The sequence below is a fragment of the Lentzea albida genome, from assembly GCF_900111005.1.
GTDB lineage: Bacteria > Actinomycetota > Actinomycetes > Mycobacteriales > Pseudonocardiaceae > Lentzea > Lentzea albida.
Genome location: NZ_FOFV01000003.1, coordinates 395,792 through 585,972, shown reverse-complemented (window position 1 = coordinate 585,972; position 190,181 = coordinate 395,792). Strand labels below are relative to the sequence as shown.

The following is a 190,181-nucleotide window of genomic DNA, read 5'->3' as shown; positions in this document are numbered from 1 at the left end:
ATGAGGTATCCCACCCTTTGTGGGTTAAGGCCCCCAGCTAGACCACTGGGTTGATAGGCCAGAGGTGGAAGACCGGTAACGGTTGGAGCTGACTGGTACTAATAGGCCGAGGACTTGTTACAAAGACGCTACGCATCCACTGTGCGGTTCTGGAAGAACAACCAGGACCGATCGAACCCGCAGGATCGGGGTTCTAGGTTGTAATTTCATAGTGTTTCGGTGGTTATAGCGTTGGGGAAACACCCGGTCCCATTCCGAACCCGGTAGTTAAGCCCTTCTGCGCCGATGGTACTGCACTGGTTACGGTGTGGGAGAGTAGGTCGCCGCCGAACTTTACTTCCCTGAAGGGGCTTGTGATCGCGGGGCACAATTACAGTGCTTCGCTCACAGGCCCCTTTCAGCGTGTCCAAGTAGGAGGATTTGGTGTCCAGGTTCGGGGATCGTCCCGGCGACCGTCAGCGTGGCCAGGGAGACCGACCGCGCCATTCCGACGGTGGCCGTTCATCAGGCGATCGCAAGTTCAGCAGCAACAACTCCCAGCGCGGTGAAGGCTCCGGCGACCGCTCCAACAGCGGTGACCGTCGAGACAACCGTGCCGGCTCGAACGACCGCGGCGGATACCGCGGTCAGGGTTCGAACGACCGCGGAGGTTACCGCGGCCAGGGTTCCAGCGACCGCGGCGGCTACCGCAGGGACGACTCCGGCGACCGCGGTGGGTACCGCGGCGACCGTTCGAGCGACCGCGGTGGTTCCGGCGAGCGCGGTGGCTACCGCAAGAGCGACTCGGGCGACCGGGGCGGATATCGCGGGCAGGGCTCCGGTGAGCGCAGCGGTGGGTACCGCGGCGACCGTCCCGGCTACCGCAAGGACGAATCAGGCGATCGCGGTGGGTACCGCGGCGAGCGTTCCGGTGACCGCGGCGGGTTCCGTCGCGACGACTCGGGCGACCGCGGTGGGTACCGCAAGAGCGACGACCGGGGTGGCTACCGCGGTCAGGGCTCGGGTGACCGTCCCGGCTACCGCAAGGACGACTCCGGTGATCGTGGTGGGTACCGCGGTGACCGTTCGAGCGACCGCGGCGGGTTCCGCCGGGACGACTCGGGCGACCGTGGCGGTTACCGCAAGAGCGAGTCCGGCGACCGTGGCGGGTTCCGCTCCGGCGAGCGCGGCGGCTCGAGTGATCGCGGTGGCTACCGCAAGAGCGATGACCGCGGTGGCTACCGGGGCCAGGGCTCCAGCGACCGTTCGAGCGACCGCGGCGGGTTCCGCCGGGACGACTCGGGCGACCGCGGTGGGTACCGCAAGAGCGATTCCGGTGATCGCGGTGGGTACCGCGGCGACCGTTCGAGCGACCGCGGTGGCTTCCGTCGTGACGACTCGGGTGACCGGGGTGGCTACCGCGGCGAGCGTTCCGGTGAGCGTGGCGGGTTCCGTCGTGACGACTCCGGCGACCGCTCGAGCGATCGTGGCGGCTACCGGGGCCAGGGCTCTGGTGACCGCGGTGGGTACCGCAAGAGCGACTCCGGTGACCGCGGTGGCTTCCGCGGCGAGCGTTCGGGCGACCGCGGCGGGTTCCGTCGTGATGACTCGGGCGACCGGGGCGGCTACCGCAAGAGCGACGACCGCGGTGGTTCGCGCGGCGAGCGCTCCGGTGAGCGCGGCGGGTTCCGCAAGAGCGACGACCGCGGTGGGTACCGCGGTGACCGTTCGAGCGACCGCGGTGGTTACCGCAAGAGCGACGACCGCAAGGACGAGCGTTCCGCTCCGCAGCGCGACGACCGTCGGGACGAGCGGAGCCGTGAGCGTGCGGCCCGGTTCCAGGAGCGCATCGCCGACCAGGACGCCACCGGTGCCGGCAGCACCGACGTCGAGGCCGGCACCGCCGAGGTGAGCCGGGGCGCCGAGCGCTCCGGTTACCGCCTGGGTGACGGTGCCGCCGCCACCCGTGCCGCGGCAGGCCGCGAGCCCGTCGCAGCCGACGACGTCGACGCCGAGGACACCGGGTCCGAGCCGGAGACGAAGGCCGTCGAGGAGTCCGCGGTCGCCGCCGAAGCCGACACGGCCGAGGCCGGCGAGCGCGCGGACGACAGCGCCGACGACAGCACCCGCACGGGTGCGGACGAGACCGAGCAGCGCGACGAGGCGCCCGCCCCCCGCGGCGGTCGGCCCGAGCTGCCCGAGGAGGCCGACCTGTCGCTGCTCGACCCCGAGATCAAGCTCGAGCTGCGCAGCCTGCCCAAGGGGCTCGCGGAGATCATCGGCAGGCACCTGGCCGCGGCCGGGCTGCTGATCGACGAGGACCCGCAGCTGGCCCTGGAGCACGCCCGGTACGCGCGGAGCAAGGCGGCGCGGGTCGGTGTCGTGCGCGAGGCGGCCGGGTTGACCGCGTACTTCGCGGACGAGTGGGCCGAGGCGCTCAGCGAGCTGCGCGCCGCCCGCCGGATGATGCCCGGACCGGGCCACCTGGCGATCATGGCCGACTGCGAGCGGGCCCTGGGCCGGCCGGAGCGGGCCATCGACCTCGCCAAGGACCCGGCGGCCAAGGAGCTCAGCCAGGAGGACGAGATCGAGCTGCGGATCGTCGCGGCCGGCGCTCGTCGCGACATGGGCCAGCTCGACGCGGCGGTCGTCGCACTGCAGGGGCCGGACCTCGACCCGGGGCAGCGCACCCCCTACTCCGCGCGGCTCTTCTACGCTTACGCCGACAACCTGGCCGCGGCCGGTCGTACCGAGGAAGCCGTCAAGTGGTTCCTCAACGCCGCCGAGGCTGACGACGAGGGGGAGACGGACGCCGCCGAGCGCGCGTTCGAGCTGACCCAGGAGGAGACCGCGGAGCAGTGAGCGAGACGTTGGTCGACCGGTACGACGCGTTGCTGATCGATCTCGACGGCACCGTCTACCGCGGAAAAGAGGTCGTGCCGGGCGCGGTGGAAGCCGTCGCCGAGGCAAGAGAGCACGGCGTCGGGATCCGGTTCGTCACCAACAACGCCTCTCGTTCACCGCAGGCGGTGGCCGATCACCTCGTCGAGCTCGGGTTCGACACGACCGTCGACGAGGTGAGCACCTCCTCGCAGGCGGGCGCGGCCATGCTGGCCGAGCGCCTGCCGGCGCGGTCCACCGTGCTCGTGCTGGGCACCGAGGCTCTCGAAGCCGAGGTGTTCAAGCGCGGACTCATCCCGACCGACACCGCCGAAGGCGCGGTGGCGGTCCTGCAGGGCCTGTCCATGGACCTCGGCTGGCGTGAGCTGGCCGAGGCCACCGTGGCCATCCGCGCGGGTGCGCTGTGGGTGGCGTGCAACGTCGACGCCACCCTGCCCACCGAACGCGGCCTGCTGCCCGGCAACGGCAGCCTCGTCGCGGCGCTGAAGGCCGCGACGGACGCCGAGCCGCTCGTGGCCGGCAAGCCCGCCACCCCGCTGCTGCAGCAGGCGGCGAAGGAGCTCGGCGCGCACCGCCCGCTGGTCATCGGTGACCGGCTCGACACGGACATCCTGGGCGCGGTGAACGCCGGGATGGACTCCCTGCTCGTGCTCACGGGTGTGTCCACCGAGCAGGAGGCGCAAGCGCTTCCGCAAGAGCAGCGACCCACGTATGTCGGCGCGGACCTGTCGGTCTTGCATCGGCTACCGTAAGACCGTGAGCTACCCCCTGCCCGGACCGCCGCCCAACCCGGCCGACGCCATCGAAGGCGCGCTGGAGCGGCTCGACGGGCTCGAGAACGTTCCCCTCGACGAGCACGTCGCGCGGTTCGACGCCGTGCACGCGACGCTCACCGACGCGCTGTCGAGCATCGACAAGGTGTGATGCACAGTGCCTCGCAGGGTGCGGCTCGACGCCGAACTCGTGCGCAGGGGGCTCGCCCGGTCCCGTGAGCACGCCAGCCAACTCGTCGCCGACGGCCGCGTGAAGGTCCGCGGCACCGTCGCGACGAAACCGGCGACCGCCGTGGAGACCTCCGACGCGGTCGTCGTCAAGGACATCGACAACGATCCCAACTGGGCCTCCCGCGGCGCGCACAAGCTGATCGGCGCGCTCGACGGCTTCAAGATCGACCCCACCGGCAGGCGTTGTCTCGACGCCGGCGCGTCCACTGGCGGTTTCACCGACGTGCTGCTGCGCAAAGGCGCGCGTCAGGTGGTCGCGGCCGACGTCGGCAGGGGCCTGCTCGACTGGAAGCTGCAGACCGACGACCGGGTCGTGGTGAAGGACAAGACCAACGTCCGCACCCTCACGCCCGAGGACATCGGCGGCGAAGTTGAACTCGTGGTGGCCGATCTTTCGTTTATCTCGTTGAGGCTTGTGCTTCCCGCACTGGCCGCGTGCCTGAACGAGGAAGGCGACCTGCTGCCGATGGTCAAGCCGCAGTTCGAGGTCGGCAAGGAACGCCTCGGCTCCGGCGGCGTCGTGCGCGATCCCGAACTGCGCGTCGACGCCGTGCTCGACGTGACCAGGGCGGCGGGAGAACTGGGGCTGGCCGTGCACGGGGTCGTCGCGAGCCCGCTGCCCGGTCCGTCCGGCAACGTCGAGTACTTCCTCTGGCTGCGCAAAGGCGATCCCGTCGATGCGGCAGAGATGGTGCGCACCGCCGTCGAAGAAGGGCCCCAATGAGGGAAGTCCTGCTGGTCGTCCACACCGGCCACCAGAGCAACATCGATCTCGCCCGCCAGGTGGCCGGTCGCCTCGCGGTCGGGGGCGTCACGACGAGGGTGCTCGACGACGAGGCGCGTGACCTCGGCCCGTCGTGCTGCACCAAGGTCGTGCCCGCCGACGACCACGCCGCCGAGGGCACCGAGCTGGTGCTGGTGCTGGGCGGTGACGGCACGCTGCTGCGCGGTGCCGAGCTCGCCCGTCCGGCGCGGGTGCCGGTGCTGGGCGTCAACCTGGGCCGGGTCGGGTTCCTCGCGGAGGCCGACTCGGACGCGTTGCACGAGGCCGTGGGCCACGTGCTGGAACGCGACTACTTCGTGGAAGAGCGCATGACGCTCGACCTGATCGCCAAGGTGAACGACGAGGTCGTCGTGAGGACCTGGGCGCTCAACGAGATCAGCGTCGAGAAGCTGATCCGCGAACGCATCCTCGAGGTCGTCGTCGAGGTCGACGGGCGCCCGGTGTCGGCGTTCGGCTGCGACGGGGTGCTGTGCGCGACGCCGACGGGCTCGACGGCCTACGCGTTCTCCGCCGGCGGCCCGGTCGTGTGGCCGGACGTGCAGGCGATCCTGGTGGTGCCGAGCAACGCGCACGCGCTGTTCGCCCGGCCGCTGGTCGTCTCGCCGAAGTCGCACGTGGCGTTCGAGATCGAGTCGACCGGGCATCCCGCGGCGTTGTCCGCGGACGGGCGGCGCACGTTCGAGCTGCCCGCGGGCGCGCGGATCGAGATCGTGGAGGGCGCGGTGCCGCTCAAGGTCGTGCGGCTGCGCCAGGCACCGTTCACGGATCGGCTGGTCGAGAAGTTCGACCTGCCGGTGAAGGGATGGCGGGGACCATCGGCAGGCTGATCGCGCCGCTCGGTGCGTCGGCACTGGCTCGTTATGGTGCCCGCGAGGAAATGTCGGACTCGACAAGTAAGGTTCGCCCTGTGCTGGCCGAGATGCGCATCAATGGCCTTGGCGTGATCGACGAGGCCACCCTTGAACTGGACCCCGGGTTCACCGTAGTGACTGGTGAGACGGGCGCGGGCAAGACCATGGTCGTGACCGGGTTGCACCTGCTCGGCGGAGGCCGGGCGGAGGCGTCCCGCGTGCGCACCGGAGCCGACAAAGCGGTGGTCGAAGGCCGCTTCCAGGCCCCGGCGGGCAGCCCTGCCGCGAAGGTGGCGGAGGAGGTCGGCGGCGACCCGGACGAGGACGGTTCGCTGATCGCAATCCGCACCGTCGGCTCGGACGGCCGCTCGCGGGCCCACGTCGGCGGCCGCTCCGTGCCGGTCGGCGTCCTGTCCGAACTGGCGGAGCAGCTGATCGCCGTCCACGGCCAGAACGACCAGCTGCGGCTGATGAGGCCGACCGAGCAGCGCGGCGTGCTGGACCGCTTCGCGGGCGACGACGTGGGCGGGCCGTTGCGCGCCTACCAGGCCGTCCGCGAGGAGTGGCTGCGCGTGTCGGCGGAGCTGAAGGAACGCACCGAGCGTTCCCGCGAACTCGCCCGCGAGGCGGACCTGCTGCGCCACGGCCTGACCGAGATCGACGCGGTCGCCCCGAAGCTCGGAGAGGACGCCGAACTCCACGACGAGGCCCGCCGCCTGGCCGACGCGGACCAGCTCCGCGAGGCCGCCCAGGGCGCGCAGTTCGCGGTGTCGGGTTCCCTGGAGGGCGACCCGGAGAACCCCGGCGCCCTCGGCCTGATCTCCGAGGCCGCTCGCAGGCTCTCCGCGTCGGAGGACCCGAAGCTGCGCGAGATGGAGCCCCGGCTCGTCGAGGCGGCGACGCTGCTGGCCGACGTCGGTGCCGAGATCTCCGGGTACCTGGACCAGCTGGAGGCCGACCCGGGCCGGTTGGAGGCCGTGCTGCAGCGGCAGGCCGAGCTGAAGGCGCTGACCCGCAAGTACGCGGCCGACGTCGACGGCGTGATCGCGTGGGCCGAGGACGCGCGGACCCGCCTGGGCGGGCTCGACACCTCCGAAGAGGCGCTGACCGGGCTCGCCGCCCGCCGCGACGAGCTGGCCACCGAACTGGCGACGCTCGCGACGCAGGTGACGGCCGCTCGCGTCGAGGCCGCTCTCGAACTGGGCAAGGCCGTCACCGAGGAGCTGGACGGGCTGGCCATGCCGCACGCCTCCGTGGAGCTCGCCGTCCGGCCCCGGCACGCCGAGGCCGGGGACGCGCAGGCCCTGCCGGTCGGGCGGTCCGTCCTGCACGCCGGGGCGTCCGGGGTGGACGATGTCGAGCTGCGGTTGATCTCGCACCCCGGGGCGCCCGCTCTGCCGGTGCACAAGGGTGCTTCCGGTGGTGAGCTGTCGCGGGTGATGCTGGCGCTGGAAGTGGTGCTGTCGCACTCGGATCCGGTGCCCACGCTCGTCTTCGACGAGGTCGACGCCGGTGTCGGCGGGCGGGCCGCCGTCGAGGTGGGTCGCCGCCTCGCCCGGCTCGCGCGGTCGCACCAGGTGATCGTGGTGACGCACCTGCCGCAGGTGGCCGCGTTCGCCGATCGGCACCTGGTGGTGGACAAGTCCGCCGACGGGACGTTCACCCGGTCCGCCGTGCGGAAGCTGGACGAGACGCAACGGGTCGTGGAGCTCGCCCGGATGCTGGCGGGCATGGACTCGACCGACACGGGCCGGGCCCACGCCGAGGAGCTGCTGGCCGCCGCGGCGGCCGACAAGTCCTCCGCTCCCGTGGTCCGGCGGCGCAAGAAGAAGGCCTGACGGAACCGGTCGCGCGCCCCTCGGCTGATCCCCGCGGGGTTCGGCATGATGGGAGCGTGACCGGATCTTTGACCACGCGCCGGGTGTTCGGGGCGGTGCTGGTGTTGGTCGCGGCCGGTCTGGCCGTGGCGTCGACCTTCCTGCCCGCGTACTCGGTGCAGGTCCTGGCCAACGGCCGTACGTTGCGCTTCGAGTCCACCGCGTGGGTGGTGGAGCGCGACGACTTCCGCGACATCCTGCTGCTGCAGGCCCTCGAGTTCGGGGAGCCGGCCGTCGGTGCGGCGCTCGTCATGGCACTGGCCGCTGTGCTGGCGTTCCGGGTCCCGGCGATGAGGGTGGCGACGCTGCTCGGGGCCGGGGTGCTGGCCGGGGTCGTGTGGTCCGCCGTCTCCCAGGTGCGGGGTGTGGTGGACCGGCTCGGTGAGCTCGACGCCCGCGTGCCCATCGAGGTGGAGCAGGGCGACGGGGTCACCCTGCTGATCGTGGCCGCCGGGATCGGTGTGGTGTCGGCGGTGTTGCACCAGGAGTTGCCCAGGGCGGACAGGTCCGCCGACGCCGGTGAGGGGGCCGTGATCCACCAGATCGACGACGAGGCTGACGACACCGACACGCCGCCGTACGGGTACCCGGTGATCGTGGAGCCGAAGGATGACTGACCGCCGCCGGATCGCCGGCATCCTGCTCGTGCTGGGGGCGGTGCTGGCCGTCGTCGCGTCGTTCCAACCCACGTTCAGCAGTGTGTACAAGGACTTCGGGCCCGGTCTGACGATCACCACCACGCTGTGGACCACGTCGTCGGAGCCGTCCGCCACTGTTCGCCATCAGCCCGCGTTCTACGCCGCCGGATGGCCCGTGGTCATCGCGGCGCTGGTCGTCGCGGCAGCCGTGGTGCTGTTGCTGCGGGACAGGACCGCGTTCATCGGACGGCCGCTCGCGGCAGGTGCGGCCGGCCTGCTGAGCGGCGTCGTGCTCCTCTACGTGGGCCAGGTGTACTCGCTGACGCGGGTCGTCGCCGACGAGCCGCCCGCACCCAGGCAGCAATTGGTCTACCACGGCGGCATGTACCTGCTGGTCGCCGCCGCGATCATCGGACTGGCGGGCGCGGTGCTCGCGCAGCAGCGCCACCCCGAGCCGGTGGGACCCGCAGTGGCGGACGAGGACGGGGTGGTCGTGCACCAGCTCGACGCGGACGAGGACACACCGCCCTTCGGGATCGCCCTTCCCCAGGACGAGCAGCGGGAGACGCGGTGATCGGGAGAGCCACCGCGGTGGCGCTGATCGCGGTGGGCGTGGTGCTGACGGCCACGGCGATGGTGCTGCCGTGGTACTCCACGGCCTACGCCGGTGGCGTCGAGGTCGTGGTCAGGGCCTGGGGCACCGAGATCCTGAACAAGCCCGGCGACTGGCCGGCCGGTGAGCTGTCGCCCTGGTACGGGGTGCCGGTCGTGGTGACGGTGCTGCTGCTCGTGGCCGGGGTGTGGATCACCCGCGCGGCACTCGCCGGTGCGGCCGGGCAGGTCGGGGCCGTCGGCGTGATCGGGGCGCTCGTGGTGTCCGAGCGCGGGCACGCCGTCGAGCAGCAGGGGGACTTCGCGGTCGGGTTCGGGCTGGTGTTCCTCGTGGTGGGAACGCTGGTGGCGCTCGCGGGGGCCGTTGCCGCGCAGAGGGAGGCGGCGTGAGGAGGGTTCTCGGGCTGGTCCTGCTCGGGCTGGCCGCCGCGGCGGCGGTCGGGGCGACGTTCCTGCCGTTCTCCGAGCTCTTGATCAGGCTTGCTCCCGGGCAGCCGCAGACCGCGTACGTCACCACCGGGTGGAGCACGCAGTTCGGTGCCACGAAGGACGAGCACGGGCCGTTGTTCGGCATCCCGGTCGTGGTGGCCGCCGCTGCCGTGCTGGCCGGGATGAGATGGCGGAAGGTCGCGTATGCCGGAGCCGCCGGGCTCGCGGGTGCCACCGGGATGTTGTTCGTGTACCTGCTGAACGCGATCAGCTTCCACCAGGAGGGCAACATCGCGATCGATCCCGCGCTGCAAGCCGGTTTCGGCAACGGTGTCTGGGTCCTCATGACCGCGGTGGTCGTCGCGTTCGCCGGTGTGGTAATTCACCCCGACGACTGACCACCTGGAATCGCCCGGCGTGCCTCACCTGTCACGTCCACACCGTGGGTCACTATCGGCCCATGAAGCTTTCCGGGCTGCTGAGCCGCACCAACCACGAACTTCCCGGTGTCACGGGCGTCGCGCGGGTTGATCGGCGCGCGAGCGACCTGGTTCGGCGCGTGAGTGCCGGTGACGTCGCTGTCATGGACCTCGTCGACCTCGACCGGCGCACCGCGGAGGCGCTCGTCGCGGCCGAGGTCGTCGGCGTCGTGAACGCCTCGCCGTCCATTTCGGGGCGCTTTCCCAACCTCGGTCCGGAACTGCTGATCGAGGCGGGCATCCCGCTGATCGACGACGTCGGCGCCGTCGCGCTGCGCGAGATCAAGGAAGGCACGAAGATCCGGCTGCACGAAGGTGTCGTGTACGCCGGGGAACGCGAGCTCGCCAAGGGCGTCGAGCAGGACGCCGAGAGCATCGCCGACGCGATGATCGAGGCGAAGGCCGGCATGTCGGCGCAGCTGGAAGCCTTCTCCGCCAACACCATCGAGTTCCTGCGCCGTGAACGCGCGCTGGTGCTCGACGGCGTCGGCGTGCCCGAGGTCTACGTGGCGATGCGCGACCGGCAGGTGCTCGTCGTCGCCGGTGGCCCGTCGCACGCCGAGGAGCTGCGCAAGCTCCGCAAGTACATCCGCGAGTACCGGCCGGTGCTGATCGGCGTCGACACGGGCGCGGACACGCTGCACGACGCCGGGCTCAAGCCGGACATCGTCGTCGGCGACCCCGACGGCATCGGCACCGCGTCCCTGCGCGCGGCCTCCGAGGTGGTCGTGCCCGCGCAGACCGACGGCCACGCGCCCGGCCTGCAGCGGATCCAGGACCTCGGCATCGGCGCCGTCACCTTCCCCGCTTCGGGCAACGCGGAGGACCTCGCGTTGCTGCTCGCCGAGGCACACGGGGCGTCCCTGGTCGTCACGGTGGGGCTGCGCGCGACGCTGCGCGAGTTCCTCGACCGCGGGCACTCCGGTTCCAACCCCTCCACGTTCCTCACCCGGTTGAAGCTCGGCAGCAAGCTCGTCGACGGGGAGGCCGTCGCGACCCTGCACCGCAGCCGGGTCTCGCTGGGCGTGATCGTCCTGCTGGTGACCGCCGCGATCGTCGCCATGGCGGCGGCGCTGGCGGTGTCCGGCGTCGGTCACGTCTACGTCGACATCGCGGTCGACGGCTGGCACTCCGTCGTCAACTGGTTCAAGGGGTTGTTCACGTGATCACGTTGCGCTACCACATAGTTTCGATCACCGCGGTGTTCCTCGCGCTGGCGGTCGGTGTCGTGCTGGGGTCGACCGCGATCAGCGGGCGGCTGCTGTCGGGGCTGAGCGACGAGAAGAACACGTTGGCACAGCAGGTGAACGACCTGCAGAACGACCGCAACGCGTTGAACGCCAAGCTGACCGAGGCCGACGAGTTCGCGACGTCGGTCGGCCCGCTGGCCGTGAAGGAGAGGCTCACCGACCGCACGGTCGTCATCGTCACCACCGCGGACGCGCGCCCGGCCGACCGGGACGCCCTCACCGGGCTGCTGAAGGCCGCGAGCGCCACGGTCACCGGCGAGGTCCAGCTGACCGACGCGTTCGCCGACCCGTCGCGCGGTGACCAGCTGCGCGACCTCGTGGCACGGCTGCAGCCCGCCGGCTCCCAGCTGCCCACGGCCGTGGACCCCGGCACCCGCGCCGGTGGTCTCTTCGGGACGTTGCTGCTGCTCAACCCCACCAACAACCAGCCGCAGGCCACGGCCGACGAGATGGCGTCCGCGCTGTCCGGCCTCACCAACGCGGGGTTCGTGAAGGCGACCTCGGGCGTGAAGCCGGCGCAGCTCGCGATCGTGCTGACCGGCGGTGCCGCGATCGGCGACTCGGCGGCGGACAGGGCCTCGACGGTCGCGCGGTTCGCCACCCAGCTCGACCGGTCCGGCGCGGGCGTCGTGCTGGCCGGAGCGAACGGCTCGGCGAACGGCACGGGGGCGATCGGCGTGGTCCGCGCGGACACCGCCGCGACCTCGATCCTGTCCACGGTGGACAACTCCGACACCCCGGCGGGCCAGGTCGTCGTGGTGATGGCGCTGCGCGAACAGCTGGAGGGCCGCTCCGGCCGGTACGGCGTGGCGGGCAACGCCGAGGCGTCCTCGCCGGGCACCCAGGGCTGACCGGGCACCCAGGGCCGGCCAGGAAGGACCTAGTCCGTCGCCCACTCACCGGGAAGCCACCGGGTCAGCAGCTCCAGCGACTCCGGTGTGCGGGCACGGGCCCAGAGCCACTCGCCGTCGTCCTCGCGCACGATCAGGTCGTCGCTGACGAACCAGCGGGTGCCGGGACCGTGCAGCGGCAGCAGGGCGAAGTGGTCTTCGAGCAGGGAGACGTCCGCCGCGGACGTCTCCCTGTCCGCTGTCACGGCCCCGTCGCGGAACAGCGCCTCCGACAGCACCAGCTCGACGCAGGCGGCGGAGAAGTGCGGCAGCCACGGTTCCCAGCCGCGTTCCGTCGCGTGCACGACGGCGGGGTCGGGGTCGTCGAGGGCCGCTCCCCACGAGGTGACGGAGTGGATCTCCCTGCGGAACACGACGACCTCGCCGTCGAGCCGCAGTTCGCTCGGGGTGAGCAGCCAGTCCTGGTTGCTCGTGAGGTCCGGGCGCTTGCCGAACAACGCGTAGGCGTCGCGCACCGCGTCCGGCAGCCGCACGCCCAGCCGGTCCTCGGCGGCGTTCAGGTCGGCGTGGTTCCAGCCGTCCCACGCCTCGATCGGCTCGGCCCACGCGGCCGCGAAACCCTCGATGAACCGCCACGCCGCCGAGCGGTCGCGCACGACTTTTGCGGCTTCCCCTGCCACGTCGAAGGTCACGTGACAACTTTTCCTGATGTCGGGCCGTGCCGGGGGAAGTTCGGCAAAACCCCTCGCTGCGCCGATCGGGTGATGTGATGTGCCGGGTCGTGGTGCGCTGAGTGACCGGCGGCGTGTTAGCGTTATGGCCCGTGGATAGGGGGATTCGGCCCCCACGATTTTCACGGGAGCCCCGTTGGTGCAGCAGGCACGTACGACCAAGCACGTCTTCGTCACGGGAGGCGTCGCCTCCTCCCTGGGCAAGGGGCTCACGGCCTCCAGCCTCGGCCAGTTGCTCACCTCGCGCGGCCTGCGGGTAACGATGCAGAAGCTCGACCCGTACCTGAACGTGGACCCCGGCACGATGAACCCGTTCCAGCACGGCGAGGTCTTCGTGACCGACGACGGCGCGGAGACGGACCTCGACATCGGCCACTACGAGCGGTTCCTCGCGCGAGACCTGAGCGGCGAAGCCAACGTCACCACCGGCCAGGTGTACTCCGAGGTGATCGCCAAGGAGCGGCGCGGCGAGTACCTGGGCGACACGGTCCAGGTGATCCCGCACATCACCGACGAGATCAAGCGCCGCATCCGGGCGATGGCCGAGCCGGACGCCGACGGCGTCACGCCGGACGTGGTCATCACCGAGGTCGGCGGCACGGTCGGTGACATCGAGTCGCTGCCGTTCCTCGAGGCGTGCCGCCAGGTGCGTCACGACGTCGGCCGTGACAACGTCTTCTTCCTGCACGTCAGCCTGGTGCCGTACCTGGCGCCGAGCGGTGAGCTGAAGACCAAGCCGACGCAGCACTCCGTCGCTGCGCTGCGCAACATCGGCATCCAGCCCGACGCGATCGTGTGCCGCGCGGACCGGGAGATCCCGGACTCGCTCAAGCGCAAGATCGGCCTGATGTGCGACGTCGACACCGACGCCGTCGTCGCGGCCGTCGACGCGCGGTCGATCTACGACATCCCGAAGGTGCTGCACGCCGAGGGCCTCGACGCGTACGTCGTGCGCCGCCTCGACCTGCCGTTCCGCGACGTCGACTGGACGGTGTGGGGCGACCTGCTGGAGCGGGTGCACAACCCGTCCGAGACGGTGAAGATCGCCCTGGTCGGCAAGTACGTCGACCTGCCGGACGCCTACCTGTCGGTCACCGAGGCGCTGCGCGCGGGCGGGTTCGCCCACCACGCCAAGGTCGAGATCAAGTGGGTGCCGTCGGACGAGTGCCAGACGCCCGAGGGCGCCGCACGCGCGTTGTCCGGCATGGACGGCGTGCTGATCCCCGGCGGTTTCGGCGTGCGCGGCATCGAGGGCAAGCTCGGCGCGCTGAAGTACACCCGCACGCGCGGTGTGCCGACGCTGGGCCTGTGCCTCGGCCTGCAGTGCATGGTCATCGAGGCCGCGCGCAACCTCGCGGGCATCGAGGACGCGAACTCGAGTGAGTTCGAAGAGGGCGGCACGCCGGTCATCTCCACGATGGCCGACCAGCAGGACGTCGTCGCCGGTCAGCGCGACATGGGCGGCACGATGCGCCTCGGCGCGTACATCGCGAAGCTCACGCCCGGTTCGGTGGTCGCGTCCGCGTACGGCGCCACCGAGGTCTCCGAGCGCCACCGCCACCGCTACGAGGTCAACAACGCGTACCGGGGCAAGCTCGCCGACGCCGGCCTGGTCTTCTCCGGCACGTCGCCGGACGGCCGCCTGGTCGAGTTCGTCGAGCTGCCCGCCGACGTGCACCCGTTCTACGCGGGCACGCAGGCGCACCCCGAGCTCAAGTCGCGCCCGACGAAGCCGCACCCGCTGTTCGCGGCGTTCGTGAAGGCCGCGATCGACTACCGGGTGGCCGACCGCCTCCCGCTGACCGCGGGCGCGTCGAAGTGACGCGCCACGACTTCCGCACGGTCTCCAGCGAGGACGTGCACGTCGGACGGGTCGTCGCGCTGCGGATCGACGAGGTCGAGATGCCCGGCGGCGGCACGGCCAAGCGCGAGATCGTCGAGCACATGGGCGCCGTCGCGGTCGTGGCCGTCGACGACGCGGGCCAGGTCGTGCTGATCCACCAGTACCGGCACGCGCTGGGCAGGCACCTGTGGGAGCTGCCCGCCGGTCTGCTCGACCACGACGGCGAGGAGCCGGTCGTCGGCGCCCGCCGCGAGCTGGCCGAGGAGGTCGGGCTCGACGCCGCGCGCTGGGACGCGCTGGTCGACACGGCCGCGTCGCCGGGGTTCACCGATGAGGTCGTGCGCGTGTTCCTGGCGCGGGAGCTCTCCGACGTCGACCGCGACGTGCAGGGCGAGGAGGAGGCGGACCTGGAGGTCCACCGCTTCGGGATCGACGAGGCCGTGCGGATGGTGCTCTCGGGCGAGATCGTGAACTCGTCGGCGGTCGCCGGGCTGCTCGCGGCCCGCGAGGTGCTGGAGGGCCGGGCCGAACCGCGTCCGGCCGACGCGCCCTTCCGCGACAAGCCGACCCGGTTCGCCGCGCGCAAGAAGTAGGTTGGACACCATGCAGACGGTGAAGGGCGCCTTCGGACGGTTGAAGGCGCCCTTCGGCGTTCTCGCGCTCGGCGCGGCCGGAGTGGTGGTGCTGCAGTTCGTCGACCCGAACAAGCCCGGCAACCTGCTGCCGAAGTGCCCGTTCAACTGGCTGACGGGGCTCAACTGCCCCGCCTGCGGGGTGACGCGCATGCTGCACGCGTTGCTGCACGGGGACGTCGTCAGCGCGTTCCACTTCAACGCCGTGATGCTCGCCTTGGGCGTGCCTCTGGCCGTGTGGCTGTTCTCGCGGTGGACGCGTGATCGGTGGACCGGCGAACGACGATCCGTGCCGAAGTCGGCCGGTGTCGCCGTTCTCGTCGTGGCGGCTCTGTGGGGCGTGGGACGGAACCTCGCCGGGATCTAGTCCCGCAGCTTGCGGCCCTGGGCGTCCGTGCCGCCGCTGACCAGCAGGATGATCCCGTCGACCAGCGCCCAGACACCGCACCCGCCGCAGGTCAGCAGCTGGGCGATGCCGATGCCGACGTGGCCGGTGTAGAAGCGGCCCACGCCGAAGCCGCCCAGGAACAGCTGCAGCACGCCCGCGGCGATCTTCGACTTGTCCGACAGCGGAACGCCGGTGATCGGGTCGAAGCCGTACGGCGCTCCCGGGGTGCCGTAGCCCGGCGGGATCATGCCGGGCGGGGGCGGCGGGACCGCGTACTGCGGGCCGGTGGGCGGCGGGTAGTACGGCTGCGTCGGCTGGGGCGGGGGCACGGCGGCGAACGGCACCGAGGGCGGCGCGAGGAACGGCGGGTGCGGCTGCGGGAGGTCGCGGAACAGCTCGGCGAGCTCGAAGTAGCTCTGCGCGCCGGACGCGCGGTTCACGCGTTCCTGGTACTCGCCGATGTCGAGCCGCGCCATCGCGAAGTGGTCGTTCAGGGCGGTGATCGCCTCTTCGCGCTGCTGGTTGCCGATGCGCTGCTGCTCCGGCCCGAATGCTTCTGACACGGCTGAGAACGGTATCCGATGCAGGAGATCCATATCGGGAATACGCTGCGACGATGCTGGTCGGTGTCCCAAAGGAGATCAAGAACCACGAGTACCGCGTGGCCATCACGCCCGCCGGAGTGGTCGAACTGGTGCGCCGCGGACACTCCGTCGTCGTCGAGCGGGACGCCGGCGCCGGTTCGTCGTTCCCCGACCAGGAGTACGCGGCGGCGGGCGCGCGGATCGTCCCCTCCGCCGACGAGGTGTGGGGAACCGCTGACCTGGTCCTGAAGGTCAAGGAGCCGATCGAGCCCGAGTACCACCGCCTGCGGCGCGGGCAGGTGCTGTTCACCTACCTGCACCTGGCGGCGTCGCCGGCGTGCACCGCGGCGATCCTGGAGTCGGGGATCACCGCCATCGCGTACGAGACCGTGCAGCTGGCGGACGGGTCGTTGCCGTTGCTGGCGCCCATGAGCGAGATCGCCGGGCGGATGGCGGCCCAGGTCGGCGCGCACTGCCTGGAACGGGCCCAAGGTGGGCGCGGGGTGCTGCTCGGTGGCGCGCCCGGTGTCGCCGCGGGCAAGGTCGCGGTGATCGGCGCGGGCGTCGCCGGGATGAACGCGGCGACGATGGCCGTCGGCATGCAGGCCGAGGTCGTCGTGCTCGACACGAACGTGAACCGGTTGCGGCAGATCGACTTCACCTACCGCGGGCACCTGCAGACGATCGCGTCGAACGCCTACGAGGTCGAGAAGGCCTGCCGCTGGGCCGATCTCGTCGTCGGCGCGGTGCTGGTGCCCGGTGCGAAGGCGCCCAAACTCGTCAGCAACGAGCTCGTGTCGCGGATGCGGCCGGGCAGCGTGCTCGTGGACATCGCGGTCGACCAGGGCGGCTGTTTCGAGGACACGCGGCCGACGACGCACGACGCACCTACCTACCGCGTGCACGAGTCCGTGTTCTACTGCGTCGCGAACATGCCCGGTGCCGTGCCGAACACGTCGACGTACGCGCTCACGAACGTGACGCTGCCGTACGTCATCGCGTTGGCGGACAAGGGTTTTGAGCGTGCCGTGGCGGAAGACCCCGCCTTGGCCATGGGCGTCAACGCGCGTGATGGGGAGATCGTCTTGGCAGGCCTGACGTGATTTCTGAGTTGGTGGCGACATATCTCGACCACCTCGCCGTGGAACGCGGCACCGCCCGCAACACGCTCGACTCCTACACGCGCGACCTGCGCCGGTACACCGAGCACCTGGAAACGCTGGGGGTCACGGACCTTGCGGCCGTGACGGAGTTGCAGGTGAGTGAGTTCCTCGCCGTGTTGCGCGAGAGCGGGCTTGCAGCTTCTTCTGCCGCACGCACATTGGTCGCCGTGCGCGGGTTGCACCGCTTCGCACACCGCGAAGGCGTTGTGCCGCATGACGTCGCACGTGCCGTGCACCCGCCCTCGCCTCCGAAGAGGTTGCCGAAAGCATTACCCGTCAATGAAGTTCTCATGCTGCTGGACACCGTGGGGAACCTCAGGGACAAGGCGCTCCTTGAGTTGCTCTACTCGACGGGAGCCCGGATCTCCGAGGTGGTCGGGCTCGACGTCGACGACATCGACGCGGCGGAGCGGACGGTGTTGCTGGACGGGAAGGGCGGCAAGCAGCGGCTGGTCCCGGTCGGGCGGCCGGCGTTGGCCGCGGTGGACGCCTACCTGGTCCGGGCGCGCCCCGCGTTGGCGGAGAAGGGACGGGGCACACCCGCGTTGTTCTTGAACGCACGGGGCGGAAGGTTGTCCCGGCAGAGCGCGTGGACGGTGCTGAAGACCGCCGCGGAGGACGCGGGGATCACCGCCGCGGTGTCCCCCCACACGTTGCGACATTCGTTCGCCACCCATCTGCTCGAAGGGGGTGCTGACGTTCGGGTGGTGCAGGAACTCCTCGGGCACGCATCCGTTACGACCACTCAGGTGTACACACTGGTAACCGTTACGACTTTGAGGGAGGTCTACGCAACTGCGCACCCTCGGGCCTCTGGAACATGAGGCTTCCACGGGTACGGTGGGCAGGTGCCGAACTTGGACGAGCCGTCCCCACAGGCCATTGATCTAGCCGCCGTGCTGCACGCGCTGAGTGACCCGACGAGGCTCGCGGTCGTGCGCCAGATCCAGATGAGCGGCGAACGCCTGTGCGGGGCCTTCGAGGTTGACGTGGCGAAGTCGACTCTCTCCCAGCACCTGCGCGTGTTGCGCGAAGCCGGCCTCACCCGAACACGCTGCCGTGGCAACCAGCGCTGGGTGTCGCTGCGCCGCGATGACCTGGACCTTCTCTTCCCGGGCCTGCTGGACGTGGTGCTGTCCGCCGCCGACCGGCGAACACGAACGGATGTCGCTGTCTGACCAAGTCTTGACAAACCTCGGCGAGGCGCGTTGCCGCTCGCACGGGTGCGGCCTACGCTGCGCCCGGAGAGACGACTACGACCAGTGAGGGAACGCCAGCCATGTCGACACCGGAGCACGCCTTCGCGCCCCGTGCCGACCTGAACCTGGCCCCGCACGCCGCGCCGGTGGACGACGTCGCCACGGAGCAGGTCGACGGCATCGGCCCGACGGGGAGAACCCGTCGCGCGATCCCGGACCCGCCGCCGTTGCTGCACCACGGCCCGGCGAAGATCCTGGCGGTGTGCAACCAGAAGGGCGGCGTCGGCAAGACGACGACGACCATCAACCTGGGCGCGGCGCTGGCCGAGTACGGCCGCCGCGTGCTGCTCGTCGACTTCGACCCGCAGGGCGCGCTGTCGGTCGGTCTCGGCGTGCACCCGCACCAGCTCGAGACGACGATCTACAACGTGATCATGGAGAACGACACCGCCGTTCCCGACGTGATCCGCAAGACCATGGTCGACGACATGGACCTGTTGCCGAGCAACATCGACCTGTCGGCGGCCGAGATCCAGCTCGTGTCGGAGGTGGGGCGCGAGCACACGCTCGTGCGCACCCTTCGTCCCGTGATCGAGCACTACGACTACGTGCTGGTCGACTGCCAGCCCTCGCTCGGCCTGCTCACGGTGAACGCCCTCGCGGCCGCGGACGGTGTGCTGATCCCGCTGGAGTGCGAGTTCTTCTCGCTGCGCGGGGTGGCGCTGCTCATCGACACCATCGAGAAGGTCAAGGAACGCTTGAACCCCAAGCTCAACATCACCGGCATCCTCGCCACGATGTACGACCCGCGCACGCTGCACTCGCGCGAGGTCATGGCCCGCGTCGTGGAGGCGTTCGGCGACATCGTGTTCGACTCGGTCATCAACCGCACGGTGCGCTTCCCGGAGACCACCGTGGCCGGCGAGCCGATCACCCGCTGGGCGCCGCGCTCGTCCGGTGCCAACGCCTACCGCGCCCTGGCTCGCGAGGTGATCGCCCGGTGAACCGTCGCCCATCACTGCCGGGCGCCGCGGAACTCTTCAGGCTGACCGCTGCTCCGGCGACGACGGACACCGCGGAGTCGGCGGAGTCCGTGGAGGCGCCCGTCCAGCGCCGCGGTTCCGGCCGCACCAAGCACACCACGAAGATCACGGTCTACGTGTCCGACGAGGAACTGCTGGCGCTGGAGCAGGCGCGCCTGTCGCTGCGCGGGTCCTACTCGCTGGGTGTCGACCGCGGCCGGGTGGTGCGCGAGGCGATCGCCATCGTGCTCGACGACCTGGAAGCGCTCGGCGAGGAGTCGTTGCTGGTACGCAGGTTGCGCGAGCAGTGACCGAGGAAGCTCCAGCCGGCGTCGCCGCCCCTGAGGTCGAGAAGGTCGACGACGGCAAGTTCAAGGTCAGGCTCACGAACTTCGAGGGCCCGTTCGACCTGCTGCTGCAACTGATCTCGCAGCACACGCTCGACGTGACCGAGGTGGCCCTGCACACGGTCACCGACGACTTCATCGCGCACATCCGCGGCATGGGCGACAAGTGGGACCTCGACGAGACCACCGAGTTCCTGGTCATCGCCGCCACCCTGCTGGACCTGAAGGCCGCGCGGCTCCTGCCCACCGGCGACGTGGAGGACGAGGACGACCTCGCGCTGCTGGAGGCCCGCGACCTGCTGTTCGCGCGTCTGCTCCAGTACCGCGCGTACAAGCAGGTCGCCGCGCTGTTCGCCGAGCTGGAACAGGGCGCGTACCGCCGCTACCCGCGTTCGGTGTCCCTGGAACCGCGCTTCGAGGGCCTGCTGCCCGAGGTGATGCTCGGCGTCACGCCCGACAGGTTCGCCCTGATCGCGGCCGCCGCCTTCCGCCCCAAGCAGAAGCGCACGCTGTCGGTGGCGCACATCCACCAGCACCGCGTGTCGATCCGCGAGACGGCGGACGTCCTGCGCGCGATGCTGATCGAGAAGGGCACCGCGTCGTTCGCGGAGATCGTCGCCGACTGCACCGAGACCATGGAGGTCGTGGCGCGGTTCCTCGCGCTGCTGGAGCTGTACCGGGAGAAGTCGCTGGCCTTCGAGCAGGAGGACCCGCTCGGTCCGCTGCAGGTGACGTGGGTCGGCGGGACGTTGGAGGACGCGCAGGCGCAGGTGCACGCCGGCGACGAGGATGAGGACTACGGCGGATGAGCGAGCCACTGGTCGGGCCGGACGCGGCGGAGGTCGCGAAGCCGGGGCCGGCGTTCGACGGGGCCGGGGCGGTGGAGGAGACGGCCGACGCCGCTCTGGACGACGCCGCGCCTGCCGCGGTCGTGCTGGAGGAGCCCGCCGGCGAACCCGCGGCCGAGCCGCCCGTGACCGAGTCGGGGGAGGACGCGGCCCTGTCCGACGCCGCGCCCGCCGCCGTCGTGCTCGACGAGCCCGAAGCCCCCGAGGCCGACGCCGACACCGAGGACGCCGCCACCCTCGAGGCCCAGCTCCTCGCCGCCGCCCCCGAGGAGGCGATCGAGGACTCCGGCCTCCCGGACCTCTCCGACGACGCCACCTTCGAGGCCGCCCTCGAGTCCGTGCTGCTGGTGGTCGACAGCCCGATCGCCGAGGACGCCCTCAGCAGCGCCCTCGAGCAGCCGGTGAAGCGCGTCAAGCAGGCACTCCGTAGACTGTCGACCCGGTACACCGAGTCCGGCAGTGGCATCGACCTGCGCAGGGCGGGGGACGGCTGGCGGTTCTACACGCGGGACCGGTACGCCCCGTTCGTGGAGAAGCTGCTGCTCGACGGCCAGCGCGCGAAACTCACCCGCGCTGCCCTGGAGACGCTCGCGGTGATCGCCTACCGGCAGCCCGTGACGAGGGCGCGGATCGCGGCGGTTCGCGGCGTCAACGTCGACGGTGTGATCCGGACCCTGGTCGCACGGGGGCTCATCGAGGAGACGGGCACCGACAGCGACACGGGTGGGATCCTGTACCGCACGACCGAACTGTTCCTGGAGCGGTTGGGGCTGTCGTCGCTCGCCGACCTGCCACCAATTGCCCCGCTGCTGCCCGAAGTGGATGCGATCGACGATGTCTGAGAACGAGGGCGTGCGCCTGCAGAAGGTGCTCGCGCAGGCGGGGATCGCCTCGCGCCGCGCTTCCGAAGAGCTGATCGAGCAGGGGCGGGTGCAGGTCGACGGCCAGGTCGTGCGCGAGCAGGGTCGCCGGATCGACCCCGAGACGGCGGTCGTGCACGTCGACGGCGTGCGGGTGCAGATCCGCGAGGACGTCGTCACGCTCGCGCTGAACAAGCCGTACGGGATGCTCTCCACGATGGAGGACGACCTGGGCCGCCCGTGCGTGGGCGACCTGGTGCGCAACCGCAAGGAGCGGCTGTTCCACGTCGGGCGCCTCGACGCCGAGACCGAGGGCCTGCTGCTGCTCACGAACGACGGTGAGCTCGCGCATCGCCTGATGCACCCGAGCTACAACGTCAAGAAGACCTACCTCGCCGAGGTCCCCGGCCCGGTCGAGAAGGGTCTCGGCAAGAAGCTCAAGGCGGGCATCGAGCTGGAGGACGGGCCGGTCAAGGTCGACTCCTTCAAGCTCATCAGCGCGGTGCCGGGCAAGGCCCTGGTCGAGGTCGTGCTGCACGAGGGCCGCAAGCACATCGTCCGCCGCCTGCTGGAGACCGCCGGGTACCCGGTGCAGTCGCTGGTGCGCGTCGCGATCGGCGAGGTCTCGCTCGGCAACCAGCGCCCCGGTTCGATGCGGGTGCTGAACCGCCAGGAGGTCGGCGGGCTGTACAAGCTCGTCGGTTTGTAGGACCCGGAGTGCGTGAGCCGTGGGTGGCGTCGCGTGTCGCCACCCACGGCCACTCCGGCGCCGGTTCGGGGCGCGAGCACCGGGTCTTCCCCGTGAAGGTGCGTCTGCACCGACGTTAGGGCGAACGGGTTGTTCACGGTCATGTGTTGGCCGCTGAACAAAGTTCTCTGAACAATGACGGGATGCCGAGACGGGAACGCCCTCTCGACGAGGGCGAGAGCGGTCTGCTGCGGTTCGCGGCGGATCTGCGCCGGCTGCGGGAGCGCGCGGGCAGCCCGACCTACCGGGAGCTGAGCCGGCGGGCGCACTACTCGGCCGCGGCGTTGTCGGAGGCGGCGGGCGGGCGGAAGCTGCCGAGCCTCGCGGTGACCAAGGCGTACGCGAAGGCCTGCGACGGTGATCCGGAGGAGTGGGCGCGGCGGTGGCGGGCCGTGGCCGAGTCGGAACCCCCTGGGACGAACGACAGTCCGTACGTGGGGCTCGCGATGTTCCAGCCCGGTGACGCGCCGAGGTTCTTCGGGCGCGAACGCGTGACGGCCGAGTTGCTGGGCACCGGGAACCGCCTCACCGGCCTGTTCGGACCGTCCGGTGTGGGGAAGTCGTCGTTGCTGCGGGCCGGGCTCATCGCCCGCACGCGCGGGCCGGTCCTGTTGTTCACGCCCGGTGCGAACCCGGTGGAGGAGTGCGCTGTCGCGCTCGCCCGGCTCACCGGAGGGGACGCGGTCGCGCTCGCCGACGAGCTGAAGGACCCGTCGCGCCTGGGAGCGGTGCACGGGCACCTCGTGGTCGTGGACCAGTTCGAGGAGCTGTTCACGTTGTGCCGCAACGAAGAGCTCCGCCGGTGGCTCGTCACGGCGCTCCTCGGCTGCGAGAAGGTCGTCATCGGCGTCCGCGCCGACTACTACGGCCACTGCGCGCAACACCCCGACCTGGTCGAGGCACTCGCGGGTGCGCAGGTCCTGCTCGGTCCCATGACGCCGGACGAGCTGCGGCTCGCGATCACCGAACCCGCCGCGGTCGTGGGCGCCAAGGTCGAGACGGCGTTGCTGGCGAGGCTCATGGCCGACGCGGTCGGGCAGGCGGCCGTGCTGCCGTTGTTGTCGCACGCGCTCGCGCAGACCTGGCAGCACCGGCGCGGCATGACGTTGACGCTCAGCGGTTACGAGGAGGTCGGCGGCCTCGAGCACGCCGTCGCCCGCACCGCGCAGGAGGTCTTCGACGCCCTGTCGCCGCGGGGGCAGGAGCAGGCCAGGCGGATCCTGCTGCGGCTCGTCACCGCCGAGGACACGAAACGGCGTGCGCCCCAGGCCGAGCTCGAGGCCGACGACGAGGTGCTGGGCGCGCTGGCGGCGGCACGGCTCGTCGTGATCGACCGCGACGGCGTGGAACTCGCGCACGAGGCGCTGATCCGCGGCTGGCCCGCGCTCCAGCGCTGGGTCGAGGACGAACGCGAGAACATCAAGGCGCAGCGCGATCTCACCGACGCCACGCGGACCTGGGAGTCGCTCGACCGGGACCCCGGCGTGCTGTTCCGCGGACGCCGGCTGGCGAACGTCCCGGATGGACTGTCCCTGAACGCGAAGGAACGCGCCTTCCTCGCCGCCAGCCGGGCCGCGGAGGAGGAGGTCTCGGTCAGCGCCCGAAGACGCACCCGCCGCCAACGCCAGCTGCTCGCCGTCCTCGCCGCGCTCGTGGTCGTCGCCGCCAGTTCGACCGCCTTCGCCCTGCAGGCCACCAGGACCGCCGACGAGCAACGCGCCAACGCCGCCGTCCTGAGGGCCGTGGGCGAGGCCGCCGCACTGCGCTCCACGAACCCCGCCCTGGCCCAGCAGATCGCGCTGGCCGCCTACCGGCTCGTGCCGCTGCCCCAGGCGCGCAACGGGCTGCGGCAGGAGGACGTGCCGTCGCAGGTGCTGCGCGAGGCCCAGTCCGAGGTCACCGCGCTCGTGGTCGGCCCGACCCAGCAACGAGTTGCGACCGGGCACCGCGACGGCACCGTCGTGCTCACCTCGCTGGACGACCTGCCGTCCCCGCGCACCTCCCACGACGCCACCCGCCACTCCGGCGCGGTCACGGCGCTCGCGATGGACTCGACCGGCGGCCTCATGGCGTCCGCGAGCGACGACGGCACCGTGCACGTCGTCGACGTCTCCCTCGGCAAACCCCGCGAACTCGCCGTGCTCCCCGTGCGCGCGGCCGCGATCGCCTGGCAGGGCGGCACCCTCGTCACCACCGACGCGGACGGCGCGCTGAGCTTCTGGACGGACCTGCGCCTCGACCGCCCGCGGCTGCTGACCACGGCCCAGCTCGGCCTGGGACCGCTCGCGGGCCTGTCGTTCCGCCAGGACGGCGGGGTCCTCGCCGCCGTCACCACGGGCCACGCCGTGCACCTGGCCGACGTGACCGACCCGCGTGACGTCAAGCTCCTGTCGCTGACCAGGGAGTTCGCCGGCGGGGCGCAGTTCACCGGCGACGGCGCGCTCCTGACCACCGCGGGCACGGCCGTCCACGTCTGGGACACCACCGATCCGCGCGACCCCGTCCTGCGCGCCGAGATCCCGTCCGGCGGGGGCGAGGTGACGGCGGCCCGGCTCGGCGCCGGGCGGCTGGCCGTCGCGACTGACGACGGCCTGGTGCGGCTCTGGCGGCTCGGCGACGGTGAACCGGTGGAGCAGGCGCTGCTGCGCGGCCACGCCGGACCGGTCACCGCGGTCGGCCTGACGCCCCAGAGCGGTGACGTCGTCACGGGCGGTGCGGACCGGGCGGTGCGGCTGTGGAACGCCGATCCGCGCGAGCCCGCCGTCCGGATCTGCGAGCAGGCCATCCCGCGGATGAGCCGCGAGGAGTGGGACCAGTACTTCGCCGGTCTCGACTTCACCCCACCGTGTCGTGACTGAAGTCGCAGCGTGCGAGAGGTGAAACGATCACGAAGCGCACGGGATGATGGTGGATGGTTAGCGGCCCGTTAGACGGAGCGCGAACCTCTGGTGGACAATCCGGCCGGGAGGCGGCATGCCAAGAGGGGAACGTCCGCTGGGTCCGGAGGACACCGCGTTGCTGCGGTTCGCCGGTGACCTGCGCAGACTGCGGGACCAGGCGGGCAAACCGAGCTACCGCGAGCTGGCCCGGCGAGCGAACTACTCGCCGACCGCGTTGTCCGACGCGGCCGGCGGGCGCAAGCTGCCCTCGCTCGCGCTGACGCTCGCGTTCGTGCGGGCCTGCGAGGCCGATCCCGCGCCGTGGACCAAGCGCTGGCGGGAGCTCGCCGTCGAGCACGCGCAGCCATCACAGCCGAACGCGCCGTACCCCGGCAACGCGCCGTTCACCGAACACGACGCGAAGCACTTCTTCGGGCGTGAGTCCCTCGTTGACGAGATCGTCGAGTCGGTCCGGGCCACGCCCGTCACCGTCGTCGTCGGCGCCTCCGGATCGGGCCGCACGTCGCTGCTGCGCGCCGGCCTGCAGCCCGTCCTGGACGACGCCGTGGTCGTCACACCGGGCCACGACCCGGTGCGGGACCTGGCCGAGGCCCTCGCCGGTGTCTTCGAGGGCACGACCGCCGACCAGTTGGCCGAGGAGTTCCGCGGCGATCCCGACCACCTCCGGCTGCGGATCCGCCAGCACCGCCCCGGCCTCGTGCTGCTCGTCGACGACGCCGAGAAGGCCCTGGACGCGGACGACTTCCTCACCGCCGTCACCCGCTGCCCCCACGTCGTGCTGTCCGTCCGGGCCGACCACCACGCGCGCTGGCGGGCCGCGGGCGTCGACGCCACCGAGATCACCGTCGAACCGATGAGCGCGGACCAGCTGCGCCGCGCGATCAGCGAACCCGCCGCGAAGATCGGGGCCACCGTCGAGACCGCGGTGATCGCGCGCCTGGTCGCCGACGCGGCGAACCGGCACGCGCTGCCGCTCGTGCAGCAGGTGCTGGTCGAGACGTGGCGGCGCAAGCGCGGCATGACGCTGTCGCTCGCGGGCTTCGAGGAGACCGGCGGCATCGAGCACGTCGTCGCGCAGGGCGCGGAGGCCTTCTACGCCGAGCTCGGCGAGGCCGACCGGCGAGCGGTCCGGCAGTTCCTGCTGAGGCTCGTCTCCTTGCCCCGCAACGGGATCGTGCAGCGCCGCACCCGCAGGACCGACGTGGACGCGCACCTGCTCGACCTCGTCGTGAAGGCCAGGCTGGTCACGCTCACCGAGGACGGCGCAGAGCTCTCCCACGACGCCGCGCTGCGCTGGCCGAGGCTCGCCGCGTGGATCGACGAGGAACGCGACACCCTCAGGACGCACCAGCAGCTCGTCACCGCGATCGAGCTGTGGGAGGCGAGCGACCGCGACCCGCTGGCGCTCTACCGGGGCGTGCGGCTGCGCCGGGCCAAGGAGCTCGGCGACTTCCTGACGGTCCAGGAACGCCGGTTCGTCGACATCAGCGCCAAGCGCGAGACCCGCCGCTCGACGGCGTTGATCGCGGTCGTGGCCGTGCTGATCGCGCTGGTGCCCGGCACGGTCGTCTACGCGCTCTCGAACGAACGCAAGATCACCGAGCTGCACGACCGGGAGCTCGGCGGCAAGGCGCTGTCGCAGTCCGAGTCCCTGCTGGAGCAACGGCGTCCGTACGCGGACAAGTACGCGCTGGTCGGCTACGAGGTCAGCCCGTCGGCCGAGGCCGAGAAGATCCTGCGGCTCTCGAGCGCGGTCACGCGCGGCATCCCGTTCACCGGCACGCCCGCGGACGACGCGGACGTGGTCGTCGCCCCGCGCGGGGAGATGGCGGCGGTCACCGACCAGGACGGCACCGACCGGATGTGGGGCCTCGACGAGGACAGGGCGGAGCCGGGCAAGAGGTTCGCCGACCGCCACCGGGTCGTGAAGCTCGCCGAACGCCGTGCGATCACGAAGGACAACAACGGCCAAGAGCACCTGTGGGCCGTCAACGACGCGAACGACATCACGTACCTCACGGCGCTGCCGGCCAGGTTCCGCACGCTCGACCTCAGCGCGGACGGGTCGCGGCTCGTCGGCAAGGTCGGCGACGCGGTCGACGTCGGGCTGCCGACGCCGGACGAGTCCGAGCACGCGGAGCTCTACGACCTGAGCGATCCGCGCATGCCGCGGAAACTGCCGATGCCGGTGCGCGCCCCCGAGACCGTCGCGCTGAGCCAGGACGGCCGCGAGCTCGCCACCGGTAGCTGGGACAAGGCCGCCGGTACCACGACCGTCGAGTTCTGGAGCATCGGCGGCACCGTCGAGCCCGCCGCGCCGCCGTTGTCCCAGCACGTCTACGTCCGCGGCATCACCTACAGCGGGGACGGGCGCTGGCTCGCCCTCGAGCACTCCTCACCGGAGTCGGTCGTCGAGGTGTGGCAGCGCGTGCCGAGCGAGTCGCCCGTGCTGCGCGCACGGCTCGACACGGCGTTGCGCGCCGGGGCGCGGGTCACGTTCTCCGACGACGGCCGCGTGGCCGTGGTGCGCGACAACGTGTTCGAGGTGCAGCAGCTCTACACGAACGACCGTCCGGCGGACCGGCTCGCGTACGTCGTCGGGCACGGCGCCTCGACGCGCGCGGTGTACCGGCCGCAGAACCGGGACTTCCTCGTGCGCAGCGGGGGCCAGGATCCCGAACTGCTGCCGTACGACCTCGACACCGGCCGGATCATCAAGCGGATGTGCGAAAAAGACGGCGCGCGGCTCACGGACTCCGAATGGGTGAAGAGTTTCGGCGAAGTGGAGCGCGTGCAGGTCTGCTGAACCGACGCGATGCGTGGGAACAAGCCGGAGTTGAGCAAGCACGCATTGTGAACTGGAGATCCACTCTCTAGGGTGACCGAGTGCGTGCGTTCACACGGGGACTCATCGGCATTGCCGGATTCCTCGCGCTCTGGGAGCTCTTAGGACGCTCTCCCCTCCTCCCTGCAGACGCGCTCCCGCCACCTTCTCTCGTGTTCGGCGAGCTCGTGACGCAGTTGACCTCCTCCGAATTCATCAGTCATGTCGTGGCAACGGTTTTGGCCGTGCTGATCGCCATCGGGATCGCGATCGCCATCGCGGTGCCGAGTGGACTCGTGCTGGGCAGCGTCCCGGCCGTGCGCCACGCGACCCGCGCGGTGATCGAGTTCCTGCGCCCGATCCCTTCTGTGGCACTGATTCCGCTGGCGCTCGTGATGCTGGGCTTCGGCCCGGAAACGAAGATCACGCTCGCGGTCTACGCGGCACTGTGGCCGATCCTCTTCAACACCATTTACGCGCTCGACGAACTGGACCCGCTGCTCGTCGAGACGTCCCGGGTCTTCGGGACCGGACGCGTCGGCGTGCTGTTCCGCGTGGCGTTGCCGAGCGCGTTGCCGTTCGTCCTCACCGGAATCCGTCTCGCGGCCACCACGGCGTTGATCGTGATGGTCAGCGTGGAGCTCATGGCCGGCAGTGAGATCGGCCTCGGCTACTTCATCATGGAGGCCCGCAGCGGGCCCGGCCGGATGGACCAGGTGCTCGTCGGCACCGTGGTCGCGGGCGCGATCGGCGTCCTGCTGAACAACGGTCTCGAGCGGATCCGCCGGCGTTGGGTGGCCTGGTGAACAAGTTCCTTCAACGGTGGTCCGTGTTCGCCGGTCTGATCATCGTGTGGCAGGTGCTCGGCGTGGCGGCCGACGACCCGTTCTTCCCCCCGCCGTCCGAGATCGTCGAGGCGGCCTGGGAGTGGTGGGTCCTCGAGCCGGAGAACGTCACCGAGCACGTCCTGCCGTCGATCGGCCGGCTGCTGTCGGGCTGGGCGATCGCATCCGTGATCGGCATCGCGCTCGGCCTGCTGCTGGGCCGCTCCGACCGGGCCATGGAGTACGCGGGACCGCTGCTCGTGTTCCTGCGGTCGATCCCGCCGCCCGCCCTGGTGCCGGTGTTCCTCCTGCTGTTCAAGGCGGGCACCTCGATGCAGCTCGCGACGATCGTCTTCGGCGTGATCTGGCCGGTGCTGCTCAACACCGTCGACGGCGCCCGTTCCGTCGACGTGACCAAAGTGGACACTTCCGCGGTCTTCCGGATCCCGCGTCACCAGTGGGTCCTGGGAGTGGTGCTGCCCGCGGCCTCGCCGAAGATCTTCGCCGGGCTGCGGGTGTCGCTGTCGCTCTCCCTGGTGCTGATGGTCATCTCCGAGCTCGTGGGCACGGACAACGGCATCGGTTCGCAACTCATGACGGCACAGCGCGAGTTCGACTACACGCGCATGTGGGCGGGCATCGTCCTGTTGGGCGTGCTCGGCTACGGACTGAACACCGCTCTTCTGGCGGTGGAACGCAGGGCTTTGGCGTGGCAACCGAGGAGCAGGGATGAGCAACATGCTTGAGGTGGCCGACCTGGGCCACACCTATGGGGACTACGAGGCCATCGGCGGCCTCACCTTCACCGTCCGCGCCGGCGAGCTGGTGTGCGTGGTCGGACCGTCCGGATGCGGCAAGTCCACACTGCTGCGCACGATCTCGGGGCTCATCACGCCCTCCCGCGGTGACGTGTCCCTGAAGGGCTCCCACCTCGCGGTGGTGTTCCAGGACTACCAGCGCTCGCTGTTCCCCTGGCTCACCGTGCAGGGCAACGTCGAGTTCCCGCTGAGGTCCCTGCCGCGTGCCGAGCGCCGTGCCCGCGCCGCGGAGGCCCTGGAGTGGGTGGGCCTCGGGAAGGCCGCCAAGAAGCGCCCGTGGCAGCTTTCCGGTGGTATGCAACAGCGTGTGGCGATCGCGCGCGCTCTGGCGTACCGGCCCGCGTTGTTGTTGATGGACGAGCCGTTCGCCTCGGTGGACGCGCAGACCCGTTTCGAGCTGGAGGACCTGTTGCTGCGCGTGCGCCGTGAGCACGACACGACGGTCCTCGTCGTCACGCACGACATCGACGAGTCGGTGTACCTGGGCGACCGCATCCTGGTGCTCTCCAACTCGCCCGCGCGGCTGGTGGCGGACCTCGACGTCCCGCTGCCCGCCGAGCGCGACCAGGTGACCACGCGGACCGACGAGGCCTTCGTGGCGCTGCGGTCCAAGGTGGCCCGTCTGCTGAACGTCGGCAAGCCCTCGATCGACGTCGAGAAGTGGGCCGCGGCGGAGAGGGAGTCCCTCAGCGAGACCGTCCCGTCCTGACCGTCGCTTCGAACAGTGGAGCCCCGGACCGCCGCGGTCCGGGGCTCCACTGCGTTCTCAGTGCCTGCGGGAGGGCGTCGGCACTGGTGAACGGGAACAGACGCCCGCGCTCGGGGCAGAGCGCTGGGCGTCCGTTCCCGGCGGCTCAGAGGTGGATGTCGAAGTCGTTGCCGTTGGCGATGCCGTCGTGCAGCAGGTCGACGTCGCCGAGCTTCACGTCGTCGATGACGTTGCCGAGGTCCGCGTGCACGTCGCCGACCTGAGCGACGTCCTGCACCACGTTGTGGCTGAGGTCCACGGCGTCCTTGACGTCCACGTCGCCGACGACGTCCTTGACGAGCACGTCGGTGTCCACGACGTCCTTCACGAGGACGTCCGCGTCGAGGTCCTTGACCAGCACGTCGGCCACGTCGGTCACACCGGTCACCGCGTGGACGTCCGCGAGGTCGGTGACCCCGGTGACGACGGAGTTGCCGGTCGCGATGTCGGTGACACCGGTGACGACCTCGTCGGTGTCGACCACGTCGAGGGTCTTGGTGACGTCGCCGAGGCCGCCGAAGTCGGTGACCAGCGCGGTGACGGAGGAGGGGGCGGCGATGCCGGCGACGCCCGAGACGCCGTCGACGCTGCTCGTGATCAGCTTGAGGCTGTCGACGGCGGTCAGGTCGCCCGCGCCGGCCAGCACCTGGTCGACCGCGTCGACCTTCACGACGGAGGCGCTGTCGAGCACCAGGGGCAGGATCTCGTGGACGTCGACCGGCGAGATGTCACCCAGACCAGCGGCTTCGAGGGTGCCTTCCGGGTCGAGCTGGAACGCCTCGCGGGCGTCCAGGTCGCCGAGAAGACCGAGGGTGAAGTCGTGCAGCGTCTGCTGGGTGCTCATGAAACTCAAGCTCCTGTAGCTGGATCGGGGGATGTCGTGCTGAACCGTATGGACGAACGACATCCCCCAGCATCGGGAGTTGGCCCCAGATTGTGACCCAGCGAGATCCCTAGGGGGAGGGGGGTCACCCGTTAGGGGGGCGGGGATTTCACCCTTGAGGGTGAGACTTTCTTGTCACGGGCCGACGTAGTTCTCCGCGAAGGTCGCCCGGTAGGTGGCGGACTCCGCCAGGTGCTCCAGCCGTGCTTGGGCCAACCGTCCGAAGAACGGCGAGCTGACGTCCGTGTGGATCATGTTCACCATCCACTGGGAGAACTCCTGCGCCCTCCAGACCCGGCGCAGGCAGTCTTCCGAGTAGGTCTTGAGACCGGTCTCCGATCCGGTGGTGTAGTAGTCGATAAGCGCACGTCCGAAGGTTGCGGCGTCGTTCATCGCGAGGTTCATGCCCTTGGCGCCGACCGGGGTGATGATGTGTGCTGCGTCACCCAGCAGGTACAGCCGGCCGTAGGACATCGGCTCGACCACGTGGCTGCGCATGTCGAGCACGCGCTTTTCGATGATCTTCCCCTCGGTCAGCGTCCACGACGAGTCGTGCAATGCGAAGCGTTTGTGCAGTGCCTCCCAGACCTGTTCGTCGGACCAATCCGAGGCCTTTGTCCCGACCGGTACCTGCAAATAGAAGCGGGATATCGTGGCGGACCTCAACATGTGTCCGGCGAAGCCGTCGTCGTGCAACGCGTAAATGGTCGCTTTAGTCGATGGCGGGGCCTCCGCGAGAATGGTCAGCCACTCGATCCCGTGCTGGTGCGTGAATTCCGTCAGCACGCCCTCGGGAATGGAGGGGCGGCTCACACCGTGGAACCCGTCACACCCGGCCACGAAGTCGCTCTCGATGGTCTCGCGGGTGCCGTCTTCGCTGGTGAAGGCCACGGACGGCTGCGAGCACGTGAGATCTCGCAACTCCACGTCGCTGACCGAGAACCGGATGTCACCTCCTCTGTCCAGAAATCCCCCGATGAGGTCCTTGACCACTTCCTGCTGGGGGTAGACGAAGTGCTCGCGGCCCCCGTAGAGGTCGCTGTACGACACCTGGAAGGCCCTGCCGCTCACGCGGAATTCACACGTTCCGTGACGGTCTGCTTCCATCAGCAAACGATCTGCCAGACCGAGTGACTCCAACATGGTTACAGAGCGGTGCTCCAGGACTCCTGCCCGTGGCCGGGTTTCCACGTGGGCTCGACTGGCTTTTTCGAGCACGACGCAGTCGATACCTGATTGCTGGATCAGGTTTGCCAAGGTCAGACCGGCCGGCCCAGCGCCGACAACGGTCACAGCGCGCTTCAACTGGGGTTCTCCTAGCCCTAGACCTGCTGTGCTTAGATGCTCACCGCAGGTAGTGGACTTGAACCTGCTCGTGTCGGTCAACTGGGGTCTTTTGGAGCAGCATCATTACTCTGAGTGGTTGACCGTCGCGATCATTCCCCGCAACGACGACACCGCTCCGACAGGAGAGTGCTCCCGATGACTCGAAGAGTCCGCCGTATGGCCATCCGTGGCATCGCCCTTGCCACGCTGCTCGCCACCGTGGCGAGCTGTGGTGCGCTCGGCGGCAAAGAGCAGGCACCCCCGGCCGAGTCGGCCGGCAACGGTCAGGTCGAGAAGACCAAGATCACCCTCGGTGTCCTGCCGATTCTCGACGTGGCCTCGGTCCACGTCGCGATCAGCAAGGGTTTCTTCAAGGAAGAGGGCCTCGAGGTCGACCTCAAGGTCATCCAGGGTGGCGCCGCGGCCATCCCCGGCCTGGTCAACAAGGAGCTGGACTTCACGTTCGGCAACTGGGTCTCGTTCTTCGCGGCCCAGGCGAAGGACACGGCGAAGGCGGTCGACGGGATCAAGCTGATCTCGGACGGCTACCAGGCCAAGCCCGACATGTTCCTGATCTTGGCGAACGGTGATTCGGCCATCAAGAGTCCTGCCGACCTCGCCGGCAAGACCATCGCCATCAACACGTTCAAGAACATCGCGGAGCTCACCGCGAAGGCGACCCTCGAGGCCGCGAACGTGGACGTGAAGTCGGTCAAGTTCAAGGAGATGCCGTTCCCGGACATGCAGGCGGCGGTCCAGAACAAGACCGTTGACGCCGCCTTCATGGTCGAGCCGTTCATCACGCGCGCCCAGCGTGCCGCCGGCCAGATCAAGGTCCTGGACGCCGCGTCCGGCCCGACCGACAACATCCCGATCGCGGGCTACGCGACCTCCGGTGCGTTCGCCAAGCAGAACCCCAAGACCGTCGCGGCCTTCCAGCGCGCGATGGCCAAGGGCCAGGCCGCCGCGACCGACCGCCCCACGGTCGAGCCGCTGCTCGTCGAGTACGCCAAGGTCGACAAGGAAACCGCAGGTCTCGTCCACTTCGGCGCCTTCCCGACGACGCTCGACGCGACGCGCCTGCAGCGCGTCGTCCAGCTGATGGTGACCTACGAGATGCTGGACAAGGAGCTCGACGTCAAGCCGATGCTCATCCAGCCCTCCGGCAGTTGACGAACCGCGCGGGTGGCTGTGATCAGGCCGTGATCGCCGTCACCCGCGCGATCGTCTCCGCCAAATGAATTATCGCGCGGAGGCCGTTTAGCCGCGCAGTGCAAAGTCGTTGATTCTCGAACCACTGTTTTGTCGTCCGAACGGCGGTATGAGAACAGCGCGTTTTACTCCAAGATCCACCAGGTTTGCTGCTATTAAACGGGGCGGGGAGTGTTGACGGTGCGCGGTCGTGAGGACCAGCGAGGCATCGACCGGTTCCGCCTACGCAACTGGCGGTTGCGGAGCAAGCTCGCAGTGGTGTTGCTAGTTCCGGCCCTGAGCACCGCGACTCTCGCGGGCCTGCGGCTGAACACCCAGCTCGACGACGTCGAACTCTTCGGCAACGTCCAGCGCGAGCTCGCCGTGAGCCACCAGGCCGCGAAGGTGGAAAACGCTCTACAGGTCGAACGTGACTGGGCAGTGCAGTGTGTGGCCTCCGGCAGGCAGAACGCGTGCCCCGAGCACGCCGCCCGGACCGGCCTCACCGATGTGGAACTGGGCAAGTACCGGGAATCGGGCGCGACGGCTTCGGCGATGAGCGCGTCCTTGCAGGAATCTTTCACCAAATCGCTGCAGTCCCTCGACGGACTGAGCAGCTTGCGCGTCACCCTGCTGACCACGAAGTACCCCGACATCGCGGTGATCGCGGCGTACAACCAGATCATCGCCTCGCTCGGGCAGGTGCACCGCGCGGCGATCTCGAGCCTCAGCGAACCGCAGATCGTGCCGCTGGTCGCCGCCGCGCAGGCGCTCTACACCGCGCAGGAGCAGCTCGGCCAGCAGAACTCGCTGCTGACGTCCACCGCGCTGCGCAAGAGCTTCGCTCCCGGCGCCGCGGACGAGCTGCGGGCCGCGCAGTCCCGGCTCGACGCGGCGTTCAACGAGTTCAACGACGCGGCTTCGCCGGCGAACAGGCAGAGGTTCCAGGACGTCGTGTCCGGTGCGTCCGTGGACGGTCGCAACCGGCTGGTGCGGCTCGCGCTCGCGCAGGACTTCGAGCGCAAGCCGGTGTCCATCACCGACGCCGAGGTCCTCAAGATCGGCCAGGACACCGCGAACCTGGTTCGCGAGGTCGCGGCCGACCTGGAGGGCCAGGCCGACGCGACGACCACGCGTCTCGCCGACACCGCTCGGTCGGACGCCTGGCGCGACGCGGGTCTGGTCGCCGTCTCGCTGCTGATCGCCTTCGGTCTGATGGCGATGGTCGCGCAGTCCATGCTGCGGCCGCTGCGCGTGCTGCGCCGCAGCGCGCTCGACGTGGCCCGCAACCAGCTGCCCGAGGCAATCCAGCGAATCCGTTCGCATCGCGACCCGGAACGCGCCGCGGAAGAGGCGATCGTCCCGGTGCCGCTGAACACGACCGAAGAGGTCGGCCAGGTGGCGCGGGCGTTCGACCTCGTGCAGCGCGAGGCGGTCCGCCTCGCCGTCGAGCAGGTGGCACTGCGCGCGAACGTCAACGACATGTTCATCAACCTGTCGCGGCGCTCGCAGGCGTTGGTGGAGCGGCAGATCAGCGTGATCGACCGGCTCGAGCAGGACGAGCAGGACCCCGACCACCTGGCGTCGCTGTTCGAGCTCGACCACCTCGCGACGCAGATGCGCCGCAACAGCGAGAACCTGCTCGTGCTCTCCGGCACGACGGTCAACCGCCGCGTCACCCGGCCCGTCGCGATCGCCGAGGTGCTCGGCGCGGCGGTGTCCGAGGTGGAGAAGTACGCGCGCGTCCAGATCGCGCCGACGCCGGAGCTCATGGTGCAGGGCCGCGTGGTCAACGACCTCGCGCACCTCGTCGCCGAGCTGCTCGACAACGCGACGGCGTTCTCCAAGCCCACCACCAAGGTGACGGTGCGGACGATAGAGACCCGCAAGGGCGAGGTCGCCATCCGCATCCACGACCGCGGTGTCGGCATCCAGGAGAACGAGGTCGCCGAGTTCAACGCGAAGCTCGCCGAGCCGCCGGAGGTCGACGTCTCGGTGGCCCGCGAGATGGGCCTGTTCGTGGTCGGCCAGCTCGCGAAGCGCCACGAGATCCGCGTGACGCTCGCGAACAACGACGACATAGAGGGTGGCGTCACCGCGCAGGTGATCCTGCCGGTCTCGTTGCTGCACAAGGGAGCGGCGCCCGCGCTGCCCCTGCCGGCGGCACCGCCTCCCACGGCGGCCGAGTCCACCAACCCCGGCGAGGCGCTGTCCGGCGTTCCGAAGTGGACGCCCGAACACCCGGTCGTCGTCCCGTCGCCCGCCACCGCGGAGGAGAACTCCGGGCGGCACCGCATCGAGCAGACGTCCACCGACGGCCTGTTCACCGCGCGGATCGAGGCGTCGGAGGACGCGGCGGAGGACGGCTACTCCTACGAGCCGCCGGTCGAACGCCCGACCGACCCGGTCACGGAGATCTTCCCCGCGATCGTCGACGAACCGTTGATCTCGCACGACGACCTGTCGAGGTGGTTCCAGACCCCCTCGGCCCCCGAACCCTCCACACGGGACGTTCCGCCAGCGGAGCCGGAGCACACCGAGGACGAGGACGCGGAGCCCGCCACCGTGAACGGCCTGCCCAAGCGGCAGCGTTCGGCGGACACCGTGAAGATCGAGGCACCGACGGCGGTGCCGCGCGCGGTCGCCGACTACGCCGAGTCCGACTGGGGAGCGGCGGACGAGGGCTGGAAGGCCGCGGGCGCGCTGGACAAGGGTGCCCCCGCGCAGACGACGGAGAACGGTCTGCCCAAGCGCGTCCCGAAGGCGCGCCTGGTTCCCGGTTCGCTGCCGTCACCGTCGTCACCGGCACCCCAGCTGGCGACGGCCGCGGCGATCCCCGCCCGGTCGGCCGACCGGTTGCGCCAGCGGTTCGCCACGTACCAGAAGGGTGTCCAGATGGGCCGAGACTCGCTCTTCGACTCGGCCGTCGGGGGCATCCCCGTGATCGCAGAAAGGGAACGCCAGTGACCACCGCGACTGAGGAACTGGACAACTTCAGCTGGCTGGTCGAGGACTTCGTCAGCAGGGTGGCCGGTGTCGCGCACGCCATCGTCGTCTCCGCCGACGGCCTGCTGCTCGCATCGTCGGACCGTCTGCCGCACGACCGCGCGGAGCAGCTCGCCGCCGTCTCGTCCGGCCTGGTCTCGCTGAACCTCGGCGCGGCGCGCTGCTTCGAGGCGGGCGACGTCAAGCAGACGGTCGTCGAGATGGAGCGGGGCTACCTCTTCCTGATGTCCATCAGCGACGGGTCCTGCCTCGCCGTGCTCGCCGCACCCAACTGCGACATCGGCCTCATCGGCTACGCGATGACCCGGCTGGTGGAGCGGGTCGGTCTCCAGCTGACGCCGGAGATCAGAGCCCAGCTGCACGTTTCCATGCGCGCCTGAGTAGAAGGAAGTTCCCATGAGCAACGGTGGTCCGGGTCGTCCGGGGTCACCTGGGGCCGACCTGAACGTGATGTCGTCGAAGATCGTCGTCGCGGGTGGGTTCGGCGTCGGCAAGACGACGTTCGTCGGGTCGGTCTCCGAGATCACCCCGCTGACCACCGAGGCCGTGATGACCCAGGCCTCGGTCGGCGTCGACGACCTGTCCCACGTGCCGGACAAGGTGACCACCACGGTGGCCATGGACTTCGGCCGGGTGTCGCTGGACAAGGACCTGATCCTGTACCTGTTCGGCACCCCCGGTCAGCACCGGTTCTGGTTCATGTGGGACGACCTCGTCCGCGGCGCCATCGGTGCGGTGGTCATGGTCGACACGCGCAGGATCGACGACGCGTTCGCGCCCATCGACTTCTTCGAGGACCGGGACCTGCCGTACGTGATCGCGGTGAACTGCTTCGACGGCCTGATGCACCACCGGGCCGAGGAGATCCGCGACGCGCTGACGATCTCGTCGGCGGTGCCGATCATCCCTTGTGACGCGCGGAACCGGCAGTCGACGAAGCAGATCCTGATCGCGTTGGTGGAGCACGCGTTGCGCCAGCCCTCGTTCGCCTGAGGACACACCGCCAGACCCGCTCCCGCGGAGATCACGGGGCCGGTGCCACGGGCACCGGCCCCGTTTCCGTTGTGCCGTAACTCTTTCGATCGCGCCGCCGATGACCGTTCGGGGTCAGCGACTCGGAGGGAGGCCGCGCCGGTGGGCAGCAGACTGGACAGGATCACCAAGAACCAGTGGTTCGTGCTCGTCGGCGGCGTGGTCGGGGTGCTCGCCCTGGTGGCCGCCCTGACCGGGCCGGTGCCGGATCTGAGCAAGGACGAGACGTCGGTGAAGAGCCTGATCGCGGAACCGGTCGGGAGCGAGGTCACCGACTTCGCGCTGCCGCTCGACGCACCGCTCGACCTGTTGCCGCAGAGCGATGCCGGGTTCTACTGCGACGCGACCATGACCGACTGGTTGCGGCGGTTCGGCACCGAGACCACGCCGTACCACGGGATCGCCGTGCGCAGCGCCGCGGAGGACGGCGCGCAGCTCGCCATCGACAACCTGCGGGCGGTGGACGTCGAACGCGTAGACATCGGTCCTGTCCTGCACTTCCAATGCCCGACCGGGGGCAACGCCGACATCGCGGTCCTCGAGCTCAGGCTCGACCGGGACCGCAGGGCCAGGCAACTCGTCGACGGGTCGCAGGACGACACGCGCCCGTTCGCGTTCAACCTCGAACCGGGCGAGCGGGGGAACCTGGAGGTGCGGCTGGAGAACGAGGACGGCCACTCCTACACCGGCCGCATCGTCGCGGACGTGTCGGCCGGCAGGACCAAGAGCACGGTCTCCCTGCCGCTCAGCGGCGAGAGCGCGGAGAAGTTCGACCGGGTGAGCTTCGGCAAGTACAGCAGGCTCATCGTGCAGCCAGGCCGCTCGAAGGACCTGTTCCTGTGCGAGCTCCTCTCGCCGGGCTTCACGAAGCTGCGGCGAGGGGCCGGGGACGAGTTCGACGTCTTCGACTGCACGCTGGAGAAGGTGCGGTCCCTGCTCGCCGAGATCGGCCGCTCGTGAGGTGGGCGTGGGCGGCGGTGGCCGCCGTGATCGTGCTCGCCGGCGGGATCTTCGTCTTCCGCACCGTCACCGCGGCGGGCGGCGGGGGCGTCGTCGTGCAGACGGTCCAGCCGACGCGGGCCCCGGTCGTCACGACCACCACCGCCCCGGCTCCGGGGTCCTCGGACGCGGACCCGGACCCGGATCGGCCGACCGAGGTCGTGAACGTCGTGGCGGTGGACGAGGCGGGCAACCCGGCGGCCGGTTACCAGGTCACCGACGGCGGCGAGGTGGAGAACTGCCGGCCCTCGCCCGCCGCGGCCGGCGCCGGGGTGTTCGCCTGCTCCCCGACCGCGGAGAGCGCCGACGTCTGCTGGCCCACGCCGTCCCCGCGTGTGCTGCTGTGCGGCGACAGTCCGTGGAAGACGTCCCTGCGGCGCACGACGACAGCGGACCGGATCGACCGGACGCCGTCCGGTGCCGAGGCCGAGCCGTGGGGACTGGAGCTCGCCGACGGTGCGAAGTGCAGGCGCCGCAACGGGGGTTCGTGGCCGGGCCGGGCCGACGGGCTCGCCGGGGCGTACCACTGCGACAGGGAGGACGTGTTCGTGCTGTCGGGCGGGGGACCCGTGGTGAACCGGACGAATCCCGCGTGGACCGTGAAAATCGGGGGGTTGAGCGCGGACAACGGGGATTTCCCGCCTCCCGCGGACGTCCGGGTCGTCAAGGCGTACTTCGCCGCTTCTCCCTGAACACCGCTGCGCCTTCCGGTCCATCAGCACCACTCGCGGGTGAACAGTTGTTCGGCCGTTCGGCCGCGCCCCCGTCCGACGCCGTTCGCCACCCGACGGCCGGTCGTAGGGCACGTTTCCGCTCACCACACCGCACGTCCGCGCCTCCCGGTCGATGATCACCTACGAACGCACTTGACCGTGTCAGCACCGCTTCACACTTGACTCTTCTTGTGCGCCAACGACTCGGCGATACAGTCGGGGTGCAATTACCCTGCATTGCGAGGAGATTCCTGTGTCCCTGCGCAAAACAATCGCCGTGGCGGCCAGTGTCGTCGGCCTCTCGGTCGGCCTCATCGGCACCGCGGAGGCCGCGCCCCGCATCGTCACCTACAACTCGAGCAACACCGGCGAGTTCCAGGCGGCGATCGACAAGGGCGCCCAGATCTGGAACGCCAGCGTGGTGAACGTGCAGTTCCGCAAGGTGACCGGCGCCGCGAACGTCACCGTGAGCGTGGACAACCAGTGGCCCCGGGCCTACGTGACGAGCCTCGGTCGTGGCCGGTGGGTCATGGGCCGTCAGGCCGTCAACGAGGGCCACGACACCGTGCGCATCTCGTCGCACGAGTTCGGCCACCTGCTCGGCCTGCCCGACCGCAGGACCGGTCTGTGCACCGACCTGATGTCCGGTGCCAGCGCCGGCACGTCGTGCAAGAACCCCAACCCGAACGCCAAGGAGAAGGCCGAGGTCGAGGCCAACTTCCGCACGCTCGTGACGGTCGAGGCCGCGACGTACGAGGACGCTGCCTGATCAGCTGATGAGCGGCCGTGGTCTCCCTGACGGCCACGGCCGCTCAGCCCGACACGACCAGGTCCACGCCCAGCGCCCGCAGCTCGTCCTGGTCGCCCGGCCCGCCGATCACGTGCACGCCGGCGTCCCGCAGCAGCGGCACCATGAGGGAAAGTCCTTGCCGCGCCAGCCTTTCCGACGGCGGCCGCGCCAGCCGGACGCCCCACACCGGACTGCGGTCCACAGTGGACAGCCCGGCGAACCCGCCACCGAACTCGTGCAGCAGGACGTGCACGCCCATGTCGTGCAGCACGTCGAGGTTCTCCTCGCCGTCCGGCATCGCGCGCACGTCGAGCGCCAGGAACAGCGACGACGCCGGGAACGAACCGGCCCGCAACGTCGACCGCACGTGCGTCGCGAGGTCGGGATCGCGTGACTGGTCGCGCGAGAGCCTGATCAGCACCGGCTCGCCGCGCGAACAGGCGTCCTCGAGCACCAGCCGTCCCGCCTTCGAGGCGAGGCCCAGGGCGTCCGCGTACGCCACCACGTCGTCGTGCCCGCTCTCACCCCAGCGCAGCGACGCCTCCACGAAGGCGAGCGGTCCCGAGGCCCACGACACCGGCGTGTACTCCACGGAGATCTCGCCGTTCTCGAAGGCGCCGGGCATCGCGGCGATCCGCGCGAACCGGGTGCGGTCGGCGGCGTCGGCCTCGTGGTCGTAGATGGCCCACTGCCGCTTGCCGCCGGTCTCGGCTCTGCGCAACGTCGAATGCGCGCGCCGCAGCACGGCCGTCGGGTCCGCACCGGGGCCGGAGGTGTGCACGAACCCGATGGACGTCGACACCGCGACGCCCGCGCCTTCCAGGTACACCGGCTCGGACAGTTCCTCGTCGATCAGCGCCGCCAGCGCCGCGACGTCGGGGGAGCCGTGGACCAGCACCACGAACTCGTCGCCGCCGACCCGCGCCACGACCGCGTCCGGCAGCACGAACCGCAACCGCCGCGCCACCTCGACCAGCACGGCGTCGCCGGCCGCGTACCCCAGGCCGTCGTTGACGATCGTCAGGCTGTCGACGTCCAGGTACCCCAGCGTGTGCGGCTCTCCGGTCGCGAGCGCGGACTCCAGCTTGTCCGTGAAGGACGCCCGGTTCGGCAGGCCCGTCAGCAGGTCGGTCAGCGACTGGTGCCGCAGCCACTCCTGCAGCATCCGCTGTTCGGTCACGTCCTCGACCAGCGCGACGAGGAACCTCGCCGTCCCGTCCGATCCGCGCAGGACCGACAGCACGACGTTGGCCCACACCGTGTCCCCGTTGGCGCGCGTGAGCTCCCACTCGCGCCGGTCGCTGTCCACAGAGGACTCGACCATCCGCAGGCAGACCGAGGCCAGCTCGGCCGCGTCCGGTTCGGTGAACAGCTCCTTCGGCATCTCCTCGTGCCCGAGGATCGCCGCCAGCGCCTCGTTCGCCTCCACCACCGCGCCGTGCAGGTCGAAGATCGCGATGCCCACCGCCGTGGTCGCGAAGACCTGGGCGAAGCGGGCCTCGCTGTCGTGCAGGTCGCGTTGCGCGTCCTCGACGGCCTTCAGCAGCGAGTCCTTGACCTTCTCCTGCTCCGCGAACAACTGGTCGCGCGTCGCCCGCACGTACCCCGACGCCAGCGCCCCGAGCACCTCGGGCGGGAACTCCGGGCCGAGCACCTCGAGCGTGCGGCGCAGCGAGTCGGGACCGGTGAAGCGCTTGCGCACCAGCCATTCGCCGATCGCCACCGCCGCCTGACCGGCACGCAGCCGGGCGGCGTGCTCCTCGAGGTGCTGCGTCAGCTTCCGCCGTGACATCGGCGAGTACGCGCTCTCGATCAGAGCAGCCGCCCAGCGCTGTGCGAGGGCCTTGGCGGGCATCAGGGTTTGCGACCCACCGCCGCGTAGAGGTTCGCCTTCGACGGTTCGTCGCCGACGTCCTCGGGCGACTCGGGCCGCCACTGCGGCGTGAACACGATGCCGGGCTCCACGACCTCCGTGCCCGCCAGCATGTCCGCCACCTGGGCCTTGGTGCGCGGGGTGATCGGCTCCGCGGTCTTCGCGAAGATCTCCCTGCCCGCCGCCATGGCCGCGGGCATGCTGTCGGCGGTGAAGTGGGAGATCGCGAGGTACGAACCGGAGGCGAGCGACTCCACGTACCGGGACAGCACGCCCCACGGGTCGTCGGAGTCGGGGATGAACTGCAGGACGCCCACGACCAGGAGGCCGATCGGCTGGGAGAAGTCGAGGTGCTGCCGAGCCTGCTCGACGACCTTCTCCGGCTCGCGCAGGTCGGCCAGCAACGCCGTCACGTTCGGTTCGTCGGCCAGCATCAGCTCGGCGTGCGTGATCGCGACCGGTTCGAAGTCGACGTAGACGACCTTCGAGTCGGGAGCGACCTCGTGCGCCACCTCGTGCACGTTGCCGACCGTCGGGATGCCCGAGCCGAGGTCGAGGAACTGCCGGATGCCGAGGTCCGCCAGTTCGAGCACGGCACGGCGCAGGTACGCGCGGTTGAGCCGCGCCATTCCCCGCACCGGGAGCACCTTGATGAGTTCTTCCGCCGTCGCGCGGTCCGCTTCGAAGTTGTGCCCGCCGCCGAGGAGGTAGTCGTAGATCCGGGCGGAACTCGGGACGTCGACGTTGACACCTTCCGGTACCCAGCTGACTCGATCGACCACAGCGACACACCTCTCGCGATGCGAATTCTGAGCGTCGACAACCCTACTGGCCGCGGATGTGGTCCGAACGAGCGAATTACCCGTCACACGAATGGTGAGTCATAGGATGAACCAATCGGTGCAGCCGCTCGAGAACCGGAACTTCACCGGCCCCCTCGGCGCCGCTCCCATCACGAACGTCCCCAGTTCGTCGACCGCCACCGTCTCGTGGTCGCCGTTCGGCGTCACGAGGGTGATCGACTCCGCCGCCGGCATCAGCTGGCCGGTGATCCCCGCCGCGGACACCTCGACCTGCAGCATGACGCCGTCCGCGTCGAACACCAGCTGCCGCGCTGTCGCCGTGGACCGCGCACGGGTGAAGAGCGTGTCGTCCAGCACCGAGTCGTACGACGTGATGAGCAGCAGTTCCTCGTCGATGTTCCGCCACGTGAACGCGGCCTTGGCCGCTTCGACGAACTCCAGCGGAACGTCCTCCTGAGGTGTGCTCAACGCGTCGCGCAAGGCGTCGAGCAGTACTTCGTCACTGTCCCAGTCGTGCCGCACCCAGCACACCTCCTCTCTTGACCGGCGACCCCAGGAAGGCGGCGATCGCAGGGGTTTTCCGCAACTTCTCCAGGCAACGTATCCGTGTGGGGCCGATGCTGCCGACCGGCATCGCGAGCTCCTCGCTCACGACCTGGTAGCTCGGCGGCGGGTCGGTCATCAGCTTCGTCAGCAACCGCTTGCACTGGTCCGTGAGCTCGGCGAACCCTTCCCGCAGCGCCTGCCGCCGCTCCACCGCCAGCAGTTCCGCCTCCACGTCCGCGTCCACCTGCTCCGACTCCAGCGCGTCGGACTCGGACAACGGGTCGTAGAGGTGCGTGCGCTGCTGCACGCGCAGCACGCGCAGGCACTCGTTGCGGGTGGTCGTCATGATCCAGCCCGGCAGCGCCTCCGGCTCGCGCAGCCGTCCGATCTGCTCCACGAGCCGCAGCCACAGCGTCTGGTTCACGTCGGCCGCATCCGCGGGGCGCAGCCGGTGCTTGTAGATCACCGACACCACCAGCGGCGTGTAACGGTCCACGATCTCGTTCCACGCCGACTGGTCGCCCTCGGCCGCCGCGCTCACGAGCGCGGCGATCGGGGATGCAGAGGTCACGTCGACTCCTTGCGGTCACAACTGGCGGAGGCCGAGGTTGCTCCCCAGATACAACTATTTGACAAAAACTCCGTAGCCGGGGTGGAACTCCGGTCCGCTCAGCAGTTTGTCACGTGCCTGACCTGCGTCGACACCGTCGGCGACCATGGTGGCGGCGATCCGGCCCGTGACGAGCGGAGCGGCGAACGACGTGCCGTACCAGTACGCCCACAGCGCGAACGGCGTCGCGGAGGGCTCGCCGGGCAGCTGCCACTCGCCCTTGAGGTAGGTGGAGGCGCGGTTGCCGATCGCGCAGGCGTCGACCCAGTGGCCCCAGTTCGAGTAGAAGGCGGGCGCGAGGGAGCCGTCGCGCTCCTGCTGGGCGGCGGCGACGGCGGTGACCCCGCACAGCGCGGCGGGCCAGCTCGGCCGCTGGGTGCCCTGGTTGCCGGCCGAGGCGACCACGACGATGCCCCGCGGCAGCGCCTCGATGGTGCGCCGCAACGGTTCCGACGCGACGTCGTCCGCGGTGAAGCAGCCGAGCGACAGGTTGAGGATGTTGATCTTCTTCTTGCCCAGCTCGGTGATCTTGGCGCAGATCCGTTCCTCGTCGCCGAAGCCGTTCGGGTCGAGGCCCGCCTCCGGGTCGAACGTGACGCCGGGGGCCGCGTTCTGGATGACGCCCGCGACGAACGTGCCGTGGCCGCCCTGCAGCGCGAAGTTGTCGCCGCTGCTGTAAGCCGCGTCGACGTCGTCGGCCTCCTTGGCGTAGCGGCCGTCGAACCAGTCGGAGTGCTCGCCGCTCGCGTCCGCGGAGATGCCGGTGTCGATGATGCCGACGCGGACGTTCTTCAGCCGCTCGTCGGACTTGGGCGCGGAGACCGGGTCGGTGGGGTGCGGCCGGTCGCCGGGGTTGCCCATGACGAGGCCGCCGTGCCCGACGACCACGTGGTGCGGCTGGACGAGCGGCACGCGCTCGTTCGGCCACGTCCGCTGGTCCCGCAGGAGGCGGACGACGCGGGGAATGTCCTCCGCGTTGTTCGGCAACGTCAATCGCGCCAATCCGGCGAATCCTTCGCCGGGCCGGGCGACGATGTCGTTTTCTCGCAGCTTTTCGACCACGCGTTGTTGGTCTTCGGCTCCGACGAGCAGCTGGCCCGGCCGATAAAGGAATTCACGTCCGCGTTCGGCGTGGAAGCTGATGCTCTTGTCCTCGGCGATGAGCTGCAGGAAAGCTCTTTGGTAAAGCTCCGCGCTTTCTGACGGTTTCGACACCACGGCCTCACTAAAGCAGCGTTGACGGGCACCCCGACCGAGCTTGATCAAGCTACCACAGCGGATAAAGTGTCGCCGTGACCGATTTCTCCGCGGAGGACGCGCTGGAGGCCAGGCAGCGCAACCCGCGTGCGGCCGTGGAGATGGCCCGCGCGGTGCTCCGCAAGACGGAAGATCGCGCGGAATGGTCCATCGCCGAGCGCGCGATCGGTCTCGCGCTGCGCGAGATGCACGACTTCCCCGGCGCGGCGCGGCACCTCCGCCGTTCGATCAGGATCGCGACCGAGGCCGCGCTGCCCCGGTTGTCCGCACTGGCGCAGATGAGCCTGGCGTGGGTGCTCGCCTACACCGGCCGCCAGAAGCAGGCTCTGACGCTGCTCGACGACGCCATGCCCTCGCTGACGGGAGCGGACTCGGTGGCGGCGCTGATGCAGCGCGGCGTCGTCTTCCACTACCTCACGCGTTACGACGACGCGCAGCGCGACTACACCGCCGCCATCGCCGGAGCACGCCGCGTGGGCGACCGGTTGGTCGAAGCGCGCGCTCTCAACAACCGAGGCCTCGTGCGCGCGTACGTGGGGAACATGCGGGAGGCGTCGGCGGATTTCGCTGTGGCCGCCTCGCTGCTGGGCGAACTGGGCCAGGAACTCGGCGTGGCGGACGTCAACTGGAACGCGGGCATCATGGCGACCCGGGGCGGTGACGTGCCGGCCGCGCTGTCGCTGTTCGACCGGGCCGACAGCGTCTACCGCCGCCTCGACGTGGTGCGCCCCGTGCTGCTGGTGAACCGCCTCGAACTGCTCGTCTCGGTGCCGCTGCTGGACGAGGCCCGCGCCGCGGCCGACCGGGCGATCACCGAGTTGAAGGAGCTGAAGAACCCCCTGGGCGTCTCGGAGGCCCTGTACTTCCGCGCCCGCATCGCCCTGCTGGACGACGACCCGTCCGCAGCTCAGTCGTTCGCCGCCGAGGCGCGCCGCCGCTTCCGCCGCGAGCAGCGTCTGCTGTGGGCGGCCGGTGCCCGCTACCTGGAGCTGCACGCGGCCGTGCTGCGCGGCGACCGCTCCCGCCCGTTGCGGCTCGCCCTGTCCCGCGTCGCCTCCGAACTGGACGCGGTGGACTGGCGGCTGCCCGCCCTGGAGGCGCGCATCGACGCCGGTCTGGTGGCCGCCGACCTGGGCCACCGCAAGCGTGCCGTGGCCGAGCTCTCCCTCGCGGCCTCCGCCCGGCTGCGCGGTCCTGCGGGCCTGCGCGTGCGCGGCTGGTATGCGGAAGCGTTGCGGCGCAAGCTCTCCGGCGACGTGCGGGGCACTTCGTCGGCGCTGCGGCGGGGGATCGGCCTGCTGGACGAGTACCGGGTGTCGCTGGGTGCCGCCGAACTCCGGGTCTCCGCCGGCGTGCAGGGCCAGGCCCTCGCACTGGAAGGGCTTCGACTGGCGGTGGCCTCGGGGAACGCGGCGCGCGTCTTGTCGTGGACCGAGAGCTGGCGCGCCGGCGCCCTGCGGATGAAGTCCGTGTCGCCACCGGACGACCCCCGCCTGGAGGACGCCCTGGCGTCCCTGCGCGCGGTCTCCGCGGACGTCGAAAGCGCTGTGCTGGCCGGGAAACCGGCGGGTGCGCTGCGGGCGCGCCTGGTCCGCGCCGAGCAACGCGTCCGCGACCTGACGAGGCTGACGTCGGGCGAGGTCTCCGTCTTCAAGCCGCCGCCGGTCAGCTCTCTCGTGGAGGCACTGGGGCCGTCGGCGTTGATCGAGTTCGTGGAGTACGACGGCGAGCTGATGGCCGTCGTCCTGGCCGGCGGGCGCGCTTCCCTGCACTCCCTGGGCGCCGTGGACGGCGTGGTGCGCGAGATCCGCCTGCTCCGCTTCGCCCTGCACCGCCTGGTGACCCTGCCTCCCCAGCTCCCGAACCTGGCCGTCGCCCGTTCGTCGGCGTCCCACGCGGCCGCTCTGCTGGCCCGCCGTCTGCTGGACCCGTTGTCCTCGCGCATCGACGGCCGTCCGCTGGTGGTCGTGCCGACGGGAGCGCTGAACGGCCTGCCGTGGGCCGTCCTGAACCGCCAGGTGACCGTCGCCCCCTCGGCTTCGGTGTGGCTGCGCGCCTGTTCGGTCGCCGACGCCTCCGGTGAGGCCGTGCTGGCCGCCGGCCCGCGGATGGCCGCCGCCCCCGCCGAGATCAAGGCGATCAGCGCCCACGTGCCGGGCCGCGTCCTGGTCGACGCGGAAGCGACCGTGAGCGCCGTCGCGTCCGCAATGGACGGTGCCGCTCTGGCCCACATCGCCGCGCACGGCTCGTTCCGCGTCGACAACCCGCTGTTCTCGGCGCTGGAACTGGCCGACGGGCCGTTGACCGTCTACGACATCGAACGCCTGCGCCGCCCGCCCACGCAGGTAGTGCTGTCGGCGTGCGACACGGGGCAGTCCGCTGTACGTCCGGGTGACGAGTTGATGGGGTTCACGGCGGCGCTGCTGGGGCTGGGCACGCGGACGTTGATCGCGCCGGTCGTTCCCGTTCCGACGGACGGCACGGCTCCGGTGATGGTGGAGCTGCACCGGAAGCTGGCCGCGGGAATGGCGCCGGCGGAGGCCCTGGCCGAGGTGCAACGGGCCGCTGCCGACGACGCCTCCTATGCGGCGGCCGTCGGCTTCGTCTGCTTCGGTGCGGGGTAGGTCACTTCGGCGGAGGTGTCTTGTAGAGCTGCAGCGCGCTCTGCCCGGCGCACCCGAACTCGCCGGGCTGGGTCTGCACGCGCGGCGGGTACCACGCGGCGACGGTCCCGTCGGTGAGCCGCACACCGTTGAGGCACGAACCACCGCCCGCGGCGATGACTCCCACGTTGCCGTCCTTCACGAACGCGTCGAGGCGGGGCTCGGCCCAGGGGAGCTTGGTCCGCTCGTCCACCGGCATCGGCGGGAGCTTCGCGCGCAACGCCGCGAGCACCTCGTCGGGCGTGGGAGCGGGAGGCAGCGCGGCGAGGACCGTCTCGAAGGCGGCGAGGTAGTTCTCGGGGACGCCGGTGCGCTGGGCGGGCGGTGGGGTGATCGGCCTGGCGGCGGCGGGGCAGCGGACCCTGTCCGGGCCGCCCCCGATGACGCCGTAGTAGTTGAAGTCCGCGCGGTAGCAGGCCGTCACCGGGTCCTCCTCCCAGAGCCGCCAGGGCTGCTGGGACTCGGAGGTGCCGGGGTCGTGGACGCGGAACAGGAGGCTGGCACGCACCTCCTGCGGGTCGTCGGTCGGGCTGTCGGTGATCTCCAGCACCGCGAAGTACTTCGGATCGGTGTTGCCCTCCAGGGCGGCGCGGGCGTAGGCGTTGCCGTCGGTGCCGCGCGGGTGGCCGATGCTTTCGGCGACCTTTCTGGCCTTGTCGTCGGTGTTCCCGTTGCCCTCCGGCCGCGTCACGACGTACGTCACCGCCCCGGCGACGAGCACGGCCGCGGCCAAAGCCACCATCCCCCCGGGCTTCATGGACGCGACGCTAGTGCTTTCCGGTCGCAAGGATTCCAGAACTGTCGGGTTTCGCTTAGGGTTGCCCGCCATGACAACGAGGTCGTGGTGGGGCTGGGGCACCGTGGAAGACGCCGTCACCCCGGAGGAACGCCGTGCGCTGGTCGACCGGGTCCGGGCGGTGCTGCCGGACGCCGACCTGACGTTCCACGAGGCACCCGATCCCGCCACCCTCGACGTGCCCGCGTCGAGGATCGAACCGCGTGCGCTGTTCTCGACCGACCCGGTCGACCGCCTCGCGCACGCCCGCGGAAAGGCCTACCGCGACGTCACGCGCAACCTCGCCGGCGAGGTCGGGCAGGTGCCGGACGCGGTCGCCCGGCCGCGCACCGAGCAGGACGTCGTGGACGTGCTGGACTGGTGTGCGAGCAACGACGTGTCGGTGATCCCCTTCGGTGGCGGTACTTCCGTCGTGGGCGGGGTCGAGCCGCGCGACCTCGGCCGGGTGGTGACGCTGGACCTGCAGCACCTCGACCAGGTGCTGGAGGTCGATCCGACGAGCAGGGCCGCGCGCATCCAGGCCGGGGTGCTCGGGCCGTCGCTCGAACAGCAGTTGAAGCCGCACGGGCTGACGTTGCGGCACTTCCCGCAGTCGTTCGAGTTCTCCACGCTCGGCGGGTGGCTCGCGACGCGGGCCGGCGGCCACTACGCCACGCTCTACACGCACGTCGACGACCTGACCGAGTCGCTCAGGGTCGTGACGCCCCAAGGCATCAGCGAGTCGCGCAGGCTGCCGGGGTCGGGCGCCGGGCCGTCGCCGGACCGGCTGTTCCTGGGGTCCGAGGGCGCGCTGGGCGTGATCACCGAGGCGTGGATGCGGCTGCAGGAACCGCCGAGGCACCGGGCGGGCGCGTCGGTGCGGTTCGCGTCGTGGGAACGTGCCGTCGAGGCGACGCGGCTGATCGCGCAGTCCGGGCTGCACCCCGCGAACTGCCGGCTGCTCAACCCGGCGGAGGCGTTCCTCAACGCCGGGTCGCCGAGTTCCGTGCTGGTGCTGGCCTTCGAGTCCGCCGACCACCCCGTGGACGCGCTGCTCGCCCGTGCGCTGGAGCTCTGCGGTGACGGCGAGGTGGTCGAGGGCGCGGCGCGGCAGTGGCGGAAGTCGTTCCTGCGCATGCCCTACCAGCGCGACGCGATGGCGCAGCACGCGATGATCACCGAGACGTTCGAGACGGCCTGCACCTGGGACCGCTTCGCCGAACTGCACGCGAACGTCACGGCGGCGGCGACCGAGGCGCTGAGGCAGGTGTGCGGCATCGGCATCGTCACGTGCCGCTTCACCCACGTCTACCCGGACGGCCCCGCGCCGTACTACGGCATCTACGCGCCCGGCCGCTGGGGCGGCCTCACCGCGCAGTGGGACGAGATCAAGGCCGCCGTGTCGGAAGCGCTCGTCACGTCCGGCGGCACGATCACGCACCACCACGCCGTCGGCCGCGACCACATGCCGTGGTACGCACGCCAACGGCCGGACGTCTTCGGCGCGGCCCTGTCCGGTGCCAAGGCCGCGCTGGATCCTCAGGGCCTGCTCAACCCCGGAGTCCTCACCACACGATCGACCTGAGGATCAGCGCCGCGATGAACACCACAGTGAACGCCAGGTCCAGCCCGAACCCGCCGAACCGCAGGGGCGGCAACACGCGGCGCACCGGCGACAGCACGGGCTCGGTGACGGCGTGCGTCACGCGCCGCACCTTCCACACCCAGTCGCCGCGCGCCTGCAGCGTGACCGCCCAGTCCACGATCATCCGGCCGATCATCACGAGGATGAACAGCGTCAACACCCAGCCGACGATCCAGCCGATCAAGCCGAACAACTCGGGCCTCCTAATGTCCTGTATGTCCATCAAGCCACACGAAACTGAGAGGCGCCTGACAACTCGCTGAGACAGTATTCAGCGCATGGCGTACGACGAGGGCCTGGCGCAGCGCCTGGGCGAGTCGCTGGGCGACCTCCCGGACCTGAGCACGAGGAAGATGTTCGGCAGCCTCGTGTTCCTGTGGCGGGGAAACATGCTGGTCGGAGCACTGGGCTCGGACCTGATCGCGCGTGTCGGCCCGGAGGCGCAGGCCGACGCGCTGGCGCAGCCGGGCGCCCGCGTCTTCGACTTCACCGGACGGCCGATGAACGGCTGGGTGGTCGTCGACGGGGAGGCGGTGGCGGAGGACGAGGCGCTGCAGGAGTGGATCGCGCGGTGCCGCGAGTTCGTGGAAGCGCTGCCGCCGAAGTGAGCCTGATGGACGAGGTCCGGGAGGCGCTCGACGGGTGGCGCGGCATCACGGAGACCGAGGCGCTCGGCGGGGTGGTGTTCGAGTGGGACGGTGACCCGCTCGTCGGTGTGGTCGGCGACGAACTGGTCATGCGCGTGGAGGGCGGTGGCTGGGCCACCGCGAAGGGCGACCTCGACGATGTGCTGGAACGGTCGGCCGAGGTCGTGCTCGACGAGTGCGTGGTGCGCTGGCACGGTGAGCTCCGCGCGGGCGGCATGCCCGCGTTCCGGGCCGTGCTCGCCCTGGTGCGGCACGACCCGGAACGCGAGGAGTTGCAACGCATCCTGCTCGGCGTCGTCGACGGCACCGACCGCGACCTCGCCCAGCTCGCCGTCACGTGCCTGGGCCACGTCGGCAGGATCGACCGCGTGGTGCTGCCCGAGGTGGTGCCGAGGCTGCGGGCGCTTCTCGGCGACCCGCAGCTCGGTGGCCGGGCCGAGGACGCGCTGGGCGACATCGAGCACTTCGTGAAGTGACCGGTCAGAAGCGCACCAGCGGGCCTCCCGTGAAGAACTCGTAGACGAAGTTCACGAAGAAGAACCCGAAGAACACCACGTTGAGCACGAGGACCACGTGGTGCCACCACCGGGGCGGGCCGCAGCAGCCGCGAGTTCAGGTACATCAACGCGAACGGGAACATCAGCGCGCCCAGGTTCGACATGTTCGCCGAGATCTGCACCAGTTCCACGGGCAGCGCGAGGTGCAGCGCGCCGGCGATGATCGCCAGCACCAGCAGCATGAACGGGTAGTAGAAGCGGCGCGGGTCGTCCTCGATGCGGCGGCGCAGCCGGGGTGAGACGGCGTGCATCGCGTCGGTGAAGTTGCGCACCAGGGCCTCGAAGATGCCCAGCTGCGTGGAGAACAGGACGAGCACGCCGACCACGAGCATCAGGTAGAACATGCCCTGGCCGTAGAGCAGGCCGAGCTGTTCGGCGGAGAACGTCGGCACGTTCGCCGCCGTCGGCTGCTGGCCGGAGACCGCGACGATGTGCGCCATCAGCACGGTCGGGAGCAGCATGCCGAGCATCGCGCCGACGAAGAACACCGCCCACTGGTCGATCAGCAGCAGCCGGTACCAGCGGCGCCACAGCGAGGCGTTGGCCGGGGTGTCCACAAAGGTCACGCCCACCGGGCGCAGCTCCTGCTTGCCGCCGCGCAGGCCCGCGATGAACCCGACGTGGTGGCCCATGCCGTAGCCCTTGTCGCGGTAGTGGCTCATGGCGTACCAGTTCAGGCCGGACGCGAGCGCGGTGAAGCCCGCCAGGCCGCCGAGCTGGGTGGCCGTGATGCCCTCGGGAGGCGCGGCCGGGGTGACGAGGCCGCGGACTCCCTCCGACCACACGGAGAACGGCACGACGGCGACCGTCACCACGATCAGCACCAGCAGCAACGTGCCGACGAGCACCCAGTTCGCCAACTCCAGCGCGCGGGAGACCTTGCGGGCGCCCGCGGTGATCAGGAAGACGACCACGAGCAGGCCGATCGCGAGCAGTCGCACGTACTCGATCTCGTCCGGACGGTAGCCGCGGCCCGCGATCAGGGCGAAGAGGCCCTGCCCGGCGCCCGCCGCCCAGCCGCCGAAGATGAACGCGAAGTAGAACACCGCGAGGGACACCGGGACCCAGAACTTCCAGCCCGGCGGCACGCGGCCCCAGCCGACGACCGGGGTCTCGCCCGTCGCCACGACGTAACGGGCGATCTCCACGTTGTAGAACGTCTGCAGCAACGCCGACACCGTGATGACCCAGCCGATGCCGACGAAACCGAACCTGCCGACCGCCTGCGGGCCGAGCAACCACTCGCCGCTGCCGATCGAGATGCCGAGCGCGATGAGGCTCGGGCCGATCACGAACTGGACCACCTGGACAGGCCCTAGCTTGCGGACCTTGAACACCTTCTCCGGTTCCGGCAGGTCCGCGACATCCAACGGCGGCCTGCTCACTCCGATCTGCACCGACGACACTGTCGACCTCCCGACGCGTCGGGGACGGGAACCTCCTACTGTTCCGACGCGCCGGGTGGCCGGTCAACACATGAGCCGGCATCGAGGAGGACGGCGCGCAGTTCGGCCAGCGCCCGCACGCGGTTGCGTTGCACGGTCCCCTTGTGCACGCCCAGCAACCGCGACGCCTCCTCCAGCGTGCGGCCGGCGATGTCGACCAGCAGCACCGCGGACGCCTCCTTGCCGGTCAACCGGCGCAACAGCCCGGCGACGAACTCGCGGTCCTCGGGGGAACCGTCGCACACGCCGGTGTCCACCTCCGCCCGCACCACGCAGCGCCGTTCGGCCCGCCACCTGCCGCGAGCCAGGTTCACGGCCGTGGTGAGCGCGTAGGCGTAGGGGTTCGGGTGGTCGAGCAGACCTCGTTGCCGTCGCGGAGAGCTCTTCAACCGGACATAGACCTCCTGCACCAGGTCGTCGCCCAGGTGGGTGTCCCCGACGAGCTGGACCACCCGCCTTTGCAGGCGTGGCAACAACTTCACGAAAACGTCATCGAAGTCCGCGGAGTGCACCGGCTTCCTCCAGCTGATCGACGCCGACTGCCTCCCCTGGGCCTCTCGGCCGCTTCAGGCAGTCGCGGGTCTTCAACCGGAGCGGATCCGCGGTAGGGGCCGCAGACGCCTCGCACCACCTGCGAAAGCACTCATGCGAACCCGGCTTGTCCTTTTCTCCCGACCATCGGACGTGCCGAGCCGAGCGAATCCCCAGGAGGGAAAGACAAGTGCGAAGCGACGACACCATGCAGTGCTGGTTCGCCGAGCTGCCGAACGCGGGCGTGCAGCTGCCCGCCGTCGGTGTCGGCCTCAAGGTGCTGCGGCAGTCCGGCACGTCGATGACGGTGAAGTCGTTCAAGACGAAGTAGCGTCAACGGCATGACTTCCGCTGACGACATGCTGGCCGTCGCCGTCGAGGAGGCGCGGACGGGACTCGCCGAGGGCGGGATCCCGATCGGCGCGGCGCTCTTCGACGGTGACGGCCGTCTGCTGGGCCGGGGCCACAACCGCCGGGTGCAGGACGACGACGCCTCGATGCACGCGGAGATCTCGGCCTTCCGCAACGCCGGGCGGCAACGGAGCTACCGCGGCACCACCATGGTCACGACGTTGTCGCCGTGCTGGTACTGCAGCGGCCTGGTCCGCCAGTTCGGCATCTCGAACGTGCTGATCGGGGAGGCCACCACGTTCCACGGCGGCCACGACTGGCTGGCGGAGAACGGCGTCGGCGTCACCGTGGTCGAGGACCCGGCGCTGGTCGAGATGATGACGACGTTCATCGCGGCCAGCCCGGAACTCTGGTACGAGGACATCGGCCAGGACTAGCGTCGAGCGCATGGCTGCTGTGCTGATCGCCGGGAACGACGAAGGCGCCGAGGTCACCCGCCTGCTCGAGCGGGCGGGCCACACCGTGCTCCCGCACGACACCGCACCGGAGCAGGTGGACGTGCTGGTCACCACCGCGGCCCTCGCGCCGGAGACGTTCGAGGCCAAGGTCGCGGGCCTGGCCGAGGTCCTGCAGCGCTACCTGCCGGCCCTCGAGCGGTCCGCGGCCCCGGTCGTGGTGAACGTCAGCGACGCGGACCTCCTCACCAAGGCGGCCGCCACCGTCGTCACGGCGCAGTACGCGAGGGCGTTCCCGCACGTGCGGATCAACGCCGCCGAGCAGGACGCCGCGACGATCACGAGGCTGGCCGGGATCGGGCCGGACGGGCCGACCGGCGGCTACTTCGCCCCGGAGTAGCGCGCGACGGCCTCCTCCAGCGAGCCCAGGATCGTGAACACGGTGTCGAGCCCGGTCGCCTCGATCGGGCGCAGGGCCGCGCGGCCGGACGCCACCACCACGAACTCCACGCCGGCCCTGGAGGCGCGCTGCTGGCCCAGCACCAGGGCCTCGAGGCCCGCCGAGCCCAGGAAGCGGACGCCTCCGAGATCCACCAGCACGGCCCGCAGGCCTTGCACGACGTGCGTCTCCAACGGGCCGGTGAGCTCACCGCTGGAGGTCGTGTCGAGTTCGCCGGACACGTGCAGCACGACGACGTCGGACGCGATCCGGTCTACGGCCACGGAGGCCAGAGCGGTGGGGTCGGGCACGCTGTCTCCCTTCAAAGCATCAGCACCCAACGTTAACCCGCCCCTGGGTGAGCGACCAACGGCCCCTCAGCGAGCTGCGACCGGCCTGCCGCGACGCGTGCACGTGCTGGGTCAGGCGGGCGTGCAGCTCGTGGCACGCGGTGAAGCCGAGGCGGACGTCCTCCGGCGGGCACTGGACGGGCAGCAGCTGTGCGAACGGGTCACCGCCGATGGTGTCGACCGCCGACAGGAAGCCGACGAGCGCGCCGACCAGCCGCTGGTGCAGGCCGAACAGCGACAGCGCGTTCACCAGGGCGAGGGTGGGCGCGGGCATGTCGTCGACCAGGGCGTTCGGGTCCAGGTCGCGCAGCGTCACGGTGAACAGCACCGAATGGGTGCGTTCGGACCGCGTGCCGTACGCGTCACCGTGGATGTCGCGCAGCACCGACCGCATCTCGCGGCGCGGCTGCCAGAACGCGTGGTGCCTGCGCAGTTCCGCGAGGCCCTCCTCGGACAACGGCGCGGGCGACGTCACCTCGGTCAGCGACCGCAGCTCCTTCTCCCAGCGGGCTTCGAGGGCCGCGTGGAACTGGGCCAGCGCGGGGTGCTCCTCCCAGCCGGCGGCGACGTCGTCGAACCCGTGCGTCCGCAGTTCGTAGCAGATCCACAGCGACAGCTGGAGGTCGTCGTCGAGCCAGGCCTCCCTGGTGCCGCCGCTGGCGAGCAGTGCGGGCCGGGGCAGTGGCGGTTGGCGCAGCGCCGTGACCAGGGCGGAGCTCATGTGGCCGCGGGGAGCGGGCAGGCGCATCAGGTTTCCTCACGCGTTCGGGCGATCAGCATGTCCACAAGGGACTCGGGGTCCGGGGAGCGTCGTTGCCGAGCGGCACCGCTGCCGTTGTGGCGCAACCAGTCCAACTGCTGCTCCACAGTAGACAGAGTGCCACGATCGCGCAGCGCGACCTCGACGTGCTCAACGAGCGACACTGCCCGGTCGAACGCGGGGGAGAGTTTTCCGGTGTGTGGATCGGCGGCCAGTCCGTCGACCCCGTCGCGCGACGCCCGCCAATATGCCGCCCGCAGTACGGAATCGTCCACCCGTCCTTCGGAGGGTTCCGTCACGACGAGCGCCCCGATCAGCTCGGCGAGGACCGCGACTTCCGTTGCCAGCTGGGGGATGTCGGCGACGCGCACCTCGACGGTCGGATGATCCTCCGACGGTCGGACGTCCCAGTAGACCATCGCCTTGTCCAGCAGGGCCTGCGTCGCGATGAGCGCGTCGACCGTGCCGTCGTACTGCTCGGGGCCGTCCCACTCCGGCGGCGGGCCGCTCACCGGCCAGCGCGACCAGACCATCGACCGCCAGCTGGCGTAGCCGGTGTCCTCCCCCTCGTAGTAGGGCGAGTTCGCGCTCAGCGCGAGCAGGGTCGGCAGCCACACCCGGATCTTGTTGGACGCCCGCAGCGCCTCCGCCCTGTCCGGCACGCCGACGTGGACGTGCAGCCCGCACGCGCCCTTCCCGACGACGAGCCGGCGGTGCGAGTACTCGATCTGGTGATAGCGGGGGTCGTCCGAGCCGGGCGGCGGACCGGCCTCGCCGATCGGCGGCATGCCCGTCGCCACGAGCCGGCACCCGGCCTCGTCCGCGGCGTCCACGAGCACCCGGCGCCCGCGGCGCACCTGCTCGTCGAGCTCGGCGAAGGACGAGGTGACGCCGGTGGCGACCTCGATCTGGAACGGCGTCAGCTCGCCCTGGACGTCGAGGTCTCCGGGCGCGCGCGAGATCTCCCGCACCCGTGGCGCCAGTGCCACCGGCCGCCGCGAATCGGGATCGACGAGGAGGAACTCCTGTTCCACACCGACCGTGTAGTTATTCATCGGCGAGCGGGTACCCGCGTCTCGTGCTGATCAACCTCGGAGTGACCACATGAGACTGCGTCGCAGCGACCCGGCGGGTCCGGGCTGGACCCGCCGCCGCCAGGGCAAGGGCTTCCGCTACACCGACGCGAAGGGGCAGACGCTCACCGCGGACGACGTCGCGCGGGTGAAAGCCCTGGTCATCCCGCCTGCATGGCGGGAGGTGTGGATCTCGCCGCACCCCACCGGGCACATCCAGGCCGTCGGGTACGACGACGCCGGGCGGCGCCAGTACCTCTACCACGAGCAGTGGCGCGTCCAGCGGGACGCGGAGAAGTTCGACCGGGTGCTGAAGCTCGCGCCGAAGCTCGGGAAGTTCCGCGAGCAGGTCGCGCGGGACATGAAGGCGCGCGGCCGCACGAGGTTGCTCGCCGTCGCGCTGCGCCTGCTGGACCGCGGCATCTTCCGCGTCGGGCACGAGCAGTACGTGGAGGAGAACGGCACGCACGGCGTCGCCACCCTGCTCTGCGAACACCTCTCGGTGCGCGGCAGCCGGGTCCGGTTCCACTTCCCGGCCAAGTCCGGCGTCGAGGTCGACCAGGAGATCACCGATCCCGAGCTCGCCAGGGCGTTGAAGTCGCTCCTGCGCGGCAAGACGCCGGACTGCCGCGTCTTCGAGATCACCGCGGACGACGTCAACGAGCGCTTCCGCGAGCTGGTCGGCGACGAGTTCAGCGTGAAGGACCTGCGCACCTGGCGCGCGACGGTGTTCGCGGCGGAGTTCTTCGCGGCGGAGCTGGCCAGGCGCGGCAGGCCGTCGCAGCGCGCGATCAGCGCGGTCATGAAGGAGGTCGCCGCCGAGCTGGGCAACACGCCCGCTGTGACGCGGAAGTCCTATGTGGATCCGCGGCTCGTCGAGGCGTTCGAGCAGGGGCGGGTCATCGGCGGGGGAGACCCGGAACGGGCCGTGCGCAAGCTGCTCAGGCAGGCTTGAGCGCGGCCCGGTCGCACTGGCGGCACCACGCGGCACCCTGCGCGGACGCCAGTGCGGCGAAGCCCGCGATGAAGTGCAGCGCGTTGCTGCCGGGGTTCACGTTCAGGAAGTTCACGACCTCGTCGTCGTAGCGGGCGAGGCCCAGCCCGAACAGCACCAGGAACAGCACCGCCACCAGCAGCGCCGTCCCGCTCAACGCCCGCAGGCGGGGAGCGGTGAGCAGGAGCGCGGCGCCGAAGACCAGGTGGATGACGTTCTGCAGCGGGTTGACCCGCAGCCAGAGGATCCACGTGTCGGACTCACCCGCGAACGACGAGAAGCCGGTCACGAAGAAGCCACCGACGCCCCACAGGACGAGCAGGGCGCCGGTGCCGACCGCCAGCTTCTGGGGCCACCGCAACCGGTTCATGAGGCCAGTATCGCCAGGACCGGACATTCCCGCTCGCCCATTTCACTCCTCTGCCAGCAAATCGTGCCGCAGCTGCTCCAGTGACTTGGTGAGCAGCCTCGACACGTGCATCTGGGAGACCCCCACGCGGCGGGCGATCTCGGTCTGGGTGAGCCGGCCGAAGAACCGGAGGACCACGATGGTCCGCTCACGCCGGGGGAGGCCCCGCAGCATCGGCTGCAGGGCCTCGTGGATCTCGACGCCCTCCAGCGCGGGGTCGTCGACGGTGGAGCTCTCCAGCGAGTCGAGAGGGGCGAACGCGATGTTCTTCTCGATGCGCAGGCCCTCGTAGACGTCGGTGAGCGGCACCCCGAGGTGCCGGGCGATCTCGGAGGGAGTGGGAGACCGCCCGGTGCGGTGCGACAGTTCGGCGGTGGCACCGTCGATGGCGTCGCACAGCTCCTTCAACCTCCTGGGTACGCGCACCGCCCAGCACTGGTCGCGGAAGTGGCGCCGCACCTCGCCGGTGATCGTCGGCACGGCGTAGGACAGGAAGTCCGTCTGCCGGCCGACGTCGAACCGGTCGATCGCGTTGATCAGGCCTACGGCGGCCACCTGCGCCAGGTCTTCCATGGGCTCACCGCGCTCGCTGAAGCGACGGGCGATGTGCCGGGCGAGCGGGAGGTACTCGCGCACCAGCCGGTCCCGCATCACGTGGTAGCGAGGCGAGTCACGGGCGGTGCGGGCGAGTTCCTCGAACGCCGCGTGCTGGTCCGGCGTCAACGCGCACCGCGATCAGACCTGAGGGGGCGGCGTCACGTCGCCGCGCCACGCGCCGGTCTCGGTGCCGCGGTTCTCGATGAACTCCTTGAACCGCTTGAGGTCACCCTCGATCCGGTGGCCGACCACGCCGAGCGCGGCTCCGGCCTTCTCGGTCAGGGTCTCCGGCTCGTACTCCATCTGCAGGTGGACCCGCGTGGTGTCGTTGTCGATCCGGTGGAAGGTGACCACACCCGCCTGCGACGGGCCCTCGACCGTGGTCCACGCGACGCGCTCGTCGGGGTGCTGTTCGGTGATCTCCGCGTCGAACTCGCGGACGACCCCGCCGATCTTCGTGGTCCAGTGCGTCATCGTCGGCGTGACCTGGTCGATCTTCTCGACGCCGTCCATGAACGCCGGGAAGGATTCGAACTGGGTCCACTGGTTGTACGCCGTGCTCACCGGCACCTGGACGTCCACCGACTTCTCAATGGTGGTCACGAAACCTCCTCCTTCGATTGGTGTCGACACGTGAGTACCCGTGTCACGCCCTGTTACACATCGGCAACGAGTCCGATGTGGACGGTCACGCAGAGTGCTGAACCACTTGCGATCTGCGCATCACGAAATCGCCCACAGTGGTCAAACTGCTCTGTGATCCACGTCTCAAGAGCTGCATACTGCTCGGTATGTCAGGGGCCCCTAGGAGGCGCTGGTGCTCGAGGCGAACAACCTTGAGGTTGTCTACGACGACGTGATGCTGGTGCTCCGGGGCGTGAGCCTGCAGGTGCCCCAGGGCAAGGTCGTTGCCCTGCTCGGAGCCAACGGAGCTGGGAAAACGACGTTGATGAGGGCCTTCAGCGGCCTGCTCGACGTGCACGACGGCAAGGTCACGAAGGGCTCGATCACCCTCGACGGTGAACCGATCCACCGCCTCCCACCGGCGCGGATCGCCGAGCGCGGGATCAAGCAGGCGCTGGAGGGCCGCAGGATCCTGGCCGAGCTGACCGTCGAGGAGAACCTCAAGGTAGGAGGTCACGCGAGACCCAAACGGCTCAGGCAGAACCTGGACCGTTGTTACGAACTGTTCCCACGCCTGCTGGAACGGCGAAGACAGAGCGCGGGCTACCTGTCCGGCGGTGAGCAGCAGATGCTCTCGATCGGGCGGGCGCTGATGTCGGAGCCGTCCTACCTGCTGCTGGACGAACCCAGCCTCGGCCTCGCGCCGTTGCTCGTGCAGCAGATCCGCGACCTCGTCGTGAAGATCAACGAACAGGGCACCACGGTCCTGCTGGTCGAGCAGAACGCCAGCATGGCGCTGTCCATCGCCGACCACGGCTACGTGCTCGAGACCGGCAAGGTCGTCATGGACAAACCGGCGCGGGCACTGCTCGCCGACGACGACATCCGCGAGTTCTACCTCGGTCTCGGCACCTCGTCGTTCCGTGCGGTCAAGCACTACAAGCGCAGGAAGCGGTGGCTGTCATGAGCGTTCTCGAAGTCACCGAGGTGCGGCTCGCGTTCGACGGCGTGGTGGCCGTCGACAACGTCTCGTTCAGCGTCGAGGAGGGTGAGCTCTTCGCCATCATCGGCCCGAACGGCGCCGGCAAGACCTCCATCTTCAACGTCCTGAGCGGCGTCTACCGGCCGCAGCGCGGCACCGTGCGGTTCCACGGCACCGACCTGGTCGGCAAGCGGCCGCACCGCATCGCCGCGCAGGGCATGGCCCGCACGTTCCAGAACATCGAGCTGTTCTCGCACCTCACCGTCGTCGACAACCTCATGCTGGGCCGCCATAACCACATGCGGTACGGCGCGCTGTCGGCGTTCTTCTGGCTCGGCAGGGCCCGCACCGAGGAGTTGGCGAACAGGGCCGCGGTCGAGGAGGTCATCGACTTCCTGGAGCTGGAGCAGTGGCGCCGGTTCCCGGTCGGCCTGCTGCCCTACGGCGTGCAGAAGCGCGTCGAGCTGGGCAGGGCGCTCGCGATGGAGCCGAAGCTGCTCCTGCTGGACGAGCCGGTCGCGGGCATGAACGTCGAGGAGACCGAGGACATGGCGCGGTTCATCCTGGACGTCCGCGAGGAGCTGAACATCCCGATGATCATGGTGGAGCACGACATGGGCCTCGTGATGGACCTGGCCGACCGCGTGATGGTCATGGACTTCGGCCGCCCGATCCGCACCGGCACGCCCGCGGAGGTGCAGCAGGACCCCGACGTCATCCGGGCCTACCTCGGCGAGCAGCACAAGAGCGTGACGCCATGACCACCACCGTCGTCACGCGCGTGAAGGACCGCGCCGAGCACACGCCCGACCAGATCGCTTTGCGTGCCAAGGACTTCGGCATCTGGCAGGAGGTCAGCTGGGCCGCCTACTGGTCCAGCGTCGAACTGGTCGGGCACGCGTTGCTCGCACTGGGGCTCCAGCCGGGCGAACGGGTCGCGATCCACTCCGAGAACCGCCGCGAGTGGCTCTACGCCGACCTCGGCATCGTCGCCGCCCGCGGCATCACGGTCGGGCTCTACCCGACGAACCCGGCATCCGAGGTCGCCTACCTCCTGTCGCACTCGGGTGCGCGGATCCTCATCGCGGAAGACCAGGAGCAGGTCGACAAGGCGTTGCTGGTCCTGGAGGACACGCCCGACCTGGAGTGGATCGTCTACGTCGAGCCGCGCGGCATCAAAGGCCGGTACGACAACCCGAAACTCCTGGCCTGGGAGGACTTCCTGGCGTTGGGAGCGGCTCATCGCGACGAGTTCGGCGGCGAGCTCGCGGACCGCATGGCGGCCACCGAACCCGGTGACGTCATGACGCTGATCTACACCTCCGGCACCACCGGGCCGCCCAAGGGGGCGATGCTCACCGTGGCGAACGTCGAGTTCGCCGTCCACGTGCTGGTGGAGGGCGGCGGTTTCACTTCGCCACCGCCGTCCTCCGCCGACGTCACGCTGTCCTACCTGCCGTTGTGCCACGTCGCCGAACGGATCTTCACGACGTGGTTCAGCGCGGCCAGCGGCGTGCAGGTCCACTTCGCCGAGTCGATCGAAACGGTGCAGGCGAACCTGCGCGAGGTGCAGCCGACGATCCTGTTCGGTGTCCCGCGCATCTGGGAGAAGGTGCTGGCGGGCGTCAAGATCGGCGTCTCCAGCGCGTCCTGGATCAAGCGCACGACGACTCGGTTCTGGCTCCGGCGCGCCGAAGCCATCGGCGAGACCCTGGTGAGGACCGGTGGCAAGCACACCGGGCAGAGCCGGATGCTCTACGCGCTGGGCTGGCTCTTCTGCTTCCGCGCGCTCAAGGCCCGCATCGGCATGCGGTACGTCCGGTACGCGGCCTCGGGTGCCGCGCCCATCGCCCCGGACGTGCTCAAGTTCTTCATGGGCATCGGAGTGCCGATGCACGAGGTCTACGGCATGACCGAGAACACCGCCGTGGCCACGGGGAACCGGCCGGGACGGGTCAGGCTCGGCACGGTCGGCGAACCGCAGCCCGGCACCGAGCTCCGGATCGACGAGGAGACCGGCGAGATCCTCACGAAGCACGGCGGCACGTTCGCGGGCTACTGGCAGGACCCCGAGTCCACACAACGGGTCCTCAGCGACGGCTGGTTGCACACCGGTGACGTCGGCGAGTGGGTCGACGGCACGCACGTGAAGATCACCGACCGGATGAAGGACATCATCATCACCGCGGGCGGCAAGAACATCGCGCCGTCCGAGCTCGAGAACGCGCTCAAGACCTCCCCGTACATCAAGGAGGCCGTGGTGATCGGCGACCAGCGGGCGTACCTGGTGGCGTTGATCGGCATCGAGTACGAGACGGTCGGCCACTGGGCGCAGCAGCGCCGGATCACCTACACCACCTACCGGGACCTGTCGGAGAAGCCCGAGGTCCTGGAACTGGTGCAGGGGGTCGTGACCGAGGTGAACGGGAAGTTCGCACAGGTCGAGCAGATCAAGAAGTTCCGCATGTTCCCCAAGGAGCTCGACCACGAGGACGGCGAGCTGACCGCGACGCAGAAGGTCAAGAGATCCGCGCTGGGCAAGATGTTCGACGACCTCGTGGAGTCCATGTATGGATGAGTTCCTGCAGTCGTTGATCCGAGGCCTCGGCACCGGGTCGATCTACTCGCTGCTCGCGCTCGGCTTCGTGATCATCTACAAGTCGACGCAGGTGATCAGCTTTGCGCAGCCGGCGTTCATGCTGGCCGGAGCGGTGCTGGTCTCGTACCTCTCGCCCGCGGTGTCGTTCGTCGGCGCGGTCGTCGTGGCCGCCGTGGTGATCGCGGTGCTGGCGCTGGGCGTCGAACGCGCGGTGCTGCGGCCGATGGTCGGCAAACCGGTGTTCGTCGTCGCGATCATCACCATCGGCGTGGACGTCGTGGTCAGGGTCGTGACGAACGCGTTCATCGGCCTCGACGTCCGGCAGGTCGGCGACCCGTGGGGCCTGAACACGGTGAGCTTCCTGGGCGCCGAGGTGCAGGAGCGGTACCTCGTGATGATCGCGACGACCGCGGTCGTGACGGCGTTGCTGTTCCTGTTCTTCCGCTACTCCCGGATCGGGCTCGCCATGCGGGCCGTGGCCTACGACCAGGAGGTCGCGCTGGCGCAGGGGGTCTCGGTCGGGTCGGTGTTCGCGCTGTCGTGGGCACTGGCGGGCGGGCTCGCCGCGCTGGCCGGCGTGTTCGTCGCGACGGGCGCCGGTGTCGACCAGCAGCTGTGGATCGTGGCGCTGAAAGCGTTGCCCGCCATCATCATCGGCGGCCTGGAGTCGCTGGGCGGCGCCGTGGTCGGCGGGCTCACGGTCGGGGTGGTGGAGTCGCTCTTCGGCACCTACCAGAACGACTTCGCCCCGTGGCTCGGCCCGAACTTCGGGCTGGTCGCGCCGTACGCGTTGATGTTGCTCGTGCTGCTCGTCAGGCCGTACGGACTGTTCGGCAAGCGGGAGGTGGAACGCCTGTGAAGGGTCGTCCTGAGCTGTACACCTCCTACGGGCAGGACATGGCGTTCCTGAACACGCGTCCCAAACGCGCGTGGTCGGGCGGCCTGCTCGTGATCGCCCTGCTGATGCCGTTCCTCATCACCGACGACCTGCTGCAGTTGCTCGCGACCGGGTTCGTGGCGGCGATCGGCGCGATCGGGCTGAACATCGTCACGGGGTACGCGGGCCAGGTCTCGCTGGGCCACGCGTTCTTCCTGGCGATCGGCGCGTACACGGCGGCCGCGCTGTCCGGACCCGAGACCGGGCGGGTGATCGGCTTCGGCATCACGTCGCTGCCGGTCTGGCTGCTGGCCTCGGGGCTGGTGGCCGCGCTCTTCGGTGTCCTGGTGGCACCGGTGGCGGTGCGGTTGCGGGGTCTCTACCTCGCGATCGTGACGCTCGGACTGGTCTTCCTGGGAGAGCACGTGTTCCGGGAGTGGACGTCGCTGACCGGCGGGCCCGGTGTCGGGCGACCGGCGGCGATCCCCGAGCTGTTCGGGGTGCGGCTGGACCAGGACAACTCGGTTCTCACCGCGGCGCAGATGCTCTACCTGCTCATGTTCGTGCTGCTGGTGATCTTCGGTGTGCTGGCGCGCAACCTCGTGCGCTCGCGGGTCGGGCGGGCGTTCGCGGCGGTGCGGGACCGGGACCTGGCCGCGTCGGTGATCGGCGTCGACCTGACGCGGTACAAGGTCCTGGCGTTCGCGGTGTCCTCGTTCTACGCGGGCGTTGCGGGTGCGTTGTTGTTCGTGGTGAACGGGTTCTTCGACCCCGGCTCGTTCAACCTGCTGTTGTCAGTGCAGTACATCGCGATGGTGCTCATCGGCGGCGCGGGCACCATCTCCGGAGCGGTCATGGGAGCGCTCTTCATCACTCTGCTGCCACGCATCACCAGGGAACTGCCCGCGGTGCTGCCGTTCATCAGCGGTGACGCGACCGGAGTCGTCACGGTCTTCCAGGTGGAGGCCGTGCTCTACGGCGTGCTCATCATCGTGTTCCTCATCGTCGAGCCACGCGGGTTGTTCGGCATCTGGGTCCGCGTCCGCAACTACTGGCGCACCTGGCCGTTCTCGTACTGAGGAGAGAATCTCCATGTCTGGTAAGAGATCTGCTGTCATATTCGTCGGAGTGCTGCTCCTCGCCTCCTGTCGCGGTGGCGATTCCGCCGCACCGCAGGAGGGCGCGGGCGGCATCAAGGTCGACGTCGGCGTCACGTCCGAGGCGTGCCCCGAGGCCAAGGACAAGTCCAAGGGCTGCATCTACCTCGGCACCATCTCGGACCTCACCGAGGGCCCGTTCAAGACGCTCGCCGTGCCGATCACGGACGCGCAGAAGGCGTTCTGGAAGCGCGTCAACGACAAGGGCGGCATCGGCGGCTACGAGGTCGACGTCACCAAGTACGTCAAGGACAACAAGTACAACCCGCAGATCCACAACCAGGTCTACCAGGAGATCAAGGGCAACGTCCTGGCGCTGACCCAGACCCTGGGCTCGCCGACGACCGCCGCGATCCTGCCGGACATGAAGAACACGAAGATGGTCGCGGTGCCGGCCTCCTGGACCTCGCTGTGGGGCTTCGAGGACGGCGTGCTCGAGTCCGGCGCGAACTACTGCGTGGAGTCGATGAACGCGGTCGACCACGGCGTCGAGAAGATGGGCGTCAAGTCCGTGATGGCCGTGCACAACCCCGGCGACTACGGCGACGACGCGGCCGCCGGCGCGAAGATCGCGGCCGAGAAGCGCGGGCTGACGTTCGAGAACGTGACCACCACGCCCGGCCAGGACAACCAGGGCGGCGCGATCGACGCCGTGGTGTCGAAGAAGCCGGACCTCGTCATCCTCACGACCGGGCCGACCGACGCGGCCGTGATCATCGGTCAGGCCGCGGCCCGCGGTTTCACCGGCAGGTTCATCGGCACCTCGCCGACGTGGAATCCCGGCCTGCTGAAGTCGCCGGCCGCGCCCGCTATCAAGGCGCTGTACATGCAGTCGGCGCCGTGGAAGTCGTGGAGCACCGAGTCCGTCGGCCACACCGCGTTGCGCGCGGCACTGCCCGGCGTGACGCCGAACGACGGCTACACCGCGGGCTGGGTGTGGGCGTACCCGCTGAAGGCCGCACTGGAGAAGGCCGTGGAGAACAAGGACCTGACGCGCGCCGGAGTGCTCGCCGCTGTGAAGCAGCTCACCTCGGTGGACTACGAGGGCATGCTTCCTTCGGGTGCAGGTAATTTCTCCGCTTCGCCCCAGGACGCCCTGTTCCGTCAGAGCACCCTCTACAAGCCGGACGACGCCTCTCCCACCGGAGTGACGCTGGTGGAGGACTTCTTCACCGGTTCGACGGCCAAGGACTTCAAGTTCGAGAAGCCCTGTTACCAGTGATCCGAACGGGTGACACTCGACGCTGAAACCCGACAAAAGTGTTTAGTCTCGCTGGTGAGCCAGTAGGAGGTTGTCAGCGGTGTTGTCGTGCGTCGAGGTTCGCCGATCCGCCGGAGGCCTCCGGTTACTCGTCCGTCCCCCGGCCGCGTCGCGCTGGAGCGCGCGGCTGGGGTACGAACGGGTGTCGGAGTTGCTCACGGCGATTCGTCAGTCCGAGTCGTGCTCGGTGCCGGACGTGGCGCTGAGGTACGTGCCCGACCAGCGCACCGGTGAGGCGGAGCTGGCGTGCGAGACGGGGTCCGTTCTGCTGGACGCCGAAGAGGTGACGGCGCTGCACGACGCGTTGCGCGCCCACATGCCGGACAGGATGAGGCCACTACCCGCTTAGCTTGCGAGCGAGCCATTCCGTGCGCGTGCGCCGTGCCCGCCGGGAGAGCGCCGCGTCGGGGAAGATCGCGTCGAAACCGTGGAACCCGCCCGCCCACGTGTGCAGTTCGGCGTCGCCACCGGCCGCCCAGAGTCGTGCGGCGTAGGCGACGTCCTCGTCCCGGAACACCTCGGCCGTGCCGGTGTCGACGTAGGTGGGCGGCAGACCCGAGAGGTCCTCGGCCAGAGCCGGTGACACGTAAGGGGAAACGTCGGTCGCGTCACCGAGCACCGACCGCCAGCCGAACTCGTTCATCTCCCGCGTCCACACGCCGGGAACGCCCTCGTACTGCCTGCTCGACGGGGAATCGTTGCGGTGGTCCAGCATCGGGCAGATCAGCACCTGTGCGGCGATCCGGGGGCCGACCAGGTCGCGGGCCATCAACGTGACTCCGGCGGCCAGTCCGCCGCCCGCGCTGATGCCCGCCACGACGATGGTGCCGATGCCGAGTTCGCCCGCCGCCCACAGCAGGCCGCGGTAGCAGTCCTCGACCTGCGTCGTGCCGGTCGCCTCGGGGGCGAGCCGGTGCTCGACGGTGACCACAGCGACGCCGAGTTCGGTGAGCCACTGCAACGGGATGTCGATCTGCGAGAACCGGTCGCCCATCACCATTCCGCCGCCGTGGATCCAGTAGACGCACCCGGCCGGTGTGATCCCCTTGGGGCGGAACACGGTCAGCTCGATCTCGCCGAGGGTGACGTCGTGCCGTTCGGCGTCGGTCTTGAACGGCTGTGACGGCATCTGGCGGATCGCCTGGAGCATCTCGGGGGTCAGTTCGGTCGACAGCTGCATGTCCGCGAGCAGCGCCTTCAGCTCGGGGTCCAGGGCGGGGCCGCGCATCAGAACGCGGCCTTGCCGCCGACGGGCAGCTCGTCGAGGTACGTGGGCTCGCCGTCGAGCAACGTCCGGAGCTTCGCGACCAGAGCCTGCGCCTGCTCGCCGGCGAAGAACGCGCTGTGCGCCTCGGCGGACTTCCAGCCCTCGGTCACGTGGACGACGTCCGGGTTCGCGGCCGAGCGGCCGACGAGGAAGACCACGCAGTCGTCGTCGGTGAGCGAAGGCGCGTCGAGCAGGAACTCGACGACCTCGTCGCCCTTGCCAGGGCGTGCGGTCAGGGTCGCATGGAAGCCGTGTCCGACACTCATGTGATTCTCTCCCTCGTCGTTCTGGCGATGCACCCATCAGATCAGCCTGAACAGTGGAAAGGGGAGATCGATGCTGCTCGACTCTTGCCTGATCCTCTCAGCTGATCGACGCGGGAGAACTGGCCTCCGGTACCAGGACCACGGGCGTGCCGCTGCCGTCCGCCGGCACCGCCCACACGTCGTTCAAGCCGTCGTCGCGCTGGATGCCGTACGCCACGGTCCTGTCGTCGACCCACGCCGGCTGGTCGTCGACGCTGCGCGTCTCGGCGAGCTCGGTGATCTTCCGGGACGCCAGGTCGAGGACCGAGACGCGCCAGCCCTTCTGCGGGTCGCCGTCGACGGCCTTCTTGTAGGCGATGCGGGTGCCGTCGGGAGACAGGGACGGGCACTCGACGTCGTCGAGGTCGGTGAGCGGCTTGACCGTGCGGGCCGCGAAGTCACCTTCGAGCAGGTAGCGGTGGCCGCCGGTGGACATGGTGGCGTAGAAGCGGTTGTCGTCGGCGGTGAACGTGACGCCCCAGTAGTTCGTGTCGACCGGCCGCTGCGGCACGCCCTCGACCGCGAACTCCTCCAGGGACGTGACCAGCGCGCCGGTCCTGGTGTCGAGGATGCCCGTGCTGGTGGAGAACCCGTTGGCGGCGTAGGAGTGGCCGTCGACGAACAGCGTCCACGCCACCATCCGGCCGCTCGCCGACACCCGCGTGCGGTTCGGGAAACCGGTCAGCGGGACGGTCCTCACCTCGCGGAGGCCGGTGTCGAGCACGGCGAGCTCGCCCGCCTTCAGCGCGCCGACCGGGCGCAGGCAGGAGATCGTGCCCGCCGCCGCGTACGCGCGGTCGCAGCTCTGCGCCGTGACCTCGCGGGAACCGGCCGGATCGGAGCGCGACACCGTGGAGAGCTTTCCGTTGCTCAGCACCATCAACCGCGGCCCCGCGCCGGTCGGAACGGACCGCGCGGTGTTCTCGGGCGTGGCGCCGGACAGCGCGGTGTAGCCCGCGGCGACGCCGCCGAGCAGCACGGCGGCGGTGAGGGTGATCAGCAGGCGCTTGGTCATCGGCGGCGTCCCAGCAGTGCGGCGGTGGTGATCAGGGCGCAGACCACCGCGACGGCGGCGATCCGGGTGGCGGCCTCGGGGCTCCAGAACTGCCAGGCGAGCCCGAACAGCACGGACGAGCCGAGGTAGGCGAGCGCCTGTCCACTTTGGATCAGCGCGATGCCGGTGGTGCGCAGGCGTTCCGGCAGGACCGGGCCGGCCAGCGCCATCAGCACGCCGTCCGTGCAGGCGTAGAAGACGCCGTAGAGCAGCACGACCAGCACGAGCAACGGCCAGCCGCCCAACGGCCCGTGCAGCAGCAGGTAGACGACGGTCAGCGCGCCGTACCCGGCCAGCATGACCTTCAGTCTGCCGACGCGGTCGGCGAGCGCGCCCAGAGGAGCGGCGAGCAGCAGGTAGACGAGGCTCGTGCCGACGGCGAGCAGCGGGAACCAGCCGAACGCCAGCCCCTCGCGCTTCTGCAGCAACAGGTACACGAACCCGTCGCCGATGGTGACCAGTCCGAGCAGGGACGCGGCCAGCACGATCCTCCGCACGGCCGGGTCCTTCAACAAAGCGAGCTTGAGCGGTTCCTTGCGCTCCAGCGGTTCGGGCCGGTCCCGCACGTACAGCACGAGGACCAGCACGCCGAAAGCGGCGATGCAGGAGCTCACCACGAACACGGCGTCGAACGACTGCGCGGACGCGGCGAGCACGGCCATGGCGACCAACGGCCCGGCGAACGCGCCGATGCCGTCCATCGCCCGGTGCACGCCGAAGGCCCGGCCGAGGTCGCCGTCAGGGGTGGAGAGGGTGATCAACGCGTCGCGCGGCGCGGTTCGCAGACCCTTGCCCGCGCGGTCGGCCGTGATGACGAGCCCCAGCGCCGTCAGGGAGTTCCCGGCGGCGAGGAGCCCGAGCTTGGCCACCGCGGAGAGCCCGTAGCCGAAGCCCGCGACGGCCTTGCGCCGGTTCGTCCGGTCGGCGACGTAGCCGCCGGCGAGCCGGAGCAGGGTCGTGGCGCCGGTGTAGACGCCGTCGATCAGCCCGTACGCGGCGGGACTGAGCTGGAGGCCGATGACCAGGTACAGCGGGAGGATCGCGGCGACCATCTCCGACGACACGTCGGTGATGAGGCTGACGGTGCCGAGCGCGAAGACGTTGCCGCTCAACCCCTTCCAGTTCGCCGTCCTGGGTTTGTCGAGAGTGGACAGGTACATCATCGGCCTCCAGCGGTCCGTCAGTGGCAGGCGGTCGTGCCGCTGTCGGTGTAGGTCTTGCCCGCCTCGGGGACGAACTGCCAGTCGAAGCTGTTGCTGTGCAACGTGAACTTCAGGACGCCACGCGTACCCGTGTTGCGCGCCTCGCTGTTCGGCCTGATCGTGCCGAACCCGTACGCCCCGGCGCCGCCCATGCCCGCGACGAACGTCCGGATGCCGCGCGCGTTGTCCAGGGAGCCGCTGGGGTTCTGCGGGGCGAACCGCTCGTACTGGTGGTTGTGCCCGAAGACGACGAGGTCGGCGTTGTAGTCGTACAGCGCCTGGAACAACGGCCTGGTCGCCGTCGAGGGCGCGTGGTTGGCACCGCTGGTGAACAGCGGGTGGTGCCAGTACGCCGCGACGCACGCCTTCGTGCTCGCCGCCAGGTCCTGCCGCAGCCACTGCTCCTGCGCGCTGCCCGCGGACATGGTGATGTTGGAGTTCAGCGACACGATGTGCCAGTCGCCGATGTCGTAGGAGTAGTAGCCGCGACCCGACGGACCGGCCTGCGCGCCGAAGTAGTTGTAGTACCCCGTGGCGCCGCTGGTGTTGTAGTCGTGGTTGCCGGGCGACGGCCTGGTGCGCGCCTTGTGCCGGCCCCAGGTCGGTTCGTAGTAGGTGCTGAACTGCGACGCGGTGCCGTTTGGGTAGACGTTGTCGCCCGTGGTCCAGACGGTGCCCTGGATGCCGTCCAGCAACGCGGCCGTGGCCGTGTCGCCGGAACCGGAGTCGGCGATGTCGCCCGCGCCGACCCAGACCGGGTCACCGGGAGGCGGCGTCGTGCCGTCGGTGACGACGAGCTGCGGCGCGGTCGCCCCGCTCTCGCGCGAGTCGTAGTCGGCGCCGTCGATGTTGCCCGACGTGATGCCGATGCTGTACGTGCCGTTGCCCGTGACGAGGCTCGTGACGTCGACCTCGTACCAGGCGTTGCGCACGACCGAACCGAGCGAGCCCAGCGTGGCGCCGTCGATCGCGGGCTGGTTGTTCCAGGTCACCGCGGTCTCGGTCCAGCTGACGTTCGACATCGCCCGGAACGTGCCGCCGTTCGGGCTCTCCGCTCCGGAGACGTCGTCGGTGTGGATGCGCAGCTTGGCGTTGGAGACGCCGCTGACACCGGAGACCGTGAACTTGAGGAACGTCCGCTTGACCGGCGAGTTGTCGATGCCGAGCTGGCCGGACGTGCCGTAGTTGGTCCCGGTGGCCCCGTTGTCGACGTAGGTGTCGGCGGTGGGCGTGAACGTGGTGGTGGCGGCGTGAGCCGAGGTGGAGGCGGTGAGGGTGGCCGCCGTGACGATGATCGTGGAGAGCACGGCCAGTGGAGCCCTGCGACGTGACATGCCTGTCCTTGCTGTGGTGGGCGGACGTGGGCCGTCGGGAAGGGTAGGGCTCAAACGAGTCGCGCACGATGGTCGTTGGGCGGCCACCGGGTGAACGGACGGAAAATCCCCCTCGGGGGTGGGAAGGTATTTCCGCGCAGGACGAACGCTCCGTACGGGTATGGGAGTCGAGGTGCACGACCCTCGCTGGCTCGCGGCCGTGCCGGAGGCCGAGCTCGTCGTCGCGCTGGACGAGGTGGGGGAGCACGCCGCGCGGGGGCACCGGGTGACGGTGCTGATCGACCTCGTGCCGGACAACGTGTCCGTGCTGCGGGGTCTGGCCGCCGAGGCCGTGGGGGAGGGCGCTCGCAAGGTGCGGGTCAGACCGCACGGAGTCGACCGGGTCGACCTGGTCTACGCCGCCGTGGAGCTGGGCCGGATCGCCGAGGACGACGCCGTCGAGGTGCAGTTCGACGTCACGTCGGCCGCACTGCTGCGCGCCGATCCGGCGGCGTTCGTGCGGGTGGACCCGTTCGTGGTCAGGAGCGACGGGACGGTCGTGCCGATCTGCGCCGGTCTGGAGGACTACGCGCTCGGCACGCTGGGGTCGTTCGACGACCTGGTGGCGGCCTACGACCCCGAACCCGTGCGGGACCTGTGCCGAGTGGCGCTGACCCGCGCGCTGGCCGACACCGGGCCGCTCGTGTCCTGGTACGAGCACCTCATCCGGACAGCAGCCGAGATGCGCTCCGGGTGTTGATCACCTGGTCCGGTGTCACGCCGCACTCCTCCGCCCGCGCGCAGCCGTAGTTCAGCCAGTCCAGCTGGCCGGGCGCGTGCGCGTCGCTGTCGATCGAGAACGTGCAGCCGGCGTCGACGGCCAGGGACAGCAGCCGGCGCGGGGGATCGAGCCTTTCGGGCCGTGAGTTGATCTCGACGGCCGTGCCGTGCCCGGCGCACGCCTCGAAGACCTCCTCCGCGTCGAACTGGGACTCCGGGCGGCCCTTGCCCACGACCAGCCTGCCGGTGCAGTGGCCGAGGATGTCGACGTGCGGGTTCCTGACCGCGTTCACCATCCTGCGCGTCATCTCGGCGCGCGGCATCTTCAGCTTCGAGTGGACGCTCGCGACCACGACGTCCAGCCGTGCCAGCAGGTCCTCGTCCTGGTCGAGCGACCCGTCGTCGAGGATGTCGACCTCGATGCCGGTGAGGACCGTGAACGGCGCGAGCTCGGCGTTCAGCTCGGCCACCACGTCCAGCTGCTTCTCGAGCCGGTCGCGGGACAGTCCATTCGCGACGGTCAGGCGCGGGGAGTGGTCCGTCAGCACCATGAACTCGTGGCCGAGGTCGCGGGCCGCCTCGGCCATGTCGCGGATCGGGCTGCCGCCGTCGGACCAGTCGGAGTGCACGTGGCAGTCGCCCTTGAGCTTCGCCCGCATCTCCTCGCCGCCGGTGATGTCGACGTGCCGGAGCTTCGCCAGATAGGACGGTTCGCGGTTCGCCAGCGCGTCCACGACGACACCGGCCGTCGACTTGCCGACGCCCTTGAGGTCGGTGAGCGTGCCGAGCTTCGCCCGTTTCTCCACGTCGGCGGGGTCGAGGTCGGCGAGGACGGAGGCCGCGTTGCGGAACGCCTGGACGCGGTAGGTCGGCTCGCCCGCCCGTTCGAGGTGGAACGCCACCTGCTTCAACGCCTTGACCGGATCCATACCCCTTCCTACCCCACCGCGGTGAATTTCACCCGACCTTCGGGGGTGTCGGGCGGCTCGGCGACTGCGGAAGCGTTCGGGCGCTGACCGACTACGGAGGGGTACGCGGTGAGGAAGCGTTGGGGTGCGGTGGCTTTGGTGGCCCCGCTGTTCATGTCCCTGGTGGGAACGGCTCAGGCGGCGCCTGGCCCGTTGGACGAGTACTACACCCAGACGGTGGCGTGGGCCGAGTGCCCGGCCGGCTGGGTCACGCCCTCGACGGGGGTCGAGTGCGCCACGGTGATCGTGCCGATGGACTACAGGAACCCGGGCAACGGCAACCTGGAGATCGCCCTGTCGCGCAAGAAGGCGACGGATCCCGCGCGCCGCAGAGGCGTGCTGATGACCAACCCCGGCGGGCCCGGTGGTTCCGGCCTGGGCGCCGTGCACTGGTTCAACGCCCAGACCGACGTGCTGAAGATCTACGACGTCATCGGCATGGACCCGCGCGGGGTCGGCCGGTCGACGCAGATCCGCTGCATCTCGACGCCGACCGACGACGAGTTCCCGTCCCGTCCGACGGACGCGCAGCTCTCGAACTGGTCGGACTACGCCCGCGCGGTCGAGGACAACTGCCAGCGCGGCGGCGGGGAGATGCGCCGGCACATCTCCACCATGAACACCGCCCGCGACATGGACGTCATCCGCGGGGCCATGGGGGAGAAGAAGATCTCCTACGTCGGCTACTCCTACGGCACGCAGCTCGGCGCCGTCTACGGCTCGATGTTCCCGAAGTTCCTCGACCGCAGCGTCCTCGACTCCGCGCTCGACCCGCTGAAGACGTGGCACGAGCAGGACGTCGACGTGGTGGACGCGATCACGGACAACCTGAAGAAGTGGACGGAGTGGACCGCCGCCCGCAACGGCACCTACGGCCTCGGCACCACGCCCGCCGCCGTCCGCGCCGAACTGGACGCGATCGCCGCGAAGCTGGAGGACGGCCCGCACGGCGGCTACGCGGACGTGACCTCGTTCGACTACGCCGTCGGCGCCACCCGCTACCGCCGCTCGTGGGCCGCGTTCTCGCGCCACATCGCCTCGATCAAGGCGGGCGTCGCCGATCCCGCGGAGGCCTCCGCGATCGTGGCGGCTCTGAAGAAGGGCGACATCGAACCGACCTCGCCCGGCACGTTCCAGGCCGTGGTCTGCGAATGGGACTGGTTCACCGACGTCAACACGTACTACAACGACATGAAGCGCTGGCGCGACACGAACCCGTACGGCGGCACCGTCGACTACATGGCGCCGACCAACTGCACGTTCCGCGCGTTCCAGCGCCCGGAGAAGATCCCGGCCATCACCCGCAAGTACCCGGCGGGCCTCGTCGTGAACTCCGACGGCGACACCCAGACCCCGCTCGCCAACGGCAGGGTCATGGCGGAGCACCTCGCGCAGCCGCTGATCAGCGTGGCGAACGACGGCCAGCACGGCCACTACGCGTTGCGCCGCAACACCTGTGTCGACACGATCGTCAACAAGTACCTGGTGTCGGGCATCCTGCCGGCGTCCCGGGTCACCTGTGCCGGCACGGACATCGCGGAGACGGTGCCTCCGGGCGCGGCGGCCTCGCTCGGCGCGCAGTCCGCGCGGCCGTTGAGCGAGATCCTCGGTGAGATCGCCGTGGAGACCAAGCCCTTCTAGAAGCCCTACTAACCGGGCGGCACGACGCGGCCGAGCCGTTTGCGCACTCCCTCCTCCTGGTAGCGCGCAACGGTCTCGGCCAGCTGCACGCACGCGCGCTCGATCGCCTTCCTGGCCTCGTTGCGCTCGCTGGTGATCGCGCTCAGGATCAGCCCGGTCAGCGCCACCGAGCCGTTGAACGCCTGCAGCACGATCATCGTCGTCAGCAGGTCCCTGGCGACGAAGTGGCCGTCGGCCGCGGACATCACCGCCGCCACGGAGGTGATCGCGGCGCACGGCGCGGCGATCGCGTGCTGGAAGCGGAGCGCGGCCCAGATCAGCATCGGGAACACCAGGAACAGCAACCGAGAGCCGGACGTCGTCACGAACGACGCGAGCGCCGCCGTGCCGGCCAGCAGCACGAGCGCCTCGGCGAGCCGGCGCGGCGAGACCTGCCAGTGCCGGGGCAGGGTGAGCAGCAACGGCGTGAACACCAGCACGCCCATCGCGTCGCCGGTCCACCACACCGACACCACGGAGGGCACCTCGCGCCACGGGATCACGCCGCCGAGCTTCAGCGCCGCCGTGCCGACCAGCGCGCTGACCAGCATCGCGCCCAGCGCGCCCGCGAACACGAGCAGCAGCGCGTCCTTCAGCCGGTCGAGCGCGGGCCGGAAGCCGAAGCGGGTCAGCAGGTACCAGGCGATGAGCGGTGCGGCCGTGTTGCCCGCGGTGATCATCACGGCGGAGAAGAACGGCGCGCCCAGGGTGATGTTGGCGGCGAACGCCCCGATCGTGATGCCCGGCCAGATCCCGCGGCCCGACATCAGCAGTGCCGCGACCGAGATCCCCGTCGGCAGCCACAGCGGGGTGACCTGCCCCTCGACGAGGGCCAGGACCAGCCCGACCTGCGCGGTCGCGTAGTACGCGAGCGCGACGCCGGCGATCGTGGCGGCGGTGCGGAATGCGGCGTTCACCGCAACATGCTGCACCCGTGCACACGGGATGAACAGACCTTGCGACAGGGCGTACCCACCTGGACTCACTCCGTAGGTAGGTAACGATCAGTTCCGGATGCATGGTCGATCGCAGTCTGCCTTTGACCAGTGCAAATCGACATACCGGCTGGTATGCTCGGCGACTCCCAGGCGGGTCGCTGGGCTGTTCGGGTGGACCTCGGCCGGGTGATTGCGCCCGGCGGCCGGCGACTAGTACCCGTTGGTAACAAGCTGTGTGAGGGGACCCGATGAGGACCGTGTTCACGACCTGCCCGCTCTGCGAAGCGACGTGCGGGCTGGAGCTGACGGTCGAGGGCGACCGCATCACGAAGGTGCGCGGCGACCGCGAGGACGAGTTCAGCAAGGGCTTCCTCTGCCCCAAGGGCGCCTCGCTCGGCACGCTCGACGCCGACCCCGACCGGCTGAGCGCCCCGCTGGTCAAGCGCGACGGCGAGTTCCAGGAGGTCACCTGGGACGAGGCCTTCCGCCACATCGACGAACGCCTGAAGGACTTCCCCGACCGCAACGCCGTCGCGATGTACCTCGGCAACCCGGTCGCCCACTCGCTCGCCGGCGGTCTCTACGCCGGCCCGCTGCGCAAGGCCGTCGGCAGCCGCAACATCTTCACCGCCAGCACCGTCGACCAGATGCCCAAGCACGTCCAGGTCGGGCACATGTTCGGCAGCATCTTCTCGATCCCCGTGCCCGACATCGACCGCACCGACTTCATGCTGGTGCTGGGCGCCGACCCGTTCTCGTCCAACGGCAGCCTGTGGACGGTGCCGGACGCGCCGGGCCGCTTCCGCGACCTGCAGAAGCGCGGCGGCCGGTTCGTCGTGGTCGACCCGCGCCGCAGCCGCACCGCGCAGGCCGCCGACCAGCACGTGGTGATCCGGCCGGGCACGGACGTCTTCCTGCTGCTCGCGCTGGTCCACGAGCTGTTCGCGCAGGACCTCGTGGACCTGCGCGACCTCGCCGGGCACGTCACCGACCACGAGGTGATCCGCTCGCACGTCGAGGCGTTCGGCCCGGAGGCCGTCGCGGAGCGCACGGGTGTCGACGCGGCCACGACCCGCGCGCTCGCGAGGGAGCTGGCCGCCGCGGAACGCGCTGTGGTGTACGGGCGGATCGGCACGACGACGGTCGAGTTCGGCACAGTCGCCTCCTGGGCGGTCGACGTGCTCAACGTCCTCACCGGCAACCTCGACCGGCCGGGCGGCGCGATGTGGCCGCTGCCCGCGCACAACCGGCGCGGATCGGGCACCGGCAGGGGTTTCGAGGTCGGCCGCTGGCACAGCCGCGTGAAGGGGCACCCCGAGGTGATGGGGGAGTTCCCGGCCGTCACGCTGGTCGACGAGATCGAGACGCCCGGCGAGGGTCAGGTGCGGGCGCTGTTCACAATCGGCGGCAACCCCGCGCTGTCGCTGCCGAACTCGGCCCGCGTGAACGCGGCACTGTCCTCGTTGGACTTCATGGTCAGCGTCGACCCGTACCTCAACGAGACCACCCGGCACGCGGACGTCATCCTGCCGACACCCCCGCCGTCGCGCCGCGACCACTACGACATCGCGTTCCTCAACCACTCGGTGCGCAACTACGTGAAGTACTCGCGCGCCGCGATCCCGCTGGAGGAGGGCAGGGTCGACGAGACGGACATCTTCTTCCGGCTCGTCACGATCTTCAGCGGCCTCGGCCCCGCCGCCGACCTCGATGCCATCGCCGCGTTCCAACTCGCCGGTCTGAAGGAGAAGGCGGGCGTCGACTTCGAACCCGAGGGCAAGACCCGCGAGGAACGCCTGCTGGACCTGAAACTCCGCACCGGCGCGTACGGGCTGTCGCTCCAGCAGGTGCTGGACCACCCGCACGGCATCGACCTCGGCCCGCTCACCCCGCGCCTGCCGGAGATCCTGCGCACCCCGTCCGGCAAGGTCGAGCTCACCCCGGCGCCGATCGTCGGCGACCTGCCGCGCGTGCTCGCCGCGCTGCGGACGCCCGAGACCGACCTGGTGCTCGTCGGCCGCAGGCACCTGCGCACCAACAACTCCTGGATGCACAACGTGCCCGCGCTGGTGAAGGGCAAGCCGTTGTGCACGCTGCTCGTCCACCCCGCCGACGCCGGAAGGCTCGGCCTGAGCGACGGCGGCACGGCCCGGGTCACCTCACGCGTCGGCGAGGTCGAGGTGCTGGTCGAGGTCACCGGCGACATCGCGCAGGGCGTCGTCTCGCTGCCGCACGGCTGGGGCCACGACCAGCCCGGCACGCGGCTCACCGTCGCGAACGAGCACGCCGGGGTGAACGTCAACCTCCTCACCGACGACCTGCGCATCGACCCGCTCTCGGGCACCGCGGTGCTGAACGGCACCCGCGTGCAGGTCGTGCCCGCCTGAGCTCCGCCGCCGGAAAACCGTTGGGACAGCGCTGAAGGAGTCGCCATGACCGCCGGAGTGACCAGCCCGAACGCGGTGCGGGCCGTCCGTCGCATAGCCGACCTGCCGTTCCTCGCGGAGCAGGCGTACGGCGACGCGGTGGCGTGGCGGTCCAAGCAGGACGGTCAGTGGGTCGACCGGACCTACGCCGAGGTCGCCGAGCTGGTGCTCGACCTCGCGTCCGGCTTCGTCCACTCCGGACTCGAGGCGGGCGACCGGGTCTGCGTGCTGGCCAACACCCGTCCCGAGTGGACGGCGGTCGAGCTCGCGGTGCTCGCGGCGGGCGGCATCGTCGTGCCGATCTACCCGTCGAGCACGCCCGAGGAGATCGCCTGGGTGGTCGGCGACTCCGGCGCGTCGATCGTGGTGGCGGAGAACGCCGAGCAGTGCGCCAAGGTCGAGTCCGTCCGCGGCGAACTGCCCGAGCTGCGCGAGGTCCTCTCGATCGACCCGGCCGGCGACCGGTCCCGCGTCGCCGGGCTGGAGGACTCCGGCCGCACCTCACCGCTCGCCGACGTGCTGGACGCCCGCAGGGCCGCGATCAAACCGGAGGACCCGAGCCTGATCATCTACACGTCGGGCACCACCGGCCCGCCCAAGGGGTGCGTCCTCACCAGTGCGAACTGGGTAGCCCTGTGCCGGGTCGCGGAGGAGGCCCGCATCGACGCGATGACGGGCACCGTCTACCTGTTCCTGCCGCTGGCGCACGTCTTCGCGCAGATCGTCATGTTCGGGACCATGTACCGCGGTGGCGCGCTCGCGTACTTCGGCGGTGACATGAAGGCGATCGTGCCGGAACTGGCCGAGGTCCGGCCGACGTTCCTGCCGTCCGTGCCGCGCATCTTCGAGAAGATCTACACGTTCGTCACGTCCAGCGTGCCCGCCGACCAGCTCGCGCAGGCCGTGGCGCTGGGCCTCGAGGTCCGGCGCAGGCGTGCCGCGGGGGAACCGGTTCCGCCGGACATGGCGGCCGCCTTCGACCAGGTGGATGCGTTGTTCGCCACCGTGCGCGCGGTGTTCGGCGGCCGGCTCGTGCAGGCGTTGTCCGGCGCCGCACCGATCTCGCGCGAGGTCTTGCAGTTCTTCCACGCGGCCGGGGTTCCGGTGCTGGAGGGTTACGGCATGACCGAGTCCACGGCCGTCGGCACGATCAACACGCTGGGCCGCTTCAAGCTCGGCTCGGTCGGCGCGTCCGGTGTGGCGGGCCTCGAGATGAAGGTCGGCGAGGACGGCGAACTGCTGATGCGCGGCCCGCACGTCTTCGCGGGCTACTGGCGCAACGAGGAGGCCACCGCGCAGACGTTGCAGGACGGCTGGCTGCACACCGGCGACCTGGGCGAGATCGACGACGACGGGTTCGTGACGATCACGGGGCGCAAGAAGGACATCATCATCACCGCGGGCGGCAAGAACATCGCGCCGGCGAACGTGGAGAACGTGCTGCGCCAGTCCCGCTGGATCTCGCACGCCGTGCTGTTCGGTGACCGCAAGCCCTACTGTGTGGCCCTGCTCACACTCGACGCCGACGAGATCGTGCCGTGGGCGACGGCCCGCGGGTTGCCGTCCGACCTCGAATCATTGGTGGGTCACCCGGATGTGCGCACGCTCGTGCGGGAAGTCGTCGACGAAGCGAACTCGCACTTCGCCAGTGTTTCCCAGGTGAAGAAGTTCGTGCTGCTCACCAGGGATCTGTCCCAGGAGGAAGGTGAGCTCACGCCGACGTTGAAGGTCAAGAGGACGGTGGTGCACCGACTTCACTCTGCGTTGTACGAAGGGCTCTACGAGTAACCCGTACGTACGAGAAATCCAAAAACAGGTACATCCACCCTGGCGGTTTCCTTCCGCTCAGGGCAGAGTGGGACACCAAGCGGCGCACGGCCCCCTCCCCCCTCGGGCCCAGCCGCTTCGCGGCCCCGGCTCACGGCGTACTCCCCCCAGACGCCCTGCCGGGGCCGCCTTGCGTTCACCGCCGGGGCGGCGCGGTGGTCCCCCGCACGATCAGCTGGGTCTCCGCCACCACCTGCGGCGCCTCCGCCCCGTCCGAGTCGAGCCAGTCGAGCAACAGGTTCACGGCCGTGCGCCCCGCCTGGGCCACCGGCATCGCCACCGTCGTCAGGGCGGGCGAGCACAGCGCCGCGTACATGAGGTCGTCGAACCCGGTCACCGACACGTCGTCGGGCACCGCGATGCCGCGGTCGCGCAGCCGTGCCAGCACGCCCAGCGCCATGATGTCGTTGTAGGCCACGACCGCCGTCACGCCGGAGGCCACGGCGAGGTCCGCCGCCTGCAGGCCGCCCTCGTACCGCGGCGCGAACGGCCCGAGGTCGACGAGGCCGACCTCGTGCCGTGCCACCGCCTTCACGAGCCCGCGGCGACGCTCCTGGTTGGACCACGACGTGCGAGGCCCGTTCAGGTAAGCGATCCGGCGGTGTCCCAATGCGACGAGGTGGTCCACGACGGCGTGCATGCCGCCCGCCGAGTCCATCAACGCGGCGGGCACGCCGGGCAGCCGCCGGTTCAGCAGCACCAGTGACGTCACCTCGGCGGCCTCGCGGACCTGCGAGTCCTCCAGGCCGGGCGCGCACAGCACGACGCCGTCGACCTGCTTCGCCATGGCGTGCACGAGTTTCGCCTCGGTGACGGGGTCCTCGTCGCTGTCCGCCACGAACACCGCGTAGTCGGCCTGCACCGCCCGCGCCTGCACGGCTTTCAGCACACCGGTGAAGAACGGGTTGTCGAGGTCCGGCACGACGATGCCGATGTTGCCCGTCTTGCCGGTGATGAGGCCGCGCGCCGCCCTGTTGGGCTGGTAGCCGAGTTCGGACGCGGCGGTCAGCACGCGCGACCGCGTCTCCGGGCGCACCAGTTCAGGAGAGGTCAGCGCGCGCGACACGGTGGCGACGGAAACATGCGCCCTGCGTGCCACGTCGCGGATCGTGACTGCCACCGGTACCTCGCCCTCAGCTGTGGTCGGGCCCATCATGACGGGTCGGGTGTGAAGTGGGGGCAGCGCGAACGTCCCGGGAACGCGGAAGACCCCCGGACGCGCGGTCCGGGGGTCTTCCCACTTCAACATATAGCGCACGGGGGGTCTTGCGGCAAGACCCCGTCACCGGCGCAGAATCTCCCGCCATGACGGGGAACTGGGGAGTCGGGAAGAAACGCGTCGTGCTGGCGGGGTACGGGTCGCGCGGGGACGTCGAACCGCTGATCGCCCTCGCGGTGGCGTTGCGGGACCAGGGCGCGGACGTGCGGGTGTGCGTGCCACCGGACGAGGAGTTCGTTGCGCGGCTTGCCGAGCACGACGTGGTGCTGGTCCCGTTCGGACAGTCCGTCCGGGACCTGGTGACGAGCACGCGGCCGGACCCGCCGGCCGTCGCGGCCGCGCTGGTCAACGAGTGGTTCGGCCCGGTCGCCGCCGCGGCCGAGGGAGCCGACGTGCTGGTGGCGACCGGCCTGATGCCCGCGGGCGCGCGGTCGGTGGCCGGGCACCTGGGCCTGCGGTACGTGCTGGCCATGTTCCACGACGTCTCGCTGCCGTCACCGCACCGCAGGCCGTCGGGCCGGCCGGGCAAGCCGCTGCCGCCGGACGAGACCGACAACGAGGTGCTGTGGCGCATCGACGCGGAGAACGTGAACGCGATGTACGCCCCGGCGTTGAACGAGAACCGCGCGGCACTCGGCCTGCCACCGGTCGGCAACGTCCGCGACCACGTCTACGAGGGCGCACTGCTGCTGGCGGCGGATCCGGTGCTGTGGCCGGCGGCGGACCTGCCGAACCTGCGGGTCGAGCAGACCGGGGCGTGGTTCCTGCCCGACGAACGCCCGCTCGCGCCGGACCTGGTGGCGTTCCTGGAGGCCGGCGAACCACCGGTGTACGCGGGCTTCGGCAGCATGGCCATGCACGCCTCGAAGGACCTGGCCCAGACCGCGGTCGACGCGATCCGCTCCAGCGGCAGGCGCGTGCTCCTGGGCAGCGGCTGGGCGGGCCTCGCGAAGGTCGACGACAGCGACGACTGCTTCGTCGTCGGCGAGGTCAACCAGCAGGCGCTGTTCCGCCGCGTCGCCGCCGTCGTGCACCACGGCGGCGCGGGCACGACGACGACCGCGGCTCGTGCCGGCGCGCCGCAGGTGATCGTCCCGCAGATCGTGGACCAGCCGTTCTGGGCTCGCCGGGTAGCCGAGCTGGGCATCGGCGCCGCGCACGACGGTCCGGTGCCGACGGTCGAGTCCCTGTCGGCGGCGCTCCGGACGGCGCTGGCTCCGGAGACTCGGGTGCGTGCGGCGGCCGTGGCGGGCGAGATCCGGACCGACGGAGCGGAGAGGGCGGCCCGGTTCCTGCTGGACGGCTAGCCCTTCGAGGAGGTGGTTGACAAAGCGGAACGGCGCTCCGTATCGTTCCGGAACGTCGCTCCGCTTGAGTCGACCGCACTCGAAAGGGACCCCCAGATGACCGTCTTCACCGTGAGCCCCGTCGTGCTCGAGATCCCCGGCAGGCCCGTCGACCTGCAGCTGAAGGTCTCCGCGCCGACCGAAGGCACCGGCCTGCCGATCCTGTTGCTGTCGCACGGACACGGCAACTCGAACCACCTCTCCTCGCTGAACGGCTACGCGCCGCTGGCGAACCACTGGGCCGAGCAGGGCTTCGTCGTCCTGCAGCCCACCCACCTGAGCAGCCGCAGCCTGAACCTGCCGCAGGACACCCCCGGCGCGCCGCTGTTCTGGCGGTCCAGGGCCGAGGACATGTCGCACGTGCTCGACCGCCTCGACGAGGTCGAGAAGGCGGTGCCGCAGTTGCAGAACCGCTGGGACCGCACGAAGATCGCCGTCGTCGGCCACTCGATGGGCGGCCACACCGCGAGCCTGCTGCTGGGCATGAGGACCGAGGGCGTCAGCCTGCGGGACGACCGGATCAGGGCGGGCGTGCTGCTCGGCTCGACCGGCCGCGGTGACGCGGTCACCGACTTCGTCCAGGAGCACTACTCCTTCATGGCGACCACGGACTTCAGCGAGATGGCCACGCCCGCGCTCGTCGTCGCCGGGGACGCGGACGCGTCCGAGCACCTCACCACCGCGGGCCCGGACTGGCACGCCGACCCGTACCACCTGGCGCCCGGCCCGAAGGACCTGCTCACGCTGTTCGGCGCGGAGCACGGGTTCGGTGGTGTCTCCGGGTACGACGTCGCCGAGACCACGGACGAGAATCCGGAACGCGTCGCGACGGTTCTGCGCCTCACCACGGCCTACCTGCGCAGCCAGCTGCACGGCACCGACGACTGGCAGAACGTCGATCTCGAGGACGGACGCGTCGAGTCCAAGAACTAGTGCGCGTTCGGCTCCGGGTTCGCACCGGGCCGTGACAGGAACTCGAAGTCGCAGCCCTGGTCGGCCTGCGTGATGTGCTCGTAGTACAGGGCGCCGTACCCGCGTTCGAACTTCGGCGGCGGCGGCACCCACGCGTCCCTGCGGCGCGCCATCTCCTCGTCGGAGATCTCCACGCGCAACACCCGCGCCTCGACGTCCAGCGTCACGAGGTCGCCGTCCCGCACCAACGCCAGCGGGCCGCCGACGTGCGCTTCCGGTGCCACGTGCAGAACGCAGGCGCCGTAGGAGGTTCCGCTCATCCGCGCATCTGACACGCGGACCATGTCCCGGACGCCTTCGCGCAGCAGTCTGTCCGGGATCGGCAGCATCCCGTACTCCGGCATGCCGGGCCCGCCCTTCGGCCCGCCACCGGCCAGCACGATCACGGAATCCCTCGTCACGTCGAGAGACGGCGAGTTGATCCGTGCCTGCAGGTCGGCGTAGCCGTGGAACACCACGGCGGGCCCGGTGTGCCGCCACAGCGCGGGATCCGCCGCCACGTACTTGATCACCGCGCCGTCAGGGGCGAGATTTCCCCGCAGCACGGCCAGACCGCCTTCCACCGAGATCGGGTCGTCGAGCGGCCGGATCACCGACGGGTCGTGCACCTCGGCGCCGTCGAGGTCCTCGCCGAACGTCCGTCCGGTCACCGTGATCCGCTTCAGGTGCAACGACTCCCGCAGCCGTGACAGCAACCCGCGCAACCCGCCCGCGTAGTAGAAGTCCTCCATCAACCCCGAACCGGCGGGCTGCACCGAGGCGAGCACGGGCACCTCGCGCGACAGCCGGTCGAAGTCGTCCAGAGACAACGGGATCTGCGACCGCCCGGCCATCGCGATCAGGTGGATGTACGAGTTCGTCGACCCGCCGAGCGCCAGCACGGTCCGGATCGCGTCCTCGTACGCCTCCGCCGACAGCACGTCGCCGATCGTCAGCCCCTCGCGCACCATCTCGACCGCGCGCATGCCCGACGCGGCCGCCATCCGGTGGTGCGCCGAGTCGACGGCCGGGATCGACGACGCGCCGGGCAGCGTCAGCCCCAACGCCTCCGCGGCGGCCGTCATGGTCGAGGCGGTGCCCATCGTCATGCAGGTGCCGGGGGAGCGGGCCAGTCCCGACTGGATCTCCGCCCAGTCCGCGGACGAGATCGTGCCCGCGCGCTTCTCGTCCCAGAACCGCCACATGTCCGTGCCGGACGCGAGGTGCTCGCCGCGCCAGTGCCCGCGCAGCATCGGCCCGGCCGGCACGAAGATCGTGGGCAACCCGGCGGAGGCCGCGCCCATCAGCAACGCGGGCGTGGTCTTGTCGCAGCCGCCCATCAGCACGCACCCGTCGACGGGGTAGGAGCGCAGGATCTCCTCCGTCTCCATCGACAGCATGTTCCGGTACAGCATCGGCGTCGGCTTCTGGTACGTCTCCGACAACGTCGAAACGGGGAACTCCAGGGGGAATCCGCCGGCCTGCCACACCCCGCGCGCGACCTGCTGCGCCCGTTCACGCAGGTGCATGTGGCACGGGTTGATGCCGCTCCACGTGTTCAGGATCGCGATGACCGGCTTTCCCCTGTGCTCGGAGGGGTTCAGGCCGAGCTGGCGCGCGCGGGCGTTGTGCGAGAACGCCCTGAGCCCCTCGCCCTCGAACCACTCGGAACTCCTCACAGCAGGCCCCACGAGTTCAGCAGCACGCCCACCGCCGACCGGTCGGCCTCGGACAGCACCGAGGCCGGCGGTCGCACGTCCCGGCGGCAGAAGCCGAGCTGTGCCAGCGCTTCCTTCACCACGGACACGTTGTTCGCCGACCCGTTGCGCGCCCGCAGCTCCTCGAACCGGCGCACGAACTCCCACAGCTCCATCGCCGCACCGAACTCGCCCGCCCGCAGGCACCGGAAGAGCTGCACCGACAGCTGCGGTGCCACGTTCGCGAGCCCGGACGTGAACCCCGAGGCCCCGACGGCGAAGTAGCCCGGCGCCGACAGCTCGGCGAGGCCCGCGACCCACGTCAGCCGCTCCAGCCCGGCGTCGCGCGCGACCGAGGCGAAGCGCACCGGGTCCGGCACGGCGTACTTGACGCCCACGACGTTCGGGCACGCGTCCGCGAGAGCCGCGATCTGCGCGCCGCCGATGCGCGGGTCGCGCACGTACAGCACCGCGCTCAGCTCGGGCACCGCCGACGCGACCGCGCGGTGGTAGTCCACCCAGCCGTCGAGCGAGACGTACGGGTGCACCGGCTGGTGGATCATGATCCCGCGCGCCCCGGCCCGGTCCGCGACCCGCGCGGCCCCGACGGCGGACCCGACGTCGTGCCCCACCCCGGCGACGACCGCCGCCCGGTCGCCGACGGCGTCCACGGTGATCCGCAGCGCGCGTTCGGTCTCGTCGGACGACAGCGTGTAGAACTCGCTCGTGTTGCCGTTCGGCGTCACGACGGAGATGCCGCCCTCGACCATCCGGTCCACCACGGCGGTGTAGCCCTTCTCGTCGATCGCGCCGTCCGCGTCGAACGGCGTCACGGTGATCGCCACGACGGACGCCAGCTGCTCGGTCAGGTCATCGAACGACATCGGCGAGCTCCTCGGCCACTCGGTCGGCGAACGTCCGGACGTGCCGGTGCAGCAGGTCCGCGGCCTCGGCGGCGAAGCCCTCCTCGGCGGCGACGAGGATCGCCCTGTGCTCGGCGTCCTCGGCCTCCCAGGTCGGGTGCAGGCCCCAGCCGGCCACGGTGACCAGCGCGGTCCGGTCGCGCAGCCCGTCCAGGACCTCGATCATCACCGGGTTGCCGCAGCCCGCGTACAGCGCGCGGTGGAACCGCCGGTTCGCGAGGCTGCGCCGGGCCAGGTCACCGGTGTCGTCCAGCGCCGACCTGGCCTCGGCGAAGTCGGCCCCCAGCTCGACCGACCGGCGCAGCGCCTCGGGTTCGAGCAGCAGCCGCACGTCGAAGACGGATCGGGCGAGCTCGGCGTCGGCCGCGCGGACCGTCGCCCCCTTGTACGGGCTCATCACGACGAGCCCCGACCCGGCGAGCGTCTTGAGCGCCTCGCGCACGGGCGTCTTCGACACCTCGAGAGTCGCGGCGAGATCCGTTTCGACGAGGGCCTGACCGGGTTTCAGTTTTCCGGAAAGAATCGCTTCTTTGATCGATTCCAGAACGAAGTCGGTTCGAGACGCAGGAAGTGCACCCACCCGATCATACATCATATATGAGAGCGTAGGAGCAGGTAGAGGCCTGGTCAACCTTTTCGTGTGGTCTGCACGACCTCCTTGTATCTGCGTTGAACCAAGTTCCTCGCAGGCTCGTTCTGAGGGTGTTGGTCACCGCTGTGCGCGGGACTGGAGAGGGAGAGATTTGAGTGAATCGTTCCGCGTGACCGTGTCTCCCAACGAGTTGAACGAGAACGACATGCTGATGGAAGAACTGCCACCGGAGGCCGCGCTCGACGGGCCTCCGCCGGACCTGGACCACCTGCTCCAGCGCACGCTGGGCACGGTCCGGGAGGAAAGACGCCAGGCCGTGCGCCGCCGAGGCCGCATCACGGCCCTGTCGTCGACCCTCGTGGTCGCCGGTGTGCTGGCCGGGGGCGTCTGGCTGGGCCAGGGGATGGGGGTCGGCCGCACCGCCGAGGCGGTCCTGCAGGGGACCTCGCCGGAGGGTGCGCAGATGGCCGTGCAGGTCACCGACACCGAGGGCGGCCTGAGGCTGGTCGCGACGGTCGACGGCGTGCAGGACGGGGAAGCCTGCTGGCTCGTCGTCCACACGAAGGACGGACGGAGCTTCACCGCGGGTTCGTGGCGGGCGCACGCGGGTGAGGTGACCCTGGCCGGGTCCGCGATGGTGCGGGCGGGGGACGTGGCCGGGGTGAGCGTGGTGGACCACGACCGCCGGCCGCTCGTGACCGCGCGGTAGGAGCAGGAGAGGGGTCGCGGCTCGACCACTCTCCGGAACCGGTGGGCGGTGCCTGCCATACTTCCGGGGTGGAGCCGCGACCTGACGGTCGATCAGCGACGCTGGGCGAGACATACGTCGCTCGGCAGTCGTCTGATGACTTCGGGCGGTTGATTTCGGATCTCGTCGTTCTGCACCCTGTGCCGCCGTTCATGACCTCCGGCGGCAATCAGGGCTGCCCTGACATGGTGGTCAACGCAGGTGATCACACCGAGATCTACCAGATGAAGACCTTTCGCCGCCGGTTCAAGCTCACTTACGAGCGAGAAGCGCTCCGGGAAGCCGTCGATGACTACCGCGCGACTATTCGCCGCAGGAGAGGCGTCGTCTACCTTGCGGCAGGTAGCGGCAAGTCGGCGACGATCGTGCGGTTTCTTGCCGACATGTTGCGCGCGGACGCTCCCTACGACGTGGTCGTTACGCGAGTCGATCGCACGTCACCAGTCCGGGACAACTCCGTCGCACGGCCTTCGGGCCGAGTTCTCATCGATCTGGTCGGCCACTCCGAGGGCTTCCTCTTGCACGTGAGCAAGTCCGCAGCGCTGAAACGGGTGGTCATGGGAACCAGGACCTTTTTCGTTCCCCTGCGCGGCCTCATGCACGCTGCGGCACGATCGCTCGCACCGCCGGGCCGGGTCGTCGCGGCGTCACCGCATCCAACTCGTGGCCCTGGCTCCTCGCGAATGACAGCAGATCTGGTCATTCGCGGGATGTCGTTCGCCTAGACACAACAGCTGTCAGGCCGGCTCCCGCACTCCGGGTGGGAGCCCTCAGCTGAACGTGCAGACTCTTCTTTCACTAGTGAACCCCCAAATCGGCTTTGGGGCGCTGGTCATCGCCTTCCTGGGCGCATCCGTTCGCATCTACCGGCATCGCAGCCGAATGGATCCGGAACTCGCGAGGGTCCGTGCCCTGGAGAAGGTCATCAACCGGACTTTGCCCAGGTTCGGCCGCAATCGCGCCTCTTCTGGAGATGATTGCCTGAAATCCGCGATCAGTGCTCTGACCACGCCCACTTCAGTGAGTCCGGTTTCCGAGGAACCGGAAGACGAGGCGCAGAACCCAGCTGCGGAGGACGGCCAGGACGACCCGCCTGTGTCCGGCGATCCGTAGAGGGCCGCCCCGGCGCGGTACTTTCGGACCAATTGAGACGGCTCGCTTCTGTTCGCCCGAACGGCTTGGCAGGCTGTGGTGGTGGCCCGGAACAAACCGGCGACCGTGGTCGTCGCGGTGGTCGCGCTCCTCGTGGTGGTGGGCTCCGCGGTTCTGCTGCGCGGCACGTCGAACGGCGCGCCGTCCGCTGACCAGTACGTCAGCGAGCTCGACCAGGTGATCACCGAACCGGAGACGGCGAGCGTCGTCGTCCGCTGCGGTGCGAACGAGGACCGCCACCTCAACGCCGACAACCCCGTCGTCTCGCCGGGCATCCCGTTCGGCGCTCACCACACGCACGAGTACGTCGGCAACACGTCGGCCGATGCCATGTCGACCAACGACTCTCTCGCGGCCGCCCCCACCACGTGTGAGGACGACGACCGCTCGACCTACTACTGGCCCGTGCTGCGCCTGACCGACCGCACCGGCCACGACGCGCACGCGGACGGTGGCGGCCTGCACGGCAACACCGGTGAGGTGCTGAAGCCGAAGAGCGTGGAGATCCGCTACGACGGCAGCCCGGTGAGCCCGGTGCTGCCGATGCCGCGGTTCCTGCGCCTGATCACCGGCGATCCGGCGGCGTTCACCAACGACTACGGCCCGAACACGCGCGCCCGGTGGGGCTGCTCGGACCAGCCGGGCCGCTACACGACGAAATACCCGTTGTGCGGGAACGCGACCACCCTGCGCACCTATGACTTCGGCAGCTGCTGGGACGGCAACAACACCGACAGCGCCTCGCACCGCACGCACGTGGTGTTCCCCCTGGCCGGTGGCATGTGCCCGGCGAAGACGTTCCCGATCCCGCGACTGCGCGTCACCGTGGGCTACGACGTTCCCGCAGGTCATCCGTTCGCGATCGACAGCTTCAAGGAAGAGCTGCGCGACCCCGCGACCGACCACGGCATGTACATCAACGTCATGCCGCAGGCGCGGATGGCGGAGCTCGTCGGGCGGCTCAACCGCTCCCGCTAACATCCGGCGTTCCTTTTGGTTGAAACCCGTTGAACCGAAGCTCTCCGCCGCTCGTGTGACGGCTGAGGTCTTGAACAGGACGCCCGCAAGAGGTGTTCGCGGGCGGGGAGGAGTGGGTGGATGGCGGCTTTGTTCTCCCGCAAACGGGAGACCGCGGCCGACGAGGCGCTGATCCGATCGCTCTACGAGGAGCACGGTCGGGCTCTGCTGGCGTACGCGACGCGGCTGACCGGCGATCGGGCGGCTGCCGAGGACGTGGTCCAGGAGACCCTTGTCCGAGCGTGGCGCCATCCCGACGCCCTCGTGAACGGCAAGGGATCGGTGCGCGGCTGGTTGCTGACCGTGGCGCGGAACATCGTCACGGACAGGGTGCGCGCGAAGGCGGCGCGGCCCCAGGAGGTGGCCGAGTCCCCGGCCACGCCACCCGTGGAGCGCGACCACGCGGACCAGGTGGTTGACTCGGTGGTGGTGCTCGAAGCGCTCGACAGGCTGTCCTCCGACCACCGCGACGTGCTGATGGAGATCTACTTCCGCGGCCGGAGCGTGACGGAGGCGGCGGAGGCCCTCGGGGTGCCGCCTGGCACGGTGAAGTCGAGATCGTATTACGCGTTGCGAGCCTTGAGGGAGACCTTCGGAGGTCAGAAGGTCGCACTGAAGGGGGTGGCTGGATGACCACGCGGCACGACCCGCAACTGCTCGGTGCTTACGTTCTGGGAGCACTGGACGAGCAGGAGGTGCGCGAGATGGACGAGCACCTGACGTCCTGCCCCGACTGCGCGCGTGAACTCGAGGAGCTCCGCGACATGGAGGCCTTCCTCGGCGAGGTTCCGCCGGAGGCCATGCTGGACGGGCCGCCCGAGGGCGGCGATCTGTTGTTGCAGCGCACCCTGCGCCAGGTGCGTTCCGAACGGGGCGGCGTCGCACGGCGTCGTCAGTTCGCGCTGGGTGCCGCGGCGGCCGTGGTGGCCGCGGTGGTGCTGGGCGCCGGTGTCTTCGTCGGCAAGGCCACGTCACCCGATGTGACTGCCCTTCCCACTCCGACGGTGGCCCCGGACCCGGCGGGCACCAGGCTGGCCACGTTCACGGACCCGGTGACCAAGGCGTCGATGACGGTGAAGGTCGTCCCCGCCGCCGGATGGGTCCGCACGAACATGGCGATCAACGGCATTCCCGAAGGCGAGAAGTGCCGGATCTTCGTCGTGGCGAAGGACGGCAGCCGCCAGGAGGCGGGTTCCTGGGTGGTGTCCAAGAAGGGCGCCGCCGAGGGCACGAACCTGGACGGATCCGCGCTGGTCGACCCCAAGGACGTGAAGTCCGTGGTGGTCGAGAACTTCGAGGGCAAGAAGTTCGTCGAGGTGCCGGTACAGGCGTGAGAAGAAGGGAAGAGGGGCCGCTTCCGCAGTCGGGAGGCGGCCCCTCTTCTCACGGCTTGAGCACGACCTTCCCGGCCGTAGCACGGGATTCCAGCGCCTCGTGCGCCTTCGGTGCGTCCCTCAGCGCGAACGGCGGGTGCACCAGCGGCACGAACCGCCCGCTCGCGAGCCCCGCCATCGACTCGTCCTCGAGCGCCCGCAGACCGCGCTTCATCAGCCCCGGCCCCAGCGCGACGGTCGCGGTGAGGCTGTTCGCGAACAACGCCTCCGTGCTGATCGGAGTCATCGCCCCGGACGCCCAGCCGTAGATGATCTGCCGCCCGCCCGGCCCCAGCGTCTTCAACGCCAGCGCGCCCGCCTCGCCACCGACGCCGTCCAGCACCACGGTCATGTCCTTGAGGCCGTCCGCCCAGCCCGGCCGCGTGTAGTCGATGGCGGCGTCCGCGCCGTTGTCCATGACGAGGTCGAGCTTCTCGGTGCTCGCGAGCCCGATGACCCGCGCACCGACGTTGCGCGCCTCCTGCACGAACAACGCGCCCATGCCGCCCGCCGCCGACGTCACCAGCACCACGTCGTCCTGGGTCAGCTTCGCCGAGTCGAGCACCGCGACCACCGTGCGGCCGGTGCCGATCATGGCGACGGCGGCCTCGAACGACACGTCGTCGGGCAACGCGTGCAGCGCGGTCGTGGCGGCCACCGCGAGTTCGGCGTAGCCGCCGTTCGCCTGCCCGAGGTGTGCCACGACCCGGCGTCCCAGCCAGTCGCTCGGCACGCCCTCGCCCAGCGCCGTGACCACGCCCGCGACCTCACGTCCGGGCGTCATCGGGAACTCGACGGGCCCGAACCCGCCCTTGCGGATCGTGGTGTCGACCAGGTGCACGCCGGCCGCCGCCACCGTGACGCGGACCTGCCCCGCGGCGGGCTCCGGGTCGGGGACCTCCTCGAAGCGCAGGTTCTCCGCCGGACCGAATTCGTACTGCCGAATCGCGAACATGCCGCTGACGCTAGGAACTCCAGTTAAGTCGAGGTCAAGCGCCGGTTCCGGCAAAGCGGTGGCCGTTGATAACACGAGTGTGTTAAAAACACGGCTGTGTGGAAAACCGTCATCGCGAGCCTGCTCCTGGTCACCTCGGCGCCCGTGGCGTCCGCGGCCGGGCCCGAGCAGGTGCCGCACGTCGTCGCAGCGCACTACCGCGGCCTGGGGGACGGCATCGGGTTCGGGCAGGCCAGGGCGCACCTGTGCGACCTGGCCAGGATGTTCACCGGCTACGCCGCCGACCCCCAGTTCCGCGACCTGGAGAAGAGGCAGGTGGTCGAGCGGATCGTCGCGCAGCCCCCGCCGATCGGGCCCACCCGGCAGGTGCGCGACCTGTTCACCGGGTACGTGCAGGGCTACAACCGTTACGCCGCACGGCACCCGGAATGCGGCCGGAAGCTGACCGAGGCCGAGCTCTACCGGTTCAACCACGTGGCGTTCAACGAGGGGATCTTCCGGGCCGCCAGGGGAATCTGGCCAGAGGCCGGCGGGGAGGTGAAGGAGCGGGGCAGCAACACGATCGCCGTCGGTTCCCGGGGCAGCAGCGGAGGCCGTGGCGTGCTGCTGGGGAACCCGCACGTGCCGTGGCGCGGCGAGGTGTCGTTCTGGCACGCCCGGCTGACGATCCCGGGCAAGGTCGACGTCGACGGCGTGACCGTGCTCGGCATGCCCGTCGTCTTCAACGGCTACAACCGCGAGGTGGCGTGGTCCGCGACCATCTCCACGGCGTCGAGCTACTCGCTGACGAAGCTCGACCTCGTCGACCGGCACACCTACCTGGTCGACGGCAGGCCGGAGAAGATGATCGACCGCGGCACCCACTGGGACACCCGCTACGGCCCGGTCACGCGGTCGATCCGGACGAACCCGCACCTCACCGGGCACGAGATCACGCCGTTGCCGTGGACCGACACCGAGGCCTACGCGGTCACCGACGGGGCGGCGGACAGGCTGCCCGCGCTGAACTCGGTGGCGGGCTTCCTGGAAGCGCGGTCCACCAAGGACCTGAAGGCGTCGCTCGACCGCTACGGCGGCACCGTGCGGACGAACATCGTGGCCGCGGACAAGGCCGGCGACACGCTGTACGCGGGCATCCAGGTCGTCCCGGACGTGGCCCCGGACTGCGTGGTGGACCAGGAGTTCCTCGAACGCACCAGCGTCGCGATCGTCGACGGCACGCGCTCGGCGTGCAAACCGGGGTTGCTGCCGGTGGACAAGATGCCGTGGATCCTGAGCGACACCTACGCGACCAACTCCAACTCCTCGCACGCCTTCGCACGCGCGGACAAGCCGTTGACCGGGTTCCCGCCCGTGTTCGGCGACGAGGACATCGCGAACATGCGCACCCGGTTCGGACTGGAGGAGATTCCGCGCCACTGGGGACGGTACGACGCGGAGACGATGAAGCGGCTGGTGTTCGAGAACCGCAACACCGCCGCCGAGCTGTACCTCGACCAGATGCCGTGCACCCGCGCGGAGTGCGAGGTGCTGCGCAAGTGGGACCGCCGCAACGAGATCGGCAGCGTCGGGGCGTTGCTGTTCGACCGGTGGTTCGCCGCGGGCGGGACGGAGAAGGCGTTCGACGAGGTGGTCGCCGAGCTGGGGCCGAAGATCCACCAGCCGTTGGGGGACAACCAGTACGTCGTGCGGGACGGTCGGAAGATCCCGCTGCACGGAGGCCCCGGGTGGTCCGGCGTCTACAACCTGATCAACATGGACTGGCAGGACCAGGAGGTGTCCGACGGGTCGAGCTTCGTGTTCGCCGTCGAGTACACGGACCGGGCCTGCCCGACCGCGTACACGCTGATGGCGCCCGCCCGGCCCGACCTCTACAGCGCGAAGAAGTGGCAGAAGGGTGCTCTCTGCCGGTAGCTCGATCGGGTAGTGATCGTCGTCGAACGGTCCGGTGCCGGGTATTGATCATGGTGTGAGCCTGGGACCTGAGTCGGTGACGTGGCGGTTGGGCTGGTACACGCGGTTCGAGCTGGTGGTGCTCGGGCGCGCGGTGCTGATGCAGGTCGCGCACCCCGTCATCGCCGCCGCCGTGCGCGACAGCTACCGCGCGGACCCGTTCGCGCGGCTGACGGCGACCATCACGTCGTCGCAGCTGCGGTTGTTCGGCGGCGAGCAGGCCGAACCGGAGGCGGAACGACTGCTGCGGGCCCACGCCCGGATCCCGGGCGCGGACGAGGAGCTGTTCCGCTGGGTGCACGCCACCAGCTTCGACTCGCTGCTCACGGCGTACCGGCTGCTGCGGCCCCGGATGCCCGCGATCCACGAGGAACGGCTGTACCGCGAGTGGCGGGAGACGGGGGAGACGCTCGGCATCAGGACGATGCCGGGCGATCTCACCGAGTTGCGCGACTACCTCGACGACGTGGTCGCCACGCAGTTGAAGAGCACCGACGGCGTGCACGAGCTGCTGGACGCGTTCCAGCTGCGGACGGGCAGGGCGCCCGGCTCCGAACACCTGCCGCGCGCCCTCTGGCCGTTGGTGCGACCCGTGGCGGCACGGGTGCTGCCGGACTTCTCCATCGGCACGCTGCCGGTGGCGTTGCGGGACAAGCTCGGTCTGGAGTGGACGGACCGGGACGAGCGCAGGCTGCGCCGGTGGATCCGCGCGATCCGGTTCGTCTCCGCGTTCGTCCCGGCGAGCCTGCTGCACTACCCGATGCCGTACCAGGCGATGGTCAGTGCGCGATCATCACGTGCTTGACGCGCGTGTAGTCCTCCAGGCCGTGCATCGAGAGGTCCTTGCCGTAGCCCGAGGCGCCGAAACCGCCGTGCGGCATCTCGGCGGCGACGAGCCCGTGCGTGTTGACCCAGACGATGCCGAAGTCGAGCCGTCCCGTCAGTGACGCGACCCGGCCGGTGTCCCGCGTCCAGATCGAGGACGCGAGCCCCTGCGGAACGCCGTTGGCCAGCGCGATCGCCTCGTCGTCGTCCGCGAACGACTGGACGGTGATCACCGGGGCGAAAGCTTCCTCCTGCACCAGCTCGTCGTCCTGGGTGAGGCCGGAGACGACCGTGGGTTCCAGGAAGAAGCCCTCGGAGCCGTGCCGCTTTCCTCCACAGTGGACGGTGGCGGGCGAGCGGGACAGCAGGCCGAGCACGCGGTCCAGCTGGGCCTGGCTGTTCAACGGGCCGAAGTCGGTGCCGGGGACCTGCGCCGAGGCCGCCTTCACCAGTGCGGCGACGAACTCGTCGTGCACCGCCGAGTGCACCAGCACGCGCGACGCGGCCGTGCAGTCCTGGCCCGCGTTGTAGAAGGCGGCGCCGACGATCCCCTCCGCCGCCGCGGTCACGTCCACGTCGTCGAACACCAGGACCGGCGCGTTGCCCCCGAGTTCGAGGTGCGTGCGCTTCACGGTCGCGGCGGCGCTGCGGGCCACCTCGACCCCGGCACGGGTCGAGCCCGTCAGCGACACCATGGCGGGCACCGGGTGCTCGACCAGCAGCCGGCCGGTGTCGCGGTCGCCCAGCACGACGTTGAACACGCCCGCCGGCAGCACCTCGGAGGCGAGCCGTGCCAACAGGACGGTGGACGACGGCGTGGTGTCGGCGGGTTTGAGCACCACCGCGTTGCCCGCCGCGAGCGCCGGGGCGATCTTCCACACGGCCATCATCAGCGGGTAGTTCCACGGCGTGATCTGCGCGATCACGCCGACCGCCTCACGCCGCTGGTAGGAGGTGTGGCCGGTGACGTACTCGCCCGCGGCGGCCGTGCCCAGGGCGCGGGCGGCACCGGCGAAGAACCGGATCTGGTCCACGCACTGCGGAATCTCCTCCTCCAGCAGCACCGACCGGATCTTGCCGGTCTCCCGGACCTCCGCGTCGGCGACGGCCTCGGCCTGGGCTTCCAGCAGGTCGGCGAGCTTCAGCAGCGCGTGCTGGCGTTCGCCGGGCGTGGTGCGCGACCAGGCCGGGAAAGCGCGCGCGGCGGCCTGGACGGCGGCGTCGACCTCGGCCTCGCGCGAGACGACCGCGCGGCCGAACTCGGTGCCGGTGCCGGGATCGACGAGCGGGGAGGTCTCCCCGGCGGAGGTGGAGGTGCCGTTGACGAAGTTCGCGACGATCACGTGTTCTCCAGGTGCGTGGGAGCGAACATGCGCAACACCGCGGGCAGGACCACCACGTGCGGGCCGTCCCCGGCGAACGCCTCGGCGAGGTCCTCGCGCAGCGATTCGGGCGTGCTGCGGGTGGCGGGCACGCCGAACGCCCCGGCGAGCGCCACGAAGTCCGGCCGGGCCAGCTCGGTGCCGGTGGCCTCGCCGAACGCGTCGGTCATGTACTCGCGCAGGATGCCGTAGCCGCCGTCGTCGACGATCAGCCACACCACCCGCGACCCGTGCTGCGCGGCCGTCGCGAGCTCCGAGATCCCGTACATCGCGCCGCCGTCCCCGGACACCGCGAGCACCGGCCCGTCCGTCGCCGCCGCGACCCCGAGCGCGGCGGGGAACCCGTAGCCGAGGCCGCCCGCGCCCTGGGCGGTGAGCTGCGCGCCACCCCGCGGGTCCCACGCCGACCAGGCCCAGTAGGCGAGGATCGTCATGTCCCAGCAGGTCGGCGTGCCGTCCGGAACGGCCGCCCGCAGCGCGTCCAGCACCTGCCACTCCAGGTCGAGGCCCTGGGTGGTGAGGCGCTTGCGGACGTTCGCGAGCAGGCCCAGCACCCGTCCCTCGGCGAGACCGTCGGTCTTCCTCGGCCGCACGCCGGAAGCCAGGGCGCGCAACGCGTGGCGGGCGTCGGCGTGGATGCCGAGCGCGGGGTAGTTCGACTCGAGCTTGCCGAGGTCGGCCTCGACCTGCACGACGGTGCCGCGCGGCCGGAACGCCCGGTAGTTGCTCGACAGCTCGCCGAGGCCCGAGCCGACGACGAGCAGCACGTCCGCGTCGGCGAGGAACTCCGTGGTGTGCCAGTCCTCCAGCCACGACTGCGCGGACAGCGGGTGGTCCCAGGGGAAGTTCCCCTTGCCGCCGAACGTCGTCACGACCGGCGCCCGCAGCTTCTCCGCCAGCTCCAGCAGTTCCGCGGAGGCCTGCACCGCGCCACCGCCCGCGAGGACCACCGGCCGTTCGGCGCCGTCCAGCAACCGCACGGCCTCCTCGACCAGCTCGGTCCGCGGGTGCAGCTCGCGCGGCGACCACGACACCGCCGTCACCGGGGGCACGGAAGCGGGCGCCAGCAACACGTCCTGCGGGATCTCGACCCACACCGGCCCGTACGGCGCCGTCAGCGCGACCTCCCACGCCTCCGCCAGCGCCGACGGGATCTGCGAGACCTGCCGGACGACCCGCGCGTGCTTCACGACGTCGCGGAACGACGCCACCTGGTCGGTCAGCTCGTGCAGGTACCCGCCGCGCACGCCGCCGAGCCCGGCGGACGGGATCTGCGACGAGATGCCCAGCACCGGCGCCGAGGCGGCCGCGGACTCCTGCAGCCCGGCCAGGGTCTGCAGCGCGCCGGGCCCGGTCGACACCAGCAGCGGCGTCACCGAACCGGTGGTCCGCGCGTGGCCGTCGGCGGCGAACGCGGCGTTGACCTCGGTCCGCGACCCGACGTACCGCAGCTCCGAGCGCCGCAGCGCGTCGAAGAGCCCGAGCGCGTGCTGGCCGGGGATGCCGAAGACGGTGTGCGCGCCCAGCGCCTCCAGGGTCTCGACGACGACGTCGCCACCGTTGCGCGTCACAAGCCCTCCTTCAACGCCAGCAAGCTCACCAGGTCGTACGCCACGTGGGAAGCCGCCACCGACGTGATGTCCGCGTGGTCGTAGGCCGGAGCCACCTCGACCACGTCCGCGCCCACCAGGTTCAGCCCCCTCAGCCCGCGCAGGATCTCCAGCAGCTCGCGCGACGTCATCCCGCCGGCCTCGGGCGTCCCGGTGCCGGGGGCGTGCGCCGGGTCCAGCACGTCGATGTCGACCGACACGTACAGCGGCCGCGAGCCGATCCGCTGCCGCAGCGCGTCGACGGTCTCGTCGACGCCCCGCCGCATCACGTCCGACGACGTGACGATCCCGAACCCGAGCCGCCGGTCGTCCTCGAGATCCTTCTTGCCGTACAAGGGCCCGCGCGTGCCGACGTGCGAGATCGCCTCGGTGTCGAGGATCCCGTCCTCGACCGCGCGCCGGAACGGCGTCCCGTGCGTGTAGGGCTCGCCGAAGTACGTGTCCCACGTGTCGAGGTGCGCGTCGAAGTGCAGCAGCGCCACCGGCCCGTGGATCCGCGACACGGCCCGCAGCAACGGCAGCGCGATCGTGTGGTCGCCGCCGATGGTGACGAGCTTCGTGCCGTCGCGCTGCAGGTCCGACGCGGCACCCTCGATCGTCTCGATGGCCTCGCCGATGTGGAACGGGTTGACCGCGACGTCCCCGCCGTCGACGACCTGGAGGCGCTCGAACGGCGCCACGTCCAGGCCGGGGTTGTAGGGGCGCAGCAGCCGGGACGCCTCCCGCACGGCCGCGGGCGCGAACCGCGCGCCCGGCCGGTACGAGACGCCCGTGTCGAACGGGACTCCCACCACCGCGACGTCCGCGTGCGCCACCTGGTCGAGGCGCGGCAGCCGGGCGAAGGTCGCGGGGCCCGCGTAGCGCGGGACCCGCGAGGAGTCGAGGGGGCCGATCATGCGTTCACCAGTTCCTCTTCCTCTGCCCGGCCCGCCACCCGGCGTTCCCAGCGCGCGAGCACCGCCGGGTCCGTCGCGGGCGTGGCCAGGCTGACCACCACGTACGTCACGAGCGACGCACCGAGGCTGTAGTAGATGGGCGAGTCGGCCAGCACACCGTCAACGATCATGAACGTGATCGACGTGAGCGCACCGACGGCCATCGACGCCATCGCGCCGATCCTCGTGCCGCGCTTCCACACCAGCCCGCCGATGATCGCCACCAGCAGACCGCCGACGAGGATGTTGTAGGCGACCGTCAACGCGGCGACGACGTCGTTGAGGACCACCGCGATGCCGATCGCGATGACGCCGAGGACCAGCGTGAACAGCCGGTTGGAGTGGACGTCGGTCCTGCGCCGCCAGATGTCGTTCGCCGCCACGGTCGAACAGGCGATCAACGCACCGGACGACGTGGACATCATCGCCGCCAGCGCCGCCGCCAGCACGAGACCGCGGACACCGGTGGGCAGCAGGTTCTCGACCACCACCGCGAACGCCTCGTCCTTGTTCGCGATGTCCGGGTACAGCGCCTTGCCGGCCGTGCCGATCAACGCGCCCGCGACGGCGTAGACCAGGCAGTACAGCCCGGAGGTGATGCCGCCCCACGTCGCGACCTGCGGCGACTTGGCGGTGAACACCCGCTGCCAGATGTCCTGTCCGATGAGCAGACCGAACACGTAGATCAACAGGAACGTGATGATCGTGCCGATGCCGATGTTGCCGACGTCGAACATCGCCGGGTCGTCCAGGCGCTCCCGCATCCCGTCGAACCCGCCGGCGGCGACGATGCTCACCGGGAGCAGCAGGAACAGGATGCCGATCGTCTTGATGACGAACTGGACGATGTCGGTCAGCGTGATCGACCACATGCCGCCGAGAACGCTGTAGAGCACCACGATGCCGCCGCCGATGATCACACCGACGGTCTTCGGTAGTCCGAAGAGGACGTTGAAGATGGTCGAGTACGCGATCGTCGACGTGACCGTCAGCATCAACGTGTACGCCCACATGACCGCACCCGACACGAGCGACGAGTTGCCGCCGTAGCGCAGGTCGAGCATCTGGCTGACGGTGTACACCTTCAACCGGACGATCCGCCGCGCGAAGAGCGCGCTCAGCAACAGGATCCCGAGCCCGATCGCGAACACCATCCAGGCACCGGAGATGCCGAACTCGTAGCCGAGTCCCACGCCGCCGATGGTCGACGCGCCCCCGAGCACGACGGCGGACATCGTCCCGGAGTACATGCCGAACCCGAGCCGGCGCCCGGCGACCAGGTACTCGCTCTTGCTGGTGGCGCGGCGCATGCCCCACCAGCCCATGCCGATCATACCGAGCACGTAGGCGGCGATCACCGCGTAGTCGAGAGCCACTGCCGACCTCCTTGGGTTGCAGGTCACAGTAGGAACGCGTGGTGGCGCCGGTAAGTGGTCGTTGTGCACAATCCCCAGGTCATGGTTGTGCACACCGTCCCACTGCGAGACCTGGTCGCGCGAGCCGGCCTCGGTCTGACCGTCCTCTGTGGAGCCGACGGGCTGGACCGGCCGGTCCGCTGGGCGCACGTGTCCGAACTGGAGGACCCGACGCCGTACCTGGTCGGCGAGGAACTGCTGCTCACGGCCGGCGTGCGTTTCCCGGCGGACGTGTCCGCCTACGTGTCCGGTCTCGTGTCGTCCGGCGTCTCGGCGATCGGGTTCGGCGTCGAGCCGGAGTTCCCCACCGTGCCCGCGTCGCTGGTGGAGGCCTGTGCGGCACAGGGCATGCCGCTGCTGGAGGTGCCGCCGTCGACGCCGTTCCTCGCCGTGTCGCAGGCCCTGGGCGCGCTGCTGGCCGAGATCGCCGTGCGGGAGCAACGGCTGCTCGCCGACAGCCAGCGAGCCCTGACCCGGGCCGCGACGCGCGTCCGTCCCGTCGAGTCGGTGCTGACGACCCTGGCCGTGGTCCTGAACTGCCGCGCCGACCTGGTGGACCCCGCGTCCGCACCCTCCGACGTGGCGTCACTCGTCGGACGGGTGTCCTCCGGCAGGGGACCTCGTTCGGCTTCCGCCCAGGTGGGTGAGGACCACGTGACGCTGGACCCGGTGGAGTCCGCGGTGCTCGTGGTGCGCCGCCCGGCACCGCTGTCCCCGGCCGAACGAGCGGTCGTAGCGGTGGCGCTGGCGCTGCTCGGCCTGCTCCGGCGCGACCTGGAGGGCGAACGGGGCCGGCTCGCCCGCCTGGCGGCCTCGGCCCTGCTGCGCCCGAGGGTGTCCGGCCTGCCCGGGGTGCTGGGGGAGGGCCCCTACCGGGTGGTGGCGGGGGAGTCGCGCGCGGACTACGACGTGCTGGCGGCGCGGTACGGGCCGCTGGTGTCGAAGGAGGGGGAGGGGTTCCTCGCGCTGGTGGCGGGCGGGGTGGAGGTGACGGGCCCGGTGGGGGTGTCGCCGCTCGGTGTTCCTGCGGATGCCGCACCTGCCGCCACCGCCACGCCTGCTGCCACCGCACCTGCTGCCGCCGCCGCACCTGCCAGCACCACCGCCACCGCCGCGGCACCCGCCGCCGCTCCCACCCCCAACACCCCCACCAACCCCGCCCCTTCCACACCCCGGTCCGACATCGATGCCGCCGCAGCCGAGGCCACCGCCCTCCTCGCCCGCGCCAAGGCCACCGGCGAGCCCGCCCACCCCGCCTCCGGCCTGTCCTCCCTGGTCGACCCCGTCGCCGCCCGCGCGTTCGCCCGCCGCGAGCTCGCACCGCTCCTCGCGCGCCCCGAACTCGTGGACACCCTGCGGGCCTGGCTCGGGCAGCACGGCAGCTGGGACCGCGCCGCCGCGGTGCTCGGCGTGCACCGCAACAGCGTCCGGCACCGGATCTCACACGTGGCGCGGCTGCTCGGGCGCGACCTCGCAACGGCCGACGCGCGGGCGTCGCTGTGGCTCGCGCTGGAGTGGCTCGATTAATTGCTTTGCGGGCGGTGCGCGTTCTCGGTCATCATTGTTCCATGATCCGAGCAGATGAATGGGCCGGTGCGCCCTCCAAGCTGTGACCTGCTAGTTCACTTTCTTCTATTTTTGCGAGCATTTTCTTTTCAATGCTCGTCCTTGGCGTGTTCGTCTAGTGGTCAGGACGCTGGACTCTCAATCCGGAAACACGGGTTCGATCCCCGTACGCGCTACGTGGCCCGGTCTCAGTGGGGTGGACCGGGCCCGCCCGCACAGGGGTCCATGTCAGACGGACCCAAAGAATCTTCGAAAACTTCGCCCGAATGGTCTAGGCGCCAGTTACGCTCTGCGAATGGCTGCGGTCCCCGCCTTCGCCCGGTACGAGGTCGACGTGCGTCGGCCGAACGCCGCGCGCATCCATGACTTCTACCTCGGCGGCGCGCACAACTACGCCCCGGACAGGGCGTTCGCCAAGCAGGCCGTCCGGATCGACCCGGAGCTGCCCGCCAGGACGCGGGCCCAGCGGACGTTCCTGCGCCACGCCGTCCGCCACTGCTGGGCGGCGGGCGTGCGCCAGTTCCTCGACCTCGGCTCGGGCATCCCGACGTGCGGTGCCACGCACCAGACGCTGCCCGACGCGCGTGTGGTCTACGTGGACTCCGACGCGGTCACGGTCGCGTTCTCGCGTGGACTGCTGCGCGGCGAGCCACGGGCGTGCGCGATCGAGGCGGACCTGCGCCGTCCCGACCAGGTGCTGCGGCATCCGGGCGTGCTGTCCCATCTCGACCTGCGCGAGCCGTACGCGGTGTTGATGGTCGACGTCCTGAGGTACGTCGACGACACGACGGGGCCCGGTCGTGTCGTGCGTCGTTATCGGCACGCGTTGCCCGCCGGCGGGTTCCTCGTGGTGTCGCACCCGACGCCGGTGGAGCAGCTCATGGAGGGCCTGGAGATCGAGGCGCCGGCCGTCGTGCCGGGCGCGTACGCGGGGATCGGGCGCAAGGGCAGTATCTGAGCGGTGCCCGTCCTCTCCTGACCGAACGTGCGGGAAGCGCTGGAGCGGGCGAGGGCGTTGCGGTCGGCCGGCCGGCCGCGGGACGCGGCTTCCGAGTTGCGCAAGGCGCTCGCGACCGTGGACGACCGGTGTGAGCTGCTGCACCTGTTGTGGGACTGCCAGTTCGTGCTGGGCGACCAGGAGGCGGCGCACGAGACCCTGCTGGAGGCCAAGGGACTGGCGCACGGGCCGATGGTGCAGCGCGTCGCCGTCGCCGAGGCCGGCTGGCTCATGTTGAAAGTCCAGGGTCTCGCACCGACGTTCAGCGCCGTCCTCCGCTACAACCTCGCGACCAGCCTGCTCGCCCTCGGGCGCTGGCAGGAGCTGGACGAGCTGGAGATTTCGGACGCCCTGTTCGCCGCCCAGTGCGCGTACACCCGAGCTGTCGCCGCGCGGACCCGCGGCCGGTTCCGGGTCGCGGTGGAGCTGTGCCGCGAGACCGTCGCCGACCTGCCGGACTCGTTGACCGCCGGTGAGGTGCTGCGGCTGTGCGCGGAAGGTCTCGGGGCCGCGCGCGACCCTGCAGACGGCGGGCGGACGGGTGAGAAAGCTCGACGATTCCGTTGCCGTGGAACGGGAACTGCTCTCCCGGCTGCCCGAACCCCGCGGACCGGAGGACGAGGTGTGGCACCGGGTCGCGCTGGCCGAGGCGGGCCGCGACTCGTGGGACGAGATCGCGGTGGCGTGGGACCGGCTGAAGATGTCGTACCAGGCCGCGTACGCGCGAACCCGTTGGGGCGAAACGGAAGCGCTGCACCACGCCGACCGCGCGGCGGAACGGCTGGGCGCGCGTCCGTTGGCCGAGATGGTGTCACGGCAGGCGCGCACGCAGCGCGTTCCGCTGCTGCACCAGGCCGCACCGAGGCTGGGCACGCTCACCCCGCGCGAACGCGAGGTGCTCGAACTCCTGGGGTGGGGCCGCACCAACAAGGAGATCGCGAACGAGCTGGTGCTCAGCGTGCGGACCGTGGGACTGCACGTGTCGCACGTGCCGGCGAAGCTCGGCGCCGGCAACAAGTCCGGGGCGCCGAGCGGTGGGCGCGGCGTCCCGGAGCCCCCAAGAAGAACGTCGTCGTGGCCCGCAACGGCATGCCCGACGTCTCGGTGAACGGTTTGACAAACGTGAAGGCGGGGTAAACCGGCTGGCGACAGAAACGGAGCCTGGAGGGCGTCATGACCCACCGCATCAAGGTCGCCGGTCTGCAGCCGGTGCAGGTGCTGGCCGGACTGGCCGGTATCGCGTTCATCGTGTTCGGCGTCGTGGGTTTCACCCGCACCGGGGTCGGCGACTGGGCCGCCCAGTCGTACGTGCTCGGGTTCTCGGTGAACCCGCTGCACAACACGGTGCTCGTGGCCGTCGGCGTGCTCGGCCTGCTGATGGCACTCGGTTCGGGCCTCGCCCGGCTGTACGGCTGGCTGCTGTTCGCCGGCTTCGCCGCGCTCTTCGTGTGGGACCTCATGATCACGGGGATCCTCGCCCAGAACCCGGCCGAGCAGTACGGCAACCCGCTCGCCGTCAACACGAACGACAACTGGCTGCACCTCGGCCTCGCCCTGTTCGGCCTGCTGCTCGCGGTCATGCCCGCGCGCCGCAAGCTGGTCGAGGACGAGGAGCCGGTCGACGACCACGCCGAGGCGCACGTGCTGCCCGAGCCGCGTTCGGAGGCGTTCCGCGGTGAGCGGGACACCACGCCGATCACCGAGCCCCTCCCCGCGGCCCGCAGGGAGCCGATCACGCAGGAGCAGGCGGTCGTCGACCCGAACACCGAGCGCGTGAACAAGGACAAGATCAAGCACTGACAGCAGCTCGACCCCTGTCCGGCGCAGACGCGCCGTGAGAGCCCACATGCGGCTCTCACGGCGCGTCTGTTTCGATGTCGCGATGCCTTCCGAGCTGCTGACCGACGAAGTGCTGATCACGTGGGGGACGGCCCTGGCCGCCTTCCTGGCCGTCGCGCTCCACGGGATCTGGCGGGTCACCCGCAACGTCATCACCATCGCCCACGAGGGCGGCCACGCGTTGCTCGCCGTGCTGACCGGCCGGCGGCTGAGCGGCATCAAGCTGCACTCGGACACCTCCGGCCTGACCGTGTCCCGCGGCAAGCCCCGCGGGCCGGGAATGGTGCTGACGGCACTGGCCGGCTACATCGCCCCCTCACTGCTCGGCTTCGGGGCGGCCCTGCTGATCACCACCGAGCAGATCCAGCTGATGCTGTGGATCAGCATCGGGTTCCTCGCGGCGATGCTCGTGATGATCCGGAACTTCTTCGGCGTCCTGTCGATCATCGTCACGGGCGGGATCTTCTTCTTCGTGTCCTTCTACGCGTCTCTCGAAGTGCGGGACGCGGCCGCGTACGTGTTCGCCTGGTTCCTGCTGCTCGGCGGCGTCCGGCCGGTGTGGGAGCTGCAGGTCAAGCGGTGGCGGCGGCAGGCGCCCCGGTCCGACGCCGACCAGCTGGCGTGGCTGACCGGGGTGCCGGCGCTGGGCTGGGTGACGTTCTTCGGCGTGGTCAGCCTGGCCTCGCTGGTGGGTGGCGGGGCGCTGTTGCTCGGCCGGTGGTGAATCAGGTTCGGCGCGGGTGAAATACTCGGGTGAACAAGCCAGCGGGTGAGAGGTGGGTTCAGTGCTGCGTGGGGATGTCGGGCTCGAACTGGGCCAGCGGGTCGCGCGGGCGTTGCGCGTCGCCCTGGACGTGGACATCACCGCCGAGGAAGCGCTGATCCGACCGTCCAACCGAGACGGTGCCGACTACCAGTGCAACGTCGCGATGAGCCTCGCCAAGAAGGTCGGGAAGAACCCCCGCGAGGTCGCCTCGCTGATCGTCGAGCACCTCGACGCGGCGGACGCGGTCGAGGCGCCCGAGATCGCCGGGCCCGGCTTCATCAACCTGAAGCTGCGCCGGGAGTGGCTGGAGGCGCAGGCCGCGAACCTGCTCGGCGACGACCGGCTCGGCGTGCCGAGGACGGACGAGCCGCGGCGGATCGCCATCGACTACAGCAGCCCCAACGTGGCCAAGGAGATGCACGTCGGCCACCTGCGCTCGACGATCATCGGTGACGCGTTCTGCCGGCTGCTGACCTTCGCCGGGCACGAGGTGATCCCGCACAACCACCTCGGTGACTGGGGCACGCCGTTCGGCATGCTCATCGAGCACCTGACGGACGAGGGCCACGGCGCCGACCACGAGATCAGCGACCTCAACGCGTTCTACCAGCAGGCCAGGCAGAAGTTCGACAACGAGCCGGGGTTCGCGGACCGCGCGCGGCGGCGGGTGGTGCTGCTGCAGGGCGGCGACGAGACGACGCTCGAGCTGTGGCACGAGCTGGTGGGCGAGTCGCAGCGGCACTTCAACCAGGTCTACGAGATGCTCGAGATCGGGCTGTCCGCGCAGGACAACTACGGCGAGAGCTTCTACAACCCCTACCTCGCCGACACGATCACCGAGCTGCAGCAGAAGGGTCTCATCGAGACCAGTGACGGCGCGCTCTGCGTCTTCCCGCCCGGCTTCAGCAACCGCGAGGGCGACCGGCTGCCGTTGATCGTGCGCAAGTCCGACGGCGGGTACGGCTACGCCACCACCGACTTCGCGACCGTGCGGTACTGGGTGCGGGAGCGCAAGGTCGACGAGCTGATCTACGTCGTCGGCACGCCGCAGGCCCAGCACTTCCAGATGATCTTCGCGACGTCCAAGCAGGCCGGGTGGCTCGACGACGCCCACACCGCCGTGCACACCGGGTTCGGCACCATCCTCGGCTCCGACGGCAAGACGATCCGGACGCGGGCGGGGGGCACGATCAAGCTGATCGACCTCCTCACCGAGGCGATCAAGAACTCGTACGAGGTGATCCCGGAGACGTCCGAAGTGGAGGGTGCCGAGAAGGACGCCCTCGCCCGCACGATCGGCCTCGGCGCGGTCAAGTACGCGGACCTCTCCAACGACCGGGAGAAGGACTACGTCTTCACCTGGGAGAAGATGCTCGCGACCACGGGCGACACCTCGGTGTACATCCAGTACGCCAACGCGCGCATCCTTTCGATCGGACGCAGGGTCGGGCGCGTTCCCGCCGCGGACGCCCCGCTCGTGCTGCAGGAGCGGGCCGAGCAGGCGCTGGCGTTGAAGCTGCTGCAGCTGCCCACCGCCATCAACGCGGCCATCAGCGAGCTCGCGCCGCACAAGCTCACGACCTACCTGTTCGAGACGGCGACCGCGTTCTCGACGTTCTACGACAACTGCTCGGTGGCCAAGGCGGAGACGCAGGAACTGCAGGACTCGCGGCTGCAGCTCTGCACGCTGACCTCCCGCGTGCTCACCTTGGGACTGTCCCTGCTCGGCATCGGGGCACCCGAAAGGTTGTAAGCAGGTTTATCCCCGCCCGAGCAGAGGTACGCAGAGATCGCAACTCTTTCCCCCAGCCCTTCAGGGAGTCGCGATGACCTGCACCACCCGTCTGCCCAAGCCGGTCACCGACGTGTGGGACTGGCAGATGGAAGGCCTGTGCCGCGGCCAGAACAGCGCGGTCTTCTTCCACCCCGACAACGAGCGCGGGTACGCGCGGGCGGCTCGGGAGGAGAAGGCCAAGGCGATCTGCGGGCACTGCCCGGTGCTCGCGCAGTGCCGCGCCCACGCGCTGGAGGCTCAGGAGCCGTACGGCGTGTGGGGCGGCATGGGGGAGGACGAACGGCGCCAGATCGTGAACGCGGCCCGGCGCCGTGTCCGCGCCTACTCCTCGAGCACGTCCCTGAGCTGACGCAACGTCTTCGCGAGCAAACGCGAGACGTGCATCTGGGAGATGCCGACCTTCTGCGCGATCTGCGTCTGGGTCATGTTGCCGAAGAAGCGCATGATCACGATCTTGCGTTCGCGCTCCGGCAGCTTCTCCAGCAACGGGTGCAGCGCCTCGCGTTGCTCGATCATGGCGATCTCGGGGTCTTCCTCGCCGATGGTCGAACCGAGCGAGATCGACGAGTCCTCCGACATCAGCATGTCGTCGAGCGACGCGCTCTGGTAGGCGTTGCCCGCCGCGAGACCCTCGTGGATCTCCTCTCGGGACAGGCCCAGGTGCTCGGCCAGCTCCGACGGAGTGGGCGCGCGGCCCAGCGACTGCGACAGGCGCGACGTGCCCGCGTTGATCGCCAGGTGCAGCTCCTTGAGCCGCCTCGGCATCCGCACCGACCAGCTGGAGTCCCGGAAGTACTTCCGGACCTCACCCATGATCGTCGGCACCGCGAACGACAGGAAGTCGCTGCCGCGCTCCGGGTCGAAGCGGTCGACCGCGTTGATCAGGCCGACCGTCGCGACCTGCACCAGGTCCTCGTGCGGCTCGCCGCGGTGGCCGAACCTGCGGGCGATGTGCTGGGCGACCGGGAGGTGCTCCGTCACGAGCCTGTCCCGCAACGTGTCGCGCTTCGGGCCCGCGGGCGTGCCCGCGAGCTCGGCGAACAGCGGAGCCAGGTGGTCGTAGTCACCGGACCGCGAGGACTTGACCTCGGCCTCCGGCTTGGTCTCCTCGGTCTTGGTGGCCTCTTCCGCCCCGGTCACGCATCCACCGCCCCGGCGGTGGACTTCACGAGGCCGATGTGGACCACGAACCCTTCGGTCTCCTCGACCCTGGTCTGCACCGAGTCGACGAGCGCGGTGAGCACGCGCCAGCCGAAGCTGGCCTCGTCGGGGCCCGACGCGGACTTCGCGGAGATCTTCGCGGAGACGTGGACCGCGCCCTTGTCGTCCACCGCGAAGTGAGCGCTGAGCACGGCGTCCTGTGCCGCGAGCGTGATCAAGGTCGAGCACGTCTCATCCACGGCGAGCTTCAGGTCCTCGATCGAGTCGAGGTCGAAGTCCTGCCTCATGGCGATGTCCGCCGCGACCGCACGCACGATGGACAGCTGCGTGGGGTCCGCGGCCATCCGAAGCTCGACGCCTGACAATTGAGTCACAGCCACCTCGTAGTCCGTTCTGCTGAAGGCCGGCATGTTCCTGCCGTACCCGAATCGATCTCATTTCACACGCGCATTCGCACGTGTAGTGGCTTGGCGCCCCGGGAAATCACCTGGCAGAGCCAACCAACGGGAGGGAGCGCTGTGCTGGTGCACGAGGACTACCTGGCCCTCCGCATCCCGGCAGATCCGCACGAGGTCGGGCCTGTGCGGCACCGCCTCCGGGAATGGCTGCGGGAAAGCGGTGTCGACGAGGACGAGGCGAGCGACCTCGTGCTCGCCGCGAGTGAAGCGATCAACAACTCCGTCGAGCACGCCTACCCCGGCCCCGCGCACGGCACCGTCGAGGTGCGTGCCCACGTCGATCCCGACGGGACCGCCGAGGTCGACGTCACCGACCACGGCCGGTGGCGCGTGCCGCCGCCGGCACTGACGACGCGCGGACGCGGACTCCTGCTCATGCGGGAGAGCGTGGACGAAGTCGACGTCCTCCGCAGGGCGAGCGGCACGACCGTGCGCCTGCGCCGGGCGCGGACGCCCGTGCGGCCGCTGACCCTGGGCGCACCCGAGTGCGACGTGCAGGTCCACGAGACCTCCTCCGGCGTCGTGGCGGTCGTCCGCGGGGACGTGCCCGCCGAGGCGGGTCCGTCGTTGCGCCGCACGCTCACCACGGTCGCCCGTGGTGGCACCGTTCCGCTGACCGTCGACCTCAGAGGTCTCGGCGTGGAGAAGAGCGGAGTGGGGCGCGCCCTCCACGACGTCGCCGAGGCGCTCAGGGCGGCCGGTAACCGGCTCACCGTCCGGACGCTCTAGCTCAGGGCCGAGTCGACCGAGTCGTGGAGGTTGAAGATCTCACCGAGACCGGTGGCCTCCAACGGCCGCGTCACGGCCCGGGCGGTCGCCACGACCTTGAGGGTGGCGCTCTGCTGCTGAGCGAGCTTCGCGGCCTCGACGAGCACCGCGAGCCCGGCGGAGCCGAGGAACGTCACACCGGTCATGTCCACCACGAAGGTGCCGCCGTCACCGAGCCCGTTGACCAGCGCTTCCCGCAACGAGGGCGCCGACACCATGTCGACCTCACCGGACACGGCGAGGACGGTGACTCCGGGCGCCGGCTGCCGCACCTTCAGCTCGATCTGCTCCGCACGTGGGTCCTGCACAGTCACCGAAGTACTCCCTCTCACATACAGGGAGCCGCCACGCAGCGGCCCCGGATGCGGCTGCTGGCTCAACCGCTGCGGACTCAACCGTACGGGAGAGCCCGCACAACAGGACAGGTCCTGGTGTCCGTACCCGGACAATGCTCGGTTCAAACCGAGATCTCAACTCCGCAGCGCCTCCCAGAGCTTCCGGGCCACCTCACGTGCGGCGTCCGGCGGAGCGGCATCCTCCCCGGCGCCGTCCTCCAGCGTCCCGCCCACGGTCACGACCAGCGCCGCGGCCACGTCGCGCAGCTTCACGTTGGCGTGCTGGCTGGTGCGGACCAGCAGTTCGAAGGCCTCGCCCGGCTCGCACGACCGGGCGGCCATCACGAGGCCCTTCGCCTGCTCGATGTGCCGGCGGTGCTGGACCATCCGCGCCATCTGGTCGGCGCGCAGCACCTCGCCCGCGCAGAACTCGACGACCGCGGCCGCCGTCGCGACGAGCGGTTCCACCTCCTCGACGGCCTTCAGGTCCTCGACCCGCGGTTCGTGCGACAGGTAGACGGTCAGCACGATCGGGCCGCCGTCGCCCCAGCTGCCGGGCACCGCCACGACGTGCGTCCCGGCGACCTCCCCGGACACCTGCCGTTCATCGCGGGAGGCCTCGACGAGCGGTCCCGCGCCGCTCGTCAGCTGCTCCGCGTCCAGTTCCACGGCGACCCCGGTGGCCCGCAGCAACGTGCCGTCGGGCCACACGCTCAGCCCCACGCCCACGCAGCCGTCGACCTGAGAGCACAGGTGGTCCATCAACCTGGAGATGAGCTCCGCACCGAATTTCACCTGGTCCACGCGTGGAGGTTAGCCCCGGCCGATCCCCGGTGGGCGTTGTGCGGTCATCGGCGTACGACGAACGGTTGCGCGAGCAAGGACCCGGAGATCCGTTCCACTTCGGACCGGAACAGCTCGGCGCGCCGATCGATCCAGTTAACGCTTTGGACCCGAACACGACACGTGTTCTGAACCACAGTCCGCCAGAATTCGTTCTCAGGGATAACGCCGAACCCCCGGCACGCGACATCCCTGGTGTCACGGAGGGACAGAGATGGAAACCGCCATGGAGACCCAGCCGCAGCAGGACTCGGAGTGCGACTCAGCGCTGCCGACCACGCCGTGCAGCGTCGTCTGGAGCCGGGGCCACGCCTACGTGCTCGAGGGTTTCCGCGCCCGCTGGGTCGGTCGTGACGACCGCGGTCGCCCGCACGCCATCACCGGCGCCGAGATGCAGCGCCGGGGCTGGACGTTCACGCACACGGTCTGAGAAACCGGCGAACCGAACAAAGAACGCAGAACGACCGCCACACCCGCAACCAGTCGCACCGCGTGCCGTGACGCCATCCGGCAGCCCCTGCGCAGTCACTCGTTTAGAGTGCGGGTGTGCGTGACCCGGCTGATCGCCTGCTGACGATTCCGAACCTGCTCAGCGTGTTGCGGCTGGCCGGTGTTCCGCTCTTCCTGTACCTGTTGCTCGGACCCCGCGCGGACGGCTGGGCGCTGCTCGTCCTCGTCTTCGCGGGGCTCTCCGACTGGCTCGACGGCAAGCTCGCGCGCTGGCTCGACCAGATGAGCAACCTCGGCGCGCTGCTCGACCCCGCCGCCGACCGCCTCTACGTCTTCTGCACGCTGCTGGCGTTCGTCATCAGGGACATCGTGCCGCTGTGGGTCGCCCTCGTGCTCGTGGGACGGGAAGTGGTCGTCGGCCTCTGCCTGCTCGTCCTGCGGCAACGGGGCTGGGGCACCTTCGAGGTGACCTACCTGGGCAAGGCCGCGACGTTCAACCTGCTCTACGCCTTCCCCCTGCTGCTCCTCGCGCAGGGCGACTCGGGCTGGGCGCAGGTCGCCCTGCCGTTCGCCTACGCGTTCACGGCGTGGGGCGGGGCGCTCTACCTGTGGTCGGCGCTGCTGTACGTCTACCAGTTCTTCCTGGCCCTGCGGACCACACCTCGCACGGTCGCGTGAAAAGATCACCCCATACAGGTTCAGCACGAGGAGCGCAGTCAGTTGATTCCCGAGGAGCTTCGCTACACCGAGGAGCACGAGTGGGTCGCCGCCACCGGCGAGAACACAGTGCGCGTCGGCATCACCGACTACGCCCAGGAACAGCTCGGTGACGTCGTCTTCGTCCAGTTGCCCGAGGTCGGCCACACCGTCTCGGCGGGCGACACGTTCGGCGAGGTCGAGTCCACCAAGAGCGTGTCCGACCTCTACTCGCCGCTCGACGGCGAGGTCGTCGCCATCAACGAGGCGCTGGTCCAGGCGCCCGACTCGGTGAACGGCGACCCGTACGGCGAGGGCTGGATGGTCGAGATCAGGCTGAACGACCCCGAGGCGCTGGAAGGCCTGCTGGACGCGGACGCGTACAAGGCGTTGGTGGAGAAGGAGTGACGTCGATCTTTCGCCGGATCTTCGGCCGGAAGGGGAGCCGCGCTGAAGGCGGTGACCCCAACGCGATAGGTTTTACCGGAAGTGACGGATCCAGCAGCAGGAGGAGAGCTCAGGTGAGCACGAACGACGGCCCAGGCGTTCCGCCGGAGCAGTCCCCGGAGCGGACCTCCGTCTTCCGGGCGGACTTCCTCCAGGAGATGGAAGGCGGCGCCGAGGCGCCCGCACAGGAGCCGGCCGTTGCCGGTGTTGACGCCCTTCCCGCCGGTTCCGCGCTGCTCGTGGTCAAGCGCGGTCCCAACGCCGGTTCCCGGTTCCTGCTGGACCGAGACACGACGAGCGCCGGGCGCCACCCCGACAGCGACATCTTCCTGGACGACGTGACGGTCTCGCGCCGGCACGCCGAGTTCCGCCGGGAGAGCGGCGAGTTCGTCGTCATCGACGTCGGCAGCCTCAACGGCACCTACGTCAACCGCGAGCCGGTCGACCAGGCCGTCCTCGCGAACGGCGACGAGGTCCAGATCGGCAAGTTCCGCCTCGTCTTCCTGACGGGTCCTGGCTCCGCGGGAGCCTGACGCGTGACGGCCGGGCGGCCACAACGCGGGGAGTCGAGCATCGGGGCTGTGCTCGCACAGCTTCGGCCCGAGTTCCCCGACGTCACCATCTCCAAGATCCGCTTCCTGGAAGCGGAGGGGCTGGTCCGCCCGGCACGCACCGCCTCCGGCTACCGCCAGTTCAGCGCGGCGGACGTCGAGAGGTTGCGGTTCGTGCTGTCCGCACAACGCGACAGGTACCTGCCGCTCAAGGTGATCCGCGAGCAGCTCGACGCCGCCTCCGCGGACTCGGGCTCGGTCTCCCGGATCGACCTGCTGACCCAGACCGGAACCAGCGCCGACCAGCTGTCCCAGCTGGAGCGCGACGGTCTGCTGCGTCCCGGCCCCGGTGGCCGGTTCACCACCGACGACATCACCGCGCTCCGCACGATCCGGGCGATGACCGGCCTCGGCGTCGAGCGCGAACACCTGCGCGCGGTCCGCGCGGCAGCGGATCGCGAGGTCGATCTGCTGAACTCGTTCTCGGATCGTGGGACCGTGCGGGAATTGGCCGACCTGTTCGCCTCGTTGCACACGTTGTTGGTGAGAGCAGGCCTGCGTCAATCATCTTGATCACGTTCTGCCCGCAACGATTGAGCACACGGCCCGCTTGGCGGGTAGCGTCGAACGCATACGCCGGGGGATGCTCGGAAGCGAACCGGGTACTCCCCAACGAGTCAGAGGGAGGCGAGACCCGATGAGTGAGATGCGCGTCGTGGGCGTCCGGGTGGAGCTGCCCCAGAACCAGCCGATCCTCCTGCTCAGGGAAACCGAGGGCGAGCGGTACCTGCCGATCTGGATCGGCTCCGTCGAGGCCACGGCGATCGCGCTCGAGCAGCAGGGCGTGCGCCCCGCGCGCCCGCTCACGCACGACCTGTTGAAGGACGTCATCGGGGCGTTGGGCCGCAACCTCGAGCAGGTGCGGATCACGGACCTGCAGGAGGGCACCTTCTTCGCCGAGCTCGTGTTCGACGGCGACGTGCGGGTGTCCGCGCGCCCGTCCGACTCGGTGGCGCTGGCGTTGCGGGTGGGCGTGCCCATCCACGCCGAGGAGGCCGTGCTCGCCGAGGCCGGGCTGATCATCCCGGACGAGCAGGAGGACGAGGTGGAGAAGTTCCGCGAGTTCCTCGACTCCGTCTCTCCGGAAGACTTCCGGGGCGCGGACACGTAGACACAGTCGCGGGCGCGGGCACCTGAGTTTTCCGGTGCTCGCACTCCGTCTCGTATGGGCGACAGGGCAGTTCGTTTGGATGTCCCCCTATCGGACTACTTTCGGTCGTTTCGACCGCTAAACGATCACTAAACGTCACCTGAACGTCCTACATCGGGTGACGGTCCGGCTCTCCACCTCAGGTTGAGGGTCGACACTCCCCGCGCGTCGCGTTGACCTGCCCTCGGACCGGTCCTACCGTCGAACTCGAGTGGACGTCGCTGCTGAGCGAGAGCGGACACAGCGGCTTGACGGTCATGAGTTTCGTGGCCGTTCCGAGGGGAGGCAGGCGTGGTCGAGGAAGCGCCCTTGAGGGCGGAATCCGGGCTGCAGGGTGAACTGTTCCCGGACTCCTCGCTGCCGGACGAGCTCGTCGGTTACCGAGGACCCGCGGCATGTCAGATCGCGGGCATCACGTACCGGCAGCTCGACTACTGGGCACGGACCGGGCTGGTCGCGCCGACGGTGCGGATGGCGCACGGCTCGGGCAGCCAGAGGCTGTACTCCTTCAAGGACATCCTGGTGCTCAAGGTCGTGAAGCGGCTGCTGGACACCGGTGTCTCGCTGCAGAACATCAGGGTCGCGGTCGACCACCTGCGCCGCCGCGGCGTGCAGGACCTGGCGAAGATCACGCTGTTCTCCGACGGCACCACCGTCTACGAGTGCACCTCGCCGGAGGAGGTCGTCGACCTGCTGCAGGGCGGTCAGGGCGTGTTCGGCATCGCCGTGAGCGGTGCGATGCGCGAGATCTCCGGCACGATCCACGAGTTCCCGGCCGAACGAGCGGACGGCGTCGAGATCGCCCCGATGACCGAGGACGAGCTGACCCGCCGCCGCCGCGAGCGCGCCACCGGCTGATCGTGGCCGACCGGCCGCCCCCGGTGGCCGGTCGGCAGCAGCGCGGGGCCGATCGGCGTCCCTAGCGTTGCGGGCATGATGCACACACCCTCGTCGCAGGTGGTCAAGGTCCTGGCCGCGGCCGTGCAGCGCGCGTTCCGCCTGGAGTTCGGCTTCGTCGGCACCGAGAACCTGCTGATCTCGCTGATCGACACGATCGGCCCCGGCCGCAAGCTCGGCGTGAAGTCGGTGCGGCCGCAGGCGATGGCGCGGGGGACCGAGAACTGGGCGGGCGACGACGGCGGTGTCGCCGAGCCGGGCCCGGACGTCATGGCGCTGATGCGCGCCGCCCACCACCACGCCCGCGTCGAGACCGAACTGCCCGTGTCCGGTGCGCTGGACGAGTGCCTGCGGGCGGCGATCGCCCTGGCCGGTGACGGCGTGCTGACCACGACCCACCTCTCGCTCGCCCTGCTGTCGCTCGACTCCGGGCGGGCGGCCGACCTGTTCCTGCTGCGCGGCGTGGACGTCGAGGCCACGGCCGCGGCCGTGCGGGCCGACGCCGCGCGGAAGTACGCCGAGGTCGAGGAGGCACCCGCCGTCTGGTTGCTGCGCAAGGCGGGAGCGCTGGAAGGGGACGCCGGCGGCGGGTACGTGCGCTGGCTGACGCGCCTCGTCGCCCGCGGGCAGGGCCTGGGCGGGCCGGTGCTCACGGTCGTGCGGGGCGAGGCCGAACGCCTCGCCGTCGCCGCGCGCCGCGACGTCTCGTCGCGCGACCTCGTGGAGGCGGTGCTGACGGTCGACCACCAGCTGGCCGCGGCGGGGTGCCGCCTCAAGCCCGAGTTCGACTCGGGGGGTGCGGCGGCGTTGCGCGAGGCGGGCGTGGACCAGGAGGCGTTGCCCGAGGGCGGCACCGTGGAGCGGGCTCTGGAGCGGGCGAAGCTCGTGGCGGCCCGGCGCGGTGACCAGGTCGTCGGCACCACGCACCTGCTCGCGGCGCTGCGGGACGACCCCGCGGACCCCGTCGCACCGGCGCTCGCCGGTCTCGCCACTGAGACGTAGGTCGCGTCCCTAGCGACTACCCGGCCTGCCTGCGGGTATTCTTCCCGGGTAGTCGCTGAACTCAGGCGGGAGAGACCGGGCCCCGAGCCCGGCGCCGAAGGAGCAAGTCCCTCCCCGGGAACCTCTCAGGCATCCAGGACCGCCGAGCGAGACGCCTCTGGAAAGTGGACCCCCGCGAGGGGATCCCGCCGACGGTGAAAGCCCGCCCCTCGTGGCAGGTGAACCTCTCAGGCGCCCTTCGGGGTACGGACAGAGCGGGGAGGGCACAGGACACGTGTGCCCTCAAGCCACCCCGGAGGCGTTTGATGACGCAGGACCGCATTCCGCTCGCCGCTCTCGAGCACGGCACCCCGTTCGCCGACCGCCACGTCGGCCCGCGCCCCGCCGAGCTCGCGCGCATCCTCGACGTCATCGGCGTCGGGTCGCTCGAGGAGCTGGCGCAGCACGCGGTGCCGTCGTCCATCCACGAGCGCGACCTCGTGCTGGACCTGCCGGCCCCCGCCACCGAGACCGAGGCGCTCGCGGAGCTGCGGGAGCTCGCGTCGCAGAACCGCCCGATGACGCAGATGATCGGTCTCGGCTACTACGACACCGTCACGCCGGGCGTGATCCTGCGCAACGTGCTCGAGTCGCCCGCCTGGTACACGGCCTACACGCCGTACCAGCCGGAGATCTCGCAGGGCCGCCTCGAAGCGCTGCTGAACTTCCAGACGATGGTCGGCGACCTGACGGGCCTGCCGGTCGCGAACGCGTCCATGCTGGACGAGTCGACCGCCGCCGCCGAGGCGATGACCCTGGTGCGCCGCGCGGGCAAGTCCAAGTCGAACAAGTTCGTCATCGACGCCGACACGCTGCCGCAGACGCTGGCCGTCATCGAGACGCGCGCCGAGCCGCTCGGCATCGAGATCGTCGTCGCCGACCTGTCGCAGGGCATCGAGGGCCTGGGCCTCGGCGGCGACTTCTTCGGCGTGCTGCTGTCCTACCCCGGCGCGTCCGGTGTGGTGCGCGACCAGAAGGCGCTCGTCGAGGAGATCCACGCCGCTGGCGCGCAGGCCGTCGTCGTCGCCGACCTGCTGGCGCTGACGCTGCTGCGCGCGCCCGGTGAGATCGGCGCGGACGTCGTCGTCGGCACCACCCAGCGCTTCGGCGTCCCGATCGGCTTCGGCGGCCCGCACGCGGGTTACATGGCCGTCCGGTCCGGTCTGGAGCGCCAGCTGCCCGGCCGTCTCGTCGGCGTCTCCGTCGACTCGGACGGCTCGCTGGCCTACCGCCTCGCGCTGCAGACGCGCGAGCAGCACATCCGCCGCGAGAAGGCCACGTCGAACATCTGCACCGCGCAGGTGCTGCTGGCCGTCATCGCGTCCATGTACGCCGTCTACCACGGTCCCGAGGGCCTGCGCGGCATCGCGACCCGCGTGCACCGCATGGCCACCGTGCTCGCCACGGGCCTGTGCGAGGCCGGTCTCGACGTCGTGCACGGCGAGTTCTTCGACACCGTCGAGGTCCGCGTCGAGGGCAGGGCCGCCGAGGTCGTCGCGAAGGCCCGCGAGGCCGGCATCAACCTGCGGCTCGTCGACTCCGACATCGTCGCAATCGCTTGCGACGAGAAGACCACGCGCGCGCACATCATCGCCGTGTGGGAGGCCTTCGGCGTCACGAAGGCCGATGTGGACGCCATCGACGCCGACACCGCCGACGGCATCCCGGCCGACCTGCGCCGCACCTCGGACTACCTGACCCACCCGGTCTTCCACGCGCACCGCTCGGAGACCGCGCTGCTGCGCTACCTGCGCGCGCTGTCCGACAAGGACGTCGCCCTCGACCGCAGCATGATCCCGCTCGGCTCCTGCACGATGAAGCTGAACGCCACCGCGGAGATGGAGTCCATCACGTGGCCGGAGTTCTCGACGCTGCACCCGTTCGCGCCCGTCGAGGACGCCCGCGGCATGCTGAAGATCGTGTCCGACCTGGAGGCCTGGCTCGCCGAGGTCACCGGCTACGACGCCGTGTCGCTGCAGCCGAACGCCGGTTCGCAGGGTGAGTTCGCCGGTCTGCTGGCGATCCGCGCCTACCACCGCGCCAACGGCAACGCCGACCGCGACGTCTGCCTGATCCCGTCGTCCGCCCACGGCACCAACGCCGCGTCCGCCGTCATGGCCGGCATGCGCGTCGTCGTCGTGAAGTGCGACGACAAGGGCAACATCGACATGGGCCACCTGCGCACCACGGTCGCCGAGCACGCCGACGACCTGGCCGCGATCATGATCACCTACCCGTCGACCCACGGCGTGTACGAGGACACGGTCCGCGAGGTCTGCGGCCTGGTCCACGACGCGGGCGGCCAGGTGTACGTCGACGGCGCGAACCTCAACGCGCTGATCGGCCTCGCCCGCTACGGCAAGTTCGGCTCAGACGTCTCGCACCTGAACCTGCACAAGACGTTCTGCATCCCGCACGGCGGCGGCGGTCCCGGCGTCGGCCCGATCGGCGTGAAGTCCCACCTCGCGCCGTTCTTGCCGAACCACCCGCTGCAGCCGACCGCGGGCCCGGCCACCGGCGTCGGCCCGATCTCCGCGGCCCCGTGGGGTTCCGCGTCGATCCTGCCGATCTCGTGGGCGTACGTGCGCATGATGGGCGGCGACGGCCTGCGCCGCGCGACCCTGACCGCCGTGGCGGCCGCGAACTACGTGGCCCGCCGCCTCGACGAGCACTACCCGGTCCTCTACACCGGCGAGGGCGGCTTCGTGGCCCACGAGTGCATCCTCGACCTGCGCCCGATCACCAAGGCCACCGGCGTGACGGTGGACGACGTGGCCAAGCGCCTCGCCGACTACGGCCTGCACGCCCCGACGATGTCGTTCCCGGTCGCGGGCACGCTGATGGTCGAGCCGACCGAGTCCGAGGACCTGGGCGAGATCGACCGGTTCATCGACGCCATGATCGCCATCAAGCGCGAGATCGACCGCGTGGGCGCAGGCGAGTGGCCCGTCGAGGACAACCCGCTGCGCAACGCCCCGCACACCGCGGCCTGCGTGACCACCGGCGAGTGGAACCACCCGTACACCCGCGAGGAGGCCGTGTTCCCCGCGGGCCGGAGCAGCACCCCGAAGATCTGGCCGCCGGTCCGCCGCATCGACGGAGCGAAGGGCGACCGCAACCTGGTCTGCTCCTGCCCGCCGCTCGAGGCGTACAGCAGCTGATCGAGAGCGAGGGGGGCGCACTCCGCGAGGGGTGCGCCCCCTTCTTCACGCTCCGACCGGGCAGGCCTCGTCGCCGCAGTTCTCCTCCGCGCTCAGCCCGGGCTTGTTCAGGTCGTGCTCGAACGCGAAGTGGAAGCAGTCCGGGTGCATCCGCTCGAACAGCTCGAAGTCCTCGGCCTCCAGCTCGACCGTCTCACCGCAACGCTGGCACGTCTGTTCCTCTGACACGGCCGAATGGTCTCACCCGCGCCGCGCGAACAGGACCGCGCCGTCCTCCCCGAGCAACCACTGGGCCTCGACGGTGAACCCGGCGTCCCGCAGCCACCCCGCGACCCGCTCCGGCCGCCGCAGGTGGACGTGCACGCGCATCGGGTGCCCGCCGTAGCCCTGCGTCTTGAGGTTCGTGCGATCACCGACGTGAAAACCGAGCTGCAGCAGGCCGTCCGGCCGCAACGCGTCGTGGAAGTGCCCGAACACCACCGGCACGAGGTCGTCCGGCACGTGGATCAACGACCACCAGGCGAGGATCCCGCCCAGCGGACCGGCGAGCGGTTCGGTCATCGACCCCACCTCGAACCGCAGCCCGGGGTGGGTGCGCCGCGCCAGCGCGACCATCGCGGGGGAGAGGTCGATGCCGAACGCGTCCACGCCGAGATCGCTCAGCCGCGCGGTGATGTCACCGGGTCCGCAGCCGACGTCCGCCACCGGCCCGCTCACCTCCTCCGCGAACAGCCGCAGCGCCGCCCGCAGGTGAGGTAGGCCGTCCAGCAGACCGCGCGTCTGCTCCGCATAGCTGACGGCGACGGTGTCGTAGGACTCGCGGGTGTCGGTGAGCCACTCGTGCACGCCGGAAAACTACTCCTCGAACGGCTCCGCGCGGTGCCGTCCGAACAACGCGAGCGAGGAGATCCACACGTCCGGATCGCCGTCCCAGTCCAGGGCCTTGATCTGGTCGACGGACCGCCGCCCGCCGATGGCCCGCATCAGCTCGAACGACGTGGTCCGCAGCGTTCCGGCCGGGTCGCCGTGGCCGAGCACGCGGTCGCCGTGCTCCAGCGCGATCCGCAGCGCCGGCACGTCGTTCTCCCGCATCCGCTGGTCGAGCTGCTGCAACGGCCGCACCAGCGCCGCCCGCACGTCGGTGCCGCCCCGGTCGCCCGGGACGCCCAGCGCCGCGCGGAGGTCGTGCTCGTGCGCGATCACCTCGGACACGAGCACCGGCCCCATCGGCGTGTCGAACAGCGGCCTGGCGAGCTCCAGGTTCGCGTCCCACTCGGCGAAGGCGTCGGACAGCGTGTTGGCGCGGCGGTCGCGCACCTGCCGTTCGCCCCACTCGCCGGACTCGACACCGTCGAACCGGCGGTCCACGAAGTCGCGCAGACCGCCGGCGAGGTGCGCGACCACGTCCTTGACCGACCAGCCGGGCGTCGCCGCCACGGGCGTCTGCGGATCACGGCCCTCGACGAGCGAGGTGATCCGGTGCTTGGCCGCGTCGTAGACGGGGGCGTTGGTCATGGTCAGACCTCGTACTCCAGGGTGTAGGTGCCGCTGCCATCCTCCGCCCAGTCGATCGTCACCGCACCTCGCGCGTTCAGGTACCTCCCGGTGCCGTCGACGACCTCCGTGGAACCCTCCACAGCGGACCGGTAGGCGCCGACGTGCCGCAGCACCAGCGTCCCCTCGTCGGTCACGACCTCCTCGATCGCCGTCGTCCACGCCACGTCGTCGCCGTAGTACATGAGGTACCGGCAGCTGCCGACGCCGCTGACGTCCCCCGCGTACGAGAACTGGACGTGCGCCTCGGTGAGCTTGCGCCCCTCGACCTCCTTGTACGGGCGGCCGTCCCAGGTCTTCTCGTCCCAGCTCTTCACTTCGATGGTTCCGGTTGCCTTCATGGCGGCCACTCTGCTGGCAATTCCTGACAGATCGTGTCAGGTTCATCCCGTGAAATCCGGCAGGCTCCTCCAGGTCCTCCTGCTCCTGCAGTCGCGGGGCCGCATGACGGCCGACGAACTGGCCGAGGAGCTGGAGGTCTCGCCGCGCACGATCTACCGCGACATCGAGTCCCTGAGCGCGTCCGGCGTCCCCGTCTACGCCGACCGCGGCCCGGCGGGCGGCTACCGCCTGGTCGACGGCTACCGCACCCGCCTGACGGGCCTGACGACCGGCGAGGCGCGGTCGCTGTTCCTCGCGGGCCTGCCCGGCCCCGCCGAGGCGCTCGGGCTGGGGGAGTTCGCGGCCGCCGCCCAGCTGAAGCTCCTCGCCGCGCTGCCGACCGAACTGCGTTCCCGCGCGGAGCAGATCCGCAGGCGGTTCCACCTCGACACCCCGACGTGGTTCCGCGGCGACGAACCCACCGAGCACCTCGCCACGATCGCCGACGCCGTGTGGGAACAGCGCCGCGTGCGGATGACCTACCGGCGCTGGGGCAACGAGGTCGTCGAACGCGAGGCCGACCCGTACGGGCTCGTGCTGAAGGCGGGCACCTGGTACTTCGTCGCCAGCGGCCGCACCTACCGCGTCTCCCGCGTGCTGGCGCTGCAGGCGTTGCCGGAGACGTTCGAGCGTCCCGCCGACTTCGACCTCGCGCGCTTCTGGGCCGAGTGGTCGGAGCGGTTCGAGGCGCGCATGTACGGCGAACGCGTCACCGTGCGCATGACGCGCTCCGGCCTCGACAAGACCCAGTACCTGCTCAGCGGCTACCAGGCGCGCGCGATCCGGGAGCTCGCGCCCGACCCCGGCGAGGAGTTCGGCTTCCCCACGGAGTCGACCAGGCACGCCACGGCCGACCTGCTCAAATTCGGCGCGGACGTGGAAGTGCTGGCACCGAACGAGTTCCGGCAGGAGTTCATCGGAACCATCAAGGCGATGCGGGACGTCTACAACGGTGCGAAGCTACCCGCATGGTTCCGCTGATCTCGTTGAACAACGGAGTACGGATCCCCCAACTCGGCTTCGGCGTCTACCAGGTGCCGGAGGACCAGGTGGCCGGTGCGGTCACGACGGCGATCGAGGCCGGCTACCGCAGCATCGACACGGCCGCGGCCTACGGCAACGAGTCCGGTGTCGGCGACGCCATCGCGGGCGTCCCCGACCTTTTCGTCACCACCAAGCTGCGCAACGCCGACCAGGGCTACGACTCGACGTTGCGCGCGTTCGACGAGAGCGCGCGCCGCCTGCGCCGCGACGTGCTCGACCTCTACCTCATCCACTGGCCCACGCCGCAGCGCGACCTCTACGCCGAGAGCTGGCGCGCGCTGGAACAGCTGTACGCGGACGGCCGCGTGCGCGCCATCGGCGTCTCGAACTTCCACACCCCGCACCTGCAGCGCCTGTTCGACGAGTTCCCGACCACCCCGGCGGTGAACCAGATCGAGCTGCACCCGTTGCTGCAGCAGGAAGAGATGCGCAAGGTGCACGTCACGCACCGGATCGTCACCGAGGCGTGGTCGCCGCTCGGGCAGGGCGCGCTGCTGCGCGAGCCCGACATCACCGGCCTCGCCGACAAGTACGGCAAGACGCCGGCCCAGATCGTGCTGCGCTGGCACGTCCAGCTCGGCCTGGTCGTGATCCCGAAGTCCGTGACCCCGTACCGGATCAAGGAGAACATCGACATCTTCGACTTCGAACTGGCCCAGGACGACATGCTCGTGATCACCGAACTCGACAACGGCACCCGCACCGGCCCCGACCCGGACCGCTTCAACGCGGCCTGACCCCGCGCCCCGGTCAGGCCTTGGTCGACAGGACCTGACCGAGCGCGGCCTCCACGCCGTTCTCGTTCTCCACCACCGACACCGACCCGCCGGTCGTCTGCGCGATGTCCGTCAGCGCGTCCTTGTCCACGTCACCGCCGATCGCGATGAAGCTGACCGGCAGGTCCGTCCCGTGCAGCTGCGACTTGAGCGCCTTCAGGTCGATGCCGCCGTCGGACCTGCCGTCGGTGATCACCACGACCCGGTTGACCCTCCCGGCCACGAACCCGTCGTGCGCGGTCTCGTAGCAGGCCGCCAGCGCGCTGTAGAGCTGCGAACCCTCCGCGGTCTTGAGCGCGTCGATCGACCGGCGCAACGCGTCGCGCTTGTCGCTGACGGCGGCGGTCGCGACCAGTTGCTTGTACGGCTTGGAGCCGTCGAGGTCGCGCGCGAACTCCCACAGCCCGAACGAGCCGGAGACCGACCGGTCGACCTGGCCGCGCAGGGCCGCCTTCACCTTGTCCAGCCTGGGCTTCATCGACGTGGAGACGTCCGTCAGCACCGTGACGACCTGCCCGCCGCGGTCGGCGGACTGCCACGCGGAGGAGATCTGCTGCGTGGTCGTGGCGTCGGCGGCGACGAGGTTCTCCGTGACGGGGGCCCACGAGACGCCCGGCGACGGCGACGGGCGGTCCTGAGTGGACTCGACGCGCAGGCCGCCCTTCGCGAGGATCGCCTGCTGCGACGGCTCGGTCATGAAGTCGCGGAACGCCTGCGCCGCACGGACTTCGGCCTCGCCGACCTCCGTGCCGCCCAGGGCGACGTACGGGAAGTCCGCCACCGGGGCCGGTCCGGCCGGAAGCACGCCGACCAACGGCTTCGACGGGGCCTCCTTGCCCGTGTTGTGCTTGAACAGGTCCACTTCGGACACCGGCGTGACGGAGAAGCCCGCCGCGTTGACCGTCGCGCTGTCGCCCAGGCGCCGCAACGCGTCCCGGGTCGTCGGCGGGACCTCCGGCGGCACCGCGGCCGCGAGCTTGGTGAGCGCCGCCTTCGAGGCGTCCGACCCGAGCGACTCCGCCGTCACGGGGCCCACACCGCCCGCGAGCGCGGACTGGATCGCGAGCGCGGAGGCGGTGTTCGCGGCCGGGTCCGGCATCGCGACGCTGAACCGGCCCCACGACTGGCCGTACTTCTCCCAGTCCGTCACCTCGGGCATGTCCGTCCAGCGGAAGTCCTTCAGCACCGGCGCGGCGGCCTCGGGGGCGGCGAGCAGCACCGGCGACGTGCCGACGGACTTCGGCGCGGAGCCGACGAGCTTCGCGTTGAGCGCGGTGAGCCGGTTCGCCCAGAGCGTCGAGTCGGGCAGCCACGCGTGAGGCCGCTTGCCGAGCTTCGACTCGTCCCAGGTCGTCGTCAGGCCCTCGAGCACCGCGGAGGAGTCCGCGGACGTCACCTCGATCGCGATGCAGTGGTCGTACACGACGGGCCGGGTGGCGCTGTACGCCTGCGCGACGTCCCGCACGGCCTCGGCGACGCTGGGCGTCACGGCCACGCGCAGCACCGAGTCGCCCTCGCTGCAGTTCTGGGCCAAAGCCTGGGAGCGCTTGTCGAGCACGCCGCCGGCCCAGGACAGCGTGAGCCAGCTGAGACCAATCAGCACCACGAGCACGACGATGAGCACGGGCCACTTGGCGATTCCGCGCTTCACCTTCGCCCGCAGAGCGCGGTGTCGAGACATCGATCCCTCACAACTACTCAGCGGCCCCCGACGACCGCCAGTCACGCTAACAGGTGAACTCGTTCAGCAGAGTGAAGTCACTGCAAGTATCGACTGGCAAACGAAGACGAGCCGTTCCCGCAACGGCTGGGCCCGTTCGGCGAACGCGGCCTGCCGTCGCACGTACTCCGCGCGCCCCTCCGCGGTCTCGATCCGCACCGGCCCGTACCCGAGTTGCTCCAGGTCGTAGGGCGATGCCTGCATGTCGAGTTCGCGCACGTCAGCGGCCAGTTCGAAGCAGTCGGCCACCAACTCCGAGGGCGTCGCGGGTTCCATTTTATAGGCCCATTTGAACAGATCCATGTTCGCGTGCAAACAACCCGGCTGCTCGTTCGCCAACTGGTCGTCACGGGTCGGCTGCAGAGCGTTGAGCGGCCGAGCGGGTGACGTGAAGAAGCGGAACGCGTCGAAGTGCCCGCACTGGATCCGGCTCGCCTCGACCACCTGGTCGGTGCCGTCGCTGCCCAGCCGCAACGGCCACGCGTTGTGCCGGACCTCCTCGGGCTGCTGCCGGTAGACCATGGCCCACTCGTGCAACCCGAAGCAGCCGAGCCGGGCGGGACGGCCGAGCGTCGCCGTGAGCAGCGCCTGGACGAACTCCAGCGTCTTGGCGCGCTGCCCGAGGAAGCTCTCGACGTCGAGCGTGACGCCCTCGTCGACCCGCTTGTAGTGCGGGAACTCCAGGTACTCGTCGGCGTCCTCGAGAACGACACCGGGCCCGGGATGCCACCGTTCGAGCCGCACGGGCCGATGGCTGTAATAGGTGAAGAGGAAGTCCATCACCGGGTGCTTCTCTTTGCGAAGCTTCCGCTCCTGGTGCGGACCCGTGAACCGGCGCATGCGCTCCACGTGCGCGTCACGCGATTCGTGCCACTGGGCTCGGGTCAGGACCTCCACGGGCGATTACCGTACGCGAGCGCTAGAGCGGCGGCACGAGCCCGGTGAACGTCCGCGCGCCGTTGCAGTGCGGGCACTCCCGCCCGTTGTCGACCGTCCGCGGCGCGCCCCCGATGATCGCGAGCGTCGGCGCCGCGATGTAGCTCGCACCCCCGCACAGGTGGCACACCGTGCGCGGCTCGGGCGTGACGGCGAAGAGGTCGTCCGGGTCTTCCTCGTCCTCGAAGTCGTCGTCCTCGGCGAACTCGTCCTCGTCCTCGTCACTCATGCCGCCCAACCTAGTGGACCGGCTCTCCCACCCGGCTGAGCGACTCGGCGGTCGCCTCCTCACCGCAGTGCGCGCACACGACGCGCGGCTCCAGCACGTGGCCGCACGAGTGCTGGTACACGAGGGGGAGGGGCCCCTGCGTGACGTAGTCGTCGCCCCACTCCTTGAGCATCAGGAACACGTTGTGCAGCGCCCGGCCCGTGTCGGTGAGGTGGTACTCGTGCCGCGGCGGGTGCTCGGAGTACTGGTGCTTCTCCAGCAGGCCCGCGGCGACCAGCTTCTTCAGGCGCACGGTCAGCACGTCACGGGATGCGCCGGTGTTCGCCACGATCTGGTCGAACCGCGTGTTGCCGAAGAAGACCTCGCGCAACGCCAGCAGCGACCAGCGTTCGCCCACGACCTCCAGCGCGTTCGCCACGGAGCAGCTTCGGGGTGCCATGTGACCATCCTAGCAGTGAGTTGGCAAAACCAACTTACCTCGCTAACGTGAGTTGGGAAGTCCAACTCAGGAGGTAGTCATGGGATTCGACGGTGCAGTGGTGCTGGTGACCGGAGCCAACCGCGGGCTCGGCAGGGTGTTCGCGCAGGAGTTCGTGAAGCGCGGCGCGAAGGTCTACGGCGGCGCGCGGAACCCGGCGACCGTCGTCGACGAGGGCGTGATCGGGGTCCAGCTCGACGTGACCGACGACGCGTCCGTCGCCGCTGCCGCGAAGGAGCTCGGTGACGTCACGATCGTCATCAACAACGCCGGCGTGCTCGTCCCCGACGCGGGCCTCGACGGCATCAGGGCGGAGTTCGAGGTCAACTTCTACGGGCTCGTCCGCACCACGGACGCGTTCGCGCCGGTGCTGAAGACCAACGGCGGCGGCACGCTCGTCAACGTGCTGAGCATCGTGTCGTGGCTCAGCCGGCCGGCCTGGCGCGGCTACGCGGCGTCCAAGGCGGCGGCCTGGTCGCTCACCAGGTCGACGCGCGACGACCTGCGGGAGCAGGGAACCCACGTCATCGCCGTGCACGCCGGCTTCATCGACACCGACATGGCCGCGGAGGTCACCGCGCCCAAGATCGCGCCCGAGGACGTCGTCTCGCAGGTGTTGCGGGCGATCGAGAACGGGGACGACGAGGTGCTCGCCGACGAGGGCACCCGTGCGGTGAAGGCGTCCCTGTCCTCCTGAGGATCACCGGTCTTGTGAGCGCATGTCCTCACGCCGTAGTTCCCACACCACGTCCACCCCGACGCGCCTGCCGATCGCGGGCTCGCGCGCCGGTGTGCGGCGGCCGACCTCGGTGAACCCGAGGCGCCGCGGCACACCGCTGCTCGCCGCGTTGGCCTCGTCGTGCCAGATCTGGACCCGGCGCACGCCGTCCAGCGCGAACGCGAACTCGACGAGCTCCGCGGCCGCGGCGGTGGCGTGACCGCGGCCGGTGTGCTCCGCGTGCAGCCAGTACCCGAGCTCCACGAGGTCCTCTGCGCGGCGCATCGCCGTCACCACGCCGACGATCGCGCCGCCGACGGTGATGGCGTGGGGGAAGGCCGTTCCGCTCTCCCAGGCCTCCGCGGCCTCGCGGAGGAAGGTGCGGGCGGTCTTGACGTCGTAACCGTTGGCCGCCCACGGTGCCCACGGCTTCAGGTGCGTCAACGACTCGGTGACGGCCTCGGTCAACTCGTCCGCGTCGTCCTCAGTCAGTCTCCGCAGCTCCATACCTCACCTTGTACCGCAGGTGGGTGACGGACTTCGATTCGATCACCGAGACCGGCCCCTCCAGCTCGTACCCCCTGCCCGGTGCGAAGAACGGTGTGCCCCCGCCGAGGATCACCGGCACCAGGTCGAGGCAGATCTCGTCGACCAGCCCCGCGTCGATGGCCTGGCGCGCGATCTCGCCGGAGTTCAGGCCGACGCCCTTGTCACCCGCGTGCTTCCGAGCTACCGCGACGGCTTCCTCGATGCTGCCGTTGATGAACGTGAAGTGCTCGTTGTCCTCCAACGGCCGATGGGTGAGCACGACGGTGTGCACGCCCATCGGGTGCTGACCACCCCAGCCGTTCGTGAAGTCGTAGAGCCTGCGCCCGACGACCAACGCGCCGGTCGCCTCGATCAGCCCGCTGTAGTGGGCCGCGCTGGCGGGCGTGAGGTGGACGGTCATCGCTCCCGTCGGCACCGTGAACGCCACGTCGCCCGCCTCGTACCAGGCGAAGAGCCTGTCGAACCCGGAGAAGTCCGGCCCCGAGACGTACCCGTCGATCGAGGTGCTGGCGCCCGTGTAGACCTTGCCCATTCCCTTGCCTCCCCGTTGTCGGTCCTTCGTGAGGACGTCGGGGAGGCGTTGCCCGGATCGACACGGGTTCCCTGGAGACATACCAGGCTCAGCCGATCGGGTCGGGCAGCTTCGTCACCTCGTACTCGCAGTCGAGGACGTCGCCGGTCGCCGGGTCGCGCAGCTCCACACGCCACTTCGACGCGAACTGGTCCACGTCGTGGTGCATCGGGATCGTGCCGGACAGCAGCACGGTGCCGGGCTCGAGCAGGCCGAGGTCGCGCAACCGCTCCACCCAGTACTGCGGGGTCAGCAGCTCGGCGAGCGTGCCGCGCTGGATCTCCACGCCGTCCGCCCACGCGGTCAGCTCGATCGAGTCGATCCGGTCCGCGACGTCGGCCAGGCGCCACGCCCTGCGGCCCAGCACGTCGGGGCTCGCGTTCTTGCTCCACGCGACGCCGTGGACTTCCAGCGCGCGGTCCGTGTGGTCGCATGCGACCGTCAGCAGGACATCTGAATCGGTGACCACGAGCGCCCACTCGGCCTCGCCCGAGGTCCGGCCGTGCTGCACGGGAACCGCGGACGTCTGCTGCGCGAGGTACGGCGACACGGGGTAGAGGCTCGGCGTCACGGAGGGCGCCGGCACGCCCAGCTCGGCGAGTTCGCGCACGTGAGCGGCCACGTCGTCCTGGCTGCGGCCCGCATACCCGCCGTTGAGCAGAGTCGTCACGGCGACCTCGGCGACGGTGCCGTCGGGCAGGTCGAAAGCCAGGACAGCGGCCTGTGTACGAACAGTAGACATGCGGTACTCCTTGCGCATACGAGTTGTATACAGGCAGTATTACCGCATGTCCCCCGGATCCTCAACTGCCACGGCAACGCAAGACGTGCCACGTTCGGCCCTAGTGCGGGCGTTCGTCGCCTCGCTCTCCGGTACCGCCCTGGAGTGGTACGACTTCGCGATCTACAACGTCGCCGCCGCCGTCGTGCTCGGCCCGCTGTTCTTCCCCAGCGAAGAGCCGCTCACCGCGACGCTGCTCGCGTTCTCGACCTACGCCGTCGGCTACCTGTCCCGGCCGCTCGGCGGGTTCCTGTTCGGCCGGCTCGGCGACAAGATCGGCCGCAAACGCGTGCTCGTCACGACGTTGCTGATCACGGGTATCGCGACGCTGCTGATCGGTCTGCTCCCGACGCACGCCGCGATCGGCCCGGCCGCCGGTGTGCTGCTCGTGCTGCTGCGGTTCGCGCAGGGCGTCGGCCTCGGCGGCGAGTGGGGCGGCGCCGTGCTGCTGTCGAGCGAGTACGGCAACCCGGAGCAGCGCGGCTTCTGGGCGAGTGCCGCCCAGATCGGCCCGCCCGCCGGCAACCTGATGGCCAACGGCGTGCTCGCGCTGCTCGGTGTGGCGCTGTCGGACGCGGCCTTCATGTCCTGGGGCTGGCGCGTGGCGTTCCTGCTGTCCGCGGTGCTCGTCATCTTCGGCCTGTGGATCCGCGTGAAGCTGGAGGAGACCCCGGTCTTCAAGGCGATCGAGGCGCGCGGCGACCGCCCGTCCGCGCCGATCAGCGAGGTGTTCCGCACGCAGACCCGGCCGTTGGTCGCCGCCGTGCTGTGCCGCGTCGGCCCGGACGTCCTCTACGCGCTGCACACCGTCTTCGTGCTGACCTACCTCACGACCCAGCTGGGCCTGCCGCGCAACGTCGGCCTCGTCGCCGTGCTGATCGCCTCGGGCTTCCAGCTGTTCCTGATGCCGCTGGCCGGCTGGCTGTCCGACAAGGTCAACCGCCGCGGTCTGTACGCGGTGGCCGCGGTGCTCGGAGCGGTGTGGCCGTTCGTGCTGTTCCCGCTGATCGACACCAAGTCGTGGCCGCTGATCGTCGTCGGTGTCGTCGTGGGCCTGGGCTTCCACGCGTTCATGTACGGGCCGCAGGCCGCGTTCATCGCCGAGCAGTTCACCGAACGCCTGCGCTACACCGGCAGTTCGCTCGCCTACACGCTGGCCGGCGTGATCGGTGGCGCCATCGCCCCGCTGCTGTTCACCGCGCTGCTGGCCGGGTTCGGCACGTGGGTCGTCGTCGGCCTCTACGTCACGGTGGCGTGCGTGGTGACGCTGGTCGGCCTGTGGCTCGGCCGCGACCCCCGCCCGGAGGAGGAGATCGCGTCCGAGATCCGGGATCAGCCGTTGAGCAGCACCTTCAACGTGGTGTCCAAGTGAGCGGTGATCGCCGCCGTGGCCGCCTCGACGTCCCCGGACTCGAGCGCGGCCACGATCACGTTGTGCTCGTCGATGACGGCCTGCTGCCGGCCGTGCGCCCGGTACAGCGCGACCACACCCGCGCGCACCTGCCGGGCGCGCAACCCCTCGTACGTCTTCGTCAGCAGCTCGTTGCCCGTCGCCGCGACCAGCAGCGCGTGGAACTGCCGGTCGACGTCGATGAACTGCCGCGCGTCCTCGACCAGGAACCGCTGCCGCTCGACGAGCTCCTGCATGCCCCGCAGCGGCACGGTGCCCTCGGTCATCGTGCGCTCGGCCGCGTACCGCTCGACGATGCCGCGCAGCTCCATCAGCTCGCTGATCTGCCGCGAGGACAACGGCGCGACGTAGGCGCCCCTCTTCGGCACGAGCTGCACCAGGTCCTCGGCCGCGAGCAGCAGCAGGGCCTCGCGGATCGGCGTGCGGGAGACGCCGATCTGGTTGGCGACGTCCTGCTCGCTGATGAACCGCCCCTGCATCTCGGGGTCGGCGAGGATGGTGTCCTTGAGGAACTCGTAGGCCTTTTCCCTGCCGGACAACGGGTCGGCACCTTGCATACAACATGTATACCAGAGGAGGATCATGCGCTTCGCGCTTTGCCAGATCAGCTCCACCGCTGATGCGCAGGAGAACCTTGCCACCGTGCGTGCCCATGTGGCCAGTGCCGCCGAACAAGGCGCACGCGTCGTGCAGTTCCCGGAAGCCACCCAGTGCCGCTTCGGTGTGCCACTGGGCCCGGTCGCCGAACCCCTCGACGGCCCGTGGGCGACTGCGGTCCGCGAGATCGCCGACGAGCACGACGTCGTCGTGGTCGCCGGCATGTTCACCCCGGGCGAGGGCGAGCGGGTCGCCAACACCACGCTCGTCACGGGCGGCGGCCTGCACCTCGGCTACGACAAGATCCACCTGTTCGACGCGTTCGGCTTCCGCGAGTCCGACGGCGTCACCCCCGGCGAGAAGCCCGTGACGTTCGAGGTCGACGGCACCACGATCGGCCTCGCCACCTGCTACGACGTCCGGTTCCCCGAACTCTTCCGCGTCCTCGCCACCACCGCGCCCGTCATCCTGCTCGGTGCCTCGTGGGGAGCGGGCCCCGGCAAGGCCGAACAGTGGGACCTGCTGGTCCAGGCCCGCGCCCTGGACGCCACCTCCTGGGTCCTCGCCTGCGGCCAGGCGGACCCGCTGCAGGACCACGGCTCCGCCCCCACGGGCATCGGCCGCAGCGCCGTGGTCGACCCGCTCGGCGTCGTGCGCGAACGCCTCGAAGGCGCCCCCGGCACGATCCTGTCCGATGTGGACGCCGAGTTCGTGGACGACGTCCGCGCGAAACTGCCCGTGCTCGCGAACCGGAGGCTGTGATGCGCGAGGAGCGCGAGTTCTTCCCCGTCGCCACCGTCGACTGGCGCCCGGCCGGACCGGGCGTCACCGAACGGGTCCTGAGCCGCGACCCGGACACCTCGACCCTGACGAGGATCGCGCGCTGGGAACCGGGCCACGTGACCCACGACGTGATCCGCCACGACTACCACGAGGAGGTCTACTTGCTGGAGGGCGACCTCACCGACCTGACCCTGGGGAGCACGTTCCGGGCCGGCGACTTCACGAGCCGCCGCCCCGGCATGCCCCACGGCCCGTACCGGACGGACCACGGCTGCACGATGCTGGAGATCCGCACCGCGCCCGAACCCCGAGCGCTCTAGCCCCGCCGCACGTGGGTGCCGTCGCGCACGGTGCCCACGTACTCCTCCAGCAGGTCCTCCAGCGCCACCACCCCGAGCAGGGTGCCGTCACCGTTCACCGCCCGCGCGAGGTGCGACTGCGCCCGGCGCAACGCCGCCAGCGCCTCGTCCAGGCGGGCGTCCACCGGCACGTCCGGCAGACCGCGCACGCGGTCGCGCGGCACCGAGGTCGTCCCGCCCTCCAGGTCCAGCACGTCCTTGACGTGCAGGTACCCGACCAGGCCCGTGTCGGCGAGCACCGGGAAGCGCGAGAAGCCGGTCGCGGCCACGGCGGCCTCGATGTCTCCGACGGTCGGGAACGCGGGCACCGTCGTGAGCTTCTCGAGCGGCACCAGGACGTCGGCCACCGTGCGCTCGGCCGACGACAGCGTCTGTGCGAGCCGGCGGTGCTCCGAGTCCTCCAGCAGGCCCTCCGACCGCGACTGGCGGATCAGCAACGAGAGCTCGTCCGGCGTGTACGCCGACTCCAACTCGTCGACCGGCTCGACGCCGAAGCGGCGCAGCACCCACCGGCCCACGGCGGTGAACATCGCGAGCACCGGCGCGATCATCCGCGAGAACCCGTAGTGCACGGGAACAAGCCACACGGCGGCCCGTTCCGGACCGGCGATCGCGAGGTTCTTCGGCACCATTTCGCCGAGGATCGTGTGCAGCGCGACAACGATGACCAACGCCACCGCGAACGCCACACCGTGCACCACGGCCAACGGCAGCCCGACGGCGCCGAGGGGCCCCTCCAGCACGGACGCCAAAGCGGGTTCGGCGATCGCACCGAGTCCCAGCGAGCACAGCGTGATGCCCAACTGCGCGCCCGCGATCAGCAACGGCAGCTGCTGCGACGCCTTGATCGCGGTGCGGGCCCGTGAGGAACCCTTGTCCGCCAACGCCTCCAGCCTGTCCCGGCGCGCGGTGATGACCGCGAACTCGGCACCGACGAAGAACGCGTTGCCCGCCAGCAGCAAAGCGATGACGAGGAAGTTCATGAGGACGACACCACCCGCAGCTCGGCCACGCGGTGCTTGTCCATCCTCATGACGGTCACCCTCCACCCGTCGACGCGGATCTCGTCGCCGACGTCGGGGATCCGCCCGAGCCGCGCCAGCACCAGGCCGGCCAGCGTCTCGTAGTCGCCCTCGGGCATCTGGAACCCGGTCGCGTCGGCCACCTCGTCGTCGCGCAGCAGGCCGGACACGATCCAGCTGTCCTTGCCCAGCGACCGCACCGGCGCCGCCTCACCGCGGTCGTGCTCGTCGCGCACGTCGCCGACGATCTCCTCGACCACGTCCTCGAGCGTCACCATGCCGGCCGTGCCGCCGTACTCGTCCACGACCAGCGCGGTCTGCAGCCCGGACGCCCGCAGCCGGTCCAGCAGCGCGTCGCCCTCCAGCGTCTCCGGCACCGAGTACACGGGCCGTTCCACCGCCGACAGCGGCGTAGATGCGCGCAGAGCGGTCGGCACGGCGAACGCCTGCTTCACGTGCACGATGCCGCTGACCTCGTCCAGCGACCCGTTGTGCACCGGAAACCGCGAGAAACCCGTCTCGCGCGCCTTCAGCACGAGGTCCGCCACCGTCGCGTCGGCGCGGAGGGCCTCCACGCGCACGCGCGGCGTCATCAGCTCGCCCGCCGTCCGGTCACCGAAGCGCAGCGACCGGTCCAGCAGCGCGGCCGTGCCCTCGTCGAGGGTGCCGTGCTCGGCCGACGTGCGGACCAGCGCGCCCAGCTCCTCGGGCGACCGCGCGGACGCCAGCTCCTCGACCGGCTCGACGCCGAGGCGCCGGACCAGCCAGTTCGCCGAGTTGTTCATCGCGTTGATCAGCCAGCGGAAGACCGTCGAGAACGCCGCCTGGAACCCGACCACGCCCCGCGCGGTCTCGAGCGGCTTCGCGATCGCGAGGTTCTTCGGCACGAGCTCGCCGAACACCATCGACAACGCCGTGGCGATCGCCAGCGCGAGCGCCAGCGACAGCCAGTCGGCCACCGGCTCGGACGCGCCGACGGCGGTCAGGCCGGGTTCGATCAGGTTCGCGATCGCGGGTTCCGCGATGTACCCGGTGATCAGCGTGGTCAGCGTGATGGCGAGCTGCGCGCCGGAGAGCTGGAACGACAGGGTGCGGTGCGCGCGGTCGATGGTCCGCGCCTTCGCGTCACCGACCTCGGCGACGTGGCGTTCGACGGTGCTCCGTTCCAGCGCGGTCAGCGAGAACTCCGCCGCCACCGCGATGAAGGTGCCCGCGGTCAGCGCCACGACGGCGAGCAGACCGAGCAGGCTCAGAAGTGTTCCGGTCACCTGTGCGCTCCCGAACAGCGCGAACGGTCGACCGGGTTGGTATGCCAGTCAGGGCCAGACCCCATGGGGACGGCTCAACTCCTCGTGACTAAGTGCGTGAACAGCCAGACGAGTCTAATTGTGGGCAGTCGAGGCCCGGAGCACCACCTCACCCGCCACGCGGACGGTGCGGGCCTCGTCACCCCCGCCGTCCAGCACGAGACCTGCGGCGATCTCGCCCATCTCCTCCAGCGGGAGCCGCACGGTGGACAGCGCGGGCACCGTGTCGCGCAGCGTCGGGATGTCGTCGAACCCGGCGATCGACATGTCCTCCGGCACCCGCACGCCACGCTCGCGCAACGCCGCCATCGCGCCCATCGCCATCACGTCGGTCACGGCGAACACACAGGTGGCGCGCGACTTCGACGCCAGCAGCTCCATCGCGGCCGCGTACCCGCCGTCGCGGGTGAAAGCCCCGTTGATCACCACGGGAGGCGCGACACCGGCGTCGTTCAGCCCCGCCTTGAACCCGGCGAGTCGGTCGCGGGCCACCACGAGTTCGGAAGGACCACCCAATACGGCGAACTTCTTGTGCCCGAGCTCGGCCAGCGCACGGGCGAGCGCGCGCCCTCCGGCGCGATTGCCGGGCACGACCGTGTCGGTGCCGAGCTTCGCCTGCGAGACGCAAGCGACCCGTCCGCCCTGCTCGGTGAACGCGTCGATCTCCGCCGCGAGCCGTGACTGGGCCGCACGGTCCGTGGTGCGCGAACCGGCGAGCACCACCGCACGGGCCCGATGTGCTCGCAGCGTGGACAGCAGCTCCGCCTCACGTTCGGGACGGCGCCCGGTCGTGCCGAGGACGACGACGAGCCCGGCCTCCTCGGCCACCCGCGTCACCCCCGCCGCGATGCACGAGAAGTACGGGTCGGTGATGTCGTGCACCACCAGTCCCACGAGCGAGCTGGAGTTGCGGGCCAGCGCCTGGGCCGACGCGTTCGGCACGTAGCCGAGCTCCTCGGCGGTGCGCAGGACGCGGTCGCTCAGGTTCCCGCTCACCTGCCGGGTGCTGCCGTTGAGCACGCGAGAAGCGGTCGCCAACGACACACCCGCCTGCCTCGCCACCTCGGCGAGCGTCACCTGTCGGGCGGACACGACCACCTCCGTCAACACGCATGTGAGCGCTGAGACTAACTCGCGGGGAGGTTGACGTCCGCGAAGCACCGTGATTAGCGTGGCGGGAAAGCGCTTTCCAGCGCTGCTACCAGGGAGGTGTGATGGCGGTTCGGACCATCGGAGTGGCGGTCAACGGCGTCACGGGGCGGATGGGCTATCGCCAGCACCTGGTCCGCTCCCTGCTGCCGTTGCGCGAAGAAGGCGTGCGGTTGCAGGACGGGACCGTGCTGAAGGTGGAACCGGTCCTCGTGGGCCGCAACGCCGACAAGCTCAAGGAGATCGCCGAGCGCCACGACCTGGCGCACTGGACGACGGACCTCGACGGGGCGCTCGCGGACCCGTCCGTGGAGATCTACTTCGACTCGCAGGTCACGTCGCGGCACGTCGAGTCGATCACCAAGGCGTTGGAGGCCGGCAAGCACGTCTACACCGAGAAACCGGTCTCCGAAACGGTCGAGGAGGCGCTGCAGCTCGCACGCCTGGCCGACGAGAAGGGTGTGAAGCACGGTGTCGTGGCGGACAAGCTGTACCTGCCGGGCATCCGCAAGCTCCGGCGGCTGATCGACGGCGGCTTCTTCGGCCGGATCCTCAGCGTGCGCGGCGAGTTCGGCTACTGGGTCTTCGAGGGCGACTGGCAGGCCGCGCAGCGCCCGAGCTGGAACTACCGCGCGGAGGACGGCGGCGGCATCGTCGCGGACATGTTCTGCCACTGGAGCTACCTGCTGCACGACCTGTTCGGCCGCGTCGAAGCGGTGACCGCCAAGGCCGTCACGCACATTCCGACGCGGTGGGACGAGCAGAACAACGCTTACTCCGCCACCGCGGACGACGCCGCGTACGGCATCTTCGAGATCGAGAACGGCGTCATCGCCCAGATCAACTCGTCGTGGTGCGTGCGGGTGCGCCGCGACGAGCTCGTCGAGTTCCAAGTGGACGGCACCGGGGGGAGTGCGGTCGCGGGCCTGCGCGAGTGCTTCGTGCAGCCCCGCGCCGTCACGCCGAAGCCCGTCTGGAACCCGGACCTGCCGGTCACGCACCCGTTCCGCGACCAGTGGCAGCAGGTGCCGGACAACGAGGACTTCGACAACGGCTTCAAGGTGCAGTGGGCCGAGTTCCTGCGCCACGTCCACGAGGGCGCGCCGTTCCCGCACGACTTCCGCGCCGGGGCACGCGGCGTCGCACTGGCCGCCGCCGGACTCCAGTCCTCTTCGGAGGGTCGACGGGTGGAGATCGAGGGTGTCTAGCCCGGATCGAGGTGACCGCATCGTGTTCGCCGCGGCGCACGTCGTGGCCGAGGACGAGAGCACAGTGGACTGGGACGCGACCCTCGCGTTCCGGCACCACCTGTGGTCGCACGGCCTGGGTGTCGCGGAGGCCATGGACACCGCGCAACGCGGCATGGGCCTCGACTGGCCGACGGCCGCCGAGCTGATCCGCCGCAGCGCCGCCGAGAAGGCCGGCCGGATCTGCGCGGGCGTCGCGACCGACCACCTGACCGGTGAGGCGACCCTCGACGACGTGCTGAACGCCTACCTGGAGCAGCTCGACGTCGTCCAGGAGGCGGGCGCGCAGCCCGTGCTGATGTGCTCGCGCCAGCTCGCGGCGGCCGCACGGGGGCCCGAGGACTACGAGAAGGTCTACGGCACGCTGCTCGACCGCGTCAGCGAACCGGTGGTGCTGCACTGGCTCGGCACCGCGTTCGACCCGAAGCTCGAGGGGTACTGGGGCGCGGCCGACGTCCCGCGGGCCACGGCCCACTTCCTGGAGATCATCCGCTCGCGGCCGGACAAGGTCGACGGCGTGAAGGTCTCGCTGCTAGACGCGGGCCACGAGATCGGGCTGCGGCGCGCACTGCCTCCGGGAGTCCGCTGCTACACCGGCGACGACTTCCACTACCCGGAACTGATCGCGGGCGACTCCGAGGGCTTCAGCCACGCGCTGCTCGGCATCTTCGACCCGATCGCGCCGGTCGCGGCCCGCGCCCTGGCCAAGCTCGCGGAAGGCGACACCGAAGGGTTCCACCGGATCATGGCGCCCACGGTCCCGTTGTCCCGCCACCTGTTCAGCGCGCCGACGTACTACTACAAGACCGGTGTCGTGTTCCTGGCGTGGCTCGCCGGGCACCAGGAGCGGTTCCAGCTCCTCGGTGGCCTGGAGTCCGCGCGCAGCGTGGAACACCTCGCCGAGGCGAAACGCCTCGCGGAGATCGCCGGCGTGGTCGACCCGGAGTTCGCGGAACGGCGGTGGCAGCAGTGGCTCGCCTCTCGCTGAACCAGGCCACGATCAAACGCGCGACCGTCGCCGAGGCCGTCGAAGGCTGTGCGCGGCACGGCATCGAGTCGATCGGCCTCTGGCGCGAACCGGTCGCGGACCACGGCCTGGACCGCACCGCGAAACTCGTCGCGGACGCCGGTCTGCGCGTGTCGTCGTTGTGCCGCGGAGGGTTCCTCACGGCCGTCGACAACCGCGCCGCCCTGGACGACAACCGCCGCGCGATCGACGAGGCGGCGGCGTTGCGCACGGACGTGCTGGTCATGGTCGTCGGGGGAGTGCAGCCCGACAAGGACCTCGTCGGCGCACGTCAGCGCGTCGCCGACGCCATCGCGGAGTTGTCGGTCCACGCGGGTGGGGCGGGCGTGACCCTGGCCCTGGAACCGATGCACCCGGTGTTCTGCGCGGACCGCGGCGTGCTGTCGACGTTGTCCCAGGCGCTCGACCTCGCCGAACAGAACTCCTCCGTCGGCGTCGTCGTGGACGCGTTGCACGTGTGGTGGGACCCCGACCTGGACGCGCAGATCGTGCGCGCGGGGCCGCACATCGCGTCGTACCAGGTGTGCGACTGGCTCACGCCCGTGCCGGCGGACGTGCTGCTGGGCCGCGGCTACCCCGGTGACGGCGACATCGACCTGGACCGCCTGACCAGGCACGTCGCGGCGACCGGGTACGCGGGGGACGTGGAGGTCGAGATCTTCAACGCCGGCATCTGGGCGGCGGACTTCGACGAGGTGATCGAGCGGGTGAAACGCGGGTACCACGACGTTGTGGAACCGGCGCTGTAACAGCGACGCGGGAAGCCGGTCGTCGACGGCGGCGACGACCGACCCCGGCGTTGGAGCCTGTATAGCCGAAAGTCCGGGCCCGGGGCCCGCGATTTCAGAGAATTCTCAGGAGATCAGCCGCCGTTGAAGAACCGGTAGACCTTCGCGCGGTGCCTCGGACGCGTCGTGGTGATCCTGATGACCGCGTCGAACATGGACCGTCCGAGCTCCGCGCGAGCCGCCACGGCCGGGTGGGTGGTGCTGAAGTCCTCCTCGTTGACGGCCTTGTCGCCGGAGAACTCGCCCGACGCGAACATCGAGTAGATCAGGATCGCCCGGTCGTCCGCGCTGAACATGATCCCGGCCTCGTTGCGCCCGTCGGCGAACCAGCCGGCCTTCGTGGCGACGCGCAGGCGCTCGTTGGTCGTGAGGTGGAGCCGGACGCCGTCGGTGAAGCTCGCCGTCGCGCGCAGGATGTTGAGCAGGTACGCCGTGGACGCGGCGGACAGCAGCTGCCCGTCGACCAGCTTCTGCAGCAACGTGTGCGTCTCGCGCGCCGTCGTGGTGCCGAGGAAGAACCGGTTCGGGTTCGCGACCGGCACCACCTGGGTGTGCACGAAACCCTTGGAGCGCAGGATCTCGTTGAGCTCCAGCGCCGGCACGACCAGGCCGCACAGCCGGACCGCGGTGTTGTCGGAGACCGTCAGCAGGTTCGCCAGCGCGTGCCCGACGGTGACCTCGCTCGGGTACGCGCCGTCGAGCGCGAAGATGCCGTCGGTGTCCTGGATGACGATCGCGGCCGAGACGGTGACCTTGTCGTCGAGCTTGATCAGCCCGCGGTCCACCTTGTCGAGCACGGCGACCGCCACGGCCACCTTGTTGACGCTGTAGGCCTCGACGACCTTGTCTGCTTCCTCGTCGACCGCGGCCTTCGTGGTGCCGTCGAGGTCGGCGACGGTGATGAGCGACGACCAGCTGCCCCGCGCCTTGCGGGTCTGCCGCCGGTACACCTGCGCCACGCGCTTGCGCGACCGGTCGGCCGTCGCCGGGGAGCGTTCGATCTCGGCCTCCGGGTCTTCCTGCGCCTGTGCTGCACCGTGGGAGCCGAGCACGGCCGTCGCGGCCGCGACGGTTCCCAGCCCGAACACGGACCTGCGGTTCAATGTCATGCGCGGTATCAAAACAGGCGCCACTGACGTTTCCCTGACTAGGGTTCCCGATCATGGAACAAGTCTTCGTCGTGACCGGTGCCTCCCGCGGAATCGGGGCGGCCACCGCCGTTCTCGCAGCCCAGGCGGGGTATCGCGTGGTCAGGGCCTCGCGTTCCGCGGAAGAATCTGTCGGCGATCGCGGCTGGGACGCCCGATGCGACGTGTCTTCGTGGGATTCCGTGCAAGATCTCATGTCCCGGGTGGAATCGCGTTGGGGACGAATCGACGTGGTGTACGCCAACGCGGGCGTTTCGGTGGACACGTCGTTCGTCTCTTCGTCGGGTGCGGAGCCTTCCGAATGGACGGACATGGTCGTGACGAACGTCTGCGGCCCGGCCTTCACGGCCCGCGCCGCGATGCCCGCCCTGATGCGCGCCGGCGGCCACCTGGTGCTGACGGGCTCCGCCGCGGGCAGGGGAGTGCGGCCGGGCAACCTGTACTCGGCGACGAAGTGGGCGATCACCGGCCTGGCCCAGGCGATCCGCGCCGAGGCCGTCGGCACCGGCGTCAGGGTGACGGTCGTCCAGCCGGGCCTGGTCGACACCGACGCCATCCCGGCGTCGCGTGTGGACGACCCGAAGCTCGAACCGGAGGACGTGGGCAGGGCGGTCCTGTACGCCGTGTCCCAGCCGTCCACTGTGGACGTGAACGAGATCCTGCTGCGCCCGACGGGTCAGGCCGCGCACCGCTGAGGCGCGACGGCGGAGTTCAGCCTCCACCGCTGGTGAGGGTCACACGGCGCCGTTCCCGATCCACGTGGACGACGACCGCCACCTGATCGCCCACCTGCGGCGGCGGTGACGGGAGGTCCTTCTCGTGGAGAAGTCCCTCGATGCCGTCGCCGACCCTGACGAAGACGCCGATCGGGACCACCTCGGTCACCACACCTGGAAGTTCCTGCCCGGAGGTGACGGCGTCGGCGAACACGGGGAGGGGGTCCGGCTGCAACGCCTTCAGCGACAGCCGGGCCTCCATGTGCCACGTGTCGTAGATGAAGAACCTGCCCCTGACGCGTTGTCCGACCTCGACCACCGCGTCGTGGTGCCAGGACACCTCCGGGATCGTCACGAACCCGACGCCGGGGAAGAACGGGTGCGGAGGGCCGTCGTCGAGTGCCACGAACACCCCGAAGCGCTCGACCGCCGCCACCGTGCCCGACAGCACCTGCCCCGGCCGCAACCCGTCCAGGAACGCGTGCAGCTCGGGGTACTCCCGCACCATCTCCTGCCACTGCTCGTGCGGCGAGACCCGCTCGCTCACGCGCCCGCCAGGAACTCGACCAGCAGCCGGTTGACCTCGTCCGGCCGCTCCAGGTACCCGACGTGCCCCGCGTCGGCGACCTCGGCGTACCGGGCGCCCGGGATCGCGTCCGCCACCTCGCGCGACAGCCGCGGCGGCAGCACGAGGTCGTCGGCGAACCCGATGACCAGCGACCGCACCCCGATGGCGCGGTAGGCGGCCAGGCGGGTGTCGTACTCGCCGAGACCGAGCTGGACGCGCTCGCCCGCGCTGAGCGTGTTGCCGGCGAACTCGTACATCTGCAGCCAGTCGCGGGCGATGACCGGGTCGGTGAGCGTCTTCTGCGACAGGTTCCTGATCACCGACGCCACCGAGTAGAACTGCAGCGGGATCTCGACGCCCTTGTCGTGCAGGTCGCACAGGGCCTGCGTCCACGCCTGCTGCACCGGCTCGGGACGGCCGGAGGTCGCCATCATCACCGCCGACCGCACGAGCTCGGGGCGGGTCAGCGCCAGCTCCTGCACGATGCGCCCGCCCAGCGACGTGCCGATCACGTGCGCCGGGCCGCCCAGGTGCTCGACCAGCGCGGCGGTGTCGGCCACCATGTCGTCGATCGTGAAACCGCCCGCGCACTCCGACGACGGCTTGATGCCGCGGTTGTCGAAGTACGCCACCCGGTAGCCCGCCTTCACCAGCGCGGGCACCTGGTAGGTGCGCCAGACGCGGCCGGGGCTGCCGGTGCCCATGACGAGCACGACGAGGTCGCCGGACCCCTCGGTCTGGACGTTCAGGTCGATGCCGTTGAGCGGGACGAGCGCCATTCCGAAGATCCTAGAGAGCTAGAACCGGCACAGGGGCCGAATCAGAGCAGCGTGTGCGGGATAACGCGCGCACAGGTCGTCCGCGTGCCCGAACTCCACGACGTCGTCGGTGTACGGCGGCACCACGACCGTGCCGACCAGCGACCAGTCGCCCGCCGGGGTGCTGCCCTGCCACACTCCCGCGGGCACCACGACCTGCGGGTTCGACGCGCTCAGCACCGGCGACGTCACCGTGCCGTCCGGGTGCAGCAGCAGCATCCGCAACGGCGACCCCGCGTGGAAGTGGTAGATCTCCAGGTGCTCCAGCACGTGCATCCCGGAGAAGTCGGGGCTGCGCAACAGGTACGCGATCGCGGACGCCTCGTCGGAGCGGTGCGTCTGCGCGAAGTACCCGCCCTCCACGGGGAGCTCCTGCATGCCCAGCGAGGAAATCAACTGCTCAGGGGTCACGTCATCTCCGGTAGCGGTGAACCGTGCACGACGACCATGCCCTTGCCGAGCCGCTTCGCCGTGTACATCGCGGCGTCCGCGGCCCGCAGCACGTCGTCGGCGGTGATCGAGGGGTCGTGCGAGAACCGTTGCGCCACACCGATGCTGGCGTGCACCCGGTGCACCCGGCCCAGCACCTCGTGCGGATGTCCCAACGCGCTGAGCAGCCGCGCGCCGATCTCGTCCGCGTCACCGCCGTCGACCAGCACGCCGAACTCGTCGCCGCCGAGCCGCGCCACGGTGTCCTCCGGCCGGACGTTGTTCTTCAGCCGTGCGGCGACGTTGCGCAGAACGGCGTCGCCCTCGGCGTGGCCGTGGTTGTCGTTGACGGCCTTGAAGCCGTCCACGTCGATGAACAGCAGGATCAACGGCCTCGCGCGGTCACGCACTGCCAGAGCGCGCTCCAGCCGTTCGCGGAAGAGCGAGCGGTTCGCCACGCCGGTCAACGGGTCGTGCGTCGCCTCGTGCCGTAGCTGCTCGCGAGAGACTCGCAGTTGGTCCATCAGCCGGACGTTGTCCATCATCGTGAGCAACTGACGCACGATCACGAGACACACGACCAGGATGCCGACGTAGATCTCGACCGGGTTGAGGCGCCCGCCCGTCGCGGTGTTCCAGCTGATGAAGAGGCCGGTGACCGCGAGCGGCAGGTATGGCACGGACAGGTGCAGGAAATCGGCCGTGCGCAGGCGTCCAGGCGTGGGTTCGAGGGTGCGCGCCGGAGCGAGTGCGCTCAGCAGGAAGAACGCCGGGCACAACATGAAGCCGATGTCCGCGGTCGCCGGGATCACCGTGTTGCCCTGGGCGATGTGGAACGCGAACACCCAGCCCGACGACGACTGCGCGATACCGGCCAGTGCGATGAAGAGCATCGGCCACTGACGCACGGCCTGATGCGTCCACGACATGACCACGATCGCCACGAGCAGCACGAGGTACGCGGCGGGATGGGCGACGACGGTCGCGAACCCCGGCCCCTCCGTGGCCCACGCGCGGGTCAGCGACTCGAGTGCCGACACCCACGTCAGCACGAACAGCGACCCGATCACGATCAGCCCGTCGAGCACGATCACCGTGCGGCTGCGGTAGTTCGGCAGCAGGTCGCCGGCCGTGCGCTTCTGCGCCTTCACGACGACCGCGGCCAGGCAGAGGACCGGCACCATCGTGAAGCCGAGCGGCGCGATCGTGGACGACGGCAACTGCACGCCCATGATCTGCTGGCCCCAGATCCACGCGGACAGCCCGACGGTCAGGCTGGCCATGGCCGCCGTCATCCACTTGTCGCGGGCGCGCGCGTAGGCGACCAACGCCGCGATGGCGAAGACGAGCTGCACGACCTTGTCGATTGCGATACCGATATCGCGGGGCGCGGTCAGGGCGGTGAGGATGGCGATCGCCATGAACGTGCCGACGCACGCGGCGACGACCCAGAACCTCTGCACCGTGTCTCCTGTGATCGAAACCCGACCACCGTAGTAACGGCGGCGTGGACTTGTCGAACCGCGTCAGCCCGTGTCGGTGCGGGTCACCCATGGGTGCACCGGATATGGTTCGAACTGTTGTTCGTTCGGCGATCCGGGGAGCTGTTGTGCGGGTGTTCGGGGTCGACCCCGGTCTGACCAGGTGCGGCTTCGGCGTGGTCGACGGCGGGCCGGGCCGGGTCGTGCGCGCCGTGGCCGTCGACGTCCTGCGCACGCCCGTCGACGCTCCGCTGTCCGTGCGCCTGCATGAGCTGTACGACGGCGTCTGCGTGTGGCTCGACCGTTACGAACCACAGGTCGTCGCCATCGAACGCGTCTTCGCGCAGCACAACGTCCGCACCGCGATGGGGGTCGCGCAGGCGTCGGGTGTCGTCGCACTGGCCGCCGCGCAGCGGAACCTGCCGGTCGAGTTCCACACGCCGTCCGAGGTGAAGGCCGCCGTCACCGGATCGGGCCGCGCGGACAAGGCGCAGGTGACCGCCATGGTGACCAAGCTGCTGGGGTTGAAGGTCGCCCCGAAGCCCGCCGACGCGGCGGACGCCCTGGCGCTCGCCATCTGCCACCACTGGCGCGCGCCGATGCGCAGCAGGCTCGAGGAAGCACAGGCCCGCGCGGCGGAGCTCGCCCGCGTGCACAAGGCGAAGCTGGCCGAAGCGGCCAAGCGCGCCAACTAAGGTCCAGCTCGTGAAGTCCGGAGGAACCAGGTGATCTCGTCACTGCGCGGCCAGGTGCAGCACGTCGGCCTCGACCACGCCGTCGTCGAGGTGGGCGGCGTCGGGTTCGCCGTGCAGGCCACGCCCACCACCCTCGCGAGCCTGCGCCGCGGCGAGGAGACCACGCTCGCCACCACCCTCGTCGTCCGCGAGGACAGCCTCACCCTCTTCGGCTTCGCCGACGCCGAGGCCCGCGAGCTGTTCGGCCTGCTGCAGACCGTGAGCGGCATCGGCCCGCGCATCGCGCTGGCCACGCTCGCCGTGCTCGAGCCCGACAAGCTCCGCCACGCCCTCGCCGAGGGCAGCATCACCGTGCTCACGCAGGTCCCGGGCATCGGCAAGAAGGGCGCGGAACGCCTCATCATCGAGCTGCGCGACAAGGTCGGTCAGCTCCCCGCGCCCACGACGCCCGCGCACAGCCAGACGCGCGACCACGTCGTGGAGGCGCTCCTCGGCCTCGGCTTCCCGGCCAAGGCGGCCGAGACGACCGTCGACAAGGTCCTCTCCGACAACCCGGACCAGTCCACCTCCGCCGTCCTGCGCCGTGCGCTCGCGACCCTGGGGCGCAAGTGACCGAGGACGAGCTCAGCCCGTACGTCGCGCCGGCCGAGCGCGACGTCGAGACCAGCCTGCGTCCCGCCGACCTGCACGAGTTCGTCGGCCAGCAGCGCGTCCGCGAGCAGCTCGAACTCGTGCTGCACGGCGCGATGAGGCGGGGGACCGCCCCCGACCACGTCCTGCTCAGCGGCCCTCCCGGGCTCGGCAAGACCTCCCTCGCCATGATCATCGCGAAGGAGCTCGGCAGCGCCATCCGCATCACCAGCGGCCCTGCCCTGGAACGCGCGGGCGACCTCGCCGCGATGCTGTCCAACCTGGTCGAGGGCGACGTTCTGTTCATCGACGAGATCCACCGCATGGCCCGGCCCGCGGAGGAGATGCTCTACCTCGCGATGGAGGACTTCCGCGTCGACGTCGTCGTCGGCAAGGGCCCCGGCGCGACCAGCATCCCGCTCGACATCGCGCCGTTCACGCTGGTAGGAGCCACGACGAGGTCCGGAGCGCTGACCGGGCCGCTGCGCGACCGCTTCGGCTTCACCGGCCACATGGAGTTCTACAGCGCCGACGAGCTCGACCTCATCGTGAAGCGCAGCGCCAAGATCCTCGGCGTCGACATCGCCGAGGACGCCGCCCTCGAGATCGCAGGGCGCTCCCGCGGCACCCCCCGCATCGCGAACAGGCTGCTGCGCCGCGTCCGCGACTTCGCCGAGGTCAGGGCCGACGGCCGGGTCACGGAGGAGATCTCCAAGCAGGCGCTCGAGGTCTACGACGTCGACCAGCTCGGTCTCGACCGCCTCGACCGCGCGGTGCTCTCGGCCCTGGTCAAGAGCTTCGGCGGCGGCCCGGTCGGCGTCTCGACCCTCGCGGTCGCGGTCGGTGAGGAGCCGACGACCGTCGAAGAGGTGTGCGAGCCCTATCTGGTCCGGGCTGGCATGCTGGCGAGGACCCCGCGCGGCCGGGTGGCGACTCCAGCGGCGTGGTACCACCTGGGGCTGGAACCGCCCGCCGGTGATCAACTGTGGTGACCTGGCACAATCGGCGAAAGCACCTGGACATATCGGGCGTGCGTCGAGGCATGTCCACTTGATCGGAGAATGATGGACCTAGGCAGTTTGCTTTTCCCGTTGCTTCTGGTTCTGCTCGCCGTGCCGCTGTTCCTCAGCGCGCGCAAGCAGAAGCGCGCGATGGCCGAGCAGCAGCAGCTGCAGAACTCCCTCGCGCCCGGTGACAAGGTGATGACGACGTCGGGTCTGTACGGCACCGTCGCCGACGCGAGCCACGACACCACCATCGACATCGAGATCTCCGAGGGCGTCGTCACCCGCTGGCTGCGCGCCGCGATCCGCGAGAAGGTCGCGGAGACCGAGGAGGCCGTCGTCGTCGACGACAAGGCGGACGAGGACGAGGAGCCGGCGACCACCGCACAGGTCGCGGAGCCCTTGGACCACAACGCCAAGAAGTAACCAACTGATTCGTGACACCTGGAGTTGGCAACTGTGAACACCGCCAACTCCAGGTAGTGACGCGCAGCTCACCTGGCGCGCGTTACGCTGCGCGCTCGGAAACCATCGCTACTAGGAGACGGACGGATCGTGGCACCTCCGGCCGGGCAAATTCGCCCTGCGAAGTATCTGGCGAGTTTTGTCCTCATCGTGGTCGCGCTCTACGCCCTGGTCTTTTTGACCGGGAACGGTTCGGCCAAACCCAAGCTCGGAATCGACCTGCAGGGTGGCACGCTCGTCACGCTGACCGCGCGTCAGGAAGACGGGGCCCAGCCCAGCGAGGAGGCGCTCAACCGCGCACGTGACCTCATCGAGGTCCGCGTGAACGGTCTCGGCGTCTCCGGTGCCGAGGTCGTGCGCGACGGCAACAACCTGGTGATCACGGTCCCGGGCGCGGACAGCGAAGGCGCGAAGGGCCTCGGCCAGACCGCCCGCCTCGCGTTCCGCAAGGTCATCGGCCAGCCGATCCCCGCGGGCGCCGCCCCGAACCCGACGCAGTCGAGCACGCCGCCGTCCGGCAGCGCGAGCACCCCGCCGTCGGCCCCGCCGAGCCAGAGCGCGGGCCAGGCCCCGCCGTCGAGCGGTGCCCCCCAGGGCCGTCCCGCGCCGAACCTGGCCGCGCAGCCCTCCAGCACGCCGCCGTCGAGCAGCGCCGCGCCGTCCAGCACCGCGCCCAGCACGCCGTCCGCCCCCTCCAACGTCGACCCGAAGGTCGCGAAGGAGATCCAGGAGGCGAAGGCGCTGCGCCAGTCCACGGACCCGCAGGTCCTGCAGCAGGCCGCGCTCATGCTCGACTGCACGAAGGCCGACCCGTTGCGCGGCAACGACGACCTCGACAAGCCCCTCGTCACCTGTGACGAGAAGGGCGAGTTCAAGTACACGCTGGCCCCGGTCAACCCTCCCAAGGAGGACACCGAGACCAAGGCGGACGACTACTCGAACTACTCCCGCCTGACCGGTGAGGACATCAGCAACGCCGCCGCGAACGCCAACCCGAACGGCACCGGCTACGTCGTCAACCTGGACTTCAAGTCCGAGGGCGGCACGAAGTGGGGCTCGTTCACCGCGGCCAACGTCCAGCAGGCCGTCGCGGTCGTGCTCGACGGCGAGGTCATGTCCGCGCCGACCATCCAGTCGGCCATCTCCGGTGGTTCCACCGAGATCAGCGGCAAGTTCACGCTGAAGGAAGCCACGAACCTCGCGAACACGCTGAAGTACGGCGCGCTGCCGCTGTCCTTCGACTCCTCCGAGGCGCAGACGGTGTCCCCGACGCTCGGCCTGCAGTCGCTCAAGGCGGGTCTCATCGCGGGCGGCATCGGCCTCGCGCTGGTCTTCGTCTACTGCATGTTCTACTACCGCCTGCTCGGCATCCTGACGATCCTGTCGCTGGTGCTCTCCGGCGTGATCATCTACGCCGTGCTGGTCCTGCTCGGCCGCGTCATCGGCTTCACGCTGGACCTGGCGGGCATCGCCGGTTTCATCGTCGCCATCGGTATCACCGCGGACTCGTTCATCGTCTTCTTCGAACGACTGAAAGACGAAGTGCGTGAAGGCCGTTCGTTCCGTTCGGCCGTGCCGCGCGCATGGGTCCGTTCGCGCCGCACGATCCTTTCCGCCGACGCGGTCAGCTTCATCGCCGCCGCCGTGCTGTACGTGATCGCGGTCGGCCAGGTGAAGGGCTTCGCGTTCACCCTGGGCATGTCGACGGTCCTCGACCTCGTCGTCGTGTTCCTCGTGACGCACCCGCTGGTCGCGATGGCGTCCAAGTCCAAGCTCCTGTCCAACCCGAGCCTGTCCGGCCTGGGCGGTGCCGCCCGCGAGGGTGCCGCACACCGCGCCACCACGACCGGCAAGACGACCGCCGTGAAGGAGGCCTGACATGAGCGTGCTCTCGCGCCTCTACGTGGGCAACGGCGCCTTCGACATCGTCGGCAAGCGCACCCGCTGGTACATCGTGTCCGGCATCATCCTGCTGGTCTGCATCGGCTCGATGGTGTTCAACGGCTTCAACCTGGGCATCGACTTCAAGGGCGGCACGAAGATCTCGATGCCGTCCGTGTCGGCGAGCGGCCAGACCATCTCGACCTCGGCCGTCGAGGACGCGTACGCGAAGGCCCTGCCCGGCAAGAAGCCGAACGCCGTGCAGGCCGTCGGTTCCGGTGCCAGCGCGACGATCCAGCTGAAGTCGCCGGCGCTGAACGTCGCGGAGGTCGCGACGCTCAAGACCGGCCTCGCGCAGGACCTGCAGCCGCAGGGCGGCCAGTCGTCGATCTCCGACAGCGCCGTCTCCGCGTCCTGGGGCGGTGAGATCAGCGGCAAGGCCCTGTGGGCCCTGTTCTGGTTCTTCATCGCGGTGACGCTGTTCCTGGTGTTCTACTTCGAGTGGCAGATGGCCGTCGGCGCGCTCGTCGCCGTGTTCCACGACGTCATCATCACCGCCGGCGTGTACTCGCTCATCGGCTTCGAGGTGACGCCGGCGACGGTGATCGGTCTGCTCACGATCCTCGGCTTCTCCCTGTACGACACGGTCGTCGTGTTCGACAAGGTCAAGGAGAACACCCGGGGCCTGCTGGGCCTGACCCGCCGCACGTACGCCGAGGCGGCGAACCTGGCGCTGAACCAGACCCTGATGCGCTCGATCAACACGTCGCTGATCGCGTTGCTCCCGGTCATCGGCCTGCTGGTCGTCGGCGTCGGCATCCTGGGCGTCGGCACCCTGCAGGACCTGGCGCTCGTGCAGCTCGTCGGCATGTTCATCGGTGCCCTGTCCTCGATCTTCATCGCCACCCCGGTGCTGGTGGACCTGAAGATGCGCGACCCGAAGTACATCGCGCAGGCCAAGCGCGTGGCCGCCCGCCGCGCCAAGGCCACGGGCCCGCAGGTCGCCGAGGGCATCGAGTCGGCCGACGACGACGCGCTCGCCGCCGACCTGCGCAAGGAGGAGGCGTACGCCGCCGCCGCGTCGGTGCCCCACCGCACCGCCAAGGCAGGCGACGCCCGCCGCCGCCCGACCGGGAAGCGCCAGCGTTGAAACTGGATCGTGCTCTGGAACTGATGCGTGAAGTCCCGGACTTCCCCCAGCCGGGGGTCGTCTTCCGGGACTTCACGCCGGTCCTCACCGACCCCGACGCCCTGCGCGCCGTGGTCGACGGCCTCCAGGACAAGATCGACGACAGCACCCAGGTGATCGCCGCCATCGAGTCGCGCGGCTTTCTGCTGGGCGCCGCCCTGGGCTACGGCTGGCGCTACGGCGTCGTGCCGCTGCGCAAGCCGGGCAAGCTCCCGGTCGTCGCCGACTCCCAGGCGTACGCGCTGGAGTACGGCGAGGCATCCCTGGAGCTCCCCGCCGACGCCATCCAACCGGGCCAGCGCGTGGTCGTCGTCGACGACGTGCTCGCCACCGGCGGCACCGCCGAGGCGGCGTGCACCCTGGTGGAGCGCGCGGGCGGCATCGTGACGGGCGTGTCCGTGGTTCTGGAGATCACCGCCCTGGGCGGACGCTCCAGGCTCGCGGGCCGCGAGGTCAGCGCCCTGATGGCGGTCTAGGAACGTTTCGATCGGAAGGGGACCGGCCTGCTGGCCGGTCCCCTTTTCGCATGTCAGCCGGACACCGGCACGGCGACGAACCGGTAGGCGACGACCACGGTGATCGCCCACAGGAAGTAGAAGATCGGCAACCCCAGGACGACCAGCCGCCACGCCTTCACGTCACCGTGCCCGACCCGCATCAACGCGGCGGCCGCACCGAGCCACGGCACCACCCCGAGCACGGCGGCCCGCAGCCCCTCACCGCCGCCGCCGGTGACCAGGTTGAGCAGGACGATCGCCGCGTACCAGACACCGGCGAACGCCAGGCAGTGCCAAATGGGCCGATGGGAGTGCATGCCCCCCAGCCTGTCAGCCGCTGCGGTGTCGTCCACGTCAGGCCACGGGCGGCGGAGCCACGAAGGCCGCACCCACGCTCACGAACACCAGCGTCACCAGCGACGCAGGAGCCGTGACGACCGCGATCTCCCACAACCTCGGAGCCTTCGCGCGCCGCAACACCAGCCAGCTCAACGCGGTGGCCACCACCCAGCCCACCGCCGACCCGATGACGGACCGCGGATCGATGTAGCCGGGATCGTCGAGGGCCAGGTACGCCATCGTGCCAAGCCACACGAACGTCATAGCGGCGCACCACAACAAAGTCCTCACAGCCCGAGTGTGTCAGGCGTCCCACGGCCACCTGCCCCCACCCAACTGGCCTGCCTCGACCAGCCGCCCCGCCCACCACGGCCGCCCCGCTGCACCATCCCGTGCCCCGCCGGCCACCGCCTTGTGCCCGCCGCCCCCGCCTTCAGCGTCCCCGCCACCACTACCGTCTGCCCGCCGCCCCGCCGCCCCGCCGCCCCGCCGCCCCGCCGCCCCGCCGCCCCGCCGCCCCGCCGCCCCGCCGTCCCGCCGCCTGGCTGCCACTCCGGCGCCCTGCCCGTCCACCACCGCCAATGCCGCCGCCGTCCTGCCCTGCCGCGCGGCTGCCGTCGCCCCACCGTGCCGCTGTCTGCTCGCCGCCGCTCCGTCAGCCGTCCCACACCCGCATCCCTCTGCTGCGGCTGCCGTGCTCCTGTCACAGGCCCGGCTTCGCCGAACCGGCACATGCCCTCCTTCGTCGGGCGTGTGCCGGAACGAATTTCTGTGGTCCATTTCTGAAGGCGGTTGCGGGGCGTGGTCCGTGTGCGTGCATCGGGCTTTATTTGCGTGCGTGGTTGCTAGTGGTTGCGTTGCGTCTAGAGAGAAGTGCACTAACGGCGCCTATAGCGGTTGTCCAGTTTGTTCACCCGAACGTGTGCGGTCTGACGTGCTTTTATGCTGTGATCTTGCGGTAGTGTCGAACGCATGAGCGAACGGGACTTCCGACTTATTTCTACCGACGAGCTGCTTGCCGCAGTCGTTGGTGACGTGGTGGAAATTCGTGTTCTTGAGAATGTGGTCATGCAGAAGATCGCCGAGTTGTCTCGGCGTGGGGCTGCGGCCGAGTTGGGTTATCGGAATGTTGCTCAGGTTCTGCGGCACGCGGTGCGGTGGGACTTGAAGACGGCTCGTCAGTGGGTCGCCCGGGCCGAGGTGCTGGCTCGGGAAGTCACGCCGTTCGGTTCGGTGCTGGAGGCGGAGTTGCCTGTCACCGCTGTGGCGGTGGCGGAGGGTTCGTTGTCCGGCGAGCACATCTCGGCGGTGGCCGAGGTGATGAAGGAGTTGCCGCCGGAGGCCGAGGCGCCGGTGGTGGAGTTCGCGCAGGCGCACGAGCCCAGTGCTGTGCGGGCGTTCGGCAGGGAGTTGGCGTACCGGCTGTACCAGCGGGACGCGGAGCCTCAAGAGGTCGTGGAGCAGGCGCCGGTCAACCGGCTGCGCATGGAGTGGAAGGGCGAGCAGTTGGAGGTGTGGGCGAAGCTCGACAAGGTCGCCGGCGCCAAATTTGAGGCGATGATCGATCCGCTGGCCAAGCCACGCCCGACCACTCCGGAAGAAGGTGTCGACCCGCGCTCGCGTGCTGAGCGCGAGGGTGACGCGTTCGCCGACCTGATCGACCTGATGTTGCGCGCCGACCGTCTGCCGGAGCACGGCGGCGAGCCGGTCACGCTCACCCTGACGATGTCGTACGAGAACCTGGCCGGGAAGACGGGTTTCGCGACGCTCGACAACCGCGTCCGCGTCCCGGCCACGCTGGTCCGCCGCCTCGCCTGCAACGCCGGGGTGATCCCGGTGGTGCTGGGCGGCCGGTCCGAGGCGGTGGACATAGGCCGCAAGGCGAGGACCTTCCCCGCCGCGATCCGCCGCCTGCTGGTGGCGAGAGACCAGGGCTGCACCTTCCCGGGCTGCGACCGCCCGCCGAAGCACTGCGACGCCCACCACGTGAAGTTCTGGTCGGAGGGCGGCGAGACATCCGTCAACAACGCGGCCCTGCTGTGCCGCCACCACCACACCTTGATCCACCAAAGCGATTGGGAGGTGAAGCTCCACAATGGAATCCCCACGTTCGTCCCACCTGCCTGGCTCGACCCCGACCGCACACCCAGGACTAACAAGACCCACCGCACCGGCCGCCACGCCGCCTAGTGGCGCGCCCGTTTTCACCCGAAGGAGCTGGTTCGTGGAGGAGGGTCAATGCCTACCGTCGGACGAATGACTGCGATCACCTCCACCGCGTACAGCCGCGACCTGGGCGACGAACTGCGCCGCCTCCGCGAGAAGTTCACGGGGCTGACGGGCCACGCCTTCGCGGAACAGCTCGGCTGGGACCCGAGCAAGGTCTCCAACATCGAGAAGGGCAAAGCGCGGGCGAGCGAGATCGACCTCGTGCAGTACCTGCTGACGTGCGGGCGCGACACGGGCTATTTCGAAGCCTTCCGCGACCGCTACCGGTACGCCTTCGACCCGTACGTGGTGACCGTCCCCGACAACCTGCGCACCCTGGCCCTGGCGGAAGCGCAAGCCAAGAAGATCACCAGTTTCGACGTGCTGTCCGTGCCTGGGCTTGTTCAGATTCCGGAGTACGCGGAGGCGTTGCTCGCCTCTGGCCGGAACACGCCGGAGGAGGTGGAGAAGTACCTCAGGTGGCGGATGGAGCGCCAGGCGATTCTGAAGCGGCCCAATCGACCGGATTGTCGCTTCTACGTGCACGAGTTGGCGTTGCAGCTTCAGGTGGGCGACGAGCGGATCATGGAGGAGCAGTACCTGCGCCTGCTGTTCAACACGCACATCCTCCGGATAGTGCCGATGTCCGCTGGTCAGGCCGTGATCAGAATGTCCGCGCGCATGCTTTTCAGCTTCGAGAAGCTGGTGCCCATGGCCTACAGCGAGACCGACCTCGCGCGGGTCTTCGCGCACGACGGCGCAGCCATCGCCGACTGCCGGGAGTTCTTCAAGTGGTTGGATGCCCTCGCGTTGGATGAGGGACAATCGCGGAGCGTGCTGGCGAGCTACGTCAGCAATCTCCGAAAGGACTCCGATGAGCCACAACCGGAGTTGGCGTAAGAGCACCTACAGCGGTCCTCAGGGCGACAGCGCCTGCGTCGAGGTGTCGCTCGCCCAGGACGCTCTCGTGCGTGATTCCAAGGCCACCCAAGGTGAGGTTCTGGCGTTCTCCGCTGACGCCTGGCGGGCGTTCGTGGTGAGCGTCGCCTGATCGGCTCAACGGAAGTTTGTGCGGCGTTCACCGTGTGAGCTGTGCCGCTCACCGCGCCATCGGAAGTTTCATCACGGTAAACGCGTTATCCTCGGTACTCGCGAGACCCGAGGAGCGTGGGGTTGAGTCAAGACACCGAACCCGCTGCGACGGTTGTTCAACCGTCGGCTACCCGGCGTGTGCGCGCCCGCCTTGCGCGGCGCATCACCGCCCAACGTGCGGCCCCGGTGAAGCAGGTCCTCGAACCTCTCGCCGCCGTGCACCGTGACCTCCATCCCAAGGCCGATCTGGCGCTTCTGCAGCACGCGTATGACGTTGCCGAGGAGAAGCACCGCCCGCAGCGCCGCAAGTCCGGCGATCCGTACATCACCCACCCGCTCGCCGTGGCGACGATCCTCGCCGAGCTGGGCATGGACACCACGACGCTGGTGGCCGCGCTGCTGCACGACACCGTGGAAGACACCGACTACTCGCTCAACCAGCTCAAGGAAGACTTCGGTGAGGAAGTCGCCCGGCTGGTCGACGGGGTGACGAAGCTCGACAAGGTCAAGCTGGGGGCGGCTGCCGAGGCGGAGACCATCCGCAAGATGGTCATCGCGATGGCCAAGGACCCGCGGGTCCTGGTCATCAAACTTGCCGACCGGCTGCACAACATGCGCACGATGCGGTTCCTGCCGCCCGAGAAGCAGGCCCGCAAGGCCCGCGAAACGCTCGAGGTGCTCGCACCCCTGGCCCACCGGCTGGGCATGGCGACGGTCAAGTGGGAGCTGGAGGACCTGGCGTTCGCCATCCTGCAGCCGAAGAAGTACGACGAGATCGTCCGCCTGGTCGCGAAGCGCGCGCCGAGTCGTGACACCTACCTGCGGTCCGTCGTCGACGAGCTGAACGGTCAGCTCGAGACGGCCAGGATCGTGGCGAAGGTCGAGGGCAGGCCGAAGCACTACTACTCGATCAACCAGAAGATGATCGTCCGCGGCCGGGACTTCGACGACATCCACGACCTCGTGGGCGTCCGGATCCTGGTGGACGAGGTGCGGGACTGCTACGCCGCGATGGGCGTCGTCCACGCCGCCTGGCAGCCGATGCCGGGGCGGTTCAAGGACTACATCGCGCAGCCGCGGTTCGGCGTCTACCAGTCGCTGCACACGACCGTGATCGGACCCGACGGCAAGCCCCTGGAAGTGCAGATCCGCACCCAGGAGATGCACCAGAGGGCCGAGTACGGCATCGCGGCGCACTGGCGCTACAAGGAGACCAAGGGCACCCACAACGGCAAGTCCGTCGAGATCGACGAGATGGCGTGGATGCGTCAGCTCCTCGACTGGCAGCGGGAAGCCGCGGACCCCGGTGAGTTCCTCGAGGGCCTGCGCTGGGACCTCGCCGCGCGCGAGATCTTCGTGTTCACGCCCAAGGGGGACGTGGAGACGTTGCCGACGGGCTCCACGCCGGTCGACTTCGCCTACTCCGTCCACACCGAGGTGGGTCACCGCTGCATCGGTGCCCGCGTGAACGGTCGCCTGGTCGCTCTGGAGCGCAAGCTCGAGAACGGCGAGGTCGTCGAGATCTTCACGTCCAAGGCGGAGGGCGCGGGCCCGTCCCGCGACTGGCTGAGCTTCGTGGCGTCCCCGCGCGCCAAGGCGAAGATCAAGCAGTGGTTCGCCAAGGAGCGCAAGGAAGAGGCGATCGAGCAGGGCAAGGACGCGATCACCAAGGAGGTTCGGCGCGTCGGGCTTCCGATCCAGCGCCTGGTCTCGGTCGACTCGATGCAGGCCCTCGCGAAGGAACTGCACTACCCGGACATGAGCGCGCTGTACGCGGCGGTCGGGGAGGGGCACACCTCCGCCCGCCACGTCGTGCAACGGCTCGTCGCGCAGCTCGGCGGTGTGGACCACGCCGAGGAGGAACTGGCCGACCGCGCCACCCCGTCCACCGTCACCCGGCGCCGCCCCACCGGCGACGCGGGCGTGATCGTCAAGGACGCGGGCGACGTGTGGGTGAAGCTCGCCCGCTGCTGCACCCCGGTGCCGGGCGACGACATCCTCGGCTTCGTGACGCGGGGCGGCGGCGTGTCCGTGCACCGCACCGACTGCACGAACGCGGAGGAACTGCTCAAGTCGCCGGAACGGCTCCTCGACGTCGAGTGGGCACCGTCGGCCTCCAGCGTGTTCCTGGTCGCCATCCAGGTGGAGGCGCTCGACCGGCACCGGCTTCTCTCGGACGTCACGAAGGTGCTGGCCGACGAGCGCGTGAACATCCTGTCGGCGTCGGTGACGACGTCACGCGACAGGGTGGCCGTCAGCCGGTTCTCGTTCGAGATGGGCGATCCGAAGCACCTCGGTCACGTTCTGAAGGCCGTGCGCGGCATTGAGGGCGTCTACGACGTGTACCGCGTGACGTCGGCCTCGTAGGCCGGCACTGGGGCGAGAGACGAGAGGAGCCCCCGTCCTGAAGAGGGCGGGGGCTCCGTCGTGTCCGGGTAGCTCTTAGTTCGCGACCAGCGCCGACTTGATGTCGACCGGCGTCTTCGGCTTGCCGTCGCCCTGGCCCGGCTGCTGCGAGATCGTGCCGGTCTTCGCGACCTCGTCGATCTTCTTCAGCGAGTCCTCGTCGACCGTGCCGAAGATCGTGTACTTGGCCTGCAGGTTCGCGCCGTCGCCGTAGACGATGAAGAACTGCGAGCCGTTCGTGTCCGGGCCCGAGTTCGCCATGGCGAGCACGCCGCGGCCGTAGGTGAGCTCCGGGTAGACCTCGTCCTTGAACGAGTAGCCGGGGCCGCCCATGCCGTTGCCGCCGGGGTCGCCGCACTGCAGGACCTGGATGCCGGTCACCACGAGGCGGTGGCAGGTCGTGTTGTCGAAGTACTTCTGCTTCGCGAGCTCGACGAAGTTGTTCACCGTGCACGGCGCGAGCGAGCGGTCCAGGTTGAACTTCAGGTCGCCGATCGAGGTGCCGAGCGTGACACCGACCGTGCCGACCGAGGACTGCTCGCCGTTCGCGGGCGGCGTGTTCTCCTTGGCCGCCGGCTCCTGGCCCTTCGTGTATTCACAGTTCACCTTCTCCGGCAGCGCCTGGGGGCGCTTCGGGATCTGGTGCAGCGCGGTGGGGATGTTCTCCGCCTTGTCCACCGACTCCTGGGTGGGAGTCTCCGACGCCGCGGCGTCACCGTTGCCGAATACGTCGTTGGTCGCGAGGAACCACACGCCACCTCCGACGAGCGCAACAACGACGACCGTCGACACGACGGCGATGATGCGACGCTTCTTGGCCCGCTCCTGGCGGTAGACCATCTGACGCTCAAGCTTGCGCTTGGCTGCCGCGCGTCGCTGCTCGTTGGTGGGCACGTGCTCCCTCCCCAGGGACTCATGCGAATAGGGCGGTCGGCTCGGCAGTCTAGGGCCTGGGCATATGAGCTTTGTGTGGTGGTTAGGCTGTCCTTGAACAGGGAGGTCATTTTCGTGCTCGTGATCGGGTTCCCCACCGGGGCGCTCCAGGCGAACTGCTTCGTCCTGGCGGCCGGTGAGGGCGAGCCCTGCGTGATCATCGACCCCGGTCAGGACGCGGTCGAGCCGATCGAGCAGGCCTTGCGCAAGCACCGCCTCGCGCCTGTCGCCGTGCTGCTCACGCACGGGCACTTCGACCACACGTTCTCCGTCACCCCGGTCTGCGACGGCAACGACGTCCCGGCGTACATCCACCCGGACGACGTGGCGATGCTGTCGGACCCGCTCAAGGGCGTCAGCGCCGAGTCCGCCGCGTTCTTCGGCGGCAACCTCGAGATGCGCGAGCCCTCGGAGGTCCGCGAGCTGACCGACGGCCTCGAGCTCGACCTCGCCGGCCTGCGGATCACCGTCGACCACACGCCGGGCCATACCGGCGGGTCGGTGATGTTCCGCTCCGGCGCGCAGGAAGGGGGTCGCCTGGTGATCTCGGGTGACACGCTCTTCGCCGGTTCGATCGGACGCACCGACCTGCCCGGCGGTGACCACTCCGCGATGCTGTCGTCCCTGCAGAGCAAGGTCATGACCTTGCCCGACGACACGGTGGTGCTGCCCGGCCACGGCCCGACGACGACCATTGGCCGCGAACGCGCGACGAACCCGTACCTCCTGCAGCTGCAGACGGTCGGTTCGAACGACGGGCCCGCGGCCCCGCACCGAGGACTTTGAGAGACGTGTTTTCCGCACCCAAGGGCGTTCCCGACTACATCCCGCCGACGTCTGCCGCTTTCGTGCACGTTCGGTCGACTTTGACGCGAGCCGCCGAGCTCGCGGGCTACGGCTACGTCGAGCTGCCGGTCTTCGAGGACACGGCGCTGTTCGCGCGCGGTGTCGGCGAGTCGACCGACGTCGTGACGAAGGAGATGTACACCTTCCTCGACCGCGGCGAGCGCTCGATCACGCTGCGGCCCGAGGGCACCGCGGGCGTGATGCGGGCCGTGATCGAGCACAGCCTCGACCGCGGGTCGCTGCCGGCGAAGCTGTACTACTCGGGCCAGTTCTTCCGTGCCGAGGCCCCGCAGGCCGGCCGGTACCGGCAGTTCCACCAGGTCGGCATCGAGGCGATCGGCATCGACGACCCGGCGCTGGACGCCGAGGTCATCGCGGTCGGTGACGCCGGGTTCCGCGCGATCGGGCTCACCGGGTACCGCCTGGAGCTCACCTCGCTGGGCGACGCGAACTGCCGTCCCGCCTACCGGGAGAAGCTGCAGGCGTTCCTCGCGGAGCTGCCGCTCGACGAGGCGACCCGGAAGCGCGCCGAGCTGAACCCGCTGCGCGTGCTCGACGACAAGCGCTCCGAGGTGCGCGAGATGGTCGCCGACGCGCCGCTGATGGTCGACAACCTGTGCGACGCGTGCCGCGAGCACTACGAGCTGGTCAAGGGCTACCTGACAGAGCTGGGCGTGAAGTTCGTCGAGAACCCGCGCATGGTCCGCGGCCTCGACTACTACACGAAGACGACGTTCGAGTTCGTCCACGACGGTCTCGGCGCGCAGTCCGGCATCGGCGGCGGTGGCCGTTACGACGGCCTGATGGCGCAGTTGGGCGGTCAGGAGCTGTCCGGTGTCGGTTTCGGTCTGGGCGTCGACCGCGCGCTGCTCGCGGCCCAGGCGGAGGGCGTGCTGCCGGAGTTCTCCCGCGTCGACGTGATCGGCGTGCCGCTGGGCGAGGCCGCGCGGGCGCGGCTGGTGGCGATCGCCGGTGAGCTGCGGGCCGCGGGCGTCCGGACCGACCTGGTCTACGGCGGCCGGTCGATGAAGGCGGGCTTCAAGGCGGCGGACAAGTCGGGCGCGAAGCTCGCGCTGGTGCTCGGTGAGCGCGACCTCGAGGCCGGCAACATCGGCGTGAAGACCCTCGCGACCGGTGAGCAGGTGACGGTGCCGCTGGCGGACGTTGTCGAAGAGGTGCGGAAGGCGCTGTGAGCGACGACAAGCTCGTTCTCGACCTGCTCGACAAGGCGACGGTCCGCAAGCGGGCGCGCATGGTGGCGATCGGCGGCATCATGGTCGCCCTCGCCTTCGGCGCGATCGTGGGCCTGATCGGCGGCCGCTGGCCCGGCGTCATCGCGGGTGTGATCGTGGCGGTGCCGGTGATCCTGCTGGCGCTGTCCGAGGCGCGCCGCACGGTGTGGCTCGAGGGCACGACGGTCCACGTGCGGGCGTTCGGCACGCGCAAGGTGGACCTCGCCACGGCCGACGGCCTCGACCTGCTGGTCACCGACCTGCGTGGGGCCCGGACCGTCGGGCTGTTCGTGCGCGGGAACAAGAAGGCGATCAACGTCGCCCTGTCGATGTACGCGGGAACGGGCGGTCGCGAGCTGGGTGTCTACCAGCTGCGGCGTCTGGCCGACGCGGTGGCCGCCCGCGGCGACACCCCCGGCCTGGTCTTCTCGGAACTGCTCGTCGCGCAGCTGCGGGCGGAGGCGCGGGGACTGGCGGCGGCGGAACGGCCGCTGTACCGGCTCGGGTCGCTCGCGCCGGCGGGCCGGATGGCGCAGAAGCTGCATCCGGACGCGGTCTCGAAGTTCGTGACCTCGCTGGACTGAAACCGGACGCCGCTCCCTCGGGGGCGGCGTTCTTCACGTGCCCCAGAGGCCGGACGGCGGGGCGGGCGAGAGCTTCGCGGTGGCGTCCGTCGTCACCGGTGCTCCGCCGATGAACTTCGTCAGGCCCGTGCCGTGCTCGACGCGGCCCTGGAACGGGTCGCCGGCCGTCGCCCGGGTCAGTTGCTGCATCGGCAGGGCGTGGTGTGAGGCCATGATCACGAAGTTGCCGAAGCGGCGGCCGCGGAACACGCCCGGTTCGGCGAGCACGCAGACGTGTTCGAACACCGCGCGCACAGTGGCGCACTGGGAGCGGGCGAACTGCAGGCCGTTGCCGTCGCCGATGTTCGCGGTGTAGATGCCGTCCTCGGCCAGCGCCGCGGACGCCTGCCGCACGAACTCAACGGACGTCAGGTGCGCCGGTGTGCGGGCTCCGGCGAAGCAGTCGGACACGATCAGGTCGAACGAGCCGGGGCGCGCCTTGACGAGCACCGCGCGCGCGTCGCCCGTCGTGATCCGCACGCGGGGAGGCGGCGGCAGTTCGCGGCGGATGAACGCGATCAGGCCCGCGTCGATCTCGGCCACCTGCTGAGACGCGCGAGGCAGTAGATCGGCCACGTAGCGCGCTAGCGTGAGAGCGCCACCACCCAGGTGGAGCACACGCGAAGGCGCGGTGAGGTCGACGATGTGACCCAGCCTGCGGACGTACTCGAACTCCAGGTAGGTCGGGTCGTCCAGGTCCACATGCGACTGTGGGGTTCCGTTGACCCGCAACGTCCAGGAGTTCCGTCCGCCGAGGTCGGGGACCAGCTCCGCGACGCCGGAGTCGATCGACTCGGTGATCGCCTCTGTGTCGGGCCGTTGTCTTCCCACTGCTCTATTGTCTCACCGCGTGTGTCAGCTCTGAGGAGGAACCCAAGTGCAGGTCATCGCCAACATCTTGCTCGCCCTCGTGGCGTTGATCCACATCTACATCGTGGTGCTGGAGATGTTCCTCTGGACGACCCCGCGCGGGCAGAAGGCGTTCGGCCTCACGCCCGAGTTCGCGCAGGAGTCCAAGGCGCTCGCGGCGAACCAGGGTCTCTACAACGGGTTCCTCGCCGCCGGTCTGATCTACGCGATCGTCCGGCAGGACTTCGGCGCGTCGGTGCTCTTCACGGTGTTCGTGATCGTGGCCGGCGTCTACGGCACGTTCACGGCGAGCCGGAAGATCTTCTTCGTGCAGGTGGTGCCGGGCGTGCTGGCGCTGCTCTTCGTGCTCTTGGCTCACTAGCCGGTCCACTGGGCCGTTCCCACGGCCCCTTGGCGGGGTCGTAGCCGGTGAAGAGGTCGCCCTCGATGCGCGTGGGCCGGGGTTTCGGCGCCGGCTTCGCGCGCTTCACGGTCTTCGGCTCGGGTTCCGGCTCGGGCTCGGGTTCGGGGGCCTGGAGCGGGGTGACCTCCTGGCGCACCGCGATCAGCGCGGCCAGGGCCGTCGTCACCGGGATCGCCGCCACCAGGCCGATGCTGCCGACCAGGGTGCGCACGATCTCCTGCGCGATCTGCTGCGCGGTCAGCACCTCGCCCATCGACCGCCCGGCGAGCGAGATCGCCAGCAGCAACGGCAGCGCCGCGCCCGCGTAGGCCATCATCAGCGTGTTCACGACGGACGACATGTGGTCGCGCCCGATCCGCGAGCCCGACGCGAACAGCTCGCGCCACGTCAGCTTGTCGTTGGCCCGCCGCAACTCCCACACCGCGCTGGTCTGGGTGACCGTCACGTCGTCGAGCACGCCCAGGGCGCCGATCAACGTGCCGGCGAGCAGCAGTCCGCGGGTGTCGATGTTCGTGCCGAGCAGGGTGACGAGGTTCGTCGTGTCCTCGTCCAGGCCGGTCAGCTTCGCGAGCGCCGAGAAGATCGCGCCCAGCGCGCCGATCAGGGTGAGGCTGACCAGCGTTCCCAGGACCGCTGTGGACGTGCGCGCCGATATGCCGTGCGTCAGGTACAGCACCGCGAACATGATGATCCCGGCGCCGACCACCGCGACCAGAAGCGGGTTCTCGCCCGCCAGGATCGACGGCATGATGAACAGCACCAGCACCACGAAGCTCAGCAGCAACGCGCCGAGCGCCGCGAGCCCCTGCCACCGCCCGAGCAGCAGCACGGCGCCCGCGAACAGCAGAGCCAGCACCCCGAGCGACCACCCGCGCTGGAAGTCGACGATCTGGTACGACTCGGCGGCCTGCGGCTGGCTGCCCGCGTAGGACAGCACCACCTCGTCGCCGAGGGCGAAACTCGGCGCCCCGGGGCCCTTCACGCTCGGGATCGTGACGCTCTGGCCGCTCGCGGCGCCGTCGGTCATCTTGACGGTCACCGCGACGCACTTCTCGCCGCAGTTCTCGGCCACGCCGGTGACGACGGCCGCGACCGGCGTCTGGTGCAGCCCGATCTCGGCGCCGGTCTTCTGCTCGTACCCGAACGGGTAGAGCAGTGCCGCGCCGACGAGTGTGGCCAGCGCGAACGGCACCAGCAGCCACAGCAGCAACGTGCGGACGCGCTGTGACGCCGGTTCCTCGTTCAGCGCATGGCTATGCCCGTGACCGTGACCCACGCGCGACATCCTGCCGCATGAGGTGTTCAACGGCCGTGACGCCCGCGTCGAACCTGTTCTCCGTGAGCTTCAGCCACGGCACCCCGCGCCGTGTGAGCTCGCGTTCGAACAGGCCGGTCATCCACTCGCGCAGGTGTTCGCCGTCACGCCAGCCGTCCTGTTCGAACGGGACGCCGACGTGGTCGGTCAGCAGGTACAGGTCCGGTTCGGTGCCCTGGAAGACCTCGGGCCGGAAACCGAGGTAGCGCTCTCCCCACGCGGTCGCGGCGAACGCGTCGTTGTCCGCGATCACCAGCGGCGCGGTCTCGGCCTGGATGCGGCGGTCCTGTTCGCGGGCAACGTCTTCGAAGTCGCCCAGGGTCCACACCAGACCGTCCACGGTGGCGTCGGGATCGAACGCCCGTGCGGCGGCGAGCTTGTGTTCGGTGTGCTCGCGGCCGTATTCGGGGATCCAGGGCGCTCCGAAGTGGCTTGCGAGCCGCCGGGAGAGCGTGGTGGTGCCCGTGCTCTCCGCGCCGACCACCACGACCTTGCGGCCCAGGCCGCGCTGGGTCGCGGGGGAGAGGTGGTGCCAGTGCGCGACCGGGTCGGTGCGCACCGCCGTGCCCGAGACCGGGTGGGTGAGGCGGTCGAGGTCGACGAGCACGTGCCGCGCGCCCAGCCTGCGGGCCAGCTCGTCGCCGTACTTCTCGCTGGAGAACACGACGTCGACCGGGGCCTGCGACGGGTCGCCGTCCGCGATCGCCCGCCGCGCCAGCACCGCGCGGGTCAGTGCGACGTGCAGGTCCCAGATCTCGTCGGAGTCGAAGTCCATCGGGTGGTCGTCTAGGTCTCCGACGATGCGGACGCCGGGGGTGTCGCGGTGGGTCTCGGTCAGCCAGCGCACGCGGTGGTCGAGGGGGATCGTCTCGCTGGACGCCGCCAGGACCGTGACGGTCGTGCGCTCGCTGCGGGAGGCCGCCGTCTCGATGAGGTGGTGGTGGCCGTTGTGCGGTGGGTAGAACTTGCCGAGCACGAGGGCGTGGTCGTATTCCTTCACGCCGGCACCTCGTCGCTCTTCAGATCCTTTGTCCAGTTCCGCAACCCCAGCACGCACAGCACCATGAACCCCACGTACAACACCGCCGTCAAATACAGTTCTTTGTAGGCGTAGAGCGGCACGTAGATCACGTCCGCGGCGATCCACAGCCACCAGCACTCGACCTTCTTGCGCGCCTGGCCCCAGGTGGCGAGCAACGACAGGACGGTCGTGATCGCGTCCCAGAACGGCACCGTCGACTCGGTGAAGGTGACCAGGACCCAGTGCAGCAGACCGGTTCCGAGCACGCCGGCCACCGCGAGCCACAGCCACTGCGGTCCGGTCGTGCGGCTGACGCGCAACGTGCTGTGCTGCTCGCCGCCGCGTACCCACGCCCACCAGCCGTAGACGGCGAGTGCCATGTAGACGATCTGGAGACCGGAGTCGGCGTACAGACCGCTGCCCCAGAACAGCACGAGGAACGCGATGTTGTTCGCGATGCCGATGGGCCAGTTCCAGGGGTTCTGCCGGGCGACCAGCCACACGCAGAGTGCGCCGGTGACGAAGCCCGCTACCTCAATGGGTGACAACTGCACTCCTTGACCGTCGTTCGAACATGTGTTCGAATCGATGACGTGCGATGGGACGGACAGAAACTCGAGGCAGAGCCGCAACAGGCGCTACCGGGGCTACCGGGACTGGTGCGCAGCGTACGAACTCCTGAGTTCGCGGACGTGGTGTTCCACGAGGTCCGCGCCAAATCCGTGCTCAACGGGGTACCGGGTTCGTCGCTGCCGTTCGCGTGGACGGTCAACCCGTACCGCGGCTGTTCACACGCCTGCACGTACTGCATGGCCGGGGACACGCCGATCCTCATGGGCAACGGTCGCACGAAGCCGTTGTCCGAGCTGCGCGAAGGTGACGAGATCTACGGCACCGAGCTCGTCGGCAACTACCGGCGCTACAAGCTCACGACCGTTCTCGCGCACTGGGAGACGCGCAAGGAGGCGTACCGGCTGACGCTGGAGGACGGCACGACCGTGGTCGCGTCCGGGGACCACCGGTTCCTGACCGACCGCGGCTGGAAGCACGTGACGGGGGAGACGGCGGGCGTCGGACGCAGGCCGCACCTCACGACCGGCAACAAGCTGATGGGCACGGGGGCTTTCGTCGAGCAGCCCGCCGTGACCGACGACTACCGCCGCGGGTACCTGCGCGGCATGGTGGACGACGAGACCGAGTTCCACATCCCCCTGGCCGACATCGAGGCCATGGACCGCACGCAGGAGTACCTCGACTACTTCGGCGTGCGAGAAGGCGAGGGATTTCTGCACCAGGTGCGCGTACTAGCGCACTGGCAGATAGCGCCGAACCCCGACTGGCTCAAGGGATTCCTGGCCGGCGCGTTCGACTACCTCGGGACCTGCTCGCGCAGCATCCTGCGGCTGTCCACGCGCAACGCCACCGTTCTGGAAGCGATCTGCCTGGCGCTCAAGCACTTCGACTTCGACTTCGCGATCGAGGAGCTGCGCCGCCGTCGTGGTGTGCGGGTCGTGCGGCTGCGCGGCGGGCTGCGGGAGAACCTGCGGTTCTTCCACACCGTCGACCCGGCGATCACCCGCAAGCGCGACATCGACGGCGTGGCGATCAAGTCGCAGCGGCCGCTCGGCGTCGTGTCGGTGGAACCGCTGGGGGAGATGACCCTCTACGACATCTCGACCGGCACCGCGGACTTCATCGCGAACGGGGTGGTGTCGCACAACTGCTTCGCCCGCAAGACCCACTCCTACCTGGACCTCGACACCGGCAAGGACTTCGACAACCAGCTGATCGTCAAGGTCAACGCCGGGGAGGTGCTGTCGCGCCAGCTGCGGTCGTCGCGCTGGAAGCAGGAGCACGTGGCGCTCGGCACGAACACCGATCCGTACCAGCGGGCGGAGGGGCGGTACGCCTTGATGCCAGGGATCATCGAGGCGCTGACCGCCTCTCGCACGCCCTTCTCGATCCTCACGAAGGGCACGCTGCTGGCACGGGATCTGCCGCTGCTGACCGCGGCCGCCGAGGTCGTGCCGGTCGGGATCGCGGTGTCGCTCGCGCTGATGGACCGGGACCTGCACAAGTCGCTGGAGCCCGGCACGCCGACGCCCGCCGCCCGGCTGGAACTGGTCCGGAAGGTGCGGGAGGCCGGTCTGCCGTGCGGGGTGTTCGTGGCGCCGGTGCTGCCGGAGCTGACGGATTCCGTGGAGCAGCTGGACTTCCTGCTGGAGCAGATCGCCGCGGCCGGCGCGACCGGTGTGACGGTGCTGCCGCTGCACCTGCGTCCGGGGGCCAAGGAGTGGTTCGCGGCCTGGTTGCGGCGCGAGCACCCTGATCTCGTGGAGACGTACCGGTACCTGTACGGAGCCCGGTCCTATGTGGACAAGCGGTACCGCGCCCGGCTCGCCGCGCGGGTGGTCCCGTTGATCGAGAAGCACGGGCTCGCGCCGCGGGGGCGTTCCACCGACGCCGTCACCGGTGTGCCCGGTGACGACGAAGGCGTGTGGCCCGACGGCAGCCTGCCGGTGGGTGTGCCGGCGCCGCGCGTCGACCAGGAACAGCTCACCCTGCTGTGATCGTCCTGCTGTGATCGTCCTGCTGTGATCGTCCTGCTGTGATCGTCTGAGTGGACGCCCTCTTCCCCGGGGTGTCTTCTTACTCGGCCCACCCGCCCTGGGCCATCGTCTGGAACTTCCACTCGCCGCCGACCCGCGTGAGCAGGTCGCCGTAGCGCACCGTGATCCCGTTGATCGTGCCGTCCGTGATCACGAAGACCAGGTTGTCGTTGATGAAGTGCGGCGTCCTGGTGGACTCCATCTGCACGTCACCGCCCAGTTGGGCCCCCATCTGCTCGAGGAACGTCGCACGGTCCCACGACGTGGCCGACCCGTCCGTGACCGTGTTGATCGGGAACAGGGCCATGTCGGCCATCGCCTCGACGTCGCCCTTCACCGCGAGCGCGTCCCACTTCTCGAACCACTGCATGACCTCGTCGTACGACATACCGTACATTGTACGGAAGTTAGCGCGTGCCGACCACCGCATTTGTGTCGTCGCTGGTCACGAGCTCGGCAGTGAGGCCGGCGGCGGTGAACGCGGCGAGTGCGGCCGGTGCCTGGCGCTCGCTGGTCTCGCTCAGCAGGGTGCCGCCGGGGCGCAGCCAGGTCGCGGCCTGGGCGGCCACCCTGCGCAGGACGTCGAGGCCGTCCTCGCCGCCGTCGAGCGCCACGCGTGCCTCGTGGTCGCGGGCCTCGGGCGGCATGAACCGGATGTCCTCGGTCGGCACGTACGGGACGTTGGCGACCACGACGTCGATGTGGCCGCGCAGGTGCTGCGGCAGGGCGTCGAACAGGTCGCCTTCGAACACGTTCGTGAGGTTCTGGCGGGCGCACGCGACCGCCGCCGGGTCGATGTCGGCGGCGTAGACCGTGGCGTCCGGGAGCCTGTGCCGGAGGACCGCGCCGACCGCGCCCGAGCCGCAGCACAGGTCGACCGCGGTCGCCGGCTTCAGGTCGGTGGCGAGGTCGACCAGGAGTTCGGTGCGGTGGCGGGGGACGAAGACGCCCGGTGTGACCACGATCCGGTGGCCGCAGAACAGCGCCCAGCCGACGACGTGTTCGAGCGGGAGGCCGCCGGCGCGTCGCGCCACCAGTTCTTCCAGGTGCCGGGGGCTGGTGGCGGCTTCTTCGAGCAGTGCGGCCTCTTCTTCGGCGAACACGCAGCCGGCGGCCCTGAGTCTCTCCACGGTGGTCATCGAGGTGCGACGGTACGCCGGACGTTTACAAGCAGGCTTGACTGTTTGTTTGTTCGGCGGAAGACTCGGCGGCGTGGAGACGAGGCAGCGCCAGGCCGACCGCACGCGGGAGACGAAGCGGAAGCTGATGGAGGCGACCGTCGAGTGCCTGGTGGAACGCGGCTGGTCCGGTACGACGACGACCGAGGTGGCCGAACGCGCCGGGGTGTCGCGCGGCGCGCAGCTGCACCACTTCCGCACGCGCGGTGAGCTGGTGGCGGCGGCCGTGGAGCACGTGGGCGCGGAGAGCGTCGAGGTGCTCAAGCGGCGTGCCGAGATGGCGGAGAAGAGCACGCACGCCGTCGTGGAGATGATCGCGGACTTCCACGCCAGCGACCTGTTCACGGCGGCGCTGGAGCTGTGGGTGGCCGCGCGCACCGATCCGGAGCTGCGCGAGCAGGTGCTGGAGCTGCAGGCCCGGCTGGGGCGCGAGGTGTACGGGCTGGCGCTGGAGCTGCTCGACGTCGACGACACCAGGCCCGGTGTGAAGGACGCGGTGCAGGCAACCCTTGATCTCGTGCGCGGGCTGGCGCTCGCCAACCAGCTCGCCGACGACACCAAGCGCCGGGCGCACGTGGTGCGCTACTGGGCGCGGATGCTGGAGGAACAGCTGTGATCACGGAACTGCTGGCCGACCTCGACGCGGAGTCGCGTTCGCTGGACGAGATCGTCGAGGGGGCCGACTGGACCGTGCCGACGCCCGCGGAGGGCTGGACCGTCGGGCACCAGATCGGCCATCTCATGTGGACGGACAAGGCCGCGATCCTCGCGATCACCGATCCCGCGGCGTTCCAGGCGCAACCGCTGACCGCCGACATCGTGGACAGGACCGCGGCGGAGGCGGCCGCGCTGCCGGACCTGCTGGAGCTGTGGCGGGACAGCCGGAACGCGTTGCGGGAGCACCTCGCCCAGGCCTCCGGGAAGATCGTCTGGTTCGGGCCGCCGATGAGCCCGGCGTCGATGGCCACCGCGCGGATCATGGAGACCTGGGCGCACGGGCAGGACGTGGCGGACGCCCTGGGGGTCGTGCGGGAGCCCACCGCGCGCATCAGGCACGTGTGCCACATCGGCGTGCGGACGATCGGCTTCGCGTTCCTGCTCAACGGGCTGGCGGCGCCGGAGGCGGAGGTGCGCGTCGAGCTGACCGGGCCGTCCGGTGAGGCGTGGACGTGGGGGCCGGAGGACGCGGAGAACCGGGTTTCGGGGCCCGCACTGGACTTCGCGTGGCTGGTCACGCAGCGGCGCAACCGCAAGGAGCTCGCGATCGAGGCCGTCGGGCCGGTGGCGGAGGAGTGGCTGCCGATCGCGCAGGCGTTCGCGGGGCCTCCCGGTGGTGGCCGGTGATCAGGATCGGCAACGCGTCCGGTTTCTACGGCGACCGGCTGTCCGCGATGCGCGAGCAGCTGGAGGGCGGGCACCTCGACGTCCTGACCGGCGACTACCTGGCCGAGCTGACCATGCTGATCCTCGGGCGCGACCGGATGAAGGACTCGTCGCTGGGGTACGCGAAGACGTTCCTGCGGCAGATGGAGGACTGCCTCGCTCTGGCGCTGGACCGGGGCGTCAAGATCGTGGTCAACGCCGGCGGGCTCAACCCCGAGGGGCTGGCGCGCAAGCTCGACGCCAAGGTCGGGTACGTCACCGGTGACGATCTCAAGGCGCGGTTCCCGGAAGCGTTGACCGCCAACGCCTACCTGGGCGCGTGGGAGATCGCGGACTGCCTGAAGCAGGGCGCGCAGGTCGTGGTCACCGGGCGGGTGACGGACGCGAGCCTCGTGGTCGGGCCCGCCGCGGCGCACTTCGGGTGGGCGCGCGACGACTGGGACCGGCTGGCCGGTGCCACCGTCGCCGGGCACGTGCTGGAGTGCGGGACGCAGGCCACGGGCGGCAACTACTCGTTCTTCACCGAGATCGACGTGACGCGGCCCGGGTTCCCGATCGCCGAGATCGGTGAGGACGGGTCGTCGCTGATCACCAAGCACGACGGCACGGGTGGGGCGGTCACCGTCGACACCGTCACGGCGCAGCTGCTCTACGAGATCGGGGCGCCGGAGTACCTGGGGCCGGACGTCACGACGCACTTCGACACGATCCGGCTGGACGAGGACCCGCGGGGCGTGCGGATCAGCGGGGTGAAGGGCTCTCCGCCGCCGGACACGCTGAAGGTGTGCCTGAACACGCTGGGCGGGTTCAGGAACTCCACGTCGTTCGTCCTCACCGGACTCGACGTCGAGGCCAAGGCCGCGCTCGTGCGGAGGCAGCTGGAGAACGCAATCGGTGACGAGGGGCTGACCTGGACGCTGGCGCGGACCGACCAGGCCGACGCGGCGACCGAGGAACAGGCCAGCGCGTTGCTGCACGTGACCATCAAGACGACGGATCCCAAGCGGGCCAAGGGGTTCAGCCGGGCCGCCATCGAGCTGGCGCTGGCGAGTTATCCGGGGTTCCATGTGACGGCGCCGCCGGGCGACGGGACGCCGTTCGGGGTCTACAAGGCGGCTTATGTGGGCCGTGACGAGGTCAGCGCCAAGGCGGTGATGCTGTGAAGCGGCCGCTGGGAACGATCGCGGGTGCGCGCAGCGGGGACAAGGGCGGCGACGCGAACCTCGGCGTGTGGGTGCGTTCGGACGAGGCCTACGAGTGGCTCAACGGGTTCCTCACGGTGGAGAAGCTTCGCGAGCTGCTGCCGGAAGCGCAGGACGTGAGCCGGTACGAGCTGCCGAACCTCCGGGCGCTCAACTTCGTGCTGCACGGCCTGCTCGGCGACGGGGTGGCGAGCAGCACGCGGTTCGACCCGCAGGCCAAGGCACTCGGCGAGTGGTTGCGCGGCAGGGTTGTCGAGATCCCCGAGGAGCTCCTGTGATCACGAAGGACCTGTACGAGCGCAAGGAGTTGCGGCAGCTCGTCCGCGACTTCACGCGCAAGGAGATCGCGCCGCACCTCGGGCAGTGGGAACGCGACGGCGAGGTGCCGCGTGAACTGCACGAGAAGGCCGCGGCGATCGACCTGCTCGGCATCGGGTTCGAGCAGGGCGACCTGCTGGACACGGTGGCGCTGACCGAGGAGATCATCCAGAACGGCGGGTCGTCCGGGCTGGTCGCGGCGCTGTTCACGCACGGCATCGCGATCCCGCACATCTGGCAGAGCGGGAACCAGGACCTGATCGAGAGGTTCGCGAAGCCCGCGATCCGCGGCGAGAAGATCGGCAGCCTCGCCGTCACCGAACCCGGCGCCGGCTCCGACGTCGCGGCGATCAGGACGAAGGCCGTGCGGGACGGCGACCACTACGTCGTCAGCGGCGAGAAGACGTTCATCACCTCGGGGTGCCGGGCCGACTTCGTCACGACCGCGGTGCGCACCGGGGGCGAGGGCTACCAGGGCATCTCGCTGCTGGTGGTCGAGGACGGGTTCACCCGGCGCAGGCTCGACAAGATGGGCTGGCACTGCAGCGACACCGCCGAGCTGCACTTCGACGACGTGCGCGTGCCGGTCGCGAACCTGGTCGGTGAGGAGAACCAGGGCTTCGTGCAGATCATGCGGCAGTTCCAGGTCGAGCGGATCACGATGGCGGTCGAGGCCTACGCGACGGCGCAACGGGCGCTGGACCTCACCGTCGAGTGGGTGCGCGGCCGCGCGACGTTCGGCAGGCCGCTGATCACCCGGCAGGTGGTCAGGCACAAGCTCACCGCGATGGCGCAGAAGATCGACCTGGCGCGGACGTACGCGCGGGAGGTCGCCGCGCGGATCGACCGGGGCGACGACTGCGTCACCGAGGTGTGCTTCGCCAAGAACGCGGCCGTGCAGACGTGCGCCGAGGTGGTCGACGAGGCGGTGCAGCTGCACGGCGGCATGGGGTACATGCGGGAGTCCGAAGTGGAGCGTCACTACCGGGACGCCCGCATCCTCGGCATCGGGGGCGGGGCGAGTGAAGTGATGACCGAGCTCGCGGCACGACGATTGGGGTTCGCCTGATGGGCAACAGGGAGGCGCTGCTCGCGAAGATCGCGGGACTGGACGCCGAGCACGCCAAGGCTCTCGCCGGAGGCGGGCCGAAGTACGTCGAGCGGCACCACAGGCGCGGCAAGCTCCTCGCCCGCGAGCGGGTGGAGCTGCTGGTCGACGAGGACAGCCCGTTCCTGGAGCTGTCCCCGCTCGCGGCCTGGGGCACGGACTTCCCGGTGGGGGCGTCGGTCGTCACGGGCATCGGGCGCGTCGAGGGCGTCGAGTGCGTGATCGTCGCGAACGACCCGACGGTGCGCGGCGGGTCGTCGAACCCGTACACGCTGCGCAAGTCGCTGCGGGCCAACGACATCGCGTTGCAGAACCGGCTGCCGCTGGTCAGCCTGGTCGAGTCGGGCGGCGCGGACCTGCCGACGCAGAGCGAGATCTTCATCCCCGGCGGGCGGGCGTTCCGCGACCTGACGCGGTTGTCGGCGGCCGGGATCCCCACGGTGACGGCGGTGTTCGGCAACGCGACGGCCGGTGGCGCGTACGTGCCGGGCATGTCCGACTACGTGATCATGATCAAGGACCGCTCGAAGGTGTTCCTGGGCGGGCCGCCGCTCGTCAAGATGGCGACCGGTGAGGACGCGGACGACGAGTCGCTGGGCGGCGCGACCATGCACGGCGCCACGTCCGGGCTCGCGGACTTCGTGGCCGAGGACGAGACGGACGCGATCCGGCTGGCGCGGCGGGTGGTCGCGCGGCTGAACTGGCGCAAGCTCGGGCCGGAACCGGCTCCGGTCGAGGAACCGCTGTTCGACGCGGAGAGCATCCTCGACATCGTGTCCGAGGACCAGCGGGTGCCGTTCGACCCGCGGGACGTCATCGCGCGGCTCGTGGACGGGTCGAGGTTCGACGAGTTCAAGCCGTTGTACGGCAACAGCCTCGTCACCGGGTGGGCGCGGATCCACGGCTACCCGGTGGGCGTCCTCGCCAACGCGCGCGGGGTGTTGTTCAGCGAGGAGTCGCAGAAGGCCACGCAGTTCATCCAGCTCGCCAACCAGAGCGACACGCCACTGGTGTTCCTGCAGAACACGACCGGGTACATGGTCGGCGCGCAGTACGAGCAGGGCGGCATCGTCAAGCACGGCTCGATGATGATCAACGCCGTCTCGAACAGCCGGGTGCCGCACCTGACGATCACGATGGGCGCGTCGTACGGCGCCGGCAACTACGGCATGTGCGGCAGGGCGTACGACCCGCGGTTCCTGTTCACCTGGCCCAACGCCAAGTCGGCCGTGATGGGGCCCGCGCAGCTGGCGGGCGTGCTGTCGATCGTCGGGCGGCAGGCGGCCGCGGCGAAGGGGCAGGAGTACAACGAGGAGCACGACGCCGCCATGCGCAAGATGGTGGAGGCGCAGATCGAGGAGCAGTCGCTCGCGCCGTTCCTGTCCGGGAAGCTCTACGACGACGGTGTGATCGACCCGCGCGACACCAGGACCGTGCTCGCCCTCTGCCTCTCCGCTGTCCACAGCGGACCGATCAAGGGCGCCGACGGCTTCGGCGTCTTCCGGATGTGAGCGCCATGATCAAGTCGTTGCTGATCGCCAACCGCGGCGAGATCGCCCGCCGGATCATCCGCACCTGCCGGGCGAACGGGATCCGCACGGTGGCGGTGTTCTCCGATCCCGACGCCGGCTCGCCGCACGTGCGGGAGGCGGACTTCGCGGTCCGGTTGCCCGGTGCGTCGCCGTCCGAGACCTACCTGCGGGCCGACCTGCTCGTGGAGGCGGCTGTTCGCGCGGGTGCGGACGCCGTCCACCCCGGTTACGGGTTCCTCTCCGAGAACGCCGAGTTCGCGCGGAAGGTGCAGGCCGCCGGACTGACGTGGGTCGGGCCGGAGCCCGACTCGATCGAGGCGATGGGGTCGAAGGTCGCCGCGAAGAAGCGGATGGCAGCGGCGGGCGTGCCGACGCTGCCGGAGCTCGACCCGGAGACCGTGACCGAGTTCCCGGTGCTCATCAAGGCGTCGGCCGGCGGTGGCGGGCGCGGCATGCGGATCGTGCGGGAGAAGGGCGAGTTCGCGGACGCGCTGGCGAGTGCGCGGCGCGAGGCCGAGTCGGCGTTCGGTGATCCGACGGTGTTCTGCGAGCCGTTGCTGGAGCAGGCGCGGCACGTCGAGGTGCAGGTCCTCGCCGACGCGCACGGCACGGTGTGGGCGCTCGGCGAACGCGAGTGCTCGATCCAGCGGCGGCACCAGAAGATCGTCGAGGAGTCGCCCAGCCCGGCGGTGGGCGACGAGGTGCGCACCCGCCTGTTCGCCGCGGCGACGGCGGCCGCGGAGTCGATCGGGTACGTCGGCGCGGGCACCGTCGAGTTCATGCTGAAGGGCGAGGACTTCCACTTCCTGGAGGTCAACACGCGCCTGCAGGTCGAACACCCGGTGACCGAACTGGTGTACGGCGTGGACCTGGTCGAGTGGCAGCTGCGGATCGCCGAGGGCGCGCGGCTTCCCGCTGACGTGCCGGAACCGCGCGGGCACGCGATCGAGGTGCGGCTCTACGCGGAGGACCCGGCGAACGACTGGCGTCCGGCGAGCGGCACGCTGCACCGGTTCGAGGTGCCCGGGGACGTCCGGCTGGACAGCGGTGTCGAGGACGGGTCCGTGGTCTCGGTGCACTACGACCCCATGCTGGCCAAGGTGATCGCGTACGCGCCGACCCGTCGTGCGGCGGCGCGCAAGCTCGCGACCGCGTTGGAGAGCGCGCGGATCCACGGGCTGATCACCAACCGCCAGTTGCTCGTGGACATCCTCGGGAACGAGGCCTTCCTCGACGGGGAAACGCACACCGGGTTCCTCACCGAGCACGACTTCACGAGAACCGTTGACCCGCAACCGTTTGCGCGCGCGGCCGCACTGGCCTCCGCCGCCACGCGCAGGATCGGGACGTTGCCGCTGGGGTGGCGCAACGTGCGGTCGCAGCAGCCGAAGGCGAAGTTCCTGCACGGCGACGAGCTGGTCGAGGTCGAGTACGACCCGCGGGAGGCCACCGCGGACACGGTGGTGCTCGACCTGGACGGTGTGCGGGTTCCGTTCCACGTCAGCAGGTACGGCGATGTCGTCGAGGTCGACTCGCCGCGGGGATCGGTGTCGCTGAAGGTCGTGCCGCGCTTCCCCGAACCGGAGACGAAGCTCGCGCCGGGCGCCACCGTCGCGCCGATGCCCGGGACCGTGGTCAGGGTGTCGGTCCAGCAGGGTGACCAGGTCGAGGCCGGGGCCGAGCTCCTGGTGCTGGAGGCGATGAAGATGGAACACCGGGTGCTCGCGACGAACGCGGGCACCGTCATCGAACTCCTGGTCGAGCAAGCACAGCAGGTCAACGCCGGCGACGTCCTGGCAGTGGTGGAGGAATCGTGAGCTTCGTCGAGTCCGAAGAGCGGATCGCGCTGCGCAGGGCCGTCGCCGAGTTCGGCGCGAAGTACGGCCAGGACTACTTCACCGCCAAGGCACGCGCGGGGGAGAAGACCACCGAATTGTGGGAGGAGGCCGGCAAGCTCGGCTACCTCGGCGTGGCCGTGCCGGAGGAGTACGGCGGCGGTGGCGGCGGCATCGGTGACCTCGCGGCGGTGTGCGAGGAGCTGGCGGCGGCCGGGTGTCCGTTGCTGCTCATGGTCGTCTCGCCCGCGATCTGCGCCACGGTGATCGCGCGGTTCGGCACGGACGAGCAGAAGTCGAAGTGGCTGCCCGGTTTCGCGGACGGCACGCTGAAGATGGCGTTCGCGATCACCGAGCCGGACGCCGGGTCGAACTCGCACAGGCTCAGGACGAACGTCCGCCGCGACGGCGACGAGTGGGTGCTCAACGGCGGCAAGACCTACATCTCCGGTGTCGACGAGGTCGACGCGGTGCTCGTGGTGTCGATCCTGGAGACCGGGCCGGTGCTCGTCGTCGTGCCGACGGACGCCGAGGGCTTCACCTGGCAGGAGATCGAGATGGACCTGTTCATGCCGGAGAAGCAGTTCACGCTGTTCTTCGACGACGTGCGGCTGCCGTCCGACGCGGTCGTCGGCTCGCCGGACCAGGGGCTGCAGCAGGTCTTCGCCGGGCTCAACCCCGAACGGATCATGGGCGCGAGCATGGGGACCGGGTCCGCGCGGCTCGCCATCGCCAAGGCGGTGAAGTACGCGCAGGAGCGGAAGGTCTGGGACACCCCGATCGGCGCCCACCAGGGGCTCGCGCACCCGCTGGCGAAGGTCCACGTCGAGGTCGAGCTCGCCCGGCTGATGACGCAGAAGGCCGCCGCGCTCTACGACTCCGGTCGTGACAGGGAGGCGGGCGAGGCCGCGAACATGGCCAAGTACGCCGCGGGTGAGGCCATCGCGGCCGCGGTCGACCAGGCGATCCAGATCCACGGCGGCAACGGGTTGAGCCGCGAGTTCGGGCTCGCGTCGATGCTCGCGTCGTCCCGGCTGTCCCGCATCGCGCCGGTCTCGCGGGAGATGGTGCTCAACTTCGTCGCCCAGAACTCGCTCAAGCTGCCGCGCTCGTACTGACACACTGCGGGGCATGGGGACTTTCAGGAACTCGGACGGGCTCGGCCTCGCCTACCACGGTGAGGCCGACGACCCGGTGATCTGCCTGCCCGGCGGCCCGATGCAGGCGTCGTCCTACCTGGCCGGCCTGCCGCTGGACGACGTGATCAGGCTGGACCTGCGCGGTACCGGTGAGTCGGAGGAGGCGGGGTACTACCGGGTGGACCGCCAGGTCCACGACGTGGAGGCGCTGCGCCGGCACCTCGGTCTCGAGCGGATGCGGCTGCTCGGTCACTCGGCCGGTGCCACGCTCGCGATCCTTTACGCCGTGCGGTTTCCCCAGCGCGTCGAGGAGCTCGTGCTCGTCGCGCCGAGCCCGCGCGTGGTCGGCATCGACGTCACCGACGACGACCGCCGCGAGGTCGCGCTGCGGCGTGGTGGTGAGCCTTGGTACGCCGAGGCGATCGGGGGGTTCGAGGAGATCTGGGCGGGCAGGGTGACGCCCGAGGCGTTCGCGCGGATCAGCCCGTTCTTCCACGGCCGCTGGGACGACGCGGCGCGGGCGCTCGACGACCACCCGCGCAACCAGAAGGCGGCCATGGAGTTCTACGCCGACGGCGCGTTCGACCCGGCGCGCGTGCGCGAGAAGCTCCAGGAGTTCGACGTGCCCACGCTCCTGGTCGCCGGGGAGCACGACGTGTCGTTGCCGCCGGGCCGTGCGCGCGAGTACGCCGGGCTGTTCCCGCGCGCGACGCTGGTCGTGCAGCCCGGCGCCGGTCACTTCCCCTGGGTGGACGACCCCGTGGCGTTCGCGGCGACGGTCCAGCGCATCCCGTAGAGGCCGGGACCGAAGTCGAGCGCGGCGGCGTGCGCGTACCCGCCCTCGTCCACGGGGACGGGGCGTGCGCCGCCGGAGGTCTCCGTTCCCGCCGACCCGGACGCGAATTGCTCGCAGGACGCGGGCGGTTCCTCGAATTTGATCTCCAGCACGTAGTCGTGGACGCGCTCCGCGAACCGCCGGAAATGCGTGTGCTCGGCCGTCGGGTGCGGATAGATCAATTCGTACTCGATCGCGATCGAGTCGCCCGCGGAGATCGGCTCGTCGAACACCATCTCCGCGACGAGCACGCCGTTGGTGCGTTCCCTGGCTATCCGGCCGACCCGGCAGGAACGGACGGCCGTGACGGCGGGCTGCGCGGAACCCGTTTCCTGGCAGAGGATCCAGCGGTCCACGCCGGTGGTGATCGCCTGCATGACCTGTCGTGAGCGGACGCCGCGCACACCGCCGCAGGGCGCGACGTCGACCCGGTCGTGCTGGGCGGTCACCACGAGCCCCGAACCGTCCCACGCCGACCGCGCGGGCTGCTCCCGCCTGCGTGAACGGCCCCGGGGCCTGGGCGGGCCCAGCAGGCGGCTCAGGGCGGTCTCGGGCAGTCCCAGCACGTTCTCCAGCTGTGCGAGGGCCATCAGCGACTCGGGTCTCTCGGGTCTGCGGCGACCCGACTGCCAGTAGCTCAGCGCCGTCACGCTGATCGGCGCTCCCCGCACCTTCAGGCGGTGCTGCAACCGTTCGAGACTCAGTCCCCGCACCTGGATCGCGACCCGCAACGCGTCCGCGAACGGACCCGTCACGAGAAGGTCGGCGAGCTCCTCGCGCGGTGGGTAAATCGTGAGCATCACTCCTCCGTTTCACGGAGTCAAGATCGGAAGGCTATCGGCAGCAAAGGGAACGCGGTACAGCCGATCGGCGGTTTTGTCCGGCTTGGGAACTCGGCAGGTTCAGATCTCGGGACTATTACGCCGCCAATAGTCCGAGTGGGTTCCTGCAGCATCCCTGCGACGAACAGGACTGCACAATGCGCAAGACAGCGACCCTCGTGGGCTCGGTGATCATGATCGCCGCGTTCGCCTCGCCCGCCACCGCCGCGGCCGGTGAGATCCGCGTCTCGCCCGGCCAGAACATTCCCGGCTCCTTCATCGTCAAGCTGAAGGACAACGCCGTCACCGCGAGCGCGCAGACGCTCGGTTCCCGGTTCGGCGGCCAGGTCGGCCACGTCTACGACGCGGTGTTCCAGGGCTTCTCGGTGAAGATGAGCGACGCGCAGGCGCGCAGACTCGCCGCTGACCCCTCGGTCGAGTACGTGGAACGCGACCAGGTCGTCAGCATCCAGGCCACCCAGGTCAACCCGCCGTCGTGGGGGCTCGACCGGATCGACCAGCGCAACCTGCCGCTCGACCAGCGCTACACCTACAACTCCACCGGTTCCGGCGTGAACGCCTACGTCATCGACACCGGTGTCCGCATCACGCACCGCGACTTCGGCGGCCGTGCCCGCAACGGTTACGACTTCGTGGACAACGACGCCGTCGCGCAGGACGGCAACGGACACGGCACGCACGTCGCCGGCACCGTCGCGGGCACGCTGCACGGTGTCGCCAAGCAGGCCACCATCATCGGTGTCCGCGTGCTGAACAACTCCGGCTCGGGCACCATCGCCGGTGTCGTCGCGGGCGTGAACTGGGTGGCGAACAACCACGTCAAGCCCGCCGTCGCCAACATGTCGCTCGGCGGCGGCGCCAACACCTCGCTCGACAACGCGGTGTCCGGCGCGATCACGCGCGGCGTGACGTTCGCCGTCGCGGCGGGCAACTCCAACGCCAACGCGTCGGGCTTCTCGCCGGCCCGCGTGGCCGCGGCGCTGACCGTCGGCTCGACCGAGCGCACCGACGCGCGGTCGTCGTTCTCCAACTACGGCGCCGGTGTCGACGTGTTCGCGCCCGGTGGCGGCATCACCTCCGCGTGGCACACCAGTGACACGGCCACGAACACCATTTCCGGCACCTCGATGGCGTCGCCGCACGTCGCAGGCGTGGTGGCCCGCTACCTGCAGGGCAACCGGAACGTGACGCCCGCCCAGGTGGCGACCGCGATCACCTCCAACGCCACCAACGGCAAGGTGACCAACCCCGGCCCGAGCACGACCACGCGGCTCCTGCACTGGCCGCCGACCAGCTGATCCCCGCCCTGAGATGTGCGGCCCCGGCTCTGTTCGCGAGCCGGGGCCGTTTTCCCTGCACAGGAAAGGAAACCCTGCCCGTGAGAGCCCTGCTGGCAGTCGCCGCCCTCGGTGCTGCGGTCGTGGTCGCCCCGGCGTCCGCGGCCACCTCGTCCTACATCGTCGTGCTCCGTGACGGCGCGGTGTCGTCGTTCAGCGGCGCGGTCGAGCACACGTATTCCAGTGTCTTCAACGGTTTCAGCGCGCGCCTGACGTCCTCGCAGGTCCGCGCGCTGAAGGCCGACCCGAACGTGTCCTCCGTGGAGCGTGACGGGATCGTGCACGCCAACAGCGTCCAGCTCAACCCTCCCTGGGGGCTGGACCGCGTCGACCAGCGCGCGTTGCCGCTGGACCAGCGCTACGAGTACACGACCACGGGCCGTGGCGTGAACATCTACGTCATCGACACCGGGCTCCGCGTGACGCACGCGGACTTCGGCGGCCGGGCGCGCAACGGCTGGGACACCGTCGACAACGACGCGATCGCCCAGGACGACAACGGGCACGGCACGCACGTCGCCGGAATCGCGGCGGGCACGAAGTACGGCGTGGCCAAGCAGGCCACGGTGTGGGGCGTGCGGGTGCTGAACGGGTCGGGCTCCGGCACGATCTCCGGTGTCATCGCCGGAGTGGACTGGGTGACGCGCAACGCCGTGAAGCCCGCCGTGGCCAACATGTCGCTGGGCGGTGGCGCTTCCGCGGCCCTCGACACCGCGGTGAAGAGGTCGATCGACTCGGGCGTGTCCTACACCGTCGCGGCGGGTGGCAGCAACACCGATCCCGGGAACTCCTCGCCGCAAAGGGTTTCCCAGGCCATCTGCGTGGGCGCGCTGACGCAGACCGACACCAAGTCGTCCTCGTCGAACTACGGGCCGCTGGTGGACATCTGGGCAGCAGGGGTGAGCATTCCCTCCGCCTGGAACACTTCCGACACGGCGACGAACACGCTGAGCGGTTCGTCGATGGCCGCACCGCACGCGGCCGGTGTGGCGGCACGGTTCCTGGAACGCAACCGCACCGCGACACCCGCCCAGGTGGAGAGCGCGCTGGTTACCACGGGCACCCCCGGCACGCCACCCGTCACTCGTATCCTCTACTGGCCGCCATCTCTGTGAATGGTCAATTGTCCGGCAATGCAAGGGCGTCTTATTCCTTGGACGCCCTTGGCAGGAACCGGTTCTCTCCATAACGTCGAAAGCGCTTCGTTCCCCTGCAAAGAACGGAAAGCGACATCATGACGCGAAAGATCCGGTTCCTGGCCGGTGCCGGCGTGGCCAGCCTCGCCCTGTCGGTTCTGATGGTTCCCAACGCCTCCGCCGCGGAGGGCGAGGTCCTCTCCCTCAACGCGCCGGAGAAGATCACGGGCAGCTTCATCGTGAAGCTGAAGGAGGGCAAGGGCGACTCGCACGCCCTCGCCTCCCGTTTCGGCGGCACCGTCGAGCGCGAGTACAAGACCTTCGGCGGCTTCAACGTGAAGCTGACGGAGAAGCAGGCCAAGCGTCTCGCCGCCGACCCGTCGGTCGACTTCGTCGAGGCCGACCAGGTCGTCCACACGCAGGCCACGCAGACGAACCCGCCGTCGTGGGGTCTCGACCGCATCGACCAGCGCAACCTGCCGCTCAACAGCTCCTACAGCTACACCTCGACCGGTGCCGGCGTGACGGCGTACGTCATCGACACCGGTGTCCGCATCAGCCACTCCACGTTCGGGGGCCGCGCCTCGAACGGCCGTGACTTCGTGGACAACGACAACGTCGCGCAGGACGGCAACGGCCACGGCACGCACGTCGCCGGCACCATCGCCGGCTCGCAGTACGGCGTCGCGAAGGCCGCGAAGATCGTCGCCGTCCGCGTGCTCGACAACAACGGCTCCGGCACCCTCGCCGGTGTCGCCGCGGGCATCGACTGGGTGGGTGCCAACGCCGTCAAGCCGGCCGTCGCCAACCTGTCGCTGGGCGGTGGCGCCAACGCCACGCTCGACACGGCCGTGCGCAACGCCATCGCCAAGGGCGTCACGTTCGCCGTGGCGGCCGGCAACTCCAACGCCAACGCGTCCGGCTTCTCGCCGGCCCGCGTGACCGAGGCGATCACCGTGGGCGCCACCGAGCGCACCGACGCCCGCGCGTCGTACTCGAACTACGGTTCGGTGCTCGACATCTTCGCGCCGGGCTCGTCCATCACGTCGGCCTGGAGCACCTCCGACTCGGCCACCAACACCATCTCGGGCACGTCGATGGCCACCCCGCACGTCGCGGGTGCCGCCGCTCGCTACCTCTCGACGAACGCCTCGGCCACGCCCGCTCAGGTCGCCTCGTACCTGATCGCGCAGTCGACGCCGTCGAAGGTGACGAACCCGGGCTCCGGTTCGCCGAACCGCCTGCTGTACCTCGCGCCCACCGCGTGAGCTGAACGTTGAGGTGAAGGGCCGCGACCCCGGTCGCGGCCCTTTTCCTATTGTTGGGTCCATGGTGGACGGCCTGAAGAAGATCGACTGGTACCGGTTGCGGAGCCACGACGGGTTCGCCGACGACCTTCCCAGGCTGTTGAGGCAGGCGCGGACGTCCGTCGAGCCGCACGAGGAGCTGGTGCGGCACCTGACCGGGGACGAGTCCGAGGTGAGTGAGGCGACCGCGGCGGCGTGGCCGTTCCTGCTGGACCTGGTCGCGCACGACAACACCCCCAGCCGCGAGTGGCTGCTGGAGAACCTGTGCGGTGCGATCGCGGTCGCCGGGGGCAGCGGGTCCGACGGCGTGCACCCGAGCTGGCCGCCCGCGTGGGAGGCCTCGAAACCGGCGGTGCTGGCGCTGCTCGACCACGACGCGGCGGCGGTGCGGCGGGGCGCGTTGTTCATGCTCGGGAAGGCGCGCGGGGACAGCGCTCCGGTGCTGCCCGCCCTGGCGCGGCGCTGGGAGGCCGAGACCGATCCGGCCACGCGGTTGTGCCTGGTGATCGTCGCGACGGAGTTCGCGGGGCGGGGCGACGAGGCCGCGGTCTCGTGGCTGCGGGAGCTGGACGTGCCCGAGGACGAACCGCTGACGCGCCTGCTCGTGTCCGCGGCGACCCGGCCGGACGCGGGCGTGATCCTGCGCGGGCTGACCGGGGACCTGGGGCTGTTCCTCGGGACCGGGCAGTTCGAGATGGGCTACGACGAGGTGCTGGAGCACGTGCTCTGGCTGGTGGGGCCCAAGGACTTCGAGGGCATCGACCTGGTGCTGTCGCTGGTGGACGTGCTGCCGTGGCGCACCGAGGCGCTCGACTACCTCCGGCGGCTCTTCGAACGCGACACCACCGACGCCGGCCTGGTCGTGCCCTTCGTGCCGGTGTGGATCGCGGACCCGGACGTGCGGCTGCGGGCGTTCGCGGTGTGGCTGGTGGGGGTCGCGCGGGCCCGGGAGCACCGGGACCTCGTCGCCGCGAGGGTGCACGACCACGGCGTGACGTCGTTGGGGCAGAAGGTCTCGACGCTCGCCACGTCGGTGCTGGAGGACCTGGAGGAGCTCGGATGAGCCTGGAGGGGCTGGACGACGTCGCGTGGCACTCGGTCGACCACGCCTACGGGCCCGCGCTGGACACGCCCGGTCACGTGCGGGCGTTGCTGTCCGGCGACCCCGAGGTGGTCTCGCGCGCCATCACCGACCTGGACCGGACCATCCACGAGGAGGGCGGGTTCGTGTGCGGGGCCGCCACGGCGGTGCTGCCGTTCCTGGTCGAGGTGCTGCCGTCGCTGGCGCCGGCACCGCGGGCGCGGCTGCTCGACCTGCTCCACCGGATCGCGGAGTGGGGGGACGCCGAGCAGGTCGACGCCGGGTGGCACGCGGCGTGGGACCGGGCGAGGCCGCTGCTGGGGAGATCATCTCCGCGACCGGAAAGCCCTGCCTGAAAATCTGTCGGTGGCTCCGGCTAGCCTTGACGGCAAAGCTGACTTCGTCTACAAGGAGCCACCACCGTGTTGCGCACGCACGAGGCCGGATCACTCCGGGCCGAGCACGCCGGGCAGTCCGTCACCCTCACCGGGTGGGTCGCCCGCCGGCGGGATCACGGCGGTGTCATCTTCATCGACCTGCGGGACGCCTCCGGTGTCGCCCAGGTCGTCTTCCGCGAGGGCGAGATGGCGGAGCGCGCGCACCGGCTGCGCAGCGAGTACGTCGTCAAGGTCACCGGTGAGGTGAGCAAGCGCCCCGAGGGCAGCGAGAACCCCGAGCTGCCGACCGGCGCCATCGAGGTCTACGTGAGCGACCTCGAGGTCCTCAACGAGGCCGCGCCGCTGCCGTTCCAGGTCGAGAGCGACGTCGAGCCGGGCGAGGAGGCGCGGCTCAAGCACCGCTACCTCGACCTGCGCCGCTCCGCCCCGGCCAAGGCCATCCGGCTGCGCTCCGAGGTCAGCCGCATCGCCCGCGAGGTGCTGCACTCGGAGAAGTTCGTCGAGATCGAGACGCCGACGCTGACCCGCTCGACGCCCGAGGGCGCGCGCGACTTCCTGGTGCCCGCCCGCCTGCGTCCCGGTTCCTGGTACGCGCTGCCGCAGTCGCCGCAGCTGTTCAAGCAGCTGCTCATGGTCGGCGGCCTGGAGCGGTACTACCAGATCGCGCGCTGCTACCGCGACGAGGACTTCCGCGCCGACCGCCAGCCGGAGTTCACCCAGCTCGACGTCGAGATGAGCTTCGTCGAGCAGGACGACGTCATCGCGCTGACCGAGAAGCTGCTGGCCGCGATCTGGAAGGAGACCAAGGGCGTCGAGCTGCCGCTGCCGTTCCGCCGGATCTCCTACGCCGACGCGATGGCCAAGTACGGCTCGGACAAGCCGGACCTGCGCTTCGAGCTCGAGCTCACCGAACTGACCGAGTACTTCAAGGACACGACGTTCCGCGTGTTCCAGGCGCCGTACGTCGGTGCCGTCGTCATGCCGGGCGGTGCCTCGCAGCCGCGCCGCACGCTCGACGCGTGGCAGGAGTTCGCGAAGCAGCGCGGCCACAAGGGCCTCGCGTACGTGCTGGTCGGTGAGGACGGCACGCTCGGCGGCCCGGTCGCGAAGAACCTGACCGACGCCGAGCGCGACGGTCTCGCGAAGGCCGTCGGCGCCAACCCCGGCGACTGCATCTTCTTCGGTGCCGGCGACCCGCGCGACGCGCGCGCCCTGCTCGGCGCCGCCCGCGTCGAGATCGCGCACCGCGTCGGCCTGGTCGACGAGAACGCGTGGGCGTTCGCCTGGGTCGTCGACTTCCCGATGTTCGAGTCGGTCGACAAGCTCGAGGCCGGTGACGTGGCGGTCGGCGGCAGCAACTGGACGGCGCTGCACCACGCGTTCACCTCGCCGACCCCGGAGTGGATCGACAACTTCGAGTCCGACCCGGGCAACGCGCTGGCCTACGCCTACGACGTGATCCTCAACGGCAACGAGCTCGGCGGTGGCTCGATCCGTATCCACCGCGCCGACGTGCAGCAGCGCGCGTTCAACGTCATGGGCATCGGTGCCGAGGAGGCGCAGGAGAAGTTCGGCTTCCTGCTCGACGCGTTCAAGTACGGCGCCCCGCCCCACGGCGGCATCGCGCTGGGCTGGGACCGCCTGTGCATGCTGCTCGCGGGTGCCGACTCGATCCGCGAGGTCATCGCGTTCCCGAAGTCGGGCGGCGGCTACGACCCGCTGACGGCCGCCCCGGCGCCCATCACGGCGCTGCAGCGCAAGGAGGCCGGTGTGGACGCCAAGCCGCAGGAGAAGAGCCAGGAAAAGGCTCCCGAGAAGGCCTGACGATCTTTCTCGCGCACGGAGGCAACCCCTCGGCTGCCTCCGTGCGTCCCAGAACATGAGAACAGTTCGCCCGATCGAGCAGCTACTTGATCGGTATTGAGGTGCGCGTGCCGATCGATCGGCTTGATCGGCACGTAGGGGGCAACGGAAGGTGTTTCCACACGTCCACACCTCGGAGGGGTGCCCGGAAGCTGTGCGAGCCGTTACCAACGAGTGGTGGTGGTCGCAGCCTGGCCGGATTAGCGTCGGTCCGGCTCACGGACTTGGGGAGTAGGGTCGGAGGGGATGAGCGTGGAGATCACCGCGGGCCCTCCCGACACGACTTCACCTGAGATCGCGGACGCTGTCGGGGCGGCTGAGCAGGTACTGACGAGAAGACTGGGCGCCCAGGTGCGCCTCGCCGACCCCGAAGCCCTCGGGGGTACCGGGCGTTCCGTCGTCATTCGCGTGAGAGTCGCTTCCTCGCCGTTCTCCATGCCGCGCACGCTGGTCGTGAAGCGCTACCCGGCCGGTTCCGGTGATCGGGACCCGTGGGCGCACGAGGCCGTCAGCCACCAGCTGCTGACGGCGCTGCCCGCCGAGGAGCGCGCCACCCCCGAGCTGTTCGCGCACGACGCGGCGACGCGCCTGGTCGTGCTCGAAGACCTGGGACGTGCGCCGAGGCTGTCCGAGAAGCTGCACGCCACGGACGCGCGCGCGGCGGAGCGGGGGCTGCTGTCGTGGGCCCACGCCATGGGCCGGCTGCACGCCACGACGGCGGGCCGGGACGCCGACTTCGACGCGTTGATGCGGCGGGCGGGCGCCCAGTGCTGCCAGGACCCGATCGCGGTCGACGTGCACGCGGCCATCGCCGGCTTACCGGCGTTGCTCGCGACGACCCTGGGCGTGGAGATCACCCCGCAGGCCGTGGAGTTCGCGGCCGGTGCCGCGCGGGCGTTCAGCACCTCGCGGCGGCGTGCGTTCAGCCCGTCGACCTCTTGTCCGGACAACCACCTGGTCACCTCGCGCGGGGTGCGGTTCGTCGACTTCGAGGGCGGCTGCGTCCGCGACATCGTCTTCGACGCCGCCGCGCTGCGCGTGCCGTTCCCGTCCTGCTGGTGCGGGTGGGGGCTGCCGCCGGGGATGTCGGAGGCCATGGTCGCCGCCTGGCGCGCCGAGGTCGGCTCGGTGTGGCCCGAGATGGACGACGACGCGGTGCTCTTACCGCGGCTGCTGGAGGCCCAGCTGCTGTGGGTGTGGCTCGCGACGTGGCGGGCGCTGTCGAAGCCGATGCCCACCGTCGTCAACGCGCCACCGCGCAGCGTCGTGCTGACCGGCCGGTGGATCAGGCTGCGGTCCGACGCGCTGATCCTCGGCGAGAAGACGGTCGCGTCGCACGCCGACGCGGTGATCGGCGCGCTGGCCGACCGCTACGGCCCCGAGGTGCTCGAACTCCCGCTTTACCCAGCATTTCGCTGAACCGTTCCCGCACGGACATTCCGGGATCACCGGGTGAGCTGATCCTGAAGCGCGTGCTGGTGTTACTCGGTGACTCGACAGCGGTCGGGATCGGCGACCTCGTGCCCGGCGGCTGGCGCGGCTTCGGCCCGATCCTCTCCTCCGCCTACGCGGACAACGGTTATCGCAACCACGCCGTCTCCGGCGCGCGGCTGGCCGACGTCCGGCGCACCCAGCTGCCGCGGGCCTTGCGGGACGGGCCCAGCGCGGCCGTCGTGATCGCCGGGGTGAACGACACGCTCCGGTCCGACTTCTCCGCGCGGCGGATGCACGAGGACCTCGACCACGTGTGCCGCGAGCTCACCGCGGCGGGCGTCGCGGTCGTCACCGTGCGGTTCCACGACCAGGGCCGCGTGTTCAAGCTGCCCGGCCGGCTGCGGCGGGTGCTGAAGGACCGCATCGACGAGTACAACCGCGTCGTCGACGTGGTGGTGGCGCGGCACGGTGTGCGGTGCGTCGACCTGCACACGATGCCCGGCGCGTACGAGCTGGAGACGTGGGCGGTCGACCGGCTGCACCCGTCCGAACGCGGCCACCGGATGCTCGCGCGGGCCTTCGCGGCCGAGCTGCGCGCGGCCGGGCTCCCGTTCGGTGACGTCAGCCTGGAGTGCTCGGGCGGGCGCGAGCTGACGGTGTGGCACCACGCGGCGTGGTTGGTGCTCAAGGGGATTCCGTGGCTGTGGCGGCGGGGCGCCGACCTGCTGCCGTTGCTGTGGGCGGACCAGGGGCCGGCCGAGGTGTTCCCGGCCGGCCTCGGTCCCGAGGATCAGCTCCCGGTCAGGTCGTAGAGGGTCTGGCCGCCGACCGTCGTAGCGGTGAAGTTCGCCGCCACCCACTCGCCGATGTCGCTGCCGCCACCGCCGGGGCCACCACCGCGGCCGCCTTCGACGTAGTAGCGCACCTCGCCCTCGGCGACGAGGGCCTTGAACTCGTCCAGCGTCGGGGCGGGGTCGCTGCCGTTCCAGCCGCCGATCGCGATCACCGGCCGGCCGGACGCGAGTTGGAGCCCCGCCGCGCTCTGGGCGCCGGTGGTGGCCGCCGCCCACTGCGTGTCGGTGGCCTTGAGCAGCTGCACGACCTCCGTGGACGACGTGTCCTCGCGCATGCCCATGCCCGCGCCCTGCTGGGAACGCGGGCCCGACAACGGGATCGAGCCGCTGTGCGGGGTGGCCGCGGTCGCGAGCGCGTAGCCGGAGGTGCCGAGCAACGCTGCCGCGACCAGCACACCGACGAGCCAGTTCCGGTTCACGCCGAACACCAGCGCCAGCACGGCGATCGCCGTGACGGCCAGCAGCACCCAGCGCAGCCAGGGCGTCCAGTCCGGGGTGCGGTCGAGCAGGATGAAGCCCCACACTCCGGTCGCCGCGACCATCGCCGTCAGCGCCATCCGCGCCGGGAAGTGCCCGCGGCCGCGCCACAGCTCGCGTCCGGCGATGCCGGTGAGAGCGGCGATCGCGGGGGCCAGCGCCACCGTGTAGTACGGGTGCGTGATGCCGCTCATGAAGCTGAACACCGCGCCGCTCACGAGGGTCCAGCCGCCCCAGACGACCAGTGCCGCACGGGTGCGGTCGGTGCGCGGTGCGCGGCGCAGGAACCACAGCCCGGCGCCCAGCCCGATCAGCGCGGCGGGCAGCAGCCAGGAGATCTCCGGGCCCATGCTGGCGCCGAACAACCGGCCGATGCCCGTCTCACCGCCGAAGCCGATGTTGCCGTTGCCGCCCATGCCGCCACCGCCGGGGCCACCGCCGGAATTGCCGAAGATGCGGCCGAGCCCGTTGTAGCCGATGGCCAGTTCCCACAACGAGTTGTTCGTCGAGCCGCCGATGTAGGGGCGGCTGTCCGCGGGCCACAGCTCGACCAGCGCGATGAACCAGCCCGCCGAGACGACCACCGCGAGTCCGGCGCCGAGCAGGTGCAGGAGCCTCTTCGGGACCGAGGTGGGAGCGGCGACCAGGTAGGCCAGCGCGAGCGCGGGCAGCACCAGGAACGCCTGCAGCATCTTGGTGAGGAAGGCGAAACCGATCGCCGACCCCGCGAGCGCCAGCCACAGCGGGCTCGCCTTCTCGAGCGCCCGCACCGTGCAGTACGCGGCCGCGACCATCAGCAGCACCAGCAGCGCGTCCGGCAGGTTGAACCGGAACATCAGCGTGGCCACGGGAGTCAGCGCGAAGGCCGCGCCGGCGAAGAGGGCCGCCGTCGGGCCGGACGTGCGCTTCACCGTCGCGTACAGCAGTCCCACCGCCGCGACGCCCTCCAGGGCCTGCGGGGCGAGCACGGCCCAGCTCGAGAAGCCGAAGAGCTTCGCGAACACCCCGCTCACCCACAGGAACACGGGCGGCTTGTCGACGGTGATGGTGTTGCCGGGGTCGAGCGAACCGAACAGCAGCGCCTTCCAGCTCTGCGAGGCCGCCTGCGTGGCCGCCGCGTAGAACTCGTTGCCGTAGCCGGACGCGGTGAGGTTCCACAGGTACAGCACGGCCGTGGCGGCGAGCAGGCCGAGGAAAGCCAGGCGGTGCACCGTTTTCGTGTTCCGCGGTGCCGGTGGCGCCGGTGCCGCGGCGGCCGCGGGCGCGAGGGTGGCGGTCATGACGCGTCCAGTTCGTAGAGGGTGGCACCGGCGACGGTGGTCGCGGTGAAGTGCGCGGCGACCCAGTCGCCGATCTCGTGGGCGGCGTCGCTGCCGGTGTCGCCCTGCATCATCCGGCCGGAGGCGACGTAGTAGTGGATCTGTCCACTTCGGACCATCTCCTGGAACTCCTCCAGCGTCGGCGCGGGGTCGGTGCCGTTGAAGCCGCCCAGCGCCATCACCGGCTGCCCGCTCGCGAGCTGCAGCCCGGCGGCGTTGTTGGAGCCGATGGTGGCGGCGGCCCACCGGTAGTCGCCCGCGTTGGCCCGCAGCAGGGTCACGACCTCGGCGTCCGGGGTGGTGGCGTCGAGCAGGCCGCCGCCCATGCCGCCCATCCGCCCGCTCGACGGGCCCGCGACGGGCAGCGCGCCGGTGTGCGGGGTGGTGACGGTGGCGAAGGAGTAGGTGGTGGGGCCGAGCAGCGCGGCGATCAGCGCGACCGGGATGGCCCAGCGCAGCGACAGCACCAGGCCCGCCGCCGCGATCAGTCCCGCCACCAGCACGAGCAGCGCGACCGGCGTGGAGAACCCGTTGACCAGCACGTAGCACTGGAGGGCACTCAGCGCGACCGAGCCCGAGAGCACCGCCGCCGCGACGGGTTCGGCGCGGCGTTCCCAGAGCTCGGTGGCGGCGATGCCGACGACGGCGGCGATCGCGGGGGCCAGGGCCACGGTGTAGTAGGAGTGGATGATGCCGTTCATGAAGCTGAACACCCCGGCGGTGACGACGAGCCAGCCGCCCCACAGCGCCAGCGCCGTGCGGGCGCGGCCCTTCGTGAGCCACAGCCCGGCGACGAGCAGCACCACCGCGGCCGGCAGCAGCCACGCGATCTGACTGCCCATCTCCGCGCCCAGCAGGCGGCTCCAGCCCGCGGTTCCCCAGCCGCGCCCACCGCCGACGCTGCCGACCTCGTCCCCGGTGAGGCGCCCCAGGCCGTTGTAGCCCAGCGTCAGTTCCAGCACGCTGTTCGTCTGCGAGCCGCCGATGTAGGGCCGGTCCGGCGTGAGTTCGACCGCGACGATCCACCAGCCGCCCGCGACGACCACCGCTGCCGTCGCCCCGGCGAGGTGCAGGAGCCTCTTCGGCACGGAGGTGGGTGCGGAGATCAGGTACACCAGCGCGAACGCGGGCAGAACCAGGAACGCCTGCAGCATCTTGGTGAGGAAGCCGAAACCGACCGCCACCCCGGCCAGCGCGAGCCAGAACGGGCTGGCGTTCTCGACCGCCCGCGTCACGCAGTACGCGCCCGCGATCAGCAGCAGCACCAGCAGCGCGTCGGGGTTGTTGAAGCGGAACATCAGCACCGCGACCGGGGTCAGTGCCAGCACGGCGCCCGAGATCAGCGCGGCGGCGGGGGAGAACCAGCGGCGCACGGTGGCGTACAGGAGCCAGACGCTGCCGACACCCATCAACGCCTGCGGCACCAGGATGCTCCACGCGTTGACGCCGAACAGCCGCGCGGACAGGCCCATCACCCACAGCGAGGCCGGTGTCTTGTCGACGGTGATCGCGTTCGAGGCGTCCGACGAACCGAAGAACCACGCCTTCCAGCTCGTCGCCCCGGCCTGCG

General features: G+C 70.2%; 192 protein-coding genes, 1 tRNA gene, 2 rRNA genes, 2 pseudogenes and 2 riboswitches (1 of these 199 cut by a window edge). Of the genes and pseudogenes, 126 read left to right on the top strand and 71 right to left on the bottom strand.

The window, feature by feature from the left end; all coding sequences use genetic code 11:
* The 14 genes from BMY74_RS11845 to BMY74_RS11785 all read left to right on the top strand — a co-directional run.
* A 23S ribosomal RNA gene (locus BMY74_RS11845) occupies positions 1–122 on the top strand; the annotation flags it as partial.
* 93 nt (positions 123–215) lie between these two features.
* Positions 216–332: ribosomal RNA gene (gene rrf, locus BMY74_RS11840) — 5S ribosomal RNA — on the top strand.
* Positions 333–423: 91 nt separating this feature from the next.
* Positions 424–2,841, top strand: coding sequence for a hypothetical protein (locus tag BMY74_RS46130; RefSeq protein ID WP_143091543.1), 2,418 nt, complete (start codon positions 424–426; stop codon positions 2,839–2,841).
* Positions 2,838–3,632 carry an HAD-IIA family hydrolase gene (locus tag BMY74_RS11830; protein WP_089914146.1) on the top strand — a complete coding sequence of 265 codons (795 nt, stop codon included), beginning with the start codon at positions 2,838–2,840 and terminating at the stop codon, positions 3,630–3,632. Before BMY74_RS46130 ends, BMY74_RS11830 begins: the two co-directional genes overlap by 4 nt.
* A 4-nt stretch (positions 3,633–3,636) precedes the next feature.
* Positions 3,637–3,804, top strand: a complete 168-nt coding sequence (locus tag BMY74_RS11825) for a hypothetical protein (RefSeq protein ID WP_189159503.1) — start codon at positions 3,637–3,639, stop codon at positions 3,802–3,804.
* 6 nt (positions 3,805–3,810) lie between these two features.
* On the top strand, positions 3,811–4,608 hold the full coding sequence (locus BMY74_RS11820; RefSeq protein ID WP_089914140.1) for a TlyA family RNA methyltransferase: 798 nt from the start codon (positions 3,811–3,813) through the stop codon (positions 4,606–4,608).
* Complete coding sequence (locus tag BMY74_RS11815; protein ID WP_089914137.1) at positions 4,605–5,495, top strand: NAD kinase; 891 nt, start codon at positions 4,605–4,607, stop codon at positions 5,493–5,495. Before BMY74_RS11820 ends, BMY74_RS11815 begins: the two co-directional genes overlap by 4 nt.
* Positions 5,496–5,575: 80 nt before the next feature.
* A complete protein-coding gene (recN, locus tag BMY74_RS11810; RefSeq protein WP_177229698.1) occupies positions 5,576–7,357 on the top strand; it encodes a DNA repair protein RecN in 1,782 nt (593 codons plus the stop codon).
* Positions 7,358–7,413: 56 nt separating this feature from the next.
* Positions 7,414–8,013, top strand: coding sequence for a hypothetical protein (locus tag BMY74_RS44965; protein ID WP_177229697.1), 600 nt, complete (start codon positions 7,414–7,416; stop codon positions 8,011–8,013).
* Positions 8,006–8,608, top strand: coding sequence for a hypothetical protein (locus BMY74_RS44960; RefSeq protein ID WP_089914132.1), 603 nt, complete (start codon positions 8,006–8,008; stop codon positions 8,606–8,608). Before BMY74_RS44965 ends, BMY74_RS44960 begins: the two co-directional genes overlap by 8 nt.
* Entirely contained in the window at positions 8,605–9,036 is a 432-nt protein-coding gene (locus tag BMY74_RS44955) for a hypothetical protein (protein WP_177229696.1), read from the top strand. The genes BMY74_RS44960 and BMY74_RS44955 overlap by 4 nt, the downstream gene beginning before the upstream one ends.
* Positions 9,033–9,473 (top strand): hypothetical protein, encoded by a 441-nt coding sequence (locus tag BMY74_RS11795; RefSeq protein ID WP_089914129.1) that lies wholly within the window; start codon positions 9,033–9,035, stop codon positions 9,471–9,473. Before BMY74_RS44955 ends, BMY74_RS11795 begins: the two co-directional genes overlap by 4 nt.
* 62 nt (positions 9,474–9,535) lie before the next feature.
* Positions 9,536–10,720 (top strand): putative cytokinetic ring protein SteA, encoded by a 1,185-nt coding sequence (steA, locus tag BMY74_RS11790; RefSeq protein WP_089914126.1) that lies wholly within the window; start codon positions 9,536–9,538, stop codon positions 10,718–10,720.
* Positions 10,717–11,655: a copper transporter gene (locus BMY74_RS11785; protein ID WP_089914123.1), complete on the top strand. Its 939-nt coding sequence runs from the start codon at positions 10,717–10,719 to the stop codon at positions 11,653–11,655. The genes steA and BMY74_RS11785 overlap by 4 nt, the downstream gene beginning before the upstream one ends.
* A 29-nt stretch (positions 11,656–11,684) precedes the next feature.
* On the opposite strand, the gene BMY74_RS11780 is transcribed toward BMY74_RS11785, so the two are convergent.
* Positions 11,685–12,347 (bottom strand): hypothetical protein, encoded by a 663-nt coding sequence (locus BMY74_RS11780; protein ID WP_089914120.1) that lies wholly within the window; start codon positions 12,345–12,347, stop codon positions 11,685–11,687.
* Positions 12,348–12,525: 178 nt separating this feature from the next.
* Between BMY74_RS11780 and BMY74_RS11775 the strand changes: the two genes are divergently transcribed.
* The 3 genes from BMY74_RS11775 to BMY74_RS11765 are packed head-to-tail and all read left to right on the top strand — an operon-like array spanning position 12,526 to position 15,228.
* On the top strand, positions 12,526–14,208 hold the full coding sequence (locus tag BMY74_RS11775; RefSeq protein WP_371927582.1) for a CTP synthase: 1,683 nt from the start codon (positions 12,526–12,528) through the stop codon (positions 14,206–14,208).
* Entirely contained in the window at positions 14,205–14,822 is a 618-nt protein-coding gene (locus BMY74_RS11770) for an NUDIX domain-containing protein (RefSeq protein WP_177229695.1), read from the top strand. The genes BMY74_RS11775 and BMY74_RS11770 overlap by 4 nt, the downstream gene beginning before the upstream one ends.
* 10 nt (positions 14,823–14,832) lie before the next feature.
* The gene (locus BMY74_RS11765; RefSeq protein ID WP_089914353.1) at positions 14,833–15,228 is read left to right on the top strand and encodes a DUF2752 domain-containing protein; all 396 of its coding nucleotides are present in this window, start codon (positions 14,833–14,835) and stop codon (positions 15,226–15,228) included.
* Here the strand turns inward: BMY74_RS11765 and BMY74_RS11760 are convergent.
* Positions 15,225–15,812, bottom strand: a complete 588-nt coding sequence (locus tag BMY74_RS11760; protein ID WP_245786051.1) for an NINE protein — start codon at positions 15,810–15,812, stop codon at positions 15,225–15,227. The genes BMY74_RS11765 and BMY74_RS11760 overlap by 4 nt on opposite strands.
* A 53-nt stretch (positions 15,813–15,865) precedes the next feature.
* Here BMY74_RS11760 and ald point away from each other — a divergent pair, with 53 nt between their 5' ends.
* From ald to BMY74_RS11695, 13 genes are all read left to right on the top strand, one after another.
* A complete protein-coding gene (gene ald, locus BMY74_RS11755) occupies positions 15,866–16,936 on the top strand; it encodes an alanine dehydrogenase (protein ID WP_089914112.1) in 1,071 nt (356 codons plus the stop codon).
* 8 nt (positions 16,937–16,944) lie between these two features.
* On the top strand, positions 16,945–17,820 hold the full coding sequence (xerD, locus tag BMY74_RS11750) for a site-specific tyrosine recombinase XerD (protein WP_177229704.1): 876 nt from the start codon (positions 16,945–16,947) through the stop codon (positions 17,818–17,820).
* Between the two features lie 24 nt (positions 17,821–17,844).
* On the top strand, positions 17,845–18,174 hold the full coding sequence (locus tag BMY74_RS11745) for an ArsR/SmtB family transcription factor (protein ID WP_089914109.1): 330 nt from the start codon (positions 17,845–17,847) through the stop codon (positions 18,172–18,174).
* A gap of 101 nt (positions 18,175–18,275) precedes the next feature.
* Complete coding sequence (locus BMY74_RS11740) at positions 18,276–19,199, top strand: ParA family protein (RefSeq protein WP_089914106.1); 924 nt, start codon at positions 18,276–18,278, stop codon at positions 19,197–19,199.
* Positions 19,196–19,528 (top strand): hypothetical protein, encoded by a 333-nt coding sequence (locus tag BMY74_RS11735; RefSeq protein ID WP_089914103.1) that lies wholly within the window; start codon positions 19,196–19,198, stop codon positions 19,526–19,528. The genes BMY74_RS11740 and BMY74_RS11735 overlap by 4 nt, the downstream gene beginning before the upstream one ends.
* A complete protein-coding gene (locus BMY74_RS11730) occupies positions 19,525–20,373 on the top strand; it encodes a segregation and condensation protein A (RefSeq protein WP_089914100.1) in 849 nt (282 codons plus the stop codon). The genes BMY74_RS11735 and BMY74_RS11730 overlap by 4 nt, the downstream gene beginning before the upstream one ends.
* Positions 20,370–21,254 carry an SMC-Scp complex subunit ScpB gene (scpB, locus tag BMY74_RS11725; protein ID WP_089914097.1) on the top strand — a complete coding sequence of 295 codons (885 nt, stop codon included), beginning with the start codon at positions 20,370–20,372 and terminating at the stop codon, positions 21,252–21,254. The genes BMY74_RS11730 and scpB overlap by 4 nt, the downstream gene beginning before the upstream one ends.
* The gene (locus BMY74_RS11720; protein ID WP_089914094.1) at positions 21,247–21,981 is read left to right on the top strand and encodes a pseudouridine synthase; all 735 of its coding nucleotides are present in this window, start codon (positions 21,247–21,249) and stop codon (positions 21,979–21,981) included. Before scpB ends, BMY74_RS11720 begins: the two co-directional genes overlap by 8 nt.
* 182 nt (positions 21,982–22,163) lie before the next feature.
* Positions 22,164–24,878: an nSTAND1 domain-containing NTPase gene (locus BMY74_RS11715; protein ID WP_089914091.1), complete on the top strand. Its 2,715-nt coding sequence runs from the start codon at positions 22,164–22,166 to the stop codon at positions 24,876–24,878.
* A 115-nt stretch (positions 24,879–24,993) separates the two neighbouring features.
* Entirely contained in the window at positions 24,994–27,726 is a 2,733-nt protein-coding gene (locus tag BMY74_RS11710) for an nSTAND1 domain-containing NTPase (RefSeq protein ID WP_089914089.1), read from the top strand.
* A 245-nt stretch (positions 27,727–27,971) separates the two neighbouring features.
* Positions 27,972–28,550, top strand: coding sequence for an ABC transporter permease (locus BMY74_RS11705; RefSeq protein WP_342716684.1), 579 nt, complete (start codon positions 27,972–27,974; stop codon positions 28,548–28,550).
* Positions 28,547–29,314: an ABC transporter permease gene (locus BMY74_RS11700; RefSeq protein WP_089914083.1), complete on the top strand. Its 768-nt coding sequence runs from the start codon at positions 28,547–28,549 to the stop codon at positions 29,312–29,314. Before BMY74_RS11705 ends, BMY74_RS11700 begins: the two co-directional genes overlap by 4 nt.
* Complete coding sequence (locus BMY74_RS11695; protein WP_089914079.1) at positions 29,298–30,095, top strand: ABC transporter ATP-binding protein; 798 nt, start codon at positions 29,298–29,300, stop codon at positions 30,093–30,095. The genes BMY74_RS11700 and BMY74_RS11695 overlap by 17 nt, the downstream gene beginning before the upstream one ends.
* A gap of 145 nt (positions 30,096–30,240) precedes the next feature.
* Here BMY74_RS11695 and BMY74_RS11690 read toward each other — a convergent pair whose 3' ends face one another.
* Both BMY74_RS11690 and BMY74_RS11685 read right to left on the bottom strand, forming a co-directional pair.
* Positions 30,241–30,978 carry an IniB N-terminal domain-containing protein gene (locus tag BMY74_RS11690; RefSeq protein WP_089914076.1) on the bottom strand — a complete coding sequence of 246 codons (738 nt, stop codon included), beginning with the start codon at positions 30,976–30,978 and terminating at the stop codon, positions 30,241–30,243.
* A 174-nt stretch (positions 30,979–31,152) separates the two neighbouring features.
* Positions 31,153–32,322, bottom strand: a complete 1,170-nt coding sequence (locus BMY74_RS11685) for a 4-hydroxybenzoate 3-monooxygenase (protein WP_089914073.1) — start codon at positions 32,320–32,322, stop codon at positions 31,153–31,155.
* Between the two features lie 198 nt (positions 32,323–32,520).
* Between BMY74_RS11685 and BMY74_RS11680 the strand changes: the two genes are divergently transcribed.
* The 7 genes from BMY74_RS11680 (at position 32,521) to BMY74_RS11650 (ending at position 40,053) form a co-directional block, all read left to right on the top strand.
* Positions 32,521–33,516: an ABC transporter substrate-binding protein gene (locus tag BMY74_RS11680; RefSeq protein ID WP_245786050.1), complete on the top strand. Its 996-nt coding sequence runs from the start codon at positions 32,521–32,523 to the stop codon at positions 33,514–33,516.
* Between the two features lie 219 nt (positions 33,517–33,735).
* A complete protein-coding gene (locus tag BMY74_RS11675) occupies positions 33,736–36,501 on the top strand; it encodes a nitrate- and nitrite sensing domain-containing protein (protein ID WP_245786049.1) in 2,766 nt (921 codons plus the stop codon).
* On the top strand, positions 36,498–36,920 hold the full coding sequence (locus BMY74_RS11670) for a roadblock/LC7 domain-containing protein (protein ID WP_053736734.1): 423 nt from the start codon (positions 36,498–36,500) through the stop codon (positions 36,918–36,920). The genes BMY74_RS11675 and BMY74_RS11670 overlap by 4 nt, the downstream gene beginning before the upstream one ends.
* A 16-nt stretch (positions 36,921–36,936) precedes the next feature.
* Entirely contained in the window at positions 36,937–37,533 is a 597-nt protein-coding gene (locus tag BMY74_RS11665) for a GTP-binding protein (protein WP_089914065.1), read from the top strand.
* A gap of 141 nt (positions 37,534–37,674) precedes the next feature.
* Positions 37,675–38,532: a hypothetical protein gene (locus BMY74_RS11660; RefSeq protein WP_089914063.1), complete on the top strand. Its 858-nt coding sequence runs from the start codon at positions 37,675–37,677 to the stop codon at positions 38,530–38,532.
* Positions 38,529–39,263, top strand: a complete 735-nt coding sequence (locus BMY74_RS11655; RefSeq protein WP_089914061.1) for a hypothetical protein — start codon at positions 38,529–38,531, stop codon at positions 39,261–39,263. The genes BMY74_RS11660 and BMY74_RS11655 overlap by 4 nt, the downstream gene beginning before the upstream one ends.
* A gap of 274 nt (positions 39,264–39,537) precedes the next feature.
* Positions 39,538–40,053: a snapalysin family zinc-dependent metalloprotease gene (locus BMY74_RS11650; RefSeq protein ID WP_089914059.1), complete on the top strand. Its 516-nt coding sequence runs from the start codon at positions 39,538–39,540 to the stop codon at positions 40,051–40,053.
* 43 nt (positions 40,054–40,096) lie between these two features.
* Here BMY74_RS11650 and BMY74_RS11645 read toward each other — a convergent pair whose 3' ends face one another.
* The 5 genes from BMY74_RS11645 to BMY74_RS11625 all read right to left on the bottom strand — a co-directional run bounded on the left by BMY74_RS11645 (position 40,097) and on the right by BMY74_RS11625 (position 44,818).
* Positions 40,097–41,929, bottom strand: a complete 1,833-nt coding sequence (locus tag BMY74_RS11645; RefSeq protein WP_089914057.1) for a diguanylate cyclase domain-containing protein — start codon at positions 41,927–41,929, stop codon at positions 40,097–40,099.
* Positions 41,929–42,729: an SAM-dependent methyltransferase gene (locus BMY74_RS11640; RefSeq protein ID WP_089914055.1), complete on the bottom strand. Its 801-nt coding sequence runs from the start codon at positions 42,727–42,729 to the stop codon at positions 41,929–41,931. The genes BMY74_RS11645 and BMY74_RS11640 overlap by 1 nt, the downstream gene beginning before the upstream one ends.
* A 99-nt stretch (positions 42,730–42,828) precedes the next feature.
* The gene (locus tag BMY74_RS11635; protein WP_089914053.1) at positions 42,829–43,272 is read right to left on the bottom strand and encodes a hypothetical protein; all 444 of its coding nucleotides are present in this window, start codon (positions 43,270–43,272) and stop codon (positions 42,829–42,831) included.
* A complete protein-coding gene (locus BMY74_RS11630; protein WP_089914051.1) occupies positions 43,250–43,867 on the bottom strand; it encodes an RNA polymerase sigma factor in 618 nt (205 codons plus the stop codon). Before BMY74_RS11630 ends, BMY74_RS11635 begins: the two co-directional genes overlap by 23 nt.
* Before the next feature lie 54 nt (positions 43,868–43,921).
* Entirely contained in the window at positions 43,922–44,818 is an 897-nt protein-coding gene (locus BMY74_RS11625) for a S8 family peptidase (RefSeq protein ID WP_245786048.1), read from the bottom strand.
* On the opposite strand from BMY74_RS11625, the gene BMY74_RS46125 reads away from it, so the two are divergent.
* Together BMY74_RS46125 and BMY74_RS11620 are read left to right on the top strand one after the other, a co-directional pair.
* The gene (locus tag BMY74_RS46125) at positions 44,780–45,109 is read left to right on the top strand and encodes a hypothetical protein (protein ID WP_245786047.1); all 330 of its coding nucleotides are present in this window, start codon (positions 44,780–44,782) and stop codon (positions 45,107–45,109) included. The two genes, BMY74_RS11625 and BMY74_RS46125, sit on opposite strands and share 39 nt — an antisense overlap.
* Positions 45,110–45,198: 89 nt before the next feature.
* Complete coding sequence (locus BMY74_RS11620) at positions 45,199–47,787, top strand: CHAT domain-containing protein (protein WP_245786046.1); 2,589 nt, start codon at positions 45,199–45,201, stop codon at positions 47,785–47,787.
* A gap of 1 nt (position 47,788) precedes the next feature.
* On the opposite strand, the gene BMY74_RS11615 is transcribed toward BMY74_RS11620, so the two are convergent.
* Positions 47,789–48,583: a hypothetical protein gene (locus BMY74_RS11615; RefSeq protein WP_143091542.1), complete on the bottom strand. Its 795-nt coding sequence runs from the start codon at positions 48,581–48,583 to the stop codon at positions 47,789–47,791.
* A gap of 70 nt (positions 48,584–48,653) precedes the next feature.
* Between BMY74_RS11615 and BMY74_RS11610 the strand changes: the two genes are divergently transcribed.
* Positions 48,654–50,186 (top strand): FAD-binding oxidoreductase, encoded by a 1,533-nt coding sequence (locus BMY74_RS11610; RefSeq protein WP_089914044.1) that lies wholly within the window; start codon positions 48,654–48,656, stop codon positions 50,184–50,186.
* Here the strand turns inward: BMY74_RS11610 and BMY74_RS11605 are convergent.
* On the bottom strand, positions 50,167–50,439 hold the full coding sequence (locus BMY74_RS11605; protein ID WP_245786045.1) for a YggT family protein: 273 nt from the start codon (positions 50,437–50,439) through the stop codon (positions 50,167–50,169). The two genes, BMY74_RS11610 and BMY74_RS11605, sit on opposite strands and share 20 nt — an antisense overlap.
* 85 nt (positions 50,440–50,524) lie before the next feature.
* Here BMY74_RS11605 and BMY74_RS46120 point away from each other — a divergent pair, with 85 nt between their 5' ends.
* Positions 50,525–50,854: a TfoX/Sxy family protein gene (locus BMY74_RS46120; RefSeq protein ID WP_089914039.1), complete on the top strand. Its 330-nt coding sequence runs from the start codon at positions 50,525–50,527 to the stop codon at positions 50,852–50,854.
* 700 nt (positions 50,855–51,554) lie between these two features.
* Here the strand turns inward: BMY74_RS46120 and BMY74_RS46115 are convergent.
* Positions 51,555–52,742 (bottom strand): annotated as a pseudogene (locus tag BMY74_RS46115) (Nramp family divalent metal transporter); the annotation flags it as partial.
* Positions 52,743–52,891: 149 nt separating this feature from the next.
* Positions 52,892–53,377, bottom strand: a complete 486-nt coding sequence (locus tag BMY74_RS11585; RefSeq protein ID WP_143091540.1) for an RNA polymerase sigma factor — start codon at positions 53,375–53,377, stop codon at positions 52,892–52,894.
* A gap of 239 nt (positions 53,378–53,616) precedes the next feature.
* On the opposite strand from BMY74_RS11585, the gene BMY74_RS44950 reads away from it, so the two are divergent.
* Genes BMY74_RS44950 through BMY74_RS11575 form a run of 3 tightly spaced genes read left to right on the top strand, consistent with a single transcriptional unit; the run spans position 53,617 to position 54,632 of the window.
* The gene (locus BMY74_RS44950) at positions 53,617–53,757 is read left to right on the top strand and encodes a hypothetical protein (RefSeq protein ID WP_177229694.1); all 141 of its coding nucleotides are present in this window, start codon (positions 53,617–53,619) and stop codon (positions 53,755–53,757) included.
* 10 nt (positions 53,758–53,767) lie between these two features.
* Entirely contained in the window at positions 53,768–54,214 is a 447-nt protein-coding gene (locus BMY74_RS11580) for a nucleoside deaminase (protein ID WP_245786044.1), read from the top strand.
* Positions 54,215–54,224: 10 nt separating this feature from the next.
* On the top strand, positions 54,225–54,632 hold the full coding sequence (locus BMY74_RS11575; protein ID WP_089914028.1) for a Rossmann-fold NAD(P)-binding domain-containing protein: 408 nt from the start codon (positions 54,225–54,227) through the stop codon (positions 54,630–54,632).
* Here BMY74_RS11575 and BMY74_RS11570 read toward each other — a convergent pair.
* From BMY74_RS11570 to BMY74_RS11560, 3 genes are read right to left on the bottom strand one after another with little or no spacing between them, the layout of a single operon-like run.
* Positions 54,614–54,982 carry an STAS domain-containing protein gene (locus BMY74_RS11570; RefSeq protein WP_177229693.1) on the bottom strand — a complete coding sequence of 123 codons (369 nt, stop codon included), beginning with the start codon at positions 54,980–54,982 and terminating at the stop codon, positions 54,614–54,616. The genes BMY74_RS11575 and BMY74_RS11570 overlap by 19 nt on opposite strands.
* Positions 54,983–55,001: 19 nt before the next feature.
* Entirely contained in the window at positions 55,002–55,769 is a 768-nt protein-coding gene (locus tag BMY74_RS11565; RefSeq protein ID WP_143091539.1) for an iron-containing redox enzyme family protein, read from the bottom strand.
* On the bottom strand, positions 55,769–56,836 hold the full coding sequence (locus BMY74_RS11560) for a carboxylate-amine ligase (RefSeq protein WP_089914021.1): 1,068 nt from the start codon (positions 56,834–56,836) through the stop codon (positions 55,769–55,771). The genes BMY74_RS11565 and BMY74_RS11560 overlap by 1 nt, the downstream gene beginning before the upstream one ends.
* A 49-nt stretch (positions 56,837–56,885) precedes the next feature.
* Here BMY74_RS11560 and BMY74_RS11555 point away from each other — a divergent pair, with 49 nt between their 5' ends.
* Complete coding sequence (locus BMY74_RS11555) at positions 56,886–57,809, top strand: DNA topoisomerase IB (RefSeq protein ID WP_089914018.1); 924 nt, start codon at positions 56,886–56,888, stop codon at positions 57,807–57,809.
* On the opposite strand, the gene BMY74_RS11550 is transcribed toward BMY74_RS11555, so the two are convergent.
* The 3 genes from BMY74_RS11550 to BMY74_RS11540 are packed head-to-tail and all read right to left on the bottom strand — an operon-like array spanning position 57,796 to position 59,457.
* Entirely contained in the window at positions 57,796–58,218 is a 423-nt protein-coding gene (locus BMY74_RS11550) for a DUF4383 domain-containing protein (protein WP_177229692.1), read from the bottom strand. The two genes, BMY74_RS11555 and BMY74_RS11550, sit on opposite strands and share 14 nt — an antisense overlap.
* Positions 58,219–58,260: 42 nt before the next feature.
* The gene (locus tag BMY74_RS11545; protein ID WP_245786043.1) at positions 58,261–58,980 is read right to left on the bottom strand and encodes a SigB/SigF/SigG family RNA polymerase sigma factor; all 720 of its coding nucleotides are present in this window, start codon (positions 58,978–58,980) and stop codon (positions 58,261–58,263) included.
* Between the two features lie 12 nt (positions 58,981–58,992).
* Positions 58,993–59,457: an SRPBCC family protein gene (locus tag BMY74_RS11540; RefSeq protein WP_089914013.1), complete on the bottom strand. Its 465-nt coding sequence runs from the start codon at positions 59,455–59,457 to the stop codon at positions 58,993–58,995.
* Positions 59,458–59,668: 211 nt separating this feature from the next.
* On the opposite strand from BMY74_RS11540, the gene BMY74_RS11535 reads away from it, so the two are divergent.
* From BMY74_RS11535 to BMY74_RS11505, 7 genes are all read left to right on the top strand, one after another.
* On the top strand, positions 59,669–60,445 hold the full coding sequence (locus tag BMY74_RS11535; RefSeq protein ID WP_371927810.1) for an ABC transporter ATP-binding protein: 777 nt from the start codon (positions 59,669–59,671) through the stop codon (positions 60,443–60,445).
* Positions 60,442–61,221, top strand: coding sequence for an ABC transporter ATP-binding protein (locus tag BMY74_RS11530; protein WP_089914008.1), 780 nt, complete (start codon positions 60,442–60,444; stop codon positions 61,219–61,221). Before BMY74_RS11535 ends, BMY74_RS11530 begins: the two co-directional genes overlap by 4 nt.
* Positions 61,218–63,038 (top strand): AMP-dependent synthetase/ligase, encoded by a 1,821-nt coding sequence (locus BMY74_RS11525; protein ID WP_089914005.1) that lies wholly within the window; start codon positions 61,218–61,220, stop codon positions 63,036–63,038. The genes BMY74_RS11530 and BMY74_RS11525 overlap by 4 nt, the downstream gene beginning before the upstream one ends.
* Positions 63,031–63,918 carry a branched-chain amino acid ABC transporter permease gene (locus BMY74_RS11520; RefSeq protein WP_089914002.1) on the top strand — a complete coding sequence of 296 codons (888 nt, stop codon included), beginning with the start codon at positions 63,031–63,033 and terminating at the stop codon, positions 63,916–63,918. The genes BMY74_RS11525 and BMY74_RS11520 overlap by 8 nt, the downstream gene beginning before the upstream one ends.
* Positions 63,915–65,015 carry a branched-chain amino acid ABC transporter permease gene (locus BMY74_RS11515; protein ID WP_089913999.1) on the top strand — a complete coding sequence of 367 codons (1,101 nt, stop codon included), beginning with the start codon at positions 63,915–63,917 and terminating at the stop codon, positions 65,013–65,015. Before BMY74_RS11520 ends, BMY74_RS11515 begins: the two co-directional genes overlap by 4 nt.
* Before the next feature lie 49 nt (positions 65,016–65,064).
* Positions 65,065–66,315 carry an ABC transporter substrate-binding protein gene (locus BMY74_RS11510; protein WP_218159599.1) on the top strand — a complete coding sequence of 417 codons (1,251 nt, stop codon included), beginning with the start codon at positions 65,065–65,067 and terminating at the stop codon, positions 66,313–66,315.
* 181 nt (positions 66,316–66,496) lie between these two features.
* The gene (locus tag BMY74_RS11505) at positions 66,497–66,703 is read left to right on the top strand and encodes a hypothetical protein (protein WP_089913993.1); all 207 of its coding nucleotides are present in this window, start codon (positions 66,497–66,499) and stop codon (positions 66,701–66,703) included.
* On the opposite strand, the gene BMY74_RS11500 is transcribed toward BMY74_RS11505, so the two are convergent.
* The 5 genes from BMY74_RS11500 to BMY74_RS11480 all read right to left on the bottom strand — a co-directional run bounded on the left by BMY74_RS11500 (position 66,692) and on the right by BMY74_RS11480 (position 71,516).
* Positions 66,692–67,582 (bottom strand): alpha/beta hydrolase, encoded by an 891-nt coding sequence (locus BMY74_RS11500; protein ID WP_089913990.1) that lies wholly within the window; start codon positions 67,580–67,582, stop codon positions 66,692–66,694. The genes BMY74_RS11505 and BMY74_RS11500 overlap by 12 nt on opposite strands.
* On the bottom strand, positions 67,582–67,887 hold the full coding sequence (locus tag BMY74_RS11495; RefSeq protein ID WP_089913987.1) for a putative quinol monooxygenase: 306 nt from the start codon (positions 67,885–67,887) through the stop codon (positions 67,582–67,584). The genes BMY74_RS11500 and BMY74_RS11495 overlap by 1 nt, the downstream gene beginning before the upstream one ends.
* A 97-nt stretch (positions 67,888–67,984) precedes the next feature.
* Entirely contained in the window at positions 67,985–68,941 is a 957-nt protein-coding gene (locus tag BMY74_RS11490; RefSeq protein WP_089913984.1) for a TolB family protein, read from the bottom strand.
* A complete protein-coding gene (locus BMY74_RS11485) occupies positions 68,938–70,140 on the bottom strand; it encodes an MFS transporter (RefSeq protein WP_089914334.1) in 1,203 nt (400 codons plus the stop codon). The genes BMY74_RS11490 and BMY74_RS11485 overlap by 4 nt, the downstream gene beginning before the upstream one ends.
* 20 nt (positions 70,141–70,160) lie before the next feature.
* Entirely contained in the window at positions 70,161–71,516 is a 1,356-nt protein-coding gene (locus BMY74_RS11480; protein WP_089913981.1) for a CBM96 family carbohydrate-binding protein, read from the bottom strand.
* A gap of 172 nt (positions 71,517–71,688) precedes the next feature.
* On the opposite strand from BMY74_RS11480, the gene BMY74_RS11475 reads away from it, so the two are divergent.
* The gene (locus tag BMY74_RS11475; RefSeq protein WP_143091538.1) at positions 71,689–72,255 is read left to right on the top strand and encodes a hypothetical protein; all 567 of its coding nucleotides are present in this window, start codon (positions 71,689–71,691) and stop codon (positions 72,253–72,255) included.
* On the opposite strand, the gene BMY74_RS11470 is transcribed toward BMY74_RS11475, so the two are convergent.
* Positions 72,218–73,204: a PHP domain-containing protein gene (locus BMY74_RS11470; protein ID WP_089913975.1), complete on the bottom strand. Its 987-nt coding sequence runs from the start codon at positions 73,202–73,204 to the stop codon at positions 72,218–72,220. The genes BMY74_RS11475 and BMY74_RS11470 overlap by 38 nt on opposite strands.
* A 108-nt stretch (positions 73,205–73,312) precedes the next feature.
* Here BMY74_RS11470 and BMY74_RS11465 point away from each other — a divergent pair, with 108 nt between their 5' ends.
* Positions 73,313–74,884 (top strand): alpha/beta fold hydrolase, encoded by a 1,572-nt coding sequence (locus BMY74_RS11465; protein ID WP_143091537.1) that lies wholly within the window; start codon positions 73,313–73,315, stop codon positions 74,882–74,884.
* A gap of 8 nt (positions 74,885–74,892) precedes the next feature.
* Here BMY74_RS11465 and BMY74_RS11460 read toward each other — a convergent pair whose 3' ends face one another.
* Positions 74,893–75,840: an MASE1 domain-containing protein gene (locus BMY74_RS11460; protein WP_218159598.1), complete on the bottom strand. Its 948-nt coding sequence runs from the start codon at positions 75,838–75,840 to the stop codon at positions 74,893–74,895.
* Between the two features lie 269 nt (positions 75,841–76,109).
* Between BMY74_RS11460 and BMY74_RS11455 the strand changes: the two genes are divergently transcribed.
* Both BMY74_RS11455 and BMY74_RS11450 read left to right on the top strand, forming a co-directional pair.
* Complete coding sequence (locus tag BMY74_RS11455; protein ID WP_089913968.1) at positions 76,110–78,248, top strand: molybdopterin-dependent oxidoreductase; 2,139 nt, start codon at positions 76,110–76,112, stop codon at positions 78,246–78,248.
* A gap of 45 nt (positions 78,249–78,293) precedes the next feature.
* On the top strand, positions 78,294–80,075 hold the full coding sequence (locus BMY74_RS11450) for an AMP-dependent synthetase/ligase (protein ID WP_089913965.1): 1,782 nt from the start codon (positions 78,294–78,296) through the stop codon (positions 80,073–80,075).
* Between the two features lie 175 nt (positions 80,076–80,250).
* Here BMY74_RS11450 and BMY74_RS11445 read toward each other — a convergent pair whose 3' ends face one another.
* On the bottom strand, positions 80,251–81,234 hold the full coding sequence (locus tag BMY74_RS11445) for a LacI family DNA-binding transcriptional regulator (RefSeq protein ID WP_089913961.1): 984 nt from the start codon (positions 81,232–81,234) through the stop codon (positions 80,251–80,253).
* A 185-nt stretch (positions 81,235–81,419) separates the two neighbouring features.
* Here BMY74_RS11445 and BMY74_RS11440 point away from each other — a divergent pair, with 185 nt between their 5' ends.
* The gene (locus BMY74_RS11440; RefSeq protein ID WP_089913958.1) at positions 81,420–82,640 is read left to right on the top strand and encodes a glycosyltransferase; all 1,221 of its coding nucleotides are present in this window, start codon (positions 81,420–81,422) and stop codon (positions 82,638–82,640) included.
* A gap of 96 nt (positions 82,641–82,736) precedes the next feature.
* Positions 82,737–83,612, top strand: a complete 876-nt coding sequence (locus BMY74_RS11435; protein ID WP_089913955.1) for an alpha/beta hydrolase family protein — start codon at positions 82,737–82,739, stop codon at positions 83,610–83,612.
* On the opposite strand, the gene araD is transcribed toward BMY74_RS11435, so the two are convergent.
* Genes araD through BMY74_RS11420 form a run of 3 tightly spaced genes read right to left on the bottom strand, consistent with a single transcriptional unit; the run spans position 83,609 to position 86,842 of the window.
* On the bottom strand, positions 83,609–85,309 hold the full coding sequence (araD, locus tag BMY74_RS11430; protein ID WP_245786042.1) for an L-arabinonate dehydratase: 1,701 nt from the start codon (positions 85,307–85,309) through the stop codon (positions 83,609–83,611). The genes BMY74_RS11435 and araD overlap by 4 nt on opposite strands.
* Complete coding sequence (locus tag BMY74_RS11425) at positions 85,306–86,211, bottom strand: dihydrodipicolinate synthase family protein (protein ID WP_089913949.1); 906 nt, start codon at positions 86,209–86,211, stop codon at positions 85,306–85,308. The genes araD and BMY74_RS11425 overlap by 4 nt, the downstream gene beginning before the upstream one ends.
* Positions 86,198–86,842, bottom strand: coding sequence for a GntR family transcriptional regulator (locus BMY74_RS11420; protein WP_089914332.1), 645 nt, complete (start codon positions 86,840–86,842; stop codon positions 86,198–86,200). The genes BMY74_RS11425 and BMY74_RS11420 overlap by 14 nt, the downstream gene beginning before the upstream one ends.
* Before the next feature lie 205 nt (positions 86,843–87,047).
* Between BMY74_RS11420 and BMY74_RS11415 the strand changes: the two genes are divergently transcribed.
* The 6 genes from BMY74_RS11415 (at position 87,048) to BMY74_RS11395 (ending at position 91,093) form a co-directional block, all read left to right on the top strand.
* A complete protein-coding gene (locus BMY74_RS11415) occupies positions 87,048–87,551 on the top strand; it encodes an anti-sigma factor (RefSeq protein ID WP_143091536.1) in 504 nt (167 codons plus the stop codon).
* Between the two features lie 68 nt (positions 87,552–87,619).
* The gene (locus tag BMY74_RS11410; protein WP_143091535.1) at positions 87,620–88,315 is read left to right on the top strand and encodes a DEAD/DEAH box helicase family protein; all 696 of its coding nucleotides are present in this window, start codon (positions 87,620–87,622) and stop codon (positions 88,313–88,315) included.
* A gap of 76 nt (positions 88,316–88,391) precedes the next feature.
* On the top strand, positions 88,392–88,703 hold the full coding sequence (locus tag BMY74_RS44135) for a hypothetical protein (protein WP_143091534.1): 312 nt from the start codon (positions 88,392–88,394) through the stop codon (positions 88,701–88,703).
* An 81-nt stretch (positions 88,704–88,784) separates the two neighbouring features.
* The gene (locus BMY74_RS11405) at positions 88,785–89,720 is read left to right on the top strand and encodes a DUF1996 domain-containing protein (protein WP_245786041.1); all 936 of its coding nucleotides are present in this window, start codon (positions 88,785–88,787) and stop codon (positions 89,718–89,720) included.
* A gap of 120 nt (positions 89,721–89,840) precedes the next feature.
* A complete protein-coding gene (locus BMY74_RS11400) occupies positions 89,841–90,392 on the top strand; it encodes a sigma-70 family RNA polymerase sigma factor (protein WP_089913942.1) in 552 nt (183 codons plus the stop codon).
* On the top strand, positions 90,389–91,093 hold the full coding sequence (locus BMY74_RS11395) for an anti-sigma factor family protein (RefSeq protein WP_089913939.1): 705 nt from the start codon (positions 90,389–90,391) through the stop codon (positions 91,091–91,093). Before BMY74_RS11400 ends, BMY74_RS11395 begins: the two co-directional genes overlap by 4 nt.
* A 49-nt stretch (positions 91,094–91,142) precedes the next feature.
* Here the strand turns inward: BMY74_RS11395 and BMY74_RS11390 are convergent, their stop codons facing one another.
* The gene (locus BMY74_RS11390; protein WP_089913936.1) at positions 91,143–92,087 is read right to left on the bottom strand and encodes a zinc-binding dehydrogenase; all 945 of its coding nucleotides are present in this window, start codon (positions 92,085–92,087) and stop codon (positions 91,143–91,145) included.
* A 96-nt stretch (positions 92,088–92,183) separates the two neighbouring features.
* On the opposite strand from BMY74_RS11390, the gene BMY74_RS11385 reads away from it, so the two are divergent.
* Positions 92,184–94,001 (top strand): penicillin acylase family protein, encoded by a 1,818-nt coding sequence (locus BMY74_RS11385; RefSeq protein WP_089913933.1) that lies wholly within the window; start codon positions 92,184–92,186, stop codon positions 93,999–94,001.
* 55 nt (positions 94,002–94,056) lie between these two features.
* The gene (locus BMY74_RS11380; RefSeq protein ID WP_177229691.1) at positions 94,057–94,845 is read left to right on the top strand and encodes an oxygenase MpaB family protein; all 789 of its coding nucleotides are present in this window, start codon (positions 94,057–94,059) and stop codon (positions 94,843–94,845) included.
* Here BMY74_RS11380 and BMY74_RS11375 read toward each other — a convergent pair.
* Genes BMY74_RS11375 through BMY74_RS11360 form a run of 4 tightly spaced genes read right to left on the bottom strand, consistent with a single transcriptional unit; the run spans position 94,820 to position 100,168 of the window.
* Positions 94,820–96,208, bottom strand: a complete 1,389-nt coding sequence (locus BMY74_RS11375) for an aminobutyraldehyde dehydrogenase (RefSeq protein ID WP_089913928.1) — start codon at positions 96,206–96,208, stop codon at positions 94,820–94,822. The two genes, BMY74_RS11380 and BMY74_RS11375, sit on opposite strands and share 26 nt — an antisense overlap.
* Complete coding sequence (locus BMY74_RS11370) at positions 96,205–97,818, bottom strand: thiamine pyrophosphate-binding protein (RefSeq protein ID WP_089913925.1); 1,614 nt, start codon at positions 97,816–97,818, stop codon at positions 96,205–96,207. The genes BMY74_RS11375 and BMY74_RS11370 overlap by 4 nt, the downstream gene beginning before the upstream one ends.
* The gene (gene speB / locus BMY74_RS11365) at positions 97,815–98,753 is read right to left on the bottom strand and encodes an agmatinase (protein ID WP_089913922.1); all 939 of its coding nucleotides are present in this window, start codon (positions 98,751–98,753) and stop codon (positions 97,815–97,817) included. The genes BMY74_RS11370 and speB overlap by 4 nt, the downstream gene beginning before the upstream one ends.
* Positions 98,750–100,168 (bottom strand): sodium:solute symporter family protein, encoded by a 1,419-nt coding sequence (locus BMY74_RS11360; protein WP_089913920.1) that lies wholly within the window; start codon positions 100,166–100,168, stop codon positions 98,750–98,752. Before BMY74_RS11360 ends, speB begins: the two co-directional genes overlap by 4 nt.
* 87 nt (positions 100,169–100,255) lie before the next feature.
* Between BMY74_RS11360 and BMY74_RS46640 the strand changes: the two genes are divergently transcribed.
* The 8 genes from BMY74_RS46640 (at position 100,256) to BMY74_RS11320 (ending at position 107,519) form a co-directional block, all read left to right on the top strand.
* Complete coding sequence (locus tag BMY74_RS46640; RefSeq protein ID WP_177229690.1) at positions 100,256–101,734, top strand: PucR family transcriptional regulator; 1,479 nt, start codon at positions 100,256–100,258, stop codon at positions 101,732–101,734.
* A gap of 143 nt (positions 101,735–101,877) precedes the next feature.
* A tRNA-Glu gene (locus BMY74_RS11350) sits at positions 101,878–101,949 on the top strand.
* A 119-nt stretch (positions 101,950–102,068) separates the two neighbouring features.
* Positions 102,069–102,731 carry an SAM-dependent methyltransferase gene (locus tag BMY74_RS11345; protein ID WP_089913914.1) on the top strand — a complete coding sequence of 221 codons (663 nt, stop codon included), beginning with the start codon at positions 102,069–102,071 and terminating at the stop codon, positions 102,729–102,731.
* A gap of 580 nt (positions 102,732–103,311) precedes the next feature.
* Positions 103,312–103,878 (top strand): helix-turn-helix transcriptional regulator, encoded by a 567-nt coding sequence (locus tag BMY74_RS11340; protein WP_143091532.1) that lies wholly within the window; start codon positions 103,312–103,314, stop codon positions 103,876–103,878.
* 65 nt (positions 103,879–103,943) lie between these two features.
* Positions 103,944–104,570, top strand: a complete 627-nt coding sequence (locus tag BMY74_RS11335; protein ID WP_089913908.1) for a DUF4383 domain-containing protein — start codon at positions 103,944–103,946, stop codon at positions 104,568–104,570.
* An 82-nt stretch (positions 104,571–104,652) separates the two neighbouring features.
* Positions 104,653–105,333, top strand: coding sequence for a M50 family metallopeptidase (locus tag BMY74_RS11330; RefSeq protein WP_218159597.1), 681 nt, complete (start codon positions 104,653–104,655; stop codon positions 105,331–105,333).
* Between the two features lie 61 nt (positions 105,334–105,394).
* The gene (argS, locus tag BMY74_RS11325) at positions 105,395–107,128 is read left to right on the top strand and encodes an arginine--tRNA ligase (RefSeq protein WP_089913902.1); all 1,734 of its coding nucleotides are present in this window, start codon (positions 105,395–105,397) and stop codon (positions 107,126–107,128) included.
* Between the two features lie 73 nt (positions 107,129–107,201).
* Positions 107,202–107,519 (top strand): WhiB family transcriptional regulator, encoded by a 318-nt coding sequence (locus BMY74_RS11320; RefSeq protein WP_089913899.1) that lies wholly within the window; start codon positions 107,202–107,204, stop codon positions 107,517–107,519.
* Here the strand turns inward: BMY74_RS11320 and BMY74_RS11315 are convergent.
* Positions 107,492–108,310 carry a SigB/SigF/SigG family RNA polymerase sigma factor gene (locus BMY74_RS11315; protein ID WP_089913896.1) on the bottom strand — a complete coding sequence of 273 codons (819 nt, stop codon included), beginning with the start codon at positions 108,308–108,310 and terminating at the stop codon, positions 107,492–107,494. The two genes, BMY74_RS11320 and BMY74_RS11315, sit on opposite strands and share 28 nt — an antisense overlap.
* Entirely contained in the window at positions 108,307–108,675 is a 369-nt protein-coding gene (locus BMY74_RS11310; RefSeq protein ID WP_245786040.1) for an ATP-binding protein, read from the bottom strand. Before BMY74_RS11310 ends, BMY74_RS11315 begins: the two co-directional genes overlap by 4 nt.
* A 174-nt stretch (positions 108,676–108,849) precedes the next feature.
* Here BMY74_RS11310 and BMY74_RS11305 point away from each other — a divergent pair, with 174 nt between their 5' ends.
* Positions 108,850–109,518, top strand: a complete 669-nt coding sequence (locus BMY74_RS11305; RefSeq protein ID WP_177229689.1) for an ATP-binding protein — start codon at positions 108,850–108,852, stop codon at positions 109,516–109,518.
* Here the strand turns inward: BMY74_RS11305 and BMY74_RS11300 are convergent.
* Positions 109,515–109,871 (bottom strand): STAS domain-containing protein, encoded by a 357-nt coding sequence (locus BMY74_RS11300; RefSeq protein ID WP_143091531.1) that lies wholly within the window; start codon positions 109,869–109,871, stop codon positions 109,515–109,517. The two genes, BMY74_RS11305 and BMY74_RS11300, sit on opposite strands and share 4 nt — an antisense overlap.
* A 156-nt stretch (positions 109,872–110,027) precedes the next feature.
* Positions 110,028–110,696: an ANTAR domain-containing protein gene (locus tag BMY74_RS46100; RefSeq protein WP_089913887.1), complete on the bottom strand. Its 669-nt coding sequence runs from the start codon at positions 110,694–110,696 to the stop codon at positions 110,028–110,030.
* Between the two features lie 253 nt (positions 110,697–110,949).
* On the opposite strand from BMY74_RS46100, the gene BMY74_RS11290 reads away from it, so the two are divergent.
* The 9 genes from BMY74_RS11290 to gcvP all read left to right on the top strand — a co-directional run bounded on the left by BMY74_RS11290 (position 110,950) and on the right by gcvP (position 119,188).
* Positions 110,950–111,165, top strand: a complete 216-nt coding sequence (locus tag BMY74_RS11290) for a hypothetical protein (RefSeq protein WP_245786039.1) — start codon at positions 110,950–110,952, stop codon at positions 111,163–111,165.
* 116 nt (positions 111,166–111,281) lie between these two features.
* The gene (clsA, locus tag BMY74_RS11285) at positions 111,282–111,863 is read left to right on the top strand and encodes a cardiolipin synthase ClsA (protein ID WP_089913881.1); all 582 of its coding nucleotides are present in this window, start codon (positions 111,282–111,284) and stop codon (positions 111,861–111,863) included.
* Between the two features lie 42 nt (positions 111,864–111,905).
* The gene (gene gcvH, locus BMY74_RS11280) at positions 111,906–112,289 is read left to right on the top strand and encodes a glycine cleavage system protein GcvH (RefSeq protein WP_089913878.1); all 384 of its coding nucleotides are present in this window, start codon (positions 111,906–111,908) and stop codon (positions 112,287–112,289) included.
* Positions 112,290–112,402: 113 nt separating this feature from the next.
* Entirely contained in the window at positions 112,403–112,861 is a 459-nt protein-coding gene (gene garA / locus BMY74_RS11275; RefSeq protein WP_030476302.1) for a glycogen accumulation regulator GarA, read from the top strand.
* A gap of 48 nt (positions 112,862–112,909) precedes the next feature.
* Entirely contained in the window at positions 112,910–113,452 is a 543-nt protein-coding gene (locus BMY74_RS11270) for a MerR family transcriptional regulator (protein ID WP_245786038.1), read from the top strand.
* Between the two features lie 124 nt (positions 113,453–113,576).
* Entirely contained in the window at positions 113,577–114,050 is a 474-nt protein-coding gene (locus BMY74_RS11265; RefSeq protein ID WP_089913871.1) for a bifunctional nuclease family protein, read from the top strand.
* Positions 114,051–114,380: 330 nt separating this feature from the next.
* The gene (locus tag BMY74_RS11260; protein ID WP_089913860.1) at positions 114,381–114,947 is read left to right on the top strand and encodes a MerR family transcriptional regulator; all 567 of its coding nucleotides are present in this window, start codon (positions 114,381–114,383) and stop codon (positions 114,945–114,947) included.
* A 75-nt stretch (positions 114,948–115,022) separates the two neighbouring features.
* The gene (locus BMY74_RS11255; protein WP_089913857.1) at positions 115,023–115,988 is read left to right on the top strand and encodes a Clp protease N-terminal domain-containing protein; all 966 of its coding nucleotides are present in this window, start codon (positions 115,023–115,025) and stop codon (positions 115,986–115,988) included.
* Positions 115,989–116,044: 56 nt separating this feature from the next.
* A riboswitch (glycine riboswitch) is annotated at positions 116,045–116,140 on the top strand.
* 3 nt (positions 116,141–116,143) lie between these two features.
* Positions 116,144–116,243, top strand: a riboswitch (glycine riboswitch).
* Positions 116,244–116,293: 50 nt separating this feature from the next.
* A complete protein-coding gene (gene gcvP / locus BMY74_RS11250) occupies positions 116,294–119,188 on the top strand; it encodes an aminomethyl-transferring glycine dehydrogenase (RefSeq protein WP_089913854.1) in 2,895 nt (964 codons plus the stop codon).
* 45 nt (positions 119,189–119,233) lie between these two features.
* Here gcvP and BMY74_RS11245 read toward each other — a convergent pair whose 3' ends face one another.
* From BMY74_RS11245 to BMY74_RS11230, 4 genes are read right to left on the bottom strand one after another with little or no spacing between them, the layout of a single operon-like run.
* Positions 119,234–119,416, bottom strand: a complete 183-nt coding sequence (locus BMY74_RS11245) for a hypothetical protein (protein WP_089913852.1) — start codon at positions 119,414–119,416, stop codon at positions 119,234–119,236.
* Positions 119,417–119,428: 12 nt separating this feature from the next.
* The gene (locus tag BMY74_RS11240; protein ID WP_089913849.1) at positions 119,429–120,034 is read right to left on the bottom strand and encodes a class I SAM-dependent methyltransferase; all 606 of its coding nucleotides are present in this window, start codon (positions 120,032–120,034) and stop codon (positions 119,429–119,431) included.
* A gap of 9 nt (positions 120,035–120,043) precedes the next feature.
* Positions 120,044–120,703: a maleylpyruvate isomerase N-terminal domain-containing protein gene (locus BMY74_RS11235; RefSeq protein ID WP_089913846.1), complete on the bottom strand. Its 660-nt coding sequence runs from the start codon at positions 120,701–120,703 to the stop codon at positions 120,044–120,046.
* 2 nt (positions 120,704–120,705) lie between these two features.
* Complete coding sequence (locus BMY74_RS11230; RefSeq protein WP_089913844.1) at positions 120,706–121,083, bottom strand: DUF3224 domain-containing protein; 378 nt, start codon at positions 121,081–121,083, stop codon at positions 120,706–120,708.
* A 49-nt stretch (positions 121,084–121,132) separates the two neighbouring features.
* On the opposite strand from BMY74_RS11230, the gene BMY74_RS11225 reads away from it, so the two are divergent.
* Together BMY74_RS11225 and BMY74_RS11220 are read left to right on the top strand one after the other, a co-directional pair.
* A complete protein-coding gene (locus BMY74_RS11225; protein WP_089913841.1) occupies positions 121,133–122,104 on the top strand; it encodes a helix-turn-helix transcriptional regulator in 972 nt (323 codons plus the stop codon).
* A complete protein-coding gene (locus tag BMY74_RS11220; RefSeq protein WP_089913838.1) occupies positions 122,092–122,904 on the top strand; it encodes an aldo/keto reductase in 813 nt (270 codons plus the stop codon). Before BMY74_RS11225 ends, BMY74_RS11220 begins: the two co-directional genes overlap by 13 nt.
* Positions 122,905–122,917: 13 nt before the next feature.
* Here the strand turns inward: BMY74_RS11220 and BMY74_RS11215 are convergent, their stop codons facing one another.
* From BMY74_RS11215 to BMY74_RS11200, 4 genes are all read right to left on the bottom strand, one after another.
* A complete protein-coding gene (locus BMY74_RS11215) occupies positions 122,918–124,624 on the bottom strand; it encodes a substrate-binding domain-containing protein (RefSeq protein WP_089913835.1) in 1,707 nt (568 codons plus the stop codon).
* 63 nt (positions 124,625–124,687) lie between these two features.
* Complete coding sequence (locus BMY74_RS11210) at positions 124,688–125,503, bottom strand: 3-methyladenine DNA glycosylase (protein ID WP_245786059.1); 816 nt, start codon at positions 125,501–125,503, stop codon at positions 124,688–124,690.
* A gap of 79 nt (positions 125,504–125,582) precedes the next feature.
* A complete protein-coding gene (locus BMY74_RS11205; protein ID WP_089913829.1) occupies positions 125,583–125,828 on the bottom strand; it encodes a hypothetical protein in 246 nt (81 codons plus the stop codon).
* 10 nt (positions 125,829–125,838) lie between these two features.
* Positions 125,839–126,267 (bottom strand): winged helix-turn-helix transcriptional regulator, encoded by a 429-nt coding sequence (locus tag BMY74_RS11200; RefSeq protein ID WP_089913825.1) that lies wholly within the window; start codon positions 126,265–126,267, stop codon positions 125,839–125,841.
* A 79-nt stretch (positions 126,268–126,346) separates the two neighbouring features.
* On the opposite strand from BMY74_RS11200, the gene BMY74_RS11195 reads away from it, so the two are divergent.
* Complete coding sequence (locus tag BMY74_RS11195; protein WP_089913822.1) at positions 126,347–127,003, top strand: SDR family oxidoreductase; 657 nt, start codon at positions 126,347–126,349, stop codon at positions 127,001–127,003.
* A gap of 3 nt (positions 127,004–127,006) precedes the next feature.
* Here the strand turns inward: BMY74_RS11195 and BMY74_RS11190 are convergent, their stop codons facing one another.
* The 3 genes from BMY74_RS11190 to BMY74_RS11180 all read right to left on the bottom strand — a co-directional run bounded on the left by BMY74_RS11190 (position 127,007) and on the right by BMY74_RS11180 (position 128,886).
* Positions 127,007–127,531 (bottom strand): GNAT family N-acetyltransferase, encoded by a 525-nt coding sequence (locus BMY74_RS11190; protein WP_089913820.1) that lies wholly within the window; start codon positions 127,529–127,531, stop codon positions 127,007–127,009.
* Positions 127,509–128,105, bottom strand: coding sequence for a dihydrofolate reductase family protein (locus BMY74_RS11185; RefSeq protein ID WP_089913817.1), 597 nt, complete (start codon positions 128,103–128,105; stop codon positions 127,509–127,511). The genes BMY74_RS11190 and BMY74_RS11185 overlap by 23 nt, the downstream gene beginning before the upstream one ends.
* An 88-nt stretch (positions 128,106–128,193) precedes the next feature.
* Positions 128,194–128,886: a DUF2848 domain-containing protein gene (locus BMY74_RS11180; protein WP_089914323.1), complete on the bottom strand. Its 693-nt coding sequence runs from the start codon at positions 128,884–128,886 to the stop codon at positions 128,194–128,196.
* A 46-nt stretch (positions 128,887–128,932) separates the two neighbouring features.
* On the opposite strand from BMY74_RS11180, the gene BMY74_RS11175 reads away from it, so the two are divergent.
* Positions 128,933–130,297: an MFS transporter gene (locus BMY74_RS11175; RefSeq protein WP_089913814.1), complete on the top strand. Its 1,365-nt coding sequence runs from the start codon at positions 128,933–128,935 to the stop codon at positions 130,295–130,297.
* Here the strand turns inward: BMY74_RS11175 and BMY74_RS11170 are convergent.
* Positions 130,258–130,875, bottom strand: coding sequence for a GntR family transcriptional regulator (locus tag BMY74_RS11170; protein ID WP_245786036.1), 618 nt, complete (start codon positions 130,873–130,875; stop codon positions 130,258–130,260). The genes BMY74_RS11175 and BMY74_RS11170 overlap by 40 nt on opposite strands.
* A 43-nt stretch (positions 130,876–130,918) precedes the next feature.
* Here BMY74_RS11170 and BMY74_RS11165 point away from each other — a divergent pair, with 43 nt between their 5' ends.
* Together BMY74_RS11165 and BMY74_RS11160 are read left to right on the top strand one after the other, a co-directional pair.
* Positions 130,919–131,695 (top strand): carbon-nitrogen hydrolase family protein, encoded by a 777-nt coding sequence (locus BMY74_RS11165; protein WP_089913808.1) that lies wholly within the window; start codon positions 130,919–130,921, stop codon positions 131,693–131,695.
* Positions 131,695–132,036: a cupin domain-containing protein gene (locus BMY74_RS11160; protein ID WP_177229688.1), complete on the top strand. Its 342-nt coding sequence runs from the start codon at positions 131,695–131,697 to the stop codon at positions 132,034–132,036. The genes BMY74_RS11165 and BMY74_RS11160 overlap by 1 nt, the downstream gene beginning before the upstream one ends.
* Here BMY74_RS11160 and BMY74_RS11155 read toward each other — a convergent pair.
* The 3 genes from BMY74_RS11155 to BMY74_RS11145 all read right to left on the bottom strand — a co-directional run bounded on the left by BMY74_RS11155 (position 132,033) and on the right by BMY74_RS11145 (position 135,496).
* Entirely contained in the window at positions 132,033–133,058 is a 1,026-nt protein-coding gene (locus BMY74_RS11155) for a hemolysin family protein (protein WP_089913802.1), read from the bottom strand. The two genes, BMY74_RS11160 and BMY74_RS11155, sit on opposite strands and share 4 nt — an antisense overlap.
* A complete protein-coding gene (locus BMY74_RS11150) occupies positions 133,055–134,365 on the bottom strand; it encodes a hemolysin family protein (protein WP_089913796.1) in 1,311 nt (436 codons plus the stop codon). Before BMY74_RS11150 ends, BMY74_RS11155 begins: the two co-directional genes overlap by 4 nt.
* Positions 134,366–134,479: 114 nt before the next feature.
* Entirely contained in the window at positions 134,480–135,496 is a 1,017-nt protein-coding gene (locus BMY74_RS11145) for a LacI family DNA-binding transcriptional regulator (RefSeq protein WP_089914321.1), read from the bottom strand.
* A gap of 122 nt (positions 135,497–135,618) precedes the next feature.
* Here BMY74_RS11145 and BMY74_RS11140 point away from each other — a divergent pair, with 122 nt between their 5' ends.
* The 3 genes from BMY74_RS11140 to BMY74_RS11130 are packed head-to-tail and all read left to right on the top strand — an operon-like array spanning position 135,619 to position 138,576.
* The gene (locus tag BMY74_RS11140) at positions 135,619–136,761 is read left to right on the top strand and encodes a Gfo/Idh/MocA family protein (RefSeq protein WP_089913793.1); all 1,143 of its coding nucleotides are present in this window, start codon (positions 135,619–135,621) and stop codon (positions 136,759–136,761) included.
* Positions 136,754–137,788 (top strand): dihydrodipicolinate synthase family protein, encoded by a 1,035-nt coding sequence (locus BMY74_RS11135; RefSeq protein ID WP_089913790.1) that lies wholly within the window; start codon positions 136,754–136,756, stop codon positions 137,786–137,788. Before BMY74_RS11140 ends, BMY74_RS11135 begins: the two co-directional genes overlap by 8 nt.
* Positions 137,761–138,576: a sugar phosphate isomerase/epimerase family protein gene (locus BMY74_RS11130; protein ID WP_089913787.1), complete on the top strand. Its 816-nt coding sequence runs from the start codon at positions 137,761–137,763 to the stop codon at positions 138,574–138,576. Before BMY74_RS11135 ends, BMY74_RS11130 begins: the two co-directional genes overlap by 28 nt.
* Positions 138,577–138,689: 113 nt before the next feature.
* On the opposite strand, the gene BMY74_RS11125 is transcribed toward BMY74_RS11130, so the two are convergent.
* On the bottom strand, positions 138,690–139,724 hold the full coding sequence (locus BMY74_RS11125; protein WP_177229687.1) for a serine hydrolase: 1,035 nt from the start codon (positions 139,722–139,724) through the stop codon (positions 138,690–138,692).
* A gap of 53 nt (positions 139,725–139,777) precedes the next feature.
* Here BMY74_RS11125 and BMY74_RS11120 point away from each other — a divergent pair, with 53 nt between their 5' ends.
* Positions 139,778–140,458: an SDR family oxidoreductase gene (locus BMY74_RS11120; RefSeq protein ID WP_425434832.1), complete on the top strand. Its 681-nt coding sequence runs from the start codon at positions 139,778–139,780 to the stop codon at positions 140,456–140,458.
* Positions 140,459–140,474: 16 nt separating this feature from the next.
* Here BMY74_RS11120 and BMY74_RS11115 read toward each other — a convergent pair whose 3' ends face one another.
* From BMY74_RS11115 to BMY74_RS11100, 4 genes are read right to left on the bottom strand one after another with little or no spacing between them, the layout of a single operon-like run.
* Positions 140,475–141,026: a S1 RNA-binding domain-containing protein gene (locus BMY74_RS11115; RefSeq protein WP_218159596.1), complete on the bottom strand. Its 552-nt coding sequence runs from the start codon at positions 141,024–141,026 to the stop codon at positions 140,475–140,477.
* Complete coding sequence (locus BMY74_RS11110) at positions 141,023–141,826, bottom strand: alpha/beta fold hydrolase (RefSeq protein ID WP_089913781.1); 804 nt, start codon at positions 141,824–141,826, stop codon at positions 141,023–141,025. Before BMY74_RS11110 ends, BMY74_RS11115 begins: the two co-directional genes overlap by 4 nt.
* A gap of 18 nt (positions 141,827–141,844) precedes the next feature.
* Positions 141,845–142,276: a cupin domain-containing protein gene (locus tag BMY74_RS11105; RefSeq protein ID WP_089913778.1), complete on the bottom strand. Its 432-nt coding sequence runs from the start codon at positions 142,274–142,276 to the stop codon at positions 141,845–141,847.
* Positions 142,273–143,757: a GGDEF domain-containing protein gene (locus tag BMY74_RS11100; protein WP_245786035.1), complete on the bottom strand. Its 1,485-nt coding sequence runs from the start codon at positions 143,755–143,757 to the stop codon at positions 142,273–142,275. Before BMY74_RS11100 ends, BMY74_RS11105 begins: the two co-directional genes overlap by 4 nt.
* Positions 143,758–143,903: 146 nt before the next feature.
* On the opposite strand from BMY74_RS11100, the gene ruvC reads away from it, so the two are divergent.
* The 7 genes from ruvC to BMY74_RS11065 all read left to right on the top strand — a co-directional run bounded on the left by ruvC (position 143,904) and on the right by BMY74_RS11065 (position 150,115).
* The gene (gene ruvC, locus BMY74_RS11095; RefSeq protein WP_177229686.1) at positions 143,904–144,470 is read left to right on the top strand and encodes a crossover junction endodeoxyribonuclease RuvC; all 567 of its coding nucleotides are present in this window, start codon (positions 143,904–143,906) and stop codon (positions 144,468–144,470) included.
* Between the two features lie 30 nt (positions 144,471–144,500).
* Positions 144,501–145,082, top strand: a complete 582-nt coding sequence (gene ruvA, locus BMY74_RS11090; protein WP_089913772.1) for a Holliday junction branch migration protein RuvA — start codon at positions 144,501–144,503, stop codon at positions 145,080–145,082.
* Entirely contained in the window at positions 145,079–146,092 is a 1,014-nt protein-coding gene (gene ruvB / locus BMY74_RS11085) for a Holliday junction branch migration DNA helicase RuvB (protein ID WP_089913769.1), read from the top strand. The genes ruvA and ruvB overlap by 4 nt, the downstream gene beginning before the upstream one ends.
* A 72-nt stretch (positions 146,093–146,164) precedes the next feature.
* Positions 146,165–146,530 (top strand): preprotein translocase subunit YajC, encoded by a 366-nt coding sequence (yajC, locus tag BMY74_RS11080; protein ID WP_089914310.1) that lies wholly within the window; start codon positions 146,165–146,167, stop codon positions 146,528–146,530.
* 129 nt (positions 146,531–146,659) lie between these two features.
* Positions 146,660–148,447 carry a protein translocase subunit SecD gene (gene secD / locus BMY74_RS11075; protein ID WP_089913766.1) on the top strand — a complete coding sequence of 596 codons (1,788 nt, stop codon included), beginning with the start codon at positions 146,660–146,662 and terminating at the stop codon, positions 148,445–148,447.
* Between the two features lies 1 nt (position 148,448).
* A complete protein-coding gene (gene secF, locus BMY74_RS11070; protein WP_089913763.1) occupies positions 148,449–149,600 on the top strand; it encodes a protein translocase subunit SecF in 1,152 nt (383 codons plus the stop codon).
* Between the two features lie 23 nt (positions 149,601–149,623).
* Positions 149,624–150,115, top strand: a complete 492-nt coding sequence (locus tag BMY74_RS11065) for an adenine phosphoribosyltransferase (RefSeq protein ID WP_089913760.1) — start codon at positions 149,624–149,626, stop codon at positions 150,113–150,115.
* A 53-nt stretch (positions 150,116–150,168) separates the two neighbouring features.
* Here the strand turns inward: BMY74_RS11065 and BMY74_RS11060 are convergent, their stop codons facing one another.
* Positions 150,169–150,453, bottom strand: coding sequence for a hypothetical protein (locus BMY74_RS11060; RefSeq protein ID WP_143091530.1), 285 nt, complete (start codon positions 150,451–150,453; stop codon positions 150,169–150,171).
* A gap of 37 nt (positions 150,454–150,490) precedes the next feature.
* A complete protein-coding gene (locus tag BMY74_RS11055; RefSeq protein WP_089913754.1) occupies positions 150,491–150,739 on the bottom strand; it encodes a hypothetical protein in 249 nt (82 codons plus the stop codon).
* Positions 150,740–151,447: 708 nt separating this feature from the next.
* Between BMY74_RS11055 and BMY74_RS11050 the strand changes: the two genes are divergently transcribed.
* The 4 genes from BMY74_RS11050 (at position 151,448) to BMY74_RS11035 (ending at position 156,142) form a co-directional block, all read left to right on the top strand.
* Entirely contained in the window at positions 151,448–152,665 is a 1,218-nt protein-coding gene (locus BMY74_RS11050) for an HNH endonuclease signature motif containing protein (RefSeq protein WP_089913751.1), read from the top strand.
* A gap of 66 nt (positions 152,666–152,731) precedes the next feature.
* The gene (locus BMY74_RS11045; protein ID WP_177229684.1) at positions 152,732–153,583 is read left to right on the top strand and encodes a helix-turn-helix domain-containing protein; all 852 of its coding nucleotides are present in this window, start codon (positions 152,732–152,734) and stop codon (positions 153,581–153,583) included.
* Positions 153,558–153,734 (top strand): DUF397 domain-containing protein, encoded by a 177-nt coding sequence (locus BMY74_RS11040; RefSeq protein ID WP_089913745.1) that lies wholly within the window; start codon positions 153,558–153,560, stop codon positions 153,732–153,734. Before BMY74_RS11045 ends, BMY74_RS11040 begins: the two co-directional genes overlap by 26 nt.
* A 122-nt stretch (positions 153,735–153,856) precedes the next feature.
* Positions 153,857–156,142, top strand: coding sequence for a RelA/SpoT family protein (locus tag BMY74_RS11035; protein ID WP_425434831.1), 2,286 nt, complete (start codon positions 153,857–153,859; stop codon positions 156,140–156,142).
* Positions 156,143–156,217: 75 nt separating this feature from the next.
* On the opposite strand, the gene BMY74_RS11030 is transcribed toward BMY74_RS11035, so the two are convergent.
* Positions 156,218–157,075, bottom strand: a complete 858-nt coding sequence (locus tag BMY74_RS11030; RefSeq protein ID WP_089913739.1) for a peptidylprolyl isomerase — start codon at positions 157,073–157,075, stop codon at positions 156,218–156,220.
* Between the two features lie 114 nt (positions 157,076–157,189).
* Between BMY74_RS11030 and BMY74_RS11025 the strand changes: the two genes are divergently transcribed.
* From BMY74_RS11025 to BMY74_RS11015, 3 genes are read left to right on the top strand one after another with little or no spacing between them, the layout of a single operon-like run.
* The gene (locus BMY74_RS11025) at positions 157,190–157,900 is read left to right on the top strand and encodes an MBL fold metallo-hydrolase (RefSeq protein ID WP_089914307.1); all 711 of its coding nucleotides are present in this window, start codon (positions 157,190–157,192) and stop codon (positions 157,898–157,900) included.
* Between the two features lie 5 nt (positions 157,901–157,905).
* Positions 157,906–159,153: a histidine--tRNA ligase gene (hisS, locus tag BMY74_RS11020; RefSeq protein ID WP_425434830.1), complete on the top strand. Its 1,248-nt coding sequence runs from the start codon at positions 157,906–157,908 to the stop codon at positions 159,151–159,153.
* Complete coding sequence (locus BMY74_RS11015; RefSeq protein WP_089913731.1) at positions 159,150–159,776, top strand: hypothetical protein; 627 nt, start codon at positions 159,150–159,152, stop codon at positions 159,774–159,776. Before hisS ends, BMY74_RS11015 begins: the two co-directional genes overlap by 4 nt.
* A 33-nt stretch (positions 159,777–159,809) precedes the next feature.
* Here BMY74_RS11015 and BMY74_RS11010 read toward each other — a convergent pair whose 3' ends face one another.
* The gene (locus tag BMY74_RS11010) at positions 159,810–160,646 is read right to left on the bottom strand and encodes a spermidine synthase (protein ID WP_089913727.1); all 837 of its coding nucleotides are present in this window, start codon (positions 160,644–160,646) and stop codon (positions 159,810–159,812) included.
* Between the two features lie 46 nt (positions 160,647–160,692).
* Here BMY74_RS11010 and BMY74_RS11005 point away from each other — a divergent pair, with 46 nt between their 5' ends.
* Positions 160,693–161,046, top strand: a complete 354-nt coding sequence (locus BMY74_RS11005; protein WP_089913724.1) for a DUF1304 domain-containing protein — start codon at positions 160,693–160,695, stop codon at positions 161,044–161,046.
* On the opposite strand, the gene BMY74_RS11000 is transcribed toward BMY74_RS11005, so the two are convergent.
* Genes BMY74_RS11000 through pnuC form a run of 3 tightly spaced genes read right to left on the bottom strand, consistent with a single transcriptional unit; the run spans position 160,967 to position 163,978 of the window.
* Positions 160,967–162,364: a YibE/F family protein gene (locus tag BMY74_RS11000; RefSeq protein WP_342716680.1), complete on the bottom strand. Its 1,398-nt coding sequence runs from the start codon at positions 162,362–162,364 to the stop codon at positions 160,967–160,969. The two genes, BMY74_RS11005 and BMY74_RS11000, sit on opposite strands and share 80 nt — an antisense overlap.
* Complete coding sequence (locus tag BMY74_RS10995) at positions 162,342–163,403, bottom strand: AAA family ATPase (protein ID WP_089913717.1); 1,062 nt, start codon at positions 163,401–163,403, stop codon at positions 162,342–162,344. The genes BMY74_RS11000 and BMY74_RS10995 overlap by 23 nt, the downstream gene beginning before the upstream one ends.
* Positions 163,400–163,978: a nicotinamide riboside transporter PnuC gene (pnuC, locus tag BMY74_RS10990; RefSeq protein WP_425434829.1), complete on the bottom strand. Its 579-nt coding sequence runs from the start codon at positions 163,976–163,978 to the stop codon at positions 163,400–163,402. Before pnuC ends, BMY74_RS10995 begins: the two co-directional genes overlap by 4 nt.
* A 39-nt stretch (positions 163,979–164,017) precedes the next feature.
* Between pnuC and BMY74_RS10985 the strand changes: the two genes are divergently transcribed.
* Positions 164,018–165,994, top strand: coding sequence for an intein-containing Rv2578c family radical SAM protein (locus BMY74_RS10985; protein WP_089913715.1), 1,977 nt, complete (start codon positions 164,018–164,020; stop codon positions 165,992–165,994).
* A 79-nt stretch (positions 165,995–166,073) separates the two neighbouring features.
* On the opposite strand, the gene BMY74_RS10980 is transcribed toward BMY74_RS10985, so the two are convergent.
* Together BMY74_RS10980 and BMY74_RS10975 are read right to left on the bottom strand one after the other, a co-directional pair.
* The gene (locus BMY74_RS10980; RefSeq protein ID WP_245786033.1) at positions 166,074–166,421 is read right to left on the bottom strand and encodes a nuclear transport factor 2 family protein; all 348 of its coding nucleotides are present in this window, start codon (positions 166,419–166,421) and stop codon (positions 166,074–166,076) included.
* Positions 166,422–166,440: 19 nt separating this feature from the next.
* Positions 166,441–167,172: a putative protein N(5)-glutamine methyltransferase gene (locus BMY74_RS10975; RefSeq protein ID WP_089913709.1), complete on the bottom strand. Its 732-nt coding sequence runs from the start codon at positions 167,170–167,172 to the stop codon at positions 166,441–166,443.
* A 127-nt stretch (positions 167,173–167,299) separates the two neighbouring features.
* On the opposite strand from BMY74_RS10975, the gene BMY74_RS10970 reads away from it, so the two are divergent.
* From BMY74_RS10970 to BMY74_RS10935, 8 genes and pseudogenes are all read left to right on the top strand, one after another.
* A complete protein-coding gene (locus tag BMY74_RS10970) occupies positions 167,300–167,827 on the top strand; it encodes a TetR/AcrR family transcriptional regulator (RefSeq protein ID WP_089914301.1) in 528 nt (175 codons plus the stop codon).
* Positions 167,824–168,555 carry a TIGR03084 family metal-binding protein gene (locus BMY74_RS10965; protein WP_089913706.1) on the top strand — a complete coding sequence of 244 codons (732 nt, stop codon included), beginning with the start codon at positions 167,824–167,826 and terminating at the stop codon, positions 168,553–168,555. The genes BMY74_RS10970 and BMY74_RS10965 overlap by 4 nt, the downstream gene beginning before the upstream one ends.
* Positions 168,556–168,602: 47 nt before the next feature.
* Positions 168,603–170,074 (top strand): annotated as a pseudogene (locus tag BMY74_RS10960) (acyclic terpene utilization AtuA family protein).
* On the top strand, positions 170,071–171,183 hold the full coding sequence (locus BMY74_RS10955; protein ID WP_089913703.1) for an acyl-CoA dehydrogenase family protein: 1,113 nt from the start codon (positions 170,071–170,073) through the stop codon (positions 171,181–171,183). The pseudogene BMY74_RS10960 and the gene BMY74_RS10955 overlap by 4 nt, the downstream one beginning before the upstream one ends.
* Positions 171,183–172,733: an acyl-CoA carboxylase subunit beta gene (locus BMY74_RS10950; protein WP_089913700.1), complete on the top strand. Its 1,551-nt coding sequence runs from the start codon at positions 171,183–171,185 to the stop codon at positions 172,731–172,733. The genes BMY74_RS10955 and BMY74_RS10950 overlap by 1 nt, the downstream gene beginning before the upstream one ends.
* A gap of 5 nt (positions 172,734–172,738) precedes the next feature.
* Positions 172,739–174,571: an ATP-binding protein gene (locus tag BMY74_RS10945; protein ID WP_089913697.1), complete on the top strand. Its 1,833-nt coding sequence runs from the start codon at positions 172,739–172,741 to the stop codon at positions 174,569–174,571.
* Positions 174,568–175,707 carry an acyl-CoA dehydrogenase family protein gene (locus tag BMY74_RS10940; RefSeq protein WP_089913693.1) on the top strand — a complete coding sequence of 380 codons (1,140 nt, stop codon included), beginning with the start codon at positions 174,568–174,570 and terminating at the stop codon, positions 175,705–175,707. The genes BMY74_RS10945 and BMY74_RS10940 overlap by 4 nt, the downstream gene beginning before the upstream one ends.
* Before the next feature lie 13 nt (positions 175,708–175,720).
* Entirely contained in the window at positions 175,721–176,524 is an 804-nt protein-coding gene (locus tag BMY74_RS10935) for an alpha/beta fold hydrolase (RefSeq protein WP_089913690.1), read from the top strand.
* On the opposite strand, the gene BMY74_RS10930 is transcribed toward BMY74_RS10935, so the two are convergent.
* The gene (locus BMY74_RS10930) at positions 176,464–177,363 is read right to left on the bottom strand and encodes a hypothetical protein (RefSeq protein ID WP_089913687.1); all 900 of its coding nucleotides are present in this window, start codon (positions 177,361–177,363) and stop codon (positions 176,464–176,466) included. The genes BMY74_RS10935 and BMY74_RS10930 overlap by 61 nt on opposite strands.
* Positions 177,364–177,542: 179 nt before the next feature.
* Here BMY74_RS10930 and BMY74_RS10925 point away from each other — a divergent pair, with 179 nt between their 5' ends.
* From BMY74_RS10925 to BMY74_RS10890, 8 genes are all read left to right on the top strand, one after another.
* Positions 177,543–178,703 (top strand): S8 family peptidase, encoded by a 1,161-nt coding sequence (locus BMY74_RS10925; RefSeq protein WP_089913684.1) that lies wholly within the window; start codon positions 177,543–177,545, stop codon positions 178,701–178,703.
* Between the two features lie 80 nt (positions 178,704–178,783).
* Positions 178,784–179,857 carry a S8 family peptidase gene (locus BMY74_RS10920; protein WP_342716679.1) on the top strand — a complete coding sequence of 358 codons (1,074 nt, stop codon included), beginning with the start codon at positions 178,784–178,786 and terminating at the stop codon, positions 179,855–179,857.
* A 119-nt stretch (positions 179,858–179,976) separates the two neighbouring features.
* On the top strand, positions 179,977–181,146 hold the full coding sequence (locus BMY74_RS10915) for a S8 family peptidase (RefSeq protein WP_089913679.1): 1,170 nt from the start codon (positions 179,977–179,979) through the stop codon (positions 181,144–181,146).
* Positions 181,147–181,207: 61 nt separating this feature from the next.
* A complete protein-coding gene (locus tag BMY74_RS10910; RefSeq protein WP_089913676.1) occupies positions 181,208–182,248 on the top strand; it encodes a hypothetical protein in 1,041 nt (346 codons plus the stop codon).
* Entirely contained in the window at positions 182,245–182,622 is a 378-nt protein-coding gene (locus BMY74_RS10905; protein WP_089913673.1) for a hypothetical protein, read from the top strand. The genes BMY74_RS10910 and BMY74_RS10905 overlap by 4 nt, the downstream gene beginning before the upstream one ends.
* Positions 182,623–182,688: 66 nt before the next feature.
* Positions 182,689–184,488: an aspartate--tRNA ligase gene (aspS, locus tag BMY74_RS10900; RefSeq protein WP_089913670.1), complete on the top strand. Its 1,800-nt coding sequence runs from the start codon at positions 182,689–182,691 to the stop codon at positions 184,486–184,488.
* A 285-nt stretch (positions 184,489–184,773) separates the two neighbouring features.
* A complete protein-coding gene (locus tag BMY74_RS10895; protein WP_089913667.1) occupies positions 184,774–185,946 on the top strand; it encodes a hypothetical protein in 1,173 nt (390 codons plus the stop codon).
* 53 nt (positions 185,947–185,999) lie between these two features.
* The gene (locus tag BMY74_RS10890; protein WP_245786031.1) at positions 186,000–186,773 is read left to right on the top strand and encodes an SGNH/GDSL hydrolase family protein; all 774 of its coding nucleotides are present in this window, start codon (positions 186,000–186,002) and stop codon (positions 186,771–186,773) included.
* Here the strand turns inward: BMY74_RS10890 and BMY74_RS10885 are convergent.
* A complete protein-coding gene (locus BMY74_RS10885; protein WP_089913664.1) occupies positions 186,752–188,572 on the bottom strand; it encodes a glycosyltransferase family 39 protein in 1,821 nt (606 codons plus the stop codon). The two genes, BMY74_RS10890 and BMY74_RS10885, sit on opposite strands and share 22 nt — an antisense overlap.
* Positions 188,569–190,181, bottom strand: partial view of an ArnT family glycosyltransferase gene (locus tag BMY74_RS10880; protein WP_089913661.1) — the 3' portion only. 109 nt of this gene lie beyond the right edge of the window; the window shows 1,613 of its 1,722 coding nt (coding positions 110–1,722); its start codon lies beyond the right edge, outside the window — the gene reads right to left on this strand; it ends in the stop codon at positions 188,569–188,571. The genes BMY74_RS10885 and BMY74_RS10880 overlap by 4 nt, the downstream gene beginning before the upstream one ends.

Coding starts and splice junctions, on each gene's coding strand:
- BMY74_RS11815 (WP_089914137.1), top strand. CDS start 4,605: ATGAGGGAAGTCCTGCTGGTCGTCCACACCGGCCACCAGAGCAACATC.
- BMY74_RS44960 (WP_089914132.1), top strand. CDS start 8,006: ATGACTGACCGCCGCCGGATCGCCGGCATCCTGCTCGTGCTGGGGGCG.
- steA (WP_089914126.1), top strand. CDS start 9,536: ATGAAGCTTTCCGGGCTGCTGAGCCGCACCAACCACGAACTTCCCGGT.
- BMY74_RS11765 (WP_089914353.1), top strand. CDS start 14,833: ATGCAGACGGTGAAGGGCGCCTTCGGACGGTTGAAGGCGCCCTTCGGC.
- ald (WP_089914112.1), top strand. CDS start 15,866: ATGCTGGTCGGTGTCCCAAAGGAGATCAAGAACCACGAGTACCGCGTG.
- BMY74_RS11740 (WP_089914106.1), top strand. CDS start 18,276: ATGTCGACACCGGAGCACGCCTTCGCGCCCCGTGCCGACCTGAACCTG.
- scpB (WP_089914097.1), top strand. CDS start 20,370: ATGAGCGAGCCACTGGTCGGGCCGGACGCGGCGGAGGTCGCGAAGCCG.
- BMY74_RS11720 (WP_089914094.1), top strand. CDS start 21,247: ATGTCTGAGAACGAGGGCGTGCGCCTGCAGAAGGTGCTCGCGCAGGCG.
- BMY74_RS11715 (WP_089914091.1), top strand. CDS start 22,164: ATGCCGAGACGGGAACGCCCTCTCGACGAGGGCGAGAGCGGTCTGCTG.
- BMY74_RS11710 (WP_089914089.1), top strand. CDS start 24,994: ATGCCAAGAGGGGAACGTCCGCTGGGTCCGGAGGACACCGCGTTGCTG.
- BMY74_RS11695 (WP_089914079.1), top strand. CDS start 29,298: ATGAGCAACATGCTTGAGGTGGCCGACCTGGGCCACACCTATGGGGAC.
- BMY74_RS11690 (WP_089914076.1), bottom strand. CDS start 30,978: ATGAGCACCCAGCAGACGCTGCACGACTTCACCCTCGGTCTTCTCGGC.
- BMY74_RS11680 (WP_245786050.1), top strand. CDS start 32,521: ATGGCCATCCGTGGCATCGCCCTTGCCACGCTGCTCGCCACCGTGGCG.
- BMY74_RS11665 (WP_089914065.1), top strand. CDS start 36,937: ATGAGCAACGGTGGTCCGGGTCGTCCGGGGTCACCTGGGGCCGACCTG.
- BMY74_RS11645 (WP_089914057.1), bottom strand. CDS start 41,929: ATGCCCGCCAAGGCCCTCGCACAGCGCTGGGCGGCTGCTCTGATCGAG.
- BMY74_RS11615 (WP_143091542.1), bottom strand. CDS start 48,583: ATGAAGCCCGGGGGGATGGTGGCTTTGGCCGCGGCCGTGCTCGTCGCC.
- BMY74_RS11610 (WP_089914044.1), top strand. CDS start 48,654: ATGACAACGAGGTCGTGGTGGGGCTGGGGCACCGTGGAAGACGCCGTC.
- BMY74_RS46120 (WP_089914039.1), top strand. CDS start 50,525: ATGGCGTACGACGAGGGCCTGGCGCAGCGCCTGGGCGAGTCGCTGGGC.
- BMY74_RS11580 (WP_245786044.1), top strand. CDS start 53,768: ATGACTTCCGCTGACGACATGCTGGCCGTCGCCGTCGAGGAGGCGCGG.
- BMY74_RS11575 (WP_089914028.1), top strand. CDS start 54,225: ATGGCTGCTGTGCTGATCGCCGGGAACGACGAAGGCGCCGAGGTCACC.
- BMY74_RS11565 (WP_143091539.1), bottom strand. CDS start 55,769: ATGCGCCTGCCCGCTCCCCGCGGCCACATGAGCTCCGCCCTGGTCACG.
- BMY74_RS11560 (WP_089914021.1), bottom strand. CDS start 56,836: ATGAATAACTACACGGTCGGTGTGGAACAGGAGTTCCTCCTCGTCGAT.
- BMY74_RS11555 (WP_089914018.1), top strand. CDS start 56,886: ATGAGACTGCGTCGCAGCGACCCGGCGGGTCCGGGCTGGACCCGCCGC.
- BMY74_RS11550 (WP_177229692.1), bottom strand. CDS start 58,218: ATGAACCGGTTGCGGTGGCCCCAGAAGCTGGCGGTCGGCACCGGCGCC.
- BMY74_RS11530 (WP_089914008.1), top strand. CDS start 60,442: ATGAGCGTTCTCGAAGTCACCGAGGTGCGGCTCGCGTTCGACGGCGTG.
- BMY74_RS11525 (WP_089914005.1), top strand. CDS start 61,218: ATGACCACCACCGTCGTCACGCGCGTGAAGGACCGCGCCGAGCACACG.
- BMY74_RS11520 (WP_089914002.1), top strand. CDS start 63,031: ATGGATGAGTTCCTGCAGTCGTTGATCCGAGGCCTCGGCACCGGGTCG.
- BMY74_RS11500 (WP_089913990.1), bottom strand. CDS start 67,582: ATGCGCGGCCCCGCCCTGGACCCCGAGCTGAAGGCGCTGCTCGCGGAC.
- BMY74_RS11495 (WP_089913987.1), bottom strand. CDS start 67,887: ATGAGTGTCGGACACGGCTTCCATGCGACCCTGACCGCACGCCCTGGC.
- BMY74_RS11490 (WP_089913984.1), bottom strand. CDS start 68,941: ATGACCAAGCGCCTGCTGATCACCCTCACCGCCGCCGTGCTGCTCGGC.
- BMY74_RS11485 (WP_089914334.1), bottom strand. CDS start 70,140: ATGTACCTGTCCACTCTCGACAAACCCAGGACGGCGAACTGGAAGGGG.
- BMY74_RS11480 (WP_089913981.1), bottom strand. CDS start 71,516: ATGTCACGTCGCAGGGCTCCACTGGCCGTGCTCTCCACGATCATCGTC.
- BMY74_RS11470 (WP_089913975.1), bottom strand. CDS start 73,204: ATGGATCCGGTCAAGGCGTTGAAGCAGGTGGCGTTCCACCTCGAACGG.
- BMY74_RS11455 (WP_089913968.1), top strand. CDS start 76,110: ATGAGGACCGTGTTCACGACCTGCCCGCTCTGCGAAGCGACGTGCGGG.
- BMY74_RS11450 (WP_089913965.1), top strand. CDS start 78,294: ATGACCGCCGGAGTGACCAGCCCGAACGCGGTGCGGGCCGTCCGTCGC.
- BMY74_RS11440 (WP_089913958.1), top strand. CDS start 81,420: ATGACGGGGAACTGGGGAGTCGGGAAGAAACGCGTCGTGCTGGCGGGG.
- BMY74_RS11435 (WP_089913955.1), top strand. CDS start 82,737: ATGACCGTCTTCACCGTGAGCCCCGTCGTGCTCGAGATCCCCGGCAGG.
- BMY74_RS11425 (WP_089913949.1), bottom strand. CDS start 86,211: ATGTCGTTCGATGACCTGACCGAGCAGCTGGCGTCCGTCGTGGCGATC.
- BMY74_RS11420 (WP_089914332.1), bottom strand. CDS start 86,842: ATGTATGATCGGGTGGGTGCACTTCCTGCGTCTCGAACCGACTTCGTT.
- BMY74_RS11415 (WP_143091536.1), top strand. CDS start 87,048: ATGCTGATGGAAGAACTGCCACCGGAGGCCGCGCTCGACGGGCCTCCG.
- BMY74_RS11400 (WP_089913942.1), top strand. CDS start 89,841: ATGGCGGCTTTGTTCTCCCGCAAACGGGAGACCGCGGCCGACGAGGCG.
- BMY74_RS11395 (WP_089913939.1), top strand. CDS start 90,389: ATGACCACGCGGCACGACCCGCAACTGCTCGGTGCTTACGTTCTGGGA.
- BMY74_RS11390 (WP_089913936.1), bottom strand. CDS start 92,087: ATGTTCGCGATTCGGCAGTACGAATTCGGTCCGGCGGAGAACCTGCGC.
- speB (WP_089913922.1), bottom strand. CDS start 98,753: ATGATCGGCCCCCTCGACTCCTCGCGGGTCCCGCGCTACGCGGGCCCC.
- BMY74_RS11345 (WP_089913914.1), top strand. CDS start 102,069: ATGGCTGCGGTCCCCGCCTTCGCCCGGTACGAGGTCGACGTGCGTCGG.
- BMY74_RS11335 (WP_089913908.1), top strand. CDS start 103,944: ATGACCCACCGCATCAAGGTCGCCGGTCTGCAGCCGGTGCAGGTGCTG.
- BMY74_RS11330 (WP_218159597.1), top strand. CDS start 104,653: ATGCCTTCCGAGCTGCTGACCGACGAAGTGCTGATCACGTGGGGGACG.
- BMY74_RS11320 (WP_089913899.1), top strand. CDS start 107,202: ATGACCTGCACCACCCGTCTGCCCAAGCCGGTCACCGACGTGTGGGAC.
- BMY74_RS11310 (WP_245786040.1), bottom strand. CDS start 108,675: ATGGCCGCGGACCCCACGCAGCTGTCCATCGTGCGTGCGGTCGCGGCG.
- BMY74_RS11290 (WP_245786039.1), top strand. CDS start 110,950: ATGGAAACCGCCATGGAGACCCAGCCGCAGCAGGACTCGGAGTGCGAC.
- BMY74_RS11265 (WP_089913871.1), top strand. CDS start 113,577: ATGAGTGAGATGCGCGTCGTGGGCGTCCGGGTGGAGCTGCCCCAGAAC.
- BMY74_RS11255 (WP_089913857.1), top strand. CDS start 115,023: ATGATGCACACACCCTCGTCGCAGGTGGTCAAGGTCCTGGCCGCGGCC.
- gcvP (WP_089913854.1), top strand. CDS start 116,294: ATGACGCAGGACCGCATTCCGCTCGCCGCTCTCGAGCACGGCACCCCG.
- BMY74_RS11235 (WP_089913846.1), bottom strand. CDS start 120,703: ATGACCAACGCCCCCGTCTACGACGCGGCCAAGCACCGGATCACCTCG.
- BMY74_RS11230 (WP_089913844.1), bottom strand. CDS start 121,083: ATGAAGGCAACCGGAACCATCGAAGTGAAGAGCTGGGACGAGAAGACC.
- BMY74_RS11220 (WP_089913838.1), top strand. CDS start 122,092: ATGGTTCCGCTGATCTCGTTGAACAACGGAGTACGGATCCCCCAACTC.
- BMY74_RS11215 (WP_089913835.1), bottom strand. CDS start 124,624: ATGTCTCGACACCGCGCTCTGCGGGCGAAGGTGAAGCGCGGAATCGCC.
- BMY74_RS11210 (WP_245786059.1), bottom strand. CDS start 125,503: ATGCGCCGGTTCACGGGTCCGCACCAGGAGCGGAAGCTTCGCAAAGAG.
- BMY74_RS11205 (WP_089913829.1), bottom strand. CDS start 125,828: ATGAGTGACGAGGACGAGGACGAGTTCGCCGAGGACGACGACTTCGAG.
- BMY74_RS11200 (WP_089913825.1), bottom strand. CDS start 126,267: ATGGCACCCCGAAGCTGCTCCGTGGCGAACGCGCTGGAGGTCGTGGGC.
- BMY74_RS11195 (WP_089913822.1), top strand. CDS start 126,347: ATGGGATTCGACGGTGCAGTGGTGCTGGTGACCGGAGCCAACCGCGGG.
- BMY74_RS11190 (WP_089913820.1), bottom strand. CDS start 127,531: ATGGAGCTGCGGAGACTGACTGAGGACGACGCGGACGAGTTGACCGAG.
- BMY74_RS11185 (WP_089913817.1), bottom strand. CDS start 128,105: ATGGGCAAGGTCTACACGGGCGCCAGCACCTCGATCGACGGGTACGTC.
- BMY74_RS11180 (WP_089914323.1), bottom strand. CDS start 128,886: ATGTCTACTGTTCGTACACAGGCCGCTGTCCTGGCTTTCGACCTGCCC.
- BMY74_RS11175 (WP_089913814.1), top strand. CDS start 128,933: ATGTCCCCCGGATCCTCAACTGCCACGGCAACGCAAGACGTGCCACGT.
- BMY74_RS11165 (WP_089913808.1), top strand. CDS start 130,919: ATGCGCTTCGCGCTTTGCCAGATCAGCTCCACCGCTGATGCGCAGGAG.
- BMY74_RS11160 (WP_177229688.1), top strand. CDS start 131,695: ATGCGCGAGGAGCGCGAGTTCTTCCCCGTCGCCACCGTCGACTGGCGC.
- BMY74_RS11155 (WP_089913802.1), bottom strand. CDS start 133,058: ATGAACTTCCTCGTCATCGCTTTGCTGCTGGCGGGCAACGCGTTCTTC.
- BMY74_RS11140 (WP_089913793.1), top strand. CDS start 135,619: ATGGCGGTTCGGACCATCGGAGTGGCGGTCAACGGCGTCACGGGGCGG.
- BMY74_RS11125 (WP_177229687.1), bottom strand. CDS start 139,724: ATGACATTGAACCGCAGGTCCGTGTTCGGGCTGGGAACCGTCGCGGCC.
- BMY74_RS11120 (WP_425434832.1), top strand. CDS start 139,778: ATGGAACAAGTCTTCGTCGTGACCGGTGCCTCCCGCGGAATCGGGGCG.
- BMY74_RS11110 (WP_089913781.1), bottom strand. CDS start 141,826: ATGGCGCTCGTCCCGCTCAACGGCATCGACCTGAACGTCCAGACCGAG.
- yajC (WP_089914310.1), top strand. CDS start 146,165: ATGGACCTAGGCAGTTTGCTTTTCCCGTTGCTTCTGGTTCTGCTCGCC.
- secF (WP_089913763.1), top strand. CDS start 148,449: ATGAGCGTGCTCTCGCGCCTCTACGTGGGCAACGGCGCCTTCGACATC.
- BMY74_RS11065 (WP_089913760.1), top strand. CDS start 149,624: ATGCGTGAAGTCCCGGACTTCCCCCAGCCGGGGGTCGTCTTCCGGGAC.
- BMY74_RS11060 (WP_143091530.1), bottom strand. CDS start 150,453: ATGCACTCCCATCGGCCCATTTGGCACTGCCTGGCGTTCGCCGGTGTC.
- BMY74_RS11055 (WP_089913754.1), bottom strand. CDS start 150,739: ATGACGTTCGTGTGGCTTGGCACGATGGCGTACCTGGCCCTCGACGAT.
- BMY74_RS11050 (WP_089913751.1), top strand. CDS start 151,448: ATGAGCGAACGGGACTTCCGACTTATTTCTACCGACGAGCTGCTTGCC.
- BMY74_RS11045 (WP_177229684.1), top strand. CDS start 152,732: ATGACTGCGATCACCTCCACCGCGTACAGCCGCGACCTGGGCGACGAA.
- BMY74_RS11040 (WP_089913745.1), top strand. CDS start 153,558: ATGAGCCACAACCGGAGTTGGCGTAAGAGCACCTACAGCGGTCCTCAG.
- BMY74_RS10980 (WP_245786033.1), bottom strand. CDS start 166,421: ATGTCGTACGACGAGGTCATGCAGTGGTTCGAGAAGTGGGACGCGCTC.
- BMY74_RS10975 (WP_089913709.1), bottom strand. CDS start 167,172: ATGACCACCGTGGAGAGACTCAGGGCCGCCGGCTGCGTGTTCGCCGAA.
- BMY74_RS10970 (WP_089914301.1), top strand. CDS start 167,300: ATGGAGGCGACCGTCGAGTGCCTGGTGGAACGCGGCTGGTCCGGTACG.
- BMY74_RS10950 (WP_089913700.1), top strand. CDS start 171,183: ATGGGCAACAGGGAGGCGCTGCTCGCGAAGATCGCGGGACTGGACGCC.
- BMY74_RS10945 (WP_089913697.1), top strand. CDS start 172,739: ATGATCAAGTCGTTGCTGATCGCCAACCGCGGCGAGATCGCCCGCCGG.
- BMY74_RS10935 (WP_089913690.1), top strand. CDS start 175,721: ATGGGGACTTTCAGGAACTCGGACGGGCTCGGCCTCGCCTACCACGGT.
- BMY74_RS10930 (WP_089913687.1), bottom strand. CDS start 177,363: ATGCTCACGATTTACCCACCGCGCGAGGAGCTCGCCGACCTTCTCGTG.
- BMY74_RS10925 (WP_089913684.1), top strand. CDS start 177,543: ATGCGCAAGACAGCGACCCTCGTGGGCTCGGTGATCATGATCGCCGCG.
- BMY74_RS10915 (WP_089913679.1), top strand. CDS start 179,977: ATGACGCGAAAGATCCGGTTCCTGGCCGGTGCCGGCGTGGCCAGCCTC.
- BMY74_RS10910 (WP_089913676.1), top strand. CDS start 181,208: ATGGTGGACGGCCTGAAGAAGATCGACTGGTACCGGTTGCGGAGCCAC.
- BMY74_RS10905 (WP_089913673.1), top strand. CDS start 182,245: ATGAGCCTGGAGGGGCTGGACGACGTCGCGTGGCACTCGGTCGACCAC.
- BMY74_RS10895 (WP_089913667.1), top strand. CDS start 184,774: ATGAGCGTGGAGATCACCGCGGGCCCTCCCGACACGACTTCACCTGAG.
- BMY74_RS10885 (WP_089913664.1), bottom strand. CDS start 188,572: ATGACCGCCACCCTCGCGCCCGCGGCCGCCGCGGCACCGGCGCCACCG.